Origin of the sequence: Paenibacillus xylanilyticus, from assembly GCF_009664365.1 — a bacterium.
GTDB lineage: Bacteria > Bacillota > Bacilli > Paenibacillales > Paenibacillaceae > Paenibacillus > Paenibacillus xylanilyticus_A.
The window spans coordinates 870343-1101028 of the sequence record NZ_CP044310.1 but is presented as its reverse complement, the minus strand read 5'-3'; the positions used below and the strand labels follow the sequence as shown (position 1 = coordinate 1101028).

Here is a 230686-nt window from a genome sequence, read left to right as displayed (position 1 = left end):
TTTTTCACAATTAACGACCTCCCGGAAACACAATCTCATTTCATTGATTCTAGCTATGACCTAAAACGAAACAATACTGGAGGCAATGCCGACCAATATGATTGCCGCAACCCAGAACAACAATAAATTACCGATAACCAGGGCCCATTTAAATTTACGTGCATGATAAAAAATCCAACAGCTGAGTGACAAGAGAACAGCAACAGGATATGAGGCCATAATATAGACCGTTATATAGTTGGATATATAGTCGTATGAAGTCGGCGCATCAAACATAAACACACAAAGCATGAGCACCACCGGGTATCCAAGCAAAGTGATTAGATAGATTGCATTGAAAAAGAAGAGCGAGTAAGCGACTTTTGCATTTTTCATGCCACAAGAACCTCCTGAAACACATCTCGTTCCAGTATATCCTGAAGATGACATATCGTCACGGTTATATTTTCCAGAAAATTCAATACGATCTTCTGTCTATATTTCCTGTCTTCTCCCTTAGCCTGGCTCGGCGCCACGCTTTTCCACACCTTAGACAAATCGGCAAAGAGCAGGGAATCAAGGGCTTCATGCCCTCATCCCTGCTCTTTTGCTGCAATAATAAAATCTAATATGAATGGATCCCCTGCCCTGACTCAGACTACTATTGCGCTTTCTTGCGCAGCTGACTGTAATACAGTTCACTGTAAAAGCCGCCCTGCTCAAGCAGCACATCATGCGAGCCTTGTTCCAGCAGCTGTCCATCCTTCAGCACCAGAATCCGGTCTGCCTGCCGAATGGTGTTCAGCCTGTGGGCAATGACGAAGCTGGTACGGCCCTGCATCAGCCGCTGTAATCCCTCCTGGATTTTGATCTCCGTAACGGTATCAATGCTGCTGGTCGCCTCATCCAATACGAGGATGGACGGATCAGCCAGAATTGCCCGGGCAATGGCAAGCAGCTGTTTTTGTCCCTGACTAATGCCGCTCCCGTCTGCCTGAAGCACTTTATCATACCCATCCTTCATGCGCATAATGAATGAGTGAGCATTGGCCAGTCTTGAAGCTTCTTCCACTTCTTCGTCTGTTGCATCCAGACGGCCAAATCGGATATTTTCCCGAATCGTCCCTTGGAACAAGAATGAATCCTGAAGGACAAACGCCATATGTGAACGCAGGTTTTCACGCCGAATGGTCGTAATGTCCCGTCCATCCACAGTCAACATTCCCGCTGTCGGATCATAGAAGCGGGACAATAGCTGAATCAAGGTTGTTTTCCCTGCCCCTGTCGGCCCTACCAGGGCAATCATCTCACCCGGCTTCGCCTCGAAGCTGATCTCATGCAAAATGTTGCGTCCCTCATCGTATCCGAAGGAGACCTTATCGAAGCGCACCGCACCTTCAACTTTTGCTAGAGATACCGCAGCACCCTCATCCTTCGCTTCCTCGTCCTCATCCAATACTTCGAACACTCGCTCAGCCCCGGCAATGGCGGACAGCAGCGTATTCCACTGGTTCGCCAGGTCATTGAGCGGACGAGTGAACTGACGAGCATACTCCACAAAGATGATAATGACCCCAACGGTAACCGTACCCTGGATGGCCAAAATCCCCCCGATCCCTGCAACGATAGCAAAGCTCAGGTTGTTCAATCCATTCATCAGTTTGGGGATAAAACCGGAAATCGTCTGTGCCCAAAAACCGGATACCCGGATTCGTGTATTCCGCTCTTCGAATCCACGAACCACCCGCTCTTCTTGGGAGAAGGCCTTGATGATTCGTTGTCCCGACAAGGTCTCCTCGATATACCCGTTAAGTTCACCCAGATTACGCTGACGTTCTTTGAAAAGCGGTCCGGTTCGACGTGTAATCCAGCGCATGCCAATCGCCATCAGCGGTACGACGATAAATGTCAGCAAGGTCAGCAATGGACTTAACCAGAGCATCACGCCAAACGTTCCCAGCAGCGTCAACACACTGGAGAAAATCTGAATGGCTGAGCTGTTCAGCGTACCGCTGACATTCTCGATGTCATTCGTAACCCGGCTCATGATCTCACCCTGCTGACGTTTGCCGAAGAATGGAATCGGCAGCTTGTGCAGATGGGAGAACAGATCGTAACGCATCCGGAAAATGGTCTCCTGCGCGATTTCAATCATCCATATATTTTGCAGCCAGGATGTGAGCGAGAACAGCACGTACACTGCTGCGAGTCCCAACAAAAACGTCATCCAGCTGGAGCTTGTCGCTTCTCCATCCATATAATTGTCCACGGCCACGCCGACCATGTACGGACCAAGCAACGCCAGTGCCGAACTGGCAAATACCATCAGCAGTACCAGCGTCAGCTTCACTTTGCGGCGGGCCAAGTAAGTCCAGATCCGGCCCAGTGTACCGGACCAGTTCTTCGCCCGTGCCTTCGGCTTGCGACCACCACCTGCTTTTAGCGTTTCGGGATCCAGTGGCGGCGGAGGCTGACGGAAAGGTTCAATGAACGCTTTGAACATGCGGTGTACCCTCCCCGTATTGTGATCCGTAGATTCGACGATACAGCTCGGACGAATCCATAAGGTCTTCATGTTTTCCCTGCCCAATCAGACGCCCATCGTCCAGCAGCAGAATCAGATCTGCAGAGGTCGTTGAGCTGATCTTCTGGGTGATAATAAAGGTTGTACATGACAGCTCTTCCAGCGCATCCAGCAACCTGGCTTCCGTTGCCACATCGAGTGCACTGGTGCTGTCATCCAAAATCAGAATGCTCGGACGTCTGATCAATGCACGTGCAATGGACAGACGCTGCTTCTGACCACCGGACAAGTTAACCCCGCGCTGACCCAGCTGAGTATCATATCCGTTCGGGAGCTTCTCAATCGTGTCGTGAATCTGGGCACGCTTCGCGGCTTCCTTAATCTCTTCGAGCGTAGCGTCCTCCCGTCCCCAGGCAATGTTATCCCGCACGGAACCCGTGAAGAGTACCACCTCCTGTGGTACATAACCAATTGCGCCCCGCAATGTTGGGATCGCCAGTTGGTCTGCATCCGTGCCATCAATGAACACCTTGCCCTGATCCTCGGTATACAACCTTGGAATCAGCTGTACGAGTGAGGATTTACCTGATCCTGTTGCACCCATAATGGCGATGCGCTCCCCTCGTTTGGCAGAGAACGTAATATCCTCCAGGACCGTAATGTCACTGTTTGGATAGCTGAATCCTACACTTCGAAATTCGACTGCGCCTTGAACAGCGTTAGCTCGCTTAACCTGCGTTCCAGCTGCCTGGTCTTGAGCTGCAACTGACTTCTGAGCAGCCTCCGATGGATCCTCTGTATCAAAAACTTCGTTGATTCGCTGCGCTGAAGCACTGGCTCTGGAGAAGGTCACCAGAATCCAGGACAAGGCAGACATGGCCCCAATGGTGCGGAGCAAATAATTGATGACCGCGACCACTTCACCGACGCTTGCGCTACCGGTCGAAATGTCACGCCGTCCAAACCAGAGCACGGCGATGATGCAGCCATTCATCATGAGCAGCATGAATGGCATCGTGGTCTCCGTCAGGCGCAGCGCGGAGATCGTGCCCTTCATCAGCTTGCCGCTGAATCCGGCAAAGCGTTCAATCTCATGGCCCATCCGGACGAAGACCCGGATCAGCCGAATGCCTGTCAAATTCTCCTGGATGACACCGTTGACGGCATCCAGCCTGCGCTGCACATTGCGGAACAGCAGCGCGGCCTTTTTGATCATCCAGATGACAAATACGAGCAGTACAGGTACCATCACCACAAGCAGCAGGCCCAGCTTTGGGTTCACCACGACGGCCATAATCATGCTTCCGATAACCACGAGCGGCACACGGGTCATGAATCGCAGACTCATAAAGACTGTATCCTGTACCTGGGTCACGTCCCCGGTTAATCGGGTAATCAACGACGACGTGGCGAATCGGTTAAATACGGCGTACGAGAACGCTTGCACTTTGTCATACAGCTTCTCCCGCAGATCATAACCGAACCCGAGACTCGCATGTGATGCAAAAAATGAACTGGCGATTCCGGCAGCAAATGCCACGACGGCACTGCCTACAAGAACGCCGCCCCACAACCAAACCACAGACAGATCTCCTTGCTGTATCCCGTTGTCAATAATTTTGGAGATCAGGTAAGGCTGAGCAAGTTCCACCGCGAGTTCAATCAGCATCATGACCAGTGCAGCGATCGCGGCAACCCGATACTTCTTCAAGTAGTACAACAGCTTGATCATTACCATTCCTCCGGCACCGGAGCGCTAGATTACCGTGACTCATTTTTGTGTCTACGCAGCCAGCTCCGTTAGTCTCTTTCTTAAACTCTATGTAAAATTTCACGTACCCAATACGATTATTATATCTCATTTTACAGGTTGGAATCGCTAATATCTTCTTTCCTTCTCATTATTAACCTGAAATGGACAAGAGGATATCCATTAAGGAAAAAAACCTGGGCGATAGGCCCAGGCTGAATCATTAACTATATAAGAATCTGTTCACTCCGACTTCTTAAAATCAGCCTGCTGCTGTTCATAGATTTCATAGAAATCGTCCCATACCAGCACATTATCCTTTTCCTTGCTCCACCAGTCTTTGTACCACGCTTCGATCTCTGGCCCTCCGCCTTGCTCCCACTTCTGCTGGGCTTCCGCCGCAGCCTGTTCCACCGTATACTTGCTGCCCCCGATGATGGAGCGTGTGAAAATATCGTTGATGGCTGTCGTTACATTGGTCAGCTTCACCTGAAGCTCCTTCGGCAGCTGCGGCATATGTTCCGAGTGGGTCACGCCCTCTCCGACCGGAAGATTCGTCATGTATACTTCCCTTGCTTCCTTGAACAGTCGCAGCCCTTCCTTCTGGGATGGGATTTCCTCGCTGAACAGCATTTCGGTATACCCGCATTTGCCTTCCTCCAGGCGGCTGTACATCATGGCGTAGTCCCCTGCCCAGCTAATCTCCTGCTTGTATTTCTCCTGATCGGAGATACGCGGACAACCTTGCTCGTTCAGGGTGTAATGCGTACCTTCAAATCCATTTTTGAAGGTTCGACCGGACTCTGTTTTGGTTAAAAAATCAATATACTTCATGACCGCTTCGGGATTTTTGGCACGTGCATTCACGACCGCCGTCATCTGCACCGGGTTGTTCCATACCATCGTGTACTGTCCAACCGAAGTGGTTGGCAGCGCGATGACTTTTAGTTTAGCTTCCGGAACATTCTGCATCAGCGTATCCAGTTCTTTCGCCGCAAAACCCGTATAATCCGATGTCATGGCAGCATACATGCCGATTTTGCCATTCAGGAAATCCTGCTTCGCCTTGGCACCGTCCTTATCGGTCAGAAAGTCCTTATCTACCACGCCTGCTTCAAACAAGGCACGTTTAAATACAGTCGCTTCCTTCATGTGGTTTGGACCCACAACAACTTCACCATTCTCTACATTGACCCAGTTGGCATTGAACATATAGCGGAACAGGCCTGCTGTATCCCCAAATTGAAACCCGCCGATGCCATATGTATCATTCGCGCCATTTCCATCCGGATCATTTTCCGTGAAGGCTTTGGCGACAGCAAGCATCTCTTCCTCGTTCGTCGGCACCTCCAGGTTCAGCTTCTCCAACCAGTCTTCCCGGATGAAAAAGCTGGTCAGTGGAAATACCTCATTCATGCGTCCGACCTCGTACAACTTGCCATCGCTTTTGATGCCGGCCTTCTTCAGCTGAGGATATTTCTCCATGAGTGCTTTGTATTCCACGCTGGAGTTCTCGATCAAGTCATCCAGCGGCATAAGCTGTTTCTGATTAAACAGGGTATTGCGGATGGGCGTACCGAATTCGAAAATGACATCCGGCGCGCTGCCTGAAGCAAATAATACGTTTAACTTGGACTGGGATTCCCAGCGGGGGACTGCTGTATATTTGACATTTGCCGGTCCGTTCTCGTTAATCCACTTGGACCACATATTATCTTCAATCGTGCCCATACCGCTCGGAACCGCACCTCGATCATAGATCGTTGATGTGATGTTCCCTCTGCTGCCTTCGCCTTCTGCCTGCTCACTGCCAGCCCCACCTGTACAGCCTGCCAGCAAACCGCCGATCAAGCCCAGAACGAGACTCGACTTCATCCATGCCTTCATCGTTAACGCCATAGATAAGACCCTCTTTCTCTCCTGTAATATGACACCCATGCAAAATGACCAAATCCCGCTCGCCTGTCTTACCCTTTGATCGAACCAAGCATAACCCCTTTGACAAAGTACTTCTGCAAAAACGGATATACCACCAAAATGGGAATGACCATCACAATCACGGCTGCTGCCCGAATACCTTCCGGTGTCAGATTCGAAATCATCGTTGGATCGGTAAAGTCCTGTACGTTCAGATTGGACATAATCATATTCTGGACCAGTACAGTCATGTTGTATTTGGATGTATCGTTGATGTAGATCATCACGCTCATGAACGAATTCCAGTACCCCACGCCGTAAAAGAGAGCAATGGTCGCCAGCAAAGGTTTGGATAGCGGCAGTACAATGCGAAACAACAGTCCCAGCTCACCACAACCGTCCATGCGAGCCGCCTCGTCTACTTCCCCGGGCAGATTTTCAAAATAGGAGCGCATGATCAGCATGTTATACGTGCTCACCAGGCCAGGCAGCCAGAGTGCACCGTAACTATTCACCAGCCCCAGGTTTTGCACCACCAGGTAAGTCGGAATGAGTCCACCGTTAAAAATCATCGTGAACACCATCGCCATCGTAAAAAATCGCCGGTGATAAAAGTGCCTCCGTGACAGCGGATATGCCGCCATAATGGTCACGGCCATGCTGAGCCCTGTACCGATTAACGTAATCTCCACACTGTTCCAGAACGCGTTCAGAATCGGCGTCCCTGTAATCAGGCTGTGATAGGAGAACCAGGTGAAATCGACTGGCCATAACCCCACGTTACCGGACACGACGGCTCTTGCATCACTGAAAGACAAAGCAATGATATTCAGAAGAGGCAGGATGCAGCTGACGGCAACCAATGATAACAACACATAATTGATCAGATAAAAGACTTTTTCTCCTCTGGTTTTTCTCATGCTGTTCTCCCTCCCTACCACAAACCTTCGTTGAATCGGCGTGCAATGTAGTTCGCACAAAAGATGAGAATAAAGGCCACCAGGGATTCGAACAATCCCATCGCCGTCGTCAGGCTGAACTGTGCCCCCTGAAGACCCGTGCGATAAATATACGTACTGATGACATCAGCAACCTCGTTGACATTGGAATTTTGGAGCATATAGACCTGGTCGAAGCCGACCTCCATCACCCGGCCCATCGACAGAATGAGCAGAAGAATAATCGTCGAACGTATTCCCGGAAGGGTCACATGCCAGATCTGACGCATTTTGCTCGCCCCATCCATCTGTGCAGCCTCGTATTGGCTCGGATCGATGGTCGTTAGTGCGGCCAGAAATATGATGGCGTTGAAGCCCATGTCCTTCCATATCCCTGACCCGACGAACACAGCAATCCAGGAGCCCTTGTTGTACATAAACGGGTAAGGTTCACCTGTCCAAGCTTCTACCCAGCGGTTTACGATCCCGTTTTCCAATGAGAAAACCGTCATGATCATCATCGCAATAATGACCCAGGAGAAGAAGTGCGGCATGTAGACCACGGTCTGCACCGTCCGCTTGAAGGCCATGTTTCTCACTTCATTGAGCATAATGGCCAGGATAATGGGAATGGGGAATCCTACGACGATGCTTAACAGACTGAGGAACAAGGTGTTACGGATGATCTCCACCGTGCGCGGATCGCTGAACAGCGTCTGGAAATGTTGAAAGCCTACCCATGGACTATGCCAGAGCCCGTCATAGAAGTTATAGTCCTTGAAGGCCATGACGAGTCCTCCGATGGGAGCATAACGAAAGGTCAGGTAAAACAGGATCACCGGAATAAACATCAGGATTAACGGAATATTGGTCTTGAACCGTCTCAGCCGCTGCTGCCTGATTCGATGCTTCATTTCATGATCCGGTGGTTGTACTCCGGATGGCGTTCCAGCGGCCAGCTCGCCTTTCATATTCATCACTCCTCTCTGCTGCTGCTGATGTGTTATAGCTGTATTTTAGATAAAAATGTAAGCGTAAACATTTGTTATTTAACGATCCTTTTTAAAATTTCTACGCAAAAATAACCCCACATGGTGGGGTTGTCCTTGGAAAACGAGGCTGTATGGATCCCATACAGATTCCTTATGATCTGATCTTGGCAGTTAAACACATAAGAACAGGCGCTACTCGTGGTGATCTCCAGCGCCCTGCTTACGATATTCGCGAGGAGACAATCCAGTGGCCTGTTTAAATACGGTAGTGAAATAGCTTGAGTTATCGAAGCCTGTCTGTTCTGCTATATCCGCCATGCTCTGCCGGGTGCTGTGCAGCAGCAGTTTCGCTTTCTCGATCCGGCGTTTGCTGACATACTGGCTGAAGCCTTGTCCGGTCTCCTTTTTGAACAAATAGCTCAGGTAGTTTGGCGTCACATGCGCATGAACAGCGGCAGCCTGCAGCGTACAGCTTCCGGCGTAATTCATCTCAATATACCGAATGACACGTGTGATCACATGATCCTGCTGTTCCCGGGTCAGGCGCATCATCATATCCATCCACTCTTCACTCTTCGAGCGAGCCCATGCAATGACTTCGGGCACGGTATGAATCCACAGCAGCGGATCTGGACCGAATGTGTCCAATCTCCCGGACTCCTGTGGCTGAAGCTGCTGTGCAAGCATGTCCGTCAAGACTTTCATAAGCAAGTGAATCTCGGATTTGCATTGGGGCAGTGGCATTCGGGCAGCTTCCTCCAGCAGGCCCTCCACCCAAATGATCATCTCCTCAAATTGCTGATGAAGCAGCATTGAAGCCAGTTCTTCGCGCCATCTCTCGGTACGGTCCACCTGGTGGTATTGCTCCCTGATTCGGATGTCCGACTGCTTCCGGCGATATCGTTCATGTGCCTTGCGCAGCACCTTGCATGCTTCATCGAGGGAGAACGGCTTGAGCAAAAATTCAATGGCTCCATAGCGGATGGCACGCTGTGCATATTCGAATTCACGATACCCTGTCAAAATGATAATCATGATATCCCGCCCGCTCTCATGTATGCGTTCAGCCAAGTCCAGACCATCCATCACAGGCATGTTAATATCCGTAATTATCAGATCAGGCGTACAGCTGTGCACTGCCTGAATCGCTTCTTCTCCATCAGCAGCTTCTCCCACAACCTCCCATCCAAGAGGGTTGTTCCGAACCAGATGAATTAGCCCCTGACGGAATAACGCTTCATCATCGACTACAAGCATTCGTCCATTCACAGCACCTGCTCCTCTCTATCATCCGCTTTCCCGCGCATGGTGTCCTGCTCCGATCTGATATGGTAAACGAAGGCGTACAAGCGTCCCTTCACCCACAGCAGACTCGATCTGTACACCATAAGGCTCCCCATGAATCAGTTCGATTCTTCGGAGTACACTTCGGATACCAATATGCTGACGTTCCTCTTCCGCATGTGAAACTGGCTTCATTATTCGTTCAATGACCGCTGCATCCATGCCGCAGCCGTTATCTACGATTTCAATAATGAGCATGTCCGCTTCCTTCTCCGTCTCATGTCCTGGCAGCTGCAAACCACGAATTTGCAAACGGCGATTATCCCTCTTGTCTGAGAAGGCATGGACAAACACATTCTCGACGATAGGCTGAAGCAGCAATCGGATCACCTGACAGCGAAGCAGCTCCGCAGGAATTGAAATTTCTACGGATAATGCTTCCTGATATCTGGCCTGTTGAATTTGCAGATAATGATCGATTTGCGTCATCTCATCCTGGAGAGTCGTTAATCGCTGCACGGGTTCCAATGTGTACTGCAGCATTTCAGACAGGGCCGTAACGAGACGAGCGGATTTCTCATCGCCCAGCATATAGAATTTCCAGAAAAACATGCTTAGTGTGTTATATAGAAAATGAGGGTTCAACTGCGCCTGAATGGCTTTGAGCTCGGCTTCCTTTTCACTGAGTTCCCGCTCGTACACCTGATGAATGAGCGTATCAATCCGTGAAGCCATCGCATTGAACCGTTCACCGATGAAGCCCAGCTCATCCCGCGTCTCAATTCGGACCCTAGTATCGAACCGGCCATCGCGCACTCTTTTCATCGCATTGACCAGACTGGCAAGTGGACGCAGCAATCTGCCGCTAATGATCGTGATGATGAACCATGAGCATAGTATGCTGGCTGCGGCAGAGAACACGGCGACTTGCAGGATGAGTTTCCCTTTGTTCTGAATCTGCGCGAGCGATACTTTGCTCACCAGTGTGAAGCCTGCCTTGTCCGAGGTTTGTTTGGTATACAAATGAGTGGATCCCTGCTCGTCCCTGATCTCGGTTGCCCCCAGGTTTAGCTGTGTAAGCGGTGGTGGGTCTATATTCGGATTATGAAACGCATATAGCAGTTGCCCTTCCGCATCAAACAGATCAACAGCAACTTCCTCGTTCAATCGCAGGTCCTTGAGATACGTCTCAAACAGCGAGGTGTTAAACAGGATCAACATCACTCCGTACGTTTCCAGATCAACCGAGCGCATTAATCGTCCAGCCATAATCCAATTGGACTGCTCTTCCTGCAGAAAAGCATCCGGCCCCAGACGATTCCACACATATTCACCGCCCGTCCCTTCCAGCTTATGAACCATCTCGGCCAAGTAGGAAGGATTCATCTGTTGAAACGAGCCGGCAAAGGCGCCCAGATTAAATATATTTCCCTTCAGATCATAAATGCGAATTCCCATGATCTCCGGTGCATCCAGCCTTACCTGGTACAACTGATCATCCAGTTCATCCTCAAGCTTCATCTGGTCGTAGGACGAGATGCCTGCAGCCTGTGCCTTAATGGCATTTTTCACGGAAGGATTGAGTGTGATGTAATCCGTGACCTTGTACATGTCGTTGACCCGCGAATCGAGCCGTGCCAGAACCTGTTCTGCTGTAAGACTATACTGACGACTGACTTCTTCGTTGAATAGGGCAATATGGATACGATATGTGATCAGCCCTGTCATTCCCGAGATGAATACCGTCGCAGCCGACAAAAACAAAACTAGTTTCGTTCTGAATTTAAAGCGTTTACAAAAATTGTCCCACCCTATCCTGTACACGCACCTCACCCTTATCCCGTTCCCGTCTTATGCTTAAAAACATATCACACCCCTGTTCAAAAAAACAGAAAAACCCTGACCCTGCCTGCAGTGGTCAAAGTTTATCATTTCACCATATATCGAGGCACCTACAATCGGTGTAACTCCTTCTGCAGATATTCCCGGCGCTCTGCCACATAGGTACGAATCTTCTCGGGTTCACCATAAAAAACATTCATCGGCCATTTCATGTAGGGATCCTGCTCCACAGCTTCACGGATCTGACCGTGTAATCGGTAAACTACCGGTATAATCCGTTTCTCGGTGAAAACGTTCTTCAGATACAGCTTCATCATTCTCTTGTACTGCTGACGGAAAAGGCGGAAAGCAAGCAGCCGTCCAGTCAGTTTGTTATATCCCTGAATCCGTACCAGGTTCGGATCTACTCTTGCACCATAACAGTTTCTTCCCCAAGTCCCCTCATAATCCCAGGGCAGGATCCCATACCTCCGGGTCTTGACCTTCTCATACCATGTGTAATTCTGATGGAATCCATCGAAATTGCCTGTAAGTACAGCCCCACTCAGCCATCGCAAATAGTTATCCGTATCCATTCTTGCCTGCAAAAAGCGAAGCAGATCCTGCCTCGACTTCGTATTCAGCTGTTGGATAAAGGTACGGAGCCTCGTGCGATCCTCGTCCTTGCCGCGGATCAGTGTGTATCCGGATAGTAGATCCGTGTTTGTTTCAGTCGAATTCATTGCGAATCCCGCATGATCGTTTACCGCATAGAAGATGCTTCGAACAGGCATTTTTCGCTGACGAAAAAAGAACGATTTAACTCCCTCAATACGTAAATAGACACCCTGCAGCTCTCCGTTTAGATACAGTATGCAGTGCTGCGTCGACGGAGCCGGAACCCGAAGGGATTCAAAAAAACGGAACGAGAGTGCATTGCGCAGCAATGAGGGATCATCATACTCGGCATTGAAATGAAATGTTCTGCTGGACGTTCGAATCTCAAAGGACTTTTTCACATAGCCACGTGTGTGCCCTCCCCGGTATCGAATTCGGATGGGAAGCGGTTTGCCGTCCATCAGCATCGTTCCGCTCACAAACGTATCTGACCAGATATCTGATGTTAACTGTTGATACTCGTTATCGGACACCTTGATGTGGTAGACAGGTAAAGCCATTTCCATCCGCCTTTCGAAGACTCCTGAGATTGCCCGTAGGCTGTTACATCATCCTATGCAGGAGCACAGCAAGCCGTAAGGGCAGATACACAGGTCCATTCATAGCACCTGCAAGCTCACCTTCCGGAATGCGGAATAATCGTGCCGTTAATCTATGATTATCTTCATCATCTCATAGATTATAGCCAAAATAGTATAGAAATGGTTGTCTGGCTAGTCCCTCTTAAAGGCATGTTTCATATGATTAAACTACAGACAGACACGAATGACGAATGCAGGGGATCAACAAAACATCCGCCATTAATGTCCATCTGAACTTATATCATGGAAGGGGCGCAACACTATGTCTATGAATGGTCAAGGTATGAGAGGTTTGCTCGGAAGAGAGATCAAGATTAACCGGGGTGGCCCAGATTCCGTAACGGGCACGCTGATGGACGTACGGTGGGACTATATGGCGGTGAGCTGCAAGGAAGGTATCGTCTATGTCAATGAAAACCATGTTAAAAGCATTACAGAGACAGGCCGTTCCGGTGGAAACAGAGCTGTAGCCATGGGCAACCCAATTCCATCCAATACGTTTCTCGGGGTTATGCAGGCACTCCGCTTCCGTCGTGTTCAGATCAACCGGGGAGGTCCCGAAAAAGTCGAAGGCATCCTGGCCGATGCCAATCAGAACCAATTAATTTTGGCTTTGAAAAATCAGGAGATCGTTCGTATTCCCCTGCAGCATGTGAAATCGGTATCCATTGTACGCGGTAGTAACAACAACAACAATAATAGCAATAACTCTAACAACAGCAACAACAATGGTAATAACACGAGCCAAGGAAACCAAGCTGCTCAAGGCAATCGTTCTCAAGGGAATCAGGCTGCTCAAGGCAACCAATCCCAGGGTAATCAGGCCGCTCAAGGGAACCGGGGCAATCGCTCCCAAGGTGCCCAACAAGGCGCTCAAGGCAATCAATCACGCGGTAACCGTTCACAAGGAGCTCAAGGCAACCGTTCGCGCGGCAACCAAGGAAACCAATCCAAAGGGAACAAATCTGGCGGGAATAAATCCAAAGGAAACAAGTCTGGCGGCAAAAACAGATCCTGCTAATCACGTGACAGCTTAGGTTATCAACCAGTTTAAAGGGGGGAAACATCATGTTGATCTTCGTTGCTGTTGTCTTAATCGGTGTACCTTTGTACTGGATCATTCTACCTGGAAGAAGGCCCACTCCAACCCACGAACATTCGATTCAATCTCCACCAGGACTTCTCCCCCTGGGAGGTGAATCACAGTAAATGCCTGATTACCAGTTGTGGTTAACCTTCGGGGTGTTTATTATTACTGTCATTTTCCTGATGTGGCGACCTGGCGGATTAAATGAGTCCATTCCTACTTCGCTTGGCGCCCTTCTTCTTGTGATAACGGGTGTAAGCAGCTTCGCTCATATCGTTGGCATCTTCGGGATTGTATCCGGCGCTGCCGTAACCATCCTCTCGACTATTGTTATGTCCATCATTCTTGAGAGCATCGGTTTTTTTCGCTGGATCGCCATCAATATGATCGAAAAGGCACGAGGCTCCGGCTTCCGATTATTCTGGCTGATTCTATTACTCTGTTTTCTCATGACCATCTTCTTCAATAACGACGGCAGTATACTGATTACAACTCCGATCATCCTCCGAATCTGTTCCATCCTACGCCTCAAAGTGCATCAGCAATTACCTTACCTGATCTCAGGTGCACTCATCGCTACAGCTTCCAGTGCCCCAATCGGACTTAGTAATCTCGCCAATCTCATTGCCTTGCAAATGGTCGGATTGAACCTAAACACCTACACCCAGATGATGTTTGTGCCATCGATGCTGGGGATCATGGTAATGACCATACTGCTGTTCTATTATTTTCGCAAAAGTATTCCCAAGGTTATTCATCACTACCCAATGTCCATGCAATCCTCATCCGGTTCCGCGTATCATCCGCTGCAAACAGGGGATCAGGAGGCGCAACCAAATTATAGCGATAAAAACGTAGACTGGTGGTTGTTCCGTGTCTGTATCGGGATTGTTGTATTCATTCGTGCAGGATACTTTCTCGCTGAGCAGTGGGGAATCCCTATGGAGATTGTTGCCATCACTGGTGTTGTTCTGATGCTCGCTGTGCGTTGGTATCGTACCCGGACTGGACTTAAGGATGTAGTTACACAAACACCCTGGCACATTCTGCTCTTCGCCTTCAGCATTTATATTATCGTGGATAGTCTTCACCGGGCTGGAATGACAGCGGTCATCGTTCAGTGGATGAAGCCCATGGTAGAAGGTGGTGACGCCAGTCTCATTGCCGTATCGGGTCTAATGCTCACTCTATTATCCAATCTGCTCAATAACCTGCCTTCCGTCATGATTGGCACCTTTGCAGTAACCGATCTTCAATTAGGTGATACCCAGCTGCATCTGGCTTACCTTGCCAACATTCTGGGGAGTGATATTGGAGCCTTGCTGACACCGATAGGTACTCTAGCAACGTTGATCTGGATGTTTATTTTGAAGACCCACCATGTTCGAGTCTCTTGGAAACAGTATATGAAAGTAACCTTCATAGTGATACCAATTAGTCTAATTGTCAGCCTATTTTCCCTATATATTTGGACGTCTATTCTATATTGAGAGGAGGTATACTGTGAAATTCCCAACAATGTGGCTTGGAAAATCCATCGAATTGACACTATCTGGCTGTAAACTTCCAATTCAGGGTGAGATCATTGATATGGGTCAGGACCTGATTGTTGTTTACGGAGATCAACGATTCACCTATGTACCTCTTCATCACCTTCAATCCATGCACATAATTAAAGGGGGCGATGCCGGTTCCACCTCTAGCGTGCCAGCGCCTGATCCCGAGATGGATCACAACAATATATCGTACCGCAAAATATTAATGAATGCCCGTGGCAGATTCAGTGAAATTTCGATAGGCGGGCGTACACTGCACGGTTATATTACGAACATTATGAACGATTACTTCATCTTCTTCTCTCCGCTGCATCATTCGGTCTACGTCTCCATCAATCATCTGAAATATATCATTCCTTCTCCAACCAACAGCACGCCTTATTCCCTAAGCCAGCAGCATTTCCCCATTCAGCCTGCGTCCATGCCTCTTTCCCGGACAATGGACCAACAGCTTCAGAAAATGGTTGGTGAACTTGTCATCCTGAATCTTGGTGACAAGCCATATCGGGCTGGATTGCTGAAGGCCGCAGACAATAAGCTGATTGAACTGGTAGAGGCAGAAGGTCAGTCCTTGATTATGCATACCGATCATATTCAAACCATTCATCTGCCTTGAATATAGGAAATGACCGAAAAAGGTCCATCCGCTTATCGGATGGACCTTTCATTTATGTTGGTAAGTTGTTGGGGCCCATCCATGAATAGGACAAGCCGCGCTTCTACTTTCCGTATGTCTGCTCCATGCGCTCTTCCTCATTTGTAGACAGCAATATGTTAAGCAGCCCCATCGCATTATTGGCATCGGTTCTCGCCGTTTGGTACTTCTCCGCAAACGCTGTCTCATTCTGCTCGGGGTCCATTGCTGCCAGCTCCCCCCATGACTTGCGGGCCTTGTCGTAGAGTTCGCTTAATGTAATGTCATATGGATGCTGTGCAACCGGAGCCATGGATTCGAATTTTGCGGTAACTCTGAAGAAATCCATGGAATCCTGAAACGATTGGCTGCTGTAATCCTTGTTATTCATCGCATCTTCCGTAATCAGCAGACCCTCACGGGAAATAAACAGCGTCTTAACCATGGCCCGTTCCAGGTTCGTAGCTTCATCCCAAGTGATATAGGTCACGTCAGGAGCCTGCACAGTTGTAAAGAAAGGAAAGGCGTCATCGATTAAACGCTGTGTATTGGCATGAATCGGAACCTCCGCATTCATATCCACAACAGTATCGCTGTAATTGGCAACGTTAATATTCTTGGACCCTTCCTCACTAACCCGGCGAACCGGATGGTCGTCCAGCGGAATGCGGATATAGCCCAGCTTGTCAGCGTATTGATCCTGCAGTTCTTTCAACGTCTCCGTAGCATTCGAGGCTGGTTCCGCCGCATTGCTCTCACTACCCTCTATTGCCTTATCGGCACCGGACGGCTCTGTTGCGGTCGCTTCAGCTGCCTCTTGGGCAGGCTCTGGGCTGGCAGCTTCCTTGGCCCCGCCACCGCATGCGGATAAAACCGCAGCCAAGCTGAATATCAAGGTAAACATCCGAATCGGTTGTATCCATCTCATGGTATAATCTTCCCCTTATCTTATGTATGCATCTAATCTACATTAACCATGGCATGTATGATTGAATTCCTATTCTCCCTATGATCTATCTTCGGATAACATGCCGTATTCACAGGTAAGTATTGGTCTACATTCTAACATAAGTTAAATTCTGGGTGTATACGACGATGTACCTGTGTCCTTAAGCTGTCATGACTGGAAGCCCCCGACAAAAGTACAAAAAAACACTGCCGTCCCGAAGGACAACAGTGTCTGCAAGAAACCCTATCTATACGCTATTTAATCCCCTTAGCCTTCTCGATATGTTCGGCCCGAGTCTGAGGCTCTGTGCAATTGGCTGACGACAGCAGGGAATAGATAGCCTGAATATCCTGCTCCTTAAACAACGTTTCAGGCACTTCTGCTTCGAGCCTTTCCGTTTTGCGCAGAATGGTCTCAACCAATTCATGATCATATATCACCAGTTCATCGGAATTCACATACCGTACCGCAGGATCGACACTGATCCGGCAGCGATTGGTGAAGGTCACCATGGATATCATGCGGATCCGCTTATAATCTCCGAGGTGTGCATGAACCGCCTCCACATGACCCCGATGCTGCATCAGCGGATTATACATCTTAATGCGACTGGTACTGACCGTCCAGTTGGCTTCTCTGCGCCCACCCCGAATCTCGCCTGTTGTCAGGTTACGGGTCTCGATCACGAAGATCCCCCGCGGACCAATAACAACATGATCAATCTGAGAATAGCCTGAACGGGACTTGGGATTGGCCACGAGCAGATCACTCAAAACCTTATATTGTCCCGGGAGACTGTACAGTCGTTCTGCTGTAGTCGGTTCTTCCGGCTCGCTGATCCAGGCGGCTTCATGTTTGGATTTGGATTTGGGTTTGCGTCTGCTCCGCGTCATTCGGGCAGGTGCGGGGCCCGTATCCGGCATCGCGGGGGCCGAAGCCGTAATTGAACTCGCAAGCTCTGGCTGTGTCTTGAACAGAGACAGGATTTTTTTGAACATGGGCAAGCTCCGTTCTAAAATTTAGTGTGAGTTACAGGTGATCGGTTACGACAATTGGACAACATAACAACATCTTTATACTTCAATTATGTAAACTTCTATTACTTATGTCGGATGAAGACGAGCAAAAATAAAGGTCATCAGGCCTAATTTCCTTGCACAAACCAAAGTACACGAAAATATTTAACCAATATTGTGACTTTAGACACATGCGATCCATTGAAAATTCTAAAAAAACAGCGCATCCCTTTCCATTTAAGAAAAAGAACACGCTGCCCTTACCACAAAATTTATGATTGAAGATAGTACGTATAGAGCACCTGCGTGCCCTTCTCATCCAGACCGTTTCTGGATATTTCCTGATACAGGGATTCAGCCAGTGCCAGTCCTGGCGTCTTCATGCCCATGGCTTTGGCCGATTCGAGGGCAATTCCCATGTCTTTAATAAAATGTTTCACATAGAATCCAGGCTCGAAATCGCCTGCGATCATGCGCGGACCGAGATTGCTCAGCGACCAGCTTCCGGCTGCCCCGGTAGCAATGCTCTTCAGCACGTTCTCCGCGTCAAGCCCCGAACTCTTGGCATAGGCGAGTGCTTCGCATACGCCCATCATGCCGGATGCAATGGCAATCTGGTTGCACATTTTGGTATGCTGACCGGAACCGGCCTTGCCCTGCAATACAATGTTGGTGCCCATACATTCGAACAGCGGTCGTACCGCTTCGAATGCTTCCTCGGTGCCACCAACCATGATGGACAGCTTGCCATCGCGTGCGCCAATATCTCCACCCGATACGGGTGCATCCAAGGCATGCAGCCCCTTGGCTTCTGCCGCCTCGAAGATGCGAGCAGCCAGCATGGGACTGGATGTCGTCATATCAATCAGGAATGAACCTGGTTTGGCATTGGCCACAAGACCGTCCTCGCCAAGATAAATCTCCTCTACATCCTTCGGATATCCTACCATGGTGATGATGACATCACACTCAGCCGCAAGCTTGCCTGGTGTATCGTGCCAAACGGCCCCTTCATTCACCAACGCCTCCGCTTTGGCAGCTGTGCGGGTATACACATGCAGCGGATAGCCCGCTTTCTGGATGTGACCTGCCATGCTTTTCCCCATAACGCCTGTACCGATAAAGCCAACTTTCGTCTCTCCAGGTGCCTTCGTCGTATTTGTCATCGTAGGTTTCCTCCTTGTATCTCTATGGTTTGGTGAGGTGCTTGTCTTGGATTGCTATATCTGTATGTTATAGCTTTCGCACGCCGCCGTCTATCATTTACATGAAATCTAGCGGACCGACATTCGATATTGATTGGGCGACATCTGAACAAACCGCTGAAAGGCCCTGTTCAGGTTACGTTCCGAATATCCCACCTGTTCGGCAATTTCCGTAATGGTGCAATCGGTATCCTTCAACAATTGCTTCGCTTTTTGCACCTTCAGATTCATCATGTATTCGATAAAGGACACCCCCATTTCCTTCTTGAAGAGCCTGCTTAGATAGGAAGGACTGACATTCACGAGTTCTGCACAATCCGATAGTGACTGCATTCCTTCGGGATGGCTGCTCAGATGCTCGCAGACCCGCTGAACAATCAGGCGGGATGAATTGGTGCGAAGATCCTGACTGGCCTCAATGCATAATGGAAACAGCACACCGATAAACCAGTCGTGCATCTCCTTCGATGTCTGATTCTCCTGCAGCTGATCGAACAGATTGCTGCCCAGTCGTTCAAGCATGCCGGGTCCCTTCGTCTCCATGAATTGAATAATGGCCGACAGCAGCATATGATATCCCTGAATCATGACCGTATAGGATTCGGAAGCACGCACTTTCTTGGAAAACCGATGCAGCGCATCCTCCGCATTCGTAAGCGTTCCGTTCCATAGGGATTCAAGAATCTCCTCTTCGATCTCCCGGGGATACATGAAGACCGGATTACGCTGGGTGGTCAGAATATCTTCATAGAACAGAACGTTCTCGGCATCATCAAATAGCCGATACTGCAGGGCAAGCTGCGCTTCACGAAAGGACTCTGCGATCCCATGCAGTTGACCCGGACGCCCTACGCCCACCGTTGCCGAGAAAGACAGGTATTGATCCAGTGCGTGATGAATCTCCTCTGCATAGCTGCATACCCTCTGCCTCGCTTCACGAGCAGAAATCTCTGAATCGAAATGCAGAATTGCCACCGAATCACTATCATTTTTGTCTACAACATACCCCGTCAGATCCGAGTTTTGGCTGAGCAGTTCATCCATGACGTTTCTCAGGGCAAATACAATGACGGGGCCTTCACTGGGTAAAAATCGTTTCTTCTTGACCAGATTTTCCACTTTGACGACCAGCACCAAAAATTGTCCCTCTGTCCGGAACTCGTGTCTGGCACATTCTTCTTCCAACCTGCTGCTGGTCCATGAACCGCTGGATTGCAGTAATCTCTGCAAAAAACGATCGCGGAGGTCTGGCTGTATGCCCTCTATATACCGATTCAGGGTTTCGGTCTGTTCATTGAGATAGCTGAGCGAAGACCGGATATATTCAATTTCATTCCCCTGGGGAGCTGTTTCCTGCCCGTTCCTGCGCAAGTGCTCCCCATACCGCAGCAGCTGCTGAATAGGGTTATAGGCTAGCCGTGAGCTGAACCAGGTGAGCAGCATACCGACCAACACAAAGATGGACACCGAGATCAAGATGAGCACCTTGATCCAATTCAACTGGGCAATCATCTCCTGCTCAGGGAGCTGGGATATATAGGTCCTCCCCATGGAGGCTGAGGCATATGCCACAAGCTCATTCCCCTGCTCCCCCTTCAGTACCTCATGGCCCGAGCGTTCTCTGCCTTCTGCATATGCGATCTGCTGCAGCACCTCGTCCTCTGATGCCCGTTTGCCAATCTCTCCAGGGCCGTCCGTGTGCAAAATAATTTGCTGGTCCGCATTAAGAATGGCGAGGGATTGATCTTCCAGACTGACGGAATAGCTGCGCAGCAAACTCCGCAGCTCCTGTTCCTTCACTTGGAGTATGACCACGCCGCGCGGTTCTCCCTGTCCCATGACAGGCACTTGCCTCACATAGGAGATATAGCCCGCTTCTCCGGACTCGGGAAGATACCTCCAACCTGCAGCTGCCTGGCCTTCCAGAGCAGCCCCCATGTCCTGCTTTTCCTTGTAGTCTGCCAGCGAAACCAATCCGTAATAATGGGACAGAACCATATCTGTTTTGGCATCATAATAGATCATTTCTTCAATTAGATTATTGGTGTTTTTGTGGAGCTGAAACAGATCGAGCAGATCCAAGTGGAGAAAGTAATCGCTCTCATAATGAGCACTGCCTAATGCATTTCGCATCAACGGGCCACTGGCGAGCTGCATCGATTCATGCTCAATATTGGTCAGAATATTCTCCACCCTGTCTTTGAGCAAGTTCAATGAGGCCATATTGTTATCCTGAAATTGTTCGGTCAGTTTGATCATCGAGAAATGATAGTACGCGCTTCCGGCAAGCACCACCGGGATGACCACCGACATGCAGCCCAACCAGATCAGTCTTTTCAGATAACCATTCGTTGCGAACCAGCGGTCAAGCGCTGATTGGATGGTGTGCATTACCTGTCTCATGGAATCACCCCCGTATGCTGCCTTAGGCTCATTTTCGCATGTCTCTGTTCGGGTTCATTATATCAAGAGAGGTACCCAGATACACTCCCAAACGTCCAGCTTGGGGACGCTAATTTTCAGTTTATTTCCAGACCGTTCTGTCTTAAGCTTCGTTCCTGCGATTAACGCTTCAGCGTCTCCTGCAGAATGATCCTCCCCTGTTAGAACTGTAATCTCAATATCATGGATAGGGAGCATGGATGATAGCGGTCTGCGTCCTGCCCCGTTCACCAGATGAATCAGCAGGTCGTTATCCTTGCGGAAAACAGTCAGCTGTAAACCGGGTGCTTCCGTGATCGATACCAGAGCTCTATTATTCAGCTGCACATGAACAGCATTGGCAAACAACCGAAAATGCTCCTCCAATTTGAATTCCTGTATAAGACCGCTAAGCGAAAATGGGAAATATAAGGTCTGCCCTGTGCCATAGCTTCGCAACAGTGCCAGCGGAAGATCGGTTTGTTTAACAGCCAGTGAGGCCCGTTCCGGAGGCGCCCCTACACTTTCCAACGGAGAGAACGGAGGAACTAACGTTGCCAATACCTGAACATCTGCATCCTTGGGCTTACAGTACATCACCTTACCTCGATGCGGTATAAGTTCCGTTTCCTCCAGCTTCCGCTGCAGTGGATTTCCTTCATTGTCTGTGCTAGATATCTGTTCAAACCGTAGATAGGATGCAGCCAAATACTCGCTCTCCTGCATTTCCCCGGAAATACCAAACAGGTCCATCAGCATCGTATCCGTCGGTTCTTCCATCTTCGGCAGCTCTCCCTCTGCGATAAGGCCACCTCCCTGACTCACATAATCGCGGAGCAAATCTATAACATGGGATGAATGTGCGAATCCTTCAGGCAAAATAACGACCGGATAGTGGTTCAGGTTCACAGTGCCCACCTGTTCAGGCAGAATCACATCAAAGGGAATGTGCTTATGGATGAGCGTCTCCGCCAAGCCTTCCGCTGAACGATTGGCACTCCACATGAGTGCCACCTGGTTCACGGGTTGTGCGCCGTCCATATGGGTTGCAAGCTTCGCTGCATCCCTGTTGACCTCTGTTACGGTTCGCAAAATCCGCTTATCCGTAATCGTATCCGGGATTCCGGTTAATGAATGCCAGAGCTGACCGCCATTGGCTGGAATCTGCGAGAGCCAGAAGCGGTATTCGGCAGGCGGAAGCCCGGTATGCCGCCAGTCCATGCCAGGGCAAGAATGTACAATGCCGAAGGGATCAGGACGACCCGGAACGGAGCGCCCCACCTTGATACTGAGCGCAGGCTGCCAGAACTCCGGGATACGGGTGTGCCCCAGCGACAACACATCCTGCGGTTCAGTACAGAGCATGTCGGTAATGGACACCCGTTGCTCCAGATTATCCCGATGCAGATTGTAGTACAGAATCATCGGTACCTCAGGCCGAACAGCCTTGATCTCCTGATACATCCGGCCCAGATTATCATCGAAGCAGCGGGCTGCAAAATCAGACGCCAGCTCTGCTGAAGTACTCGGCAGCTCTGTCCCATACAGTCCCTTGTATTTCTTATGACAATGCGAGCATTGGCAATATACATATCCGGGTGCGTTGAAGAAGACACCGTCAATCTCATAACGTTCCAGTGCTTCCCGGATTACAGGAACCGCCAGTTCTTCGTTACGGTAGCCTCCGTTAATGCAGGTCGACATCAACAGAGGCCAGGCCCCCGGCCGGGTGGCGCCGATAATATCCGGCTGACCCCCTTCCTTGCGGACAAACCACTGGGGCTTCTGCAAATAAACGGAGTCCTCTGCCTTGCTAAAATCAAAGCGGGCAATGAAGCGAATCCCGCGCTGATGACAGCTCTGGATCATATCCCGCAGTAGATCGCTGCCGCGGGGCAAGTATTCATTTTGAACATGAAATGCGACATTCGATCGGTACCAGGCATAGATTCCACCCACATTAAACACCATGGCATTGGCACCCATCTCGAGCATTTGTTCCGCAAGCCGTTCGGGATCAATCCTCTCGGTGTCCTTCACCTGCATGTTAGGTTGAATGATGCGCAGCGGCTGCTGCCACCAGGGACGTTGTTCCTTATCGCTAAGTATGGGAGTTTTCATCGCTTCTCCTTTACCTCGTTATTGTTGATTAAACTGCTCATAAGCCTTGGCCATTTCCTGATAAGCCTGCTTGATGTCCGGCTGACTGTTCAACTTGTCTACATAGGCTCTGAATTCTTCAACACTGATCTGTCCAACAATTGTTCGGGTCAACATGGAGCTGTACTCGTCTGCATATTTGGGCCATGTCTCTCTCCAGGCCTCCGAGGTAATCACCCGGTAGAAGTCGATCTTTCCAATTTCATCGAAATTCTCGACTTCCTTGATTTTGGCGTCATTATAGGCTTTGTCTCCGGAAGCACTAATCACTTTGCCCCACTTGGCATAGGCGAGCACACCTGCCCCTTTGCTCGTTGTGTTCACTTCCTTGACGCCTTGCTCCGTCAGCACTTTCTGACCATCCTGCTCCGTATAGTGCGTACCCTCGATTCCATAGTAGGCAAAGTCCGTCATTTCCTGGGAAGCAGTCAGATCAAAATACTTCAGGAGCTGCTTCACCTTCTCTTCAGGCACCTTCTTGGAAATGTAGAATCCACCCGCGACACCAGTCTCCAGACCGACCGCTGCGTCTCCATGAGGACCTGTCAGAGACAAGTTCAGAATTTTGGCGTCAGGCTGCCCTGATTTTTTCATGGCCTGCTCCCATTCATGATCCCACCAGATTGGACGTCCGTAAGAAGCCGCCCGGTTGGTCTTAAATAGTTCCTCGGCCTGACTCTCCTTCATGACAGCATATTCCTTGGAGAGCAGCCCATCGGCGTATAGTTCCCGGAACCACTCGACCATCTCCACATATTGCGGTGTTAATCCAGGGCTCATCAGCCCGCCATCGTTATCATAGGTTGGGTTATATGCCCCGAATCCGGCTTGGAACATGGCAGGTGGGTTGTTGACGAATAATAGGCCAACCGTGTCCTTCTTGCCATTGCCATCCATATCACTGTCCACGATTTTCTTCAGTGCTTCTCTATATTCCTCAAACGTCTTGGGAATCGGCAGGTTCAGCTGCTTCAGCCAATCCTCCCGAATTTTCAGTCCGCCATCAACCCGGGAACGGGAGCGTGGGACGGCGTAAATACTCCCTTCCACCGACAGGTATTTGAGCGCATCCGGCGCCAGATTCTCCTTCAAATTCGGATATTCGCTGAGATCTCCAAGGAATGGAGTCAGGTCCCAGAACGCGCCGTTCTTGATCGCAGTAATCAGCGTGGGGCGAATCTGATTCTGGTAGGCCACCACTTCTGGCAGATCACCGGAGGCGAGCAGCAAATCCAGCTTCGTATCCAGATCGCCTGAAGGCACCCATTCAATATCGAGTTTGGCGTTGGTCCGCTTCTCCCATTCGGTCCAGTATTCGTTGTTCATATCGGGAATTTCATTGTACAATCCGGCAAACATCTTGATGTCCAGCGGCTGGTCTCCACCGGATTCCCCGCTATTTGTACTGCCAGCCGTTTCACCTGAACCACTGTTCCCCGTACACGCCGCCAGCATGGTTACTGCCAGAAACATGCAGAGCCATGTCGCCCATCGTTTGTTCCCCTTGTTCATTCGCCTTCATCTCCCTTATCGTCAGATTGGTAAGCGTTTGCATTTATACATAAAGCATAATTTAACTTCAGCAGCGTTCAACCTTTGACGGAGCCAATCATGACCCCTTTGGCAAAATGCTTTTGCAAAAATGGATACACGATCAGGATCGGCACCATCGCGAGTACGATTGACGCCATGCGAATGGTCTCCTGCGGCACAACGCTTTCATCACTTGCCCCAGCCTGAGCTACGGCGACGGAGTTTGAATCGATAACGAGTGTTTTGATGAGCAGCTGCAGCGTCCATTTGCTTGAATCGGATAAATAGATCAATGCATTGAAATACGCATTCCAGTGTCCTACCGCAAAAAATAATGTAAACGTGGCGATCGCTGGCATGGATAACGGTACAATAATTCGGAAAAATGCGGTGAGATCGCTGCATCCATCAATCTGTGCCGCGTCCTCCAGCTCCGAAGGCAGCGATTCCAGGAAGCTTTTGATCACAATCAGGCTCCAGGCATTCGTTAGTCCAGGCAAAATCATGGACCAATAGGAGTTTAACAGTCCCAGCTCCTTCACGAGCAAGTAATTTGGGATAATCCCGGCACTAAAGACCAAGGTGAAAATGACCAATCCCATAATCCACTTATGCCCGGGCAGAGAGCGTTTCGTTAACCCATAGGCCATGGTGAAGGATACGATAATATTCAGTATGGTGCCTACAACCGTAATAAACAACGTGCTTTTAAACGCATTGATAAAACTGTTGGTTGATAAAATATACCGGTAGGATTCCAGCGACCACTTCTCCGGGAACAGATAAAACTTGAGCGGCACATACACCTTCGGATCGGTAAACGAAACGCTGAAGACATATAAGAACGGAAATATACATGCCAGCGAGATCAATGCAACCAGACTGTAATTGATCCAGTCGAAGAGCGTGAGCCCTTTTTTCTGCACAACAAAGCTCATAACCTATCCTCCTTTCTGACAGTCCACCCACCTATGGGACTAATAGATGCCTTCATGTCCAAGTCTTCTGACAATTTTGTTGGCAGCCACAATTAGGAACAATCCAACCAGTCCCTTGAACAGCCCCACGGTAACCCCAATGCTGATCTTGCCTTGCAATATCCCGTACGTATAGGAATACGTATCAAATACCTCTCCAACCGAACGAACGAGCGGATTCATCATCAGCAAAATTTGTTCAAATCCTGTATCCGCCATGCTGCCGAGGCGCAGGATCAGCAAAATGATAATGGTCGGCCGGATGGCAGGCAGCGTAATATGCCAGATTTGCCGGAACCGTCCGGCTCCGTCAACAACGGCAGCTTCATACCGCTGAGGGTCCACTCCCGCCATCGCCGCGAGGAAAATGATCGTTCCCCAGCCGGCTTCCTTCCACATGCTCTGAGCGGTAAGCAGCCCCCAGAAATAATTCGGTTCCGATAGAAACGAGATCGTATCCTTGCCGCTCTGTGCAATCAGCTTGTTCACAATGCCGACGTCCGTGGAGAGCAGAAAAAACGTCATGCTGGCAACGACGACCCAGGACAGAAAGTGTGGTAGGTACACAATCGACTGGTTGATGCGTTTAAACGTCTCATGCCGAATTTCGTTCAACATGAGTGCCAGCAGAATCGGCAGCGGGAAATGGAATACCAGTGCGATCAGATTAATGGCGAGCGTGTTACGCAGCATGATGTAGAAGTTGGAGCTGGCAAACAGCTCATTAAAATGCTTGAGTCCCACCCATTCACTTCCCGTAAAACCGAGGAACGGATTGTAATCCTGAAAAGCCAGCAGCAGTCCCCAGAGAGGTACAATCTTGAACAGCAGGAAATACAGCAGTCCCGGCAAAATAAGCAAATAGATCATCCGGTGTTTGTACATTCGTGACAGAAGGCTGCCCGATTGCAGCTTGCCCGTGGCACGGTTCACCGTAGGTATCTGGGATTTCATTCGGTTAATGCACCTCTTTCTTCGGGACATGTTCCATCTCGATTACAATGGCTTTATACCGCTTTAGCTCGGGAATGGTTAGTCTGACTTTGTTCCCCTCGGCTTGAATGGGAAGGGTCTCCATCGAATGTAAGGAGTACGCCCGAACAGGTACTCCTATATCGCGGAACTCTATCGTGCGGTTATATAGCGGAATCGCTTCCAGATATGTCGTTCCGTTGAAACCGGACAAGTTCAGGAGCTGGAGAAGTACATCTCCTTGTTCCGTCCGATTCAGAAATAGCTCCGTGCTGGCAGGCAGATCATTCTTTAACACGTTCTCCCCGATCAACCGGGCCAGAATATCCACCACGGCATGCTTGTGATCTTCGAAACCGTGCCTGTAATACAGAACACCCGGATTCCACGAGTAATAGGCTGCTGTACCGCCGGTTGGTGGATTGGAGATTCCCAGCCCGTAACTGTCCCCTACCCGGTGTCCATACGCCCGTTCAGGAGGACCGAATGATGCAGGTTCAATATACGGCATACAGCATTCGGTATTCGATGGGTCAAATTCTACGTGATCAAAATTACCGCTAACCGTGATCCACTCCCGGTCCTTCAGACTGGGAAAACGCTCTTCATCTCCCACGTGAAGATAGGCAGAGGGAAGCAAGTTGGTATTCCCTGTATGCACGGCTCCGAACCAGTCTGATAATGCTTCTGCATCCTCTCTTAAGGCATTTCCCGTAGCAAGCAGCGCTGCGCCTTGGCTGAGCAAATTGCTCAACGTTCTCTTGGTATCAATGTGTGGCCTTTGCAAACCAGGAAGGATGACTGCTTTCACAGCGGCCAGCTTATGTGCCATGGCGGTAATCTGGTCTTCGACAATGACATCGAACAGGACATGGGCTTCTTTTAACATTTTGAACAGACCCAAATATTCAGTCCCTGCCTCTGGTGCCTTGGGTTTAATCAAAATGACTTCAGCCATGGAAGCAAGATTTCCATAGATATGTTCATGTGCTGCATGATACCGGAAAATGTCCCGGGCTGTTTCAAAGTTCTTCCGATCCGGATATCCCTCGAAAGCCCCTATAATACAGAAATCAAGTCCGGAGCCGCTGGCGATGTTCTGATATAACCTTACTTCCGTCTCATAGGGAGACACTCCCGTGAATCGATAGGTCAGATCTATGGCATTGATACTGCAATTGCTGACCATTTTATCGTCCCAACTGCTCACGACGGAGGCCACATTCTCTGAAGCGGAATACTGCCATAAAGGCAGGCTTCGGGTTAGCGATGTATTCGATTCCTTGCGAATGATGTCAACCCGGTGCGGGTGATAGGTGCTTATCGCCACATCCGGCCAACGGGATTTTACCCGGTCTGCAATGTTCTCCAGGATCGCCCTGGATGTAACCTCCTGAAAATGAAGATACGTTCGATGCAGTTCATGCTCCGGCCCCGTGTAATCCAGCAGTTCAGCCCCGCAGATCTCCTGGAAACGACGTCTGCAGTTGTCACAATAACAAGGTCCGTAATGGTTGCCACTGTAATCCCAATGCTGGTATCCGAACATATTGAAGAAAATGCCGTCCACCGGATACCTCTCAAGCACCTCCATAATCGTCTCGATCGACTTTTCCTGCTGATACGCCCCATTCAGACACGTATGCACAATGCCGTAATAGTTCACTTCCTGTCCGTTACGGTCACGATAAAACCATTCCGGATGTGCCTCAAAAAGCGATTCGTGCGCCTTGCTGAAATCGAAGCGGGCAATAAACTTCATTCCTTGCTCATGGGTCTTCGATACAGCTTCTTGCAATAAATCAGTTTGAAGATAAGGTGTGACATATTGATGCTCCAGTGCAGAAGGGTAAAAGGCGAAGATTCCTCCCGCATTCATCATCAGCACATTGGCTTGGAACTCCTGCAGCTCCTGGATCAACAGGTCCACATTCATATCCGCATCAATCTCGCGGAGATTATTTTGAATCAGGCGAAGCCGGTTTGAAGACCACCATTTCATTCGCATCATCCTCCTCTTGTCTGCGATGTACCTTAACGGTATACCTTGAGCGGCAGGCACAGTAGGGACATATTTTGCAGATATAGAACAGGAAATTTATGTCCGTTCTATTGGAGAAGATGTGCTGTATTATGGCAAATGCTTCGGAAAAGGAGACAAAAATTGTCCGACCGTTAAGCAATGGAACGTTTTGCTTCAAAAAGCAGATTAGAGGAATCGAATCACCATATGCTGTACAAGCTAACGGAAACTTCCTCGTACGGAAAGGAGAATTTCCATGAGCCGTGAAAAGGGGGAAATCACGATATGGCTGTCCTTTTCCATCATCTTGCTCAGTGCCGGACTGGTATGCCATGTTCTATCCATTCCGGCCATTCTCGATCAGGCCGGTAGAGACGGCTGGCTATCTGTAGTAGCTGCTGCGCCTTTTTTCATGCTTTTTCTATGTATGATGTTCATTATTATCCGAAGGGTAAGGGGACAGCGTCTGACCGACTGGATTACGCGGGAGTTTGGTGCAGTTTTTTCCTGGATCTTTCGTATTTCGGCCTCTCTTTTACTGCTCGCACTTGGCACACATACCTTATATGAGACAACGAACTGGACGGTATCCACGTATCTGCAATTCACACCGCCATACGTGCTCGCCGGAGGCGGAGCGCTGGTTGCTGCCTGGGCGGCTGCCAAAGGGATTCGTTCCATTGCCATGACTTCGAGCATTCTGCTGCCTTTCGTGGTCCTACTCGGCTATTTTGTCATGTCAGCCAACATGAAATACAAGGACTACGGCCAGTTATTTCCGATCATGGAATATGGTGCCGGACCCGTTATGAATGGCATGATCTATTCGCTTGCAGGACTGATGGAGATCTGGATCTTAATGCTGTTTCAGCATGATGTTAAAGGCAAAATTCGTTGGTGGCACGTTCTGCTCCTTGGTCTATTTATGCTTAGTATGGCCATCGGCCCTACCCTGGGAGCCATTGTAGAATTTGGCCCGGAGGAGGCCGCCAAGCAGCGGAGCAGTCCTTATGAGCAATGGAAGCTGGTGAATATCGGGAAGCTGCTTCAGCACGTGGACTTCCTATCCATATATCAATGGCTGAGCGGTTCTTTTGCCAGAGTAGCGATTTCAATCTACCTCATTGTAGATCTGCTGGATATACGCAGGCCCAAGAAACGATACATTGCCGTATTGTCCGTCACATTCATTATGTGCTTGGTAGCTGTACATTGGTGGCGGATTGATTATGTTGATTTTTATGTGAAGCACATTCAATTTCCGACGATGCTCATCTATGTATCCATTGTTACCATCCTGTTAACCCTTGCAGCGTTCATACACAAAAAAGATAAGGAGGCTCCTGCCCATGCCGATCAAAACCGAACCCAAGAAGGCCACTAATCCGGTTGAATCTTTTCGAATCAATGAGCATAACCTGACGACGTTTTTTACCGGGTCTGACGATGTCATCATTAGCAGCCATATGATCGGGGAGTCTCCCGTACAGATCATCCTTGTGTATTGCAGCGGCATGGTCGATAGCAAATCGATATACGATATTATTCTGCCTGAATTGACTCGTGCTTACGAGCATACTCACTTTCTGCGTACATCCGATATCGAGAGATCCATCACCTTGCAATGGACACGTATGGATTTGCAGGCCGAACTGGGGACAGAGCTGATATCCCTCCGGGTGTTTGAGGGACATATGCTGGTCTGCATCCCTTCCCTGCAGACCATGTGGAGCATGGATATATCCAATATTCCTACCCGCACACCGGAAGAATCCACAACGGAAGTATCTATCCGCGGTCCAAGGGATGGCTTCATCGAACGAATGTCAGTGAATATCACGTTGATTCGTACACGTCTGCGTACAGCCGAATTAGCCTGCAATATCGAACTAATCGGTTCACGTACGGTGACCAAAGTCGCTCTGATGTACATCAAAGATATTGCCAACCCCGACTTAATTGACGATGTCAAGGATCGGCTGCGCAAGATTGATACGGAACGCATTATGGCAGCCAACGAGCTGGAGGAATTGTTATCGCCATCGAAGCTCACATTGTTTCCGGTAACTCATTACACGGGCAGACCCGATTTTGCAGCAGAATGCCTGCTCAATGGTCGCTTCATTATTATCGTAGATGGCAATCCCAGTGTTATCATTGGTCCGGTGAATCTGTTTCTGCTTCTCAAATCCCCGGAGGATGCAAACTTCCCTTTCCTCCCGGTAAACATGGGCCGCATGCTCCGCTTTATCGGTCTTTTGGTGACCATATTCCTGCCCGGATTTTATATCGCCCTGACTTCCTTTCATATGGATCAGCTGCCTTTTCCACTCGTAGCCACGATCTCGGTTGGACGGATGGGTCTGCCGATGGAATCGGGTGTGGAGATGTTTCTCATTATGCTTCTGATGGAGCTGTTCCGGGAAGCAGGAGTACGTCTTCCCAGCGCTATTGGTCAAACGCTGACCGTCGTTGGTGGTTTGATTATCGGGGATTCAGCCATCCGTGCAGGCATGGTCTCCCCGCTCATGATTGTCGTCATTGCCGTCACAGTGGTCGCAGGCGCTACAATCGTGAATCAGGTGATGACCAGTTCCGTGCTGATTCTCCGTTTCTTTTGTTTTGTCCTTAGCGCATCCCTGGGTATATACGGCTTCATCCTGTCCATCATCCTGTTCCTGATCTATCTGACCGATCTGAAGTCGTTCGGCATTCCTTACCTGACCCCGCTGACACCACTTAATTTCAAGCAGGCCATGGCATCCCTGTTCAAGCTGCCGAAGGGATGGATGAAGCGCAGACCGGTCTATCTTGAAACACAAAAGCCACGCAAAGAAGGTAACGATCGATGAAACGGCAGATGCGAAGGTGGTCGCTCGGGCTGCTTAGCCTTGCTCTGTGTCTCGTGACCAGCGGATGCTGGAGTGCCTATGAGATTCAGCAGGTCGATTATGCCAAAGCGATCGGCATTGAATACAAGGACGGTTTGTATCACATGTATGTTCAAACGATGGACTTTGCCAGTGTAGCCAAAAGCGAAAGCTCTGCCAAAACAGCGGATACCCCTCCCGTATGGGTGGGACATGCGGCTGGGAAAACATTGAATCTGGCTGTAAATGAACTGTTCCGGAGCGCTCAGCTTCATATCGCCTGGGGCCATGTGACCGCTATCGTCATGGACGAAAGCGTTCTGACAAGCAATCACATCAAGGATGTGTTCGATATGCTCGGACGCTTTCCGGAATCGCGATATACCACTTGGGTGTATGGTACTCGTGAGCCACTGGAGGATATTCTGAGTGCGACATCCATCTACAATATGTCGCCGCTGGACAGTATTCTTCATAACCCGCTCCCCACATTTTTGGAGGAGTCGCTCTTTCCTCCAGTGCTTAGTTTCAAGCTGATTGCCACGCATAACAATACGTCCACGACAACGTATCTGCCAAGTATTGCCCTGAACAAGGAGCATTGGTCTCAAAACAAAAAGAAACACGAACTGTTTGTCATTGAGGGTGCTTTTTTCGAACGAACCGGAGATAATTTCGAATATTTGCCTCGCAGTAAGCTTCCGGGATACCACTGGCTGCTCAAGGATATGCGGCGCGCACCACTGATGATTGAAAATGAGGGAACCATCTATGGGGTCCTCAGTGTGGGTCTGCCCAATCTTAAGATCAAGCCTGTTGTTAAGGGGAATGAGGTTCACTTCAATATCGATGCCAAATACCTAACCGCCTTGTACGAATATCTCACCCCCATTTCCTATGATGAAATGGTCAAATATAGTGAGAAGACACTAAAGGATCAGATCTTGCAAACGTACCGTGAGGGGCTGCGGCGCGGAGTCGATGTGTATGGCCTTCAGGAGAAGCTGTACCGCAAAAATCCAGGCCTGTGGCGTAAGCTATCCAATAATGGCTCGAAGATGATTCTGACCGAAGACTCCATTCAGAACCTGAACATCAAGATCACCATTCCCTATACGGGAAAATTCCAGAGGAGAGTATAGCAAAGGTGAAACAGTAAGCCCCCTTGACTGGTCAAACCGGACAAGAGGGCTTATTTGGGTGTTAGTTGGGTTATTTCAGATATGTGAAGGAAGATGGAAAAGAAGATGGAAAGTGATTTATGAACCGTTCTTGCGTACACTCCGTTCCATTAACCAACCAATGAATATAGACAATGACAATCCGAACAGCAGGATTGGAACATTATAATAAAGAGTATTCGTATATTGATTCAACCAGCCAAAACGGTACACCACCGAATTTGGATCATTCGTGAAACCACCTAGCTGCACTCGCAGGTCCTTAATCATGAGCAGCTGCCAAAAGACAGACAACACGCATAGTAGCAAAGCAGCCAGGGGTACCATGACATGTTTTTTCTTGCCCCAGCGCTGTTGCTGATCATATAACCACCACTTGGACAGTGACACCGTCCAGATACACAAGATCAGAAACGTAAGAAGGGACGGAAACAAGATGAGTATCCCCGGGTTACCATTGCCGGAGACTCCTTTACCAGCTTCATGCTGAAATGTTAACCCATGTACGGCAAAGATCATAAGTACATTCCAGAACAGGAAAATGAAGTAGGGTTTGTTGATTCGTTTGATACGATTCACGAGATGCCTCCTAATCTTCGTTCTGAAGCGATAAGTAGATTACTTGGCCTACACGGTCCAGCCCCTGTATCTCGAGCTGTATCCCCTTGTCGGGTGCGAAGTATGGAGTACCATAATCTCTTTTCGCGTTCCACATGAACGTCCCTCACGTTGATGCATGCATCAAGGCTACCGTAAAAATGGCACCTCCGATAGCGCTGTTCCTAAGTAGCTTACCAATATCCAGGCCGCAATCCACAACAGAGGCAGCTGTATAATCCAGTAAGGAAAGATGTACCAGGTAACCAATGTGCCTTCTCCAATCACTTCTTATAATATTCCATAATCCTTAGACGAGTGGTCAGGATCAGCGCCTGAGGAATGAGCACGAAAACGATATATATAACGACAATCAACCATAGATGTGCAGCAAAATTTTCCGCACCGAAAGTCGGCTTCGGACGCTCAATAAAATACCACCAGCATGGGATGGCCACAAACCAGGTCAGCCCTGTCGAGATGAACATCTCCGCAATCCCGCTCCACAGAAAACAAAATAAAGCAACAAAGATAATGGGACCCGCCCATGATTCCAATATCGGCCCCCAGCTCTGAAAGATAAAAATAATGGCGGGATACAGCAGTGTAAAGGTCCAGCGCCAAATGGGGTTGTTATAGATGTGCATCGCTTCCTCCCTTGTTATAGAGCAGTTCAACTTTAAGGGTAGTGTACGGCCTACCGAAAACAAAGGTCAGCAAAAATAAGCTAAAAGTTCTGCAATTGATAACATCAAAGTACCATTAATAAAGAATTAAGTTAGGCTGTTGTTACCAGCACTTTTGGGGATATGCGTAATTGCAGGAAAGAAATTCTGCGGAATAAGCATGATTCGATATATGTTGGCTCATACTACCTTCAGGAAAAAATTGAAGGAGTGACAACATGAGCTTGAAAAGCATCATTGCAGTCGGTGCAATCCTGACCTGTTCATCTTTACTATGGGGATGCGGGAATAACGGGAATAGTGCAAACCAGGCATCACAGCAAAATGAACCTGAGGTTCAAGTTGAAAGCTGGAATGACCCCAAGCGACTTGAGGCTTCTCATCTTGAGGCACTGGAGCGTATGGAAAAAGATCATATCCACCGAATGGTCTCATTGAGTGCACATACCGATGGAGATCAGGTGATGACCACACTTGAACGATCCAGTCAAAAGCTTGAGGAAATGAGACCACTTGCTGAAATGCTTCAGCATGAAGGGCACCCAGCATTGCTGCAGCGAATTCAGGACATGTCAGGTGATATCGAAGGCTCCAAAACAGCACTGACCGAGATGAAAAAGAACCCTGGAAACGGTAAGGTCAAAATCCAGTCATCCAAAACCGATGCTCTGCATCATATCAGCAGTTTCCGTGAATATCATCAGTATATGCAAGTGCAAGTGCAACCTCTGGAACAGAAACACCCGCAAGGGTCACACTAAAATAAAGTTAACTTAGAGAACCGCTAACCATTGGAATGCTCCATTCTGGTTATTTTCGGTTCTCTTTCTTCAATAGAATTCAATAACTTCAAAATACCTACTCCTCTTCGCTCGCACCCAGATATGTTAAGAACGCTGCCAGCGCAATGACGACGTAAATGTTAATCCATACTTTCGCAGCCCCATAGCTCATATTGAAGAACCCCAGATACACAAAATCTTCACCCTGTTCAACCGATTGAAATACAAGTAACAGACACAGCAATATGCTGTACACCACAACCGTTAGTGCGCCGATTCTCAGTCTTCTTCCTTCATTAATTCGAACGATCAGCAGAGCACTGAATATAATCGCAACAAAAAAAACTGCAAATAACATAAGTACCTCCCTTGTCTCTCGATGTCAATTTCTTGCTTCTCCCCTATACAAGGTAATTACCCTCTCGGCTTCAATCTCATTCCACCCACAGCGACACCCATATGAACATGCTAAATAACAGTACAGGCGTAAGTGCACCCGTCGCTAAAATAACCCAAAGCGTTACCGGTTTTACATTTTGAAAGTAGGTGTCGAACTTATGCATTCGTCCTTTTCGCCATTTGGCAAACTTGAGCTGTCTGATCATTCGATTCAGGACTCTTTGCCGCTGCTCGCCATCCTCTATATCCTCCAGTTCACGCCTCAACTCTTCATATAATTGTTCCTCTTCAAGCTCTGCCGCCACTGTGGATGTAGTCATCCTTCATACCCTCCCCTTGTCAAAGCGTACTGAAATATTCCTCGGTTACATGTTAAATACCCTCTCAGCATCAGCCCGCCGTTATAACCCACTACCTAATCAACACGTAAATCATCTTCAAAGTTTGGACTTTAGTCGAAATTAACATAAACCAAAAAGCCCGGGCAGGCCCGGACTTGGTTAAACACTTATTTAGTCTTCTGTTTCGTTGGTTCACGTTCCACAATCATTTATGTTTAAAGAGCTACACGTTACCCATAAATTTAATGGAAAGAATGATTTTGCGCCTAGCTAATCAATTCATTCAGGCATACTGCTCCCTGTGCTCGCACGTTCACGACAATAATTGGCGTTTCCAGCATGCCATGCATCCAGGACATATACTCCTCGACTTTGTCGTTTGGAAGGATGGTCAGGATAACCCCTGCAAATCCACCACCGTGGATACGGCAGGCACCATCGCCCAAGTTTTGCAGATAGTTTTCGGTCAGGGCCAGCGCAATCCCAATCTCCTGCTCCTTCACAGAACCGCTCTGATATACATTTTGAAGCCACTTCCAAGACGAATTCCCTGACGCTGTAATCAGGTTCAGGAAGTCCGCAAAACGTCCATCCCGCAGCGCCTGCACCTGGCCATCTACCCGGTTGTTCTCCTCCAGGAAATGAAGTGCACGCAGCACCGCACGATCTCCCGCAGCTTCACGGATCTGCTTGAGGTTCGCGTAGATGTTCTCGGCTGTAATCTCCCGAACATACTCCTGGCCCAGCGCCTGAGCAACCGCTCTCATCTCATAAGGCACGGCAGCGTAATCTTCGGTCAGATCGGCATGGTTCCCGCCTGTATTTACAATCACCAGGGAGTAGCCATTCTGTTGGAAATCCCATTGTACAGGTTCAATGACAGGCTCAGCCGGGTTCGCAAAATCAATCGCGATCAGACCACCATAAGCACAAGCCATCTGATCCAGCAAACCGGACGGTTTATTCCAATATTGATTTTCCGCATACTGACCGATCTTGGACATCACCACAACATCCAGCGTTCCTTCGTTGTAGAAATGATTCAGAATTGTACAGATCAGCATCTCGAAGGAAGCCGACGAGCTTAGACCCGATGCCGAGAACACGTTACTGGAGATGTACGCCTGGAAGCCGCCCACCTTGTATCCAAACTCTCCGAATCCCGCAGCCATACCGCGAATCAACGCCGTCGTACCGTCGTCTTCTGCCTTCGGCGTCAGATCTGTGAGATCGATTACATATTTCTTGTCATAACCTTCCGAATAAAAGGTAATCACGGATTCCGCGGTTGGTGCCGCCACTGCAATCGTATCCAGCGTAATGCTGCCTGCCAGTACCTTGCCATGGTTATGGTCCGTATGGTTACCACCAATCTCACTGCGTCCTGCGGCGCTAAACAATTTGCTGCCCTCTTGTACACCAAAGTACTCTTCAAAAGAAGCGTTCAGCTTCGTGTAACGTGCAGTCTGTTCCTCGACCTGCTGCTGTCCGTACATTTGAGCAAGCAATGCTTGGCCCTCTGCGGACTGGATCAGTTGTAATGGTTGTGTCGTCATCTCTACTCCTCCTATGGGTATGTAGCGTTTATTTATGCTGTGGGTGAAGACTGTTTTGCCTTTGGTTTCTTAGCCATATTCCTCTCCCATTATCTCAGCTTCGCTCCTGAAAAGGTAGGGCAGAATTGCAAGTTTGTAAACGTTTTATGAAATGTATTGGATGTGCCATGCAATAGGGTTAAGCTTTTGTACTACTTTCTTCTTCTAGCTCCTTGACTGTTACGTAAGGTGATACTTGATAATCAAATCAAGCTTACAAGAAGGAGAGATTACGATGAAGATTACCGCGTTACGTTCAGATAAAATTTATGAGAAGATTATTCATACCGAACCCGATCGAAAATTGGAGTTATACCGGCAGGAGATGATGGGGCCTTTTATGCCGAAATGGAACATTCAACAGATCCCCTTTCGCTCAGGTGAGCCTCATGGCTTTGACGTTATCACGATGAATAATTTGATGAATATCTCACCTGCAGGCATTACGCCTGAAATTAACGAACCGCTCGCAGCTATTTCATCTGAAGTATTTTGGCAGCAATGCGATGAAGCTGTTAGGGCAAGTCTAACCACATTTACGGACAATGGCATTGATCTTCCGGTATCGGAATATCTATACACCATTTTATTAGGAGATCAGAACAGTCAGGCAATGCAAATGAATGAAGGAATCTGCGGAGATGGTGGAATCCCCGGCTATATTATCGCGAACCTGATCCCGAATGCATATACTTTGCCTCGCATCCAATCCGTATTAGCCCATGAGTGCAATCATAACGTGAGATATCAATTTATTCAGTGGGATCCGTATGTTACGCTAGGAGAAATGATTGTTAGTGAGGGACTCGCAGAAAGCTTCGCAACATCTCTGTATGGTGAAGAGTTATTAGGACCCTGGGTGTCCAAAACGACTATGGAAACCCTGAATACAATCATTAAACCGAAAATGAAGGACCAACTGCATGTTACAGGCTTCGAGCAGATTAATCCCTATCTATACGGGGACGATCTTGCAAGAACGCAGAACTTTACTCCTGTAGGGATGCCCTATGCTGCTGGCTATGCCTGCGGCTATCATTTGATTCAATATTATTTGAACAAAACAGGCAGACATATCACCGAAGTAACCATCACTCCGGCAAGTGAGATCCTTGCTGAAACAAAGGACTTTTGGAATGAAGACACCCTATTTCACCGTTAAAGACATCATTCAGATTACGGGCATTACTAAACGCTCATTACATTATTACGATAAAACGGATATATTAAAACCGACAAAAGTCGAGGTTAATGGCTATCGGTATTACGATCAAGAGGCATTGGGGAATCTGCAAATGATTCTGTTGTTTAAAGAAATGAACTTTGCATTAAAGGACATTGCAGCCATGATGAAGCTCTCCAAGAAAGAACAGAAAGAAATCTTAAAAGAGCATCGTAGTACACTTGTGCAACGAAAGCAAAGGCTCGAAATCATCATTGATCAATTGGATGAATATGTAGATGGAACGGATATCGTTCATCTAAATATGTTTGACGACTCCCCCATCCAGTCCATTCAAGAGCAATACGACTCCGAGGCGAAGCTCGTCTATGGAGATACGGAAAAGTATCAGGAATTTAAGAAAAATGTGAACCGCCTGTCTACCGAGGAGCAACAAGAAGCCTACCAGCAGTTCTCAATAAACATGGAGAAGGTACTTCGTAAGCTGGTTCAACACCAGGATCAATCTCCCGCTTCTGTCGAGGTGCAAAAGTACATTCGGGAATGGAAAAGCTGTCTCGAAACATTTATGGTGTGTGATGCTGAGATTTTGACTTGTATTGCAGAGGTCTATGTAACAGATCGCCGATATTCTGGTTTTTTCGCTCAGTTTGGCGATGAGGACTTTTTGAGGTTTTTGTATGAAGCTATTATGGCTTGGGTTAAGGATGGGGAGCCCCAAAATGAAAAAATGTAGCTTCCAATCATATGGTACTTCATTCTTAAGAGAATCTAAAAAGCTGCTATAAATTCAAATAAACTGAATTTGAGCAGCCTTTTTTGTAAAAATCTTTTGTCTTATACTCGATGTCAACACAGTCGATATAGACAAGTCTCTTTCTTGCTTGCAATGAGTCTTGTTTGTTTAGCATAACGAATTGCACTTTGTGCCAAATGAATTTCCCCTACTCAGAAAAATAATTTTGATTTTAGAATCTTTCAATCCATTCTTCAATCCTTTAACTACATCTTTGTTTAGCCCTAAAGTCTCGACAATATGAACATCCACTGCCGTATTGTGTTTGATATGCTTTTTCAAATTCTCTATAACCGCATTTTGTTGGGCAAGATTAAGCGGCTCCTGTCTGGCGTTAAGAAAAGGTCCTTTTGGTTAGATGTTAATTAGTCCTCCAGGATCTTTGAAATCTAATCAGAGATTTTGTATTACTTATATAATATTCGGATTCACATAACACCAATCAGATTGATTTGAAGTTTTCAGAGCTTTCTCCAGGTCAGATAATGTATAGACCCAGTCTTCCTCCATCCATACCACCATCTGTGGGTACCTCATTAGAAAATGATACAGAAAGGTTAGTGCGACCTCTTCATGTTGGTATACTTCATCGATAATGAGCGTGTTAAAATATATCTACCCAGTATCTCTCCATTCTAATTCTCTGTATTGATGTGGAACTGGTTCATCATATACATCGACTCTGATCGTAGTATTTATCTCACCATGATCTAACATTTGTTGGTCTGGGAGTGAAATGCCTAAGGCCCAATGTTTCATGTTCTGTTCTGAATCTATATCTTGAATCCCAAAAACTAAATTTAACTTTGCTTCCAAACAAGTTTGTTCTATGTCTCGAATCAATCGGTCTATGGGAATATTACTGTTTTCTTCTACCAACACAAAAGCAGATGCCATTACTTCAGTACCTCCCTTAATTCTTCCAACGAGTTAACCACTTTGACGCCCTTGCTCCTGATATAATCAATTTCTCAGATGCAATTGGGCCCGCTTTTTCTAGTGGTGCATCAATATATAAAACAACTTCCTTCTTATCATAATTAAAAAATTCTTTATTATTTGTATCTACTAGTCTATCGATTTGGTCTGTTTTCACTGCTCCCGCTGACTTTTTCACTTCAATAATTTGCGAGTTCGTAACAACATCCAAATCCGTAACTCTTAATTTATTTTCCAGATTTTTAATTTCCACTCAAAACCAAGTTACTCCAACATAGCAATCTACAAATTCACCAATTTTCCCTGTGTCTCAGCTTTTTTCCATCGCCCAGAAATAGTTTTCCTTGTGTGTTAACCACGCATTATCATATTTGATATTAATTTCTCCTCAAATGAAGAAATGCCCTTGATAAGAATTATCTCTTAACAAGGGCTACATTAGGTTTTATTTAAATCGTTAATGAAATTATCAACATTCAAACAACTCGTTTCGTTTGGTTCTACACGTCCATATTCTGGCCTTGGTAAGTAACAGCTCCCTCTTTAATATATACTTTAAGAGACCCTGTAATAACTTTATCCAGATGCCACCACCAACTGTTTATCGGCATGTCTCGTTTATCATTCCCAGCAATTATCAATAAACTGCTGCCATCTATTTCCATCAATTTTATAATTAGCTCATCAACAGCTTGTAGCTTTTCTCTAAACAGTGCTGATCTAGTCCTTGGTTGCTGCTTCAAACTCTCTCTCATCTCAAGAAGAGTCTTGAATAAATCTATATACTGTAATTCTTCTCCGTCCCATCCACCATCTTCTTCTATACATTCTATTCCACCTGTAAGCTCATCGTTCAGACATTGAATCATACTTTCAGTTATTTCATCACTAGTTAACCTGGAGTCATAAAACTGCTGAGTGTTTTTAAATTCCAGATTTTCTATTTCATCATTAACAAATAGCCCACTATCACCATGATATAAATAAACATCCTTGCTTTTATCAAGGATAGAATAAATCTCTTTGCAAAATGACAATGCGAAAAAGACAGCATTTCGATCCCTGCTTGGTTGTATAAATAAAGCTGTTTTCACCCTACTATTTTTTAAATTTTGCGCATCCTTAGAAATATCAAACCAAATATCCCTTATCTCTTCATGATTCTCAAGTTTATAAAAATTAACCCAAATCCAACTATTAAAATGTTCCATTGCCCAAGAAGAAACTTGGTCTTTTGCATCAAATTTAGATAGTATATTGTTTATTTTTTCGTTACTTAGTTCTTCTTCCATGTAAATTACTAAATTTGTCTGGGACATTATTATTTGTCTCCTTTTAGAGTAGATATTAATTCCTCTGGAGATGTTATGATTTTAACACCTATCGAATTTATATTATTTGCCTTTACAGTATCTATACCATTAGGAGCATAAAGAATGACTTCCTTACGATCAGGATTAATATAAGGCTGTTTGACATCACCTTCAAAATACTTGTAAAAATCACTTATTGATTTGGATTTACCACCAGTAGCGTTAAAACATTCAATGATATATTTTGGTGTACTTAGGTCAATCTCCCCTATTCTTCCACCTAATTCTTTAGCGTTATAAGTCATGCCTGCTTCTGATATTTTTATTTTATTTTCCAGTAAAAGCTTAGCCGTGTCGGCCTCAAGCTTAAAACCTTCTTTACCGGGCTTCGAACCCTCTTTCAGATTCTTAAGAATCTTTCTTAATGTATCCTCATTAGCTAGACCCGAACTGACAATCTCATCCGAACTGATCCCAATATATTCTGTGATTTTCTTTTGTTGATTCTCATTGAGATTTAGATTCTTGTTATATACAAAATCCTTTCCTGCTTCCGGCTTACTTCCACCCGATCCTCCCAGATCGCTATGCTTGTTCTCAACAGCCCGAAACGCTTTGCCGAAGAAAGCATAGGCCAGTACCTGGCCCGCCATAGAGCCGCTGTAATAACCAAGTCCATCCTGATCGACCTGCTTCTTCTGCTCTTCCACAAATTGTTCAACATCGGATCTGGCCGTACCATTTCCCCAAGCTGCATCCCAAGCAAACTTAATGCCTCGCCCAGCATCGACAACTTTACCAAGAGTCATCGCATAGGCAAAACTAGCCACCGTGCCAAACGGATCATAAAAGAGCGCCTCGGCCGTCTGCCCCATTCCGTTTACCGTTTCTCCAACTGAACCATCCGCAAGCCCCTTAGCAAAAGTTGGTTTAAGCTCCTCGGGAATATAGAGTGCAACCTCGCCTGAACCATCTGTCGTCCTGAAATTTTTGGCTACAAAGGTAAACTCATTCTGTATTTTATCCAAGAGACCCAATGTCGTAGGGAAAACTTCTTTTACTTGCATGAAGTCCCAAAAGAATCGTTCTCCTGTTACGCCAGACCAATCGGATTGTAAGAGATAGATCGACTTTTCAAGTTCCCAGACCATCCGCTCCAGTTCCTGTTTCTTTTGCTGAACGAACCTCGCCTTTTCATCTAATACATCGGGATGAACCTCAATTCGCTGCATTCCTCTTCACCGCCAACCTGACCGTAGTATATATACCTAAATTTTAACAAGTCAGAAGGGGTATTGGAATCAAACGAGGGATTCATTTTCTCTAAGGTTATACGGTAGTCGAGCAACATAATTTTAGGTGGTATACTTTCGCATTAGTGCACACACATTTGTTTAAAACTACTCTCCTGATCTCTTTAAACATCACTGCAACAACACCGATTTAGCTTATCGTCGTATCAAACCATTTAATCCTCGTTTGGAGTTTTACCCTCTTTAAGTACTTTTACGATTCAACTAGAGAATCTATAACCTTTATCTCTTTTCATAATACTTTACAATCTCTTCAGGTTCCTGTGTTTCTAGGACAATCTGACCTTTTTCAATAAGGATCATGTACGGATAAGTGCTCATATTAAATATCTGTTCGTAATTGAATTGTTGTTCGTCACGAACATCATAAAAATTCACATTGGTAACGGGGCCTTCTTCTCTTAGTTTCTGATTATTAATATAATCCATGTTCGTCTGCAAATCAGTAATGAAAGAGCGCTCTGCGGGTTTATTTGTAAACACAATTAGTGAAGCATCATTGACTTGGTGCTGGACCAAATACTCAATGGCTTTCTCCCTATTATTCTGACTGCATCCCGCCATCAGTAGTATTAACAGACACAACATCCCGTATCTTTTCATAACCAAACACCCTCCAAACTTATAGATTGGTTAATCTTATATTATAATTCCAAAAAGTTAAAAATATCTTTACCAGAAAGGAGCCTATCCATTTGAACAAAAGAAGTATCATCATAGCTATAATCATAGGCCTTATTGTGCTCATTCTCCCCATCATACTGTACTTTGCAGTTGAAGTGTCTGACGAGTCAGCACCTCCGGAACAGCACTCACTCTCCATATACACTGGAACTGAAAAAGAGTTAATTCATGATCACCATGAGTTAACTCTTTCTTATTGTCTATTCCAAGGCTTTTCCCATCCACAATTTTATATATAGGCCTCAACCCACTGAAGATACACTCAGACATCTGCGAATAGATTGAATGTACCCCAGATGGTACCACTCATGATAGAGCGTACGGGGAATCACTTCGCCAATTGTACTCATGCCTAACTCGCTCTCACGGAGCAGCGGCTCTTCCAGACGACCTGTGAATTTGTTTTTCAATTGGTCTGGTTGCGCCCTTAGACGCTCCATCAATTCAGTCCAGGATGGGGGTGTACCATCCCACGTTGCCGGGCTTGTCCCATAACCGAAGAACTTTGCATAGTCCGCAGGCACTTCCGAGTCATCAGCAATGAGATAATGAAACCACATATCCTGGTCCAGAATGATGTGTCCCACATTCCACAGAATGGAGTTATTGAATCCCTTCGGTACATCATGAACCTGTCCTTCATCCACAGAGTCGCACACTTCTAGCGTAAATTGCCTCACATCCTGCAGTTGATTCCATAGTACATCTTCACTAAACTTCATCGTTCATCCTCCTTTTCTCCCTTACCAGAATTGTCCATCGATTGACATAGCTAGATGTAAAAACATTTTCAATATATAGGAATTTTATCATTTCTCTGTAACTTCATCACTCCCAAGAGCGTTTAGAAAGGTAGAAAAACAGCAGTCCCCTAACCCACTCGAAAAAGAGGCAATTTCATGAGCTGGCCGGAGCCATCTGATCATAGAACTAATCCAGAACAAACCTCCTTCATACCACCCGATCCCCCTGTAAAAGGTAAACCCGCTCGTAGATGGCGGCTGGCGGTCGCTTCTACTTGGTTGACCACAACCCTATTAACGGGGCTGGGCCATGGCTCAATATCATACGCAGCAACAACTCCGCTGCCTCCCAGCAGTACATCTGCGTTCCATACCACCGCGGCAACCACAGAAAACAGACTTACATATACCGCTGTGGAGGGAGCTCGTTATTATACAATCGCACTGCGAAGTGACGGTTCCGTCTGGGCTTGGGGTCGCAATATGTTCGGAGAGCTTGGTGTCAGTGAAGACATCCGTTACCGCCATACGTCCAGTCCCATTCGCATTCCGGGGATTTCGAATGTTATAGCTATTTCAGCCGCAGGAAGTGGAATTAACGCAGCGGTTCAGGCAGATGGTACCGTGTGGGAATGGGGCGCTGGTACACTCCCCTACCAAGTCGAAGGCATTTCCTCTGCGAAGGATGTGGTGACTGGTTCTTTCAATATCGCCCTTCTCCGGAATGGTACAGTTATGTCATGGCAGCGCCCAGGAACTGAAGAAAACCATTCTGAAGTACATCGTCCACACGCAATAAGCGGATTGAAAGACATCATTCAGGTAGGATCATCGGGCCAACTAGGCTATGCCTTGAAGAAAGATGGCTCCCTGTGGACATGGAATGAACCAAATCAACCAGATAAACCCCCTTCCAAACCAGCCAAGTTAAAGGGTCTGTCCAACATATCATCGATCACAAGCACAGATACCTCCCTTCTTGTACTGGACAAGAACGGGAAAGTGTGGGGCCTGGGGGAAAAGGGCAAACCAGTTCTTCTGCATGACGACCTCAAGGTGAAGCAGATGGACGGGAATTCGCAATATATCCTGCTGTTAACCACTTCGGGTGAGGTGTACAGCTACGGAAGGACGGTTACAGGCAAAGAAGGCAGAGTTAAGCATCTGTCGGGTATTACCGATATTTCGGCAGGGTATCACCACAGTCTTGCCTTATCCGCCAATGGAACCGTCTGGGGTTGGGGAGGTGACAAGTATCAGGAGGCTGGAGCACCTGCAACATCATCTGGAGGCATGGTTTACCAACCCGTTCAGGCCAAGCTGGGCATCGATGTTTATATCAACGATGAGCTGCTCCAGTCCACGTATTCGGCAGTCCAAACCCAATATACCGTCCAACTTCCCGTCAGAGCCGTATCCGAAGCAATTGGGGCAACATTTGAGAGGAACCAGGTAAACGGAATAGCCAAAGCTTATTCATTGCAATATGAAGATCGTACCGTCACAATCCGTCCCAACGAGACGGAGGCCACGGTGAAATCCACCTCTTCCACTACAACTCAATCCATTTCATTACCAGAACCAATAGGTAATTACTCAGGTGCGACCACTGTTCCCTTTGAAATATTCGAGGCCTTGGGACTTACTTTGAAATGGGATGAAGAGACAAGCAAACTGACGATCCAAAGTGATACGTAGCAACGAGATCATTCATTATGTACAGGAGGATTATTACAATGCGGTTAAAAAAGATCATGGGTGCAGGTATCGTTTTCTCTGTCCTGCTCATGCCCGTTAGTACATTGGATGCGAAAGGAAAAGCCCCCGCTGAACCGTCATCCATGGCGGTCAATGCTGCAGAAGAATCAGTAAAGCCGGATCCGAATGCTCTGCTCATCCTTGAGACTCATCATCAAGGCCGTACAGCATACACCAGCAGCTTCACGATGGTTGCTGACAATGGAACACTTGCCGACATTATCATTGAAAATCATAGTAATCATCCCATGTATATGAACCTGTATGTCGACGAGTACAGTGAACCTATGGAGACCACGATCAGCAAAAACAGTGAAAAGACCGTGAATCTCCTTGCCTTACAGGACACTAGTGTCAAGGTATACATCTACAGCAGAATAGGGCATGACATGGACCTCTCTATACGTGCGGAACAATACCGTTAGACATTCGCGCTCAAATAGGTTACATACCAAAATCCCCTTCACGCGTGCGGTTAAGGTTCATTTGAACTTAAATCACACAGTTTGAAGGGGATTTAATTTACTTATATAGTTTATTTTAAAAAATTTACTCTACTATAAGGCCGTGTATCTCTTAAAACCACTTACTTCTCAAACCGGAACCATCCGAAGTCAAACTGACTTCCCGGCAGGAAGATAAAGGTCACTTTTTGCACGCCTGATACCTGTTCAAGCTCAAACACCCGCTCTTCATACCCTTCCGAGTGCATGAACTCAACCAGCTGATTGCTCTGTCCAGCTTCGCCTGCGAAGCGGATATGAATCGTGTTCTTATCAATCGGTGAACGGCCATAGATGACGAGCTTCGACGTGCCTTCTGCCGTAAAGTCCATGTTTTCGAACTCCAGTGACACGTTGTTACCGATCCCCTCTACATACTCATCTTGGATCGAGAACGTATCGCCGTAGAGATGGTCGCATGAAACGGCTGTATTTTGCTCAAATGCACGACTCTGACGCTCGAACGAGAAGCCCTTGATATGAATCTTCTGCTTCAGTACAAAACAGATCGACGTAATGCCGCTCAGCCGCTTGGACAGCTGGTACGTCTCTTCCTGATACACATTCCATCTGGATTCCTTCTGGTAAACCACGTCAGCCAGCAGCGTGCTGCCCTCTTCATCCGGCATACCCTCCCAGATTTGCAGGAAATAATCCTCGCTCGACAGTGCAAAGATCGGAATCGTAATGGTATCGGAGCCGTACGGTCCGAAGTCGATATTGCGGAATCCGACATGCGTCTCCCCATCACGACTTGTCGCTACACCGCGTTCGTTGCCGTTACCGACATCGCCTTTGGTGTAATCGTACAATCCACCAGTAATGAAGCCGTACGGATCTTTGTAGGCTGTGCCCAGACCCGTTGCTTTGAATTCAAGCTGCGAGATCAGCTTGGTTTTGTCCGTACCATTGCTGCTCGTTGCACGAAGGCGGAATTCGCCATCACCCAACGCTGATACGCGTACTTCCAGACCGTTCGCTTCGACCTTTGCAATGTTGGACTCAATACCGGCATCGTTGACCACAGCCCATTCAATGTCACGGTACGACGTGTTCTCAGGATACAGCTTGGCGGTAACCACCATCTCCTGGATCGACGGATCGAAGGCTTGCCCGGCTTCACTGATAATCTCGATTTTTCGCAAAGGAATCTCTTGCACATGTCCGGTGAGGACTGGACGTTCTTCGTTCTCGGTTAACACGGTTTGTCCTTGAGTCGCAACGGATGCGGACGCACTCATGACTTCGCTATCCACTGCCTTCGATTCAAACTCGGCTGCTGCACCCTGGAGTCCTTCGGAGGTTACTTCGATCCGGATGCTGCCCGGTTCATGTGTTGCCCCGATGATTGCCATCAGCTTGCCGCTGAACAATCTTCTGCTCAGACCTTTGTACGGATCATAGTCCGTGCTGTCCCCGTTATCCAGACCAAGCAGTCGTCCTGCACCAGTCACCTTAACTTGTACACGATTGTTTGCATTTTGCACGGGATTGCCTGCTTCATCTTCCACTTGAATTTCCACGAAAATAAGATCAGTTCCATTCGCTTGCAGCTGCTCTTTATCTGCTTGCAGACGAACCTTCTGTGCGTCCGTATAAGATCGCTGTACATCCGTTGCGATAATTTCCCCGTTCTCATCATAGGCGATCGCTTTCAGCTCGCCCTCTTCATACGGCACTTTCCACCAGCCAACCAGCTGGGTTCCGTTCGCATGATCAATATCATACGTGCCGATCGTGTTGCCGTTCAGCTGCAATTCGATTTTCGGCGCATTACTGCACACGCGTACATCAATCAGCTGACCAGGGCTGAAATCCCAGTAAGGGAACAGGTGCACCATCGGGCTTGTTTTGTAATCGGTCCAGGCTGCTTGATAGATGTAGTAGGAGTCTTTGGGGAACGTTGCCGTGTCCAGCTGTCCAAAATATGAATTCTTCGTATGGTATGGCGTCGGCTCTCCGATATAATCGAACCCCGTCCACAGGAATTGCCCCAGTGAATACGGTCGATCCCTTTCCGCTAAAATGCAGTATTCTGCAGACTTCGCACCCCAGCTTGTCGTACTGTTGCCCAGTGCGGAGCACTGCTCGTCATCATCTGCCAGGATGGATTGCTCGAACGGGAAGTGATAGATCCCGCGGCTCTGCACCACAGATGATGTTTCACTACCGTAGATGATCCAGTCCGGGTGCTCCTCGTGATGCTTGTCGTAATATTTCTCCGCATAGTTGTAGCCTGCCAGCTTCACGATATCCGCGCATTTTTGCGCATTTTCCCAAGGCATGTAGTTGGAACCGATGGTTACGCCTGCGTTGCCTTTTGGATCGAATTCCAGTACATACTCCATCAGCATTCGTGTTACTTCCTGTCCCCGTTCATCCGCATGGGTATCATAGATTTCATTCCCGATACTCCACATGACCAGACTTGGATGGTTGCGGTCACGCTTCACCCAGCTTTTCACATCCGTGTGCGCCCATTCCGGGAAAAATCTCGCATAGTCATAAGGCGTCTTGGATCTTTCCCACATGTCGAAGGCTTCCGAAACGATCAGCATTCCCATCTCATCTGCGAGCTCCATCAACTCCTTGGCAGGCATATTGTGCGCGGTCCGGATCGCATTGACGCCCATCTCCCGCAGCAGGTTGAACCTTCTGCGAAGTGCCGTCAGGTTGAAAGCCGCCCCCAGTGCGCCCAGGTCATGGTGTTCACACACGCCGTTCATTTTCATCTTGACCCCGTTCAGATGGAAGCCTTCGTTCGGATCGAGCTGGATGTCCCTGAAGCCAATTCGCTGCGATACCGATTCAAGCGTCTGTGCATGCTGGTCCGCATGCACCACTTGCAGTTCCGTAACCAGTTCATACAGATTCGGTTCATCCGTGCTCCACAGTTTTGGGTTCTCCACCACGATCTGCTGACGATCCGTTACTTCTGTATCTCCACCTGCAGCAGCCGTAACCTCCGCAGTATTAGTCGCAATAACCTGACCCGCATATCGGATCGTATGCACAAGCTGTGCGTTCTGATCGATATTCAGCTCCGTATCCAGTTCAACCTGCCAGCCCTCTGGCTGCTGCTTGATGGATACGTAGATACCATCCGTCACGATATGATTGCGGTCTCTCGTTTTGAGCCATACATTGCGATAAATTCCGGCTCCGGAATACCATCTGCTGTTCGGACTCTGATGCACCACTTTTACAATAATTTCATTATCACCTTCCACCAAAGCATCCGTGATTTCATGTTCAAACGCGGAATAGCCATATTTCCACTCCCCGACCAGCTGGCCGTTCACATATACGGAAGAGTTCATGTAAACGCCATCAAAACAAAGCAGAAGCTGCTGATCATCCTTCGTGTACGGGAATGTCCTGCGGTACCACCCAATGCTGTCTTCGTACAGGTCGAGCGTATTATAGATCAGCCAATCATGAGGAAGCTCCACAGGCTCGAATGCCAGTCCCGCAGGGTCCGTAACATCCAGTTTGGTTTTCGCAAATTGCCACCCATCATTAAAAAGCTTTTTCTGGTTCATCGCTATTCTCACTTTCTGTGTGTATTTATGATTGCGGTTACATTACAATGACGACTTTCGCCGATAACCTTTTCGAAAAACGGTTCGACGTGACATGAATACTCCAACCGATTATATCATCTGATGGTTTCTATGTACGTTAATTTCATGCATTTTTTGGTGAGATTATATGAACAATCCACATTAGAATTTTATGGGTGCCTGATGGCCTCTACACATGTTCAGCTGAGCGTTCATATTTGAACATATGGATATTCCTTTATACCTATATGAAGTATCAGTCTAACGATTCAAATTGAAGCAAACAACGCCGATCTCCAAATATTTGTAAAACTATTCCTGTAATTTCTTGTAATCCTATGTTAGATTATCCCTTGGAATAAAATCACATCTATAGATAGGGGACATGTAACGTGAAAAAGAGGTCTTGGGTATTATCGATTATTATGAGTTTTGTATTGCTGGGCGGGGTATTCGCTCCTGCTGGTTCCTATGCGGCTGCAGCGGAAGACACCACCACTACATATTCGGAAGATAACTACACGGAAGTGGACACGTCGGAACAAGAGCCGATTCCTAGCGCTGAAGAGGAAGATTTCCTGAACTACCTGGATGCACTTGATCGCACAACTGTTTATGAAAAGAAAGCCCTGGATTCCATTGGCAGCACGTATGTTACATCCGCCAACCGCAAATCCATCTTCCTGAAATTGAACAATACTGCGGTTCCCAATTACACCAAGTATGTGTCCATGCTGAAGCAGATCAAGCCAGAGAACGCAGAGCTGCAAAAAATTCATAACAAACTGATCAAAGGAAGCTATGCACAGCTTGAAGGTTATCTGCTGTTCAAGAAATCCGTATCCAAAACCAAAGTAAATAGCGCCCTTCTGAAACAAGGCAATGCCAAAATTGACACAGGCATTAAAATTCTGGAGCAATACAAAAAAGAAATCCAAGCCTACGCACAAGAACTGGGCTACGATTTTTAATGAAGCAAACTTTAGACGAAAAGCCCGAGCAGAGGCATTCACATCCACCTGCCTTCCTATTTAAATAAATTGAGATTTCAGGAAAAAAAAGTGTTTTCTTTTGCCGGGATAATTCGTATAATAGCCGTATAATCAAAAGGCTATGCTGCCGAAAGGTACAACCTCGTGAACAATGGAGGTTGTGCCTTTTTTGCGTTTTCATGGCCGAATATCATCTGAATTTCAACGTATAAGGAGTGATTCAACATGATTCTTGAAGCCATTTACCATCGTCCCAAATTAAACTGGTCCTATGCCTACGACCGGTCTACCATGCACCTGCGACTGCGTTCCAAACGCGGAGATCTGGATGCGGTTATTGCCATTACCGGGGATAAATATGCCTGGGAGCAGACCATCACCCACACACCGATGCGAATCTTCGCCCGGGATGAGCTGTTCGATTATTGGGAAGTCGAAACCCAGCCTCCCTACCGGAGACTGCGTTACGGCTTCCAGCTGGTCGAGGGCGAGAAAAATGTCTGGATGACCGAACGTGGATTCGAGGAAGCTCTGCCGGAACATCCGCTGGAATTCTTCGATTTCCCATTTATGAATCCGGTCGACATTTTTGAACCGCCTGCCTGGGTCAAGGACGCTGTATTTTATCAGATTTTCCCTGAACGCTATGCGAATGGTGATCCTTCCATTAGTCCGAAGAACGCCGAGCCTTGGGGTGGGGAGCCTACACCGGTTAATTTCTTCGGGGGTGATCTGCAGGGTGTGCTGGATCATCTGGATCATCTGAGTCAGCTTGGCGTGAATGCAATCTACTTCTGCCCGCTGTTCGAGGCTACAACCAATCACAAGTACAATACAGCCGACTATATGAAGGTGGACCCTCATTTCGGGACCAATGAACAGCTGAAAGAGCTGGTGGATGCCTGTCATCAGCGCGGCATTCGGGTTGTGCTTGATGCGGTCTTCAACCATTCGGGCAGAGAGTTCCCGCCTTTTGCTGACGTATTGGCGAACGGGGCAGCTTCCCCCTATGCGGACTGGTTCTACATCAGGGATTGGCCGCCACGCATTGAAGATGGCATACCGACCTACGATACCTTTGCCTTCGAACCGCTTATGCCCAAGCTGAATACGGAGCATCCCGAGGTTAAAGCCTATCTGCTAGAGGTGGCGCGGTACTGGATTGAGGAAATGGACATCGATGGATGGAGACTGGACGTTGCCAACGAGGTGGATCATCAGTTCTGGCGTGAATTCCGTCAAACGGTAAAAGCCATCAAGCCTGACGCCTATTTGCTCGGCGAGATCTGGCATGATTCACTGATGTGGCTGCAGGGAGATCAGTTCGATGCGGTGATGAACTACCCATTCACCAACTCGGTACTGGACTATGCAGTTCACGGCAAGCTGGATGGACTTGGCTTCGCGAATGAGATCGGCAAGCTGCTCGCAGCCTACTCCCAGCCTGTGACTGAAGTTGCCTTCAACCTGCTTGGCAGCCATGATACACCCAGACTGCTCACCCTGTGCGACGGGGATATCCGCAAGATGAAGCTTGCCGTTACTTTGCTTCTCACGTACCCAGGTGCACCCTGCATCTATTACGGAGACGAAGTTGGCCTGGATGGCGGATATGATCCTGGCTGCCGCAAATGTATGGAGTGGGATGAAACCAAGCAGAATCTTGAGCTTCTCGACTTCTTTAAGCAGACGATTGCCCTCCGCAAGGAGCACCCTGCACTGCGTAGCACCGAGTTGAAGATTCTCCATGCCGAAGCTGGAGATCCGGTGATTGCAATGGAACGAGTGGATTCAGCCACAGGGGAACGTTTCCTCATCGTGCTGAACGCTGGTGACGAAGCTTGCAATATAGACCTGCCGCTGACGGATCGAAGCGTCTGGCGAGACCTGTTTACGACCACTTCTATAGAAGCGAAACAAAACAGATTATCTGTAAAACTGGAAGCTTACGGCTTCTCCCTGCTGCAGCTCGAAGTGAAACAACCTGCAGAAGCCTGATCACCTGACTATTCCTATGGCAGCAGTCTAAGACTTAGGCATTTCACCGTCCGTGCACCCTATTTCTTGATAAACGAAAGAACAGGACGACATGCCATTATCGCAATAATCAATTCATTAAAATTCATTAATTCCGCTCTCCTTTTGGGCAAAAAAGGGCTGAACGTTGAATAACGTCCAGCCCTTATCTCTTAAGCGGCCCCATTAAGCGTTCCAATACCCTAATGAACTATCCAACATCCCTCTTCTTAGGATATAAGCTTACGACGATTCCGATTCCAAAGCTGCAGATGTCTCTTCCCTCGCTGCTGCAACTTCATCCATGGGTGAATCAGCTGCTGCAGGTGTTCTGACTTTCTTCATTCTCGAGCTCACAAGTCCCTCTTCCGTAATGACAATTTTCTGTGGAATCTTGTACGGAGGCAGCTTGTCCTGGCAGTACGACCAGATCAAACGTCGCAGCTCGGCAAGCGTGCAGTCTGTCGCGAGCTTAACGGTGGCCTTCACCTTCTGGCCTGTGATGCTGCTCGGTTCCCCTGTAACTACTGCTGCCTGGATGCAGTCCATCTGTTCCAGAATGCTCTCCACTTCGGCCGGATACACCTTACGCCCGCCTACATTAATGATCTCGGAGCGGCGCCCCAGGATACGGATATACCCCTGCTCCAGTACCGCTTCGTCCCCTGTGCGCAGCCATCCGTCGTCCGTAAATGGTGACGGGGCGTTCAGATAACCGATCATCGCTGTTTCTGTCCGGATCTGAAGCTCCCCTTCAACTACCCTGAACTGGACGTGATCATCATGAATGGCAAACAGCAGCGATCCTGGCTCCTTGGAACGTGTTGGCAGAATGCCGAGTTCAGACATTCCATATGCCTGTATCGTTCGTATCCCTGGGAACCGTCGATTCCAGGCAGCCAGTACCGTTTCGGGCATGACCTCTGACCCGTAGGAGACAACTTCAAGACTCGATAGATCGTATGCCTCATCATTTCGGCCCAGAAGCAGCAGATTCATGAATGTTGGAGAAACCGGGAGAGCCTGAACTTGATGCTTCTCAATGGTCCGGCACACTTCCTCGGGGGAACGATCGGCAATAATGCACAAGCAGCCTCCACTGGACAGCGATTGCAGCATTGTATTCACCCCGCCAATGTGATCAAACATCATGAACGGAATCGTTCGCAATGGCCGCACCTGCCGCCGAAAACGCTGTAAGAGCCGATCTGCACGATGAACCGTGGCCTTGCTCACACCTGTCGATCCGGATGAGAAGAGCACGAGTCCACCCACACCTTCCTGCTCAAGCGCAGCCAGTAAAGCAGGACGCGAACTGGCATTAGACTTATCCCGGATTGATAACCTGCCATTTTCAATGCCAAGACGCCACTGTACCTGTGCTAGCTGAATATATTCCTGCCGCTTGGCTTCAACCAGATGAAGGTCCATGGGCAGCACAATGCATCCCTTCCCAAGAAGTGCGATGAACGCTGCGGCCGCATAGGGAGAATAGTCCTCCTCCAACGTTACGAGCTGTCCACGCAGTCCTTCTGCCGCAATCCATTTATCCATCATCAAGATCTGATCGAGCAGCCATGCGTAGCTATACTCCCGATCTTCCCAGATGAATGCGGGACGAGCGCCTTGTTCTGCGAATCGCTCCAACAGGAATTGAATGCTCATCCCGCATCCTCCTCCTGATCAGGCAGCCATTGCCGTTCAAGGTAGTTCACCAGCGAATCAACCGTTTGATATGGACTCTCCGGCAATGAAGCTGCGGCCATCTCGGAAAGTGCGGCTCCTGCTCCCGTTCCCCATTCGTCTTCAAGCCCCTGTTCGACGACAGCAAGTAAGGACACCAGCTCCAGTGAATCCAGTTGTCCATCCCTTCCATATAGCGGTGCGTTCCCACCCTTGTCGAGGGGTATGGTCGTATTATGGTACGCATTCAGTTCCCGGCAGCTATCCAGTACAATGCGCAGCAGGGCATCCCTGTAGCCATTTTCGGTTCGCGGTTCCATCTGCCGATTAAAGCACGCCTCCTGCGGGACAGCACGTCGGAGAGCTTCGTACCAGCGCCATTCATCGGCTATCAATTGCTGGATTACGCTTGTTAGCTGTACCCGCCAATCCGCCCGCTGCTTGATCCGACTGACCTGAAGCCATTGATTTGCTTTCTCCCAACGTTCAATGATTGCGTCATACGCTACAGAATGCTGATCCAGTGGAGAACCAAGCCATAGCGCGGCTTCTTGAAGCAGATCCCGGAGAAAATAGCGGCTCCAGCGCATATCAAATAGCAGATTCGATACCAGCGTGTCATTGGCTTGCTTTCCTTCGTTCCCCTCCTGCAGTGCCTTCATCAAGTGAAGGGACACACCCTGTCCAAAATGATAGCTGCGCTCCCCTTGGGTAATGGTCCTGCCCGTCATAAATTCGCTGATCTGTGTCCCCAGCGCCTGGGTTAACATCTCACGATAACCGGAGGAATCAAGCTTTCCGGTTGCACGCAGGTCCATGGTGCCATAGGTACGCAGCTTCTCCTTGCGCTTGGCAGGAGCTAGCTCGGGTATGCTTTGGTTTCCTTTCCAAAATTCATGAAAGGCTTCTTCGGAGACCTCTCCCATATATTTCGAGGGAACCGGATCATAGACGTGAATATGCTCATCATCGATGCCATACACTGCAATCCAGTGATCTACCAGATGCAGACGAGAGCCTGATTTGACATGTTTGCGGATGTATTCGGGGTTCTGATAGTCTTCGCAATAAGGCAGGTGATAACTGGTCCCCGTAGCGAGAAAGAGTCCCCCTTCGCCTATATGCTGCCGCATATGCACCTTCCCCTCCTCGAAGCTGCCCAGCTCACGCTGGCCATACATCTCCCAGATCGGTTCTCCGTAGTCCAGCTTGTGAAAATAAGGCTTCACCAGTCCGTTATCCGCGCACGAAGGGAGGCAGTACAATCGGCTTGCGGCGAGCAGAGCCAGGCTGCTGATCGAACCTTGCCGCAGAAGCACCTCATGAATCAGAGGAAAGTTGCAGGGATAGTAATACGGGATGTCCATTACTGGAGCGAACGATTGGATCATCATGATCACTTGCCTCCTGTTCCCGCTTTGGCAGTTGAACTGCCCCAAGACTGGATGCGGTAATGTACTGACATGTTATCTGTTGCCCGAATGACCCGATTGGCTACTGGCATGCCATTTTTATCCGTCTCAAAACGCCGGAAACCACGTGTGAACCGGAAGGAAAAACCGCTGTCGCGCGGAACAAGGTAACAGCCTTCATAACGCCCCGTTCCCGTCCGAACCAGCTTCATGCCCATCCCTCCATATATGGATTCAGCTGGTTCCTCTTCATGTTCTACTTCGGCACAGATACATACCTCAACGCGAGCAGAGAGTTCAGGAATAACGGTATACTGACGAGTCGTTGATAACTCTTCTACGGTCAGGGTGATGAGCGCACTGCCTGGGCCAACAGGCACCAATTCACCATTCGGCCGTACTTGAAGCACATGTGGATCACTTGATGAATAGCTCCCTTCGAGCAGGCTCTCTACCCATCCGCTATCATAGTGAAGCCGTGCATTAATGCACGTGTTCATTCCACCGGATAAACCAATGGTCTCTCTGCCTTGCATTTCCAACGCCACAGGTTGGCCTACTTCGCCGAACATGTATAGTAACGGAAGGTCGACACGCGCTCCCCAATCCGATTCCTGATGACAGGCCTCCAGTTGCTCCAGAAAAGCCAGGCTATCCCGAGTTCTGATCCCTCCCTCAAGTAATTCATGAGCAACCCTTCTTACCTGGGAGGGCAGGAAGAGTCCTTCTGCATCCCCAATGTCCATCCACATTTGCACGTCTGGCACCTCATCCGGCAAGTGATACATGGCTTCTTCCAACAGACCGCTGTCCGACATTTCATCCAGCTGCACATCTACCAAAAACGGCGACATCATGACCAGTTTTCCGAATACCTCCGGATTCCGCATGCCCATATGGAGTGTACAGAGTGCCGCTGCTGATGAACCGAGCAGCCCTGTATTGGACTTGTCCGGAAGCGTACGGTATCGATGGTCGATCAGGGGCTTCAGTTCATGAATGATGAAATGCTCGTATGCGACCCCTGAACAACCCACGCTGATCGCTTCTCTCTCGGGTGCAATGAAGTGATAGAACTCGTTGTGCGTCACCGGACGGACATGCGCAATGCCAACCATAATCAGTGGCTCGATCCGCCCGGAGACAATCAGCTCATCCACCGCTCGATCCATATACCACGTTTCATTGCCGGGTCCGGATGGACCAAAAGCCCGCTGCCCAGCATGAACATACAGAACAGGATAATGGCGATCCGTATGCTCCTGATAACCTGGCGGGAGGTACACATAAATGTTGCGGACATTGCCCAGCTGTGACGCATGAATACCTTCCAGACATTCTATGACCGAATGCGTGCTCAATGGATCATCAACCGCCTCTCATCTCCGAATTGCTATGAATCATACATGATTCAGGTACCCAACGTTCCCCTATTCCATCCCCGCCATGGCTGCATGCACAAACAACCCCGCCTCAGTAGAGACGGGGTTGTTTCAAGACACATCATGTCTTAAAATACATGGCCCTCATATTGGTGGATCTGCGAATAGTTTAAGTCCCGGATCGTCATTTGTAAATATGAAAATAGAAAAAAAATTCTCTTGAGAAAGTTATTGACATAATTGTAATTTTTTCTTACGATAACGATGTGATCATAACTCGAGGGCCATGCTTTTAAACCCAAGCGGTTTAGGACAACCCCGGTAACTCCCCAGGAGATACCGGGGTTGTTGGCGTGTCGAAGGAGGGAAGTCTTTAAGCCACGGAATGTCTCCTCGTACAATTGTAAGCGCTGTTATTCAAGAGCCAGGTTAGTTGTTTTTGTTGAAAACTACTACATTCATGAAGGGTGGATTACCATGTTTCAAATGGCCAAACGCGTTCTCCTTAGTACCACGCTAACGTTCAGCCTGCTTGCCGGCAGTGCATTGCCTTTCCTGCCTGCTTCCGCGATTTATGCCGATGCGGATACGGCTGTCACCAACAAGCAGAATTTCAGTACCGATGTCATCTATCAAGTTTTTACGGACCGGTTTCTGGATGGTAACCCATCCAACAACCCTACCGGGGCTGCCTTTGACGGCACATGCAGCAACCTGAAGCTGTACTGCGGCGGCGACTGGCAGGGGCTGATTAACAAAATCAATGACAACTATTTCAGTGACCTGGGTGTCACAGCCCTCTGGATCTCCCAGCCTGTCGAAAATATTTTCGCAACCATCAACTACGGTGGTGTAACCAACACTGCTTATCACGGCTATTGGGCACGGGATTTCAAGAAGACCAATCCGTATTTCGGGACCATGACCGATTTTCAGAATCTGGTAACCACCGCCCATGCTAAAGGCATTAAAATCATTATTGATTTCGCGCCAAACCATACGTCCCCTGCCATGGAAACCGATACCTCCTTCGCCGAGAACGGCAAACTGTACGATAACGGCAGCCTGGTTGGCGGGTACACCAATGATACGAATGGATATTTCCACCACAATGGCGGCTCCGATTTCTCCACGCTTGAGAATGGCATTTACAAAAACCTCTACGATCTGGCCGATCTGAATCACAATAACAGCACGATCGATACATATTTCAAAGACGCCATCAAGCTGTGGCTGGATATGGGCGTGGACGGCATCCGTGTCGATGCGGTCAAGCACATGCCTCAGGGCTGGCAGAAAAACTGGATGTCATCCATCTATGCGCACAAGCCGGTATTTACCTTCGGTGAATGGTTCCTAGGATCGGCTGCATCCGATGCGGATAACACGGATTTTGCCAATGAATCTGGTATGAGTCTGCTTGATTTCCGTTTCAATTCGGCTGTCCGCAACGTGTTCCGGGATAACACCTCCAACATGTACGCGCTGGATTCCATGCTTACTGCTACGGCAGCAGATTACAATCAGGTCAGTGACCAAGTCACTTTCATTGACAACCATGATATGGACCGCTTCAAAACAAGTGCGGTGAACAACCGCCGTCTGGAACAGGCGCTGGCCTTCACGCTGACCTCACGTGGCGTACCTGCCATCTACTATGGTACCGAGCAGTATCTGACCGGGAACGGCGACCCGGATAACCGGGGCAAAATGCCTTCCTTCTCCAAATCGACCACAGCATTCAACGTGATCAGCAAGCTGGCACCTCTGCGCAAATCCAACCCGGCAATTGCTTACGGTTCCACACAGCAGCGCTGGATCAACAATGATGTATATATCTATGAGCGCAAGTTTGGCAAAAGCGTTGCCGTTGTTGCCGTTAACCGTAATCTCACGACGCCAACCAGTATTACGAACCTGAATACGTCGCTTCCATCAGGAACATACACCGATGTGCTTGGCGGCGTGCTGAACGGAAACAACATCACGTCCAGTGGAGGCAATATTTCTTCCTTCACACTCGCAGCAGGAGCTACCGCTGTGTGGCAGTATACGGCAAGTGAAACGACGCCAACCATCGGTCACGTTGGCCCTGTAATGGGTAAACCAGGTAACGTCGTTACCATCGACGGACGCGGGTTCGGCTCTGCCAAAGGTACCGTCTACTTCGGTACAACAGCCGTTACGGGCTCTGCCATCACTTCTTGGGAAGACACTCAGATCAAAGTCACCATTCCACCAGTAGCAGGCGGTGACTATGCAGTGAAAGTCGCTGCCAATGGTGTGAACAGCAATGCCTATAACGATTTCACGATCCTAAGCGGCGATCAGGTCTCGGTTCGGTTCGTCATCAATAATGCCACAACTGCACTGGGTGAAAACATCTACCTGACGGGCAACGTGTCCGAACTGGGGAACTGGACCACAGGTGCGGCTTCCATTGGACCAGCTTTCAATCAGGTCATTCACGCCTACCCGACTTGGTATTATGACGTAAGTGTTCCAGCCGGGAAACAGCTGGAATTCAAGTTCTTCAAGAAGAATGGCGCTACCATTACGTGGGAAGGTGGATCCAATCACACCTTTACAACACCGACCAGCGGTACTGCCACAGTAACGGTAAACTGGCAATAACTAGCCATAATCCATTAAGAAGCCCGGAGCAGCGCTTATACAGCGTACGCTCCGGGTTTTGACGTTGAATCTGTTTCTGGTTTATCGATAAGCTCGAATCGACTTCAATGTGGTTGCCGCAAGGATTCCGGTTGCGAGCAGCAGCATGCCGAGTCCCTCCAGCACCGCCGCTGCACCCCACTGATCAGCCATCACCGAGACAACTGTCAATCCCAGGATGGGCGCCGTGCTTGTAATTGTACCGACAACACCATAAATTCTCCCCTGCAGCTCATCGGGTACCGCTGTTCTTAGCATGATCTGGGTGAGCATCGTGCAGCAGGCAAACATCGCTCCCCCGCCCATGATGAGCGGAAGTGCCATCATGGGAGAAGTTACCTGGGACAGGAGAATATATAGCGGCCCCAGTACCAGCAGACCGATGAATACCCATCTTCCTCTTCGCTTCATTCGTTTCCCCGATGCGATCAACACTCCTGATCCAATCATATAACCAAGCGGAATACAGGTTTCAATCAATCCAAACTGTACGGGATCTGCATCCCATACCTTGACTGCCATCACCTGAACCAACATCATGGCTGACATAAAAAATAAAATCAGCAGTGGATTAAGCAATACAATCGACCGAATTAGTGGACTGCGATAGATATAGGAGAATGATCCCCGCCATTCCTGAACGAAAGTGGCCTGCTTATCGCCCGATCGCCTTACCTCCGGGAAACGGCCGGCCATCAGCACACATACCGCCGACAGAAGAAAGGTAGCTCCTGTAATCAATATGGCGACAAATCCACCAAAGGCGGCAACGGCGACTCCGGCTGCCGCGAGTCCGCTGATTCGGGCCAGGTTATCCACCAGATGAATGGCCCCCGTAGCTTGCTGAATATGCTCCCTGCCCACCATGCTTGCCACGGACGCGTGGAATGCAGGCGCCTGAAACAGGCTGGAGAACATGGAAAGCGATAGCATCAGCAGCAGCACAGGAAATGGTACATGCAGCCCAAACAAACCAATCGCGATACATATAGCCATCACGCCCCGAAATACATCCGAGGTCAGCATCAGCTTCCGGCGATCCAACCGATCAGCAACCGTACCAGCCAGTGATCCGAACAAAAAACTGACCGCCATGTTGCAGATTTGAACGGCAGCCATGCTCTTGGCACTTCCCGTCGTCTGGAGCACCCATAGACTAATGGCAATACCGTTAAAGCAGTCTCCAAACACAGAGATGCCGTAGCCGTATAAAATCCTGCGGAAAGTGACATGCTGCCAGAGCTTTGGCGGAACCTTGTTTTCTTCGCGCAGCACGGCTTGTCCATCTTCATATCCAATCGCCTCGGGCTCAGTGGACGGTATTATTCCCATACTTCCCTTTCCTCCCCTAATTATGATGGAGCCCTAAGCAAAATCAGGCACTTCCGTTGTCATGTCCGTCGAAAAGAGACATACATGGCGGAAGTGCCTGAATGTGCGGCCGCGTCGAGGCGGCCATCTATGCTGTTAATGGCACGGCATTATCCTTTGGAAGCACCTGTTGTGAGTCCCTGGACCAGGAAGCGCTGGAGGAACACGAACAGCAGCGTAATTGGAATTGCGATCAGCACGGCCCCTGCGGCAAACATGGTGAAGTTACTATCCTGGTAACGGTTGACCAGATCCCACATACCTACTGCAAGCGTCCAGTTCTCCTTCGTCCGCAGAACAAGCCGGGCGAAGATGAAATCCATCCATGCGCCAGTGAAGCTGGTTAGCGCCACATAGGTCAGCATCGGTTTGGATAACGGGAGGATGATGCTGGTGAACACCCTCAGATGACTCGCACCATCAATGCGTGCTGCCTCATCCAGACTGCGCGGAATCGTATCGAAGAATCCTTTGACGATAAATCCGCCGAGTACCGCACCGGAAGAATACACCAGAATCAACGCGGCATGCGTATCGAGCAGTTTGATCTGCAGCAAAATGATATAGATCGCGATCATACTCATAAAGCTCGGGAACATGCCGAGAATCAGCATGGTGGAGAGAATCGTCTGCCGCCCGCGAAACCGGAAACGGGATAGGGCATACATCCCGAGCGTCACCATGAGCGTGGAGAAGATCATGGTGAAAAAGGCAATTTTCAGCGTGTTCAGATACCACCTGCCATACATGAAGGACGGATTGTTGAACAATTCGCCATAGTGGGACAAGGTAAAGGCTTCAGGCCACAAGCGCTCGCTGAACAGTGCCGCGCCAGGTCGCAGGGAAGAGAGAAAGATCCACAACACCGGATAGACAGAGACCACGGCAATGATGATCAGCAGCACATAACTAAGCGTTAGCCGCAGCGGATTATTGCGTTTCTTCATTGAATCATGTCCTCCTCCTTAAACGATTTGGAGCGACGGAAATTCCAGATGGAAAACGACGCGATAATAATGAAGATGATGATGCCCACCGCTGAAGCCATGTTGTATTTGTTGTTGTCCAGCGTAAGCTTGTAGAGCCAGGTCACCAGCAGGTCTGTTGCTCCCGCATACTGGTAATCTCCGCGTAACGGATTACCGTTGGTCAGCAGGAATATGACATTGAAATTGTTGAAGTTGCCAGCAAATTGCATGATAAGCACCGGAGTTGTTGCAAAAAGGATGAATGGCATCGTGATGATCCGGAATTTCTGGAATGCGGATGCTCCATCCACTTCAGCGGCCTCATACAGATCACGTGGAATCGCTGTCAGAACGCCAAGGATCAGCACCATGCTGACCGGAATACCGATCCACATGTTAACAACAATAACCGTGACCTTGGCCCAGAACGGATCGGTCAGCCAGGGCAGTCCCTCCAGCCCAAAAGCTCTCATATACGTATTAATTGGACCGAATTGACCATTGAACAGGTTCCGCATGAGCAGCAAGGAAATGATCTGTGGTATGGCATAAGGGAGAATGAAGATCGTCCGCCACAGCTTTTTGAACCGGATGCCTCGCTGCTCAATCAGCAGTGCTACAAGTACCCCGCCAAAATAAGTGGTTACTGTGGCTAGTACCGCCCATATAACTGTCCACGTTAATACCCCATAAAAGGTGTGACTCCATGATTTGAGCTGAATCAGGTCGCTAAATGTCTTGAACCCTACCCAATCCACGAGCTTGGCAGGCGGAATATGATCCGGTGCCGAGTAGTTGGTAAACGCGAGGGTGATCGTAAACAGGATCGGCATGATCGTGAAGAACAGCACCCCCAGAGCCGGAATGGACAAAAACAGATACGGAAAGTTTTTGTCCACCATATTACGGAGTGAAGCTGCCGCTCCCAGTGTTTTCTTTCCTTCCTCCCTCGCAAGTCCCGTAAGGTACGCATCACGGATGTTCAGGATGTAGACAATGATGAACACAAAAAACACGAGCAGCACAATAATTCCTTCTAACAGTAAAAAGATTGAATGGTCGCCCCGCTGAAGCACCGTAGACCCATTCACTTTGACAAAACGCTGCGTATTTTCCCCCAGTGTCCATATTCCCCATACGGCCTGTGACAGGCGGGGAAGCAGGTAAGCAAGACCTGCCCCCTCCAGTAACAGTAGGCAAATTCCCTTGATCCATTGCCGGTTGTACAGCTGTCCTAGACCCTGCAGTATGATGGACAATATGGCCGCTGTCATCCGGTGCTGCTTTTCCCTGCTCTGCGGAGCAGACACCGGGACATGCTGCTGTTTCATTTGCTCTCTCCTCTCCACCTTCTCCTTATCATGTGCTCCGTCCGATTATTGAACCGTTGCAAGACTCTCCTGGATCTGCTTCACGGCGTTGTCCAGCGACGCCTTCACATCCTTGCCGCCATCCCAGATATCGGTCATGGCTGAAGTGATCGGGCCCCAAACGCTATCCATCGCGGGAAGCGAAGGCATCGGCGTCGAATTGTTGAACTGCTCAAGGAACGCCTTGTTGATTGGATCCTCCTGTACCTTCGGATCAGCTGCCACGTTGGCGTTGGCAGGAAGCGTGCCGTTCATCTCAAAGTTGGTCATCTGGGCCTCTTCGTTGGAGAGGAAAGCCGCAAAGAGTTTGGCTGCATTCGGATATTGCGTAAATGCATTGACGTAATAGGCTTTCACGCCAGAAAAGGATGTCATCGGTTTGCCATCGATCGCCGGGAGCGGTGCAACACCGAAATCAATACCTGCATTGCGATAGTCGGCAATCGTCCAAGGACCGTTAATGTCCATAGCCAGTTTGCCGCTGGAGAACAATCCTTTTTTGATATCATAGTTCACGTCACCCATCTTGAGCGGCAGCACTTCCGACTTCAGCGTCTTCAGGAACTCCCCGCCCTTCTGGGCTCCTTCGTTATTCAGGCCAAGATCTTCGCTGTTCATTCCGTTATCCCCGAAAATATAGCCGCCTTGGGAAGCCAGGAACGCATAATTGTAATAGAACTGCTGCAGTTCCCACATGAGGGCATATTTGTTGGATTTCACATCATTAAAGGTTTTGGCGAAGCTGACAATCTCCTCAAAATTCTTCGGCGCTTCCGGATAAAGTGCCTTGTTATAGAAGAGAGCGTACGTTTCCACGCTGTACGGATATCCATATAAAATGTCCTTGAACGTAACGGCCTTCAGCGCATTTTCGCTGGTGTTCGCTACCGTCTCTGCCTCAAATACATCGTTTGGCAAAATGAGCCCCGCTTCTGAAGCGCTTCCAATCTTGTCATGCGGGAATACAACAACATCTGCTGCGAGTCCTGCCGGACCGTCCGTTGTCAGCTTGGTTACCTGATCGGTAGGAGGCAGCTCCTCCATCTTCACGGTTACACCATACTTTTCCTCAAACAGCCTGGCTCTTTCCTCTACAAAACTCTGTTGGTTCTTATCTTCCCAGATAACCAAAGTTGCGCCTTCTTCCGGCTGAAGATTCTCGGCTGTCAGCTCCACAACTTCCTCTGGATTCTCGCTTCCCCCCGCTGCCGGAGAGTTCGTTCCACCACCAGCCGAGCATGCGGCCAATGTAAAGGCCATGATGACAGACAATGTTGCCCCTTGCCATTTTCTCATGTAAATGTCCCCTTCCCTCTGTTTGGTTCAACCAGTCTCGCGCTTTCCACCCTTGATTGGTACGAATGATGCAGGTTTTGCAATCCATGTTCGCTTTTGCACAAACGTTTGCTCAAATGGAAGACAAGGATACTTCTAAGTATGTATTCAGGGAGAAATATTCTAAGATGCAGGCTAAATTCACTTATGTAAGCGCTACAACAACAATCAAATCATACAATATCAGGCTTTCTTTGCACAAACGTTTGCACAAGCCATATTTGTTCAATTTCATCCATATTTCTTGTTCTAACGCCAGTAATTTCCTGTTTGCTTGATCTGTCTTCTTCTTCCTTATTTTTACTTCTTCTGTATCCTCCATGCTGCAGTTTGCAATTGATTTATCGAATCTGTTGCATTACCATAGGAGAATGTTGAAATGATGGACCAGAAGGGATTTTTTACATGATTACGATCAAAGATATTGCCAAAATGGCGGGTGTCTCCCCTTCTACAGTTTCACGGGTGATCTCCAACCATCCCAGAATCAGCACCGAGACGTCTCTCAAAGTAAAGCAAATTATGAAAGAACTGAATTACCATCCCAATATCATGGCCAAGAGCCTTGTATCCAAGACGACCCAAACCCTTGGCATCATGCTTCCTCGTCCTGCAGAAGAATTGTTTCAGAACTACTTTTTCGGAGAACTGCTGCGAGGAATTATTACGCATGCCACCCGCATGAATTATGAACTGCTGCTAACCACCGAAACGTCATCAGACAATGAACTACATGCGATTTCCCGCCTGGTTCATGGACGGAGAGTGGATGGCATTCTGCTGTTAGGCTCCAAACGGGACGATCCAATCATCTCCTTTTTGGAAGAGGAAAAGTTCCCTTTCGTACTGATCGGACGCAGCGAGGCTCACCCTGACGCGCCCATGGTTGATAACGACAACGTACAGACAGCTTATGATGCAACCCAGCATTTGATCGCCCAAGGGCATACAAGAATTGGATTCGTCAGCGGCCCGCCGGACATTACGTTATCGCATGACCGCATGCAAGGATACCAAAGGGCACTTGCCGAAGCGGGACTTCATACCAATAACGACTGGATTGTGGAAGGAGAATTCCTGCAAGAGAGCGGATTCCGTGCCATGTCGTTGTTCATGGCCCTGCCCGACAGACCTACCGCCATCGTTGTAATTGATGATAATGTTGCTTTTGGCGTACTGAGAGCTCTTGCCGAACTTGGTTACCGTGTACCTGAGGATATTAGTGTGGTCAGCTTTAACAACATCGCCTTATCGGAACTGGCTTCTCCGCCTTTAAGCTCCATCGATATCGGAACCTACCAGCTTGGTTATACTGCTGTTCAAGTGTTGTTGAAAATTCTGAACAGGGAAACGCTGCCTCAGAATCCGGTCATTATTCCACATCGTTTAATTGTGCGCGAATCTTCTCTCTTTTCGAAGTCTAAACCGGCCTCCATTTAGACATCATTGAAATTCAATACAGCAATGCAAACGTTTGTCCTTTCCCTTGAAATTCCTATCGATTTCTGTGATGGATGGCAGCAAAAAGAAGCCGCTGCATGCGGCTTCTCGTTTACATATCCATATTCGATTGTCATATGCATGGATTAATAGGCATTCCAGCCTGAGTCCGCTTCAATCACAGTTCCGTTCACGAAGCTGGACTCGTCCGAGCCGAGGAACAGGGCTACCTTGGCAATCTCTTCACTTGTTCCTATCCGCGGGTTAATCGCCATGCCCAGTTGTTGTCTCGACGCACCGAATTGGCTGATCCCTGTCATGGAGGAACCGATATTCGTTGCTACCCCACCCGGAGCGATGGCGTTGCAGCGAATGCCCTGACCTGCATACATAAATCCTGTATTTTTGGTAAAGCCGACCACAGCATGTTTGGATGCCGTATACGCCGCTCCCGCACGTCCACCATGCAATCCGCCTGCCGATGCAACGTTAACAATGACACCGTTTTGCTTCTCCAGGAAGATCGGCAGAACTTTGCGCGTTGTACGCATTACACTCGTGGTATTCACCGCAAAGAGTCGCTCCCACTTCTCATCCGTTACTTCCGCAGCCGGCTCCATGCCATCCATAATTCCTGCATTGTTCACCAGAATATCTACGGTTCCGTACGTGCTGACCGCCTGATCAATCAAGTTTTGCACATCTTCCTCTTTGGCCACATTGGCCAGAATCACGATGGCTTCTCCGCCTTGGGCTTTGATCTCATTTACTACCGCCTGTGCGGATTCCTCGTTGATGTCCGATACAACCACTTTGGCTCCCTCTTGCGCATATAGCGTGGCAATCGCCTTTCCCATACCGGAACCTGCTCCTGTAACAATAGCTACTTTATCTTGAAGTTTCATCCCATGTATCCTCCTTTGTGTATTCGTTTACAATAAGTTAACAAACAAATGTTCATTAACTCTTATCCTTAGTATAATAAGTCATAGCATTCTGGTTCAATCAGTAAAAGCTTGCCCTATTGTACGTTAATGAACACTCTAGAACGTTAATGTACATTTACTTGAATTCGACCCTGTTCAGGAGGATTACACATGTCTGACATTTCCAGTTCAACAGATAGAAGAATCAAAAAATCAAAAGCATCTTTGAAGGATGCCCTTCTTCAGTTAATGCAAACACGCTCATTCAAAGAAATTTCCATCACGGATATTGTACAGCTTGCGGATCTGAACAGAGGCACCTTCTACCGGCATTATCAATACAAAGAAGACCTGTTTGATGAAGTTATAGATGATGTGATACAGGATCTGGTGACTTCTTTTCGCAAACCCTATCAAGGTATGGAAAAATTCGAGGTTGGTCTGATGCCCTCTTCTGCAATCACCATATTTGAGCATGTGCACCAGCACGCACAATTCTACACGCTTGTTGTGAAATCCGAGGCTTCTTCCAACTTTCAGCGCATGATCTGTGATGTTCTTCGGGATCTCTCCTTAAAGGATCTGAATCAGATCTTCCCGCAGCACATCAACCCTGAACTGCTGGCAAGCTATCAGTCTCATGCGATATTCGGCATGATCTTGGAGTGGATCAGACAGGATTTCAGGCACACCCCTGCTTACATGGCCGAGGAGTTGTTCAAGATCATTCATTACCGACCTGACAATGTCGTGTTGAAAGACTGAATGAAACTTAGTAGTATCCAAGAAAAAATTAAATTACACGTTACTAAAACAGGGTAATGCCAAAGTAAACACCGCTGATTTTCTAATGGACCAATGCGAAGAGCAGTTATACGCTTATGCAAGAAGTTTGGGCTATGGCAGCCAGTAACGATTTTCATAGAAACCCAGAAAAGCGACCATTCCCCATACTTAATAGAGAACGGTCGCCTTTTAATAATTATAAATCAAGATAACAATCTAATACGTTTTTATTTCTCTCTTTTGATTACAACCCCAGCTTCTGCCCTTTCTCCAAACGCTGAATCTGCTGCTCTCCGGTATCCGCGAGTTCACGGAACTGGTTGATCGTCTCCCGCATCCGCGGTAGTGCCTCCTGCTTATATACACTGATGGAATCCAGTGCAGACAGGACATCCGTGAAGGCCTGCTTCATCGTATCGACGGAAATGCTGGCATCATACGCCTGCTTCTGAATGGCGATACCCTGGTCCTTCAGCATCTTGGACGTGCCTGCGATCAGGTCATTGGTCGTCTGATTGAGCAGCTCGATCTTCTGCAAAACAATCTTCTGATTGTACAGCGCACTGGCAACGGTAACGGCAATTTTCAATGCCGAGATCGTCACATTCTTGGCCCGGTCGACTCCGCGGATTAATTCCTTGTTGTTGCGGATCACCACCTCAATCGCCATGATGCCCTGCTGGTTCACAACCAGCATCTGCTGCAGATCCATGACCCGCTGACGCAGCGGGAACAATACTTCTTCGGTGATAAACCGGACTTTCTCCGGGTCTTCATTCCGAACCTTCGCTGCTTCAATCTGTCCGTCGATCGACTCATCCATGAGCACGCCGAGCTGGATCTCCTTTTGTAATCGTTTGGTCAATTCCCTCAGCGTATGCTGCTCGATCTCCAGTGTTGTATTATCGTTACGCAATGTTGCCCTGCCTTTGTCCAGGGAGGTCACGATATCCGCGATGACTGCATCGGCCTTCTGGTATTTGAGAAAATAAGCCCGCAGCGGATTGAACAATTTGCCGAGGAATCCGGTCTTGGCGAAATCGACCACGCTGGGGTCGAGATCCTTGAGCTGCATGTGCAGCTCGGTCAAGCCTTTGGCGACCTGACCGCCCTCGTCTCCCGTCTTGGACAGATGTCCAACAGAGACTTGGAGCAGCGCGTTTTTCTCCGAAGAGGATCTCATCGTGTTCATGCCAAAACCTTCAATGGACTGTAAAATCTCCTTGCGCTTATCCAGTGATTCCAGATCCAGTGACATGATCATCTCCATATTGGCGTTCGCCACCTGCTGCAGCTCCGCCACCTCGGCCGGAACGGGCTTCACCTCTTCTTCGATAACCTTCTGAATCTCCTTCTGGCTGGGTATTTCCATCGAAAACGACATCCGAACTCCCCCTTAAATTACAAGCTATATAAATAATGTAACTTACACTAGTTCACTTCGAGTGCAGCACCATCTTCCAATCGCTGTTATCCCCGGATTTCTTTATCTTTCTTATAAAGGTATAAATCCGGGGATAAAGGCGAACGCCCCGCTTTTCCAGATTGGTTCTGCTCTCTCCGTTTTCGTGTAAATTTGAAATTCATTTTAATAGAACTATTTACATTTGGACGTTAAACAGGTTTCCGATCTTGTACACGACATCATCTGTATCGGCGTTGATGCTGGCAGCTTCGTTAATGCTGGAGATGCTCTCCAAGGCTTTGATGTCGGCGTTGTATCCGATCGTATAGATCGGCACTTGGTAGGTCTCGACCAGTTCACGTATATCTTTCAGTGTATGTCCTTCATTGGTCTCTCCATCACTCAGGACAAAAATCAGCGGTTTCACGTTCGGATCAGCCGCCATATAGTCCTCCAGCATCTTCATGGCTACCACGATTCCGTCAAAAGTTGCTGTACCGCCGCCTGCTTGCAAGCTATCCACAGACCCGACAAACATGGACTGCTGGTTGGTATCATACTTGGCAATCGGCAGGTTCACGGTTACGCTGCTGGAATAAGAAACGAGGCCAATGCTATTGTCAGTACCAAGATATTTCTGACCTTTACGAAGGGATTCCTTCAACCGGTTCAGCGGTTCCCCATCCATGCTTCCGGATACGTCCGTAACGAATACAGCAGCGATCGGTTTACTTCCGTTCTTTTTCTCTTTCCATACCTTCTGAGCAGATAATAGAGTACCTCCATCGACGGTTGCCAGCTCGGACTTGTAATCCTGCAAACCGTTAAATCCGAACTCTTCCGCCGACTTCTGGTACTTATCCTGAGTAACGAATTCAGCGAATTTCCGGATGATTTCCTGTTTGTTCTGCGGCAGCTGCCCCAGGGCATACAGCGGACTGTCATGTCTTACACCAAACGGGGTAAAGACATATCCGCTCTTCAGGTCTGCGGTGTTGACGTATGTCTGGTATTCAAGGACAAAGGCATCCAATCGGCCCGACTTCGCAGCTTCACGCATCTGAATGGTTGTAGAAGCCGTAAATGGCACATTAGCCTGGAACTTCTCGAAGCCTTCAATCGCTTTCTCCCCCAGCGGATTGGAGCTGTCGTACGTGTTCAGTGCCGTCACAAGAAAGTTAAGCCCTGTGGAGCTGGCAAACGGGTCGGTATACCCCATTGCGAGTTCATTATTGGCAATCGCTTCAGTGACCGTTTTGACGTTGACGGAGCCGTAGGTGTCAACGAGTGAATCATACTTGGCTTTGGAGATTACGATTCCGGGCACGTTGCCCACGAGTCTATCGGATACCTTTTCGGTCTTCACACCGCTTGCAGCAACCATCTCGCCCCACAGTTCATTGGAAGGTGTATATGCATCAGGCACGTATTTGCCAGACTTGATGTAATCGGCTGCCGTACCGGAAGCAATATTCCGGATTTTTACCGATACCGGTTGACCACCCACCGTAATGTTAGCCTTGTTGAATTCTTCACTGACCTCGGTCAACCAGCCGTCAGCACCGGTGCCTGACTTCTCAATGGAAGAGAAAATCTCGACATACTCATTCGTCGTATTCTCAACGGTAATCGGGAACTTGGAAATGTCCGGCAGGGATTCTGCCACATCAACCGGATCCAGATCAATCTGTCCCTTCACGGGTTCAGCTGTTGCTGGCGCAATGTCCGCATACAACTTACCTAATTCTTTGCCTGCATTCTCTGTTGTCACCTGTGTACTGGATTTGCCGAAATTCGATGTCAATGTAATTCCTGCATAGACCAATCCGAACACGAGCACCAGCATCACAATCGATATGAGAAAAAACTTCCCCTTCTTCGCCATAAATGCAACCCCTCACTGTCTGTATAATTTGGTGTGCTTGATTAACTGATCAATGTCCTGCATACAGGGCATCTGTTCAATATCCCCGGCTTCAAAGCTGTCCAGGCGTGATATTTCCAGCAGCAGCTGGTCAAGTTTGAGCAGTATTTCTTCATTCGTATGGAGCGAGTCTTTTACATAGGATAGATAGTCGTTATACACTTTGGTCTTTTCCTGAACTAATTTGGGTGGAATCTTGGAGGATTTGGATTTCATCAAGGCGGCGTATTCGGCTTCATCGAACACATGGAGTCTGTTCAGCACGCTTCGAATGTTGAGATACAGCAGCTTCTCCACTTCAAGCGTGACGGAGGCAAATTTCTTATAACTCAGCTCCCCCGGATCGAACCGCTGGTTCAGCACGTTCAGGAGCGTCTCTTTCTTTTTCTTCATCCGGCTCAATTGGGACAATCCCAACGTAATATCTTCCTCCAGCACTTTAATTCGTCTGTAAAAGGATAAAGCTTCTACGTAATCTTCATGCGTCTCGATCTGCTTAACCGGCAAGACTACAGGCTGTTTGAACAACAGGGTGTAACTTCCGTAAAACAGGGCCATCACACTTCCGAACAGCAGGGTGACGGACAGTGCAGTGGACAAGGCTCCACCACCGAAGCCAAGCCCGATGAAGCCTGGTGAAAATAACAGAATATTGATGACAACAACGCCGAAGATCAGGCCCAGCCATTTTATGTATTTGATCATCGTAATCCGCTGACCTCCTTTCTCGCTATATGATGGTCCAATTGTCGATATTTCCCACTAGCGTATATCACTTATTGTACATGATGCAGCCCTGATTCGGTCGATGAATATGGATATTCCTAATATACGTGACGCTAGCTTATCCCATTTCATCGATACAGGGACATGTGGACGGATTTTTGACGGGCTCACTATTGAACCGATTTACGACGGAGGAGACAAACGAAAATATCCGTTAACGGAAAAAGAAAGATTTACAGGTAATACGTGGAATCAGGAGGTTACGTGTCATTTTTTATATAGGACGAGCCGGAGAAAGCAACAAAAATACTCCGGGCACAGGGCACCGGAGTAACTTACAATTAATTCTATTCCAACCTGAACAGCTGATGAAAGGGTATTGCGAGTTCCGGGAACTGCTTAGATTGAATCATCTGCTCTTCCGTATACAGCCTGCGATCTTGATAGCTTCCGTCCTCTAGCGTATATACATGTATCGTCTGGTTGCCAGGATCGACAATCCAATATTCATTCACACCATATTTCTGATACAAATTAAACTTCTCATTAAAGTCCTTCAGGGCTGTTGAAGGAGATAGCACTTCTATAATTAAAGACGGTGCACCGTGACAGCCATTTTTGGAGATTTGGTCTTTGGAACATATGACAGACAGATCCGGTTGTACAACATGGTCAGGTGTATCGTATTGTTCATTTTCGCTAAAAAACACATCAAACGGTGCAACAAACACGTAGCATTTTTGGTTCTGTAAAAAAGTTCGCAAGGAGAAATGCAGCTCGCCCACGATAAACTGGTGTATGGAGGTCGGTGCCGGGGACATATTGTAGGCCTTGCCGTTAATGAGTTCCCAGGCTCCTTCCCAGGTCAGCCAATCCTGAAAGTTATAGATGCCTTTGTCATCCGGTTTTGCCACACATTCAACCTCCCTGATCCCTAATCGACTTTGTCCTCATTATACCATTGTGTTGGCTGATTTCCATGCTCTGCCTGTTTATGAGATCGCAAAGTTTGGCTTGCTTCGGGTTGTCCGCACCTCTACGACTTTTCCTGCGCACCCATGATCACCAATGGCCTGGAACGTAACTGTCACACTCGCCTTACCGGAGGTAACAGCCTGAGGAATATCATAGATCGCATAGAACACTTCACCAATCTTGTTCAGGTGGATTCGCTGCTCGCCAACTACGGTTCCATCCACCACCAGGTTGAATATTCTCTCATACCTCGTCCCTTCCCGTTCAAATGGTGAATGATCCCCTCCCCAGTAGCCAACGCACAAAACATTGGTACCGGAACCATCTACCGCCAGCCGGTAACTAAAATAGGCTCCGCTGACACCAAAGGCTTCGCGCCACATATGCAGCCTGTTACGGCTATCCGTGTAGGAACCATTATGCTGCTCTGCTCGGCAGTTGCTATCCAGATGATGCCCGATCTCGTCCTGCTGACCGTCTGGCTGCACCCTGTCGATCGTAATCGCATTCAGTTCCTTCTCCAGTGCATCGCCTTCATCGTTGAACGGCCAATAGACCGTATAAAACTCATGATGCACATCGTAGAACGGAATCAGCTTCACGGCTTCACCCGTAGACGTCACATCCTCGCTTAGCTCAAAGGTTAACGTCCCTTTATCCACTACCTTGATCCATTTCCGGACATCCTCCTGCTCCGTCCAAATCACTGGCACGGGTGCTGTCTTCGGATTTAGCGCGGTCTCATCCACAATGGTATCCTCCGGCAGCCCTTCGCTTCCCAGTGCGCCTGCGAGCACAATGGGTCCATACAGGAAGGCGACTTTGTGGGTATCATCCCTGGACGTGTATCTGCTCAGTGACATTGGCAAAGTGATGGTCACGACATCCCCGGCGGACCATGTGCGCTGGATGGAGAGATAGCCGGCTTCCATCCGTGTATACGGATGAGCCGAATCCCCATTGACGGTTGCCGTCATTGGCTCCTGCAGCCAGGAGGGCACGCGTAGTCTTAGATTGGCCGAGGCATGGCCTCCGGTAATCGTCAGGATTACCTTTTCCGAATAAGGAAAGTCGGTTTCAAGCTTCAGGGATAGCCCTTGTGACGTCCAGTCCAGCCCGGATGCGATATAGAGGTTCACATACAGATCCTGTTCATCTTCGAAATAGATGGCCTCGGCATATTTGCCCGGGTTCTCCATGCCTGAGCCTGTGCAGCACCACCATGCGGTATCGTGTGTACCGTAGATTTTGTAATGGCCCTGAAGGGTTGAGGCAAAATACGTTTTGTTACCTGTGTCAGGGTCCTGTGTGCCCAGGATGTGATTGTAGATCGCGTTCTCATAATAGTCCATATAAGCACTGTCCGGGTTCCAGGCAAACAGCTGCTTCGTCAGATGCATCATGTTGTGGGTACAGCAGCTCTCCCCGGTTTTGATGCCGAGACTTTCCATGCCCTTCGCTTCATAATGTTCTGATATGCTCGTGGCACCAAACACATAGGAGCGGTGATGAATCGTTGTGTCCCAGAAGAACTCCGCCGCTGTCCGATAGCTCTCATGGGAATGATCCTGATTGTAAATCTCGGCTGCGCCGATCACTTTCGGAATTTGGGTATTTGCATGTTTGCCCTGAAGGTCATCGCGCTTCTGCTCCAACGGCTCAAGGATCATCTGGTGGGTGAAACGGTTGGCCGTATCGAGATATACGCGGTTACCCGTGATGCCATACAATTGAGCGAATACTTCATTCATGCCGCCATGCTCACACTGGAGCATCGTCTGTACCTGTTCCTCTGTCATCGCACTCATGCCTGTCACAGCCCAATCAGCGAACCGGATAACGACATCCTGGGCGAGCTGATTGCCTGTGAGCTTGTAAGCATCAAGAAGACCACGATAAATTTTGTGCACACTGTACCACGGAACCCAGTATTCGCCGATGTTGAACCCGCCAATATGCTCTGCCCGAAATGCGATGCGGAAAGCTTCCTCCGTCAAACCACCAATATATCCACTGCCTGTTGTCTGTTGAATTCCTGCCAGTTCGGTGACGGCATATTCCAATGTTTGTTTGAGCGTCTCATTACCTGTCGCCTGATAAGTTACAGCCAGGGCAGACATATAGTGCCCCAGGGAATGTCCACTGATCGTCCGTGCCTCCCAGCCGGCATACCGTTCCTTCTTCGCCGTTAACCCGTGCGCTTCATAACACGGAGCCAGAAACCGATCAATATCCAGTGATAACAGGTAACGTTCCCCGACCTCCTGAGACGTTTGGAAAACCCCGTTTAATAGCTGCACGTGCTCCGGCCCCAAAAATCCCCGTTTCGTTTCGATCATGACCTATGCTCCTCCTCATTATGTACAGAATGTTATGGTTCCTGATATCTTTCTGGCACCATACGAGAGGGTAAAATCCGTTCTACCCACCAGCTGCTCCTCAATTCCCAATTCATACAAACCCTTGAATATCCACATATTATCAAATAAAATACAACTACATCAGACTCATAATCCAAGAAAAGGTGGATAAATCCGTCTTATGCAGAAGCCACTCGAATTTTATCTGTGCGGCAAGTTCATCACGGAAGGCAATTGGACACATATGAAACGGATCATGCCTGTGCATGAGATCATTTTGATGCTGGAGGGAGAAATGTACATTGCGGAGGAGGAGCGGCATTACGTGGTTCGCGCCAATGATCTGTTGTTTCTGAGAGCCGGCCATACCCATTACGGATATCAAGACAGCGATGCTCCTGTCAGCTTTTATTGGGTTCACTATGACACCCTGGCAGAAGGATTCGATCGTTATCCCACACATGCGACTATTCCGGTACCCTCCACGGCCAATCAGCTGTTCAAGCAGCTGCTGCATGTCTCATCCTTCTCCACCGAAGAGGCAAATGCAGCACTTCTCCTTCTGTTAAAAGAATTGGAACGCAATACGGAGGCTGGTTACCGCCCTCATAATGCGGTTGTTGACCATATCTGCAAGTGGGTTGGTATTCATCTCCATACCGATATTACGGTAGGCAAGATTGCGGAGCATTTTAATTTTAACAAGGACTATATCTCCAAAATGGTGAAACGCGAGAAAGGCATCGGGCTGAAAGCCTACATCCTTACGGAGCGGATTAACCGGGCCAAACAGCTGCTGCTCAATACCAATGCCAGTGTTAAGGAAATAGCCGGACAATGCGGATTCTCGGATTATAAACTGTTCCTGCGCATGTTCAAGCAGTACGAAGGCAGTACACCAACCGAATATCGGAATAACCTGTACTCCACTCAGCTCAATCGTTTATGATCGATGGATGAGTATGAAAACATAAGATTATCGCATAGACTGACTCATAGAAATTCGTGCGTATTCTATAGAATATTTTGATTATTCCGATAAATTTAGTTGTGTTAAGATGTGAAATAACTGTATTTCATCCACCCCATTTCAGAAGGAGAAATTGAAATGACGACAACGGCAGTCACGATTCAACCCGCTTCAGAAGCTAATCATAAAGGGATCGTAGATATCCTCATTGCAAGTTATGCAGAGTACAAGGATACCTTTCAGGATCAACAACGTTGGGAAGCCTATGTGAAAGACATCGAGGAATCACTGGATAATCCCTACCTCACACAATTGTGGGTCGCCAAAGTGGACGACCAGATTGTGGGGACCGTGCAATTGTTCGAAACCGCACACAATGCCTATCCCAATTTTGAGCTCCCGATTGATTATCCATTCATTCGCCTGCTTGGCGTGGATCCTGCGTGGCGGGGTCACGGTATTGCCCGGGAGCTCCTTCGTCAGTGTGTTGCATCCGCCAAGGACATGGGCAAAAATACGGTGTATCTGTTCACGGGCGGGCAGATGACGAATGCCATCCGTTTATATGAACGTTTTGGCTTTGTGGAGGATGAAGAATTCAGTACACGCAGCAGCGGCGGCAACGCCATCTGTTATCGTTACGATTCATGACCTATGTTTCAAGCGGGAGTACATGGAATTAAGCGTAAGTTATAAAACTTCAGTTCAATTGAAGTGATAAAGATGAAAAAAGGCCACTCATCCGAGTGGCCTTTACTATTTACTATTGGAAGATGCGGCAATGTAATACTGCTTATTAACCGCCGATCTCTACCAAAATTTTTGCATGACTCTTGTCGCTCATCAGCAGTTCCAGTCCTTCTTCCACGATGTTATCCAGTTTGATTTTCTTCGTGATAACCTGTTTCACATCGAGTGCTCCTTCAGCAATAAGGGAGATGACTTCAGGGAAAATGTGGCGATATGCCAGTGTGGCCGTCAGATTCGCTTCCTTCACCAGAAGATCGAAGAAGTTTACCTGCAGTGGGTTAGGGATGGCTGCAATAACAACCACTTCTCCGCCTTTTTTGACTACCGCTACAGCACTATCCATCGTAGGTTGCACACCTGCTGCTTCATAGGCGACATCAATTCCGCCAGATTGCTCCAGGATGACTTCCGTTGCATTCACTTTGGCACTGTTCACCGGAATGGCTCCCAGTTTAGCTGCCAGGTTCAGGCGTTCCTCGAATACGTCAACCGCATAGATCGTGGAAGCTCCTGCCGCTTTTGCAGATAGAATGGTCAGCAGTCCAATTGGGCCTGCACCATACACGGCTACCTTCTGTCCCACTTTCAGCTTGCTGTGGCGAACAGCATGGAAGGCTACCGCTGTAGGCTCAACAAGTGCTCCTTCTTCAAAAGAAACCTTGTCTGGCAATGGGTGCACCATATATGCTTCAACAACAACATACTCGGCAAAACCACCATCCCCATTCAAACCTACAAATCCGAATTCGGTACACTGATTATAGCGGCCCTGGATACAGTATTCGCATTTACCGCAATGATACAATGGCTCCACCACAACACGGTCTCCTATGTTGATACCGCTTACATCACTTCCCAATTCACTAACTGTTCCGCGAACTCATGGCCCAATGTTAATGGTGCCTGCTGACCTGAGAGCGGATGATTCTCACCTTCCTGAATTCCTACACCATGATGATAAGCATGCAAGTCACTGCCGCAGATCCCCGCATATTCCACTTTAATTTTGACTTGTCCGGATCCAGCGACCGGAACTTCACGTTCTTCCACTCGAACATCTTTATGGCCGTACCATACTGCTGCTTTCATGAAAATCCATCCCCTTTTATTGAGCTTATAAATAGCTTATCTATGTATTATATCGCCGTTCACTTATTATTCATATTTATAGATACTAATGTTAATATTAGTAGCAGTAATGTTAGAACGGAGATGAACCTATGAATCTGGAACAGCTTGAATATGTCGTTGAAATTGCCAAAACCCAATCGTTCTCCGCCGCTTCGGAGCACCTTCACGTTACCCAATCGGCCATCAGTCAGTCCATACATCGTCTGGAAAAGGAGCTTGGCCTGGTCCTGTTCGAACGTTCCCGTCAGGGGACCCACCCTACATCGGAAGGCAAACAGTTTATTGCCAAGGCACTGGACATTTTGCAGCGGGTTGATGAATTGAAATCGCTGAATGTGGAAGCATCCTGCCTGACAGGCGACCTGCATGTAGCGACTTTTCCCAGTGTCATGCACTACCTTGTCCAGACCACTGCCGATATGAAACGGGAGCATCCCCTACTGAACATTTCCATTGAAGAGAAAGGTTCGATGGAGATTATCGAAGATATCCGGAACAACAAGGCACACCTTGGTTTCATTGCCATCTACACGAAACAGCTGCGTGAGTTTGACGGACTGCATTTCAGCCCCATGTATTCCGGCAAACTGGTTGTAGGCACGCATCACCAGTCTGATCTGGCCAAGCTGAACCGAGTGACGCCGGATCAACTGAAGGAACATCCCCTCGCGCTTTACCGCGATGGCTTCATAGAAGATTTCATCAAGGATTTCACATACGATTATGGAGCATTGTCCATCCTCTTCAAGACCAACAATTCGGAAGCGATCAACACGGTGCTTAGAAACAATATAGCAGCCAGCATCGGCCACGACTTCTCTTTCTACCAGAACACATTGTGGAAAGAAGGTCTTGTGAAAATGGTGGAGATTGCCTCCATTGATCAGCCCAAGATGCAAATCGGCTTCGTACAGACCGAGTCCAAGGAGGTTGCAGTTGCCGCCGAACGATTTGCCCAGAAGTTCAGACAGGCGATCGAGCTGGATTATTTGAAAAGTTGAGTTTTTTAATTCTACTCAGAATTCGCATCATTAAATTAGGGCCAAACCAAACAAAAAGGTACCCATGCTGCTGGAGATGTTCCACCTCAATTCCTCCAGCAGCATGGGTACCTTCTCTTTGTGATGTCTACACTTTTACTTTTCTCACGGCTTCGCTCATCTCATTGGTTTGCTGCTCCAGCAAAACGGATGTCCGGGCGACTTCCTGGAACAGCGACTTCTGCTCCTGCATCAGGCGGTAGATGTCATCAGAATGATCCGAAACCCCGGAAGAGATCTGCGAAATGGTATTCACCGAAGCTGCGGCTTCTTCCGACCCTGCCGAAATCTCTTCGGCTGCTGCTGATACTTCCTGAATACGGCTGGTCACCAGTTGGAAAGCTTCCACCACATGGGAGAAGGCAAGCTCCGCCTCCGCTGTGATCGTAACTCCTTGTCCAATCTCCTTGGAGGCCACTCCCATCTGTGAACCAATCTGCTGGGACTCCTGCTGGATACGAAGCAGCAAATCCGAAATGAGCTGCATGGATGTACTCGAGGCTTCAGCCAGCTTGCGGACCTCTTCCGCAACCACGGCGAAGCCTCTCCCATGTTCCCCTGCATGAGCTGCCTCAATGGAAGCATTCAGTGCAAGAAGCTTTGTCTGGCTTGCAAAGTCATTTACCGTATGCAGCGCACCGCCAATCTCCTGGGAGTAATTATTCAGCACATGTACCAATGCCACCACTTCATCCGAAACGGCTGAAATACTCTGCATCTGCTCCTTCATTCGAGACATGCTCAGCTTACCGGTTTGCGCCGTGGTTAGCGCACTGGTTGCCGCATCGGATACGGCCATGGACGACTCGGATATGTCGGTGATGCCTTTGGCGATCTCCTCCATGGCATGGGCGCTGTCGCTTGCCCCCTGTTTTTGCGTGTGGGCTCCCTGACGAATCTGTTCAACGGATTGATCAACCGTCTGACTCATTTCCACCATTTCATCGGTGCTTTGGTTAAATTGCTTGGTTGATTTGGCGAGCATATCGGTGGTAGCGGATACACCTGCGACCATATCGCTAACGATTTTATTCAGATGACCTGACATATGAGTCATTGCCTGATAGGTCGTGCCAATCTCGTCTTCGCTGCGCGGCCGATACGACGTCAGTATGCGGCTGGCTTCTGCAAGCTCACCCTGTGCCATCTGTTCCACACTCGCCTTCAAAGGCCGCAGCGGACGCAGCCCTCTTACAATGAACCAGAGGACAACACCAATACCTGCTAGGGTAATGAATAACAGAAGCCCATAGAACGGAATACTCGACTTCAGGATATCTGCCTCGATGCTGCCAATAACTGATACGGCTGTATCAATTCCGAGCGCACCAATCATGACACCATTTTGGTCCACAATCGGAGCATAGGACGAGATATATTCGCCGTACTCCTCATTGTTAATGATCGGTGAGCTAGCCGTATTCCCTTGCAGCAGCCGCTGGACAGCATCGCTTGGAATATCGGTGACTTCATTAATCGGAGAAGCCTTATCTGCATCTTTCATGCCATCCACCATAATAAGTGGCGTGCCTTGATCATCTATTTTGACAAAATACACATACATGGCCCCAATGCTTACGCGAAAATCATCCAGTTCATCACGAATCTTCAGGAACAACTCATTTTCCTTCGGATCTTGGGCAAATTCGGCATAGGGTACAGTATCCATCTGCTGAACATAGCTCTGTGCAATCTGGATATTGTAACTTGAAATGGCCTCCTGCGCGGCTAACTTCATATTGGCCAACTGAAGCAGCATGCTCCCCGTGTAGATCACCAACATCACCAGTGTAACCACTGCAACAATTCGCACAACCAAACGCTTTCTGAAAAACCTGACCATCCGTTCCTCTTCCTCTCCCGTGAAACCCAAGCCTCTATCACCGGTCCTACCCAAAAGTCATAGGCTTGAAGCACTAAGTATGGAAAAATAGTATATGAATATGTCGAATTAAGCAAGAAAATATTGGATGTCTTTAAAACGCTATCATCACTGTGTCAGCTTCAATTGAACGGAACTCTGTCGTAGCCTGCTTGACGTGAAATTGTACGCTATAGTGCAAATAAAAAACTCCAACGTGGTCGTCAGAGTTTTCAGTATTATTCGTTTCATGATTGGCCCTTGTCGCCATTATTACCGTCTACTTGTTTCAGTGCAGCCCGGTGTTTTTTCGTTTCCAAATCTGCTTGTCTTACAGGGATAGGCAATCGGCTTTCTTTGTTAATTAACGCCAGGGTCACTTCGGTAGCCGTATTGATATCGATCCCATTGCCACAGGAGACAAAGATCGGTTTGACCTGTGAATGCGTTCGCAGTGCACGGCCATAGACTTCACCGTTAATCACAATATCCGTGAATTTACCTGATTCACTTTCTGGCATCTCATAGTCCGTGTCTTGAATTCGGAGATAGCTTTTGGCGATCCCGATGGTAGGCTTGTTGAGGTAAAACGAAGCATGGGTGGCAATCCCCATATGCCGTGGATGCAGATAGCCGTTTCCGTCAAACATGACCAGATCGGGATCATTCTCCAGTTGGCCTATCGTATCCAGGATGAGCGGCAGCTCCCGGAAGGATAGATATCCCGCGATATATGGCACCTTGATCTCATCCTGCAAGGACTTCGTTTCCACAATCTCATGGGTAGTGTAATCCACTACGCTAATGCAGCACACCGCAAGTGTCCGGTCTCCATCCTCCCAGTACGCCAGGTCCACACCTGCCACGAGACGGACATCTTCCATGTTGAAGCTGTTCTGCAAGTGTATTCTTGTCACCAGCTCCCGCTGGATCTGATCAAAGGTTTCTTCGTTGAATGCTTCAGGGGGTGAAATGTTAAGTTGATTCAATAATGGCACCTCTCCGCTGGATTTTGTTAAAGAATATCTGTACCTCAGTAGGGGAGACAAACTCCCCTTCATTTATTTTACCTCTTCTGTCTTTGTAGCTGCAGTTGGTAACTGAATCATTGGTGTATTGGATCCACTGACATATGGCAGCACACCGTCCCACTTCTTAATCGTTTCGTATTGAACAAGTTGGGTTGTAAGTGATTGTTGAAGCTCTTTATTTGCTTTGGCTTGACCTTCTGCTTCAATCAATAGTTTGTCTGCGTTACCTTGTGCTTCCACACGTTTCCGTTCTGCCTCTTTCTTCGCAATTTCAAGCTCTGTCGTTTTACGTTCCAACTCTTGAGATGCCTCAACTCGTTTATCTATGGCTTCTTGGGTTTTTGCATCTGGTTGAGGAACACCAACGGTCACATTGGATACAATGAAACCCAGTTCTTTGACATCGTCTGCGAAACGCTGTTGAACGTCTACGCCAGCCTCAGATGATTTTTCTCCATATACATCAATTACAGTAAATTTAGAAATACCTTTCCGGGCTGCATCACGAAAACGTGTTTTCAGATATGTATCTTCAATTTCCTGAATGCTAATGGGTCCAAAAGTATTAAAAATCGAAGACACTTGGCTTGGTTCTACTTGATAGTTGTAAGCAAAATCGATTGTGATGTTTTTTCCGTCAGACGTAGCAATCTGTATATCCTTGTATTCAACGGTTTGAATTCTAATTGGATATTTGGTTACTTTATCAAAAGCACCAACCAACTTCCAGCCCTGACTCAGCGTATTATCTTTCACGCCCCCATTTGGTGAATAGACAACGCCAACATATCCGTTAGGAATTCGTGTCACAAAAAAACTTACCAATACTACCCCCACAATAATCACTAAAGCTACTGAAATGGCTCCTACCTTAAACGTCTTTAGATTCTTCATTTACATCCTCCTCTTGTTTGAATTTGTTGTATCTTTTCAATACTCTTCTACCTACCATATTGAATAGCGGGAACATTAATGACCATAGAATAAACGCTAAGATAAAGACTAAAATCATTCCTCCAATGAATGGCATATTCGTCCTCCCTCTATGGTTGTATCCAAACACAAATTTCATCATCACCTAGAAACTCACACAGATCGTATGCGTTCAATGAATTACACTTCTGCTTAAACTCTCCCCCTGCTAGTCTTACGTAACCAAACTTCACTATCAAATGTTTTTTCATCCATCCCTTCTCCCAATCGTTAACTAAAATATTTAATTCTTCTAAATATATACTTCTATTTTCATATCTGGTTTCAATGATCTCTAAAGACCTCTTGCTGGCCAAGGATCTCCGCCTCATTTTTTCAACATAGAAAAGACTCGAAAGAGCAAGACCTCGTTGCTGTCCGATCTCAACTCTCTGAGCTCATTCCTTTGCACATAAAAAAAATCCCGGCATACATGCCGAGATGTTGGGTCCAGTGCAGCTCGATGACCAACTCCTGCTGGATCTGACCAGAAATTCTTCGTTAAATAATTCTGGGGTTAAAATGTTAAGTTGATTCAATAAGGGTACCTCTCAGTTAGATTTGTAAGGGATATCTATGTCTTCTCCAACTTCATCTATAGACTCTTCAATGATTTCCTTAACTTCCCTATCCAAATCCATATTTAAAGCTGACTTCATCAACTCATAACTTTTTCGCAAATTCAGGGTTTATAACTACATAGGCATAATTATCGACCAGTTCCCCAGATGAAACCTCCCTAAGATTAATCGACTCTTGATCTTAGATTAGATTCTAACAATTCGTGAGTATAGACCTTTCTATCAGCTAATTCTGATAACGTTTCTAAAACGTCTATGCTGTCCAAATCATCGGTGTTTTCAATTAAATCCAAGTAAGCATTAAAGTACTTATTTAATGTTTCCTTCGACATTACATCAGGTAAGTTTTTAAAGTCCTAAAGTTTCATACTTACCTTTGCAAGCTATAATTAAAATATCCTCAATCGAACTAGTCAGACTAAACCTCCCTTATTCATTATTTTCATCTTTCTTTGTGTAAGGCAACCATCATCTAATCATGACATTAAATTCATTAAGACTTGTCTGTATACACTTCTGAGTTAAGGGGAATTTCAGATTGGTTGATTGATCTACCAACACAGATACCAATGCTTTTCTTATTCATTAATGAACTTGAGATTTGTATTGAAACCACTTCTATTGAAAATTCTTTTTTATCAGGTGTTCTAATAACAATACGATTATCGATGCGATTTTTAATTTGATCATGGCTGAGATCATCAAGTTCAGGATTGATCCCCACTAAAATAGTGCCATATTCCAATGATTCAAAAACATCTCCAACATTCATCAATTTATACATACTAATCTCCTTTCTATCTATGTTGAATATAAAGTTCATTCTTGACATCTCGTACACGGAGATTTGCATTTTTCAATCTAGTAATTGCATCTCTTAATAGTGTTATTCTCTCTACAGAAGTTAACTCGGGAGCAAATCTCGCTGCTCTTATGCTGGCTTGAGCTTCGTCTAAAGCAAAATTCCGTGTATACGTATTATCATCAAGATTATATAGTTCAAAGGCTCTTCCGCTTTTAAACGCTTCATAATGTCCAATAATTTCATGAGCTACAGTAGCTCTACCCGAAACACGTGCGTTGGCACTCAATGTGCCAATTCCATGGGACTCTGCAGGTAGAACGTCTGTATTGATATACAGTCTGTCATACATCATTCCGGTATTCCAATGTTCTCGAAACACTATATTCTCTTCTGGGAAACCTAATCTTTTAGAGTAATTAACCAGTTCGGTTTTCTGGGCATCTGTTAGTTCTAGTTCGTTCCTCAAACCGTCTGAAGATATCTGACGATGATCCCCTTTTCCTATTTCCTTTTCCTTCTCCAGAAACTCGGAGAATCCAGATGATTCTCTCGCCTTTTTACTCTCGGCAATATTGTCCAATACTCGAATGCGGGGATCCTGAAAGCCATTAAATCCACCCGTCATTTGTCCTGTACCCGATGGACGTGTGAACGAATTTATTTTCGCGCCCCCTCCTGAAGATGTCAGTAGATTATGCGGTTTGATCATAGAAGAGGCATATCCGGTACCAACCATCAGCCCTCCCATACCAATCATATTCGCCCAGTGTTCGCTGGACCAGGCATTGGTTGGCATAGTAGCCTCCCTAATCGTGCCGTGAATACCGAATGTAAGCCAGTTTGCTGTATCATTGGGGGAGTTAAATGCTTTATCCGCCCGGTCTACATATCCCTCAACCAGTCCACTCGGGATACCAAACGTCCAGTAATCCAGGAATCCCCCTACACTATCATAACGTTTTTGATATCGATCGTCCGCAGATTGCATAAATGCACGACCCAACTCGGCCAAGCTGTCAGCTGATTTTTGGAATGCATTACGGTTGTCCGCTGCCGGAGCACTACATTCATCCGGCGGTGGGGGTGCACACCTCGAATCATAAGATTGCACTGCTTGCTGATCTGCAAGTCTGAATTTTTCTGCATGTCCTTCGAGTTCTTTCGAAATCGACTGAGATAATGAAACAAAGTTATCCATTTTCTTTTGGGCAACCACAAAATCAACGTAAAACTTTTCCTTTGTGCTTCCATCCCACTGTCTTTCGATCTCGAATAAATGTTGTTTCAGGATACTATTCATCTGAAAAACCTGGCTCTGTGCGACTGCAAATTGTTTAGAAACAGATGATAATTGTTCAGGTGTTACCTTTATCGTTGTCATATGATACCTCGTTCGAAATATGTATTACGTTGTTATAAGAATACGGCAGGCACGAAATATTGAATTGATTCAAATATATACACTTGGCCTTCTATTATAAAATGGAACAAAATTATTTCGTAGCGACTGCTGGTTTATTTCCATAGTTCGTATCACCCCCAATATCTCCCAAATGTAACAGATCATATCTTCCCTTATACTCTGAGTCCATTCCTTTGCACATAAAAAAACATCCCGGCATACATGCCGAGATGTTAAATCCATGTAGAGGTACATACCTCTACTCTTCAATTTTACTTCTGCAAACCTTAAACTTCTTGTCCATTCGACTTCCTGAACCGGATCAGGGACCAGATAATCAATATGGCTAGAACACCGAGGCAGATACTGATACTGAACCGATTGGCCTCATCGAATATGAACATCACCGCAATAACACCAAGTGCAAGTATGGTGAGTCCGGTTACGTAAGGGAATCCCCAGACTTTGAATGTCGGTGTGACCGGGTAGCTCTTCCGCAATTTTAACTGGGAAGTGGCAATGCAGATCCATACAAGCATCACGACAAACCCAGGCACTGCCAGCAATACGCGGAACAATTGATCCTGAGCGAACAGTCCAAGCATGGAGCCTCCGAGCAAAATAACGGAACAGACCAAGAGCGTATTCACCGGACTTCCGCTCCGATTGGTTTTGGACAGTGCTTTGGGAGCCTCACCGCCCACCGCCATGGAATGAAGCATCCGCGATGCGCCGTAGATGCCGGAATTGGCAGCAGATAGAACGGCAGTAACCAGAATAAAGTTCATAATATGTGCTGCTCCAGGCAGACCTGTGGAAGCCAATACTTGTACAAACGGGCTGCTCTCCGGCCCGAGCTCATTCCATGGAATGAGACCACAGATGATGAGAATGGGCAGCGTGAAGAACAAAATAATTCGGAGCATGAAATTGCCCACAATTTTCGGCATGACCTTGTCCGCATTTTCCGTCTCCGTCAGCGTCAGACCAATGAGTTCCGAACCTCCATACGAGAACATGACGACCAGCAGCGCGGAGAAGATCGATGACCAACCATTCGGGAGGAAACCTCCGGCTTGTGTGTAATTTTGCAGATAAGGTGTATTATCACTTGGAATAATGCCAAAGATCAATGCAGCACCCAGGATGATAAAAATAATGATCATGGCTATCTTGATGCCTGCCAGCCAAAATTCAAACTCCCCGAACACCCCAACACTCAGCAGATTAACGAGTATAATAAATGCCGCGCACGCCAGACTTAGCATCCATAACGGCACTTCCGTGAACCAATATTGCAAGAAGCTCCCCGCAGCAATTACCTCAATGACACATACGGATAACCATAGGAAGCAGTACATCCACCCCATAACAAAGGATACCCTGCTGCCGAAGGCTTCCTGCACGAAGTCTTTCATGTTTTTGTTTTTATAGACGGTAGCCATCTCCGCCATCGCTGCCATTACAACCAGCAGTAATAGGCCGGCAAAAATGTACGTTAAAATAACACCCGGACCTGCGAGTCCAATCGTTTCGGCACTGCCCTTAAAAATTCCGGTTCCAATGACACCGCCCATGGCCATGAAGCTGATGTGTCTTGGTTTAAGTTTTTTCTGTAATGTTCCTTCTGTTTGAGCCAATTCAAGTCCTCCTGATGTCAACAACGTCTGTAATCTTCTCTCAAGCTTTTATAACATAATTTCCAGTATACCCTATTGTTCATGTCTCAGCACAGAGATTCATTATGGCAAATTCATTCAATTCAAGCGCCCACGCCAAAAAACCAGAACCCTGCCAAGGCAGAATCCTGGTTGATTACCCTTTTGAAAATGAAATTGAAACAACAAGGAGATTAACCAAGCGGTGATAACTCCTTCGTCATAAATGCACTATTCGGGTCCAATATATAATCTGCAAAAGGCTCGCAATATTCGAATCCAAAGTCTTCATACATCCGGCGTGCCGGGATAAACGAATCCATCGATCCGGTCTCCAGGCTAATGCGTTTGTATCCCCGAGTTCTGGCAACCTCAATGATGTGAGTCAGGATTTGTCTCGCTACGCCTTTTCGAAGATGAGCTTTGGCTGTACGCATTGATTTCAGTTCTGCATGCTCGGCGCTCAATTCCTTCATGGCTCCACATCCCAGCAATTCCTCACCTTCCCATGCGCACCAGAATGTAATCTCTGGTTTCTTCAATCCATCCAGATCCAATGCATGAATGCTTTCTGGCGGCGAATCTTCGGCCATGCCAAGCAAATGTTCTGCGATTAACCCCTTAACCTGATCCCCACTCAAATCATCCACTCTGATCTCCATAACAACCACTCCTGCCAACAATTTTGGTGTACTCCATCGCTGTTTTTAAACTATATGATTTCATCTTACTACCGTGGCAGGTTTACTGACAAGAGTTTAAGAAAACCCACTGAAAAGTGTATTGTGATCCCCTGAAATTTCCAGTATGATGGGGCTATCTGATTTTCAAAGGGGCGAAGATATTGAGCCAACCATACAGTTCATTTTCGTACTGAGGTGAAGCGAGCTTCATTTATCTTCAAAGGAGACCAACATGACACTGACAACGGACAACCTGTTTTATAGCAAACGATTGAAAATGACACCTCCACGTGAGGGAGACGTACAGACGATGCTGCAATGGAATGAAGATCCCGAGTATCTTCGTAATATGGATACCGATATCGCCATCCCCTACTCGGAGAAGCAATTGGAGGATGAGGGGGAAACGAAAAACAAAGAAGTATACTTCAGGCTTCGAACACACGAAGAGGATACACTAATTGGTTTTGTTGTCATTCACAGCATTGAATGGAATAACCGCTGCGGGCAGCTGGCCATCGGCATTGGACTCGCCGAACACCGCAACAAAGGGTATGGAACAGAAGCGTTGCATCTGATTTTGCGATATGCCTTCCATGAAATGAACCTCGATCGTGTGGGGCTGGATGTCATTTCCTATAATGCAAAAGGGATTCGTGCCTATGAGAAGGCCGGTTTTCAGTTAGAGGGACGAGCACGCTCCGCGGTATACCGGGACGGACGCCGTTATGACCGCCTGATGATGGGCATTCTGAAGCCGGAGTGGGAAGCACTTAATCCAATATAAATGGAGGAAGAACAATAATGGCCTTGAATACAGAAGTCACGGAGTTTATCGAACAGATCTCAACCCCCTGGCAAATCGCCGTAGCAGGACAATTACGCCAGCTCGTGCACGATTCCATTCCGGACGCGCAGGAGCGCATACAATACAAGAAGCCTCATTTCCTGAAGAATGGCAAATATGCAGCGGTCATCTCCCCTTCCAAACAGGCGGTGTCCTTCACCATTTTTAATACGGCTGCTCTTGATCTGCCCGATGGAGTATTCGAAGGACCAGCAGAACGCAAAACGATTAAAATCAAGGAAAAGGATACACCGGATTACGAATGGCTGGCAGGTCTCCTAACGCAGGCATCTGCAGAATTGTAGAAGGATGTACAAACTAATCTATTATAAGTGATTTCGTTCGAGTCTACTATGTTAGACTTGTTCTATTTCAAGATAATATATGTAGTCCTGTAATTTGAATATGATGCTCTTAACACTATATCCATCCGGTTATCGAATCCTAAATTGCTTTTGTTTTTTAAAGCGTAAGAAAACGAAAATAAAATACACCAGGTCAACCATGGTGGGCCCTGACCATGCTCGGCCTGGTTTATATAACGACGTTCCCCACATTCATATTAAAAAAACTACGAAACAAGCGTTTAGTGATATTGTGGCTTCATTGGGGGTGTTATAATCCTTGTTGTTGAGACTGTAGAGAGTTTACACATAAAATGCTTCACAGCTCTATCGACTTCTCTAGTTCATACACCTCATTGCATCTTTTATTTATCCATTCTACTGCTGATTCTGCATCTTCTCTTAACATAACGCCTTGTTTGCACTTATACTGATAATTTTCCTTTGCCCATAGCAGTATAATCTTTGTATATTCTAAAGTCTCAATTTTACATGTACTGTCCTCTTCATCATCTTCGGCAAAAATGTCTTCAATAGTTGTAAAACGTTCATCTGATTTTATTATGTTTACATTCCCCCCACCTTCGTATAAAGTTACCCTTCCTTTTAATAATTCGAGTAATTTTTCAATTTCATCCTTTACAGTAGGAAAATCCCCAAAAATATCCGAACCTAGTGAATTACTAATCAGATAACCATTCTTTAATGATGTATCTATACCGAAATCCAAAATAACCTCATTAAAATCTTCATTATATTCAGTGGTATACAAATATTTAATCATATAGTTATCTCCATTCTCTTAATACAACGGATATGCTGACGTGATTTTCCCATTTTTTACAACAAACTCAATATTCATTCCTGTACTCGCAGTCCCTCTATATCTATTATTCTTGAAAACAACTTTGTTGTCGAAAGCTATATTGTGCATGAGTAAAATCAGCATAAAAGTTTTCTTTTGTACTCCCATCCCATACTCTCTCAATCTCAAATATCCGTTGTTTCAGGTTGTTATTCATCTGATAAATCTGGTTCTGAGCAGCTTCGAACTGTCTGGATACAGCAAGAAGTTGCTCTGGTGTTACTTTTATAGTAGTCATAGCGTACCTCATATAATAAGTTTCCGTTGTTAAACGAAGCTTTCATCCTCCACTACAATGCCACAAGAATTCGGCCACCCGTAGTATGAAATATTATTATAAATGAGGCACACCGTGAGTAGGTAGCTACTCACGATGTATTTGCATAGTCCACTTTTCCCTAATTATATCCAAAACATAATACTACTTGGAACCTATTCTGCTTCCTACTCATCTAAAAATTCAATACTTATAAGTCCGATCATTCGGCAATCTAGTTAAGATTGCTGATACGTCACCGCAGTCATCTGACACGGCTCACATAGAAACATATAATACATACCCTCGCCATACTCCTCAATCTGTGCCCAGTCTACCTGCCCAACCGCCTTCATGGTTGTGGTGCAGCAGGGACAGACCGGATACGCTGCATCCTGAACCCATCCAGGATGACCGCCAATCTGGGATAGTGACGGTTCCATGGCCCACTCACTGCCATGGAAAGCTTGACGTGGTTCTGTCGAAATGTAGAATGAATCACCAGCATCCGGAGCAGGTTCAAACGAGTTTTCCGGATCAATATCATCCATTCCTACTGGAATGACATTGTGGGTACTCCAGAAGGGCTCCCCTTTTGAGCTAGTCTCCATATACACCACACCGTAGCAGCTGCAGTTGATACAAGTTTGAATCTGTAGCTTTTCAGCTTGCCAGGAAACAGTTTGCAAGGCCGGATGTCTAACATCCAGAGCAACCAAAGTGGTTAAAGCGGTTCCACACCATGGACAGCTGCCGGTACTTGTTTGAAGCATTTGAATGGGTACGCCGCTTGAAGGCGCAATCGTTCCATCCTTTGCATCACCTTTATATAATGAATAACTTGGGCTGATGAACAATTCTCTTCGCTTCCCGTCCTTGGTGAGTTCCCACCCGGCTTCTAAGGTGTATTGTTCTGGTCTCACATATAACGGATCTGCCCAGGCCGGCGGAGACTGCTTCCACTGCCAGAACTGCTCCACGACTACCTCATCGCCGATATAGGCTAACATAATCAGGATATGGTTACGATTCTCGTCATCGGTGTGCACCTGCTGCAAGAACTGATCCCGCACTTTCGCTGAAGCACTTTTATACAGGAGCGCAGGGTAGTAGATCTCCTGCTCCAACAACTCGGGAATCTGTGCAGCGAGCGAGATATCATGGTAACAGACCAGGTACAGCAGAATGTCTTTGCCGGTATCAACATCATCGGTACGAATCAACTCCATCGCATAGTCTGCCATCGCTTCCTGCTGCTCCGCAGACAGTGACAGGTAGACTTGCTCTTGAGAGCGTTCATACGGCACATAGTGAATTAATGGATCGCGTACATGAGTTGTATGCATGATTTTCAGAATCTCCACCGGATCATGCACTCCCTCATACAAATTCACGTCCCGTCGATTCGCTTCAATGTATTTCCGATGTTCCTCCCGCTCCATCTCCTGCTTGCAGGGCATGCAGTACCCACCTGTCTTGGCCGCGGTTGCCGGTAAAATCGTATTGGTGCATCCTTCACGGATACACGGAATGCGTTCTGTCATTCCTAAGGACCTCCTTGCCGTCTGATCGATATACCCCCGAGTATATTACAGGAAAATCATAGGTTCTAATAGACCCTGAAGCTAAGAGTATCCCCGATGCGCAAAAGCACGCCATAATTTGTGACGTGCTGCTTATTATAGATATCGCTTCGTCCCGAAGCCACAATTCATCTTAGTGATGTCCCAGCTGGTCCTTGGTAAATTCATAAAAGGCTAATGCATCTTCACTGCTGGCAAAGCCCGCCTGAGCCATTCTGTCACTGCCCCCGCCTTTGCCCTGGTAGGCTCCGAGATTGCCCTTGAAGAATGGACCGCAAGACCACTCCGGCGGCTGCCCGTTCTGAGCCAGAACAACCTTGGCCTCCGAGATGCTGGCAAAGAGCACGATGCCCTCATGATCTTCCGTCAGCTTGGTCGCCAGGCTCTGCATGTCCTTGAGGGATTTGTCCTCGAATACCTGGGCAATAACTAAACCTTCCCGTGCAGATAGGAGTTCCTGCGCATAATACGCATCATTGGTCGATTTGACCGTACTCAGCTCGGATAGAAGCTGTTTCTGGTCTGTTTCCATTTTGTCGATACGGTCAAGCAGTTCTTCCTTGCTGGTTTTTAATTTCACCGAGATTCCGTTTAACACCTGCTGTACTGCTGCGAACTCGTTTAACGCTCGAAATCCGCATTTGAAGTAGATGCGCGTGCCACCTTTAACCTTCTCGGTTTTCAGCAGCTTAAGGATGCCGATCTCGCCTGTTGCCGCCACATGTGTGCCGCCGCATGCGTTGTATTCCACACCCTCCATCTCGACAATACGAATGTCCTCTGTCACAGTAGGCTGCTTCACGAGTGGCAGACGCGCTGCTTCCTCCGCAGTAACCCAGGAGCTGCTAATGCGAGCATTGCGGTAAATCTGGCGGTTCACTTCTTGCTCAATGGCTGTCAATTGATCCGCTCCCAATTCTGCAGCGGCTACATCAATCGTTGCATATTCGGTCCCGAGATGGAAACTGAGCGTCATCGCATCAGCCAGCTTCAGCGTGATGGCTGACAACAGATGCTGCCCCGTGTGATGCTGCATGTGATCGAATCTGCGCTCCCAGTCAATTTCACAGTGAACCTCCTTCTGCTCAGGCGCCCGCTCGACCTTATGCCATACCTCACCATTCTCGATGTTCACATCAAGTACAGCGACACCTCCGATTCTACCGAGGTCACAGGGTTGTCCACCTCCGTGCGGATAAAATGCCGTCTCTGCGAGTGTGATATATGTACCGTCTTCCTTGTCCACTCTACCCGTAATTTGTGTATGCCAATCCCGCGTGTATGCGGAGTCGTAATATAACTTTTGTGTCATTAACTAATCCTGATCCCTTCTCGTTCAATTTAAGTGCTGATCCATGCACATTCCTTACGTATCTGTTCTACAGATTACACTATTTGGTATTAAGACACCAAATTTCTGCCCTGCCGCTATAGCTTCTTAAACCAAAAAGACCACTCTGTAACCAAGCTACAGAGTGGTCTTTCTTACTTACATTTAACAATATTTTGGATATAAATCCAAACCTTCATTCGATTGAATTAAACCAGATTCCAGAAAAGAGCTGTATTGGCTACCGTAATCATCGTAAATAGAAGCGTATTTACCAGAGCAGCAACCCAAACATTATTGGTTTTTTCAAACAATTTGCGTGCGTACACGGCTGCAATCACCAGGCACGGAATCAGCGCAAACAGCAGAATGGCATTCAACGCTTGCCCAGGGTACATGGCTACACCCGTGGTGAAATCCAAACCATATTGAAGAGCCATCCAGAGGACCAGTCCGCCAACGTTCAAGACGATGGACAGGAACATGCCTCCTCGTTTGCCGCGTGTATTGGCATTGAGCGCTACTGTACTTACGAAGAAGTATATAAGGAAAAACGGTGCATAGCGCAAAGCCGTAATGAAATGCTCGCTCTCAAACGTCCGTACTGCAAACGTCCAGATCCGGAAATCCGTTCCAAAGATCGCCTGCACTGCAAACAGTAGTGCATAGCCAATCACGACCGCAACAACCGCAGTGACTAGACTGGCAATAATCGTGACCACATTCAGGCTAATGCCATAATCGCTGAAACGGGTTCCTGCATCCTTTTTGGAGAAGTAATGAAAGGCAAACGTCACTACAATCATAATTAGCGCGGATACCAGAGCCCAGTAAACAATCTGGTTCGTTGTCGGTTCATTGAAATACGTGCTTGTAACCACAATCTGATCGGCGTAATTGAATACCAGCCACATGACAAGAGATACAATGGCGAGAAGCACGCTGCCTACAGCGATATTCTTCATTCGGCTGCTGACCTGATAGTTGGTTTTCTTGCTGCTAGCCAGGATGAATCCAATCACTGCCCCCAGCACGCTTGCAAACAACAGGACCAGGGCAATGATGCGGAGCACATTCAATCCGTTTGCTTCTTTGTCCATCAGAGTCGGGAACAGAATTGCCGGAATTAGAGTACTGAAAACAATTGCAATCCAATAGATTGTTTTCTGCATGCCCCCAACCGCAGCCGATACTGTCGCAATTTCACCGCTGATCGCATTGCGCAGGAATGGCAGTCTGAGCAGTAGCGTTACCAGCGGAACAATCATCAGGAAGAAACCGATCAGGGCTACAAAGTTGAAGGCTTCCTTCGCCCACCAGATCTGATTGCCGGAATCCAGATCGACATGGGTTTGATTCGGTGAAGTTACACCTTCGAATGCATGCGCATAGAAGTCGATCAAATGTCCGGTTGTCGTTCCCGAGAAATGATTCCATGGGTGGGTCTGATTCGGTGTAAACATGATATGTTCACCTGTTTGGGATGGACGTACGACTGTACCTTCTACAGTCAAATCACCCGACTCCACCGGGATAAACTTGCCTGCCTCTCCTCTTGCAGCATCAGGCGCGAGTCCCAGGAAGGCTTTACCAGAAGCTGTTGCTGCGAAGTCCTTGCGTGTGACTGTGCCTTGAACTTCTTTTTCCTCAGCCGTTTTCTCTTCATCCGATTTGTTGAAGAAAAACTCGTCATATTGTCCGGCAATCATGCCCACTGTCCGGCTGCCGTAAGCAGCTTGGAGCTGATCCTGTGGTGCGACCGCTGCTGCATAAGAATAGTCAGAACCCACCGAAATTCCGGCATGAATCATCCGGTAACCTGTTTGCAATGCATTCATCTCATCCATATACATGGATAACAAAGTAGAGAAACCACCCATGGAATGGCCGCTGACAGATACATAGGCGTTGCCTTGATCATCTTTTTTGGTGAAATCCTGTTCATAGATATACTTTGCTGCGTCATACTGGGAATAGATCCAGAAGGTACTGAACAGATCCTTGACCGGAATATCTCCGCTCCAACGTGAATCCCCATGATCGTACATGTCCAGTGCGAGCACAATGTAACCGCGTCTCGACATTTCAATTGCAGGGGCATCCTGCATTTCCTTGGTATTCAGATACCCATGAGTCGTAATAATGACAGGCCGTTTGTCATCCGCACCCGCGCCTTTTGGCATGTATAGCAGGCCCGACAAGGTCCCGTGATCTGCTTCGAATTTGATTTCTTTGACTTTAACGGAATAAAAGGATGTGTTGAACATCCCGGCAAACAAGCTGCCGAAAATGACCAAAACAAGTGATAAAACCAGCAACCCCTGCGGTTTTTTCAAGAATGATGTGACTGCTCTCATAATAACTCCTTTATCGCTATGAAATGTTAATCCAATGAATGTATGAACGGACCTACTCTTGTGATGCTTGGATAATGTAACAATACACATGTAAAAATAGACTTAAGTATGGTTAAAAAAGGCACACATAAAGGCGCCGGACATCCGGCGCCGTTACCTGTGTCGCTTGCTGCTTATTCTTGCTAATACACTAGCTTCCACAATCTTTTTTTGCTATAAACGATATCTTTAACCGACTTCTCTATTTCATTGACTCGGAGATCTCTGTGAAAATAACTCCCAGTGCGTATGCACCGGCATCCGGATACCCCAGACTGCGATCTCCAACCGTACCTGCGCGGCCCATGCGTGCCACGATGTCTTCGGTTTTCTTAGCACCTTCAACTGCCGCTTGTGCCCCTTTGGCAAATGCCGTTTTGAAGTCATCACCTGCATTTGCACTTTGTGTCCAGGAATCGGCACAAGGTACGAGTGCATCAATTAGTGTCTTGTCGCCTACAACTGCGCCGCGTCCGAAGGAACGCTCACCCGTGGATTGAATGCCTTGCACGGCTGCTTGCATCATTTCGGCAAACTCGGATACATTCAGCTGCTGTTTATCTCCTACTGCCTTGCCGGCAGCGCGGAATGCCGAGCCCCAGATTGGACCGGATGCCCCGCCGCAATATTCCATAATAACGAGCGAGCATGCATCCAGGAACGAACCGATATCCTTCTTCTCCTCGCTGATAATATGATTCCATTCGCGTTTCAACTGACGGAATCCCTTCGCCACGCTCATCCCGAAGTCACCGTCCCCTGCATGGGAATCGAGCTCACAGAACGGTACCTCGTTCTTAATGATGATCTCACCCATCTTATCGATCAGGTACACGATATTGTCCAGGGAGAATTGGTTGTTGTTAATGACTGCAGCGGATGCAGGTGTCTCTACTTCATAGGAAACCGGAGCGTCTTCACCTACAACTGCTTCAAGTGCTTCGGAGTAGGCTACTTGTGCAGCCGGAGGACCGGAAACCTTGAATGCAGGTGTGTCACTTTCCTTAAATAACAACGACTTAAGCTCATCATCCAGCTTCAGGATCGTTAGCGATGCGCCAGCCATATCGATGCTGGTCATATAATTGCCAACAAAGGTGGTGGCTACTTGGAGACCCGAATGGCTTGCCAGCTCACGCTGAACAGAATTGTTAAGCAGGTACAATTCCTGCAGCGGCGTTGCACCAAAACCGTTCACGAGCACGGCAATCTCAGCGGATGTGTCGCCTTCCAGCTTCATGTCTGCCAGCAGGGCTTCAACCATGCGGCCTGCCAGCTCATCAGCAGAAACGATCTTCTCACGACGAATTCCCGGTTCACCATGGATTCCTACACCGAACTCCATTTCATCGTCCGCAATTTCGAACGTTGGTGTTCCTTTGGCAGGTACGGTACAGGACGTGAATCCAAAACCAATGCTGCGTACGTTCTGGGCTGCCTTCTCGGCAACCAACTTCACTTCTGCCAGACTGCGCCCTTCTTCAGCCGCAGCTCCGGCAATTTTATGCACCAAAACCGTTCCGGCTACGCCGCGGCGTCCTACGGTGTAGAGACTATCTTGTACAGCAATATCGTCCTCAACACGCACATGCTGTACATCGATACCGTCTTCCTCCGCCAGATGTGCAGCATTCTTGAAATTCATCATGTCACCGCTGTAGTTCTTGATAATCAAGAGAGTGCCCTTGCTGCTGGCCGTTGCCTTAATTGCCTGGTACACCTGAATCTGGGAAGGAGATGCGAATACATCTCCACATACCGCAGCATCCAGCATGCCTTTCCCCACATAGCCAGCGTGAGCCGGTTCATGGCCACTGCCGCCGCCGCTGATGAGGCTGACTTTATCCGCATTAATCTCTCTGCGTTTAATGACCTTATACTTTTTCAAAAATTCAAGCTCGGGGTGTGCCAGCGCAATCCCGTTGCACATTTCCATTACGACATTTTCAGCCTGATTGATAATTTTCTTCATTACTTTGCCTCCCGGCGAGCTTTGTATTCCCGACCCATACGGTCAGCCGCTGCAATGGCAGCAGCCACTTCAGGAACAGTGATCGGGAATGGCATAGCGTGAATGGATTCTTCCGGAATACATGCGATCTCTGCCACTTTCAGCAGCTCTTCTTGAGTAATGGTATCTACACCGATATCCGCCAAACTTACAGGCAGTCCCACCTCGAGGCAGAAGTCCATGACTTCATGCAGCTCCTCGGTTGGTGCATTTTCAAGGACGAGCTGTGCAATCGTACCGAAGGATACTTTTTCACCGTGGAAGAAGTGGTGTGTACCCTCCAGAACCGTCAATCCGTTGTGGATAGCATGTGCAGCGGCCAGACCGCCACTTTCGAATCCAAGACCTGACAGCAGAATGTTGGTCTCAACGATATTTTCCAGCGCTTGTGTTACAACGTTGCTGTCGCTGGCTACTTTTGCTTTTGCTCCGTCCGTCAGCAGCATTTCATAACACAATTTTGCCAGCGCCAGTGCTGCATTCGTACCTACAGCAGACGGAGTATATCCTTCGCGGGATCCCATTGGCAGACTTGCGTTTACACGAGAATACGATTTCGCTGTTGCTCTTGCTTCGAAGTACGTAGAGAGTGCGTCTCCCATACCGGATACGAGGAAGCGTGTTGGTGCGTTAGCGATTACGGTTGTATCCACCAGCACGACGCTTGGACTTTGTTTGAAATACGCGTAGTCATCAAAAGATCCTTCCGGTGTATACAATACCGCCGAGTGACTTGTTGGCGCATCGGTAGCAGCAATGGTTGGGCAAATGATCAACGCTTCGCCTTCCGCTACACATTTGGCTGCATCAATGGCTTTACCGCCTCCCAGGCCGATAGTGCAGGTGCATCCTTTTTCCTTCGCAATTTCCTGCAGACGAGCCACTTCCTGACGGGAGCACTCCCCTCTAAAACCGCTTTCAACAAAGGTAATATTGAACTTTTCTGCTGTTGCATCAAGCTTCGCCTTGACCCGTTGTACATCATCCGGATGTGCGATCAATAAAGCGGAATCTCCAAAGGATTTCACAAAGTAACCAAGGTTCAACAGTTCATCTTCGCCTTGCACATATTTGGTTGGACTGATAAATGCTTTTCTCATAATGGTATGCCTCCTAAAGATAGTTAATAGGGTGGTCGTGTTAAATGCATCAAATTTGAATGGCTCACAATTAATCTAAATATATCTCATGAATGCGAGAGACACATTGGACTTTAATAACAAATTATTATAACTTCCAATCGTAATTTTTTGCTTTTTTCTGAAATCATGGTATGTTATTGTCATTGGATGGTGGAATGTTGACATCGTCTTACATTACCCGTTCGCATCCTATTCTAATATGTACAACTTGCTAACTTTTTAGCGCTTAAGGGCCATTAATCAGGTTAGCTATGGAGGTTCACAGAATGATTAAAGAATACTTGCACATTAATAAAATCCTCGACCTAAATAAATGGAAGCGTCTACAGGATTCACTGGCGAATGTAACCAAACTGGCCATCCTGACCGTCGACTACAAAGGTATTCCAGTGACCAGCCACAGCAGCTGCCAAGCGTTCTGCCAAAATGTACGCAAAGATCCCAAACTTCTTCCCTACTGCCAAAAGTGCGATTCGCGCGGCGGGCTGGAAGCGGTTCGGGTGAATGAACCTTATGTATACTTGTGTCATTTCAATATTATTGATATCGCCATTCCCATCACCATCGATGGGAAATACATTGGAGCCGTGATGGCAGGGCAAGTTAAACTTGCAGATCCGGACAAAGGTACCCATCTGGAACAGATCGTCTCTTCCAAAAATGTACCCATGCATGAAGCGAAGCTGCAGGAACTGCAAGACGATTATGATCAGCTGCCTGTCATGACCTATGAAGAGATTGTGAAAATATCCAATATGCTGTCCCTGCTGTGCAACTATATTGTAGAGGAAGCTCTCAATAAAAATTTGCTGGTGGAGATGTTCGAGAAGGCTTCGGGCTCTCAGGAATCCGTTAATCTATCCACAATTTTACCTGGGTACTCCATTCGCAATATTGAATCCATCAAAAAGGAAATGACCAATGCGATTGCGGATGCCTATCTCAAAAACAGTCCAAGCGATAATGCATGTACCAGCCCTGCGTTACAGCCTGCTTTTGAATATATCCACAGTCACAAGAGTGAGCAGGTGACATTGAAACATATGGCAGATCTATGCCACCTTAGTCCAAGCTATTTCAGCAGACTGTTTGCCAAGGAAACCGGTGAGAATTTCACAACCTATCTGGCCAAGCTCAAAATCAAATGGGCCAAGCAATTGCTGGAGGTTACCGACATGCCGATCTCACAGATCAGTGATGAGCTGGGGTTTAACGAATCCGGGTACTTTATCAAAATTTTCAAAAAATTCGAAGAGATCACACCAGCCCTTTATCGCAAATACATTCAAGAGCAATCTGTCACCTAGTTGAACTACTTCATCTGTTCTTGAACCCAGATTGCAGACTCGAACTTTACCCGAATTCCGTTCCAGAACAGCACTGCTTCCTTCTCCAAAACCGCTAATCGGGAACGGGTTCAGGTCTTCAATCCCGGTGGAATTTCCTGAAATAGGATTTTTTAGCCTTCGTTATTCCTAGTTATCATCATCTCCAGCAAGCCTCGTAATGCAGCCGATAGATGTTCACTTCGGGCATGTACAAGTCCCACTTCCAACCTGCAGTATGGCTCTGGCAAAGATATCACTGAAACTTCTCCTCTTAATTCGGCTTGGACAACCGAAGAACGTGGGAGTAATGATACCCCTATTCCGGCAGATACACCACTTAGGATCGTGTTCAGTGTTCCAAATTCCATTACATTGAGCGTATGGACCCCATGGCTATGTAGAAAAGCTTCAGCTTGAGTTCTGTGCGTACACCCAATCTCAAAGAACAACATCGGTTTATCTAAAACTTCGGCCATTTGATGCAAGCCTGGTTCCGCAATCAGAACCAGTTCTTCATCAAACACCTTGGTATATTTCAGTTCAGGATGCTCGACTGGCCCATAGACTAAGGCTCCTTGCAGATCATGCTGCATGACCCTCTGATTCAGCTCATGAGTCCCTCCTGTGACAAGTGAAGTCTGTACTTCTGGATAACAGGAATTGTATTTAGCCAGGAATGGAGCAAGGAAGCTGGAGGCCGCTGTCTCAATGGAACCTAAACGAAGCTTTCCAGCAGGTATACTTCCTGTTTGAGTCGACAATTCTGCTTCATGCAACAAATCCAGTATTTTATCTGCATACTCGAGCAAATGATCTCCAGCAGGCGTAAGTACCATTCCCCGGTTCGTGCGATGAAAAAGCTGAACTTGAAGTTGACTTTCCAGCTGCCTGATCCGCGTTGTAACATTGGACTGCACATAATTTAGTGCCAATGCCGCTTTACTAATACTTCCCTCTCGAGCAACTGTCTGAAATATTTTCAGATCTCCTGCATCCATGATAATCACCTGCTTGCTAGCTATTATTTTTATTGATACCCACATTCAATTCTGTTCATTTTACGTGAAACCACCCCAACTGTACAATGAGGTTCAATCATGACCTTTAATTACATCAACGGGAGGAATAACGTTATGAAAGCTATTATACATTCTGGCCAAAGTGGCCTCAGGGGGCTCCAATATACATCATCCACAAGCCGAGCACCAGGGTTCGGCGAAGTCAAAATTCAGTTAAAATCCGCCGGTCTTAACCATCGCGATCTCTTCATCATGGCAGGTCGCACAACCCATGACGCTCCGCTCATTCTAGGCTCCGATGGGGCTGGTATAATAGTAGAAACTGGCGAAGGCGTTGTACACCCTTCTGTAGGTGAAGAAGTCATTATTCATCCAACTCTCGGTTGGAAGTGTGCAGCAGATGTGCCACTTGTACCTGAGATCGTAGGCGGACCAACGGATGGAACACTTGCACAGTATATTACCATCCCTGCCGAAAATGCATTACCCAAACCATCTCATCTAACTTGGGAGGAAGCAGGGGTGTTATCCCTATCGGCATTGACGGCCTACCGTGCGTTATTCACCCGTGGTGGTCTTCAGCAGGGAGAACATGTTCTGATTCCCGGCATTGGAGGTGGTGTAGCCACCTATGCTCTGCTTATGGCGGTATCAGCTGGAGCCAAGGTAACCGTAACCTCAAGGAACGAAATGAAGCAAAATGAAGCCATTCGATTGGGAGCTGTACAAGCATTTGACAGTCATGAGGATTGGAGTAAGCATAACAAACACGACCACGTGGATCTGGTTTTGGATAGCATCGGACAAGCTCTTTTCCCCCAATATTTCAATATTATCCGACCCGGTGGCCGAATCGTAATGTATGGCGCAAGCTCCGGAGATGATCTGACTGTTCCGATCCGATCCATCTTCTTCCCTCAAGTAAGCCTGATTGGTACTTCCATGGGAAGCCATGAAGAGTTTGTCCAGATGCTGCAATGGGTGGAACATCATAGTATACATCCTGTAGTCGATAGAGTGTATGCGCTACAGGACACAGCGAAAGCGTTCGAACGGATGGAAAAGGGGGAGCAGTTTGGCAATCTTGCTATACGGATTCCGGACTCAAGATAACATTCAACTCTGGCATGATTCTAATGAGTGAAACAGAAAGACCTCCATACTCGTTTCATGAGCATGGAGGTCGGCCTAGTTTTTTTATTCGATACATGGTTTCCTTTTAAGGATGCCTTTCGTTCATTACCTATGGAGTGTGAAAAGGAACAAATTGAAGGGTTCCTTTCGGATACTCATTCCATTCCCCTGTCAAGGAAAACTGCTGTGAACCCGTGTATATCCCACGTTTGCGAATAAATGTCCCGCCGGCAGGCATGAACTGATCATGAGAAGCTGGATCACCCAGCACATCTACAATTCGGCCGTCCTTTTTGAGAACGAGTGCTACGACATTATATTCATTCGGATTATAGAGAGCTAATTCATCGTTATAGTAAGAAGCGTTGGTAATATCAAAGTAGTCATAGAATATGGTATCGATATAAATATAAGGTACGCCTGGATACACATCCAATACACCGTAAGGCGTCACTTGCATCGTCGATGTTCTTTTCATCCACTTGTAAACTTCCACTTGATATCCGGTTGCCTTATGTGACGGATTTCCATCACCTGTGTAATAAAGTTGCACAACACCGCGCCCATCTCCTGCATCAACGTATTGAGAGAAAAATAGCTCTGCCGTTCCTTGAGGCAGCGAGTTAACTTGAACTACCACAGCTCTACCGTCATTTCCAATAATCCAGTAGTTCAACGGAGATACTGTTATTGGAATTCGATTCGTATTCAAGGTATCCGGCCCTGTGAACGTTGAATCTGGCGTACCACTGTAGACTTTGAAACTTGTTTGATCCGGGAACAAACTTGAGGTTGAATAGGTCAAAGCATCCTGAACTCCGGATTTCGTATTAATCTGTACGACCCCACCGTTCACCAGAGAAGCAGTCCGAACATTGAAGGAGTATTCAACCTGCCCACCTTTTCCATCTTTCGCTGTTATGGTTAAAGGAGCTACTGCATTCCCCGTTCCAGGCTTAATCGTTAGTTGATTGCCGTTAATGCTCGCATCCACTGCTTCAGCTGAGCTGCTGCTAATTGTATATTGCAGTACATCTCCATCCGGATCACTGAACAATTGACTCAGGTCATAGGTGCGTGCATTCGTTACACTCGGCGTTAATACTTGTTCGTCAATACTATTTACAACCTCAGGTACAGAGTTATTGACTGGCGGCTCGGCTTGAACAGTTACGCCAAAAGAGGTCTGTTCTTTTCGTCCTGCCAGATCATATACGGTTAGTGTTACCGTAGCTTGTCCTTCTGCTACTGGATTAACCGCAACCTGTGCGCCATTCGCCGACACTGTCGCAATATTTACGTCTGTAGAAGCAGCATCCACCGTTAAAGTACTAATGTCAAAATTCAGCAAATACGGAGTAAGGTCTATATCCAAAGTAAACCAGGGCCATGTTATTGTTTGATCAGGGATGGCACCGAAACTTCCGGATTCTATAACCTGAATATCAATAGAGGCTGTCGCCTCTTTTCCATAGACATCTTTTGCTTGGATGGTAGCTTGAAATTTACCAACTTGCTTGGGATGAATAATCAGCTTGTTTTCCTGAATATTGAGCTCTGCGATGAGAAAGTTATTTAAGTCAAGTGGCGTTTGAAACTCTAATACATCGCCATCTGGATCACTAAAATATTGTGAGAGATCAATGACAACATCCTCTTTACCCAGAAACAGCGTTTGAGCAGGTAGATTACTAGTAAGAACTGGAGAAGCATTAGGCTTAGGATTAACACTTACTTGAAATGCCGTTGAAATAAGACCGCCTTTGCCATCCTCCACCGAAAAATGAACGGTGTATTCTCCAAATTTCAGAGCAGTGAAACGAAGTACTCCTGAACTCTCCTCAACGATCAATCCATCCGGATCAGTTGAAGTGGCGCTGAATGTAAGTGGGTCACCATCTAAATCTGTATAATAATCATTTAAATTAACAGAGGGAATGGAACCTGGTAGAAAACCTAAATATACGGTAACCCAATCAGGTGACTGTCCTACCGGATTCGAATTCGGGACAGGATCTACATTGATATCAAACGTTCCATTTGTTTTTCCGCCTTTACCGTCATTAACGGAATAAGAAATCGTATACGTCCCCAATTGAAGAGCAGTGAACTTCAACTCACCTGCATTTTCCTCCACAATAACCCCATCGGAATTGGATGAAGTCGCCGTATACGTCAAAGAGTCACCGTCTGGATCAGTGTATAGTTCATTCAATTTTACTATAGGGATGTTATTGCCGAGGTATACGTCCATATTCGATGGAGCTTCCCCCACAGGTGCACGGTTAAGCGGTGGTAGAACGACAACCCTCATCTCGACCTCCGTAACACCCGTACTTCCATCATCCGCAATTTGCCCATCATCGACTCTTATTTTGAGAACGACTTCTCCCGCCTTCTTAGGTGTTAACCTCAGTACGGATTCTGCATAATTGCTTCCGACGATTTCGGAGTCTACGATATCCGAGGCATTATTCGTCACGCTGTAGAGTAACTCCGATTCATATTTCTCATCATCCATAAAGTAAATCATGAGATCCACATCCTTGCTGCCTGATTCGGCAACAAGCTCCTGATCAGGGATGGGAGTTGCAAGAGGAGCTGCATTCACGTTGACCTCGAATGTAGATCTTAACCTTTTGCCTCGCCCATCATTAGAGGATACGGTTATTGTAGCTATTCCATGTTCCATTGGTGTGATCTCGAGATTGGCCCCACTAAGCACTACCTTAGCGACGGAGGACTTGGATGAAGCAACGGTATACGTTAACGGGTCACCATCCGGATCAGTTACATAGCCATTTAGATTTAAAGTGGCACCTTGTCCGTTCGCCGTGAACTTGCGGGTTTCAAATGCTTTCAGCAGTTCAGGTGCACGATTGGCAGCAACTGGAGTTTCACTTCCCCCTGTTCCACCTGATGAAGATGGCGATGCAGTGTTGGAAGAAGCCATCCCTGTACCTCCACTAACCGCGGAAGTTGGTACTCCAGCCGCCAAATTGACCTCAGCTACCTTCACATTTCCCGCTACATTGATCTGTGCAGCTGGATTATTTACCTGGAGTTGTTGAATGGTGGCTGTTGCATTAATATTTATCGGACCTGCCCCATCTACCGTGAGCTGCTGCACATTCACATTCCCGTTAAGCTGCATGGACTTAGATGTGTTCAGAGAAACGGTATCAACCGTCCCCTGAAGTTCCACTCTGCTTGCACCTTCAATGATATTCAACAGCGGAAGAGTAGCTGTCTGCTCAATATCAATTCTACTGTCTGACTGGACGCTAATCTCTTGAGCATGGGTACTTCCTGCCAGGGACACATGCACATCATTTTTATCCACATTCACGTCTTTTAGAGCTGAGTCCTCAAATACAACAGTATTGCTGTCTCCGCCCTGTACCCAAACAGAATCTTCCACTTTTACATTTTTGGCGTGAAAATCATGCTCCATCTCCGGGGCTATTGTCAGCTTACCTTTAATTGTAATTCCTTGCACCGAGGTGAAGTCTGCTTTAATTGTCAGATCACCATCAAGTGTAGTGTCCCCACCATTCAATAACAGATTACGGCTGAATTCTGCCTCATCTGTATGTGCAGCTTCTCCGCCTTTTCTAATTTCCAAAGCATTGATTTCGGTAAGATTATGATTATGGCTCGTGAACTGTATTCCAGCTTGATCCAGTACAGTTCTGTTACGATCATTCAGAAGGCCTGCTACGTTGTCAGAGATATGATACTTTACTCCGTTGATCTGGACCTGATCGCCTTGGAGCTGCTGAATAACAGATAGGCGATTTTCCGGGAACATGGCCGACAGAATCATGCTTACCGCTTCGCCACGAATAAGTCCTTGTTTAACTTTGGTTTCTCCTGGATACTCACTCAACAGATCTGCCTTTACAGCCGTTTGGACATAAGGTGCAGCCCAAGAGCTTGTTCCGTTCCACTCTTGTGGAACAGAGTCTTCCTTCGTTTCCTGTTTGGCAAAGGCTGTGGCTCGCACCAGAACAGCTATCAGTTCCTGCCCGGTGATCTGCGCTTGTGGTCTGAAGCGTCCTGCTGCATCTCCCTGTAGAAGGCCAGCCTTCTTCACCGCTTGAATGTAAGGAGCTGACCAGTTAGTCGATTTGACATCTGCAAAAGGTGATGATGATGTCTTGCTTACTGTCAGTCCCAGAGACTTTGCAAGAACAACCGCCAGTTCTTGACGGGTAATGGGATCGGTTGTCCGAAGGTTTCCATTCGGATCCCCATTGATGAAACCCATGGTTACAGCCTTATTCATGGAATCATTTAACCCATTTGAAGCACTGTAGTCTGAAGACACCTTAGACGAAGGTAGTACCTGCTCTACTGAATTCCGACTCTGTGCAGCAACTGGAACAGCATTGCTTAGGAGCAATGCAACTATGGCTAATTGTGCTGTCCTTTTCATTTTCCGCATCATGATTCCCCTTCTGTATCTGTTATAAAACGAATGAAGTTAAGGATTAATTAAAGGATCAAATTTGCCCAAGTTGCCATAATTGTTTTCTCCAATATTGGTCCATTCAGATGATTCATAAGAAACCTTATCACCTAGAACAGTATCCCATTTCCTTGTCAAAGATTGAGCCGGTACAATTACTGCCGTATCCATGACTTCCCCTTTGTAATATAGCGTCAGCGTTACTGGTTCTCTATTTACAACCAAATCTAAAGTCAAGTAATAGTACTCTTCCTCTGTAAAATCACTAAACTCTTCTGCAAGAACTAACGTACCTGTGGAGGGAATGATAGTACCCGAGTCTAGCGTAATCGGGGTATCCGAGTCGCTCCGAACAATCGTAATATCCCCTCCATTAAGTGATTTGGATGTCGGATTGTACAGCTCAATAGCTTGATTAAAATTCTCGCCCCAGACCAACTCAGAGATAAACAGTCCCTTTCCTGCATCAGGATCTTGTACATCTACAGCAAATGTTGTCACCGTCTCCTCACCATCCGGGTCAGAAGCCTTCACCGTAATTGTTGCTGAACCTACAACGTCCCTAAAGGTTAATGTTAACGTGTCTTCCTGCACCAACGCTTCTGCTACATTAGGGTCAGAAGATTCTGCCGTGTACGTCAGAGAGTCTCCATCTGCATCTTCGAATACGCCGGCCAGACTAACTGTATCGCTAACCTTTCCCAGATGTACATTCATTTTAGAAATTTGTCTTGCAACTGTGGGCTTATGATTCACAGCGGCAGGTGCTTTGATCACGACAGTAAACTTGCTCTCCACTTCCCCACCATTACTATCCTTGGCAGTTAACGTAATTTCAGCGCTACCAGGAGAGTAGGTGTTCAACGTCAGTATACTGCCTGTAATATCAGCATCGGCAACCTGCTGATTCGAAGAAGCTGCTACGAAGGTCAGTACATCTCCGTCGGGGTCAGAGAAAATAGTCTTCAAGTCTGTTGGAGCATTTGCAGCCCCCAATTCAACTTCAACCGCTTGCAATGCTTCAATCACTATGGGAGCATGGTTTACTGGCGGTTGAGGCGGGATGATTGGCGGGATTACAATCGGTGGAATGAAGAAAGGTTGGACGACATAGAGAAATGACGTTACCTCACTTCCTCCCTTTCCGTCTTTAGCTTTCACCGTTACCTTTGTATTCCCTATGGAAATGGGCTGTATTTTTAATTTGGAACCCTGAATTTCGCCAGAAGCGATACTTTGATTCATTTCTGAAATTTCATAACTCAGTTCATCCTCGTCCGCATCCGTAAATACAGTGCTCAGATCAATCTCTTGTTCGCCCTCTCCCAAAAAAACGATCTTATCGGGAATAATTGCTTGAACAATCGGTTGATGATTAACAGGAGACGGTGGCACAACAACTGGCGGTTCTGGTTCTGGTTCCGGTGTCGGCTCCGGCGTTGGCGTCGGTGTTGGCTCCGGCGTCGGCGTTGGTGTCGGTTCTGGTGCTGTTGGTCCTGATGAACCTGAACCCGAATTTGAATTGCTTGTTTCCGTAGAAGCAGACGATGTTGGTGCCGAAGGCGTATTGCGAATGATCTGAGATAAAGCTCCACCATCCGCAAGGGTTACTTTCTCTGCTTTCACGCTGGCAGGCAATTGAACGATCGATTTCGCATTTTTCAGCACAACCTGTCTCCACGTCCCACTTCCCTGAACAATAATTTTATCGGTGGTATCAACCGTCACTTCATCAATATCACTTTCGATAGTTAGTGTACTTGACCCAAATTTCAAAATAACTTTGGATAATGTATCGGCTCTCAAAATGACATGGTCTGTAGAGACTGAAATTGCACCCTGATAGGATGTATCTTTCAGATTCAATGTAGTGGGCTTAGCAGCCGTACCCGGCTGTGTAATCTGAATTTCCGACAAGGAGGACAGATTGCGTGTTTTTGCATCATAGGTAATTACGGCATCCTGTAATGCTTCCTTGTTTCCTTCATTCAAAATGCTTTGCAGTTCCTTCCCAATCACAAAAGGACGCCCATCAATATAAGCAATTTCTCCGTCCAATTCGGTTATGGAAGCTGTTCGCTCCCCCGTCTGGAACACATCCACCAGAACTGCTGCGATATCTTGCCGTTCAACCAAAGATTTGGATTCGAATTTTCCATCACTCGATTCCAATAATCCGAGCTTCAGAGCCGTTTGGACCTGTTCTTTGGCCCAATGGCTGACCATGGGCTCATCTAAGATCGTTTGTGGCTGACCTCCCTTGATTTCTTGCGTCCCCGTAACTCTTACCAATATGGAAGCAAGCTCTTCTCGGTGGATCGGATCATTCGCGCGAAAATTCCCCGAAGCATCCCCCGTCATCCAGCCTGCCTTACGAATAGCTTCTATATATGGAGCTGCCCAGTCCTTACTTTTCGGGTCAGTAGCTGACTGTTCCTCAAGAGGTAATTGAGATGCTTTGGCGAGCAATACAGCCATTTCTCTCCGAGTTAAATACTGACGTGGGTGAAATGATCCATCCGGGTAGCCTGAGATTAAACCTTGCTTAACCGCCTCTTGTACGGCTTGCAGGGAAGTTGAACGAATATCAATTTCGTCTGTAAAAACCGATGATATCGGGTTAGCGCCTCTTGTTTGCTCTTCTGCTGCACTAACGCTTTGATTTCCCCACAGCATGCCAATTACAGTGACAGTAAGCAGCAGCTTTTTCCAGTCCTGATTCATAATTCGTGCCTCCCAAGAATACTTCGTTCGGCCCATATTCTAGCAAAGGACTCTGAACCGATTCTGAACAAAATGATTAACATATTATCCATTAAAAAGGAGGCTACTCATGTTGATCTGAGGGGCGCTTCACATAACAAGGATTTATGTCAACACATGCAATATAGCTTGAAATTTGAAGTGAAATAAATACAAATATGTAACGAAAAAATACAAATAATATCCCCCCATATCATACATGCACATTTGAAATCACCTTGTTTTTTTCAGAAAAGCACCGACTCTCTATCCTGAATTTTCGTTATAATGAAGCTAACTAGGAGCGATTGGTAGATTAAAAAATGTTCCACCGGGAACTGGAACCTGGATACTGAAAAACGAAGTTGTAAGCAGGAGCAGGAGTTTATCTGTGTAAGTCTAGTTAAGTAACTAATCATATGAATTATTCAGGAGGTTTTGTTATGTCTGACCATGCACAATTGGTAGAACAGGTTCGCAAGCTGATGAATGCCAAAGGAACCGAAGCGGAACTGGATGATATGCTGACTGAGCTGCAGCAGCAGCTGCCCTATGCGGAGATCAGCAATCTGATTTTCTGGGATGATCGAGACCTGACCCCCGAACAGATCGTGGAAGAGGCACTGGCAGCCCGTCCTATTCAGCTTCCGCCCCAATCCTAGCTTCTCATTCAGGAGGTGAATGATCTACTATGTCTGATGTGAATTATAGTAACTTTGAACAGCCAGATTTCGACGCACTCAATGGAGAAGAAAAGCTGCAGGCTCTTCGTAATTTGACCGAGCTAACAGACCATCATCTCACACACCAAGTCCTTGCTATCGGCATGAATTCTCAAGAAGAAGATCTGGTGCGTATCGAAGCCTGGCGTGCACTTGGTATCGCAAGCTCCTCTGATCCCCTGGATGAAGTCCTGCATGCTGCTGCGCAGCTTGTTCGTGACCCGGACGAAGATGAGGATGTACAAAACTACGCTTTGCAGACTCTGGCCCTGCTGCCCATAACGGAAGCTGAGATTCAATTGGCTCTGGAGGTCTTGCAGGGGAATGCCTACATCCTGGTCAAGGGAGCGGCTTTTGCTGTTCTTGCCGCCCATCAACATGTTTCCGGTGCCAGGTCGGCGTTAGAATCGCTTCAATCCGATCCCGATTTCGGCTCTTCCGCGAAGCGGGTATTACAATCGAACCAAGGAAGTGATAACCCATGAACAAACATGACCCTTCTTCCGGTGAACATGAAGCTTACGAAAATATGGATCAGTCCCCTGCAGCATCGGGAGAACATGCCGTTAAGCCTGTCTACCTTACCCAGGGTGAGATCAATGCCTTGCAGAAGGCGATCATGTTCCTGAAATTTGAATGCGAGGAAACTGACTCTCTCCTCTACGCGGGCAGTCCTCTGTTGAACAGTGTGCTGGAAAAGGTACGGGATGCGCATGACTATGCTGAGTACAGCAAAGACTTTCACTCCCGTCCCAATGAATATGCCGAACGTTTTATGAGAGCCAAACTGGAGCGTTCCTACGCAGAAGAATTAGACCCACGTGAACGAACAGCAGAACAACGGGCTGAAATTCTAGGCGCCTGCATGTACCCTTTTCCAGTGAAATAGCATTCAGTATGTTTGGGTATCTGCATGATTAAATATGGATGGTCTAGCTAACTGCTGCTGTGGTCGTATAAACTCATACCACACTTCTTCCAAATTTTCGTTATAATGTAAGCATTACACCGAGAAACGGGAGGCGAATTATGGAAACCGAAGGTTTACGCAACGTTGAACAACTAGCCTTGAAGAAACACAAGATTTACAAACAAAGTTTAATCAGGTACCTCTCACGTTCCATGTTAGCCAGCATGTTTATTGGATTTGGTGTGATCGTGGCGTTTAAAACAGGTAATTTCTTTTATATGGAGCAGTCCCCATTTACATACCCCATGGCAGCACTCACGTTTGGAGCGGCTATTATTCTGATTGCGTATGGCGGGGGTGACCTGTTTACCGGAAATACGTTTTATTACACGTATGCTGCACTCAGGAAGAAGCTGCGCTGGCTCGAAGTCGTGAAGCTGTGGATTGCCAGTTACAGCGGGAATCTGATGGGCGCAGCTGTCTTTGCTCTATTAATCTATCTGACGGGATTATTCGATTCATCTCAGGTCAATGGATTTCTACTAAGTGTGGTGGAGCACAAGATGGAGGCACCGGCAATGCAGCTCTTTTTCCGGGGGATTCTATGTAACTGGCTCGTGTGCTTGGCGTTCTTCGTACCGATGTTCATGAAGGAGAATGGCGCCAAGATGTTCGCCATGATGCTGTTTGTCTTTTGTTTTTTCATCTCGGGATATGAACACAGCGTAGCCAATATGTGTACGTTCGCGATCGCGCTGGTACTGAATCATCCGGGAACAATCTCGTTTGGCGGGGTCATTCATAATCTCGTTCCGGTAACCCTTGGCAATCTGGTGGGAGGCGTGCTGCTGATGGGCTTCATGTATTATGCGGTGAACAAACCATTTCTCGATGATGAGACTCACTAACGTATGAAAAATCCCCCGCGACCATCCATCTCAAGATGTTGGTTACGGGGGACTTCTATTTTAATTTCAGATGTAATATAGGAAAAGGATTACCTGAGCCATCCAGCTCCGATCTGCCTGTCTGCACAAACCCCATCCGGGTATAAAACCGCGCAGCTCCTTCGTTTTGTTCATTCACATCCACTTTGATATCGTTACCCTTAAGGTCAATGGCATGCGTAACAAGCATCCGTCCGACACCTTGCCCATGCTGGTCCACATCCACGAATAACATCTCAATGTGCTTGCCATCCAGCCCCATAAAAGCAACGGGTTCTCCCGCCGAGTCCACTGCTTCCCATACTTCCATGCCTGACAGAGCTTCACTCACCACACTTTTATAGAAGACAATATCCTCTTCGGCCAGAAATGTATGCGTAGCCCGTACAGCTCGTTCCCAAATGGCAACCAACTTGGCATGATCCAGTGCCCGGTATGATGTAACCATCATTTTTAATTCCTCCCCTCCGATGTAGTGTTTATTATATTGCATAAATCTAAGGAGCGGGTAAAATCGAATGCTGTTTTGCTGAAAAAGAACCCAATTCAGCTATTCTAGGTGTCCTCCGGCTTCCAGCGAAATGTGACAGCAGATTGAGATGGCAGTGTGTATTGAAACGACTCTTCCTCCATGACGACACGGAAAACAGTATCTTCGTTACCAGTGTTAGCTGCAACCAGTACCATGGTTCCATCCGGGTTAAGGAAGGCCACATTCTTCAACTCGTCCCGTTCCTCCGTAGATTCCACTCTTACAGCTCCTGCACGAACGTAACGACTAAGATGTGCCAGTGCATAATATTCGACATTGCGTGTCACTTCACCCGTCTCCGGATTAATGGTCACTACCCCCCGGCAATTCGCACAGCCGCCATTAGTTGGTCCACCTTGCGGGTCCAGTGCTATATTCCAGAGCAGTACGCTTTGAGCCCAGTTTCGCGGAGCACCGATCATTAGATTGGACATCTGCCAGCCTAAATTTTCACCAAAATCAGAACTCCACTCCCCCCCGCTGCACTCGGTAAAATAGATATGTTTATCCGGGAAGCGATCATGCACTTCCGTCATGGAGGACGGGTCCCCTTCATAACAATGGAATGCCGAACCATCAATATACGATACAACTGCTTCGTCCCCAAGCACACTGCCCGTGTATTCTACCGCCTGATCCCAGTTATGGTCATACGTGATGATTCGTGTGTCCAGTCCTGCATCCTGCATGGCAGGCCCAAGGTAATCCCGAATAAACATGGCCTGTTCTTCGGCTCCCATACTCATGCTCGGATAATTAGCGGTAGTGAATCCCGGTTCATTTTGCAAGGTCATTCCATAGATTGGTATCCCCTGTGCCTGATAAGCCTGAATATATTTTACAAAATAACGTGCATATGCTTCATAAATTTGTGGATTGTTGTAATCGAGATACCAGCCATTCATTGTCTTCTCGCCATATTTCATCCAGGCCGGGGCAGTCCAGGGGGTACCTAATACCTTGATGTCCGGTTTCAGCACAGCGACCTGTTTCAGCATATCTACCACTTCCTGATCTTTGTCGATCGAGAAGTGATCCATATTATAATCCGTGCCGGACTCGATATCATTATACGTATAACTTGATGGTTCACCAGATGCATTCACCGAGTAATCAGAAGCACCAATCGTATGACGCACCATATCCAGATTCAATCCTTCACTTGTAAACAGTTCCTTAAGTAATCGTTCCCGCTGTTCCTGCGGAAGCTGATGGAGTAAATAGGTGGCCGAGCCTGTCATGGCAGCACCAAATCCATCCATCGTTTGATACGTTTGGGATGGATCAATGGTGATGGTGTGATCTGCTTCGGAATGGTTCGCTTCCGTTGTTGTTTTTGTCCATTGAATCGGCTGCTGCGGTTCCAGTAAATGCTGCTGATCTCCGGTTGTCAGCCATGCTTCAGCTGTTGCCGGGCTCTTCCCTATTGGTGGTGGCGGGATGGCATCTTCTTCGCTGCGGTCTGTCATCCACCATGCGCTGAAACCAGCCACAATACATACGGCGAGCAGCAGGAGCATCCATCCTGTTTTCTTCTCTTTCCATCGCACGTTCATCTCGTTTCCCCCCCTCTCTAAGTGTGGAAAAAAGCCGCGGCCATTCGGCCACGACTCTTCGCTTCTTCCTTTTATTTACCGGATGGACTTCCGATCTTCACGCTGCCTGTCAGACGGATATCATCTGATGCACTGCCGACATAAACAGATACTTTACCCTTAGGCATTACCCACTCATGCGACTTTTCATCCCAATAGGACAGTGCGCTGCGATCCAGTTTGATTTTAACACGCTGCTGTTTGCCTGCCTTCAGATCGACTTTGGCCCAGCCAGCAAGTTGTTTTTCCGGTGTTTCCACACTCGTTGGCAGATTGCCTACATAGACTTGTACCACTTCTGCACCAGAAACTTTACCGGTGTTCCGTAGGTTCAGGGACACTTCTACGGTAGCATCGTCCCCTTTACCTGAGTTTTTCACATGCAGGTTGCGGTAGTCGAAATCGGTATAAGACAATCCGTGTCCAAATGCGAACGCTGGTGTCATGCCTTCTTTGTCATACCCTTTATAACCTACAAAGATGCCTTCAGAGTATGTGCCCACGCCATTCACACCCGGGAACTGTTCCGCGGTGGAGATCGGCGTTTGCGAATCGTCCGACGGGAACGTCACTGGCAATTTACCAGAAGGGTTCACATCACCAAACAGAACGCGAGCTACCGCGTTACCTTGCTCCTGACCTGCGTACCAGGCTTGAACAATGGATGGAACTTCTTTTTGCCAGGAATCCATTTCCACAGCGCGGCCGCTCATTTGTACAACAATCGTCTTCGGATTTGCCGCTGCAACCTTGCGAATCAATTGCTCCTGGTTGTTTGGCAGTTCCAGATCGGAACGATCAACATAACCTTCGCTGTCATACGTACGTGTCACGACAACGGCCACATCGGATTTTTTGGCCAGCTCCACTGCTTTTTGCATTTTGGCATCCACGGCATCTTCAGGTGCTTCCCAGCCAAAACGCATTTGGGCACCCATGTCATGGCTTGACTGTACCGGGAAGTCGGTACGGTATTCAATCTTAATGTTGTGGGATTCGCCTTCTTTTAACGTAATTGCTTTCTTGGTTGTGCTCAGCGTTTCACCTTGATTTTCTACGAGCAGCTGATCATCCACGTACAATTTCGCAGATCCCAGGCTGGTCAGAGACAATTTGTAATCACCTGTCTTGGGTGCTGTAATGGAACCTGTCCAACGTGCGGACATTTTACTGTTGAATTCCGTTGGTGTAACCGGAAGCTTGGATGACTGGGCGTTGAACCCTTCATAGTTATAAAATCCAAGATTCATGTTGACCTGATTATCAGTACGAACCAGTGAAGGGTCACCTTCCATGTTCGTGTTGGTCCAGTATTCGGCACGAAGACCATATTCCGCTTTGTCCGTACCAACATTCTGCTCGCTCTTCTCGGCATCTACCGGAGATAAAAGGGTGGATGGTACTGCGGAAGGACCATTAAATGCATCTCCTGCGGAGATAGGGTCTGTTCCCGCTGCATATTTCACTTCCACGCCATTGCCTGCACGGTTACGAATACCTTCAAGCGGACTCACGGTATATGTCGGGTTAACGAGGCTGCTGCCTCCACCTGCTGCAGAAGCCGTATCTGCATCCGGTCCAATTACTGCAATGGAATTCAGTTCTTTCTTGGAAAGCGGCAGCACGTCATTGTTATTTTGCAACAGCACCATGCTCTGCTCAGCAATTTCCCGTGCCTGCTTACCGTCTGCCTTCGCATTAATTTGTGTATTGGTTACAGGGTTGTCGAACAGCCCTTTCTCGAACATTTGGAGCAAAATGCGGCGAACCTTCTCATCAATGGTCTGCTCGCTGACTTCACCTTTTTTCACGGCTTCCAGCAGCTGTGTTCCCCATTTGCCATAAGGCTCCCCTGGTGTCTCCAGATCCAGACCCGCGTTAGCCGATTTGGCTGTACTGAAATTGGCACCATAGTCACTCATGATGAACCCTTCGAAGCCAAACTGATCCTTGAGCAGATCGGTCAGCATCTCTTTGTTCTCACAAGCATATGTACCGTTCACCTGGTTAAATGAACACATGGCGGAACCGAGATCTGCTTTTTCAACCATAGCCTGAAACGGACGTGCATAGACTTCCTGAATGGCACGCTCGCTGGCGGTTGCATTCGTTGTGAAACGCTCCGTTTCCTGATTGTTCAGGATGTAGTGCTTCGCCGTTGCAATCACCGGGTTGCTCTGAATTCCGTTGACATATGCTGCACCCATGCCGGAAGCCAGCAGCGGATCCTCACCCAGGGATTCGAAGTTGCGTGATCCCCATGGTGTACGTGCAATGTCCAGACCAGGACCAAGAACAACGTTATGTGTTGTATCATGGGCTTCCTGTCCGATCAGATCACCATATTGTTTGGCAAGATCGGTATCCCAGGATGCTGCCAGGGCGATCGGCGCAGGTAGTGCCGTGGACTTTTTGTCCTGCACATCCGGATTGGCAACCCGTACCCCTGCTGGTCCATCCGCCATTTGTAGTGCCGGAATGCCAAGCCGCTCCAATCCATCATTATAGAAACCATAATAGTTATTTACTTTACCAGTAACAAATCCGACTTTCTCCTCCAGCGTCATCGCCTTGAGCAGCAGTTCGGTGCGTTCCTTCGCAGATAAGGATTTGTTCATCCAAGGGCGATCCGCCCCGGAATCCGCTTCTGCGGCAAAGGCGTGTAACGGCATGGCCGCAACCGCCACGATGATTAACAGCATAAACCATCGTTTGAGGAAAATCAGGTTGAGTCTTCTGTTCATGTTTGTAAGCTCTCCTTCTCTCTTGATCATTTTTCTTGCACACATAGTTGGATACATGTGTACAAGGGAATGCAAACTGGCTTGTCCCAGCCCTTCAAGCATTCAGGCAGCCCTGCACATCGCTACGAAAAGTGCGGCTCGACAAGCGAGCAAGCAATTTCGCTTTCTTACGATAGCCGACCTGCGGATCAATTACATCCCCTTAAATATGGAAATGGAGCCGAAAGGAGTGAATTAGTTCTTAGGTATGATGTCAGAAATAATTCGTATAACATCATATGAAAACGAGTTAATTACATTTTTGTAACTCAATTCATACAAAACATTCACTTTTGAAAACAGTCGTTATGTCCCACTTCAAAATTAACAATTTATTCAATTAATTATCATATTAAGGAATTTAAGTTGAACACCTGGGCCCAAAGTCTATTTGTAAACGGATGCAATGAATTTCTTCGTTCCGCATGGAAAATAAAAAGCAACCGAAGTCCCTTTTAACAGGTACCCCGGCTGCTATTTCTTCCTTACTCACCTCTAATAGCGTCCCATTTCTCCAGTCAAACTTCCTTAAATTTACATCCATTCTTACTAACCGTGTCACCTGCTGAGTCCTAAACTTGCCTGCGATCTCGAATTATTTCTAGCCCTTCAGCTGCGCCAGAATTTGTGGATCTTTGATCTTCTTATCTTCTGCGAGCAGCATGATTTTGGATAAAATCTCCGCTGTTCTTGGATCTTCATCCAGGAATGGCAGGAAGATTCTCCCCCGATGCTGACTATGCAGAGGTACGATATATAGCGCACCAGTTGCCTGTTTAAACACATTGCCACTGCCAAGATGAACGGCATATTCGCCGAGATCGCCTTCGATCCGTGCATAATTGCCATCCAGTCGTACATTGTCTATCTTGAGCAGGCGCAGGGATTCATTCACGATCACATGACGCATTTCAATCGTTGTCAGGCTGGCTTCTGGATCCACACCACCCACATGCGCAACACTGACTACCAGATCAACATCACGCATGACCTCCGAGAAGAAGACCTTCGGTACATCTTGCAAGGCTACAGGCTTATACGTTTTGCGATCATAAAATTGTACTGTCTCCAGCGTAGGTGCTTCCGTATCTGCCGGCGAGAACCAGTCTGCCATGGCATACAGATTGGCAATCAGGTTATGCTCATAGCTGACTTTCTGTAAGCCTTCCTCGTAACTGACGGTCCACTGGCGCCCTTTGAGCAGGGCAACCGTCTTCTTCGGTTGAATCTGATACCCGGCATACCGGCGGGAGACGGTTCCATTCGCAAGCTCATCCTCATTTGGAAGGTACAGCTCACGGAAAACCTGTTTGAACGGCTGTCGTTCCTGACGGGTGAACAGATCCCGCTGGAATTCGCTCCATGTCCCGCTGCGGAACAATTGCAGCGGATGTGCAATCACCAGTGGATCCTGCTCCTGCAATGCTTGTGTGGTACTTTGTTCGCCAGGTACAACCAGGCCGGCAGATTCCGCATCGAAATACCCTAATCGGTCACCTGACTGGAACACCAACGTGCGAATCAGCGGTCGAATAACCGGATTTTGCATGAGGCTGGTCACTTCCTGGACGGTAAAGGCCGTCTCTGCCGTCATGGAACGCTCCAGCTCCTGTTTTGCCCGGCGATACTGCTGAACCAGATCCCCTTTTAATTCCTTCAACTCCGTAATGTATCCATCTTTCTTGAATCGTGCAGGGACCGATTTGAGTGTCTTCCCTTTACTTACAAGAACCAGCTCGGACTGACCATCCTCATCAATGACCAATTGTGCTGTGGTTGTCTCATCCAGGGCCTTCGGTTCAAAGTAGGATTTCATCTCATCCAGCTTGCTCGCTTCCATGTTCCAGATCAGCCGGGTGACGTCCGTATACCCTGCATTGCGGGCAAGGTTGCCAAGAGCAATCTGCGCGGCTGCACCTTCGCTGGCACGACGCTGGGCTCCAAATTGCTTGCTCTCCAGCAGGAATTTCTGAATAAAATCATAACGTTCTCGCAGATCCCGTTCCTGCTCCGCCTGAAATGGAATCAAACTGTATGTGAGCAGATGGTCCTTATTACGCTTCTCCTGCACAGATTGACGCATGTCCTCCAGACGAAGCTTCCCTAACGCTGCATCCGCGAACAACTGGGATCTGCGGTGGTTTGCTCCACCGGAAATGTATTTGGCACAATCATATAACAGATTGAACCGTTCCTCGCCGACAGCAGCATAAGCTTCCTCGAACCAGGCAATATCAAATGCTCCGTCGTTGAATTCCTGCGGCGATATCGGTGAATAGTGAGCGACGATGGTTTCCTTTTCAGCCGTAAATCGTTCATTAATGTGGGCATGGAAGTACCATGCGGCACTGCGAAGTCCTTCCCATCCCAGATGCTTTGATACAATCTCCATCCACTGCGGTGCGTACATGGCGGCTTCCAACAGCTTTTTCTCTTGAATCGGATTTTGCTCTAACAATTGGCCCAGGAGAGTATCATCCTCACCCTCACGTGGATGGCAGACCTGAATCAGATGACTGAACGTCTCCTTGCGTGTTGTATTATCTCCGTAGCTGTAGATGTAGCCTCGTACAAACGTATCCTTATCCATGGCTGAGACCAGATGCACCCAATGTTCCATGCCTTCAATTCGTTCAAACTTCATGGCCAGTGTGCTGACTTCGGTGGAAAGCTCACCTCGTGTCAGTTCGATCTCCAGAATTCGTTCAACGACAGTATTCCGCAGCTCTATAAGTTCCGGATCATCCGTGATACCTTCGGTGCGTGTCGACGTCAGCTCACGAATGAATGCAAAACGCTCCCCGCCCGTCAGCAACTGACGGTACATCGTCTGTTTCTCAATCAAACGCAGTTTGAATGCCCGCACGTAATCCTCGAATGATAACAGGGAGAAACGCTGTGTATTTCCCACAAGGTTGATGAACTGGTACGCCGTTTGGAAAAATCGTTGGAAACTGGCATCATCATATATTCTGCTTCTTACCAGGTAGTTCCACCGTTCCGTCAGGATATGAAGCATGCCGGCTTCCTTCTCCAGTTGATCGTCCGGCATACTGGCGATAATGGAAGCCCATGTCTTCTCCGCAATCTCAAATGTATCTGCAGGGTCGCTGTCCATGAACGCTGCCGCAATCAATTCGGCAACCTGATCTGTATAGGTCAGCGAAGCCGCCATCCGCTTCATTTCTTCCATATAGGATAGAGGATAGGTCTGTTCGGCAAAGGACTTGCGCCAGCCTTCCAATAATGGGATTTTGCTTAATTCGTTATAATCATATTGATCGTGATAATAGCTGTAATGTTCATCCAAGTTGCCGCTCAGTGTGCTGAATTGCAAAATAAAATAGAGCTGCATGAGTTCCAGACTATTCAGATCGCTCTGCGCAACATACGCCTCCCAAACGTCGTGGAGAGGATATTGCTCCAGCTGTTTCATCTTATTTCGTTCCGCATAGGAGAACATGGAGCGCAGGCTGGCTCCAATCAAAAGCGTCTCACGGTAGCCCGCATAATACTCCACCTCATACTCATGATCCCTGTGTTGATGGACCAGAGCATCTAATCCTTCCATAAATGGTTTGGCCTTTTCCAGCGAAAGCGTAAAGATTTCCTTCGGATTAAAATCACCAAGATCACGCTTCTCCTGCAGCAAGGGCTCCACCCGGGATGGATCGAACAATCCAAAACCATTCGAAGAGGTATACCGGCTGCCCTCTTTCGCCAGCTTGTCCAGCAGCTTTTGCTCCTTCGCGGTAGGCTTCTGGATCAGTCCAGCTAACGGCTGTAATTGCTCATGCTGATCTGCACGTTCCGGATCTGCCGAAATTTCGGTCAACAGCTCAAGTGCACCAAGACGCTGCAATTCATTCTTCGCTTTCAGCAAACGTTCCAGTGATACCGCCAGCTGATCCGCAGGCTGCAGCAAAAGTACCTGAATGACCTTCTGCCGAAGTGAACCGGTCTTGAGTTTGAGCAAGGCCTCCATCTGTTTCATCTCGTCAGTAGTCAGCTCAAGCTTCCTCACTTTGACTAGGGCAATCTCCCGGTTACTCATGCTTTTGTCGGACAGGCTCTCAAACACAAACTGTCTTTGCACCTCGTTATCAGGCTGCTGAACGAACTGGGATAACAACTCACCTCGAAGTTCCGGGCTCAGCATGTCCTTGATTGCAATGACTTCTCCGATCCAATCAGGGTCCATATCATACGCAGCCAGATAGAGCATTTTTTTGACCACATCATTCTGTTCAATCCGGTAATGGACATATTCAAGAACGCCAGATGGTCCACCTTCCCCTCCCAGAGGAATGCGGTCCAGCAGCTGCTTAAATTGATCGAAGTCCTGACGCCGAATTGCCTTGTCTTCAAAGACAGGCAGGGGCGAAATGTGAATGCTGCGCTGATTCTCTCCATCCTCGAAGTGCCAGTTATGCATGTACATGGCATCATAGTTTTGGATAATCCAGTGCATCAGCTCCAGATCCTGTACGTCCAGATATCGACGGGCAATCCTTAGCCTCAGGTCACGATTCTGACTGTTCGCAAGCACATATTGCGCAACGATTTTCTGATACAGTTGGCCGTGATCCATAATACGGATTAATTTGTCATTAAGATGGTCCTCTTCAATAACAGCCGTTGCCCACAGACTGATGAATATCTTATTGGCATTGGAATCCTGCTCCCAATCTTCACGAACAGCTGCATCGGTTAGCGCTTCATAGGCTTGCTCAATCAACTGTGATGCAACGCGCGAATTGGCCGCTTCAATTCCGAGTCCTGTCCATACGGCTAATGCTCGAACCACTGAACTGTAGCGAATCAGATTGTGATCGATGATTACTTTTAATATGTATATAAATGCTTCAATAGTTCCTTCATCCATCCGTTCAACGATACTCTGGCGCAATCCTTCCTGCAGCCTTGCTGCCACAAGCAGCTCACCCACCATATGGTACGCCTCTGGCTGGTCACTCATGAATATACCTTTGATCATCTCACCAGTAAGCAACGCCGACTGATTATCGCCATATATAATCTCGTGTAAGGCCTGCTTCATACCCCCGTTGTCATGATCCAGATCATATGCAATGCAATCCGGAAGCACGGATCGAACCTCGTACAAATGATCAAACTTGTATTCACGAACCGATACATAATCGTTCAGGGAGAACTGGTGAATCTCCATGCGCAGCAATCCAATGAGCTTGCGGATTACCTGTCCAAAATGCTGCTCCGGATTGGCAGTTCGATAAGGACGGCGTTCGTACATGACACTGTATGGAAAATGGGTGGCACGGTCAGCAATATAACGGATTCGTTCGACCACCCATTCATTCGTCAGCTGCTCAAGCACGTTCAGCAAGGGTTCGAATACGGGCTTTCCCGTTGCAGCTGCCTGCTTTTGCAGCAATTCCTCTGTATTCAAATATACTTTTTCATCTCCGCGCAAATACGTGGAACCAGCCATCTCCACCACATATCCTGCAAGCTCCTGCCAGGTCCCGTTCAATGATTCTGCCTTCTCTTGCATTCCGTTGATATACACCAGTTCATTATCTTTCTGATTCATCCAATCTCCTCCTTATCGTTTAATTACCACAAGCGGCCGGCAAGCATGGTAAACCGGATAAACACCAATTCGTCACCTTCCTGCAACTCCAGTGGTGCATCCAATTCGGACAATTCTTCATCATTGAGGAAGACTTTGTACAGTCCATCTTCATAAGCCATCATAGCCGTTTGAACCGCATGCTCCATGTCTTGAATTTCCTCATTGTATACTTCACCAAAACCGACTTTTCCCGTTGATCCCTTACGTTGAACTTCCTCAGGCATAAGATAGGTGAGCAACGCCGCACTGTTTTTCTTCTCCTGAAGAGCGTTCACCTGCACGTGTACCATATGTTTGATTAGCTCTCGTAACGTTCCGGTTGTTTCCGGAAGTGCTGTGGCTTGCTTGGCAAGTGCAGGCTTGCGTTTGCCCAGGCTTTTCACCGTGACCCATACGTTCACAACGCCCCCTCCTTCTTCTATATGAACTGACTAGCTACGTCTCACCAGTCTAGTAAAAAACTAAAAATACGTACACATGTACCCCTTATTAGCATCATAACCAATATTTCCGCCACAATCATGAGCCATTTCTCACGTTTACCTGAAACCTGCGAACTACTGAACCCCAACGTACTTACGCAAAAAAAAAGCCGGGTTGTTCCAACAACCTTGGAACTCCCAGCCACATCAGCATTCATACAGACCTGATTTGTGTTATGAGACAATGAACAGCTTTGGATTCATCTGGCCAATCGCATGGGGCGAATCGTTACAGCCGCCGTTTTGAAGCCTGGCATACGGCAGTAAGGGTCCAGATCGGGCCTGGTCGCCCGATTGACGTTCTGAATGCCGCCCCAATGCATTGGTACAAACAGTGTGTCTTCGCGAATATGTTCCTTAATACGGGCACGTACCGTGAAGCTCCCATGCACTGATTGAATCTCGACCCACTCCCCATCCATAATTCGATGACGTGCAGCTGTACCCGGATGAAGTTCCACAAAATTCTCCAGTTCACGGGCTTCCAGCGCTGGGCTCCGATGGGTCTGTACGCCAGTCAAATAGTGAGGAAGGACGCGGCCATTGGTCAGAATCAGAGGAAATTCCCGCGAGACATCATGCCAGCCAGCACTTAATTCACTTGTGAATGTGGCCCTGCCGTCCTCATGGGCAAACCGCTCACTGAAAAGCAATCCTTCACCCGCATCCTCCAGAGAAACACAGGGCCAGTAAATGCCTTTCTCCCTCCGCAGACGTTCGTAGGTCATTCCGTAGTAATCTGCAACCCCGCCCCGGCTGGCCAATCTGAGTTCATTGAAGATATCCTCGGCACATGCATATTGAAAATAAGAAGCTTTGCCGAGTCCGCTGGCAATGGAGCATAGAATATCCCAATCGTGGCGGGTCCCTCCCGGTGCCGGTCTGCCCTGTTCCCGTAACAGCACCCGTCCTTCCAGATTGGTCAGCGTACCTTCGTTCTCCAGATAAGCCGTGATTGGAAGCACCACATCAGCCATCTTCGCTGTCTCGGACAGAAACATATCTGCCACAACCAGAAAATCCAGCTTGCAAAGGCCTTCTTCCACCAAGCGAACATTGGGATTGGATACAACCGGGTTGGAGCCCATCACAAGCAGGGCACGGATCTCCTGCTCGTGAACCCGTTCCATCATTTCATAGGCAGATACTCCTTTTCCCGGCAAGCTTTCAGGTGCAACTCCCCAGACGGATGCTACATGTGCGCGGTCCTGTTCATTTTCTATGGAACGATATCCTGGCAATTGATCGGCCTTCTGCCCATGCTCTCTTCCGCCCTGTCCGTTTCCCTGTCCAGTGATCGCACCGTAACCACAGCCTGGTCTGCCGATTTTTCCAGTTGCCAGTACCAAGTTAAGAAAATGACGGACCGCAAGATGTCCATCCGTTTGCTGTTCCACTCCGCGCGCAGTCATGATCATGCCTGTCTCCGCCTGACCATAGGCCATTGCGGCCTGACGGATCAGGGTCAAGTCCACCCCGCATTGCTCTGCGGATTCTTCCAGGTCTATCTCGCTCAGTGCATTCTGCAAACTCTCATAGCCTTGGGTTCTTGCATCAATAAAATGCTCATTCACAAGTCCCGCTTCCATAATGACCTTCAGCATGATGTTCGCAAGCAGTGCATCCATACCCGGTTTGATCTGCAAATGAAGGTCGGCAATGGCTGCAGTAGCTGTCTTGCGCGGATCAATAACGATGATGTACGCTCCATTTTCCTTCGCCTGGTTGAAATAAGGCAGCAGCGTGGGCTGGCACTCTGCAACGTTGGTCCCTGCAAGTACAATGCACTGGGCCAGGGGGATGTCGGACAAGCGGAATGTCAGCCCCCGGTCCATGCCAAACACCTTACTTCCTGCTGAGGCAGCGGCTGACATACAGAAACGACCGTTATAATCAATATATCGTGTCCCTAGAGCAACCCTTGCGAATTTCCCTAGCAAATAGGCTGTTTCATTGGTGAGGGAACCCCCTCCATACACACCGATTACATCAGCTCCGTATTGATTGTGAAGACTGGTAAAACGTCCTGCAATATATTCGGTGACCTCAGGCCATGAAGAAGGTATCAGTTCACCATCCCGGCGGATGAGAGGCTGCAGAAGTCGCTGTCCACTCAGTGCATGCTGATGTGCATTCATGCCTTTGACACACAATCTTCCCTGTGAAGCTTCATTCGGCACGCCTTCAACGGTATACGCTGCACGGCGCTCACCAGCGATGGGCCCAGCAATTTCCTCGACCGTCATTTTGCACTGTACGCTGCAATAGGGGCATTGCGTCTCCCGTACATGCAGTTTTGAAACAAACGAACTGTCTTCCATGGATGTCTTCATTCCCATCTTCACTCCCTTCCCTACCTTTTGGGTCAAGTAAAAGTCAATTCGCTTACTGTTCTGTCCGCAAGCTCGATCTGAAATTGTGGATCCAACAGATTTTCGCGGATCGATATGAACCCCAATCGCTCTACCCATGCCCAGAGGGGTTCATCGTACCAGGCGGTTCGGCGATACCACTCCACGCATGCCGAGATCAGCTGCACGGCATCTTCTTCCGTCTCGCCAAGTCCGAGGAGTGCCCCCTCTTTTACCGGATGAGCCGCATGACCACCCGCGTAAATTTCCCAGCCGGCTGGAGATTCCTGCAAACCGATATCCTGCACGATCGGGCTTACCCATGAGCTTGCTCCACCCGACAAGACGACCCTCACGGGAGCAGGCATATCTGCATTAACCCACCTGAATTGAAGGTCTTCTGCCATGGCTTCGAACTTCATATCACCTGCATGGACCTCGATACCCACAACCGCGCCCCGCAGAATATCGTTCCGGTTTCCAGCCCGTTCAGGCTGCTGCATACTCATCCACTTCCCGGTTATCTTCAAATAGTAACGAAGTGCAGGATGGCAGACATCGCAGCCTTCTTCTGTTCTCCAGTCCAGCTGCTGCATGATTCTTCTCATTCCATCATCCTCGTGAATGCCATACAGATGGTGATGGTCTGTCGAAGCTGCAAGCTCAGAGGGATTACCATCCGACAACCGCTTGAGCGTTTCTTTCAGCGAGGCATGGCCCAGATCCGTACAACTGCAAACGGGCCATTCTGCCGTTTTTGCCGCAGCTGCTGCTTCGCTTGCATTACCGCCGTTTTTCTGGAGATGCAGCGTGTGCTTCACCAGAGCCGTCACCATTGGACGACATCCGCCGCAGGAACCGGAGGCCTTGGTATGCTCCTTCACCTGTTCAGCAGTCTGCAGCCCCTTATCCTGTATGGCCCTCATGATCATCACCTTGCTCACATGGTTACAGGCGCACACTGTCTCCTGATCAGCCAAAGCTGCTGCCGCCTTCTCGGCTGGATTCGGCCCTTCCTCGCGCGGAGCAAGTTCCTCGACTCCAGCCCCACGCTGTACGAGTCCCAATAGGCTGGCACTCTCCGTCGTATCCCCGAACAGGATCGCTCCACTTACATGCCCTTCCTTCATCAATATTTTCTTATACGTACCCCGAATACCATCAAGCATCTGTACAGCCGTCCGCATTTCTTCTCCGCTAATGTTTCCGGCCGAGAACACGTCAACGCCAGACACCTTCAGTTGAGAATATGGAATAGAACCCTTATACTCTGCTGTCTCCTGTCCGCATAAAAAACGTGCGAGTACCTTCCCCTGCTCATATAAGGGAGCTACCAGACCGTAACTGATGCCTCGATGTTCGGCACATTCACCGACAGCATACACATCAGGTACGCTGGTACGCATGTAATCGTCGACCACAATCGCCCGGTGGGTCCTGATTCCGCTCCGCCTGGCCACTTCAACATTGGGGCGAATGCCCACGGCCACAACGACAACCTGTGCTTCAAGCTTCGTTCCATCTGTAAATTGAAGTCCCTGAGCCTGGGACCGACCCACAATTTTTTGCGTGTTTTTGTTTAACAGGAAAGACATCCCCTGAGCTTCCAGCTCATGCTGAAGCATGGTCGCTGCCTGCAGATCCAACTGCCGATTCATAATGTAAGATGCGTTGTGCACCACAACGGCTTCCATTCCCAAATGCAGCAGTCCGCGGGCGGCTTCAAGCCCAAGCAATCCCCCACCAATAACGGCTGCCTTACGATGTACTTTGGAATACGCGGACATGCGTGCGCAGTCATCTATGGTGCGAAAAGACATCACCCTCTCTTTATCCACACCAGGAATGGGCGGAATAAACGGAGCAGACCCTGTCGCAAGGATTAGAATATCGTAGGACTCCCTTATTCCGGATATCGTTTCAATCGTTTTGGACGGAGTATCAATCTTGTGGACCGTCTCACCCGTACACAGCCGGATACCATGATCCTCATACCAGCTCCAGTCATTAATGATAATATCCTGCAGATCGTGCTCACCCTGCAGCACTTTGGATAACATGATCCGATTATAGTTGGGACGTGGTTCACTTCCGTAGATAACAATCTCATAGGTATCCGGAGATACGGCTATGATCTCTTCCACACACCTAACACCTGCCATCCCGTTTCCGATAACAACCAGCTTCTTCTTGCTCATGGGCTGCCCCCTGTCTCTGTGACATGCTGAGTTAAAAATAAACAGAAAAATCCCTTCTCCATGGATCGGAAAAGGGCACCGTTGCCTCCGGAAATCACACGCCATTGTGTGATTTCATATTAGATTCAGATTACGGCAAACCCTATTATATGTCAACAAAATTAACACATAATTCTGAATTAACTTTCAAAACGATTTAATTAAAATTTTAATGTTATTTTTCTTGACATACATAAATTCTCTTTTTATAATTTGAATCAAAATCACCGTGCTGTGATCAAACTAGGTGCAGGAACACAATGACGTGTCCTGCCTGCCGGCAATGAGGCCGCAAATCGTTCATCATCTGGACGAATTGCGGCCTTTTTTTGCCTGAACTGCACAAAGACAGGGTAAGATTATTCAATTGGATGAGGAGCGATGCTGAATGGTGGAGAGCAAAAGTTTTTGGAAGAGCGGGCATAAGCCCAGCCTGTTCGGGGCATTTCTGTATTTTGATATCAGTTTTATGATCTGGGGCATGCTTGGCCCCCTCGCGGTTGTTATTGCCATGGACTACCCGATGACCCCTCTGGAAAAAGCCAACCTTGTGGCACTGCCCATCCTTGGCGGCTCCATTCTTAGACTTGTGCTTGGCTTTATGTCCGATTATATTGGTCCAAAACTTACGGCCCAGATCGGAATGTCGATTACGCTAATTCCGTTATTATTAGGCTGGTTGTGGGTGGACTCCCTAAGCCAGTTGTATGTTGTTGCTCTCCTGCTCGGTGTTGCCGGGGCCTCTTTTGCCGCCGCTCTTCCACTTGCGGGACAATGGTATCCCAAGGAGCACCAGGGACTTGCTATGGGAATTGCCGGAGCAGGGAATAGCGGGACGGTACTCGCTACTCTGTTTGCCAACCGACTGGCTACTCATTTCGGCAGCTGGGAAGTCGTTTTTGGACTCGCCATCATTCCAATCGTGGTCGTTTTCATCCTATTCTCCATCTTTGCCCGTAACAGTCCTAACCGACCAGCACCGAAGAAGCTCTCTGAGTACGGCACCTTGCTGAAACAAAGGGATGCCTGGGTATTCTGTGCATTTTATTGTGTAACCTTTGGCGGTTTCGTGGGATTGTGTAACTATCTGACCATCTTCTTCAACACCCAATATAGCTTGTCTCCTGTCCGGGCCGCTGATATCACAACCTTTTGCGTTATTGCCGGAAGCTTCTTCCGACCGGTCGGCGGTTACTTGGCAGACAAGATTGGTGGTACGCGAATGCTGACATTCCTGTACACCGGTGCCTGTGTCATGCTTGTTGGTGTCTCTTTCCTCCCTCCACTTCCTGTGGTCGTCGTCATGTTATTCCTGGGCATGATGTGCCTTGGGGCTGGCAATGGTTCCGTGTTCCAGTTGGTTCCACAACGATTCGGCAATGAAATCGGCCTGATGACAGGCATTGTCGGCGCGGCAGGTGGCTTGGGCGGATACGCACTCCCGCTGATTCTTGGTCAACTGTACAGCTCCTACCAGTCCTATACACCAGGATTCGTCATCCTTAGTCTGATTGCAGCCGCATCCATGCTGCTCGTACTGGTAATGCAGTCCAAATGGCGCGGTCAATGGCTGAAGAAATCTTTTACTACGAGCAAAACGGAATCCACATCCCTCTCTTCATAGAGAATACAGGTGACCAAACGCATTTAAAAAGAGAACAGCACAGCCCTTCGGCTGCTGCTGTTCTCTTGTTGTCAGGATGTATATTTGCGAAAAACAACGACGGCATTATGCCCGCCAAAACCAAAGGAATTGGACATTCCGATCTTCATCTCTGCCTCTCTGGCTTCATTAGGTACATAATCCAGATCACAGTCGGGGTCCTGCTGCTCCTGATGAATCGTTGGTGGAATGATGCCATGCTGCAAGGTTTGAATCAGTGAGATGGCTTCCGCTCCACCAGCGGCTCCCAGCATGTGCCCAGTCATTGATTTATTGGCCGTCACGGGAATACGATACGCAGCTTCACCGAAGAGCTGTTTAATCGCTCGGGTCTCCGAAAGATCTCCTGCTTCGGTACTGGTTGCGTGGGCGTTAATCACATGCACGTCATCAGGCTGAAGCTTCGCGTCTGCAAGCGCAGCTCTCATGGCCAGGAACGCTCCGCGACCTTCCGGATGGGTCGCTACCATATGATATGCGTCTGAACTGGCACCATATCCAACAATTTCAGCCAGAATATTTGCGTTTCTAGCCAGAGCGTGTGATAGAGACTCTACTACCACAATCCCCGCACCTTCTGCCATCACAAACCCATCTCTTCCAGCGTCAAAGGGGCGACTCGCCATTTCGTAGGCTTCGTTTCTTGTGGATAACGCGGTGGCATTACCAAAGCTGGCTAGCGAAACTTCCGTGATAGCTGCTTCGGTTCCCCCGGCAATAATGACATCTGCACCTCCGTCACGAATCAGCCGGAAGGCCTCACCTATGGCTGTATTTCCAATGGAACAGGCAGTCACAGGTGAAAGCGTCGGTCCCCAACATCCGAATTTCATGCTCACCATGGCAGCTGCCATATTGGAAATCATCATTGGCACAAGGGTCGGACTAACTCGGCTGGGACCACGTTCGGACAACAGTTTTCCTTGCTCCATCAGCGTTTGAATGCCGCCGATGCCGGAACCAATGTATACCCCAACCCGTTCCCTGTCGACTTTCTCCATATCCAGTCCCGAATGCACAAGAGCATCGTCAGCTGCCGCTACAGCAAATTGGCAAAATCGATCCATACGACGGGCTTCCTTGCGTCCGAAGCGACCCTCTCCGTCAAAATCTCGGACCACACCAGCCATTTTGGTTTTATATGAAGTGGTATCGAAGCTTTCAATTAATGATACTCCTGACTGTCCTTTCACAAGTCCGTTCCAAAATGTAACTACATCATTGCCCAGCGGCGAGACAATTCCCATACCGGTAATCACAACACGTTCACGTTCCATATCTAACTCATCCTCCCTAGCCATTCAGGCTAACCGACTGAACTTCTGCATTTATATTGGCACGTGCAGTATCCTATTACAAGTTGTGAATTATAATAGTATAATGACTACCATGATAAATGAGGTTGGGGTGGAATGAGATGAACCAGGATGTCAGGCTTCAGGCTTTATCCGTATTTTTGAAAACTCAACGCGCCAAAATAGCTCCGTCAGCGGTCGGTTTGCTGGAAGGCACCCGGCGCAGAACACCGGGTTTAAGAAGAGAAGAGGTAGCCCAATTGGCGGGCGTAAGCACGACTTGGTACACCTGGCTGGAACAAGGAAGGGATATTCAGGTTTCCCATTCGGTATTGGATAACATAGCTTCCGCACTCAAGCTGACCCCGGATGAACGCAAGTACTTGTTCTCCCTTGCCATGGAGCATTACTCCGAACTTCATATCCGTGAGGAAGAGCCTTACCAGCTCCATCCTTCCCTGCAAAAAATACTGCAGGAGCTCCAGAATTGTCCCACCATTATTTCCGATCGCCGCTGCTACATTGTTGGCTGGAATGAAGCTGCCAGTCATGTCTTCATTGATTTTGAGCAGATTCCTGCCGAACAGCGAAACATGATTAGTCTATTATTTGAGCGCAAGGAATTTCGGAGACTGGCAGTCAACTGGGAGGATTTTGTCCTCGGATACCTTGCGATCTTCCGTGCCTATTACGGCCAATATGTCGATGATGAATGGTACAATCTGTTTCTGAATGAAATGATGGATCGATATCCGGAATTCCAGTCCCTGTGGAAACAAAGCAGCGTGAGCAGTGCACCAGACGTACTGATTGAATTCAGACATTCCAGAGCCGGCAAAATGTTGTTCAATCTGACCTCGTTACAGGTTCAGGGTAATACTGATCTGCGCTGCAGTATATACACTCCTGCACAGGATACGGCCACCGAGCGGAAATTGATGCGCCTTATGGAACGTGAGAAGGAACGACAAGCCAGACCTAACGTATAAACAGCATTCCAATGCAACCAAACGAAAAAAGATCCGAGCGGTTTCCGCTCGGATCTTTTTGATGATCATCCAGCCCTTTGTATCGGATATGGATTAGATCAATCTATGCGTAGCAAATGTTATTCAAACGCCGGAATGGCGATGTCTGCATACTTCTCTTCGAAGAAAGCCTTCACTTCAGGGCCTGCCATGCGTTTGGCCAGCTTCTGAATGGCTTCGGAATCCTTGTTATCCTCACGTGCAACCAAAGTGATGGCAAAATGGGAGTCATCCTTTTCCGTGAACAGTGCATCCTTCTTCGGTGTAAGTCCCAGCGGGCTTGCATACGCCGGTGTCATGGCAACCAGATCTGCATCATCCAGCATGCGGGCCAGCATGAGCAGGTCCACTTCCTGGAACTTGAAGTTCTTCGGATTCTCAATAATATCCGCCTGTGTTGCGTTGAATCCTACGCCTTCTTTCAGCTTGATCAGACCGTTTTGTTCCATCATTACGAGTGAGCGTCCAATGTTGGAAGGGTCATTGGCAATAGCAACCGTTGCTCCTTCAGGCAGTTCTTCAGTGGTTTTGTACTTTTTGGAATACGCACCGTAGATCGCGTTGTAGATCGGCTGTACAGCTACCAGGTTCGCATTATTGGCTTCGTTGAATTGGTTCATGTAAGGCACGTGCTGGAAGAAGTTAGCATCAACTTCCTTGTCTTTCAAAGCCGTATTCGGTTGAACGTTATCAGACAGAACGACAACTTCCAAATTCACGCCATCTTCTTTAAGCAGCGGCTTCACAATATCCAGTACATCGGTCATTGGCGGAATCAATGTTGCCACTTTCAACGTCACTTCCTGAGTTGCTTGGCTGCCTTCATTATTACCCTCCGCAGCAGGTGTCTCTTCTTTTTTGCCGCATGCGGATACAACCAGCATCACTGCGAGCAGCATAAGGATCATTTTTGATTTCATTTTCATTCTAGCCCCTTCATCGTGTAGTCTGTAATGTCATCCTAAATTCTTCTCGCCCTTTAACCTTGTTTGCCTCATGATCTGCGATCAAGCCAGCGGGATAATCTGCTTCCGGTAAACTGGATCATCTGCACCAGAATGATCATAATGATGATCGTAAATACCATGATCTCCGTCTCGAACCGCTGATATCCGTAACGAATGGCAAAATCACCAACACCTCCACCGCCGACAATGCCCATCACCGTGGAATAGGAGATAAAACTGATCGTCGCCGTGGTCAGTCCGAGTACGAGACCTGAACGTGCTTCCACATACAAAAATTTCAGCACAAGCTGCATGGTTGATGCACCCATAGAGGATGCCGCCTCAACCACACCTTTGGGCACATCGAGCAGTGCCTGTTCTACCAGGCGGGCATAGTAGGCAATCGCAATAACGGAAAGCGGCACCGCCGCTGCCAATGTCCCCATCGCCGTTCCCACAATCATACGCGTGAACGGAATCATGAATACGACCAGCAGCAGAAACGGGAACGAACGAATGATATTGACCAGGCTGCCCAGAATCGTGAACAGCGGCCTGTTCTCATATCGTTGTCCTCTTCGGAACAGATACAGCAGCGTGCCGAGTGGAAGCCCAATCAGGACAGCTGCTCCAATCGAGATGCCAACCATGACAAAGGTCTCTCCGATCGCCTTCCATATCTCATCCTGGTACTTCAATATGGATTCAGGTATCATCGTTCCTCGTCCTCCGTTTCCCATGGCTCCGCCTCTTCACCAGTAAGCAAGGACGTTAGCAAATCCGGCTGTGGTGCGGGAATACTGCGTACTTCCGCTTCCGTTAGCGTTCGGACAATACGCCCTTCTCTCATCACGGAAATTTGGTGGCAGAGTCTGCGCGCAACCTCCATCTCATGCGTAACCAGCACGATGGTCACACCCAGTGTTTCATTCACATGGCGCAGCACATCCAGAATACCGTTCGTTGTCTGAGGATCAAGCGAAGACGTTGGTTCATCGCAGAGCAATACATCAGGCCGGCTCGCAAGAGCCCTCGCAATAGCCACGCGCTGCTTCTGTCCTCCGCTTAACTGGGCCGGATATTGTTTCGCCTTATCCTCGAGACCCACGAATCTCAACACCTCAAGTCCGCGTTCTTCTCGTTCTCTCCGGGAAACACCCGCCAGTTCAAGAGGCATGCATACATTGCCAATCACCGTTCGGTTGCTCACCAGATTAAAGTGCTGAAAAATCATGCCGATGGAACGACGCGCCTGACGAAGGGCTCTTTCGCTCATCCGGGTCAGCTGCTGTCCGCCTACGGTTACATCACCGGAGTCCGGCTTTTCAAGCCCGTTCAGCATGCGGAGAAGCGTTGATTTGCCCGCACCGCTGGAACCAATGATACCGTGAATCTCTCCCTGTCCCACTTCAAGCGAGACAGAGCTTAACGCCTCGAATCCCTGATCAGCCCGGGACCCACGTTCGTTATAACGCTTGCTTACGCCGTATAATGAAATCATGGAGATTCCTCCTGCGATTAATCATGCATGGTCCTTCGAGAACACATGAAGAAAGCCCGCACAGCCGATAACCGGAGCGCGAGCAATCCTGTTCATTTATAATAAAGCAACATTCTGTGTGAAACAAGCCTTAACGAGAGATATCTGTTTTTAAATCGTTTACATGATACAAGCTGAATCTGCCGTTCGAAGAACCGATGTAGATTTCATCACCTATCCGATTTATTGTGCCATTTTTGGCATCCCGATCCCGGTGTTCCGGCGATCCCATGACCACGTCATGCACTCGGCCGACCAGTGTACCATCCTCTTTGTTCATGATCAGAAGATCCTCACCCATGGGTAACAGGAGTTGGTCGTCGATAACTAGGTAACTTCCCTGGTTGGTAGGGTATCTCAAGGAAGAGATGGTATATTGTGCGTCCCAGCGTGTTTTTCCCGTTTGATAATCCAGTGCGGCCGGATAGCCGTTCTTGATTACATATAGTTGATCGTCTGCCACAAACCCTCGCTCAACCTTGTCGTTTAACGTCCATCGTTTTTTATCGTTCTTGGCATCATACAGCGTCGTTGTAAAATCAGAATAATCGCCGTAATGCTCACCTTGCTTATTCTCGCGGATCAACAGCATGCCATCATTCAGCACTTCGAAGCGCTGTCCGTTCCGGGCTTGAAAGTGAGCAAGTTTCTTGCCTGAATTCAGATCGACCAACACCCACTGATCCCCAAGCAGCATCCAGCGTTCAGGCTTTGCCTCTGCGAATGGATCAAGACGGGTGATTCCGTCGAAGTACGGATCATTCTCGATATGATCCACAGTAGGCTTACCGGTTTTGATACTCCATACCGTACGACCTGATAGCGGGTCAGCTGCAACCAGTTGATTTTTCTCCCAATACATCACATACGGGTCAGCTGCTGTCTGGTTGAACAATTGATATCCGGCACTTAGCTTCTTAGTCCAGAGGGTTTTGCCATTAGAACTGTTCAGCACGGTGATCCGTCCCTGACTGGAGCCTTCCGCAACCGGGCTATCCACCACCACAACATTCTCCGCAGCTGTAATACCACGAAGTGAAAGTTTGGAGCCGGTTTTGTATTCCCACTGCACTTTCCCATCCGATAGTTTGATGTGACGTATGCGATCCTTGTACTCCTTATCTCCCGGAGCATAGGACGTAAAGATCGTTACGCCATCGCGCTTCGCATCCAATTGTGCTTGGAGTGCACCGAAGCCTGCATGAATCTCCCACACATTTTCCCCGGTATGTCGATCAAGGGCGTACACGGATTTGTCATAATGCATGCCGCTAAATCCACCGTCGTCTCCTTTCATCAGAAGCACATCCGCTGTTGCAGCTTGCAGAAAGGGATAATTCAGCTTGCCCTGATTGGTCCATGTGGATTTCCAAGGTAACGTTGCAGGCAGGGTTTTGCCAAGAATTTGGGTTGTGAACTGATAGTCGTCCGAACGACTGAAATTCCAATCCGAAGGGACCACATTATTACGATCATCCACCGGGATGTTCCAGCGTGTCTGCACCAGCTTTCCTGTCTTGCTAAACGTTACCAGAAACTGTGCGTCTTCCCGCTCATATCGCCAGGTCTGTCCAATGCTCATGGAAACATGGGTTTCATTCAGATTCTGGGAATGCTCTTTCCAATCCGGCTCGCCGAGCCACTGAGCAGCTTGTTTTGAGGTCGTGCTTTTATCTAATAAAATATCCGTCAGATGCCGCACATCCGCTATAGACATGGAGGACTGATTCCCGAACCAGCCGTCCGCTACGTTCACGCGCTGTTGTACGTCCTTCGCCCTAACCCAGATTATGGCTGGACGGTATACGTTCGACTCTTTATTCCAGGTTCGCGGAGGAACGGAGACACCATACCACTCCTTCGTAGATGCAACAATTAGCGCATGATCCGTTAGAGAACTGGCAGAAGGCCAGCTTGTCTGGCTTCCAGGATACAGATACAGTTTACTTCCCGCCCGGAGTGTAAAGTTCTGCGGTGTGGACCTTTTCATCGTCTGACTTTCCTTGGATGCGTACCATCCCGGCACCCAGAAACTCCCGAACTCGCTATGATTCAACCTAATCCAATCTCCGCGAACAATCTGTACTTTCAGCTTTTCCCCGCCGGAGGTATATGTAGTTATTCTCATCTGATCAACGGGAACCTTGTGATCCATCGGTTGGGCATACCTAGGCAGGCCTTTTCCCAAAGTGACGGTTTCTCCAGCTTTATAGGTTATGGCTGCCGATAGGGCTTGTGTAACTGATATTGGGGCTTGGCCTTCACGGGCAGCCACATTCAGATCCAGCAGCATGTATCCTGTAACGATCACAGCAGCTGCTCCGGTAATGGTGATCCACCTGTAACCCTTTTTTCGCCAGTTCCCGCCTGCCTTCACGTTGGTTCACTCCATCCTTTTGAAGTTATTTCCATTAAAGACGTTTTGAACAAGAAAAAGTTACTGTACCGCCAAAAAAATGTCCGTCCCTTCTCTTCATCTGACATCCAGCATCGCCGGGTAATAAGGGAATTCCCAGCCTAACATGTAACCTATAGTAAGGGTTGTTATAAAATACAACACAAAATACAGATCCGCCCGGGAATACCCGGTCTGGATGTAATACGTCCGGCTCGCGCCGTCTGCGAATCCTTTTGCCTCCATGGCGATGGCCATGCGCTCTGCCCGCCGGATGCTCTGCGCCAGCAGGGGAATCGCATACCGCTTCAAGGTTCCATAGACGTTCCAGTATGAAACACGCTGCTGCGTACCGCGGATGCGAATGGCATAACGCAGCGTCTGGAATTCGTCCAGCAGAATGGGAATCATGCGCATGGCGGCCAAAAAGCTATAGGCATACTTGGGCGGAAGACGCCACTCCTGCATCAGCGAGTAGAATAGATGAACCGGACGTGTGGTCAGGCCAAACAACAATCCCGCAGCCGCCATGCTCAGGGAACGAAACCCCAGGTGCAGCCCGCGATAGAAGCTCTCCTCCGTGATATGTATCAGTCCATATTTGTACCACGTCGTCTCGCCTTTACCAAACATCATCATGCCTGTGGAGGTGGAGATAAAGATCAATATAAAAGGCGACGCATAGAGCAGCAGCCGATGCCAAGGATGACCCGCCCAGCATAGTAACAGAAGCATGACAACCGCTACATTGATCATGACGTTCAGATTGTGAATAAGAATAACCAGGATAAACATCAGGGTCAGGAAAATAACTTTAAGGCCCGGATTCACGGCGTGCAGCCAGGTTTCACGATGAGGAAACGATAGCTGCATGCGTAACCCTCCCCTCTTCTACAGTCCACACTTTCGTACAATATCGGTTCACGATCTCCTGATCATGTGTCACCATGACCACGGCCGTCCCCGCGCGACGCAGGCGCTCCAGTTGTCCCAGCATGGCAAACGTATTACGTGCATCCTGTCCGAATGTGGGCTCATCCAGCAGCAATATCCGCTGTCTGCGAACCATAGCAGAAGCTACACTGAGACGGCGTTTCTGTCCCATCGACAATTGATACGGGTGCCTCCCAGACAGCTCACTGAGTCCAAATTGCTCCAGCATTTCAATGCTTCTGGCCCGTCGCTCTTCCGCAGTAAGTTCTCCCCCGAGTAAGGAAAATTCCACCTCATCCAGAACCGAATTCGTAACGAATTGAAATTCCGGATTCTGAAACACGAATGCAATGCGGTCAGCCAGCTCTCTGATCCTGCCGGGCCGTTGTCCTTCAACACGATAATGTCCCGTCGTCTTCAGGATATTCATCAGGGAAAGCAATAATGAACTTTTTCCAGCGCCATTAGCTCCAACGATTCCTACCCAATCCCCGTGAAATACGTCAGCGTGATCGATCTGTACAACCGGATTCTTCCCTCGCAGCCCTGTGAATTGCCTCAATTCGAGTGCCGGATGGTATACACCTGATTCCCTGGAATCATCTTCTTCGACTTCTGTGCGACTGCCAGATCCGGACGTCATATGCTTAAAGGCTTCTTGAGAATCCTGTCGCTTCGCTTCAACCTTCCGAGCTCCACGTTCCTCCCATACTCCCGGATACCAGATGCCATACTCCTTAAGCATATCCCTCTCGTTCGCAAAGACCTGTTCCGCCTGTCCGTCGGCCACAATCTTCCCTTCGGGTGATAGCACGATGATTCGGTCAACCACGTCCACCACCTCATTGATTTTGTGTTCCACGATAATGAGTGTCTTATCTTGTGCGACCTGCTTCACCGTATCCCATACCTGCGTGGTTCCCTCATCATCGAGCAGTGCTGTTGGTTCATCCAGAAACAGGACATCCGGCTCCATGGCAAGAATAGAGGCAATCGCAAGGCGCTGCTTCATCCCCTGGGACATCGATTGAATCCATGCACGATTATGTTCAAAAGAAAGGCCAACGAGCTCCATATAATGTTGAATCAGCTCAGGCATCTGGTCCCTTGGGATATTCCGATTTTCAAGCACAAAAGCAATCTCTTCATCTGTATAGGACATACAAAATTGGGTATCCGGGTCCTGGAATACAATGCCTGGCTGAATCGGCACCTGAATCTCATCACATTTCATCGGGATTTCCACGGAACGCGGAATAAGACCGCTCAATATTTGCAGCAGCGTGGACTTGCCTGAACCACTTGGACCGAGCAGCAGCACTTTTTCCCCTTTACGCACGGAGAGAGACAAGCCCTGGAATACCAGGTCCTGCTCTCCCGGGAACTTGCACCTTAGATTGGTAATGCCTACCGCCTGCACACTCCCTTCTCCGTTCATTTAGTCCAGTGCCTCATAATCCTGCTTGGAGACCGGTCTCAATGACCGGGTCACGCCTGTGAGTTCAAGTGCTTTCGCAAGATAATAAGCAAATACACCAGCAATCAGAATGCTTCCAATGAAGCGGAAGCCGATAAACAATGTGTAATTCCACGCCGATAACGAGTCAATGTATCCATACTGGTAATCGAGCAAAAGCGAAGCTGCTGCTGCCCCAATAGCTGCAAGGCAGGTGACGAACAGATTCGTTTTGCGGTACAGGAATGCGGCGAAGAAGATCTCTGCGCCCAGCCCCTGCAACAGACCGTATACCAAGGTGGACATCCCCCATTCACTCCCGAGAAAAGCACTGACGGTCGAGGCTGCTACTTCAGCAAGAATGGCCACCCCCGGCTTGCGAATGATAACATAGGCGAACGTACCTGCCATAAACCACATGCCATAGATCATCTGCTCCGCATGTACGCCGAAAGGCTTCATCAGATCATACGTCGGTCCCCATATCTTGTAGATGACCCCGAATACAACCGCGATCACGATCGTCACCAAAATATCAGTTAACTTCAATTTGTTGCTGCGCACTGTTGTTGACATGTCCTCTACTTCCTTTCTCTGCTTCCCATAAGGTTATGAAATGAAAATAAAAAAAGCCTCCCCGGTTCCGGGGAAGCCTTACGCACAGTGTCACAACCCATGATCGAAGTAACTTAGAATAAAATGAAATCCGGTCAACTCACGAGGCAAGCCTGCTTCCGCTCGCATTCCGAGATTAACCGTTCCCATTTTCATTCCCCAAATTACTTATCATGAGTTCATGTTCTCTACGCTGGCATTACCCAGATCAGATATACGGTCAGCGGCATAAGGCCCCAATCTCAGCCCAACTTCATTGAGCTCCCGGTTCACTTTATTTCATTGCTACTAATGTACACTACATGGGTATTTATGGCAATAACTTATACGTCCAACAAGGTTTCACACTGGAGAAATCCGTTTAAAGAAAGGATGCCAATTCCATTAATATGAAACATTTAGGAGATATTAGCCGTCTATATACGGGAAAGGGGATTGATGATATGAATACAACCAACACAACCTGGCAGCAAAAAAAATGGAAATGGATCCTTGCCGCTTCGATCATGACCGCAGGAACGGCACCTGCACTAATGTCATCCCATGTAGTGGAAGCGGCAGCGATACACCAGCCTGCAGCCTATATTAACAATGTTCCTGCCGAATATGATGTGGTTATTCGCCAGGGAGTTACGTATGTGGCGCTCACGGAACTGAAATTTCTGGGTGACTATACTTTCGGGTACAACAACAAAACGAAACAAATTAGCATTAGTACAGGAAGCGACAAGTATGTACTTACTCCTAACAGTAAAACCATCAAGAAAAACGGCCAGGCTGCGGCGCTGTCCTCTGCTCCGATTCTGGTAAATGGCAAAGCCATGCTCCCACTTCGTGCAATCGGTGAAACCTTCGGTGCAGAAGTTCGATGGAATCAGGCTGCCAAGGAAGCTTATATCTATACGCCAGATGCATCGATTATTGAGGAGTACAAAAGTGCTGACCTGACGATTGCACGTGAGGCTGCGCTTCGTTTTCCACGTTTTTCGGATTTAAAACAGGCACGCCTGGACATCCGTAATCCACTTGGTCCTGTCGACTCATCGATGACTTACATTTTTGAAAAAGGACAGAAGGACCGCTTTTTCATCAACGAAAATAATGATCTCATCAGTTACTACGAAATCAAAAATGGAACTGCCCTGCTGAAATGGCAGGCCAACGTGAGCAGTGCAGCCGGAACAATCGGAGATCTATTCTTCATCAAAAACAAAGCTGTAGCAGAAGCAGGGAAGCGACCATCGGTAGCAGGCCAAACTCTTGTATCATTTAAATACTCTCAAATGCTGGAAGAGACTTCCTATGAGGTCATGAACAAGTCCGGCTCCATTGATTCGGGTTCCATTGCCCCGGAAAAAGACAAAATCATCGTTGCTGTTCCAGAAGAAAACGAATGACTACTGAGAGATAGCAGAGAATGCAGCATTTTTCAAAATCTCTTCATCTAGTTTTATGGCAAACGCAAAAAGGCATCCTTGAGGGTGCCTTTTTGCGTTTACTATAAAGAGGAATTCTGAACATGAACCTACTGTATCCTCTTTATCTTCTGGTTGACATGCTATCCTCAATATTGCGTATTCCCCGATTGACTTGTTTTACCCGATGCGAATCCCTTGAACAGGGTAGGCACTTTGGAATAACGGGTATTCGTTATTTTGCCAACTGTGGAGCTGCTGTCTGTTCGCAGAATGGAATCCTTCACATTGGAAATGTTGGAGCTGTCCACGTTCATGGTGACCGCGTAAGAGGTTCCTCCATTTTGACGTACCAGCTTACCGATATCATCAGCTCTGAAATTTTTAATGTTAATTGTCCCCGAAGCGTTCATCTGGAACACCTTATCATATGCTTTGTAAGCGGCACCGCCCGTAATATTAACCGTACCCGAGGATTTAAGCGTGAGTGCATCTTCACCGACATCATTCCAGGTCACATTCTGAATATTGCAGTTGCCATAACAATGGACGCCATCGGCTGCCGGTGCCTCGATCACTACATTTTTCAGTGTAGCTCCTGCCTCAAGACGAAAGATCGGTTTTTGGTTCTCGGCCTGACTGCCATCACCCAATGTGTTTGGGTCTGCGGCAACACTCTTTCCTTTGCCATCATAAGTCTCACCTGCTTTGACAATAATCGTCGTCTTCACAATCTCGGGAGCAGCAGACACGGGTAATGCACCAAATACAGAAGCGACCAGACCAGCAGAGAGCAGCAGCGATAACATTTTTCTCATACGTAAATCCTCCCTTATATGAATATATTGGTGTACAAGCCAGCTTGTCTTCCCGGATCCCTTAAGAGGTGCACCTCTGTTCTGGATCCTACCCTGATGCTACCAAAACAGGAGAGTAATGATAATAATCATTAGATTAGATATCCAATTGTCGGCATGATTCCTGCATTGTTCGCATTCTTTGTCGATCCATTCCGCAAGGAATGTGCTGATCTTAACTTTCGGTATGCTTCATTTAAAGTCTGTGAAGACTGCAGAATTCTAGCCAAAAATTAAAAAAAGACCACGTCATCTGTTTCCAGACAACATGATCTTAGGCATGAACTATTCATTTCCAACTTATTTGACTAAGCTCCGAACCGCTGACGATATCCGCACTTCCGGCATAGTTCCTCCACGGCTTCCCGCTTGGAAAAACCATACACCAGATTGTTTGCCCGCTCACCTTCGACAATCTCCGAGAAAGACTTCTCATGGACGTTACCGAGATTAATGACACCTTCACCATCAAGGCAGCACGGTACAACCGTTCCATCCACCAGTACGGCCGCCTGACTGCGCAGCGCATGACAGAAGCCTTTGCCGTCATCCTCTGGTGCATCCAGACTTGGCCACTGGAACTCGTGGTCCTGATTGAGATAGACATTCGGCGCAATTTTGACGCCGCTGCCTGGAACCACCTTTTCCTCAATGCGGAAATCCAGGTTGAACTCGCGTTCCAGTACCTCCAGTGTTTCCCGGTTCCGATTCATCTGGGCATTCGTGAAGTTATCCTGCGTCAGGTTCCAGAGCCGGAACGAGATGATTACATTGTGCTTCACGGCTTCCCTGGCAAAGGACAAAATATTGCTGAGGTATCCCTCACGGTCGGTCGATCCCTCGTGCCCGTCGAAGCTGTGCAGCGAGAAGTTCATTTGCCGCAATGCCGGTTTGCCAAGCAGTTTATGCTGGGTCTTGGGCAGCAATGTTCCGTTCGTTGTTATGTTTACCTTGAATCCCTTCTCGTGTGCGGAATCCAGTAACACATCAATTTTGGGGTGGAGTAACGGCTCCCCTTTTACATGCAAATAAATGTGTTTGGTATGTGGCTTAATCTGATCCAATATATTGTTGAAGACTTCAGGGTCAATGAATCCTTTGGCACGCTTGGTCTGCGGACAGAAGCTGCATGCCAGGTTACATATGCTTGTAATTTCAATATATACTTTCTTGAACGTTTTCAACTCGGGGTCCCCATTCTGCTTAGGAGGGAGAACAGTCCCACCCTCATTTGTAATCCGGCCCATATGTGCCATCCCCATTATATCGGGTTAGGAAGCCAAGGTAAATCCGCGAATGGTTTTAACGTTTAACTTTTGCCTCTAAGCCCTCTTTACATCTCGCAGGAATGTGATATATGCTGTGTACACAACTGCATATCTTGAACGATTGCACTAGGGGAGCCTTGCGGCTGAGACGAATGAATGTATTCGGACCCTTTGAACCTGATCTGGATCATACCAGCGGAGGGAAGTGGAGCGGACTTTCAGTTAACGGATTTTTTTCATATTCATATGAACATGAATGTCGGTTGAACTTAACAGGCCCACTCATTTCTCCGGAAATGGGCGGGCTTTTTCGCGTTTACTTACAACAGATCGCAAACAACGTGCATTTTCGTTCAGGCAGTTTTTATTCCAAGGGGGCTAAGGAACCAGATGAGCAACGATGTACAGATTGACAACATGACCTTTACTTTTCCGGATCAGAGACATTCCCCCGTGCTCTCCAATGTGTCGATGTGTGTAAAAAAGGGAGAATTCGTCTCGCTGATCGGCTCCAGCGGATCAGGCAAGAGTACACTCTTCAAGCTGCTGGCAGGCTTGCTTGAACCGACAGATGGCACGATCGAAATTGCTGGGGTGCCGCCAGGACAGCGACTCGGGCGGGTTGCCTACATGCCGCAGAAGGATTTGCTGTTATCCTGGCGGACGGTTATGGAGAACTGCCTGCTTCCTTCGGAGCTTGCCCTGAGGAAGCAGGACAAGGTGAAGCTGCGAGCTGACATTATGGCCGGACTCGACAGATTTGGCTTATCCGGCTATGAGCATGCCTACCCGGACGAACTGTCCGGCGGCATGAAGCAGCGGGTCGCCCTGCTGCGCACCTTGCTGACAGGAGGACAGCTCATGCTGCTGGACGAACCCTTTGGCGCGCTTGACGCCATGACCAAGCGGGAGATGCATCGCTGGCTGCTTGAATTGTGGGAAAACCTCGGTAAAACGGTGCTGTTCATCACGCATGATATAGAAGAAGCCCTGTTACTAAGTGACCGGATAGTCCTTCTCACTCCTGGCGGTCGGCAGCTGCTGGACATGAAGGTGCCTCTGCCCCGTCCGAGACATTCGGACATGGTCTACGATCCGGATCTGATACAGATGCGACAACGGTTGGAGGAACAACTACATGCGAAGCTTTAACGTCAGCAGATGGGTTGCCCGCTATGGCCTGTTCGCTGCGCTTCTCCTTTTGATGCTGGCTGGCTGGGAATGCATCGTTCGATTGGGCTGGGTTCCTTCTTTTATTATCCCTGCACCTACATCAATAGTAAGTTCTCTAGTTGAGCATCGGCGTCTGCTCCTCGGAACCCATCTACCTGCCACATTGATGGAGGTAGCAGTTGGCTTCGGCTTGTCCATCGTGGCTGGAGGCGCTCTGGCAGCGGGCATGCACCTCAGCCGTTCGATTGAAAAGGCGCTGTATCCCTTCATCGTAATCAGCCAGACGATTCCACTGATTGCCCTGTCTCCTGTGTTCATTCTGTGGTTTGGCTACACACTCTGGAGTAAAGTTGCTGTGGTGTTTCTGATCGCATTCTTTCCGATTGTGGTCAGCACCTATGATGGTCTCCGTCAAGGCGACCCGGATCAGCGCGAACTACTGATGACAATGGGAGCAAGCAAGTGGGATCTGTTCCGCAAGCTTCAGGTACCTCTTGCACTGCCCTCTTTCTTCTCAGGATTGAAGATGTCGGTGGTGTACTGCGTGGTCGGCGCAACCATTGGCGAATGGCTCGGAGGCAGCAAAGGTCTTGGTTATTTCAGCCGCAGAATGTCCAGCAGCATGAATACCGATGCAATGTTTGCCTCCATTCTGCTGTTATCCCTGCTGGGCATCGGTCTGTTCGTGCTTATTGCCTGGCTGGAGCGAATCCTTGGATTGAAGCGGAATGCAGACCATGCACGCAGAGGAAAGTCGATGAAAAGGCAATCGGCAATGAGATAACAAGTGCTGCTCCTTCCTGTCGATCTCTTTGAAACATATCAGCGATTGAAACCAAACAAAAAAGAACGAAACGAGGCCCATTTATCCATGAGAAAAAAGAAACTCATTCACATCCTGCTTCCTGCCCTCATCTGTTTATTGCTGATCGTCAGCGGTTGTGGCAATACGGGTGCGAACCCTTCACCGTCACATTCCGATCCCCAGGTACAGGGCACAGATTCAACAACAACCGGATCGTCGTCTGGTGACCACGATTCATTGTCCATCATGCTCGACTGGTATCCGAATGCAGTCCATTCCTTTATATATGCAGCACAGGAAAAGGGATATTTTGCAGACCAAGGGCTCGATGTGGACATTCAGATGCCTGCCGATACGAATGATGCGCTCAAACTTGTAGCCGCTGGCAAAGTGGATCTGGCGCTGAGCTATCAGCCGCAAATTTTGCTAGCCCGTGGAGAAGGCATTCCCGTAAGATCCATTGCCGCTGTCGTTCGGCATCCACTCGTTCATCTGCTGACGGAAACGGACGGGAAGGTGAACTCTCCCAAAGATCTTGAAGGACTGACGGTAGGGTATTCCTCCGTTCCCCTATATGAAGCCATGGTGCGTACGATGATGAGTCAGGATGGCGGCGATCCGGACCGCATGAATTTGGTGGATGTTGGATTTGATCTGATCCCTTCGCTGGCCTCCGGTCAGGCCGATGCGATCATGGGTGGTTTTATCAATCATGAACAGCTGATTCTCGAGAAAGAAGGTCATTCGGTCAAGTCTATTAACCCCGTCGATTACGGCGTGCCGGATTATTACGAACTCGTTCTTACAGCAAGCGACGAGGGAATTGAGGCGAAGAAGGATCAGCTCACCCGCTTCGTCAAAGCGATCCAGGAAGGTCAGAACTATGTGACCGAGCATCCGGATGAAGCATTGAACATCCTGCTCGCACACGAAAATGAGACGTCCCCGCTGGATCGGGAAATTGAAACAAAGAGCCTGGACATTCTGCTTCCGCTCATGACTGAAGAAGGTATCCCGTTTGGCTGGCAGGAGTCTTCCTCCTGGGAAAACGTGCGGAAGTGGCTGGTACAACGTAAATTGATTCCGGATTCGGTACAGGCCGAGGATGCGTTTATCAACTTGCAGGATAAGTAAAAAGTACAGTTGCAGCTATAAAAATAATGGCTTATCAGGAGGGAATTTCAAATGTCATATCTGGCACGAGTTCGTTCTCAAAATCCACTGGTTCACAATATCACCAACCTCGTGGTTGCTCCCTTTACGGCCAACGGCCTGCTCGCACTGGGCGCCTCTCCTTTCATGGCCTATGCACATGAAGAGGTAGCCGATGTCGCCAAAATGTCCGGAGCGGTCGTGTTCAACATTGGCACACTCAATGACCAGGTTGTCCAGGCCATACGGCTCGCCGGACAATCGGCCAATGCCCATCAAGTGCCAGTTGTACTCGACCCGGTGGGAGCTGGCGCTACGGCCTATCGTACGGATACGGTTCAGATGCTCGTGCGTGAGCTTCGGCTTACCGTACTGCGGGGCAACGTGGCGGAAGTCGCCAATGTCATAGGCGAGAACTGGAGCATTAAGGGTGTCGATGCAGGCCAAGGCGAAGGTGACCGCACCGGAATCGCCGAGCGGGCAGCACAGAAGCTTGGCTGTGTTGTCGTTATCACTGGACGCGAGGATGTCATTACGGATGGACAGACCACGTTCCTAACGCAGAATGGACATGCCCTGCTCACTCAGGTCACTGGCGCAGGATGCCTGCTTAGCTCCATCATAGGTGCCTTTGCTGCGGTTGCACCGTCTGGAGAAGAATTGCTAAGCAGTGTTGTTGAAGCCCTTGCCTTCTATGGCGTTGCAGCCGAGATCGCGGCAGCGCGCACAGCCCATCTCGGGCCAGGCAGTTTCCAGATCGAGCTGCTAAACCAGCTTGCGCTGGTAACCCCGGACGTGGTCGCTCAGCAGACCCGGGTCCGAGAGCTTGGCGGTGATACCCAATGAGTATGGCGCAGGCACTCACGATTGCCGGGTCAGATAATGGCGGCGGGGCCGGCATTCAGGCGGATCTGAAAACCTTTCAGGAACTGGGCGCTTACGGCTTGTCTGTTATTACTGCGGTTACCGCACAGAATACACTAGGCGTTCAGGGAGTCTATCCGGTTCCTTTGGAAGGTATTGCCCGGCAGCTCGATTCCACAGGTGAAGATTTCAAGCCCGGAGCGGTAAAAACAGGCATGCTTTTCAGTGCAGAAACCATTCGGCTGGTTTCCGAGAAATGGCGGCAATTCGGCTGGACCAATCTGGTCATTGATCCGGTCATGGTAGCGAAAGGTGGTGCCCCGTTGCTTCAGCAGGAGGCGGTGCACGCCCTGGTCACGGATCTGCTTCCACACGCATTAGTCACAACGCCGAATATTCCGGAAGCCGAACTGATCACCGGAATGACCATCCGCAATCTGGCCGATCGTGAAGAAGCCGCCAGACGAATCGTGCACATGGGCTCTGCGTATGCTCTGGTCAAAGGCGGACATGCTGAAGGTAACGGGATGATTGTTGATGTGCTCTATGACGGCACGTCCTTTCATTATCTGGAGAACGTACGCATTGTGACACGCCACACCCATGGGACCGGCTGTACGTACTCTGCCGCCATCACGGCCGAACTGGCCAAGGGCTCGTCTGTGCTGGCTGCCGTAACAACCGCGCGAGCGTTCATTCAGGCGGCCATTGAGGATGAACTGGGGATTGGGGCCGGACACGGGCCAACGAATCATTTTGCGTATCAGCGCAGACAGCGGGGTGAGCAGTGATGCGCAGATGGGATGCAGAGGCGGTACGCCAGGCCATGCAGGTGTACCTGGTGATGGGCAGCGTGAATACAACGCTGGACCCTGTGGATGTGCTGCGCCAAGCCATCGCCGGCGGCATCACGCTGTTCCAGTTCCGCGAGAAGGGAACTGGCGCCCTTGCTGGCGAAGCCCGCATCAAGCTTGCGATGCGGCTTCGCGAGGTGTGCAGCCAGCACGGGATTCCGTTCATCGTGAACGATGATGTGGAGCTGGCTGTGGCAGTGGAGGCCGACGGCATGCATGTCGGCCAGGACGATGCGGACGCGGCGCTGGTACGCGCCCGCATCGGAGCCGGGCGGATGCTTGGCGTATCCGCCCACTCCGTGGCTGAGGCGCGCCGTGCCGTGCAGGCGGGCGCCGACTATCTTGGCGTCGGGCCCATGTACCCGACGCAGTCCAAGGCGGATGCCCACGCTGTGCTGGGCCCCGCCGGGGTGGCGGAACTGCGCGCCGCAGGCATCGCAGTTCCGGTGGTGGGTATCGGCGGCATTACGCCCGATACCACGGTCGCCGTGATGGCGGCAGGAGCCGACGGCGTAGCCGTCATCTCCGCCATCGCGGGCGCGGCCGATGTGCGCGCAGCGGCTGCGCAGTTCGCTGAGGCTGTGCGCGGGATGCAGGCATAGCCGTGCCTCCCTGCATCGCCTCCCCTCCCCACATGCTGGGGCAGGCTGCCCCTACCAGCATGACCGCCTCACCGTTTCCCCAACGTTATTGTTCCATGCTCTTCCGGATGCGACCTCCTGGCTCGCATCTTTTTTTGCCTGTTGACTCTCACGTTACGTGACGCTATACAATCGGTGGTGTAAGGAGGTGTTGATCATGGCCATGAAAGTCAAAGAAGTTGCCGAGCTTGCCTCGATCAGTGTGCGCACACTGCATCATTATGATGAGATCGGATTATTGACCCCGGACGAAGTCACTTCAGCCGGATATCGGCTGTACTCGGATGCCAATCTGGAAACACTGCAGCAGATTTTATTTTTCAGAGAGCTTGATTTCTCCCTGAAAGAGATCAAAAGCATTATCACGAACCCTTCCTTTGACCGGGAAGAAGCACTGCAGATGCACCGCCGTATTTTGCTGGAAAAGCGTCAGCGAATTGATCAAATGATCGCCACCATTGATCGAAGCGTTTTGCATATGAGAGGAGAGATACACATGACAACGAAAGAACAGTTCGAAGGATTCGACTTCAGCAAAAATCCGTATGAACAGGAAGCCAGAGAACGTTGGGGAGACGAAGCTGTAGAAAAAGCGAATCAGAAACTTCAGGGCAAATCTGCCCAAGAACAAAAAGCCCTGTCCGATGAAATGAATCAAATTTATACACGGCTGGCAGCACTTCGTCACACAGACCCTGCCTCGAACGAGGCTCAAGCAGGAATCGCCGAATGGTATGCCTATCTGAACAACATGGGGAACTATTCCCCGGAGGCTTTCAAAGGACTTGGACAGATGTATGTGGATGACGAACGCTTCAAGCGTAATATCGATCAATTTGGCGAAGGCTTGGCCCTGTTCATGAGGGAAGCGATGGCGGTCTTTGCTGACCGTAAGAGCTAATGCTATATGCTTTTCTCATGAAATCCGATCTACTCCAAGTATAAAAAAAGGACGTACGCCAGTAGGCGTTACGTCCCTTTCCCTGTATCTCAGCCGCAATGTGATTGACCCCTTCCGGCCCTTCACCCTGAGTACTTTTAAATTGACTACATTGCACCGTTGCGATTACTGAGGCATTGTTCCCTATTAAGCTCTTGGCGCTTAATCGGATGACGAAGCCGTCGATGCCAGGCTTGTCTTCGCCATGCGTCCAGGAATCTGCCATGCAGATACAATAGCCAGTACGATGAACAACAGATCGATCGGCTCACTGAAGTAATCGGTAATGGTTGCGAAGAACTCGCGGATGATCTCAACATCAAACGCCAGTTCCATCATTCCGATATCTCCGAACAACTGGGATGTAAAATAAACGACGGTAAGATACTTACCCAGCAAAATGCCGAGAAGTGCGAAAATAACCGCAATGATTTTATGTACCGTTGCAATCCGTTTGTTGGAGAACAACACAACCGCATACCCCGTAAGTGCCCCAATCAAGATAGCGATAAGCCCCACCTCATATTCCGTTGATGCTGCAATTGCTGCCCACACAGCTCCCCCTACAATCGCTGCAATCAACCCACCGATGATCGGCAAGCCAATTCGGATTCCTTGTTTCTCTTCCACGTGCTTTTCCCTCCTGAGTCATGCTTATGCTTATTTTCCAGAATTCACCTTTCTTATGAAACCACAAAATTTACTCTCTTTCAACATTTTTCTACAATCTTAGTGCATGGGGTTCATTAACTTTGAAACAGGCACACCCGCCCAACATCGGCATAATCTATTTCAAAAGCCATAGAAAAGGAGCTCTCGCCCATGTATTATGTTCCATATTATCGAAATGACAGCATGCTCACTGCTCAGATTGCAAAGGCCATTAATGGAGAATCGTCAGCTATTGCCTGTTATGCCAAACTGGCTGAACTCGCACCTACAGAGGAAGAAAAAGCACGTATTTTAGAGATACGTCAGGATGAGATGAAACATCTTCAAGTTTTTATGGCTATCTATGTATCCTTAACAGGCATGCAGCCCACCGTTCAAATTGCTCAGGACTGCCCATCGGAATATATTGCGGGTCTAAACTACGCTTTCAAAGACGAACAGGAAACCGTAGAATTTTACGCTGATGTATCTGATCAGGCAACAGACCCCTATATCCAAGCAGCGTTTAAGCGGGCAGCCACGGATGAACAGAGACATGCCGTCTGGTTCCTGTACTATCTGACGCAGCATAAGTCATCCCTGCCAATAAAGAACGACTCTATCTCAAAATAAATAACCCCCTCCTTGCCGTACACAGCTAAGGGGGGGCATAACGAAGCCATTCTTATTATTATCGTTTTGCTTCTTTGGACGGCTGAATGACTGCAGCAATCTGTGCCAGAATGGCATCTACTGAAGCCGGATCATGTACATCATACTGATCAATATTCAGTCGGAGTACCGGACAAGCCGTAAACTGATCGATCCATACCGAATAGCGCTCATGCATATGTTCCCAATACGAGCTGTCCGTCTGAATTTCCATTTCACGTCCGCGTTCCGTGATCCGGTTCAGAATGGACGGCAGACTGCCTTCCAGATAGATCAATACATCGGGATGAGGGAAATACGGTGTCATGACCATCGCTTCAAACAAGCTGCTGTACGTTTCGAAATCCGTGGCTGACATCGTGCCCTGATCCGCATGCATTTGCGCAAAGATTCCCGTATCTTCATAGATGGAGCGATCCTGCACGAATCCCCCACCAAGCTCGAAAATCTTTTTCTGTTCCTTGAAACGCTCCGCCAGGAAGTAGATTTGCAAGTGGAAACTCCAACGCTCAAAATCATGGTAAAACTTCTCCAGGTACGGATTATGATCAACCTGCTCCAGAGATGTCTTGAAATTTAAACGCTGTGCAAGTGCTGCCGTTAACGTGGACTTGCCCACGCCAACCGTACCTGCTACCGTAATTAATGCATTCGCCGGAATGCCATAGTTATTCATTGGATATACTCCTTTACCTGATTAACAATCTGCCTGAAATGTTCAGGATGCTCCACAAAATCCAGCTGCTCCGCATTGACTTTAATAATGGTTGGCGGGTTCGTGCTTTCCGCCAGGTAGGCCATGCCTGTTTTGTAATCCGCGATCAATTGTTCCATGTATGCCGGGTCCATATCCTGTTCAAAGGAACGTCCACGTTTGTTAATGCGATACATCAATGTATCCAGCTCGGCTTCGATGTATAACACCAGATTGGGTTTAGGCAGATCATCGGTTAACAAGTGATAGATTTGACGGTACTTGTCCCGTTTGGTCCCTTTCAGGGTACGTTCGGCAAAGATCATATTTTTGTAGATATGATAATCCGATATGACGGGAGTATTTTGGGCAATGTAGTGCAGACCTGTGTCTTCCAATTGCTTGAACCGGTTGCATAGAAAAAACATTTCAAGCTGGAAGCTCCACTCATCAATATTTTGATAGAAGGAAGCCAGAAAGGGATTCTCTTCTACTATTTCCTTTACCAGCGGAAGGTTTAATTCCTTGGAAAGCATCGTTGCCAGCGTGGTTTTCCCTGCTCCAATCGCACCCTCCACCGCAATAAACGGGGCTGAATTCATCGTGTTCCTGCTCCTCCTCGACCTCATGCGTGTTTCCGTTTCTGTACAGACCTCACCTATTGTATCACAGCCCGTAGAGTCGAAGGCCAGTATTTTATGTAAAGTCAGTCTCTATTGAATATCCCTCCTGGGAAAGGCCAGATTACACCATACGATGATGAGGACTGCTTACATAATGAACACTTTTTCTTGCTTCCACACCCTCTCCAACCTTTCTGAAAAACGCGAAAAAACGCTGAAAGTTTTAGTACTAAAGCATCATTTTATTTTCATTACTAACATTCATATGACTTTATTACGATATATTCCATGAATACGATATGTCTGGAGTTCCTAGAAGAGTCTGGAACGATTCACATATACGAATAGATCAATTTAACCAGAAAAAAGGAGAGAAACAAGTTGTTAGCTAAGATTCGATGGAGTACCATGCCTTTCTTTGCCAAAAACCTCGTTATATCTTTCGGTAGTATCATGTTGATTGGAATCATCCTGATTACGGCAGGCTATCAGCTGCAGAAAAACGTACTCAGCCAGCAGCTCTATGATCAGGCCAAAGTGACCACCCAGAAGTGGTCGGACGATCTGGACACAGCCAAGGTGCTTGAAGCCATGAATGAAAAAAGCTATGACGGTCCGGTGCAAAAAGAACTGCGGGACTATCTGGATTCCATCCATGAACTGTATCCCAACATTGCCCAGACCTATATTTTTGGAACTGAGCTGGCGGAAGGCAACCAAACGTCCATCATCGCCGTTCCGACCAACCTGGTTCAGCCTTTCGAAGAATTAAATCTGGCTGTAGGCTCCATGTACCCACTCCCACAAGAAAACGTGAAAGCACTGGAAGGTATGAAGAAAGACGGGCAACCTGCACTAAGCAGCTTTTATACAGACGAATACGGAACCTGGACTACCATTATGTATCCGATCAAGAATGCTGCAGGTGAGATGTACGCCGCCATTTACTTCGATGTTGATGCCAACGCAATCCCGAGTGGTCTTCATAAACTGATTACATACAGCAGCATGTTCCTTATAGGTTTCCTGCTTCTGTTCATGATTCTCCAATATGTCCTGTTGAAGAGAACGTTAACTCCGATCCGTAACCTGATGAAGGGCATCGATGTGGCCAGCTCGGGGAATCTGGATGTATCCATCCAAACAGGACGAGATGATCTCGGGATCATTAATCAGAAATTCAATACAATGATTGAACGCTTCAACGATACGATGTCCAAAGTCCAACTGACTTCACATCACCTGTCCAACTCCTCCAAGAAATTGCTGGAGATCTCGGAAAATAACAATGGCAATATTCAAATGATCAGTACAAATATTCGGGATATTTCCCTTGGCCTTCGCTCTCAGGACCAGGCCTCTGTAGAAAATGCACGTGCCATGACGGAGATGTCCACCGTTATCCAAACCATCGCGAGCAGCTCTTCGGAGGTTGCCGATGAAGCGCAGAGCATGGAACAGCGGTCCCAATCGGGCCATGAGATTATGCAGCAAGTCATTGAGCAGATGGATCTCATCTCGGGAGCCGTACAACACACATCCGAGTCCATCCGTTCTTTGGAAAACCGCTCCAATGAGATTAGCGGTATTGTCAATCTCATCACTGACATTGCAGGACAAACCAATTTGCTTGCCCTGAATGCTTCCATCGAAGCAGCACGTGTGGGTGAAGAAGGAAAAGGATTTGCCGTCGTGGCAGGAGAAGTACGCAAACTGGCGGAACAATCGCAGCAATCAGCCGATCAGATCCGCTCGTTAATCGACGAAATTCAGCGGGATATCGCGCAGTCCGCCGAAGCTATGCAGCTTGGTTCACGTGAGGTAGATAAAGGTTCTCAGGTTACCCGGGAGACAGGTGAATTCTTCGGCGATATCCTGACAGCCACGAACAAAGTTGCGAATCAGATCCAGGATATCTCCAGTTCGACGGAGGAAATCTCCGCCAGTACACAAGAGATGTCTGCAACAGCAGATGAGCTGTCCGCAAGTGTCAGCAAGGCAGCTAACAGCAGCAAGCAGATTGAACAATCAATCGCTGAGCAAGAAGCTTCCATGGCGTCCATTGTCAGTGCTTCGGACGAACTCTCTGCCGTGTCCAAGCAGCTGCAGGAGCTGATTTCATTCTTCAAAGTTAAACCAATGAATTAATCGAATATACGATCCATTCACAAAAAAAGAGATCTTCCGTATTCACGGGAGATCTCTTTTTCTATCTTATCTTGTGCCCATTCACTGGGTCTTGTCACTTGAAGTTTCGGCATCGTCTTTCTTCTTGGTACCTTTGCTTTTATAAGGCTTTGGGGCACTTTTCGCCCGATTGGCACTGGCTTGCCAGCGATTCCAGCCTTTTTTGCCAGTACCACGGCCCGTGCCGCCTTTACCCTTTGCTTTGCTCATGTTATCACTCCAATAATCCTGTATATGCTTAAAAATGACCGTCCTCGGTACCTTTTATCGTAACCCAGCCCATCGTATTCACTTCCAGCATTTCTTATTATAACAAAAATAAACATCTTTACGTCCATTTCCAAAAATGATTCTATTGTTATTCTGTTATGAAAGCGGTATAGTGTACATAATTGAAAGAAGAAGCCGCGTCTTCTTCGGGATTGTTACTGGTAAGCAGGCGATACCCAAATAAAGGCTGTGTGGTAAGCCTTTGTTTGGGTTTTTTGTTATTATAAAGGCAATAGAGGTGAACAACGATGATCATTCGACAGATTTTCAACAATAATGTCATCCGGGCAGAGAACCAGGTGGGTCATGAATTTGTTGTCATTGGAAATGGTCTGGGCTTCAAGAAGAAAAATGGGCAGCCTGTTGATGAGGATAAGATCGAGAAAACCTTTGTTCTCAAATCAGATAAGATCCCCCAGAAACTGATCGACCTGATGGGTGAAACCTCCGTGGAGTATCTAACATTGGCTGACAAGATTGTAGGCTATGCCAAACGGGAAATGGGCGATATTTTTAGTGACAATATCTATATTTCCCTCATTGACCATATCCAATTTGCCATCTCACGGTACAGGAAGGCCGTCGGGCTGAAGAACTCGCTGTTATGGCAGATCAAAAAGTTTTATAAAAAGGAATTCATGATCGGGATGAATGCGCTGGAGTTGATCGATTCACAATTCGGCATACAGATGGACGAACATGAAGCCAGTTTTATCGCCATGCATTTTGTCAACGCCAGACAGGATGGTCAGGGCATGCAGCAAACGGTTGAAATTACCGAAGTGATCGATGACATATTCAACATCGTGACCAATCAATATGGCATAACCCTGGATGAAAATTCGTTTAATTACTCCAGGTTTATTACCCATTTGCAATATTTCGTCCAGCGCATGGTGAGCAATGAACAGGAACAGACGGCGTCTGGTGATAACTTTCTGTATGATCAGGTCAAAGACAAATACGGCAAGGCTTTTCAGTGTACCCAATTGATTAACCATTACCTTGAGGACAAGTTCGAAAGTGCGATGTCCATTGATGAAAAGGTGTATTTGACAATCCATATCCACCGCGTTACTTCCCGAAATGAAATGCAGGACACGAAATAAAAAAAGCTTGCAAACGATTTCGCTGTCATTTATAGTAGGTCTCACAACTTAACGACAAGGATTGTTACTGGTCAAGCAGGCGATACCTAAACGATTGGCACCCCATCCATTTTTGGATGGCCACTGCCCTCCGTTTAGGTATTTTTTTGTTTTCAGGGGCAGTTCGACCACAAAGGAGAATGAACATGGATCATAAAAAAATGGGAGATGACATCGTACGCCTCGTCGGCGGTGAAGCCAATATCAACGGACTTGTCCACTGTGCGACCCGGCTGAGGTTTAACCTCAAGGATTCCAAAAAAGCCGAGCGCGAGACGCTGGAAAAACATGATGGCGTAATTACCGTTGTGGAAAGCGGTGGACAATTTCAAGTTGTGATCGGAAGTCATGTTGCTCATGTATATGCAGAGATTATGAAGAATCGGGATTTTGGAGGTGAATCCTCCTCCACCGCAGAGACAACAGGTGGAAAAACCTCGGTCTTATCCAAAGTTTTTGAGATTATCTCGGGAAGCTTCTCTCCGTTAATTCCAGCCATGGCGGGATCAGGCATGTTGAAAGCTCTGCTGACCGTTCTAACCATGCTTGGCTGGATGTCAGACACCAGTGACACCTATCTTATTTTATCCGCTGCCGGCAATGCCGTATTTTACTTTCTGCCTATCTTCCTCGGCATTACGCTGGGCATGAAGCTGAAAGCCAATCCTTATGTCGCCGGGGTTATCGGTGCTGCCCTGCTGGAACCGAACTTTACCGGATTGATGGACAAGGGTTCCGATGTATCGTTCCTGGGCATACCTGTCGTCATGATGAACTACTCAGCCAGTGTATTTCAGATATTCATATCCATCAGCATCTATGCCCTTCTTGATAGGCTGCTGAAGAAAATCATTCTGAAGGATCTGCAATTGTTCCTGGTTCCAATGATTGCCCTCATGATTATGGTTCCTCTATCTGCGATGGCCTTTGGTCCATTTGGCACCAACGTAGGAGACTGGATTTCCTCTGGTGTAACGTGGCTCATTGACGTCAGCGGGATATTATCAGGGATTGTCCTGGGCGGATTCATGACCTTCATGGTCATCTTTGGTCTCCATTGGGGATTCACTCCAATCACGATCCAAAATATCGGGGTTGGCGGAGATCCAATCGAAGCGATGGCTGCTGCAGCCGTATTTGCCCAAATCGGTGTTGCATTCGGTATTTTCCTGAAAGCCAAAAAAGATAAAACGCTCCGCACACTTGCAGGCTCAACGAGCCTTACGGGATTGCTCGCAGGTGTGACGGAACCTATCGTTTACGGATTGGTCCTACGTTATAAACGCGTCATTCCGATCGTTGTCATCGCAGGTGCAATCGGTGGTGCCATTAATGGTCATTTTGGCGTTAAAATGACGGCATATGTGTTCCATAATATTTTTGCTATACCGGTATACACACCAACCGTAGTTTATGTCATTGCAATTGTGTGTTCCTTCGCCATTGCTGCGGTATTAACCGTCATGTTCGGATACGAGAGCAAAGCCAAGGTCAGCGTTTCAGAGGTCAAGGATGCGAATGATACAAACACAGGTGCAAATTCCGAAAGAAAAGCGGTAGAAGTTCCTGCTGCTCCAGAGGTGAAAACTGCCGAGGTCAAAAAAGAGCAAATTCATAGCCCACTTACGGGCAAAGCTGTTGCTTTGAGTACGATCAACGATCCTGCCTTTTCCACTGGTGCTATGGGCAAGGGACTAGCGATCGTTCCCGAGATTGGCGAAGTTGTTTCTCCCGTGGATGGCGTGGTCACTTCACTCTTCCCAACGGGGCATGCCATCGGGTTAACGACTGGCACCGGCACCGAGATTCTGATTCACATCGGGATCAATACCGTTGCGCTAAAAGGCAAACATTTCACGCCTGTCGTGCAGGAAGGTGACATCGTCAGACAGGGCGATCTGCTCATTCAATTTGACATCGAACAAATTAAGCAAGCCGGGTACGAAACTGTCACTCCCGTCATTGTTACCCTCACACAGCACGAGGTGGATGTATTCGAAACATCCCAGGAACATGTACAGAAAAATGATGTCCTGCTCACTCTTGTTGTCTGATCAGCTTGCTTATTCCAAACTCAACTAGGAGGAACGAACAATGAAACATACTCAACTTAAACCATTTCCCAAAGACTTCTTCTGGGGAGGTTCAACGTCAGCCTATCAAATCGAAGGAGCCTGGAATGAAGATGGCAAAGGTCCTTCCGTTATTGACATGGGAAACCATGTGGAAGGTGTAACCGACTTCAAGGTGACCAGCAATCACTATCATATGTATAAGGAGGATGTGGCCCTGCTTGCGGAGATGGGCTTCAAAGCCTATCGCTTCTCCATCGCCTGGACGCGGATCTATCCGCAAGGCGCAGGTGAAGTTAATCCCAAAGGACTTGCCTTCTATGACTCATTAATTAATGAACTGATCAAATACGGTATTGAACCAATTGTGACCATGTATCACTTTGATCTTCCTTATGCACTGGAAGAGCAAGGCGGCTGGTCCAATCGGGCCACAATCGATGCCTTTGAGCAATACGCCAGAACCCTGTACGAGAACTACGGGGACCGGGTCAAATATTGGCTGACCATTAATGAACAAAATATGCTCATCCTGCATCCTGGCTCTTTGGGCACACTGGATACCACGATGACTGATCCGCAAAAAACACTGTATCAGCAAAATCATCACATGCTCGTCGCGCAAGCCAAAGCAATGGTCCTATGCCATGAGATGCTTCCAGGTGCGAAGATCGGTCCGGCTCCCAATATTGGCGTGATCTATCCGGCGAGCTCCAGACCGGAAGATACCCTCGCGGCCGATAACTATGCAGCAATCCGCAACTGGCTCTATCTCGATATGGCCGTTTACGGTCGCTACAATCACATTGCCTGGAGTTATCTTGAAGAGAAAGGGTATACTCCGGTCATTGAGGACGGGGACATGGATATTCTGGCTCAGGGGAACCCTGATTTTATTGCTTTTAATTACTATACTTCGCAGACCGTCGGCGAAAGTCTGAATGATGGTAATGATTTCTCCCACACAGGAGATCAGCATGAAATTGTGGGTGAACCTGGTGCATACCGAGGATCTGTGAATCCAAATCTGGAGAAGACCGAGTTTGGATGGGAGATTGATCCGGTGGGCTTCCGCTCCACTCTTCGCCAGATTTATTCCCGCTATAACCTGCCATTGATCGTTACAGAGAATGGTCTCGGCGCTTTTGACAAGCTGGAAGAAGACGACGTGGTCAACGACCCTTACCGCATTGAATTTTTCAATAAACATATTGAACAGATTCAACTGGCCATCACGGATGGTGTGGATGTATTTGGTTTCTGTCCTTGGTCTGCGATCGATCTGGTGAGTACACATCAGGGGTCCAGCAAACGATATGGGTTTATCTATGTGGACCGCGAGGAATTTGATATTAAGGAGTTAAAACGTATCCGTAAACAGAGCTTCTATTGGTATCAAAAGCTAATTGAGACCAACGGTGAAGTCCGTTAATCATACAAATCCAAAAATTAAAACCAGTCGATTACACAATGTATCATGTGTAACCGACTGGTTTTTTAAGCTTTACATCGTATTGTTATGAATTGTGACTACATTTCCGTCTTCGCTTGCCCTGCCGGTCTAACCCCTCTGAGAACCCGGAGGGATAACAGGAAGCAGATGGCCAGAACAGCAGCAGCTGAAACATACGGATAGTTGATATTTACATCGAACAAGGCGCCAGCCACAATCGGACCTGCGATATTGCCCAAGCTTGTGTAGGCGGAGTTCAATCCAGCCACGAAACCTTGCTGTTCCTCTGCCAGTTTGGACATCTGCGTGCTGATGGCAGGACGCAAAATATCCATACCCAGGAATACAATAAAGGTGACCACCAGGATGAGCCAGTACGTGTGCACAAACAGGGTTAGCAGTACAAACACCGCCACGAAGAACAGACATACCGAAATCACTTTCTTCTCCCCAAACTTGTTCAGCAGCCATCCGATCAAGGATACCTGCACGACTGCACCCGCGATCGAGCCAAATGTAATGATGAATGCAATATCCTTGGTTGTGAATCCGAATTTGTGATCCACAAACAGAGAGAATACTGTCTCATAGTTAGCCAGGCCAAACGCCATGACAAATACGATAATCAGACTGAAGAAGTAAGGTTCCCGGTAGGAATTCAGCAGCTGGGATACCATTCCCGGCGTTTTGGCTTTTGCTGCACCAGTAGCGGGTTTACTTGCTTCTCCAGTGCTTCTTGTCGACTCCGGCAGGATCATCAGGGTAATAATGGCTGCCAGCAATCCGGCAACCCCTGCCGCATAAAATGGAATCCGAATACCGAAATCCGCGATATATCCACCAATCCCCGGCCCAATAATGAATCCGGTCGTAATGGCTGCATTAATCAATCCCATCCCCTTACCGCGCTCTTCTTCGGTCGTAATATCTGCGGTGTAGGCCATAATGGAAGGGAAAATCATTGCTGCACCGACCCCGCCGAGCATCCGGGCTGCAAAGAGCAGCACGGGGGCATTGACCGCACCAAACATGAATTCCGATACGGCAAAAATCAGCATACCGCCGACAATGATCTTTTTACGGCCGAATGAATCGGACCACCTGCCCGCTACTGGAGAAAATAGAAACTGGGTAAAGGAAAATGCCGCGACCAGCAAACCAACCGTGAACCCAGTGATATGCAGCAGATCCATGTACGCAGGCATGATTGGTACGACCAAACCAATACCTGTAAATACGAGAAAAATATTAAACATCAACAGCAGGAGCGCGCCCCTGTTTCTTGTCAGTAATGCCATGATTGTATCCTCCGTAAATTGTCAAAATGTTGCTGTTTATATAGATGAGCAAACGTATTGCTTCATGGGTGCCCGTGGGTGTGTTCAATCCATCTTAAGCCTTGGTTATGGAGATTCCATATAAGAATACATTTGCTGCTTGGCGATATAAAGCCACGGCCTCTTCTGACTTCATCCCGCGAGACAATTGGCTAAGTCCAATAATGGCACTTTCCAGAATCAACGCCAGATGATCGACATTGTCTTCCTTAAACTCACCGTTCTCAATGCCCTGCTGAACCAGTTGTCTGTTGAACTGGATATGCCGCTCGAACATCAAGGCAATGCGCTCCTCAATATCATTCTCTTTCTTTTCCCCCGTGAAAAACTCATCGGCTGCCTTCGTCAGCGGGTGATTCATGTCATCCAGAACAAGCTGCTCCATCAGTCCATGGATTTTCTCCGTAGATGTCTTGTAGAGATGTTCCTTGGAAGCCCAGTTCTCTTCCCACTCCCGATCCCACTCATCAATCAGATAGAGAAAGAGGCCTTCCTTGCTTTTAAAATGGTAATAAATATTTCCTTTGCTGCTGCCAGTCGCAGCCACAATATCTTCAATGGACGTCGCTTTATAGCCTTTTTGTACAAAAAGAGCTCTTGAGGCATCCGCAAGTTTTTTCTTGGTCTGCTCGGTTTGAAGTTGCTTTTTGTTCATCCCATCACTCTCTCTCTTACATACTGAACATTCGTTCTGTATTTTAACAGATCACTGGAAGTTTAGCAATACAAAAGGAGAATGGCCCGGGTGCCGATTCTCCTTGAATTAAATTATTTAATCTTTTTTCCTTGACCGTGCAATATTTTCAACTGACCATTCTCGTAACCGAGCTGATACGTAACCTTGTACTTCGAGGTCACATATTCGCTGTCTCTGCGTTCATCCGCCGTAATGGTAGCCGTAACCTCCATCTCATCATTCCCATGATTGGAGGAAGAAATTCCGCTAATCGTTACATAGCTTGTATTCAGGTATCCTTCGCGAAACTTGGCATAACTCGTACCGCTCTGCCATTCACTGCCCAGCAATGCATAAGCGGTAACGTAATCACTCTCGTTCAGACTCAGATAGAAGCTGGTCACCAATCCCTCTGCTTCGGCAGAGGTTCCTGATGCTGCCTTGTTACCTCCACCATTCGTCTGTACCACCGTTGTCGTGTTGGGCTTCTCGGACCAGGCCTGCACCTGTTTCAGTACACTGGTGATCGGAATGCTGAAACCAATGCCGCCCTCCTGCTCCACAACAGCCGAATTAATGCCGAGTACTTCACCTGTCTCTGCGTGGATTAACGGTCCCCCGCTGTTGCCATGGGTTATGGGAGCCGAGATCTGATACAGGTTACTATAAATGTAAGGCGGAATTTCGAAGCTCCGGCCCACACCGCTAATAATGCCTGTGGTCACCGTATTTTCGAGCCCCAGCGGACTCCCCAGTGCCAGTACCTCGTCTCCGGTCTCGGCTTTGGATTTGGCAATGGTTAGCGGTGTCAGCTTCTGTAAACCAGGCACTCGGACAACAGCCACATCCGTCTCTTCCCCAATTCCAATCACTGTTCCTTGAAATTCCTCATGGTTAAGTGTGCGGACCGTTACCTCTTTGGAGCCTTCCACCACATGCGCGTTGGTTATCACATCGCCTTTGTCGTTGTAGAGAAAGCCCGAACCCAGCCCGATGCCGCTCTCAATCGTGACTACCTTCTTCTGGCTATCTTCAATGATCTGTTTGCGTGTCTTCTTCACATTGGAATCGGAAGCTGTCTTCGCTGTTGTCGTTTCTGCTTCCTGCGCTGCGACGACAGCCAGTCTGGGGCCACCCTGCAGCTGCTTCTCCGAATGCTGATGTATCCAGAACACGCCTCCTGCTCCGGCACCAATAATGATGGCACAGGATATGATCGTACTCCATGTTCGTTTGGCCATTCCAACCTGTCCTCCTATTCCAGATACCACGTTGCATTCACAACAGAGACCTGCGCTTCCTCGTACACACCATAATAGTAGGTTTCGAAGAAACCTTCTTCGCCCACTTCCAGCCAGCTTGGATACACATCAACATAGGTCTGACCCAGATAGGTGCCATCCATTCCATAGATATCAACCATAATCGTAACGGACGAGATCGGTCTCGTTGCATTGTTTATGATTGAACCGCTAATGTACAGGTCTCCATAGTTATCCAGTGCCGCATCCACGTTAACGACGCTAACGGCAGCCGTCCGATTTTTCAAATCCTCTTCGGCAGCCTGCTGCTCAGCCAACTGAATCCGTTCCGCTTCCGCTTTCTCAAACGCCTTTTTCTCACTCAGCACTCGCTCCCGGTATGCGGTAAGTTTGTCATCCTCCGGTGCGTAGGACAGTCCTTGATCCACGGTCTGCAGGGCAGCCGTAAAATCCTTTTTCTTCACTTGCTGTTCAGCCTGCTTATAGCTAATCCCCGCCAGCTTGTCGATAATTTGTTTCTGCACGGCCTGGGCTTCATTGCCTTTCAGCTTCGACACCGTATCTAGCTTCTCCGCGAGAGCCTCTACGGTGGTCAAACCATCGATTTCCTTCTTCACCTTCAATACGGAAAGTGTGACCTTTCTGTTGTTCAATGCTGCTCGTACCTTGCCAAAAACGGGTTCCTCCCGCTCTTTCAGTTCTTTGGTTACCGCCTGAATGGTTTTATCCCCTGCGGACAGCTTGCCCGTCTTCAAACTCACTGCTGCTTCATCTAACTGATTCATCAGATTGGACGCTTTCACCGTAATCTGACGATCCTGCATCAGCGCATCGTAGTTCGGGCGTTTGGCGATGGCCGTGTCCAGCAGCTGCAGAGCTTCTGCATATTTCCCATCCAGCGCAGCTTTTTCCGCTTGTTGATGCAGCGATTGTACCTCTGCATTTATACGGCTTTCCTGGTTGTAATAATACGTCAGCAGGGCTCCCATTAACGCTGCCAACAGCAATGGGATGATCCAGCTGAATGCTCGCCCCGGACCTTTATGGCTCTGCTGGGGTGCAGGCTGCTGTTGTCTCGATAACGAATGATCGGTGTTTCCCGTTCCGTTCTCCAGTCCCACTGCGGTTTCCGCCCAAATCTGTTCCTCTGTAGAGCTTGGATCTAATAATTTTGTTCTACACTTTCTGCATGTGCTATCCCCCGGACTGCTTTTGGTCCCACATACGTGACAATACACCCTGATCCCTCCATCAAAAAGAACGTATGTATGTTTGCTATTTTTACATGAATCGACACTTATCATATAGCAAAAAGGTAAAATACACCATATGTTATTCTGATGTAAATGGTGCCTTGCTGGTGGACATAAAAAAGGGATACCGCCCGCACGGTATCCCTTTGCAATTCACCCCTGTTGTCCTGCACGTACCCGAATGTTGCCCAGTTCATTCGCATTGATGGCAAATGCATTTCCGCCCTGTCCAACAGAAGCTTTGGCCGACTGACGAGCCTGGAATTTCAAACGGCTTTTGTCCACCTCTACCCGGTTAACCTGTTTCGCATGCTTCTGTCTCTTTCGTGTGCTCATCGTACCATCCCCCTATGATGATATATCCCGTTATGTTACGCTGCTCCGGATCTGCTCATTACTACTACCCGAGCGACCCGTTTATCTTTTGCTTGATGAACGCCGGCCCTTCTGCTTCTTGATCTGTATATTTACAGCGTTACTTGCGAGCACATTGCCTGTCTCGGCATACCCTTTGGCGGTTTGGTGGATCTGAATGACAATATACTGCCTTTTCCCCACACGGTAACGATAACTTTTTACGTTTGAACGAGTCATGGCCATCTCCCTGTCAATCGTTTTTCAAACCTGCGTTATCCTATTCATGTCCATATCGATCTGGATGTGTGAATGTGTAGTTTTATAGAAATAGACAAAAAACCTCCCTACTATATCGTAGGAAGGCGTGATCTATCCAGGTATGTTCTACTCTACTCTTGTGTTGGAAATGCGCTAAGATCCATATAGGTAACTTCCCAGAGGTGATCATCCGGATCCTGAAAGCTCCATCCGTACATGAATCCATGATCCTGGGGATCATTATAGGGCTTGCCGCCAGCATCCAGAGCAGCTTGCACAATGGTATCCACCTCTTCGCGGCTATCCACCGATAAGGCTACAATGACTTCTGCCGTACTCGCCGCATTCGAGATGTCTTTTGAAATAAAGGATTGGAACCGTTCCTCCACCAGCAGCATGGCATACATGTTGTCCCCAATGATCATGCAGGTAGCAGATTCATCTGTAAAATTCGCATCAAACTCAAATCCTACGTTGGTAAAAAAATCAACCGATTTCTTCAGATCCTTGACAGGTAAATTGACAAAAATCTGCTTGGCGCGAACAGCCACCATCGACCACCTCAATCCAACAGAGTAGATTCTACCACAAAATAACATTTCGGATAGTGCCTGTCAACGCCAAGGTTTTACAGAGTCGATTCCAGCTTTTCCAGGAAAGGCTTGAGCTTATCCACCACATAGTGGCTGCCGCCCCGGCCATTCACGCCTTCAATGACCGCCGAGATCAGGAAGCTGGGGGATTGCGTGTCAAACACAACAACGAATCCGTTCTCCAGGCCATTCTCGCCCTTTTTCGCCTTCAGCTCTGCTGTTCCGGTCTTGGCCGCCAGCTCCCCTGGAAGCGAGTTCAGTGCGTGAGCCGTTCCTCCCGAACGAGACACCACCTGAACCAAAGCATCCTTGACCGTGTTCGCAGCCTCAGGAGTAATAATTACCTCGGGTTTAGAGGTTTCCTTCCCTTCGATCAGAACAGGCTTCACCATTTTTCCTTCATTAATAAAAGGAGTGAAGGACGACGCCAGATGGATCGGCGACATCAGCATTTCGCCCTGTCCATAGGACGTGTCGGCAAGCAATACCTCGGAGGCCAGATCCAGATTCGCTTCATTCGCGTATTGGCTCGGCTTCAGATATAGTTCATCCAGGCCGAAGTTATCTCCAAAACCAAACTTCTGGATTCCTTCTATAAACCGTTTGCTGCCCATCTCCAGCGCCTCTTGAGCAAAGTAAATATTATCCGAATAGACCAGTGCATCAACCATATTTACTGGGGTTAAACTCTTCACCCGCTTGACATAATATCCGCCCCAGCTCTCATCCTTGCGCCATTGCAGACCGGAGATCTCATGGGTTTTATCCGCCGTTGTGACCTTTTCCATTAATCCCGCTGCTGCCGTAATCGCTTTGAAGGTTGAACCTGGTGCATACCGATTGGTGAATCGATTAATAAAAGGAAGCCGTTCATCTGCTGAATACGCGTCCCACTCCGCCTGAGTGAGTCCTGTAACCATTTTGTTCGGATTGTAGGCGGGTGCACTGGCCAGGGCGAGCAGGTGCCCATCAGCCGGATTCATAAGCACGGCTGCTCCTGCATCTCCGTCACTTGATAACGCCTTATACAGTTCCGACTGTGTCTCCGCGCTGATGGTCAACTGCACTTTTTGTCCGTTTACCGCGTCCTTGCGAATAAGCTCCGAGAGGACTTTGCCGGTTTCGTCCGTGATTTCGATTACGCCCCCGCGCTCGCCGCGGAGCTGCTTCTCCATTGACTGCTCCAGTCCGGCTCTTCCGATCCAATCCTCGGCGCGGTAATATCCTTCCGTATCCTTCTCCAGATCTTCCTGAGTCACCTTACGCACATAACCAATCAGATGCGCTGCCGATGCACCAAGCGGATAATAGCGGATTTCCTTGGACTGCAGCTTCACCCCACTTAATTGTTCAGGAATATTGTAGTCCTCAGTTGAACCGATCGGGACAAAATACTCCGGCTTCACCCACTTTTGGGACAGGGCGTTGTTAATCACATCTTCTGTCACCTTATAATGCTTCGCAATTCGGGCAATCATGGCATCCGGGTTGTCACCCAGCTTCTCCGGCACGATGCCCCACTCGTTCACCGTTCCCTTGGTAGCCAGAGGCAAACCGTCCCGGTCCACGATATCACCGCGTTCCGGCAGGAGTGTCCTCACCCTGACTTTGCTTCCTTGAATCATGTCGCTCAGGATCATGGAAGGCTGCCAGTTAATCCGCCACACTTTCGTGCCGTCCTCGGTTTCCTGCCGGACAAGCTTGAGTGTCTGTGTTTCGTTTACTTCCCCAAGGAAGGTTGTTAGCTGTAAGTGGTAATCCACTTCATAGGCATCCGGATTCTGCTCCAATTTACCCGTGTTCGGTTCCCCTTTGTCCTGATTCTCTGATGTACTGCCACTTTCCGCCGTGTCCGTTACCTTGGGCTTCACTTCCGCCTTCACGGCTGAGACCTCCATTCCCGAATAGATGGCACTGTACTTCTCTACAAACTGTTCCCGGTTCATCCCGGACTCATCCAGCGACGCTGGCGTCATTAATGAATATAGCTGATTAAATTCCTGCTTCTGCAGATGCTGTATGTATTGGTCTACGGTTGCCTCCGGTTTCGCTTCCTCTGCCTTGCTGCTTTGCATGTATAAATACGCTCCAATTCCGCCAGCAAACAGAAGGGGGAGTAAGCCATATATGATTTTTCGTTTTGATTTTTTCATAGTCAGATCACCTCTACTATATACTATAGATTTCCAGAGCCCCTGAAACAATGGAACAAATCTGACGAATTTATCATTAAAAATAGCCGAATGCTCACATAATATGTTTAAATAAGGAGAGTGAAACTACAGGCAAAGGAGCCCGATGATGGAAATCAGCTATTTTTTACTCCCCAAAGACGAAGTGGCTTATATCAAGTCCTCCGCTTCCATGAAGGAAGCACTCGAACAGCTTGAAGCACAGCATTATACCGCCATTCCCGTGATTGATCAGGACGGAAAATATGTTGCGACCCTGTCCGAAGGCGATTTGTTATGGAAAATGCGGAGCACCCCTGGACTGACGTTTGATAACATGGATCAGGTTCAGGTGAATGAGATCAGCAACCGGGTATATAATGAATGCGTCTTCATCAAAGCTGAAATGGAGGATATGCTGACGCTGGCAGCGGACCAGAATTTCGTGCCTGTCGTGGACGTGGACCGCGTCTTTCTTGGCATTATCCGGCGCAAGGATATTATTGAGTATTACACCCGCAATATTTCTGATTAATGTAATGTGATGCCACCTGCAGTTTTCCCTGCAGACAGATGTAAAAAAGGCGAGCGCCCCTGCTCGCTTTTTTTTGTTGCTCCAAACCTTCCTATTTCTTCCTCATCATCTCTTCTGTCACTTCGTTCTCAAGCTATTTTAGGATCAGAATACAACAAACATATTGCGCATTATTCGACAAATAACTACAATAATTATCACCATACGACATATTCAAGGAGATAAATCGCGCTTTTTTAACATTACACAGCGAAGGTCCTAGTGTTTTTTTCAGAATTTGTTCAGAATGCTTTAGTACAATAAGCTCGTCCTTTTCAGTGCAGCTCCATTTCAGAATCATCAGAGAGAGGTATTCCATTGAATTATTTAAGTACACGCAACAAGATTCTGGTCACGGCAACGGTGATCATGTCTTGTATTTACGTCATTTGGCGTACGTTCTTCACCATTCCTTTCGGCCATGGCCCTCTCGCCGTGACCGCTGGTCTTGCCCTCCTTATTGTCGAACTCATCGGCATGTTCGAACTGGCCGTCCACTTTTACAATATGACCCGGCTTGAATATCCTGAGCTTCCCGTAGTAGACGAGGCGTTATATCCGGATGTGGATGTCTTTATTGCGACCTACAATGAACCCACTTCCCTGCTCTTCAAAACGATTAACGGCTGTCTCAATATGGATTATCCGGACCGTTCCAAAGTACATATCCATCTGTGTGACGATTCCAATCGTCCCGAGATGCGGAAGCTTGCCGCCCATCTGGGCATTAACTACCTGACCCGGACTGAGCACAAACACGCCAAGGCTGGTAATCTCAACAACGCCATGAAACATACTTCTTCCCCCCTGATCGTCACCTTTGATGCCGACATGATTCCGAAGCATGATTTTCTGACGTCCTGTGTGCCGTATTTTCTGACAGGAGAAAAGATCGGTTTCGTGCAGACACCGCAAAGCTTCTACAATCCCGATCAATTCCAGTACAATCTGTACTCCGAGAACCGGATTCCGAATGAGCAGGATTATTTCTACCGTGACGTGCAGGTTGGACGCAACAAATCCAATTCCGTAATCTACGGCGGAACCAATACGGTGCTCTCCAGACAGGCATTGGAAGACGTTGGTGGATTCTACACTGGTTCCATTACGGAGGATTTTGCAACAGGCATCGAGATGCAGAGCAAAGGGTATCGCTGCTTCGCAACCAACAAGGTACTGGCATCCGGGCTTGCCCCTGGCGACTTGAAGAGCTTAATCAAGCAGCGTCAGCGCTGGGCACGCGGTTGTATCCAGACAGGTAAGAAGATGAATCTGCTGTTCAAGAAAGGTTTGAGTTTTGCCCAAAAATTAAATTATATTTCTTCCATAACCTATTGGTATTCCGGGCTGAAGAGATTGCTGTATATCATGTCGCCGATCCTGTTTGCCGTCTTCGGCATTCTTGTTGTGAAATGCACCATACTTGAAATTTTAATATTTTGGCTGCCGATGTACCTCCTGACCAATACCTGTCTGCGCATGCTATCGGGCAATATCCGAACAACCAAATGGACCAATGTCTATGAAACCATCCTGTTCCCGTCCCTGCTGCCTGCTGTCATTCTGGAGACGCTTGGCATTACGATGAACAAATTCGTCGTTACCCGCAAGGACGGTGCGCAAAATGATGATCGTAACTATCAGATCAAACAAATGATTCCCCATCTGATTCTGGCTGTCCTATCCATCATCGGTATCGTGAACTGCATTCACTGGACGTTTAGTCAGGGCACCATCGGTTTTCTGGTCGTGCTGTACTGGCTGCTGATCAACTTCTATAACATTATGATGTCCATCTTCTTCCTGGCCGGACGTAAAGTGTTCCGAAACCATGAGCGCTCACTCGCTTCTGTGGACTGCACGATTACGACCGAAGGCGAGACGATCTCCTGTATGACTCATGATCTCTCGGAAGGCGGAATATCCGTGATGCTCGATATGCCCAAATATATTCCGAGTGATATGGAGGTTGGCATCAAGCTGGTTAACGATCGATATGCAAGTGAATTTACAGGCAAGGTCGCTCACGTTGCATCCATCGGCGATCGTTGGAAATATGCTTTTATCGTCAAGGAAATTAAAGAAGAGCAGCAGCGGCAGCTGCTGCACATTATCTATGACCGCGAGCCCACGCTTCCTCAGAAGCTGGACAAGGATATCAGTACGTTCGAGGACATTCGCCTGAACTTTGTGCGCCGGGGGCAGAGTGAGTTTATATCCAACCGGAAGCTGGCACGTATTGCAGTCAACCGTACAGTGGACACGCCAATGCATGGAGCCGTTACCCTGCTTGATTTCAACTATGAATATGTTCTGCTGGAGACATCACATCAAGAATTGAGCTATGAGATCAATCTGCCCATTAGCGACGACCTGACCCTGGAGTGTGTATGGGTACAATCCCTGCGGAACAAACGAGGTAACCTGTACCGGGTGACCAACATCCAGGACATCGCCCGTAATCATCAGATGCAAACTCTCGAGACTTTGTTTACGCAGTGGAACAAGGAGCAACGGCAGACAGGTCGGCCAAATGTCATATCCAAAGACAAAAACGTCTCGAAGGATGAACTCAACGAGATGGCTTATTTATAGAGCGGAGGCAAGGTACACATGATCAAGAAGTGGAAACAGCTTATACTTGCCGCCAGTTTCGCTGCATTATCGAGCCTGCTTCCAGTCCAGGCTGTTCAAGCAGAACAGCTTAAGCTGAGCGGAAGTATGATTCGTGAATGGAATAACGGAACCCAAGTAGATACCCATATGGATAAGAACGGCAGTATACAGATTCAAACCTCTACCGAGGGACTCAAAAAAGGCTATTATTCCGCTTACATCTATGAACTGCGGAATAGAGACTGGTCAAGCTACGGTGCGCTGACCTTCTCCATTCGCAATGAATCGGAAATGACATTACCATTTAATGTCGTTATCACCCGAGCTAATCAGAGCTCCCTTACCGTAGCGGATAACCGAAATGTCATCGTCGTTCCGAAGGCAACCAGGGAAGCCACGTTGGTTCACCCTACCGCAGGTCTGATTGAACTGGAGCCAGGCTTTGTCGGACAGATCCGCATCCCTTTCTCCAGTCTGATGGTTCAGGACAAGGCTAAGACGGCAGGTCAGGTCAAACTGGGCAAAATCACCGGCTGGGGCATTACGACGACCACCACCGAGAATGTCCAGCTAAACGTACGGGTCGGAAACATCAAGCCGGTATCCCGGAAGCAAGCCGCTGCAGAGAATGACCTAACCACGCTGCAGATCACGGGAGAAGAACGAATGATGAAGCCTGAGGCTGGTGAATCGATTGCACAATATGAAGTTCACTCTTCTTCCAGCAAAGGAATTCCAAAGGCATCCTTTCAACTGGACAGTCCTGTGCAAGGGGCATCCATTACACCGGATGGCTTGCTCACACTCCAGACTTCCGTTCAACTTGAAAGTCTCACCATACGTGCACTGGTGAACGGAAAATGGAACCTGACCTACACCGTTATGATGGACCGTTCGACAGCCATGAATGTACAGGAGAAGGATGGGACGAAGCGCGCCATTCCGTCTCCTGATCAGGTAACGAAGGTGGTAAACCCCATCGATCCGCTGATGAAACCGTGGATGGAGTGGCTCATCCGCATCATCCTGTCGGCAGCAGGCATCCTCACGCTTGCTGCCTACGGAATCTGGCGGCGTAAAGGCAGAAACACAGCTCGTGCCCAAAAAAGGCGTTCCCGCCGCGAGCAGCGCCGGGCGAGACGTCCATTCAGCATGTAGCTGAACGAAGGCAGACTATGCCATATCCCTGGTTGCGGCATAGTCTGTCTCTACTTTAGTGTGAATACATGCTGTATTCTTATATGATCCTCAAGGAGGAAAGGCAGTGCTCTTTTCCAGTGTCGTTTTTTTATTTTATTTTCTACCGCTTGTACTGGGGCTCTATTACGTACTGAGATTTTCGGTCACGCTCAAAAATATGCTGCTGCTTGTCGCAAGTTTATTCTTCTATGCTTGGGGTGAACCCTGGTTCGTCCTGATCATGCTCGCCTCCATCTGTTTCAACTATGTCTTCGCTCTGCTCGTGGACAAGTTCAGGGAAAGGCGCAATGCAGCCTACACCATCATTACGATGATGCTGATCGTCAACCTCGGCATGCTGTTTGTGTTCAAATATCTGGCTTTTGCGCTGCGCATTGTGAATGAAAATACGAGCTTCGGACTCAGCATTCCGAACATTGCACTGCCGCTGGGTATCTCCTTCTTCACCTTCCACGGCATCTCTTACGTCATTGATGTCTATCGTGGACACGGTGCTGTACAGAAAAATCTCTTTTACGTCGCATTGTACATCTCCTTCTTCCCTCAGCTCGTTGCCGGACCGATTCTGCGGTACAACACGATTGCGGATCAGATGGTGAACCGGAAAGAGAGCTGGGACAAGTTCGCGGTAGGCTGCTGCAGGTTCATTGTGGGCCTGGGCAAAAAGGTGCTGTTATCGAACAGTATGGCTATTGTCGCCGATCACATCTTCAGCATGGCGGGCACATCTGAAGTGTCCTCCAGTTTGGCGTGGCTTGGGGCGATTGCCTATACGCTGCAGATTTATTTCGACTTCTCCGGGTATTCCGACATGGCCATTGGTCTGGCATTGATGTTCGGCTTCAAGTTCGAGGAGAACTTCCGATATCCGTACATCTCCAGATCCATCACCGAATTCTGGCGCCGCTGGCATATCTCGCTCGGTACCTGGTTCAAGGAATATGTATACTTCCCGCTGGGTGGTTCCCGCGTTACCAATAAGGATAAAATGATTCGCAACCTGCTAATCGTCTGGGGACTTACCGGCGTATGGCATGGAGCGGAGTGGACTTTCGTCGTGTGGGGGTTAATTAACTTCACGTTCATCGCGCTGGAGAAAATCTTCAGCTTTGACAAAGGAACACGCTTCATCCCGCTGCGGCATCTCTACGCCATGTTTATCGTTGTGATTGGCTGGGTGATCTTCCGGTCGCCGGATCTGCTGCAGGCAGGTCACTATCTGGGGAATATGTTTGGACTGTACGGCAATGGATTCTGGAGCGATACAACAGGGATGTTCCTCAAGGAATATGCATTCTTCTTCATTCTGGGTATTCTCTTCTGCATGCCGATCGCCACCCGGATGAACAAACTCATGGTCGATGGCGCCCGCTTCCGCAAACCGCTGGAGCTGGTCTATCCGCTGACGATCATTGTATTATTCCTAGTCTGCGTATCGTATCTGGTCAAGGGTACATATAATCCATTTATCTATTTTAATTTCTGAGAGAAGGCACACAAGCATGCATAACTTTCTTGCCAAAAAGAGAATCACCGCTTTCCTCTTCATTCTCGTGCTGGTGACGCTCTCTGTTCTGAATATCCTTCAGTCCTTCGGCCCAATCAAACAAACACTGGCCTCCGGAGACTACGATATCTCTGAAACCAAAGGACTGATCCACCAGCTGGATGCGGACATCAATGATCATGTCTTCGAGAAGTTTGGTTTCGTGGAAGCCTACGGATACTTACAATCCCTGATGTGGAAAAACGAGGAGAACAATTTCGAGGTTGTCAGAGACATGGAGGGCAAGCTGCACTATACCTATTTTGCCACCGGGCCAACGTACACGAAGGATCTGTCCGACCGGGTTGCTGCGCTTGGAGCGCATTTGGATCCACAAACGAAGCTGACCTATGTCATGACACCGGACAAATACGTGCGTGGCTATACCACATTCCCGGAAGGCATTCCGTACAACTATAACAATGAGACTGCAGACGGCTTCCTAGCCAATCTGAAACAGGACGGCATTGATACCCTTGATCTGCGGGAGGGTTTGCTGGAAAGCGGCATTCCGCCGGAGGATCTGTTCTTTACAACGGACCATCACTGGAAAATCAGGACAGCGTTCTGGGCCTTCGGCCAGCTCGTGAATCATATGGACGGCATGTACACGAAGTCGCTGGACCCGGATCATTATTTCACAGACATTCATAACTACAATGTGATTCCATATGAAGATATCTTTATCGGATCACAGGGCCGCAAGGCTGGTAAATACTTCGCGGGAGCAGATGACTTCGACCTGATCTATCCGAAATTCAAGACGAACTATTCCTTCTACTTCAAGACAGGTGAGACCGAAGCTGCACTTAACGGACGCTTCGAGGATGCGCTGCTCACCACCTACCCGCTCAATGTGGAGGGAGCTACATATGATCTGACTGCGGACAAGTATTTCACGTACCTATACGGGAATCAGGGGATGGTTCATGTAGTGAACAAAGACAACCCGAATGGTCTGAAGGTCATGTTCATCAAGGACTCCCTCGCCGTGCCAATGATCACTTTCCTGTCCACGGTTGTGTCCGAAATCTACGTCATCGATCCGAGGTATTACACCGAGGACATTATGGATTTTGCCAGCAAGACGGAGCTGGATCATGTCTTTGTATCGATCTCGCCACAGGACCTGGTGGAAGAATTCTTCCCTTACGGGGCGAACAATTAAGTCAGTGAAGGATCATACGATGCCACTACAGTTGTAGAACAATCTTCCGATCACTGTTATCCCCAGATTTCCTTGAACATTTTATTGAAGGAAGAAATCCGGTGATAAAGGTGAAGCGTATGCTTCCGAAGTAGCTTTCTTTCAGAAAGCTTTTAGCTTCGCTTCTTCAGATTCGTTCTACCCCCTCCGTTCCAGTATGATCAAATAAAAAAGGGTAACCCAAGGCCAAACATGATTTGGCAGACAGGGTACCCTTTTCTTTTTGTGATTCGGTAGAATCAGTTTCGTTCACGCTTCATCTTCTCTTCCTTGTAATAGTGCAGCACGTCAGGCGGGCAGCCTTGAAATGCACGTTCCTTGCCATACTCATAGGCCTGATGCAGATAAGAATATGCTTCGTCATGCTGTTCCAGTCTCATGCAGACGGTCCCCAGCTCAATGAGCGGACCCGTATTCATATCCGATCCTCTTGTTTGCAGCGATAATTCCGCCCAGGGCTTCGCCAGCGCATACTGTCCCAATTCCATATGTGCATTCGCATGACAGGATGCAATCCAGCTCGCTATTTCCCAATCGGTCTTCGGCTCAGGCAGCATCCCCCAGGCCTGATCATAATAGATCAGTGCCTGTTCATGCTGCTGCGTGTCGTCCAGCACATTGCCTGCTTCAACGGTTTCCATAATCTGTTTCTCCAGTTCGGGATGTTCCGCTATCAATTCCTTCATAGCGCCTTCTCCTCCAGTTCGAAGTACCACTCTAGAAATGTATTAAAATCAGGCCACTCGGGGCGGCTCTCTCCGCTCAAGAAAAGTTCAATCGACTCACCAAGCTCTACCAGCACCACTTCACCGGTTTGCCGGTTATAGAAAAATCCTCCTTCCCCTTCAAAGCTATCCAGCGGTATGTAAGCTTCAGGCAATCCGAGGGTGAGCTGGGCCACCGTCATGTCTTCCAAATACACGGTATTCTCCATGACCCAGCAGATCTGATAGATCTCCTGATGCCTGCTATAGAACGTCGGGCCATCATCTGCATGCAGATAAAACTGGGAAAAATCTGACTGAAGATCAATATTCAGCTTCTGCAGTGCTTCCTCATACTCCTTCGGTACATCTTCATGCCACCAGCCCTTACCTTGGCAAAACTCAATAACTTTACTAGATAACATATTCATCCTCCTAATCAACTGACGGCGTAATTATGATCGATTCAGTGCAGAACGGTAGGGTGCATAAGTACTCATTACCCATTCATGAAATAATTGGTGAGCGCTGCTGGCATCCGGGGCATGGAAAAGATAGGTTCCTTCCACCTCCCGGCGGCTCAGTTTGGAATCAACTAAGTCTCTGTCGTCTTCTTCATTCAACATAATCTGGTACGTCCCATCCTCCTCGCGGAAGCCGAGGGCATGCACATTGGTTTCTTGTTTATAATAGCCGAGCTGCAGTATTGCTGGTTGTTCGTTAGCCACCATACCAGCGAAGGCCGGGTTCGGAAAATCCTCATCGAAACAGGATTCATCCGGGACAATTCCCTGATAAAAGCCGTTAACCACTTTGCCGAGAAGGCTCACGATGTGATGAGCATAAACGTAAGGGAAATGTTCAATTTCGTAGACATCGGAGTCCGAGTGATGCCACTGCAGGTACTCCATGATTTTGGAATAGGTGAAGCTGACGGCCCCCGCTGCTTCCCGATTCAGCGGCTGGTCCGCAGTGAGACGGGTCAGTTCCATAATACTATTCACATACCTCCAGAATAACGACTGATCAAAACGTGCTTCCTCATGAAGCATGTATATAAAGTTGCATGAGCTCCTGGAGCGAATGTTCCATATGGTTTATACCTCCGAAACGTTTATAACCAATGTATCAAAATTGAAGAACGTTTGGAAATAAGGCTATTGGTGGGTCATTCCTTAATCTCGTGAAACTTTCTCTATTGCCTTTCGTCTAATTACTGATGAACAACAAAGGAGATGACTATGCGAATAACCTGCAGCCCGGCATATGCTGGAAAAATGATTGGTTCTATCAATCTTCAGCCATCGAAGTTTATGAAAGGAATCTCAAGCACCAGTCAAATTACCGATTATGTTGATCCTGAACGCATTGCAATTCCCTACATAGAAGACACTAACTTTGGATCGCATTTGGATGCTATGAAAATTATGAAGGGAACCTATAAGGAAGAGTTTCATGTGAGCTATGATGTGGAATTTACAATTGATGTGGATAAAAAAGGGTACATCACACAATTTGAACATACGTTTCCCTTGGAACGCTATATTGATCTTGTGGCAACACAATCCTATAAAGTCATCAAAACCAAATGGCGCGGGCAAGACTATCACGTGATGACTTACAGCTACATGGAGGAAGTATGTAACCCGAATAACGTCATTTTCAAATGTAATCCCGCGGAAGACGTGTTCGTCGTTGCTGAGCTGGCTCCCTACCGTATGGATGGTGTGGTCGTACAGCCCAACCATGCTTATCTTCACCTTCGTGCATTAATTTCAGCGAGAGAGGATCTCTATCCGATCGATTACATGTGTGAGCCTGATTTTGATCTGAGTCTGGATTAGATCTGACCATATATAGAACTCAAAAAGCACAGCCCTCTCTCTCATAGGAATGGGTGTGCTTTTTTAATTGTCTCTTGTGTTGTACCTTTGTTAAGAATGGGCTCCACATAACTCTCTATACGATTCCGTTGATATCGGTTCTCTCTATCTCCTCTATTCTGTCTAACCAAATTCGTATACTATGTCGATGATATACAAGAGTGTATTTTACTTCCTATTTGATATCAGAAGGAGTTTTAGAGTATGGTTCACCGCAAAAAATTAATACACACATTATTGACCGCACCTTTAACATGTTTGTTGTTTCTCATGTGGAATGCCCAGGCGGCCCATGCAGAACAGATCGACAGCTTGCTCCCGGAACGAAGTGAACAGGAGATCATTCAGAAGTGGAACGAGTGGATGAAGAATGATCCTAATTCTACACTGTTCACGGAGGCCCCCTCGGTAAAAGCACCCTACTCTGCCGGTGCTGTGAGTGATGCGTATCTCGCACAAGGCCTGAATGCGGCCAACTTCTATCGCTTTATTGCGGGCATGCAGGGCGATCTGGTTCTCGATCCGGCCTTGAATCGCCAGGCCCAGCACGGTGCGGTCGTGGTTTCCACTGGAGGATACCTGACACACTATCCCAAACAACCGGCAGATATGCCAACCGATTTTTATAAAATGGGTTATACCTCTGCCAGCAGTTCCAATCTGTATATGACCAGCAGTGCCGAAGGCAATATCATTACCAAAAGTATTCAGGCCTATATGAACGATTCCGATGTCTCCAATATCGATCAACTGGGTCACCGGCGCTGGATTTTGAGTCCACAACTGCAGCGGGTCGGCTTCGGTATCGCCGCCAATCGCCAGGAAGAAAGTACATATGAGAACTACTATAGTGCCATGCAGGTATTTGATCAGAGCAGAACCAGTGGGACCTCTTTCAATTACAGTCTGTTTCCAAATCAGGGTGCATTTCCAATTGAGGCTTTTGGCAGCACACAAGCCTGGTCGGTCCAGTTGAATCGCGACGTGTTCGCCAAACCCTCGCAGTCTGAAGTTCAGGTTGAAATGACCCGATTATCCGACCAACGAACATGGACCTTTAATGAACAGAACCAAAATACCGGCTTCCCTTCCGGGTATTACAACGTCGATCCCACGAATAAGACCTGGTTTAACCAGGCTTACTTCAATGTAGAAACAAGCGGGTATGGCTATGGTTACGCCATCATTTTCCGGCCGGATGACGTACAGCTGTTAAAGGACGGCGATACCTTCAACATTCGGATTACCGGATTGAAAAAGCAAGATGGAACCACAGCTGAGATTTCATATCAGACGCGTTTTTTCCATATTGAAGCTGGACAGGAAGCACAGCTCGTCCAAATTACATCGGCGCAAAAGGATCTACATATCCGTACCGGAGAATGGATGGATCTCCCCTCCATCACCGCCATGTATGATAATGGGATATCCTTCGTTCCACAGTCGAACGTTACATATTCGACCAATTCAGGCCATGTGACCATAAAGGACGGGAAGATCCATGGTGTACAGACGGGGAAAGACGAGATTCGTATCCGGTTTGAAGGCAAGGAAATCGTCATTCCGATCACTGTGACCGGTATCCCCGAACTTAAGGATATCAGCTCACACTGGGCGAAGGATGCAATTCTATGGGCCGTTCAGCAGGATATGGTCAGCGGATATGATGATGGTACGTTCAAACCCAATCATCAAGTCACTGAAGCTGAATTCCTGTCCATGCTATTCAAGCTGTATTCAGACTCCAATATCATCAAGCAAATCGACGCAGCGAGAGGACAAGCTATCAAGGGAAGGGTCTGGAGTGATCGTTACTATGCCTACGCCGCTTCCCTTAACCTGGGTCTGGATGCAAGCCTGAACAATCCGAAGCTGCGAAACCATGTCCTGACCCGGTCTGAAGTTGCACAGATCGTAGCTGGTATTGGCGGAAAGAACTATGCGAGCGACGATGAGGCCATCCAATTTTTACTCAACATGGGCTACTCGTCCGGCAAAACAGCTCCTACCGTGGAAGGATACGAAGGCGATACATCATTGACTCGTGCGGAGGCTGTTGTTTTCCTGCAGAATCTGAAAGATAAAGGCCTGGAGTTATGGCATAGACCTCAGAAAATCACGGAAGCATCCGAGAATGAAAAGAACGGAGGTTTACCTGATCGAACCATTCAGGCGGATTACTCCACGAATCAAACACTGATACTCCGGGGGACATTTAAGGCCTATGCCAATCAAACCATCCCCATTCAGATTCATGGACCTTCGCCATCCGTCAATTATATACAGACCGCTCAGGTCACGACAGATCGTAACGGCAATTTCACTCTGACTGTAAGTCAACTTGAAGCCAAGGCATTGAATCTGTACGTCGATGTGCGAGAGGACTATTCGTATTGGATCAGTGTCGAGTCCGGGCGTACTGCCGTTAGCAATTATAGTGAATAAGAACAAAAGCAAAACCAGACGGGGTCCATTTGCGAATCCCGGCTGGTTTTTTTAATAATATAATTAATCGTTATTCAGACTGGATAACTGCCATTCGTTCCACTGTCTCCGTGTTTTCCTTATACCATACCATGACGACATCTCCTTCTTTCAGATCAGATACCTGAATTGCCCCGTTGGCATCTGAATTGTTGTTACCTCTACCTCCCATCTCCATACCTTGAGTGATGCTAACATCCGTGTTCAGGTTTAATTTCATTTCAACACCAGTTTCATTCATCCCCCTGCTTCCGCTGCCAGGAGCACCGTCCTGCTGACCCTGGTTAGTGGAGTTCTGTGAAGAGAAACCTTGAAACTCAAGTAACGCTACAGTAACGGTATCTCCGTCTATGGAGACAATCCGGCCTGTAAGATCAGCATTCATGGCACCGCGCATATCATCCGGTCCACCTGTTCGGTCATTCATGCCTCCGCCTCGCTGCATTCCTCCGTTCATGCCTGGGCCACCATTCATCATTCCCCCATTCATGCCTTGTGCAGTACCGGTATTCGTAATGTTTTGGGCTGTTATGACATCACAGGCAGCAAGCAGAACAGCACAGCCTGCCAGTAGGATTAGAACAGATGTGAAATAATAAATTTTTCGCATAAGATCACCTTTTTCCCAGGGATGGCTGTCCCCAGCCGAGTTTTCTTTGGAACATCAATTCATACGTATCCTTGAACCCCATATAGGACAACACAATAAGCAACGGATATACCGGATAGATATAGCGCGATTTGATCTCCCACAGAATGTAGAATCCGATAAATCCGAGAACCACCAGAATCAGGGAAACCTCATCATATCGCTTAAGACGAATGCCTCGGACCAACCGAGCGAAAATAAAACAGTACATCAGGAAATTCATCACATATACAACCCAAAGCACACCCGTTCGATAGATTGAATCCCCCTGGAACAGGTCCGTTACCCCAGTGGTGTAACTATAGGAGCCCGCAATTCCGCCTGCTCTTCCTCTTCCCATGCCTGAGGCACTTTCATTGCCGATTCCGTATCGATCCATCTGGTACGTGCCTTCAGTCCAGGTCCATATGATCTTTTTGTAATACATCTGAATCAATTCACTGGCACTCGCTTCCGACAGCTTCGATTCAATCTCCTGCTTAAATAGTGCTGTGCTTTCGGCCTTATTGTAATTGGCCTGTCTCTGATAAATTTGGTAGCTCTCCATATTGTCCCAGAATCCGAATCGTTCGAGGTTAATCCCCATGTTCAGCCACATATAGACGGGGGCCGAATTCTCGCCGACCGGTTCACTTACCGTACCTGTGGACTGCAGCACAGCATTCTGGGTCCAGCCTGGGACATTAAACAGAACAGCCAGTACGGCGATGGAGCCCATCACCTTCTTGAACCCGATACTCTGCATGTTCAGCAGGATATACAGGATTGCGGCAATCAGCACAATGGCGCCGATACTGCGGAAGTAGTTTCCGATGGCAAGAAGAATCGCAGCACAGAGCATAGCCTTCCATGATTTTTCACGTACAAACCGAAGTAGAAAGTATAAACAGGATGTCAGAAATGCCGTCGCAATAACATCGTTATAAATTAAGTTGTTTAAAAATAAGGAAGGCAGGTACGTCGCTGCAAAAATCAAAACGCCGTAATCCCGCTCCGTAGATTTGGGGTTCAGCTGCTTATAAATGAGATAAATCATTAAGGTGGTCAACGTTGAGAACAGAATATTAAACAGCTTGATCACCAGATAGTTATCCGGGAACAGGGACAGTAATGTTTTCAAATAGAGCACGATGGAAAAGTTAAACGGGAACATGTGAAGATATCCACCCGTTTCAAACGAGGAATAATCCTGATCGTAAAGCATGCTCACCGCCAGAGAAACGACCGTCTGGGAGTCATCTGTCGGCACTCTTGGAAACACAAAGATAATCGCGATCTGAATCGCCATGGAACATAACAAAACCACCGGGATGACGACCTTTGGACTGTACTTGTTCAATCTCAGGCAGAGACGGTATAACCCGATACCCGCTAACAGAAGCAGAGTAATGACCGGAAGGAAAATGCTCCATTGCTGGGTTCCCAGGATCGGATTGTCTCCATAAAGGCCATAATTATACTGCGCCCGAACGAATAGAGACGACACAATAAACAAACCAACAAAGAAAATAAGAATGAGATAAAGCGTCTTATGGATCACATTAGACATGCCAAAACTCCTTTTCGAGTACAGGATTCGAAAAACAGTATAATGGCTCTAACTGAAAAATCGCTGAATTCGAACAGGCACCTATCGCTGATCCTACGAACATGATTTTAAACACAAAAAAGACCGCCCTCTTCGCCCAAGATAGCGGTCTATCTAGTCCTCTAATACAAGCTACTTCTTTCGTTTCTTCTCCGCGGCCTTCTCTACATTTTCCTTCACCCGAAATTCCACAATCCGGCGGATCAGCTCTTCCGGCAAGGGTTGATTCAGGGGAAACTGCACCGAGCCTTTAGCGCCTTTGTAGGCGGAGAGTTCATCCCGGAATGCCTCGATTCCGCTGGGTGCAGGATAGAATCCGATATGATTCTTATATGCCGCAAAATGGACCAGATTCCCGTGCAGTGCATACGTTGGCATCTGGTAGCTGATCTTCTCCTCGGCATTCGGAGCCGCTTCACGAATAATCTGTCTTAATGCCTGCAGTCTGACCTGTACATCCGGAGCAAACCTCGAAATATATTCATCGACCAGTGCAGAATAATGGTTACCCTCAGCCATTCTGACTCCTTCCACCACGATTCGTGGACTCGTGATATGGATTTATTTTTCACAACGTCATGGCCCGGCCATTGCGCATCAGATAATCTTCCTTCGTCTTGTAGTCCGGCATGATACTGCCAACGCGGCGCCAGAAGGAACGATCGTGATTCATATGATGAATATGGCACAGCTCATGGATAATGACATAATCAATGACTTCCGGTGGTGCCATGGCCAAACGATAGTTAAATGTGAGTTTTTTGTCCCAGCTGCAGCTGCCCCACTTGGTCGGGGAATCCACAATGTCTATGGACTTTGGTTTGACCTTCAGCTGCTGTTGGTATGGACCAATGCGTTCACCAATGACTCTCTTACACTCGGCAAAATAAAACTTCTTCAGATTCGCCCGCAGCTCATCCTCGGACAACCCTTCAACCTTAATTAACTCATGCAGTGCATATTCCTTGCCCAGAAACAAAAACTTCCCGCTGCCTTCTTCCTCGTAGTCTTTGGCCTGCGGTCCTTCCAGGGCCTGCTGCATTAGGGCTGACTTCTTCAATATGATTTCACCATGCTGCTCTACAAGCTTCTGAATGATGTCATCGCTCGTGCCATTAGGTGCCTTAATCGTTACCATGTAGGGCAGGTCCATCGTGATGGAAACCTTCTTGCCTTTGCCATATACCACATGGCATTGAATGATGTGTTCGTTTAGTTTAATCGTTAGCATGCTGTGCTCCGCTTCTTTTTTTGTTATCCATTTATTACGATTGTATATCATCCTAAGGTAATCTGCACAAACAACACATTTATATTTATTAAATAAAAATGTATTATTATTCATTATTATGTATTATTATTTAAAACATACTGAATTCAGTCTCATATAAATGGAGGATACCGTATGAAGCAAATCACTGAGAATGGCCACAAAATCATTGAGGAATTATCCCTCAATCACTGGCAGACCTTGTCTACCTTGTTCTTTGATGGATGGATTTTACGTTTTGCCAACGGATACACGAAGCGCGCCAACTCCATACAACCTATCTATGATTCTACCCACGATGTATTTGCCAAGATCGACGAGTGCGAGCGAATCTACGCTTCCAACCAGCTGAGTACGATTTTCAAAATCACACCGTTTAGCCAGCCGGATCACTTGGATCAGCTTCTGCAGGACAGAGGCTATTCCATTGTGGATCACACCAACATGCAGGTGCGCAGTCTGGAAGCACTGAAGGAACCGGAGTACCCTTTTGTACAAATCGATGAGCAGTTGACCCAGGAGTGGCTGGATCACTTTTGCCGGTTGAATCAGGTACAGGAAGGGAAGCGGGAAACAATGACACAGATGCTGTCCAACATCCGTACAAGCACGGGTTTCATTTCCCTCTCGGTCGATGGACAAGTCGTGGCCTGTGGGCTGGGCGTTGTCGAGCGTGGTTATATCGGCTTGTATGATATCATTACGGATGCCGCATACCGGAATCGCGGGTTCGCTGAACAGATGATATTACATCTCTTGCATTGGGGGAAAAAGCAAGGCGCCACATCGAGCTATCTGCAGGTTGTAGCCGGTAACGCTCCCGCTATAAAGCTCTACGCCAAGCTTGGCTATTCAAAAATCTACTCGTATTGGTATAGAGTTAAGGCATTCCAAGAATCTTGATCGTAAATTCTAACGTTGATTTTTGAGCTAAGACAACCGCCTTGGTGAGTAAGGCGGTTGTCTTGGGAGGCGATCTTTGGTTATATTGTAATTTTAGACAAAGTGTAGAGCTTTCGTATGTAAAGACGGTGATTTTATACATTTGCCATTCTCGTATATAGCTTTGATTACTGATATTTCAACGATACTAGAATGTAATCTTTCGATTCTTTTATTGCAGTAAACCATCGCTTCTTTTAGATTCTCATCGTTTAATCTGTTTGCTATGGTACAGTGAGGTATCCAATTATTGGGGAGATATTGAGACTCAGCATTCATTCGGTATTTTTCAAAAAAATGATGATGATTAGCATGAAACGTTAATAAATCTTGGGAAGGAACAGGGGCAAGGAATACAATTCCTGTGTTCAAAAAAGTCCCTACTGAGTTCAGAGTGATCGAAAGTTGTTTTTCAGATTCATAAAAGCAGTCAAAATCACTTATGAATTTGTCGATATCTACGTCAGAGTCATAACCTGCTATGGTAATATGAGGCCGTCTATCCTGTACTTCTTCTGCATACCTGGAAACTGCATTATCACTCATCTCTTTCCAAACCTGCTTAATATAGAGCTCTGTATCCTGGTCAAAATGAGCAACTACTCCATACAACTCCCTAACCCCCTCCATAACTATAAAGCCTTGCAATGGAGAGTATTCAACGGTACCATTGAGCAATCCTGCCCGCATATCATCTCCGAATGGAATTGCCAGCTTCGCTATAGAACTTCGATTCACAATTATCGAATATCCACATACGGTCTAACCTAGCCTATAAAATATTTGAATAAAAAAATGCCTTTCTTAAAGAACAAGAAAGGCATTTTCATATTTTCTATTCCTTATGATATAGGAAGCTTAACCAGTACCTCATAGGACTTGCCAGCCTGTATATCCTTAATCATGTCTCCGTCGACCAATTGACCGTTAACATACACTTCGGTCTTTCGAACAGCCGCATCCCGTTTCATCTCCACCTGCAGCTCGGCACCACGGAACAACCTGGTCACCGAAGCCTTATCCCAATCCGCAGGTAGTTGCGGACGAACGAGCAACCCTTCGGCGTGACCCTGCAATCCGAACAGTCCATCGATCAGGCAGCGATACACCCAAGGTACCGTACCCGTGTTGAACAGATGGCTGGAGCGCCCGGCTGTACGTGGATATTGTCTGTAGGCCCCGCGATAATAATTGGGGATGAATACAGGCAACTGCCCCCGCTGGAGGACATCTTCGGTATCGGGACCGGGAATCATTTTGCGAAGGAGTCGATAGGCGTTCTCCTTTTCCTCAACCAAATACAGGGCATAGATGTAGAACGCAGCCGCATGGTTGTAGACCGCCCCATTCTCGGCGCTGCCCGGATGTTTTTGCGTAACCCGGCCGACATCTTCCCGCATGGATGTGAAGGACGGTGCCAGTTTCTCCACACCATATGGGGTCTCCAATTGCTCCTCCACTGCCCGGATCAGCGTCTTCCGCTTCTCCTCATCGGCTGCGCCGCTCATCAGCGCCCAACCCTGAGGATTAATATAGATGCGTCCTTCCTGATCCTTGCTGATGCCAAAAACGACATTATCATCCGTTATTCCGCGTGCATACCATTCGCCATCCCACAGATACTCATTCGCTACAGCATTGGTCCGGTCTGCTTCCTCACGGAATTGCTTCGCTGTCTCGGTATGCCCGGCCTGCTCGGAAATATCCGCCCAGACCTTGAACGCATATGCTGTTGCAATGGTCAGCCAGCCGGATACCCCTTTGCCCTTATAACCCACCATATTCATCGGATCACACCAGTCGCCCTGATTAATGAAGTTGAGGCCGCGGTGGTCACGATCCTGAATCAGCCAGCGCATGGCCAGATTCATATGCTCCAGCACAGAGACTTTCTCTTCACTGTCGGCAAATGCAACCTGCTCCTCCAAAATGCTGTAATCATTCGTCTCATCCAGATACGTACGCATGCAGACCGGAAGCCAGATACAGTGGTCCGTATGAGGAACCTGGTTGATGTATTTGAGCTCGGCATCCGGGTGCAAAATGATTCCATCTGGCATCGCGCCGCTTGCATGCTGCTGAGCCAGGGCTGTCAGGAAGGCATTACGTGCGATCCCAGGCTGAATGTAACTCATGCCCATGTTATCCTGCAGATAGTTCCGGGTCTGCGGATCTGTCGTCAGACGGTTCGTTTTGCCGTGGTAGTACATTTGGCGTGGCAGCCAGTGGTTTACAAAATTATTCAATCCGTCATCCGGGGTCTGGATCTGGATATTTCCCTGTCCTTCTGCAACGTAAGCCGCATATTCCTGTTCAGCCAAGGCAAAACCATCCAATCCTTCATGATCCCGCTTGATAAAATACTGCTGCCGGATGCGTTCGATCTCTGCCTCATCATGTGCCGGCCCAAAGATAAACCGGTATTCCCGCTCAGCCCCAGCTTCGAGCTCCAACCTGTACTGAAGAACAGCAACAGGTGTCTCATACCTTGCATCCCCGCCTTCTAACGTGTCCAGCTGCAATGCCGATGGGGCATGAAGGCCACCCTCGCCCTCGAAATGCTCCTGATTCACTTCCCATGAAGCAGGCTTGCGATCCGCAAGCAGGTAGGTCTTGTCGCTGTAATTTTTGATTTTGGCATAGTCCTGATATTTCTGATACGGCGTAATGGACGAGCAGACGATTCCCTGCAACTCATCCACATATTCACCGGATTGATTCATCCATGACATATAACCAACCGTGAAATACGGATACATGCTCAGCTTGCGTTTATGGGAGGAAAGGTTCTTCACCTTCACTTGCCAGAGCTCCATGGCATCCGCTTTGGGCAGACGCAAGCTCATCTCAATAGAAATGTCATCGCTTACAACATTCCAGCGAATATCGTGTTTACCCACGGCGAATGTATAGCTGTCCGCCTGTTTGCGCACCGGCTCATATGGAGCCGAGAAAATGTTTCGGCTTGCTTCATCCTTGATGTAGACAAATCTCCCCGGATGATGTGCATAATACGGCTGCTCCGGCTGCATAAAAGTTTTTGCTTCCAGATTGGGCGCATGCGAGTACTTGGCAGGCTCCGGCTGCATGAATTGCGCCACAGCATATCCGCGGCAATTCATATGGATCATCATCTTTTCGTTCCATAGGAATCCGGATGCCTTGGGCATACTTGTCGGGCTGGTCAGCTCATAATATTCATTGTCGTTCGTTGCTCTGATCATCACTGAACCTCTCTTTCGGGTTATAAAATTGGAATGACAGAAAACGTTTTAGTAACTTGTATACAACTTCATTCATTATAACACGGGAACGCTTACAATCACGTATAAATGTTCAAAAAATTCATGTAAATTAACCTGCTCAGCTTATAAATATCGCAAAACATTCTATTAAAATAAAACTTCTGATTAGGTGCTCCGATTCAACAAAAAAAGAGCTGAATTCTCAGCTCTTATTTCGCTCTAATTGTTTTTCGATGCCCAGCCTGTCAATCTGAATCCAATATTCTGCAATCCGCTCATTTTCGACGCGATATACAGCACTGGCAATTTCAATAACCGGCCGATGGGTTGGTGCATGCCCGTCCACTTCTCCTATATGTATACCCTCTTGTCTCCAGCGCACATACACTTTATCGCCCTGTACGATCAGTTCCTGAATCTCAAGTGAGAATTCACCGTAAGCCTGAATCATCTCTCTCACATGATCCGCATATTCGGAAGGTGTCCTGTTTACGGTCAATTCCTCTTCGGATACCACCTGATGGGCCAGTACCTGCTCCGCCATCAAAGTATCTGCATAATCAAGGTTACGACCTGATCGAACCTCCTCGAAAAAGGCTCTGACAATCTGTTCTGGGGTCATTGCACGCCACTCCATTTACTTTGGATTTGCTGTCACATCTGAAACGCAGCCTTCTATATCTTCCCTTATTCTAACATCCATTCTATAGTGGGAGATCAATCTGTTCTACTGTTCTACGGGACTATTATCCCTACTACCATAACGAACTCGAAGTTGCTTCGGTAAAATACATATACAACACAAAGAACTCCATTACCCTTATCGGGGATGGAGTTCTTTGCTTAACAAAAGCTAATCCTTGGGGGACCATTTAAGGTCTCCTATTACGGACTAACGGTACCACCATTGGCATTCAGAGTCTCGCCGCTCACGTAACTGGATTCCTGACTCGCCAGGAATACAAAGGCAGGTGCCATCTCGGCAGGTTGTCCCGCCCGGCCAAGTGGCGTATTGGAACCGAAACTAGCGAGCTTCTCGACGGGCTGTCCGCCAACCACCTGAAGCGGTGTCCATACCGGACCTGGCGCTACAACATTCACGCGAATACCTTTGCTGCCGACCTGCTGGGCCAGTGCTTTGCTGAAGGTGTTGATAGCCGCCTTCGTCGTTGCATAATCCAGCAGGATTGGCGAAGGGCTGTACGCCTGAATGGACGACGTATTGATGATCGAGCTGCCTGGTTTCATATGTTTTACAGCCGCTTTGCAGAGCCAGAACATGGAGTACACATTCGTTTTGAATGTCGCATCGAATTGCTCTGTAGTCAGATCCGCAATCTGTTCCACAAACTGCTGTTTACCTGCCACGTTGGCAAGAATATCGATCCCGCCAAGCTCCTTAACGGCAGACTCAATGAGCTGTTCACAATAGTTCTCATCCTTCAGGTCACCGGGAATCGCCACAGCCTTACGGCCTGCTTCTTCAATCAGCTGTACCACTTCCTTCGCATCCGCTTCTTCTTCAGGAAGATAAGACAGCACAACATCCGCTCCTTCACGGGCAAAGGCAATCGCCGCCGCGCGGCCAATCCCGCTGTCTGCACCAGTGACTACGGCTTTGCGTCCAGTCAGACGTCCGCTGCCTTTATAACTCTTTTCGCCTGCATCAGGCACGGGTGTCATCTCGCGTTGAAGTCCCGGCTCTTCCTGCTGCTGTTTCCATTCTGATGTTGCCTTCGGATATTGTGTCGTCGGATCTTGTACAGTATGCTGGTCTTGATTAGCCATGTTCAATTCCTCCTCGGTTAAATTTACAGGTGGTCACTACGATCACAGAACAACCTTACGATCGCTGTTATCCCCAGATTTCTTTATCTCCCTTTATTAAGGGGGAAATCCGGGGATAAAGGCGAACACTCCGTTTCTCCAGGTTATTTCTGCTCTCTTCGTGAACATGTAAATTTCAATTTATTTATAGTTGGGTTTCATAAAAGTTGCACTCTTTTCTTTGTAACCGAGATGGGTGGAATTTAAACTGGGCTTGATCATTTCCATCATGGTGTAGCATTTCGTTCTCGTAGGGTAATGGACATTAAAAATGCACTCCCTGAATGGCACTGGATCACCCGAAGGTTCTCCGATGTATTCAAGGAATGCATATACGATACGATGTTATTACAATGCTACCATATTCACTTTAACGATCTTCTCCGCCCTCAACACGCTGCTTTTTCCCAATACCGAATATGAAGTATCCGAGCACCACGATGGCCATAAAGGTCGCACCCACAATCAGGGGCAAGCGTGTATCCGGGTTAAACGCCATCCCGATGATAACCAGGATCAGATACACAATAATAATGTAGTTGCTGATAGGGAACCATTTGGACTTGAAATTGTGTTCCTTCATCTCATTACCCCAGCGCTTTCTGAACCGGAACTGGCTGAAGGCCAGTGCGAACCACGGCACCATCCCCGGAAGAACACTTGCACTGTAGATATACAGGAACAGTTTGGAATTCGGCATCAGGTAGTTCAAGATTACACCGATCAGCAGCAGGGAGATCGTAATAACGATGCTGTTGCGTGGAACCCCGCCTTTGGACAGCTTTTTGAAGAAGGCAGGTGCCTGTCCATTCTCAGCAAGCGTATATAACATACGTCCCGCACTGTAAATTCCGCTATTACACCCCGACATCGCAGCCGTGAGCACCACGAAGTTGATAATGCCCGCAGCAGCCACGATACCCACCTTGGCAAATGTGAGTACAAACGGGCTTCCCGTCTGCCCCACTTCATTCCACGGGTACAGTGTCACGATGACAAAAATAGCCCCTACATAAAAGATAAGGATACGCCACACGATATTTTTGATCGCTTTACGCAGCGTATGCTTCGGATTCTCCGCTTCTCCGGCCGTAATACCGACCATTTCCACGCCTTGATAGGCAGCCGTTACGATACATAAAGCAAACAGGAATCCTTTGATCCCTCCCGGGAAGAAGCCTCCATGACTCACCAAATTCGATAATCCGATTGGCTGTCCGCCGTTACCCAGACCGAAGAAGATTAAGCCGGTTCCGATCACGATCATGAACACAATCGCTGTTACCTTAATCATGGCGAACCAGAATTCAAACTCCCCGTAATATTTCACCGCAGCCAGATTCGCCGCCGCAATAATGAGCACACCAGCCAGTGCCGGCAGCCATTGAGGAATATCCGGAAACCAGTACCCGACATAGATACCGATCGCCGTAACTTCCGCCATCCCTACCGTTACCCAGAGGAACCAGTAACTCCAGGCAGTCAGGAACCCGGCAAGCGGACTGATATATTTATGAGCAAATGTGGCAAAGGATCCGGTGACAGGCTCCTGAATCAACATCTCACCCATAATACGCATGACAAAAAAGATAATGATCCCGGCCAGCAGGTAGGCCAGCAGCACCGAAGGACCTGCCCATTTGATCGTACTCGCCGATCCCATGAACAATCCAACACCGATTGTACCCCCGAGTGCAATCAGCTCAACGTGACGGGGCTTAAGCCCTCTAGATAGTTGCTTCGATTCCAAACGATTCTCCCCTTTTCTTGTGTGCAGCTTCGTGTTGTCAGAATTACATGTTTATGTTCACATTAACGCAATGCAGAATTGCTTCACCAAATTGTACGAGATGTGCCGCAGAAATACAACAAGGAATGTAAGGAAGCGTTTTTATTAAGAATGTTTATCATTTATAACGGTTTCTGGATCATTCTCCAAAAGCATCAGCATGATATGAGCACGACCAACAGCGAAGGTACACTAACCAAAATAGCTCAGCCAATTATCGGATCTTGGATACGCTGTATGCCCTGATTGTGAAACCACCCGCGACTACCGCTTATGGCGGCTCTACCCGCGATCTGGGAGGTTATTTTTGTATTTTTGGATACAGCCGCATCGAACATGGACCTAACAGACAGGATACTGGAACAATCTTGCTATCCATCCGTATCTTCTATAAATGCTCATAGGGGAGGCACCGTATGCCTGACTTGCTGCTGATCTTATTTTTGTTCAACCTGTCTCTATTTCTTCTGCACGAAATGGATGCGATTAGGCGATCCGAGTGGAGATTGTTTATCGTGTTGAAAGAGATGGAGGACGAGAAAGCTTATAGGTATTTTACATGGGTGCACCTGCCCTTATACACCGTCATCCTCTCCCTGCTCTTCAGTTCGTATCAGACGATTACGTTCTGGGTGCTGGACATCTTTTTCATCATACATACGATATTGCATTTCTTGTTTGAGATGCACCCACGCAACCAATTTAAAAATTCGTTCTCAAGGTCATTCATCTACCCCATGGGAATTTTTGCTTTAATCCATTTAATAATCCTAATAAACTAGGGGTAACAACTACTCATTTCGGGAGGTGTGCATATGGAGCAGCAGCACGCAGCACGAGTCGAATTATTCGTTTCCAACGCACAGATCATCAAGAAGTCGTTCAAATGGCAAAATCCGATGATGCATCGCCTGGCGGCACTTCTCTATGCAGGCGAAAATAAAACGGCGGATGGCGAGGCCATTCGCCAGAGTCATGATCTGATGAAGCAAAATACAAACCTCTTTTCCGTATTCAGGGGCAATTCGGCCATCAGTATTGCCGCCATGCTCTCCCTTACCACGGATCAGGAGTCGAAGCTGGCGGATACCCTACATGTCTACGATCTGATGAAACAGATCAAGTTTCGTACTTCCGATTTCCTGGCCGTGGCTGCCTATCAGATCGCTGCCCAGGCAGCGCCTGACCAGTTTCAGTACACGGTGGAGCGTGCCAAGGCTTTTTACGATCAAATGAAAGCAAAACATCGCTTCCTCACCGGACAGGATGACTATATTTTCGCAGCCATGCTGGCTCTCTCCGATCTGGATGTGGAATCCGGTGTGGACCGTATGGAACAGCTCTATCGTGAACTGAAGCCAGAATTCTCTCCTGGCAACAGCGTGCAGGCATTGACCCAGGTACTGGTCCTTGGAGATGACAACCCTGAATCAAGTGCACGTGTATTGGCATTACAGGAGGCGTTCCGTAAACGCAGCATCCGCTTGGATAAAACATATACCCTATCCTCCCTCGGAGTGCTCTCTCTGCTGCCTGTCCACCAAGACACACTGGTGGATCAGGTGCAAGAAACGTTCGACTGGCTGCGTGATCAAAAGGGCTTCGGGGCATGGTCGATCACCAAACAGGAGCTGCTTCTATTCTCATCTGCCCTGGTGGCTGTTCAGCATGTTGAGAATCTGCGAAGCGGTGTGCTGACCACGACACTCTCTACCAGCATCACCAACATTATCATCGCACAGCAGGCCGCCATGGCCTCCACTGCCGCGGCATCGGCTGCTGCTGCCGCTTCATCATCTTCAAGCTAACGTTCGTTCACCAAGGCAGCATATTAAAAAAGCCCCCTCTGATTGATTCAGAGGGGGCTTAATGCATAAGATGATTCAAAATAGGTATAGAACAATTCATCATCTTCCGAAACTATATGATTCCCGTTTCACGAAACTCCTCAATGAAACTGTTCAGCCAATCGTCACCATAATCGAGTGCTCCCATATCATTTTCGATAAAAGCAACATCCAGGCCCATGACCCAGAACCTGCGAGCGATAATGAACAGGTCTACGGCCTGCTCGTCCTCTGGAGAGAAGCTTCGTATCGAACGATAACCTGCCATGAGCGCATTCCATAATGCTGCTTTTTGCTCACCGGATTGCCTCTTTCTAGCCTTTACCTGAGCCAGATCATAGGCACGCCAGCCCTTGGCTGTCCACTCCAGGTCATAATGCGTAAACGAGCCTCCCTGCTGAAAGGCATTATTGTTACCATGCATATCGCCATGACACAGTCCCCATTCCAGACTACGGGCAGATGCTGTAATCCGCTTCTTCAGCTCCTCCGTAAACGCATACAAAAATGGCCCTGCTTCATGTGTCTCTCCAATGTATGCCATAATGCGCGCGAGCGGCTGATCAATCAGAAATTGCGTATCCAGCTCATATCTGGGCTGTTCCACTACCACCTGGTCCATGGCCTTGTGCAGCTCAGCCGCAGATTGACCAAAAGCATAACAGGACTTCTCATCCTCCAGGTTATTCTCGGTCCCCTCAATATAGCGGAACATCACAGCCACTCGTTTGCCTTCCGGCGCATCCAGAACGGTGTAACCACGATTATCCTTCCTCTTCATGTAATCACCAACATCTGCATGCACGGAAGAATTCAAAATCGCTTTCAATTGAGATAACACGGACAACTCCGTGATGACTTCTTCCTCCCTGATCTCGGCACGGTATACCCGAAGGATGTGCAAGCCAGTGGACGTTTTTACCCGGTATGTATCATTCAATCCTCGCAGCCAAAACAAACATTCTTCCCATTGACCCATATCATATTGATCTCTTAGAACAAACTCCAAATATTTCGGGCTTAAAATAGAGCGTAATGCCATGGGTTGATTAAAATTAAGCATAATGATGCTCCTTTAATTTTAATAATTTCTGTTACTCCTATCACTTAATATATAGGTTACAGGTACATTTTGGAAGACGAGTTAAAAGAAGTGTGCATTCTGGAAAGTTCATTTACAACCTTTGTTGTTCTCGCTTTGAATCTCACCCTTGACCTTGAAGTACACTTCAACCTTTATACTGTAGATATCGTAATCAAGACGAGAGGCGGCATACAGATGAGTATGAAAGTATATAACAAAAGACGCTCTCTAATGAGCTATCTATTTGAAAAATTTATTCTTTTATCAGGAACCAAGAAGAATTTCTCCACGCGGGACAACACCCGGAAGCACATCGACCAAGTGGGACTTGAGAACATTAAGCCTTATCAGTTAGGTAAGGTGAAACTCACATCTTCCCGATCAGAGCGTTCCTTTGAGGACATCCAGGTATTTACATTGAATGACCAGCATTCAGACGCACAAAAAGTCATCTTATATATTCATGGCGGCGCTCATACGCACCAGCCCTTAAGTTTGCATTGGAAATTCATGGACACCCTGGCCCAGACAATAAATGCCAAAGTGATCGCTCCCATTTATCCCAAAGTGCCTCACTTCAACTATCAGCATACGTATCCAAGACTGCTAAACTTATATCGTGAAATCCTTGAATCGGCACAAGCTCCCTCACAAATTACGATTATGGGAGATTCAGCGGGTGGGAATATTTCGCTAAGTCTGGCACATTACATTCAGATGAATCATCTTCCGCAGCCCAAAGATATTATTTTACTGTCTCCATGCGTGGATATGGTTCTGGACAACCCGGTCATATTTGATTATGAGTCGAGAGACCCCATGCTCGCTGTAGAAGGATATGATGTAATCCGGCGGATATGGGCAGCTGACAAATCGCTGGATGATCCACTAATAAGTCCGCTTTACGGAGATTTCGAAGGGCTCGGGCAAATTACCATGTTTGTCGGAACACATGAAGGGCTGTTCCCCGACATCATGAAGCTCGACAAGATGCTTACTGACCAAGCCATTGACCATCATACCTTTGTTTATCCCAAAATGAATCATGTTTTTGTCCTGTATCCCATCCCGGAAGCCAAGGATGCTCAGCGCAAAATCATCGACATCATTAAGCACTAAACAGTCGCTTAGTCATACGCTGAATCCAATTAATGCGGCTTTTTATAACATAGATAATGTTGTCCACTTATGAGTCGTATATTGGAATGGTGTCGTCAGTACAATCCATGGCATGACCCTCCGTACTCGAGAGCTATATCACAAGCTAGAAAAAATTCATCATGAAACGGTATGAAGCTCTCGACAAATTCTTATCCAGCACGGAAAAGCGATTGGGAAGTTAGGTCAATCCATCTGATTCTGAAGCTATGAACCAAGATTGGTTCTATAGTCGGGCAGCTGCCTGTCCTGCGTTGTACGATTCAGCAGGCTCGCTATACGCTCCCGGTCAAAAGAAGCCAGATATACAGCTAATATATCATCCTCGCTTTCACCAACAGCCATTTCGAACAGGCAAATGACATCCTCCCTACAAAATATCCGCCAAGCCTGAAGAGAGGACGTCTCTGGAATTTCATATGCCCCGTCGCTTAATCCCCAATAGGATCGGTAATCCGATAACCCCCACATGTTCTCATCAAAAATAACCCAATAAGGCAGCCTGTCCTCCACCCCCATCTGAATGAATGCTTTGCTTACAAGAAAATTGGTGAGTGATTCATTCTCGAGCGACCAATCCGGATGGTTCCACGCACATAGATACACCGGCGGGTCTTCCTTCGTCAGATCACTGAAACGTATGCCGCAATAAATCACCGATTCTTCGCATTGATAAAAGACCAAAAACGCCTTGTCCGTTGTAAAGAAATCCGAATCCGGTACAAAGATATCCTCCAGAAGCATCGGCTCATACTGATTATTGCAGTGCTGCGTAATATATTGGCACCGTCCAAACCTCTTATAGTATTCACGCAGAGCGGCTGGTAACGGCTTGCCGAGGCGCCGCTCCTGTTCCCGAATGTCTTCTTCTGTCTTGGAACTTGCCTCTTCATGATGACCTTGGAGAAACTCGGCCAACACTTTGAAATCTGCAATCAAGTCAATCTTCTCCTCTCACCAAAACGTAGCTTTTAAAGAACATACGGGCCTCCGGAAATAACAGTGGAGCGACATGGTCTATAGGGAACCATCGAATATCATCGATCTCATCATCCTGAGGTTTCAGGTCCGTCCCGTCTCCAGCATATTCGACCAGATACATCGTCGTCTCCTGGCCTTGAAATCCCAATTTCTCCTGCGTTATGGGGTCGAATCTAAAGGCAATTTTGTCCTTGAACGGTTTGGTAATTGTATATTTTGTTGATCCGGTTTCCTCTTCTAATTCCCTGAGCAGTGCCGCCTCTATGCTCTCGTCCTGCGGCTCTACCCCGCCTTTTGGGAAATCCCACGTTCCTTTGATTTTCCCCTGTGCTCCCTTTACCTTATGAACTAACAGGAATTCATCATCCTTTTGAATGACCGCACCGACAGCCATACGAATCATTGATTACACCCCCATGATCCTAAGTCTTGAGCAAGATATCCGGTTTACTTGCTTGTATAATTTACATTATAAAATATTCATCCGCAGAATTCCTTTTTTGCCCAAATAGACCGCTCCCTGATCGAGGGAACGGTCTATGAAGGCTACCTTTTATGAAGAAGATATCCTATGAGGATACGGAGTTAGTTGCACCAATCTGGGTAATAACCGTATCATACGGAGCCAGTTGAAGCGTTTGTTTTCCAAACTCTGTATCAATCGTTGTTGTCTGAACCTGGTCACTATTGTTGATCACAACCAATATGTTACTTTCCGGATAATACGCACACTCGGTGTACAGGTTATCCGGGATATACTTCGTTTCCTCGTATTCCTCGCCTGCATAACGAATCAGATTCAACAGCAATCTGGTATTCTCCCAGTTGAATGCGAATGCGGAGAGATAGATCCCTTTTCCTTTGCCGAATGCATGGGTAGACAAGGTAATATGACCATCCGTTTCATGCAGCACCTCAGCTGTGCCATCCGTAAGATAAATGCCTTTCTTCGGCGTTATTATGCTGGCTTCATCTGGTACCAAACCATGTTCATCTCGTACCTCATATGACCATTTTCCATGAACGACTCTTGCCCCTGTATCTTCATCCACGCCAAGAATATGTGCCATTCGGAAAAAGCTGTCGTATCCCTCGATCGCCGAGGGCTGATTGATGCCGATAAACGTACCACCTTCGTACACCCACTTCGTCAGTAGGTCCACACATGTATGGTCATTCCAGTGCTCCCCACCGCTCCATGCGGAACCCGCAGAGCCAGCATTGATCACGACATCGCATTCTTGCAGTACGCCCTGACGGATGTCTTCAAAATCGATGAACCGCACCTCAACCGGTAATCCCGACAATGCTTCATTGACATGGATGAGATCATGCATGTACGTTTCATGGAAATGCCCGGACAAGGTCCATGATCTCAGTTTGCCCCAGCTATGCAGCACGGCTACCTTGGTCTGGATCTGATAAGGCTTGCCAGCCTGATGCAGCTCCTTCATTTCCCTGAACTCATTGGCAATCTTCTCGATGTATTCCACAAAATCCGGATAAGGCTCCACCAGATGCAGATACCCGCCCAGTCCGATTCGATCGATCGGTTCTCTGAGCAGAGCACGACGAATATTTATCCAATACTTCTTGGCATCCAGTGTTGGGTCGCCGCCCTTCTTGAAGGTAGGAAGTCCGCCTAAACCAACCGGAAACAGGTAGGGATGCAGCCGGATTTCATGCGTATCCACGTTGATACCCGAACACATTCTTGCCTCATACCCGGAGAAAACACATTTGATCATGCCGTCGAATCCAAATTCTTCGAAGCGGTCATGGTAAGGCTCCATGCCGACCCAGCTATCATCGTAGAAAACGTAGGCCAGCTTGTCATGCTTGTGTACAATATCAATCAGCTTTTTACCGAATTCAATCACAAAATCATTGATGAACGCCATCCAATCCAGTTTGCGCTGATTCGCAGGCATATGACTGACCCGGTATTTACCGCCATTTACGAAATCCTCAGCCGTGAGGGAATAGCCAGCCTTTTTGGCAAACAGATCAAGCGCTCTTGAACTTACCGTAAAATCATATGAACCCCAGTCCGAGAACAGATGGCGGTTTCGCTCACTGCTGCCCCAGATCCAGGCGAAATTATAGAACAGGGACGTAAACCGAACAACGGTTGTTTCCTTGTGCTCCTGACACCAGTTTTCCATCCAATTCAGCAGGTATGCTTGGGTCTCCGGATAGATGGGATCGATCTGCATTAGATGCTCTTTGTCCCAGTCATTCGTCGTGTGATTGTACATCGAAATCTCTTCCCATATCCGGTAAACCATGAAGCTGACGGTGTATTTATGCCACGGAATGATGCCGGTAATGACTACATTCCCTGACTCCCGCTCATAATTCCACTGTTCTCTCGGCACCTCTTCCCCCGTGGTCCGGTCATAGACCTGCCAATACTTGAACGCTTCCCGGGAATCGTTCACCTTGAACTGTTCAGCGAAGAAATCCTCCATCAAATAGATGGACAGGTAATCCTGCACGGCCACCTTGGGGTTCGTTATGAGAAAACATTGCTGCAGCTTATCCGTATTGCGGGATGCCCACTCATTATGATCCCGGATGATACAGATCGTCGAATAAATGCCGTATCCGGCGTTAATAATCTCATCCGACAATTTCGTCCCGTCACTGTCACGAATGACATCCGCACCCCACCGTTCAGCGAGCTCCAGTGTCAGCGCCTCATAACCCGATTCTCCAGGCAGGGTGAAGGCTCCCGTTGTTTTTTTGGACAATTGGATCTCCTCCTATCTCAACATGTCGGACAGAAAAGCGAGTGCCAGGCCCTGACCCCAGCCTTGAATCCAGTCTTTGGGGATCTTGCGGTACCCTTCCCGATCCTTCATGACAGCTGTGCCGCCAGATACGCCCAGTACACGTCCATCTTCAGTGATATTTTTCAGTACACCGTCCAATGCCTTCTGCACATACTTGGTATGCAGCGGATTGCCGTTATTGATCATGGCTGCCGCAATACCGCAAGACGCTGATACTTCTTCATAAGACTCTTCATCATCCAGCACCGTTCTCCACAAGCCGTTGTCCGTCTGAACCAGCTTCAATGCTGCCAGTTGGTCCCGGAGCGAGCACTCGACGTCCATACACTGCGGATACAAATACCAGTCCTTCAATTGAGGTTTCACCTGTGACATTGTGTAGGCACCCCAGGCATTCGCTCTTCCCCAGTAAAATCCGGACATATGGTCTTTATTGACATTGTTATACCCGTGATACCAGAAGCCCGTGCTTGGATCTTGAAGGTATTTGATATGCCAGTAGTACTGATTCAGGGCATCCTGAATCATGGCTTCATCCTTCAACTTGCTGCCTACACGCAGCAGGAAAAATGCAGCCATAAACAAGGTATCCGCCCATGCCTGTTCCGGAAAGTCATTGGCAACGGATACGGTATGCTGCAGCACGTTGTCTCCGAAGCGGAGTGCATGATTCTGGAGATAATCCACTTTGCTCAGTGCAATATCCCAATATTTCTGGTCCCCTGTCTCTTCATACAACGTAATCAGCATATGGCCCATGGCACAGGTGTTTACCGTCCAGCTCGGCAGGCCCAGCTCAATATATTCATCCGCCCACTGGACCAGCCTGTCCAGAATCTCCTTGTTGCCTGTCGTCTGGTAGGCTCTGGTTACACCGTAATAGGCTACACCGCAAGGCCAGTCCCATGTCAAATCCATGGATAGTGTTTTTTGGGTGACGTTATCGATGACCTTTAAAATCTCTTCCCTGTCATATTTCACTTGAAGCATCGGTATTCCCCTCTCCTGGACACATGCCCCCAAGTGTGCCCTGAGAGGTGTCCGTTCGTATTGTAAACGCTTTACTTATTCCATTCTACGCAGTAAAATGGTGTCAATCTAAGCATATTCGTAACAAAACTGCGCAATTTCAACCATTTATGAATGGGGGTATCGCATGTGGCCAAAACCAGGAAGCCTGTTATTGAATACCGTCATTACAGCCTGCCCATCCATTTTCCCGTCCTGCTATTAAGCGGTGAGCGCTGGAAAATATCCGATATCAAGAGCGAGCATCTTCATTTTCATAACCATCTGGAGATTGGCATCTGCTACTCCGATAGCGGCATTATGGAGATCAAGGGAGAATCCGTCCCCTTTCAGGCCGGCGATGTGACCTTCATTCCCCGATATCTTCCTCATACAACGTACAGTACACCTGGCACAGCCAGTTTGTGGGCTTATATTTTCTTTTCGCCGGACGACCTGTTTCAGCATTCATTAAAAGGTACATACCGTGATTTTGAGCCAAATCTGTGGGCAGTACAGGGAATGAACTGTGTGCTCAGCAAGGAGCAGCATCCCAAGGTGTACACACTTGCCACATCGATTGTAGAGGAGTTAAGACAGCAGAATCCCTACTATCAGGAAAGTGCCTACGGCATGATGCTGTCCCTGTATATCGAGCTCCTTCGAATTCATTCCCGTAATCGCCCCCTGTCAGAACAGGGAACAGATCATGGTTTGAAAGGGGACCTTGTCATCTCCCCTGTACTCGAGTACATCACCAAGAACTACATGACCCCCATGACCATCGACTTTTTGGCCGATCTGTGCCACTTGAGTACAACGCATTTCCGCAGAAAATTTTATGAGATTATGAGAACGACGCCTCTCGAATTCATCAACAGCACACGCATCGAAGAGGCCTGCAAGCAGCTGAAGAGCACCGACCATTCCATTCTGTCGATCTCAGAGCAGGTCGGTTTTCATTCCATTTCCAGCTTCAATCGCTGCTTCTCCAAACTGATGGGGCAGTCCCCCAAAGCGTGGCGCAAAGGTGCACAAACCGAAGTACAGTCCGCCAAAGCATCCATACTGGAGTTTACCGGCTGGGTCTAGGTCCAGGCTTGAAAGGCGAGAAAACAAGCTCCCTCCTCCCTATGGAGGTCACTCCGTTAGCGCAACAAATAACGCAACCATGAATGGTTGCGTTATGTTAATGCCTATACCTCACACAATTTCACCTGTGCTTGCGCCGGTTAATGCCTTTTCAGGTGTTTGTACGGAAGGTACAGACAGCCCCAGATTCCCTCGAAGGGTACTGCTCTCATATTCGGTACGGAATAATCCCCTCCGCTGCAATTCGGGAACCACCAGTTCGATAATATCGTTGAAGCCCTCCGGGAAATGAGGCGGCATAATATTAAAGCCATCTGCACCATCATTCAGGAACCATTCTTCCAATTGATCCGCAATTTGTTCCGGAGTCCCGACAATCTCCCGATGACCGCGTGCTCCTGCGATTCGTTCATAGATTGCACGGATCGATTGCAGGTTCTCCCGTTTCGCAATTTCACGAATGATGTTATAGCGGATTCGCGGATTGGTTTCATCTTCAATAGAGCTTGCTTCCGGCAGCGGTTCATCGACATCATACCCGGACAGATCAATATTCGTAAAAGCAGACAGATATGCCAATCCCACTTCAGGCAGAATATAGCTGTTTAACTGCTGCTGCTTCAGCAGGGCTTCTGCCTCTGTTTTGGCCACCGTAATGAACACGCCAGGCATAATCTTCAGATCATCCGGCTTGCGTCCGTATTTAGCCAGTCGACCTTTGACATCCCGATAAAAGACCTGTGCCTCTTCAAGCGTTTGCCAAGCTGTAAAAATGACTTCAGCCGTCTTGGCTGCCAGCTCTTTGCCAGATTCCGAAGACCCGGCCTGAACAATTACAGGATGTCCTTGCGGTGTTGTTGGGGAATCAAGAGCACCCTGCACCTTAAACCATGCCCCTTCATGGTTAACCGGATGTACCTTCTCTACATCCAGATATCGGCCATTATCCTTGTCGATGACAAGCGCCTCATCCTCGATGGACAACCATAGCTGCTTGACAACGTCCACGAATTCCTCAGCACGTTCATAACGGAGCGCATGCTGCAGATGCTTTTCTTTACCAAACAGAAGGGCTTCTCCCTCGTTGGCGGATGTGACGACATTCCAGGCAGCTCGTCCCTTGGACAGATGATCAATCGCTGCGAATTTACGCGCAACATGGTATGGATCGTTATAGGTCGTGGTCAGCGTGGCCGTTAACCCTATATTTCTCGTCACAGCCGCGAGGGCCGAAATGATGATAATCGGGTCCAGCTTCAATGAGGAGTGTGCATTACCGGAAAGCCGCTGGCCCAGGACATCGGCAAAAAAGATCATATCGAACTTACCGCGCTCAGCGGTCTGTGCAATCTCCGTTAAATAACCCAGATCGAATGCATGGTCTGCACCTGAAGAAGGATGACGCCAGCTTGCTACATGATGTCCCGGCAGATTAATGAAAGCTCCCAGTTTCATTTGTTTTCCAGTCATACGAACCACTCCCTTATCTGATTTTGGTTAAAAACTTATTCATACAAACCACATTTATCTATCACACAAGGCCACTGCGAGTGCAGTACCATCTTCCGTTAACGTGTGTTTGAATTTAGGGGTATATATGAAAAGGTTATTGAGCAAATGGATTATATTCGTTGGTATATAAATCTTCCGGTTTCACCTGACCTTCTTTTAGCTCACCATTTGCCACAAGCCAGTCGATCCATGTTCCGTATTCCGATGGAGTAATGACACCTCCCTTTTCCGATATGCCTGTACTCTTCCAATATTTAAGGTTATCCGTCGTTTCCTTGCGTTCCCGCTGATTCACAATATCCTCGAACCGTGAGATGACTTCCTCCCTAGGTGTGGTCTGAGCCCAGTCAATGGCTTTGGCAACCCCGTCTACAAATTGCTTCACCGTATTCGGATTCTCCCGGATGTAATCCTCGCTGAAGAAATAGTCGCCTGCGGTAAACTCCTTGCCAAACACATCGATATCTCTGAAAATTTCAGTGATTCCTCCTGTTGCCAGAGCCCTGTCCCGGCCGATTCCGCTTAACATCACGACGTCGATCTGTTGATTCCGCAGAACCTGTTCCGCACTTGAACTTGGGACAGTCACCAACGTGACCTGTTCGATTTCTTTTTCCGTCAGGTTGCCTTGTCGTAAATAGTCTTTGAGGACAAATTCCAAATGGGCCCCGAGAATATTCACGCCTACCTTTTTCCCAATAAAATCTTTGGCCGTTTGGATTGGCGTCCCCTCAAGGGTATAAGCCCCGATGTACGTATGCTCATCACTGCCGTATGAACCGACGACCGATTTTATTTTTACGTTTTGGGAGTAGGATTTGATAATGGCTCCATTAAAAGCTGATCCGAAGTCGATCTGTTTCGTCGCCGTTAATTGAATGCTCTCCGGTCCCCCAACGCTGTCGCCTATGGATTCCAGTTTCAAGTCCCCCAAGTAGCCCAAATCTGCAGCCAGCTCCGGAAAAGAAACACTTCCAGGTGAAGACTGATATTGTAGAACTTGATCTTCTTCTCCGCTCTTCGCGGAGGTCTTGGGATCTGAGCAGCCTGATAGGACACCACTGACCAAGCCTGCAATCACAAGAATGCCTAATGTTCGTTTCATCTCGCTTCTCCTCCTCCAAATAATGCTTATTCATAACTCATTAATTCAATTGAATTAGTAAGGATTAATGATAAAAAAATAATGAGGGAATATTCGAACAGAACTACTCATTCACTTGCTGTTTCCATTTGGAAAATTTACGTTCCAGCATGCTGAGCCCTTGGTTGATTAACAACCCCAGCAGAGCAATGGTTAATATCCCGGCATACATCTGAGGAATCTGGAAGTTATACTGGGAATACGTGATGAGATAACCCAAGCCTTCTTTGGCCCCTACCATTTCAGCAGCTATAAGTACCAGGATTGCCCCTGTCCCTGCCATGCGAATACCGGTAAATATCGTGGGAACCGATGCCGGCAGTATAACCTTGAGGAACAATCTGAAGGACTTAATATTCATCGATCTTGCTGCCTTGATCAGCAAGGGATCAACGCTGCCGACAGCAGCAATCGTATTGAGAAGAATGGGCCAGGTGCAGGCGAAGAGGACGATCGCAATCTTGGAGGTTTCACCGATCCCCAGCAGCAGCATGAATACCGGGAGCAGCGCTAATGCAGCCGTATTTCGAAACAATTCCAGCACCGGATTCAACAGCTGTCTGGCTAATGGATACCAGCCAATCAGTAATCCTAACGGGATTGCAATAAGTAAGGCTAAGGCGAAACCACTGAATGAACGAATGATGCTCGCCAGAAAGTGAGTGAAAAGCTCACCTGAGATGATCAAATTCCATAATGCCCGGATGACCTCGGAAAAGGCAGGGAAAAATGCTGCATCTACCAAGCCTGTCCTTGGCGCGATCTCCCACAGTAGGACCAAGGCAATTAACACGATCGACTGTTTAAACAACTTCAGCACACCTGAAAAGGCAGCAGGACTTCGTTTACCAAGCCGTAGGGCTGAATGGGCAGTCTTTACGGATTCGATAGGAATACACTCCTTTAATCAATTAGATATACGCACCGCGGTATTCAGGTTCATGCAGTAGACTCCACACTTCATGGCGAGCTTTCACAAAGTCGGGATGGGAGCGAATATCCGCATCCTCCAGCCGCGATTGAAGCGGAATGTCCACAATTTGTCTCACCATTCCAGGTCCTGGCGTCAATACCACTACTCGTTCTCCAAGATAAACCGCCTCATCAATACCATGCGTAATAAAAATGATGGTCTTCTGGGTCTTCTGCCAAATACGCAAAAGTTCACTTTGCAGGGATTCACGCGTCTGGGCGTCCAATGCAGCAAAGGGCTCATCCATCAATAAGACATCCGGATTAAAGGCAAGGCTTCTGGCAATCGCTATACGCTGCTTCATCCCCCCGGATAGCTCATGCGGATAACGGTCTCCGAAGTGAGTAAGTCCCACCAGCGACAGAAAGTGCTCCACTTGCTCCTTACGCTCCTGCTTCGGAATACCCTTGGCTTCCAGACCAAATTCAATATTGCCGCGCGCCGTCTTCCACGGGAATAAAGCGTACTGCTGAAAGACAATGCCCCGGTCAAGCCCTGGGCCCGTAATCGTTTGGCCATCAATCAAAATGCGCCCCTGTGTCGGTGACGATAGTCCACTGATCATATCAAGCAAGGTTGATTTTCCGCAGCCACTCGGACCCACGATGGTGATAAACTCGCCCTTTCTTACCGAAAAGTCCAGGTCTTTTACAGCTGTAAATGCCTGAGTTGCTTCCTTTTGCTTGGGATCGCGGACCGTGAACGTCCTGGTGACACTCTCAAATCTGATTTTTTCAGCAGCAGCCATTGACTTCACCTCTCTAATGTATATTGGGATACCTAAGCAAAAAAGGCTCAGCTGACAACGACTAGCGCTGTCCTCTGAGCCTCTGGATAAACCAGTCAGCTTCCATTCAATGGTTAAAATTTGAACATTCACAATTTACATTAATCTGATGTGTTTACTATATTTTAGACCTGTTGGATTGTCAACAACTACTTGAAAATAATGTATATTCATCATGTGAAATCCAGATAAAAACACGTGCATTGTCTTCCTTTAACACCTTACATATTTGCGTTTGAAACCAATCCGATTTTTATCTACAGCATTTTGAATATTATCGGAAGCATTCAGGAATTTGCTCTTGGGCTTGTCCTTCTGAACCTCGACGGGACCGATCGCCTTCGCCGTTTCGACAGCCTTATCATGCAGCGGAACGTAGGATACGGCAACGGTGTATACAAAGTTGCTCATCGAATACTGGGTGCGCTCAGGAGATTGATGGATCATGGCCTGCACGTTCTCCAGCATCCCGCTCAGCTTATCCTCAGAGAATTCAGCGTCCGGGCGATTGCCCAGCAGCCAGCAATAACAGCTCCAGCCAGCCGACATCTTCAACTCCTCGCCGCTGGCAATCCACCGATCTGCAACTTGCTGTGCAATATCTGTCTCCGATAGTGTAACGGCAACGATGAAGTCGGAGATCATGTAAAAATATGCGTCCTCGATCCAACGGTCGAAATCCGCTTCCGTCATCACTTTCGGATCAGCAATAACACCTGCAAAATACATCGCATCATAATTCCCGGTTGCGTACAGCTGCTCGGCCAACGCCTGGTCCTTTTTGATTTTGCGAGCGATCGGCTTCATCGCTCCTGTAGCCACGCCGAAGAGTGGTTCATGTGCACCATTCGACATATATATCTTTTTCGTGCGCTCCTTGCCAAGTGCCTCAAGCTCCTGCATCACTTCTTCCAAATTCATTACGCAGCGCTCCCTCATATTGGATTGCGGATATTTTGTCTACCCCAGATCTCAGCTATTTTCCTAAAACATCGTTGAAAAGCTGTCCGCCTCCATCCATGTCAATGATTTTAAGACGACTTGTGTTTTTGATAAAAATAGTCTTGTATTTCTCCTCACCATCTTGGTTCGTGAGTAAGAGAATCCGTTCATTTTCATTATCGGTTACCGTTCGAAAGGTATAATCATCGGAATCAACTTCTCGAACAATCGTGTCATATTCGGGAAACGAAGACCACTCGCTCTGGCTTGTACTTTCTTCGGTTGGTTCGTTATTTGGCTGCGCCGTTTCGGTCTGTGCGGATGGTTCGTTGCTGCCCGTGGGGTTCCCGGTATCCGTCTGGTTCGATTGGCAAGCCGTCAACATCGTTGCGGCCGCAATCAGGATCATAAGCAGTCTGTTCATCGTTAGTCATCTCCTGCCTGCGTTAGTGCTTTTTTTATTGGATAAGGGTCTCTGACGCCAGCGTAAAGCCTTCAATCGCGACATCTTCGTCCACTTCAATCATAATGCAGCGTTTCCCTTGGAAATTCACCTGCTTGACGTATCTCAAATCCTGCGGGCTAACCGAAATTGTAGCGACCTTGGTTTCGATCTTGATGGACTTGGAAGTGAACTTCGGCATAACGCTAGTTGCTTTCATCTCATAGTTTTTATTATCCACGATCGTTTCGAATGCCCGTTCCACCTTCTCGGTGGTCACATCCTCCACGCCGCTCGCGTTCAGTACACGCTCCAGATCTTTGTAATCCAGCTTCGGAGGCTCTTCCTCCTTCGTCTCTTCGTTGATTTCAATCACCCGGTTAATCTCTTCGTACACCTGAGCAATGGTAGCTGAATCAAGCTCTTCCCCAGCCACTTCCTTGACGATATCTTCGAAGATCGCTCGCTCTTCCAGTGCCGTCACAGATCGTTCTCCGTTCAATACCTGTTCGACAAAGTGCGGATCCGGGAAATTCGATTTTCCCGTACAGTATAGAATCCGATTCACATCGGAATAGTTGTCCGTCACGCTAGGGTACAGGAATCCTTGCTCCGGCGTGCTTAACTTGATAATCGGATCGACAATGATATTGTACTTGAACTCCCGCTCCACATAATCGAACAAGAGAGTCTTCCGCTGTTTCTCCGTCGAGTTCACGCTGCATAAGATGAACGGATGGGCAAACACCTCGTTCTTCTCACTCTCTTCCGCTTCATCGTTTCTCGCCTTGGTCGGCAAATAATACTGTCCCCGAACAAACGTGACCACTATGTCCCGCTCATACTTGGCATCCGCCAGCATTCGGTCCACGAGCAGCAGCATCATGTCCTGCCATTCTTCCGGGTCACCCGTTACGAGTGCCTGATGAAGCAGTACCTGCGCAGGCTCTTCGGCTTCTTCCTGAAACTTCAGTTCGAACAATTTTTGATCCAGTTCGCCGGTCAGCAGTTTTTTGAAATTTCCCATGTATAACTCCTGCTTCTCCCGGTCCACCAGTTCAAACGGATGGCGCTCCCAGTGGTAGACTTCATTCGTTTCCTTCGTAATATAGACATTGAGGATATCGTAAATATTCAGTAGATCATGATCCATCTTAAATTGCTTGCGGATGTTGGCAACTTCTTTTTTGTTCATAGCGGACTCGGCAGCTCCTTCGATATATTCTGGCTTATTTAGTATAAATTATTGAGCGTTATTTTGTTAGCGATTTGCGGCTTGCATTGCTGTTCCTGCGGGTCCATTCTCCCGTGCACCTGATCCTCTATTGTGGCATATTTGGATACTCCAGTCGAGGGCATTTCCTTGAAATAAACATCTTACTTCACCTGTGCTTATTTTCCTTTTCCCGAACCTGCAGCATTAGGGGAATATCAAAAAAGGACGCTATCCACAAGAGTATGGATCTACCGTTTCCCAGCATTTCTTAATCCTATCTCATTAGTAAAACTATCTTCTCAAATAAAAAGGTGATACGGAATTTGATCCGTACCACCAGTTCATTTACATATTATGTTTATGCATCATTCCGCGCCAGGAAGCGTTAGATGAATGCCTGACTAGTTATGGCACGCTTCTCGTGCAGCAGATATTGCTACCGAGTATAGAGGGCATATCGTTTATGATATTACAGCTTACCCGCAGCCTTCACTTTCACGAGCAGTGCGTTGCCTGGCAAATAGGCAATCGGAATGTCCTCGACGGACACAATCTGTACCGTCTCCGGGTTCGCGCCAGCTGCCGTCGCCTCGTTCACGGCGCTTTCCTTGGCATCCTGCATGACGTCGTCATATCTCCAGTCGTCCAGTGAATAGATACGCTCCGACTCGCCGCTAACCTCTCCCAGTGCTGCACCGATCGCGTTCGCCGCATCATAGTTGTCTGGCCGGATGATTCGGCTCGCCCCGGCGAGTGTCTCCGGCACCAGCAGGCTGCCGCCGCCAACCAGAATGACATCGACCGGATCGGCACTCGTTTTCATCCGGTCAATGGCGTCCTCCAGGCTCTGCTGCATGACGGCATCCACCTTGCGGCACACGGCTTCGTCCACCGCATCCGCGTTGGTGCCCGGCCATACGGCCCGGCCCAGCTTCACCGCCACGTCCGTCGTTGTCAGCGTATCACCGCCGAAGATGCGGGCCCGTTTCGTCAGCTCATAGCCAACGCTGTCGGGGCCAACCGTTACACCACCAGCGTCATCCAACCGGACAATGGTACCGCCACCGAGACCAATGGACAAAATGTCAGGCATCCGGAAATTCGTACGAATGCCGCCGATATCCACTGCTGCCGAGGACTGGCGCGGGAAGCCTTGCACTAGCACGCCAATATCCGTTGTTGTACCGCCAATGTCGACGACCAGCGCATCCGTCAGCCCGGACAGGTGTGCAGCGCCGCGAATGGAATTCGTCGGTCCGCAGGCAATCGTCAGAATCGGATAACGGAGCGCATATTCGCTCTTCATTAACGTGCCGTCATTCTGGCAAATGTATAGCTGCGCATGGATGCCAAAGCCGTTCAGCGCTTCTTCAAAGCCGCGCACGACACCCGCAATGACCTGCAGCAGCGCTGCGTTCAGCACAGATGCATTCTCCCGCTCAAGCAGTCCGATGCTGCCAATCTCACTGGAATAGGTAACTGGCATGTCAGCACCCAGCACTTGGCGGATGATCTTGCCAACCCGCTTCTCTTGGTCACGGTTCACTGGGGCAAAGACCCCACACACCGCTACAGCGTCAACCTCGCCCTTCATCCGGTTGGCCAGTTCAGCAATCTCAGCTTCATCCAGACTTGCAATCTTGCGGCCATCATACTCATAACCGCCAGAGGCGATATAGCTATGCGGTCCAACCGCGGCACGCAGCGATTCGTCCCAGCCAGCAAGCGGCGGAACGGCTGTCGTTGCCGGAGCGCCAATACGGATCAGGCCAACACGGCCGAGATGCTTGCGTTCCACGATCGCATTCGTGCAGTGCGTGGTGCCAAGCATCGCGTAGCGAATGTCTGCGCCGTTCACGCCGCTCTCCTGCAGCAGGCGGCGAACAGCCTCTACAATGCCTTCGTTCACGTCAGCAGTCGTATGGACCTTGACCTTGTGCACGCAGTGCAAGTTGGAATCGAGCAGGGCGGCGTCCGTATTCGTTCCACCCACATCAATGCCGATCCGGTACACCTGATTTGTGTTTGGTTCAGTCATAGTTCCCTTGGTCATTGCGCCGCACCTCCTTTCAAAACCAACGTCTCAATCGGCACATAGTCGAAATCATATCCGAAGTATCGCGGCCCCGCCGTCTCAATGCCTTTTGGTGTACGCCATTTGTCATCGCATGGCAAGCCTGCTACCGTCACCCGGGCACCATACTTCAGATTTTCCGTCGTTACCGGCATACCCGTATCTTGATCCAACAGCGTGATCAGGTCTGGGGTAATGGCGAGCGGTTGGTCATCAACGGTGGCGAGCAGGAACTCATTTTGGAAAAACAACCGCATCGTCTTTCCCTTGTTCTCTCCGGTGCCTTCAAATACCGCTTCACCGCGTGTAAAACCGCCATCCATACGGCGGCGGATATCCACAGCCTTGCCATGAAACAGGGCATGTCCATGCAGCTTCGTGAGCAGTTCATGCACAGGATTCAGCTTCTCCTGCTTCGCTTCGAACAGTGTCCGCCCGATCTCATAAGCGAGCGTCAGTGTACCCCCGATCGCGCTCTGCTTCGCCTGCGCTCCGGATACCGGATAATCGCAGATGGAAGCAGAACCCCCCATCTCTACTGTCAGCGCACGCGCCATGCGCTCTTCCCATACACCATCGATCGTATGCATCAACGCGCTATTGCCGCGCTCATCCGCCATCGCCACTGGACTGCACGGGATGCCTTCCAGATGGAAAGTGACCATCTGCGATTCGGGAAAAGCACGCCCCATCGCATCGGCGTCCACAAGCGGAATTCCGCGCTGCGCCGCCGCAATGACAGGAACGAGTGAGTTGCCGCCACCGACCTCGATCGGCATGACGGCATCCACTTTGCGGCCAAGTTCTCTTTCCATCAGATCCAGCGGCTTGGTCAGCTGTTCTGCCGAAGGGATTTTCTCCAGCATCACCGTAGGTGCACCAATCATCGATACCGGTACGACAAGTCCTTCATCATCCAGTTCTTCAAGCTGCACAATTCGGACCGGGCCATGCTTGCGGATGGCCTCCATGGCAATCAGTTTACCGACATGTGGGTCGCCCCCACCGCCTGTGCCCAGCACCGCTGCGCCAATTGCAATATATTCAATAGCCTGTTCATCCAGTGTAGTTAATCTTGCTGCCTTGTTCATGCTTTCATCCCTTCTTTACTACCCATTTGCCTATGATGGCTTGTACGATAAATGCCATCAAGAAGCTGTCCAGCGCCGGAACCTGCGTCACCTGGAACCAACCCAGCCCATCCGGAGCCATCGTTGTCATGAATCCGAAGAATGTGGCAAGGACCCATACCACGATGGAGCGAGGAATCCAGCTCCGGTTGCTGTCCAGCCCTTCAAACGAGAATCTTTTTTTGTTCACCAGCAAATACTCTGCCGTGTATATACCGCCCAGCGGGGCAACAAGCATCGTAATATATGTCAGGAACGTTGTGAAACGGTCATAAATGCCGAAGCAAGCGAGTGCTGTTGCAATCAAGCCTGCAATGATGGTAATGACGGATTTCGGCACCCGTCTGAATACAACGGAGAAACCCAGTCCTGCGGAATACAAATTGTTCGTATTGGTCGTCCATTGTGCCAGTGTCAGCACGATAATGGCGGGAATGCCGAGTCCGAGCGTCAGGAAGATGCCCGTCAGATCGTCGGAATCCATCGCCCGTGACAAGAAAATGGCAATGATCGTCATGAAGCTGTTGCCGACAAAGAAACCGACAAATGCAGCCGTAATTGCATGTTTGGGTGTCTTGGCCCAGCGTGCAATGTCAGGAGACAGTGCTGTCCCCAGGATAAAGATTCCGATGACCAGTGATATTGCCGTTCCCATCGGCAGGGCTTCACCTTCAAAAGGTGCCCAGACCGTGCTGCCACCTTCGCCGTTCAGCGCCATGACCAGCGCGACAATAATAAACACAACCAGTAGGGGTACCGACCAGACGCTAAGTTTTTCAATCGCCCGGTAGCCCCAGATTGCCGTGGACATCATGAGCAGTCCGCCAATGATCGACAGTACCCATAGTGACCAGTGCCAACCCCACAGCTCGCTAAGCGCCGTTTGGAAGTTGGTAGCGAAGAAGCCAACCTGTACACCGAACCAGCCCAGCGATGAAATACCGAGAATGACGGAGACGATGAGAGCCCCTTTGTTTCCGAACAGAAACCGGCTGATCATGGCTGTCGACAGTCCTGTTTTTGCCCCAACATAGGCGCACACCGCCCCGATAATACCCAAAATGATTGAACCAACGATGACCGCTGTAAGCGAGTCACCAATGCTCATGCCTGCGCCGAGCTGCGCCCCCAGAAACATGGCGGACAGGTCGATCCCGATCGCAATCCAGACAAGCGCCATCGACAGCCATGATTTTCGTAAATGCTGAGGTACGGGTTCCCGTTCGTAATCTTCAATTTTCGTATCGTTGCTCATGTTCCACCCTCTGCTTTCTGTACAATCTAGTTGATTGCCTAAGCTGCGACGGATCTCCAGAACATCTCAAAGGCATGTTTCAGTTTCCGTTCGAACAGCTCCGGCGATTTATAGTAGTAATATTGCATGCCCAGCCCGTCCATCAAGGTGAGGAACGAATCCACCAGCGTCTCTATCGGAACGGCAGCCAAATCGCCACGATCCAGACCTTCCTGCATGATCTCGCCGATAATGCTGCTCAGCAATGTATCGAAACGCCCGAATGCCTCCTGCATTCTTTCCAATAGGAAATCCGGCGGGAAAATCAAATACCGGAAGGCAAACACGGCAAGCTCTGTTTTGTTTCGGTGATAATCGTATTGGCGAAGCAGCAGCGCATGCAGTTTTTTCTCCGTATTCATTCCTTTGCTGGTTTCCGCCATCGCTTGAATATATTCGTTGTAGGCGCTCATCGATTCTTCGAAGACCGTCATGAACAGATCTTCCTTGCTCTCAAAAAAGGCGTAGATTGCCGGAGTTTTGACGCCGACCTCCTTCGCGATTTCCGATAATGCCGTCCCATCGTAGCCCTTCTGCCCAAATAATCTCAGCGCGGCTTCCTTCAGCTTCGTTCTGGTGGTCATGGTCATCCCCTTTTCTCCATTCTAATTAACGTTAATTAAGTAGATTATACAATTATCTGCATAAAAATCAATGCAATTAATTGCTATTTCAGCTTTTTATTTCAATGTTATACGGCCGAGATTCAAGCAGGACAATATATTCGCAGATTCGGGCTGGAATGAATTAGTAGATTGCAAAAGAGTGCATAAGAGTTCCATTTGCCCTTAACCTGATAAAATGTATAACAAAAAGAGGTACCCTGACATCAGGATACCTCTTACTAGAATGTTAAACCTATTCATTCAAACAGCCGTTGATGCTTATGAAAAAATTCGTAAAAGAATCGTACATTGTCCAGTTCATACCACTCTGTCGTCTGCAGCATGCTGGCATCAAGATTGTAGATCTTCGCATGAAGCGTGCCCAGAACAAAAGGAGAGTGCGTGGCAATAATGAATTGACTATCGAAGTAACGCGCCAGATCGTTCATCTGTTCAGCCAGCTTGATTTGATTCGCGGGAGACAATGACGTTTCCGGTTCATCCAATAAATACAGCTGACCGGGGAGCAAATGCTCCTCAAAGAACTGCATCGAGCTTTCCCCGTTCGAATACTTCTCCTGCGAGAATCGAATGATATCCATCTTTTTCTCAAAAGCATACGACTGTTCCAGCTCTTCGACCTCGGCCTTGCTCTTTCCCTGTACAAATTGCTCATGAAGCAGCCCTTCGCGAAGCACGCTTTTCTGCTGTATTTTCTTGATTTCATATAGCAGATCCTCTGACTTGATGTACCGGCTCCCCTCGGGCAGCTTATATACGGGACGCTCCTGTTCATCCAGCCCGAGTTGGTAGCTGCTTTCCTCGATAAACCGCTGAACATAGATGCTGTGTCCATAAGTGGACATTCGCTCAGCACCCGCCAATCCCAAAATGTTCGCGATCAGATTCAGCAAGGTGGATTTGCCGGAGCCATTACTACCGTAAAGTACCGTGATTCGGTCAAACAGCAGAACCTCCCCTGCCATGTGTCTGAACACATGATCCGGATAGATATTCGGATTGCTGGAAATGACAGAAGAGAGTTTGAAGTTACTTATATGCAGCACGTCTCGGCTCCCCTCCCGGATAAAATAAAATGAATTCATGTAGAATATTCATAACGACAATCTATCCATGTAAACACCCAATTCAAACGTCTTTTCTATTCGAGAACCGTCCAAATATCCAATGCAGACATACGAATGGCCTCATGCTCATGATTCCGGTATGCTCGCAAGCGTTCGGTACAAGCCTGATTCCACAGTAGTGCGGTTCCCGCAATCCTCAGCAGAGAAAGCCCAAGATACTGGGCCGCAATTCGCTGCTGGCCTCTCAGTTGGTCTACCAGATCCAGAATCGCCTCCGGTTTCCAATACGCCTCACTGGCATTTGCTGCACGATTGATCTGCCTGTAGGCTACCTCGGATAGATACGGATGCTTGTCCACCATTTGAATCACAGGGTCCAATTGCAGGGCTGCCTGATCCTTCTCGTTCCATTCCACAAATGCCAAATGTAACTTAATTACGGCTGATTTCAGGGTTTCTTGGGATTGAAGAGCAGCAATTATGCCTGTATATAAAGGAACGAGTCCCCGCTTCGCTTGTGGAGGCAATGAGATTAGCTTGTCTATCAACGCGACCAGTCGCTGCCGTTCTGGAAGGTCTCTCTCCGAGCTGGCATTCCATTCGGCTCTTGTCTCCGTGCCCGCCAATTGTGTGCAAACGTTAATGACCTGGTCATTCACCTTTCCTTCACGACAAGCAGAAATTAGCGTATCCATTGCTGCCTTCCACCTGGCATTGTCCTCCAGATCCAGAAGCGTTTTGCTGGCCGAAGCTGCCACCTTCTCTTCACTTCCATTCACCCACAGGCTCATCGCCCGGAAAGCCTCTCTCGCCACAACCGGATCGGCATGTCCGGCGATCTCAATAATCAACTGCAAATATCTTGGCCGGGCTTCTACGGGAATGCCGCCAGAATACTGGTTAAGCAGGCTTCTGGCGATATCACGCTGCGGGGAAGCAGCCATGGCACTCAGCATGGCCCAGCTGCGTTCATCATCCAGCCATTGTCTAGCCGCATGGCCTATGGCGATCATCACGTCCTTGTGCACATTCGGTTTCTCGTATTCACGGATGAGAAGGCCCATGCTCTCTTCACTTTTATAAGCTCCAAGGAGCCGGATGGCTTCTTTTCTGACCGTGATCTTTAATTTCTCCCGATGGAGCAGGTCGGACAGCATGGACGTCAGCATCACCGGACTGACCCTGCGCATGCATCTGGGGATTGAGTACATGGCAACCCTGGCCCGGTCTCCATCCAGGTTGTTTAGCAATACAGGCAGTGCCTTCTCGGGCTCTTCCCATAACGAGTATGCATACAGCGCTGCCTCCACAACATGCACTTCCTCGTCATGCAGTAATACTTCCAGTTGATCAGAGCAATAATCAGGCAAGCTGGCCAAGCTGCGCATCGCGGATGCACGTTCATGGAAGCTTCGTTTGGCGTCGAGTGCAACCCGTTCCAGCAGGGAAGCGAATGCCTTTTGCTGACGCGGCAGCCACCGATGAAACCCGTTATGCGCAGGCACAACATGAATGGTTTTTCCCGATAAATGCTTGCCTTTGATGATTGCCCCCGAGATGAACGGGTCCAGCCACTCCTGACGCTTCAGATGCAGATGCATGAATACGTCATGGAATGAGATGAAGGATGGATCTCTATCCAGCAATTCTCTAACCCTTGCATCCCGGGTTTTATAGGGTGCCAGCCAATAATGAACTGCCTGTGGGGATACCGTTTTGGCCTGCAGCAGTTCTTTCAGCAGAAGCTGGAGCTTCGGCAACCGATCCACGGCTTTTCCGAACAAATCTGCCATGCGCAGAATCACACTCGTGTTTTCACGCTTGTTCGCTTCCACACCAAAGGCATAGACCTCATCGAATAACGCTTCCAGTGCAGAACTCGGTATGCTATCCCAATCCATCGAGTACAATGCAAACTGTCCGTCACGCATTGTCAATCTTCCGAACGTTCTCAGAGCAAACTTGAACAGGGCGCCCTTCGGCTCTAGTGCATGTTCACGCAGTATGGCAAAAGCCAGTCTCTCCACTGCGGACCTTGTCCCATAAGACGTGTCTCTTGCTTCAATCACGCTATCCACCAGCACCGTCAGATCGTCAATATGCTCTTCCTTGAACATGGGAGCAGGACAGTTGGAGAGCTGAGCCATCACCATGAAGCGTACCGGATCCTGATCGTTCTTGATTCGGGTCAGGAAACGAAGCGTCTCATCCATACCACGCCGGGAAAGTGCTGTGCTTCGAACGAGGTGTGCATAGGCTGCTGCACGCTCATCGCTATTAGACACCTGAACGGCTTGTTCCAGCTTCTCCCGTGCATGATCGATGGTAAGGCGTGCCGTCGTTTCGAGCATGGCGTCCCGATCATCACGAATGTCACGCAGTTCCAGCATGCGGGCAGCTTCCTTGTCACGCAGCTGGTGTGGCAGTACATCCAGCAGCGGCGTGGGGAAATTACGCGTCTTCCGCTCTTCTTCCGGATAAGCCGCATCAAAGATCGCTTCGCGATGTGAAGGCGCAAGGGCATCCAGCACCCTGGCCAGGTGCACTGGCTGATCTGCGAGTAATGCACCCAGTGTGGTCCACTGGGCTGTGGTGAACCATTTTCTTTTTTTCAAAACACCTGCCGGTACGCCATGATTCAGAAGATATTCCCTTGTCTCCTCACGTGTCAGCAGTTCGAATACATCCTCTGCGCTGGCCTGAATCAGAATCCCCAGCTGCTGCTTGAGTACAGGATGAATCGTATCCGTCGGCCCAAGCGTAAGCGCACATTCCAGCACGATCGCCGGTCTTGAAAAACTCAATATTTCAATTGCGGAAGAGAGCGCCCACCATACATGGGTCTTCTCCCGGTGCGTTGCATGCTGCAAAGCATTCTTGAAGTACGCTGCCACCAGATCGGGGTGGTACTTCGTTAGGAGCCGCCAATTCTGTAACGCATAACCCAGCTCTGGCAGCCTACTGCCTACCGTATCTTCGCTGCACACAGCCAGTAGCAAGGCCGCTTCTTGTGCTCCCCAGCGGTTAAGCACGATTGGCAGCAGACGCTCCGCCCAATCCTGACGATGTGTATTCAAGATGCTCCTCAGCAATTGACGGCGGCAGTGATATGACATCAGGGCGATTTCGGTTTCAATCGAAAAGTCCGGGTCCGTCACCACTTCTGGCAACAGCCGAGCCGCCCGGCCCCTAACTCCTGCCTTCGGATGCTGCAGAGCAAGTATAACTGCACGGGCATCATTCACTACACCCGCACCCGTCAAGGCCAGATGAGCCTCATAGGCGGTGCCGCTTTCGAGCAAGGATACAAGCAGCGCGGAATATTTCGTATCTCCTGCATGTTGGCGTCCCAGAAGTGCCATCCGCTTCATTCTGTCCGAATACCCCAGCGAGTCCAGCGCTGTAAGCAATTGTTCTCTATTTATCAGATCATGTTTATCTGTCATCATTTTCTCTCCCCTCATGCTTCTAATAAACGCTAATGAACACTTATAAGCGATCCAACCATCTCCACAACCATACTCCACAGGGTAATCCTGGAATAATATAACTTCTTGATTAGCATCGGATTTTCCTGTTTAATTCCACATCTCAGACAATGTTAGCGTACGGAGTCTATCCTCTTAGCCTAGATTGAAATATTACGGCAGTTGGACAAAAACCACATTCAATGTACTTCGTCTTGGTTTGTGTGTTTGACCGAGGCAGCAGGCTGCACACAAAAAAGGGATGACTCACGTGGTCCGTAAACGGCCCTTGGAGTCATCCCTTTTATCTAAAATAGTGCTTCTATTAAATTAGTTATTCCAGTACTGCTTGGCAATGCGTTGACCTTGGTCGATCTTCGCCCATTGCTGAGCTTCGCTCAGCTCATTACCGCCATCGCAGGAGGCGAACCCACATTGATGGGAGAGCAGCAGACGATCCTTATCAATGATTTTGGATGCTTCGTCAAGCAAACGGATGACGCGTGCTTCATCATCGAGTGTACTTGTTTTGGAAGACAGCAGGCCGAGAACAATTTCCGTTTCCGGTCTGTCCTTGAACACTTCCAGCGCTTCGATCGAACCTGCACGGTCATCATCCCATTCCAGGAAGAAACGGTCATATTTCAACTGTTTCAGGAACAGGTTGGCGATCTTCGCATAAGACCCACCACCCATATTGCGGGAATCGTAGTTACCGCGGCAGTTATGTGTCCACATTTTCAATCCCAGGCTGTGACCGAAGTCAATTACGTTATTGTTAATCTCAATAAATTCAGCAGCGAGACCCTTTACTTCCTCTTGATCAATGTGCTCGCCGGTAAATGGAGAGTTCGGGTTATCGTCTGCAAACAGCTCCCAGAGGCAGTCGTCGAATTGCAGAATTTTGCCGCCAGCCGCAGCGAATTCCGCTACGAATTCTTTATAGGCCTTCTCAAGACCCGCTTTGAGCTCCTGTTTGTTCTGATATACAGCATCCGTACCGCCGATGTTATCCGACCAGGACAGCTCACCGAAGATATGGGAAGGTGACGGTACGCAAAGTTTTGTTTGCTGATCGCCTGCCGTATCCTGCAGCTGTTTGAACAGTTGAATGAAGTGATGGTTCTTACCGCTCAGTTCACCTGTAATGCGCAATCCGATATCTTTGCGAGTTTCATATTTGGATGTTCCATCCACATCCCGGAAAAAGTAACCGTGGTCCGCAATATAGCGTTCGATTCCGTCAAAGCCCCAGACAAAGTCCAGATGCCACATCGACTTGGAGAACTCGCCGTCCGTAACCACCGACAGGTTATGCTCGATTTCCTTTTGTACGACCTCTTTCACCGCTGCAGTCTCGCACTCGGCATATCCTTCAAAGTTTTCATAGAATGGGTACTGTATATCATCACGATGCTCAATTTGAGTTTTATATGTCAGCAGCTCTTCGGGCCGCAACAAACTTCCTACGATCTGGAACTTATCAGTCATGTAAATAACCCCCCTCGTTGTATAGGGCTATCATAGCACGCGGAAAGGAGTTAGAAGAATAACCAAAAGAAGATAACTAGTTATAGCTAAAAGCTATAGCAAAACCAATTATCTTTTACTACCTGTTTACTTTGAATGCCCATCGAGAGAAATGAAGATTATGGTATAATCGGATAGTAATAGAAAGGCTGATATGGGCGGTCGGCTAATCTCCCGGAAGGGAGGTGATGCCTTGTGACAGTGTTTGAAGCGATTATGCTGATGCTTACCTTCGGTTCGCTGATTGTAGCGCTGCTGTCCAATAAACACAAGTAGACCGCCCCCCGAGCAAAGGTTGCGGTCTACTTGACGTATATCCTCTTGTTAAGCCCACCGCCCTTAAAAGCGGCTATTGCGCGGAGAGTCGTGTTACAGCACGGCTCTCTTTGCATTATAAGCTGTTCATGCCCTTATTATAACATGACGAATGAGGAATTCAATTCATGGCTTAGCAGGCGTAGAAAAAAATGATATCCATCTAACTCTCAACTAAATCACAGCGTCCTACGCCGAATTTCATAAAAATATTGCACGGCTGGATGCTTTAACTTGATCTTCTCGGACATGTTCAAAATTCGTTTTTTGCCAACGCGTCTGTCTACCAAAGCCAGAATGTTCAGCAAGATATCTTGACTCTCCAAACTTTCTTCAATAGGTCTTGATAAAAACGTAGTCGCTGCAGCCGTAAAATTGGATTTGCTTAATGATGACTGAGCTGACAAAAGCTCTTTGGCCAGGACAGAGATTTTTCTGCTTCTTGCAATGACGTGCAGGCGATCCTCTGGAATGGCTCCTTTGCTCTCTTTTCGAATCGCTTCAATCTCTTCATCATCCACAGGAATTTCAATATTCGGATCGTTCTTGATCTCCTGCTCCGTCTGGTACCAGCGGATTGGGGTTGTTGAGTCACTCATATTGAGTATGTTCTTCTTATCTACGGCAAGGTAACAGTTTCCTGGTCGATCAGATGAATAGCGATAGCTGGTTGATCGGTATTCCACCCTTCCTACTAATGCTGGACAGAGGAAACTCTCTAGATTTTGCTTCAATTTACTCCAGGACATTGATTTCTCCCTTGTTCAATATTCATAACCAACTTTTAGGTGGCTTCTCTACAATCCATCATACAATAACCTGTGCTTATCCTCTATGATGTGGTCTTCAAAAGAAAAAACACAGCCAAGTCGGCCATGTTTTCCCAAGGTTAGTCTATTGTTACGCCAACCTACTGCATCTTAATTTCCTTGTACCTCAACCTCATCATGATTCTTGCTTCCAAACTCATCTAGCAGCGTGCGCACCTCTTTTGTGGATTTGGCGTTCATTAAGCTGTTTCTAAGTTCACTTGCCCCGCGGAATCCACGAACATAGATTTTGAAGAAGCGAGCAAGCGGGCTGAACGAACGCGGCTCCTGTGCGGAATATTGATCATAGAGATCAAGATGAAGCCGCAGCAGACCAAGCAGTTCTTCGCTGGTGTGTTCCTTCGGCTTTTTTTCAAAAGCAAACGGGTTCTGGAAAATACCACGCCCAATCATAATGCCATCCACACCATATTGCTCAGCGAGCTTCAACCCAGTCTGACGATCAGGAATATCCCCATTAATGGTCAGCAGAGTATTGGGTGCTACCTCATCACGAAGTTTTTTAATCTCCGGAATCAGTTCCCAGTGAGCATCTACCTTGCTCATTTCTTCTCTTGTGCGCAGATGAATCGAGAGATTCACGATGTCTTGTTTCAAAATATGGGTCAACCAGTCGCGCCATTCGTCCACTTCAGTGAAACCAAGTCTTGTTTTTACACTTACGGGCAGTCCCCCGGCTTTCGCAGCCTGGATAATTTCCGCAGCCGTTTCAGGACGACAGATCAGCCCGCTGCCCTTCCCGTTCTCCGCCACATTGGCTACAGGACAACCCATGTTGATGTCGATGCCTTTAAAGCCTTCTTTCGCCATACCGATGCTCATTTCCCGGAAGAATTCCGGCTTATCTCCCCAGATATGAGCTACCATGGGCTGTTCATCCTCTGTAAACGTCAAACGCCCGCGTACACTTTTGTTCCCCTCCGGGTGACAGTAACTCTCCGTATTCGCAAACTCCGTAAAAAATACATCCGGTCTGGCCGCTGCACTCACAACATGGCGAAACACAACATCCGTTACATCTTCCATCGGTGCCAATATAAAAAATGGTCGTGGCAATTCACGCCAAAAATTGTCTTTCATCTTAAAAACTCCTCTATATATACCGGGACCAACATGGCCCCGAGAATAGTAAATATCTGTTCATTCCCTAGTTCATCCATTGGGTACGAATGTTACTGCTTCTTCTTCAATTACACCATCTTCACTTATACCATGTTACCGCAGCGTAGTTCAAACAGCATTATATGTTAAAGCCGCGTCCAAACGAATACATTTTAATCTGAACAGACGCAAAGTTTTTTCATGGCCGCATAAAAAAGAGGGGCGATGCCCCTCTTGGCTATTTACCCAATGGAACTTGGATCCGGGTTTCCCCTACTCCATTTGTCCTTTCTCTAATTTTATCACGTCTCAAGCTGATTTTCAGCACGAGTTTATTCGTCATGTCTCAAAGCCTAACTCAACTCCCGCTTTGCCTCCCCCATATATAAATCAAACCGGCTCCTTCGTTCTAATGATTCTCGCTGTCCGCTCTTGCCGAACCGAACGAGCTCCTCTACAATTAAAGCTCGGCAGGCTTTTGTACCTGCAAATCGTGACATGAAGGTGGCCTGAATCAAACATGGAAATTTCATTGGATATGATCAAAGACAAAGTCGAATGCCTGCAGGCTTATGACTTCAAAGAACTGGAGCGTACGATTGAAGACCGAATCGGAATCAACAAAGCGCTGATGCTGCGAGTGAAGCAGGTTCAGCATCAAGTGACGTACCACCCCATTCACAACAAGATGTTATATAGTGCCGTTGTGCATTTTGCCGTTGATTGATGGAGTACAGGTAAATAAATGGGAACAGCAGAAACCGGATTGATTTATATTCAATCCGGTTTTTGCTTTGTTTTGTGATCTACTTTTTCAAACTTGTGCTTTATATTCTTTCACACCGACTCTTACATAAGAATTCCCAAGATTTTTAACTGCTCATTAATCTTAAGCAAACAAGCGGCTGCCTGATCGGCAACCGCTGTATCTGACATGCTTATTAAATGTCGTAGTTATTCGAAGGACTGTGATCGATAACGGATTGCACGACTCGTTTAACCACGGATTTTGCGGCATCCTGGATGGAAATTCCGCCGATCTCATCTGCGTTAACTTCGATAAATCCTTTGCCCCCAATGATCTCTCGTGCTGTCTCAAGTTCGCCCGCACTGATAGAATCATGGGATACCAATGAGATCAGGCCGGCGTCGTTCAACACCTTTGCCATCTCCGCCGTTCCGCGGAGCGTTTCTCCACTGACGCTCTCAAGCAGCATCGTATGGTAACCGGATGACACCAGTCGCTTCTCCACTTCCTTGGCGAGAGCTACCGTATCCGAGCCAGCAAACCAGACTGTGAGCGGCGATTGTCCTTTCTGCTGGGCGCGAACTTCTCTCGTGATCCCCGTATCCAGCGTGGCAAATCGGCTGTCTCCCTTCAGCGCTTGATCGATGACTCCGCAAGCGGACGTCATGTTGGTGACACGATCAATGAGGATAAAACCTCCGATGCTCTTATTGTGTTCAAAGGAATCGAAGACGATCTGATCCGACAGCGTGAATTCACACTTGGCCAATTCGTTCTTAACAATCTGATCCGCCGGAACGGTCTGGCCCGTGTTAATGTCAATTTTATGAGTAATTGCCGTTACAGTGCCTGGAAGAGTCTTCGTTCCGACCTTGACCCAATAATGCTTGCCCGGAGTCAGAACAGAATCGTCCATCCACAGGATCGTAGAAGCGAAGCTGTCAGCTTCTTGGACTTGATTGTCCGTCGTGAGCACGCAACCCCTCGAGACATCAACTTCGCGGTCCAGTTGTATCGTAACCGGTTGGCCAGCATAAGCCGAATCCTGAGCTTGGTCCGTCACCAAAATCCGCTTAACCTTTGCTTTTTCCCGACTTGGCAGCGTCATGAGTTCGTCTCCGACCGAAACCTTTCCAGCCTCGATCTGGCCCTGGAACCCACGGAACGTATGGTCCGGTCTGCTTACACGCTGAACCGGCATCATGAAAGGCTTCGTATCATCGGTAGTATGAACATCTATATTTTCCAAATAAGGCAATAAAGCTAACCCTTCGTACCATGGGCTATTTGGCGACTTAGTTGTGATGTTGTCCCCTTCCGTAGCGGACACGGGAATGACCTGAATGCTCTTGATTTGGAATTCGGCCGTCGTTTGGATGAACTCTTCCTTGATCGCCTCGAATGTCCCCTGATCAAAGCCAACCAGATCCATCTTGTTCACAGCCAATACAAGATGCTTGATCCCCATCAGGGCGCAGATCCGGGCATGGCGTTTGGTTTGGGTAATGATGCCTTTGGTAGCGTCCACCAGAATGATGGCTAGATCGGCAAAGGAAGCACCTACAGCCATGTTGCGCGTATACTCTTCGTGTCCCGGTGTGTCAGCCACGATGAAGGAACGATGAGACGTCGTAAAATAACGATAAGCCACATCAATGGTAATCCCTTGTTCGCGTTCGGCCAGCAAACCATCGAGGAGCAGCGAGTAGTCAATCTTGCCGCCTCGGCTTCCCAATCGACTATCGAGCTCAAGTGCGCGCTCTTGATCGGCGAACAGCAGCTTGGCGTCATAGAGCATATGTCCGATCAGCGTGGACTTGCCGTCATCCACACTTCCGCAGGTAATGAATTTAAGTAGACTCTTCATGTTAGAAATAGCCCTCCCGTTTGCGTCGTTCCATGCTTCCCGCTGCTTCTTGATCGATAACCCGACTGGTCCGTTCGGAGGATAACGCACCCAATGTCTCCTCAATGATCTCGTCCAGCGTAACAGCATCGGACTCGACTCCGCCCGTGAGCGGGTAACAACCCAACGTGCGGAAGCGAATCTTCTTCATTTCGATCTTCTCGCCAGGCTCAAGCTTCATCCGCTCGTCATCCACCATGATGATATGCCCGTCACGATTAACGATCGGTCTTACGTCCGCGGAGTACAGCGGAACAATATCGATGTTCTCCCGACGAATGTATTGCCAGATATCCTTCTCAGTCCAGTTGGACAGCGGAAAGACTCGAATGCTCTCTCCCTTGTTGATTCGCGTGTTGAACAGCTTCCACATCTCCGGACGTTGGTTCTTCGGGTCCCACGAGTGGTTCTTGTTCCGGAACGAGAAAATCCGCTCCTTCGCACGCGACTTCTCCTCATCACGTCTTCCGCCACCGAACGCAACCGTGAATCCGTATTTATCCAATCCCTGCTTCAGGGCTGTGGTTTTCATAATGTCGGTATATGCGGAACCATGGTCGAAAGGGTTGATTCCTTGTTGAATAGCCTCTTCATTAGAGTGCACGATCATCTCGATACCAAATTCCTTCGCCTTCCGGTCGCGGAACTCTATCATTTCCTTAAATTTCCAGGTCGTATCGATATGCATGAATGGGAACGGCGGCTTCTCGGGGTAAAAAGCCTTTAGGGCCAAGTGCAGCATGACCGAGCTGTCCTTGCCGATGGAATATAACATGACCGGTTTCTCGCACTCCGCTGCTACTTCTCTGATAATGTATATCGCTTCAGCCTCAAGTTGATCCAGATGTGTTAGTTCTTGCATGGCAAGGCGGCCTCCTTTTAATCCTCACTAAAACCATCGTATTTATAAACTTATCCTATCAGATTCCCTCTTTATTGCAAAGTGGAAAAAAGTAAAATTTATGATGTCTATGTGTTGGATCGACAATATTCAGCATGGAGTAGCGGCTCCCTCCTATCATAAATCACCTAAACGAATGATTTTTGCTGAACTGCAAATGGAATTGGTTGGTTAACGATCTATATTACAATCATGATCGAGGGCCATGGGATTTGAAAAAAGCTGCCGTCTGTAAAGTACAGACAGCAGCTTTAATGAGTTGCCTCGTTATTTCAGAATGTCCTTTACAATTACCTACATGTTCCAGATGCGGGACAGAATCACCGCTGCTTCAGCACGGGTCAATAATTCAGTTGGTGCGATTTTGCCACCTTTTCCGTTGACGATTCCGCTTTCTACGAGGGAAGCTACGCTATCCACCGCATAATTAGAAATACTCGCAGCATCGGAATACGAAGCCAGATTTCCGCTGCCGACAGATGGCTTACCTGCTGCTTTCAGGGCTTTCGCTGTAAGAACCATCATGTCTTGACGGGAAATGCTGCTGCCTGGTTTGAACATGTTGTCTTCAAATCCAGAGGCGATCCCCAGCTCCTTGGCAATGGCCACGGCCTGTGCATAATAAGCAGTAGGCTGTACATCGCTGAAGGCTGCCGTGTTCATGTCCTTGCCCTTCAATTCAAGGGCTCTCACCAGCAGGGTGATAAAGTCAGCTCTCGTGATGGAAGCTGCAGGAGCAAAGCTCTCATCCGATATGCCTTTAATAATATCGCGCGCCGCCATTGCTTCGACGGCTTCTTTTGCCCATAGGACATGCTGTACATCGGCAAAAGACTTGGTTACGTAGGCTACGGCATACGTGCTGAATTCCGTTGTCTTGAACACAACCGATCCGGATTTAGCATCGTATCGTCCGTTCGGTACAACTGCTGCCTTCCCTTGACTGTCAATATTCAGGACCACCAGTTGATGTGCATTGGCAAGTTCTTGGCCAGCAGGTGTGTACGGCACTGATACCGTTACAGGCGCTGCTGGATTATTCCATGCCAGCACACGGTCCCCAGCTTTGATGCTAAGGTCGATCGCCGGACGGCTGCCCACTTTGGCGCGGACTTCTGCACTCAAGCGATCTGCCAAGACTTTGCTAATCTGAATAGAGACTTGGCCCGCTTGTTCCGTAATATTAGACAGCATGTTGGACGGAATTAGAAGTGCTGCATGCTCTGTCTTAAGTACAAACTCAACATTATTATTGCTCTGCAGATTTGAAGTTGGCAGCTGCACCACATAGGATTGGGCATTAGCCAGCTTCGGCACTTCGATGCTAACCTGTTTCTTGCCATTTGTACCTGGGGAAGCCTGTTCAATCGCTTTATTCAGGCTGTCGCTTGAAATGGTTGCTGTGGCTGTTCCATTTTCGACTTTCACTACTGGCACAATTGCCGAGTCGCTGCCTGGAAGCTGTGGTTGCGGCTGCGGAGTAGTACCGGAGTTCGATCCGCCATTGCTGCCACCATTATTCCCGCCACTGTTGTTTCCTCCACCGTCGTTTCCTCCTGGAGAAGGTTTGCCCGTGAGCGTCAATTCACCAAATACGGACGTATCCTGGTAACCTTGACCGGATGCATCATTCCATGCGTTTACGCTGATTCTGTTGCCGTCTTTGGCATCGTTAATCTGCGCATCGAAGCCGATCTTGGCATTATTCGCAGGCTTCACCTTTTTGAATGGAATTTTCATCTCGACCGTGTAGTTGGTACCGGAAACAGCGACTTTGGATTCGAAACCTGCTGCGATTTCTGCAGGATTAAAGGTAGCAAGGTTCTCGAAGTTCACTCGGTATTGTCCATCATCATCCTGGAAGCTGGACGTTTTGCCGTTATTTTCATCGACGAACACCTCGACGGAATCCTGCTCCCATACATTTGGATTGGTCTTGTTCAGTTGATCGTCTCTGACTTGAGCAAGCACATAGAGATTGTCGTCATCCCACAGTACTCTTGCCGTTCCTGTTGCACCGGACCACGCCATTTGCTTCGTATCCAGTTTCAACTCAGGAGCTTTGCTCCATATGCTGTCTACAGAACCATCAATGGATGGTGTCCCATAGAGGGCAGTTGATTTCTTGTAATCAAGTTCTTCGGGTGGATGTTCTGCCAGATACTTCTCCGGATCAACGACCCCGTAGAACGCTTCTTTGGCTTGAAAATCCTTGTCAAACAAGGTTGGATTCTGCTCGGCTCTCCAGCTCGTGCTGTCATTCAATCCCCAGAAAGTCACACGCGGAATATGCTCGCTGTTCTTCTTGTAGAGATCCATCAATGAGGCATACAGATAAGCCTGCTGCTTCGCTTCTTTTTCAGTGATTGCAGAGTTCGTGCCTGCCATAATGTCCAATTCGGTAACACTGACTTCCACACCCAAGGAAATGAAACGTTCGAGTGACATCTTCACATTGTCCAATCTCGTACCCAAATTGTAGTGGGCTTGCATGCCGATGCCATCAATCAGTTTCTCGCCAGGGTGATCTTTGGCGTAATTTTCATTGATCTCTTTCACCATGCTGTAGATCGCTGTAGATTTATTCTGGTTGTCATCGTTGTAGTCATTGTAGTAAAGCTTGATATCCCAGCCATTCTCGTCAATGACTTCTTTGGCTGCACGGTATGCCTGCTCAAGATAGTCAGGGCCGATGGCCTGTAACCAGCCAGAGTTACGCAATGCATTTTCCCAATCTTGCGGATTAGCTGGGTTGTCGTTCATGGCTTCGTTAACAACGTCCCAGGAGATGACTTTGTCACCAAAGTGTTGAACGACCGTTTGAACATGTGTTCTCAGGTTCTCCAGAGCTTCTTCACGGCTCAAAGGTTGGCCGTCTGCTGCCGTATGCAGCCATGTAGGAGACTGCGCATGCCATACGAGCACGTGACCGTGCAGATCAAGGCCTGCATCCTGTACTCTTTGGACAAGTGCATCTTCTGCAGAGAAATCAAATTGTCTGTCCGCGTTATACGCATAATCCGGCTTCATATCATTCTCAAACGTGACGACATTATGATGCTTCGTCAGCAGCTTGAGCCGGGTCTCGTCAAAGGTCGCCGGATTAACAATGTTACCGATCAGGAAATGATCCTTGTAAACCTCCTTCAGATCAGGAAGGTCCTCTTGAATCGGAGGGGCAGCAGTTACAGGACCCACATATTTTAGAGCAAAATCATCCAGGAAGAAGGTACGGTTCCCACCATCGTCATTTGCCGTTTCAATATACGCATTGAGTACGCTTGGAGTCGTCGTGAGTGTATACTTTCCTGTTAGATGTACCCAATCTTGATCTGTAACCGTTGCATTTTGTGAAACGTTCGCATAGCCACTCTCCGCGTATTGAACACTAATACGAAGTGTTGTAGGCGCCTCGCCTGGTGCCATTTTCACCCATGCAGATAGCTCATATTCGTGATTCTTCGCCATTTTGCCTGTAGCATCAACCAATGCTGCATCATATTGTGCCGTAGTCGTTACAAGCAAGCTTTGCTTGCCGTCAGGTGTATGATTATCGTCTTGGGAGAGGTCTACTGTTTCACGGCCATTGCGTGCTTTGAATCCATCCAGACCGCTCTCAAAGTCTGCAGTGATTCCTGTTTTATCCACAATCTCTGGTGCGGTTTCACCAGGAGTTACATCAGTGATGATGACTTCATCAATGTAAATATCGGATTTTAACGTATTGTTTGATGGTTCAACATAGATGATGACCTCATTCGTTTTAGAAGGCACTTCGTAGCCTTTGGTTTCAAATAAAGTCCATTCGGAAGCGGTTACAATTTTGTTCCCTATAATCCAAGGATACTTCTGATCATCCGCTAGAATTTCAGAATCGATCTTGGAAGCCAGATGGAACTGGCCTTCACCAGAACCGAGTCTAACCTTGAGGGAGATATCGTACTTACGGTCGGATTTCATCTTGCCTGTAAGTACGAGGGCAGGAACGGCTTTCTCATCGGCCCGATTGTAGAACTTCAGAGACTTCGTACCTCCGGAGGCTACGTCGTCAACGACCGCAGTATCGCCGCTTGATCCCCAACCCAGCTTGCCCCATCCACCAGTACTGCCGTCCTCAAAACTTTGGTTAAGGACTACCGTGGGTTCGACAGGTGCTGCTGCCTGGGTAATCGTGATATCTCCAATATAGAATGAGACACCCTTACCTGCTTCATCAGACTTGATTCGCAGAGCTGTCTTGTCCACACTGTTAACGGAGAGATCAGCGGTTAGCGTAATGCCTTGGCCGGCTATAAAGTCAGCAGAGCTAATTCCAGTGTATGCCTCAGATCCATCAACGCCCTTATTGCTCACAACCTCCAGGACAGCCTTCCCGGCTGCAGGTGGATTAATATCCGTATCGACATAAACGGAAGCGGTTACAGAATAATGTTTGCCATCGGTCAAACCAAGATCTGTGAATGCAAGATCCACGCCATCATAGTTATTGGATCGGTTACTGACTTTTAGCGCTGCTCCATCATCATTGCCCTCAAACGACTTGCCTGTGACAGCTTCCAGCTGGGCACCGCCGGATTGAGTTGCTTTGCCCTTACCATTCTGGAATGTTTCCTGATAGACAATCTGTGAATTCGATGCTGCTGGATCTGCTGCACTTACTGCCTGAGCCGTCAAGCCGCCCGGAAGAAGCAGAGCCACTGCGAGTAACCCGGAAACGACCTGCTTAAATGATTTCCTCATTCGAAGCCTTCCCCCCATACCAAATTTTTTATAAACCATGTAAAGCGCTTACATAATTTACTGTAACCAGCCTCCTTTCTCACCAGATAATACCACTTCATGGAAGAGAATTCTTACTCCAAATTAAAGGTGAATCCTAGATTATTTCAGGACTATATCAAGTCTGATAAGGGTATGGACATACTTTTCGTCCGATGATCAGCCACGGCAGATAGACTCGAGAAGCTATATAAGCTGAAACGGTGATTCATTACTCGTCACCAAATTGTTATGTTCAATACCATGATCAACCTCTATCAAATACATCAAATCCACATTCAAGCGTTTCCGTGAATCCGATGCTTGATATATCAGGTCATGTACTAGATAATACCAATAATATACAGCCAGTCACTTTTGAACATTAAGGGGGGGGCATAGAA

Annotated in this window: 185 protein-coding genes, 1 pseudogene and 2 riboswitches (2 of these 188 running past the window's edge); of the genes and pseudogenes, 57 read left to right on the top strand and 129 right to left on the bottom strand. The window is 48.0% G+C overall.

Features of this window, described 5'->3' with window-relative positions; all coding sequences use genetic code 11:
* From F4V51_RS04895 to F4V51_RS04850, 10 genes are all read right to left on the bottom strand, one after another.
* Positions 1–8, bottom strand: the 5' portion of a protein-coding gene (locus F4V51_RS04895; protein WP_153977097.1) for a hypothetical protein. The gene continues 301 nt to the left of window position 1, outside the view; the window shows 8 of its 309 coding nt (coding positions 1–8); its start codon is at positions 6–8; its stop codon lies beyond the left edge, outside the window.
* 52 nt (positions 9–60) lie between these two features.
* A complete protein-coding gene (locus tag F4V51_RS04890) occupies positions 61–375 on the bottom strand; it encodes a hypothetical protein (RefSeq protein WP_153977096.1) in 315 nt (104 codons plus the stop codon).
* 265 nt (positions 376–640) lie between these two features.
* Positions 641–2482 (bottom strand): ABC transporter ATP-binding protein, encoded by a 1842-nt coding sequence (locus F4V51_RS04885; RefSeq protein WP_153977095.1) that lies wholly within the window; start codon positions 2480–2482, stop codon positions 641–643.
* Entirely contained in the window at positions 2463–4235 is a 1773-nt protein-coding gene (locus F4V51_RS04880) for an ABC transporter ATP-binding protein (RefSeq protein WP_153977094.1), read from the bottom strand. Before F4V51_RS04880 ends, F4V51_RS04885 begins: the two co-directional genes overlap by 20 nt.
* Before the next feature lie 261 nt (positions 4236–4496).
* Positions 4497–6152 carry an extracellular solute-binding protein gene (locus F4V51_RS04875; protein ID WP_162009895.1) on the bottom strand — a complete coding sequence of 552 codons (1656 nt, stop codon included), beginning with the start codon at positions 6150–6152 and terminating at the stop codon, positions 4497–4499.
* Between the two features lie 68 nt (positions 6153–6220).
* A complete protein-coding gene (locus F4V51_RS04870) occupies positions 6221–7090 on the bottom strand; it encodes a carbohydrate ABC transporter permease (RefSeq protein ID WP_153977092.1) in 870 nt (289 codons plus the stop codon).
* A 14-nt stretch (positions 7091–7104) separates the two neighbouring features.
* Positions 7105–8022, bottom strand: coding sequence for an ABC transporter permease (locus tag F4V51_RS04865; protein ID WP_167301724.1), 918 nt, complete (start codon positions 8020–8022; stop codon positions 7105–7107).
* Positions 8023–8292: 270 nt separating this feature from the next.
* On the bottom strand, positions 8293–9369 hold the full coding sequence (locus F4V51_RS04860; protein WP_153977090.1) for a response regulator: 1077 nt from the start codon (positions 9367–9369) through the stop codon (positions 8293–8295).
* 18 nt (positions 9370–9387) lie between these two features.
* Positions 9388–11148, bottom strand: a complete 1761-nt coding sequence (locus tag F4V51_RS04855) for a cache domain-containing sensor histidine kinase (protein WP_153977089.1) — start codon at positions 11146–11148, stop codon at positions 9388–9390.
* A gap of 188 nt (positions 11149–11336) precedes the next feature.
* Positions 11337–12389: a CotH kinase family protein gene (locus F4V51_RS04850; protein ID WP_153977088.1), complete on the bottom strand. Its 1053-nt coding sequence runs from the start codon at positions 12387–12389 to the stop codon at positions 11337–11339.
* Positions 12390–12726: 337 nt separating this feature from the next.
* On the opposite strand from F4V51_RS04850, the gene F4V51_RS04845 reads away from it, so the two are divergent.
* From F4V51_RS04845 to F4V51_RS04835, 3 genes are all read left to right on the top strand, one after another.
* Complete coding sequence (locus F4V51_RS04845) at positions 12727–13485, top strand: hypothetical protein (protein ID WP_153977087.1); 759 nt, start codon at positions 12727–12729, stop codon at positions 13483–13485.
* A gap of 188 nt (positions 13486–13673) precedes the next feature.
* On the top strand, positions 13674–15041 hold the full coding sequence (locus F4V51_RS04840) for an arsenic transporter (protein WP_153977086.1): 1368 nt from the start codon (positions 13674–13676) through the stop codon (positions 15039–15041).
* A 13-nt stretch (positions 15042–15054) separates the two neighbouring features.
* Complete coding sequence (locus tag F4V51_RS04835) at positions 15055–15723, top strand: DUF2642 domain-containing protein (RefSeq protein ID WP_236146694.1); 669 nt, start codon at positions 15055–15057, stop codon at positions 15721–15723.
* A gap of 103 nt (positions 15724–15826) precedes the next feature.
* On the opposite strand, the gene F4V51_RS04830 is transcribed toward F4V51_RS04835, so the two are convergent.
* The 9 genes from F4V51_RS04830 to F4V51_RS04790 all read right to left on the bottom strand — a co-directional run bounded on the left by F4V51_RS04830 (position 15827) and on the right by F4V51_RS04790 (position 28976).
* Entirely contained in the window at positions 15827–16669 is an 843-nt protein-coding gene (locus F4V51_RS04830) for a hypothetical protein (RefSeq protein WP_153977085.1), read from the bottom strand.
* A 275-nt stretch (positions 16670–16944) separates the two neighbouring features.
* The gene (locus tag F4V51_RS04825) at positions 16945–17688 is read right to left on the bottom strand and encodes a nuclease-related domain-containing protein (RefSeq protein ID WP_095288718.1); all 744 of its coding nucleotides are present in this window, start codon (positions 17686–17688) and stop codon (positions 16945–16947) included.
* 290 nt (positions 17689–17978) lie between these two features.
* Positions 17979–18872, bottom strand: a complete 894-nt coding sequence (locus F4V51_RS04820) for an NAD(P)-dependent oxidoreductase (protein WP_153977084.1) — start codon at positions 18870–18872, stop codon at positions 17979–17981.
* A 108-nt stretch (positions 18873–18980) separates the two neighbouring features.
* A complete protein-coding gene (locus F4V51_RS04815; protein ID WP_153977083.1) occupies positions 18981–21314 on the bottom strand; it encodes a helix-turn-helix domain-containing protein in 2334 nt (777 codons plus the stop codon).
* Between the two features lie 57 nt (positions 21315–21371).
* Positions 21372–23453, bottom strand: coding sequence for an alpha-amylase family protein (locus F4V51_RS04810; protein WP_153977082.1), 2082 nt, complete (start codon positions 23451–23453; stop codon positions 21372–21374).
* 18 nt (positions 23454–23471) lie between these two features.
* On the bottom strand, positions 23472–25004 hold the full coding sequence (locus F4V51_RS04805) for an extracellular solute-binding protein (protein WP_153977081.1): 1533 nt from the start codon (positions 25002–25004) through the stop codon (positions 23472–23474).
* Between the two features lie 77 nt (positions 25005–25081).
* Positions 25082–25963: a carbohydrate ABC transporter permease gene (locus tag F4V51_RS04800; protein ID WP_095288713.1), complete on the bottom strand. Its 882-nt coding sequence runs from the start codon at positions 25961–25963 to the stop codon at positions 25082–25084.
* 39 nt (positions 25964–26002) lie between these two features.
* A complete protein-coding gene (locus F4V51_RS04795) occupies positions 26003–26956 on the bottom strand; it encodes an ABC transporter permease (protein ID WP_153977080.1) in 954 nt (317 codons plus the stop codon).
* Between the two features lie 4 nt (positions 26957–26960).
* Positions 26961–28976, bottom strand: coding sequence for a family 10 glycosylhydrolase (locus F4V51_RS04790; RefSeq protein WP_167301684.1), 2016 nt, complete (start codon positions 28974–28976; stop codon positions 26961–26963).
* A 277-nt stretch (positions 28977–29253) separates the two neighbouring features.
* On the opposite strand from F4V51_RS04790, the gene F4V51_RS04785 reads away from it, so the two are divergent.
* From F4V51_RS04785 to F4V51_RS04775, 3 genes are read left to right on the top strand one after another with little or no spacing between them, the layout of a single operon-like run.
* On the top strand, positions 29254–30381 hold the full coding sequence (locus F4V51_RS04785) for an endospore germination permease (protein ID WP_153977079.1): 1128 nt from the start codon (positions 29254–29256) through the stop codon (positions 30379–30381).
* Positions 30347–31849 carry a spore germination protein gene (locus F4V51_RS04780; protein ID WP_227779598.1) on the top strand — a complete coding sequence of 501 codons (1503 nt, stop codon included), beginning with the start codon at positions 30347–30349 and terminating at the stop codon, positions 31847–31849. Before F4V51_RS04785 ends, F4V51_RS04780 begins: the two co-directional genes overlap by 35 nt.
* On the top strand, positions 31846–33009 hold the full coding sequence (locus tag F4V51_RS04775) for a Ger(x)C family spore germination protein (RefSeq protein WP_153977078.1): 1164 nt from the start codon (positions 31846–31848) through the stop codon (positions 33007–33009). Before F4V51_RS04780 ends, F4V51_RS04775 begins: the two co-directional genes overlap by 4 nt.
* A gap of 117 nt (positions 33010–33126) precedes the next feature.
* Here the strand turns inward: F4V51_RS04775 and F4V51_RS04770 are convergent, their stop codons facing one another.
* The 3 genes from F4V51_RS04770 to F4V51_RS04765 form a co-directional block, all read right to left on the bottom strand.
* Complete coding sequence (locus tag F4V51_RS04770) at positions 33127–33627, bottom strand: hypothetical protein (protein ID WP_153977077.1); 501 nt, start codon at positions 33625–33627, stop codon at positions 33127–33129.
* 10 nt (positions 33628–33637) lie between these two features.
* Entirely contained in the window at positions 33638–33763 is a 126-nt protein-coding gene (locus F4V51_RS29230) for a hypothetical protein (RefSeq protein ID WP_268893528.1), read from the bottom strand.
* Positions 33764–33929: 166 nt separating this feature from the next.
* Positions 33930–34292: a hypothetical protein gene (locus F4V51_RS04765; RefSeq protein ID WP_153977076.1), complete on the bottom strand. Its 363-nt coding sequence runs from the start codon at positions 34290–34292 to the stop codon at positions 33930–33932.
* A 257-nt stretch (positions 34293–34549) separates the two neighbouring features.
* Between F4V51_RS04765 and F4V51_RS04760 the strand changes: the two genes are divergently transcribed.
* Positions 34550–35092: a hypothetical protein gene (locus F4V51_RS04760; protein WP_153977075.1), complete on the top strand. Its 543-nt coding sequence runs from the start codon at positions 34550–34552 to the stop codon at positions 35090–35092.
* 97 nt (positions 35093–35189) lie between these two features.
* Here the strand turns inward: F4V51_RS04760 and F4V51_RS04755 are convergent, their stop codons facing one another.
* The 3 genes from F4V51_RS04755 to F4V51_RS04745 form a co-directional block, all read right to left on the bottom strand.
* A complete protein-coding gene (locus F4V51_RS04755; RefSeq protein WP_153977074.1) occupies positions 35190–35471 on the bottom strand; it encodes a hypothetical protein in 282 nt (93 codons plus the stop codon).
* 76 nt (positions 35472–35547) lie between these two features.
* A complete protein-coding gene (locus tag F4V51_RS04750; RefSeq protein ID WP_153977073.1) occupies positions 35548–35832 on the bottom strand; it encodes a hypothetical protein in 285 nt (94 codons plus the stop codon).
* A gap of 287 nt (positions 35833–36119) precedes the next feature.
* Positions 36120–37409 (bottom strand): galactokinase, encoded by a 1290-nt coding sequence (locus tag F4V51_RS04745; RefSeq protein WP_153977072.1) that lies wholly within the window; start codon positions 37407–37409, stop codon positions 36120–36122.
* Positions 37410–37683: 274 nt separating this feature from the next.
* Between F4V51_RS04745 and F4V51_RS04740 the strand changes: the two genes are divergently transcribed.
* Both F4V51_RS04740 and F4V51_RS04735 read left to right on the top strand, forming a co-directional pair.
* A complete protein-coding gene (locus tag F4V51_RS04740) occupies positions 37684–38610 on the top strand; it encodes a DUF2268 domain-containing putative Zn-dependent protease (protein WP_153977071.1) in 927 nt (308 codons plus the stop codon).
* Complete coding sequence (locus tag F4V51_RS04735) at positions 38585–39367, top strand: MerR family transcriptional regulator (protein WP_153977070.1); 783 nt, start codon at positions 38585–38587, stop codon at positions 39365–39367. Before F4V51_RS04740 ends, F4V51_RS04735 begins: the two co-directional genes overlap by 26 nt.
* 675 nt (positions 39368–40042) lie before the next feature.
* On the opposite strand, the gene F4V51_RS04730 is transcribed toward F4V51_RS04735, so the two are convergent.
* The 6 genes from F4V51_RS04730 to F4V51_RS04705 all read right to left on the bottom strand — a co-directional run bounded on the left by F4V51_RS04730 (position 40043) and on the right by F4V51_RS04705 (position 44398).
* The gene (locus F4V51_RS04730; RefSeq protein WP_153977069.1) at positions 40043–40324 is read right to left on the bottom strand and encodes a hypothetical protein; all 282 of its coding nucleotides are present in this window, start codon (positions 40322–40324) and stop codon (positions 40043–40045) included.
* A 16-nt stretch (positions 40325–40340) separates the two neighbouring features.
* The gene (locus F4V51_RS04725; RefSeq protein ID WP_153977068.1) at positions 40341–40619 is read right to left on the bottom strand and encodes a hypothetical protein; all 279 of its coding nucleotides are present in this window, start codon (positions 40617–40619) and stop codon (positions 40341–40343) included.
* Between the two features lie 247 nt (positions 40620–40866).
* Complete coding sequence (locus F4V51_RS04720; RefSeq protein ID WP_153977067.1) at positions 40867–41685, bottom strand: hypothetical protein; 819 nt, start codon at positions 41683–41685, stop codon at positions 40867–40869.
* A gap of 2 nt (positions 41686–41687) precedes the next feature.
* Complete coding sequence (locus F4V51_RS04715; RefSeq protein WP_153977066.1) at positions 41688–42911, bottom strand: WXG100 family type VII secretion target; 1224 nt, start codon at positions 42909–42911, stop codon at positions 41688–41690.
* Positions 42912–43214: 303 nt separating this feature from the next.
* Positions 43215–43595, bottom strand: coding sequence for a putative periplasmic lipoprotein (locus tag F4V51_RS04710; RefSeq protein ID WP_153977065.1), 381 nt, complete (start codon positions 43593–43595; stop codon positions 43215–43217).
* A gap of 323 nt (positions 43596–43918) precedes the next feature.
* On the bottom strand, positions 43919–44398 hold the full coding sequence (locus tag F4V51_RS04705) for a DinB family protein (protein ID WP_153977064.1): 480 nt from the start codon (positions 44396–44398) through the stop codon (positions 43919–43921).
* 177 nt (positions 44399–44575) lie between these two features.
* Between F4V51_RS04705 and F4V51_RS04700 the strand changes: the two genes are divergently transcribed.
* On the top strand, positions 44576–46117 hold the full coding sequence (locus F4V51_RS04700) for a stalk domain-containing protein (RefSeq protein WP_153977063.1): 1542 nt from the start codon (positions 44576–44578) through the stop codon (positions 46115–46117).
* A gap of 38 nt (positions 46118–46155) precedes the next feature.
* Positions 46156–46602 carry a hypothetical protein gene (locus tag F4V51_RS04695; RefSeq protein ID WP_153977062.1) on the top strand — a complete coding sequence of 149 codons (447 nt, stop codon included), beginning with the start codon at positions 46156–46158 and terminating at the stop codon, positions 46600–46602.
* A 161-nt stretch (positions 46603–46763) separates the two neighbouring features.
* On the opposite strand, the gene F4V51_RS04690 is transcribed toward F4V51_RS04695, so the two are convergent.
* Complete coding sequence (locus tag F4V51_RS04690; RefSeq protein ID WP_153977061.1) at positions 46764–50222, bottom strand: glycoside hydrolase family 2 TIM barrel-domain containing protein; 3459 nt, start codon at positions 50220–50222, stop codon at positions 46764–46766.
* Positions 50223–50635: 413 nt separating this feature from the next.
* Between F4V51_RS04690 and F4V51_RS04685 the strand changes: the two genes are divergently transcribed.
* Both F4V51_RS04685 and F4V51_RS04680 read left to right on the top strand, forming a co-directional pair.
* A complete protein-coding gene (locus F4V51_RS04685) occupies positions 50636–51214 on the top strand; it encodes a hypothetical protein (protein ID WP_153977060.1) in 579 nt (192 codons plus the stop codon).
* 246 nt (positions 51215–51460) lie between these two features.
* Positions 51461–53233, top strand: a complete 1773-nt coding sequence (locus F4V51_RS04680) for an alpha-glycosidase (protein WP_153977059.1) — start codon at positions 51461–51463, stop codon at positions 53231–53233.
* 261 nt (positions 53234–53494) lie between these two features.
* Here the strand turns inward: F4V51_RS04680 and F4V51_RS04675 are convergent, their stop codons facing one another.
* From F4V51_RS04675 to F4V51_RS04665, 3 genes are read right to left on the bottom strand one after another with little or no spacing between them, the layout of a single operon-like run.
* The gene (locus F4V51_RS04675) at positions 53495–54916 is read right to left on the bottom strand and encodes a class I adenylate-forming enzyme family protein (RefSeq protein WP_153977058.1); all 1422 of its coding nucleotides are present in this window, start codon (positions 54914–54916) and stop codon (positions 53495–53497) included.
* Positions 54913–56328 (bottom strand): cysteine peptidase family C39 domain-containing protein, encoded by a 1416-nt coding sequence (locus tag F4V51_RS04670; protein ID WP_153977057.1) that lies wholly within the window; start codon positions 56326–56328, stop codon positions 54913–54915. The genes F4V51_RS04675 and F4V51_RS04670 overlap by 4 nt, the downstream gene beginning before the upstream one ends.
* Positions 56329–56330: 2 nt before the next feature.
* Positions 56331–57707, bottom strand: a complete 1377-nt coding sequence (locus tag F4V51_RS04665; RefSeq protein WP_153977056.1) for an alpha/beta hydrolase — start codon at positions 57705–57707, stop codon at positions 56331–56333.
* A 498-nt stretch (positions 57708–58205) separates the two neighbouring features.
* Between F4V51_RS04665 and F4V51_RS04660 the strand changes: the two genes are divergently transcribed.
* Positions 58206–60362: an alpha-amylase family glycosyl hydrolase gene (locus F4V51_RS04660; protein WP_416226513.1), complete on the top strand. Its 2157-nt coding sequence runs from the start codon at positions 58206–58208 to the stop codon at positions 60360–60362.
* A gap of 81 nt (positions 60363–60443) precedes the next feature.
* On the opposite strand, the gene F4V51_RS04655 is transcribed toward F4V51_RS04660, so the two are convergent.
* The 4 genes from F4V51_RS04655 to F4V51_RS04640 all read right to left on the bottom strand — a co-directional run bounded on the left by F4V51_RS04655 (position 60444) and on the right by F4V51_RS04640 (position 65406).
* Positions 60444–61733, bottom strand: a complete 1290-nt coding sequence (locus F4V51_RS04655; protein ID WP_153977055.1) for an MFS transporter — start codon at positions 61731–61733, stop codon at positions 60444–60446.
* A gap of 149 nt (positions 61734–61882) precedes the next feature.
* Positions 61883–62719, bottom strand: a complete 837-nt coding sequence (locus tag F4V51_RS04650; protein ID WP_127538467.1) for a sugar ABC transporter permease — start codon at positions 62717–62719, stop codon at positions 61883–61885.
* On the bottom strand, positions 62716–64071 hold the full coding sequence (locus F4V51_RS04645) for a sugar ABC transporter permease (protein WP_153977054.1): 1356 nt from the start codon (positions 64069–64071) through the stop codon (positions 62716–62718). Before F4V51_RS04645 ends, F4V51_RS04650 begins: the two co-directional genes overlap by 4 nt.
* Positions 64072–64116: 45 nt before the next feature.
* On the bottom strand, positions 64117–65406 hold the full coding sequence (locus F4V51_RS04640) for a sugar ABC transporter substrate-binding protein (protein WP_153977053.1): 1290 nt from the start codon (positions 65404–65406) through the stop codon (positions 64117–64119).
* Positions 65407–65850: 444 nt separating this feature from the next.
* On the opposite strand from F4V51_RS04640, the gene F4V51_RS04635 reads away from it, so the two are divergent.
* On the top strand, positions 65851–66885 hold the full coding sequence (locus F4V51_RS04635; protein WP_153977052.1) for a LacI family DNA-binding transcriptional regulator: 1035 nt from the start codon (positions 65851–65853) through the stop codon (positions 66883–66885).
* A gap of 146 nt (positions 66886–67031) precedes the next feature.
* Here the strand turns inward: F4V51_RS04635 and F4V51_RS04630 are convergent, their stop codons facing one another.
* Positions 67032–67790, bottom strand: coding sequence for an SDR family oxidoreductase (locus F4V51_RS04630; protein ID WP_153977051.1), 759 nt, complete (start codon positions 67788–67790; stop codon positions 67032–67034).
* A 192-nt stretch (positions 67791–67982) separates the two neighbouring features.
* Between F4V51_RS04630 and F4V51_RS04625 the strand changes: the two genes are divergently transcribed.
* Positions 67983–68576 (top strand): TetR/AcrR family transcriptional regulator, encoded by a 594-nt coding sequence (locus F4V51_RS04625; protein WP_153977050.1) that lies wholly within the window; start codon positions 67983–67985, stop codon positions 68574–68576.
* Between the two features lie 265 nt (positions 68577–68841).
* On the opposite strand, the gene F4V51_RS04620 is transcribed toward F4V51_RS04625, so the two are convergent.
* The 5 genes from F4V51_RS04620 to F4V51_RS04600 form a co-directional block, all read right to left on the bottom strand.
* Positions 68842–69981, bottom strand: a complete 1140-nt coding sequence (locus F4V51_RS04620; protein ID WP_153977049.1) for a toxic anion resistance protein — start codon at positions 69979–69981, stop codon at positions 68842–68844.
* 217 nt (positions 69982–70198) lie between these two features.
* Positions 70199–71887 carry a vWA domain-containing protein gene (locus F4V51_RS04615; RefSeq protein WP_153977048.1) on the bottom strand — a complete coding sequence of 563 codons (1689 nt, stop codon included), beginning with the start codon at positions 71885–71887 and terminating at the stop codon, positions 70199–70201.
* Between the two features lie 12 nt (positions 71888–71899).
* Positions 71900–72631 (bottom strand): hypothetical protein, encoded by a 732-nt coding sequence (locus tag F4V51_RS04610; RefSeq protein ID WP_153977047.1) that lies wholly within the window; start codon positions 72629–72631, stop codon positions 71900–71902.
* Positions 72632–72999: 368 nt separating this feature from the next.
* A complete protein-coding gene (locus F4V51_RS04605; RefSeq protein WP_153977046.1) occupies positions 73000–73566 on the bottom strand; it encodes a Uma2 family endonuclease in 567 nt (188 codons plus the stop codon).
* Positions 73567–73644: 78 nt separating this feature from the next.
* Positions 73645–75966, bottom strand: a complete 2322-nt coding sequence (locus F4V51_RS04600) for a beta-L-arabinofuranosidase domain-containing protein (protein ID WP_153977045.1) — start codon at positions 75964–75966, stop codon at positions 73645–73647.
* Positions 75967–76168: 202 nt separating this feature from the next.
* On the opposite strand from F4V51_RS04600, the gene F4V51_RS04595 reads away from it, so the two are divergent.
* Together F4V51_RS04595 and F4V51_RS04590 are read left to right on the top strand one after the other, a co-directional pair.
* A complete protein-coding gene (locus F4V51_RS04595; protein ID WP_153977044.1) occupies positions 76169–76936 on the top strand; it encodes a helix-turn-helix transcriptional regulator in 768 nt (255 codons plus the stop codon).
* A gap of 159 nt (positions 76937–77095) precedes the next feature.
* Positions 77096–77608: a GNAT family N-acetyltransferase gene (locus F4V51_RS04590; protein WP_153977043.1), complete on the top strand. Its 513-nt coding sequence runs from the start codon at positions 77096–77098 to the stop codon at positions 77606–77608.
* 145 nt (positions 77609–77753) lie between these two features.
* Here F4V51_RS04590 and F4V51_RS29355 read toward each other — a convergent pair whose 3' ends face one another.
* Positions 77754–78389: a zinc-binding dehydrogenase gene (locus tag F4V51_RS29355; protein WP_323131815.1), complete on the bottom strand. Its 636-nt coding sequence runs from the start codon at positions 78387–78389 to the stop codon at positions 77754–77756.
* 39 nt (positions 78390–78428) lie between these two features.
* A pseudogene (locus F4V51_RS29350) lies at positions 78429–78796 on the bottom strand (alcohol dehydrogenase catalytic domain-containing protein); the annotation flags it as partial.
* A gap of 131 nt (positions 78797–78927) precedes the next feature.
* Here F4V51_RS29350 and F4V51_RS04580 point away from each other — a divergent pair.
* Positions 78928–79839: a LysR family transcriptional regulator gene (locus F4V51_RS04580; RefSeq protein ID WP_153977042.1), complete on the top strand. Its 912-nt coding sequence runs from the start codon at positions 78928–78930 to the stop codon at positions 79837–79839.
* A 127-nt stretch (positions 79840–79966) separates the two neighbouring features.
* Here the strand turns inward: F4V51_RS04580 and F4V51_RS04575 are convergent, their stop codons facing one another.
* The 7 genes from F4V51_RS04575 to F4V51_RS04545 all read right to left on the bottom strand — a co-directional run bounded on the left by F4V51_RS04575 (position 79967) and on the right by F4V51_RS04545 (position 88850).
* The gene (locus F4V51_RS04575; RefSeq protein WP_153977041.1) at positions 79967–81721 is read right to left on the bottom strand and encodes a methyl-accepting chemotaxis protein; all 1755 of its coding nucleotides are present in this window, start codon (positions 81719–81721) and stop codon (positions 79967–79969) included.
* Between the two features lie 266 nt (positions 81722–81987).
* Positions 81988–82728, bottom strand: coding sequence for an endonuclease V (locus tag F4V51_RS04570; protein WP_236146693.1), 741 nt, complete (start codon positions 82726–82728; stop codon positions 81988–81990).
* Between the two features lie 72 nt (positions 82729–82800).
* Positions 82801–83664, bottom strand: a complete 864-nt coding sequence (locus tag F4V51_RS04565) for a prohibitin family protein (protein WP_153977039.1) — start codon at positions 83662–83664, stop codon at positions 82801–82803.
* A gap of 1152 nt (positions 83665–84816) precedes the next feature.
* Positions 84817–85107: a hypothetical protein gene (locus tag F4V51_RS04560; protein ID WP_095288654.1), complete on the bottom strand. Its 291-nt coding sequence runs from the start codon at positions 85105–85107 to the stop codon at positions 84817–84819.
* Between the two features lie 13 nt (positions 85108–85120).
* Positions 85121–86509, bottom strand: a complete 1389-nt coding sequence (locus F4V51_RS04555; RefSeq protein ID WP_153977038.1) for a WXG100 family type VII secretion target — start codon at positions 86507–86509, stop codon at positions 85121–85123.
* A 308-nt stretch (positions 86510–86817) separates the two neighbouring features.
* Positions 86818–88170 (bottom strand): amino acid permease, encoded by a 1353-nt coding sequence (locus tag F4V51_RS04550; protein WP_153977037.1) that lies wholly within the window; start codon positions 88168–88170, stop codon positions 86818–86820.
* Positions 88171–88382: 212 nt separating this feature from the next.
* Positions 88383–88850, bottom strand: a complete 468-nt coding sequence (locus tag F4V51_RS04545) for a GNAT family N-acetyltransferase (protein ID WP_153977036.1) — start codon at positions 88848–88850, stop codon at positions 88383–88385.
* Between the two features lie 253 nt (positions 88851–89103).
* Here F4V51_RS04545 and F4V51_RS04540 point away from each other — a divergent pair, with 253 nt between their 5' ends.
* Together F4V51_RS04540 and F4V51_RS04535 are read left to right on the top strand one after the other, a co-directional pair.
* Positions 89104–89658 carry a GNAT family N-acetyltransferase gene (locus F4V51_RS04540; RefSeq protein WP_193723269.1) on the top strand — a complete coding sequence of 185 codons (555 nt, stop codon included), beginning with the start codon at positions 89104–89106 and terminating at the stop codon, positions 89656–89658.
* A 23-nt stretch (positions 89659–89681) separates the two neighbouring features.
* Positions 89682–90023: a DUF1801 domain-containing protein gene (locus tag F4V51_RS04535; protein WP_153980559.1), complete on the top strand. Its 342-nt coding sequence runs from the start codon at positions 89682–89684 to the stop codon at positions 90021–90023.
* A 358-nt stretch (positions 90024–90381) separates the two neighbouring features.
* Here F4V51_RS04535 and F4V51_RS04530 read toward each other — a convergent pair whose 3' ends face one another.
* The 7 genes from F4V51_RS04530 to F4V51_RS04495 all read right to left on the bottom strand — a co-directional run bounded on the left by F4V51_RS04530 (position 90382) and on the right by F4V51_RS04495 (position 99603).
* Positions 90382–90846, bottom strand: a complete 465-nt coding sequence (locus F4V51_RS04530) for a hypothetical protein (RefSeq protein ID WP_153977035.1) — start codon at positions 90844–90846, stop codon at positions 90382–90384.
* A gap of 106 nt (positions 90847–90952) precedes the next feature.
* Positions 90953–91165, bottom strand: a complete 213-nt coding sequence (locus F4V51_RS04520; RefSeq protein WP_153977033.1) for a WXG100 family type VII secretion target — start codon at positions 91163–91165, stop codon at positions 90953–90955.
* Positions 91166–91422: 257 nt separating this feature from the next.
* The gene (locus F4V51_RS04515) at positions 91423–92727 is read right to left on the bottom strand and encodes a DUF1963 domain-containing protein (protein ID WP_153977032.1); all 1305 of its coding nucleotides are present in this window, start codon (positions 92725–92727) and stop codon (positions 91423–91425) included.
* A 172-nt stretch (positions 92728–92899) separates the two neighbouring features.
* The gene (locus tag F4V51_RS04510) at positions 92900–94078 is read right to left on the bottom strand and encodes an alanyl-tRNA editing protein (protein WP_153977031.1); all 1179 of its coding nucleotides are present in this window, start codon (positions 94076–94078) and stop codon (positions 92900–92902) included.
* Positions 94079–94305: 227 nt separating this feature from the next.
* Positions 94306–96453, bottom strand: a complete 2148-nt coding sequence (locus F4V51_RS04505) for a hypothetical protein (RefSeq protein ID WP_153977030.1) — start codon at positions 96451–96453, stop codon at positions 94306–94308.
* A gap of 241 nt (positions 96454–96694) precedes the next feature.
* Complete coding sequence (dhaK, locus tag F4V51_RS04500) at positions 96695–98464, bottom strand: dihydroxyacetone kinase subunit DhaK (RefSeq protein ID WP_153977029.1); 1770 nt, start codon at positions 98462–98464, stop codon at positions 96695–96697.
* Positions 98464–99603, bottom strand: coding sequence for a glycerol dehydrogenase (locus F4V51_RS04495; RefSeq protein ID WP_095361055.1), 1140 nt, complete (start codon positions 99601–99603; stop codon positions 98464–98466). The genes dhaK and F4V51_RS04495 overlap by 1 nt, the downstream gene beginning before the upstream one ends.
* A 308-nt stretch (positions 99604–99911) precedes the next feature.
* Here F4V51_RS04495 and F4V51_RS04490 point away from each other — a divergent pair, with 308 nt between their 5' ends.
* The gene (locus F4V51_RS04490; protein WP_153977028.1) at positions 99912–100952 is read left to right on the top strand and encodes a PocR ligand-binding domain-containing protein; all 1041 of its coding nucleotides are present in this window, start codon (positions 99912–99914) and stop codon (positions 100950–100952) included.
* A 152-nt stretch (positions 100953–101104) separates the two neighbouring features.
* Here F4V51_RS04490 and F4V51_RS04485 read toward each other — a convergent pair whose 3' ends face one another.
* Positions 101105–101971, bottom strand: a complete 867-nt coding sequence (locus F4V51_RS04485) for a LysR family transcriptional regulator (protein ID WP_153977027.1) — start codon at positions 101969–101971, stop codon at positions 101105–101107.
* 135 nt (positions 101972–102106) lie between these two features.
* Between F4V51_RS04485 and F4V51_RS04480 the strand changes: the two genes are divergently transcribed.
* Entirely contained in the window at positions 102107–103105 is a 999-nt protein-coding gene (locus F4V51_RS04480; RefSeq protein ID WP_153977026.1) for a zinc-binding dehydrogenase, read from the top strand.
* Positions 103106–103235: 130 nt separating this feature from the next.
* On the opposite strand, the gene F4V51_RS04475 is transcribed toward F4V51_RS04480, so the two are convergent.
* Positions 103236–107576 (bottom strand): S-layer homology domain-containing protein, encoded by a 4341-nt coding sequence (locus tag F4V51_RS04475; RefSeq protein WP_153977025.1) that lies wholly within the window; start codon positions 107574–107576, stop codon positions 103236–103238.
* A 36-nt stretch (positions 107577–107612) separates the two neighbouring features.
* Positions 107613–110321 (bottom strand): S-layer homology domain-containing protein, encoded by a 2709-nt coding sequence (locus tag F4V51_RS04470; protein WP_162009894.1) that lies wholly within the window; start codon positions 110319–110321, stop codon positions 107613–107615.
* 461 nt (positions 110322–110782) lie between these two features.
* Here F4V51_RS04470 and F4V51_RS04465 point away from each other — a divergent pair, with 461 nt between their 5' ends.
* The 4 genes from F4V51_RS04465 (at position 110783) to F4V51_RS04450 (ending at position 112879) form a co-directional block, all read left to right on the top strand.
* The gene (locus F4V51_RS04465; protein WP_236146692.1) at positions 110783–111001 is read left to right on the top strand and encodes a bacteriocin immunity protein; all 219 of its coding nucleotides are present in this window, start codon (positions 110783–110785) and stop codon (positions 110999–111001) included.
* A 29-nt stretch (positions 111002–111030) separates the two neighbouring features.
* The gene (locus tag F4V51_RS04460; RefSeq protein ID WP_153977022.1) at positions 111031–111546 is read left to right on the top strand and encodes a hypothetical protein; all 516 of its coding nucleotides are present in this window, start codon (positions 111031–111033) and stop codon (positions 111544–111546) included.
* Entirely contained in the window at positions 111543–111950 is a 408-nt protein-coding gene (locus F4V51_RS04455) for a hypothetical protein (RefSeq protein WP_153977021.1), read from the top strand. Before F4V51_RS04460 ends, F4V51_RS04455 begins: the two co-directional genes overlap by 4 nt.
* Positions 111951–112090: 140 nt before the next feature.
* The gene (locus tag F4V51_RS04450; protein ID WP_095288637.1) at positions 112091–112879 is read left to right on the top strand and encodes a formate/nitrite transporter family protein; all 789 of its coding nucleotides are present in this window, start codon (positions 112091–112093) and stop codon (positions 112877–112879) included.
* A 55-nt stretch (positions 112880–112934) separates the two neighbouring features.
* On the opposite strand, the gene F4V51_RS04445 is transcribed toward F4V51_RS04450, so the two are convergent.
* The 7 genes from F4V51_RS04445 to F4V51_RS04415 form a co-directional block, all read right to left on the bottom strand.
* Entirely contained in the window at positions 112935–113369 is a 435-nt protein-coding gene (locus F4V51_RS04445; protein ID WP_153977020.1) for an acetyltransferase, read from the bottom strand.
* A 104-nt stretch (positions 113370–113473) separates the two neighbouring features.
* Complete coding sequence (locus tag F4V51_RS04440; RefSeq protein WP_153977019.1) at positions 113474–115006, bottom strand: glycoside hydrolase family 30 protein; 1533 nt, start codon at positions 115004–115006, stop codon at positions 113474–113476.
* 71 nt (positions 115007–115077) lie between these two features.
* Positions 115078–117789 (bottom strand): beta-glucosidase, encoded by a 2712-nt coding sequence (locus F4V51_RS04435; protein WP_153977018.1) that lies wholly within the window; start codon positions 117787–117789, stop codon positions 115078–115080.
* Between the two features lie 640 nt (positions 117790–118429).
* Positions 118430–123400 carry a DUF4132 domain-containing protein gene (locus F4V51_RS04430; RefSeq protein WP_153977017.1) on the bottom strand — a complete coding sequence of 1657 codons (4971 nt, stop codon included), beginning with the start codon at positions 123398–123400 and terminating at the stop codon, positions 118430–118432.
* 23 nt (positions 123401–123423) lie between these two features.
* Positions 123424–123843, bottom strand: coding sequence for a hypothetical protein (locus F4V51_RS04425; RefSeq protein WP_153977016.1), 420 nt, complete (start codon positions 123841–123843; stop codon positions 123424–123426).
* 281 nt (positions 123844–124124) lie between these two features.
* On the bottom strand, positions 124125–126257 hold the full coding sequence (gene nasC / locus F4V51_RS04420; RefSeq protein WP_153977015.1) for an assimilatory nitrate reductase catalytic subunit NasC: 2133 nt from the start codon (positions 126255–126257) through the stop codon (positions 124125–124127).
* 32 nt (positions 126258–126289) lie between these two features.
* A complete protein-coding gene (locus F4V51_RS04415) occupies positions 126290–128473 on the bottom strand; it encodes an FAD-dependent oxidoreductase (protein ID WP_153977014.1) in 2184 nt (727 codons plus the stop codon).
* Between the two features lie 430 nt (positions 128474–128903).
* On the opposite strand from F4V51_RS04415, the gene F4V51_RS04410 reads away from it, so the two are divergent.
* Positions 128904–130136, top strand: coding sequence for a nitrate/nitrite transporter (locus F4V51_RS04410; RefSeq protein WP_153980558.1), 1233 nt, complete (start codon positions 128904–128906; stop codon positions 130134–130136).
* 71 nt (positions 130137–130207) lie between these two features.
* Here F4V51_RS04410 and fabF read toward each other — a convergent pair whose 3' ends face one another.
* Positions 130208–131452 carry a beta-ketoacyl-ACP synthase II gene (gene fabF / locus F4V51_RS04405; protein ID WP_153977013.1) on the bottom strand — a complete coding sequence of 415 codons (1245 nt, stop codon included), beginning with the start codon at positions 131450–131452 and terminating at the stop codon, positions 130208–130210.
* A 140-nt stretch (positions 131453–131592) separates the two neighbouring features.
* Between fabF and F4V51_RS04400 the strand changes: the two genes are divergently transcribed.
* Positions 131593–132459: a helix-turn-helix transcriptional regulator gene (locus tag F4V51_RS04400; RefSeq protein ID WP_153977012.1), complete on the top strand. Its 867-nt coding sequence runs from the start codon at positions 131593–131595 to the stop codon at positions 132457–132459.
* Between the two features lie 119 nt (positions 132460–132578).
* Here F4V51_RS04400 and F4V51_RS04395 read toward each other — a convergent pair whose 3' ends face one another.
* From F4V51_RS04395 to F4V51_RS04365, 7 genes are all read right to left on the bottom strand, one after another.
* Complete coding sequence (locus F4V51_RS04395; RefSeq protein ID WP_153977011.1) at positions 132579–133418, bottom strand: MetQ/NlpA family ABC transporter substrate-binding protein; 840 nt, start codon at positions 133416–133418, stop codon at positions 132579–132581.
* A gap of 74 nt (positions 133419–133492) precedes the next feature.
* Entirely contained in the window at positions 133493–134185 is a 693-nt protein-coding gene (locus F4V51_RS04390) for a methionine ABC transporter permease (RefSeq protein WP_227779605.1), read from the bottom strand.
* Positions 134158–134946, bottom strand: a complete 789-nt coding sequence (locus F4V51_RS04385) for a methionine ABC transporter ATP-binding protein (protein ID WP_153977010.1) — start codon at positions 134944–134946, stop codon at positions 134158–134160. Before F4V51_RS04385 ends, F4V51_RS04390 begins: the two co-directional genes overlap by 28 nt.
* Before the next feature lie 130 nt (positions 134947–135076).
* Entirely contained in the window at positions 135077–137362 is a 2286-nt protein-coding gene (locus F4V51_RS04380; RefSeq protein WP_153977009.1) for an outer membrane protein assembly factor BamB family protein, read from the bottom strand.
* 96 nt (positions 137363–137458) lie between these two features.
* Positions 137459–138253, bottom strand: coding sequence for an energy-coupling factor transporter transmembrane component T family protein (locus tag F4V51_RS04375; protein ID WP_153977008.1), 795 nt, complete (start codon positions 138251–138253; stop codon positions 137459–137461).
* Positions 138228–139751 (bottom strand): ABC transporter ATP-binding protein, encoded by a 1524-nt coding sequence (locus tag F4V51_RS04370; RefSeq protein ID WP_153977007.1) that lies wholly within the window; start codon positions 139749–139751, stop codon positions 138228–138230. The genes F4V51_RS04375 and F4V51_RS04370 overlap by 26 nt, the downstream gene beginning before the upstream one ends.
* Complete coding sequence (locus tag F4V51_RS04365) at positions 139752–140345, bottom strand: ECF transporter S component (RefSeq protein ID WP_095288623.1); 594 nt, start codon at positions 140343–140345, stop codon at positions 139752–139754. It lies immediately after the preceding gene.
* 207 nt (positions 140346–140552) lie between these two features.
* A riboswitch (TPP riboswitch) is annotated at positions 140553–140663 on the bottom strand.
* A 164-nt stretch (positions 140664–140827) separates the two neighbouring features.
* Here F4V51_RS04365 and F4V51_RS04360 point away from each other — a divergent pair.
* Positions 140828–141781: a copper amine oxidase N-terminal domain-containing protein gene (locus tag F4V51_RS04360; RefSeq protein WP_162009893.1), complete on the top strand. Its 954-nt coding sequence runs from the start codon at positions 140828–140830 to the stop codon at positions 141779–141781.
* A gap of 167 nt (positions 141782–141948) precedes the next feature.
* On the opposite strand, the gene F4V51_RS04355 is transcribed toward F4V51_RS04360, so the two are convergent.
* Both F4V51_RS04355 and F4V51_RS04350 read right to left on the bottom strand, forming a co-directional pair.
* Positions 141949–142617 (bottom strand): pectate lyase, encoded by a 669-nt coding sequence (locus tag F4V51_RS04355; RefSeq protein ID WP_153977005.1) that lies wholly within the window; start codon positions 142615–142617, stop codon positions 141949–141951.
* 347 nt (positions 142618–142964) lie between these two features.
* Positions 142965–143840 (bottom strand): radical SAM/SPASM domain-containing protein, encoded by an 876-nt coding sequence (locus F4V51_RS04350; RefSeq protein WP_153980557.1) that lies wholly within the window; start codon positions 143838–143840, stop codon positions 142965–142967.
* Positions 143841–144042: 202 nt separating this feature from the next.
* A riboswitch (TPP riboswitch) is annotated at positions 144043–144145 on the top strand.
* Between the two features lie 169 nt (positions 144146–144314).
* On the opposite strand from F4V51_RS04350, the gene F4V51_RS04345 reads away from it, so the two are divergent.
* From F4V51_RS04345 to F4V51_RS04315, 7 genes are all read left to right on the top strand, one after another.
* Positions 144315–145076, top strand: coding sequence for an ABC transporter ATP-binding protein (locus tag F4V51_RS04345; protein WP_153977004.1), 762 nt, complete (start codon positions 144315–144317; stop codon positions 145074–145076).
* Entirely contained in the window at positions 145063–145881 is an 819-nt protein-coding gene (locus tag F4V51_RS04340) for an ABC transporter permease (RefSeq protein WP_153977003.1), read from the top strand. Before F4V51_RS04345 ends, F4V51_RS04340 begins: the two co-directional genes overlap by 14 nt.
* Positions 145882–145968: 87 nt before the next feature.
* Positions 145969–147036 carry an ABC transporter substrate-binding protein gene (locus F4V51_RS04335; RefSeq protein ID WP_153977002.1) on the top strand — a complete coding sequence of 356 codons (1068 nt, stop codon included), beginning with the start codon at positions 145969–145971 and terminating at the stop codon, positions 147034–147036.
* A gap of 51 nt (positions 147037–147087) precedes the next feature.
* Positions 147088–147900, top strand: a complete 813-nt coding sequence (gene thiM / locus F4V51_RS04330) for a hydroxyethylthiazole kinase (protein ID WP_153977001.1) — start codon at positions 147088–147090, stop codon at positions 147898–147900.
* The gene (thiD, locus tag F4V51_RS04325) at positions 147897–148709 is read left to right on the top strand and encodes a bifunctional hydroxymethylpyrimidine kinase/phosphomethylpyrimidine kinase (protein WP_153977000.1); all 813 of its coding nucleotides are present in this window, start codon (positions 147897–147899) and stop codon (positions 148707–148709) included. The genes thiM and thiD overlap by 4 nt, the downstream gene beginning before the upstream one ends.
* Positions 148709–149374, top strand: a complete 666-nt coding sequence (thiE, locus tag F4V51_RS04320) for a thiamine phosphate synthase (protein WP_153980556.1) — start codon at positions 148709–148711, stop codon at positions 149372–149374. The genes thiD and thiE overlap by 1 nt, the downstream gene beginning before the upstream one ends.
* Before the next feature lie 196 nt (positions 149375–149570).
* Entirely contained in the window at positions 149571–150314 is a 744-nt protein-coding gene (locus F4V51_RS04315) for a MerR family transcriptional regulator (RefSeq protein ID WP_153976999.1), read from the top strand.
* Positions 150315–150515: 201 nt separating this feature from the next.
* Here the strand turns inward: F4V51_RS04315 and F4V51_RS04310 are convergent, their stop codons facing one another.
* A complete protein-coding gene (locus tag F4V51_RS04310) occupies positions 150516–150983 on the bottom strand; it encodes a hypothetical protein (RefSeq protein WP_236146691.1) in 468 nt (155 codons plus the stop codon).
* 192 nt (positions 150984–151175) lie between these two features.
* Here F4V51_RS04310 and F4V51_RS04305 point away from each other — a divergent pair, with 192 nt between their 5' ends.
* The gene (locus F4V51_RS04305) at positions 151176–151637 is read left to right on the top strand and encodes a ferritin-like domain-containing protein (RefSeq protein WP_153976998.1); all 462 of its coding nucleotides are present in this window, start codon (positions 151176–151178) and stop codon (positions 151635–151637) included.
* A 58-nt stretch (positions 151638–151695) separates the two neighbouring features.
* Here F4V51_RS04305 and F4V51_RS04300 read toward each other — a convergent pair whose 3' ends face one another.
* Both F4V51_RS04300 and F4V51_RS04295 read right to left on the bottom strand, forming a co-directional pair.
* The gene (locus F4V51_RS04300; RefSeq protein ID WP_153976997.1) at positions 151696–152352 is read right to left on the bottom strand and encodes a deoxynucleoside kinase; all 657 of its coding nucleotides are present in this window, start codon (positions 152350–152352) and stop codon (positions 151696–151698) included.
* Positions 152349–152972 (bottom strand): deoxynucleoside kinase, encoded by a 624-nt coding sequence (locus tag F4V51_RS04295; protein ID WP_153976996.1) that lies wholly within the window; start codon positions 152970–152972, stop codon positions 152349–152351. Before F4V51_RS04295 ends, F4V51_RS04300 begins: the two co-directional genes overlap by 4 nt.
* Positions 152973–153401: 429 nt before the next feature.
* Between F4V51_RS04295 and F4V51_RS04290 the strand changes: the two genes are divergently transcribed.
* Positions 153402–155141, top strand: coding sequence for a methyl-accepting chemotaxis protein (locus tag F4V51_RS04290; protein ID WP_153980554.1), 1740 nt, complete (start codon positions 153402–153404; stop codon positions 155139–155141).
* Positions 155142–155222: 81 nt separating this feature from the next.
* Here the strand turns inward: F4V51_RS04290 and F4V51_RS04285 are convergent, their stop codons facing one another.
* The gene (locus F4V51_RS04285) at positions 155223–155390 is read right to left on the bottom strand and encodes a DUF3934 family protein (protein ID WP_153976995.1); all 168 of its coding nucleotides are present in this window, start codon (positions 155388–155390) and stop codon (positions 155223–155225) included.
* Between the two features lie 308 nt (positions 155391–155698).
* Between F4V51_RS04285 and licT the strand changes: the two genes are divergently transcribed.
* From licT to F4V51_RS04270, 3 genes are all read left to right on the top strand, one after another.
* The gene (gene licT, locus F4V51_RS04280; protein WP_153976994.1) at positions 155699–156559 is read left to right on the top strand and encodes a BglG family transcription antiterminator LicT; all 861 of its coding nucleotides are present in this window, start codon (positions 155699–155701) and stop codon (positions 156557–156559) included.
* Positions 156560–156744: 185 nt separating this feature from the next.
* Positions 156745–158652, top strand: a complete 1908-nt coding sequence (locus tag F4V51_RS04275; protein ID WP_153976993.1) for a beta-glucoside-specific PTS transporter subunit IIABC — start codon at positions 156745–156747, stop codon at positions 158650–158652.
* Between the two features lie 40 nt (positions 158653–158692).
* Positions 158693–160102, top strand: coding sequence for a glycoside hydrolase family 1 protein (locus F4V51_RS04270; RefSeq protein WP_153976992.1), 1410 nt, complete (start codon positions 158693–158695; stop codon positions 160100–160102).
* Between the two features lie 98 nt (positions 160103–160200).
* On the opposite strand, the gene F4V51_RS04265 is transcribed toward F4V51_RS04270, so the two are convergent.
* The 8 genes from F4V51_RS04265 to F4V51_RS04235 all read right to left on the bottom strand — a co-directional run bounded on the left by F4V51_RS04265 (position 160201) and on the right by F4V51_RS04235 (position 168012).
* Positions 160201–161421: an MFS transporter gene (locus F4V51_RS04265; protein ID WP_153976991.1), complete on the bottom strand. Its 1221-nt coding sequence runs from the start codon at positions 161419–161421 to the stop codon at positions 160201–160203.
* A 94-nt stretch (positions 161422–161515) separates the two neighbouring features.
* Complete coding sequence (locus F4V51_RS04260; RefSeq protein WP_153976990.1) at positions 161516–162115, bottom strand: TetR/AcrR family transcriptional regulator; 600 nt, start codon at positions 162113–162115, stop codon at positions 161516–161518.
* A gap of 113 nt (positions 162116–162228) precedes the next feature.
* Entirely contained in the window at positions 162229–163377 is a 1149-nt protein-coding gene (locus F4V51_RS04255; RefSeq protein ID WP_153976989.1) for a S1C family serine protease, read from the bottom strand.
* Between the two features lie 14 nt (positions 163378–163391).
* The gene (locus F4V51_RS04250; RefSeq protein ID WP_153976988.1) at positions 163392–164519 is read right to left on the bottom strand and encodes an FxLYD domain-containing protein; all 1128 of its coding nucleotides are present in this window, start codon (positions 164517–164519) and stop codon (positions 163392–163394) included.
* Between the two features lie 285 nt (positions 164520–164804).
* Positions 164805–164987, bottom strand: a complete 183-nt coding sequence (locus tag F4V51_RS04245) for a hypothetical protein (RefSeq protein ID WP_095361005.1) — start codon at positions 164985–164987, stop codon at positions 164805–164807.
* 81 nt (positions 164988–165068) lie between these two features.
* Positions 165069–165245: a hypothetical protein gene (locus tag F4V51_RS28795; protein WP_164764254.1), complete on the bottom strand. Its 177-nt coding sequence runs from the start codon at positions 165243–165245 to the stop codon at positions 165069–165071.
* A gap of 152 nt (positions 165246–165397) precedes the next feature.
* On the bottom strand, positions 165398–165817 hold the full coding sequence (locus tag F4V51_RS04240) for a VOC family protein (RefSeq protein WP_153980553.1): 420 nt from the start codon (positions 165815–165817) through the stop codon (positions 165398–165400).
* Between the two features lie 77 nt (positions 165818–165894).
* A complete protein-coding gene (locus F4V51_RS04235) occupies positions 165895–168012 on the bottom strand; it encodes a penicillin-binding protein PBP4(5) (RefSeq protein WP_153976987.1) in 2118 nt (705 codons plus the stop codon).
* Between the two features lie 148 nt (positions 168013–168160).
* Between F4V51_RS04235 and F4V51_RS04230 the strand changes: the two genes are divergently transcribed.
* From F4V51_RS04230 to F4V51_RS04210, 5 genes are all read left to right on the top strand, one after another.
* Positions 168161–168565: a CBS domain-containing protein gene (locus F4V51_RS04230; protein ID WP_153980552.1), complete on the top strand. Its 405-nt coding sequence runs from the start codon at positions 168161–168163 to the stop codon at positions 168563–168565.
* 357 nt (positions 168566–168922) lie between these two features.
* Positions 168923–171199, top strand: a complete 2277-nt coding sequence (locus F4V51_RS04225) for a glycosyltransferase (RefSeq protein WP_153976986.1) — start codon at positions 168923–168925, stop codon at positions 171197–171199.
* A gap of 18 nt (positions 171200–171217) precedes the next feature.
* On the top strand, positions 171218–172378 hold the full coding sequence (locus F4V51_RS04220) for a hypothetical protein (protein WP_153976985.1): 1161 nt from the start codon (positions 171218–171220) through the stop codon (positions 172376–172378).
* A gap of 106 nt (positions 172379–172484) precedes the next feature.
* Positions 172485–173906 carry an MBOAT family O-acyltransferase gene (locus F4V51_RS04215; RefSeq protein ID WP_153976984.1) on the top strand — a complete coding sequence of 474 codons (1422 nt, stop codon included), beginning with the start codon at positions 172485–172487 and terminating at the stop codon, positions 173904–173906.
* Positions 173907–173922: 16 nt separating this feature from the next.
* Positions 173923–175134, top strand: a complete 1212-nt coding sequence (locus tag F4V51_RS04210) for an alginate O-acetyltransferase AlgX-related protein (RefSeq protein WP_153976983.1) — start codon at positions 173923–173925, stop codon at positions 175132–175134.
* Between the two features lie 278 nt (positions 175135–175412).
* On the opposite strand, the gene F4V51_RS04205 is transcribed toward F4V51_RS04210, so the two are convergent.
* From F4V51_RS04205 to F4V51_RS04195, 3 genes are read right to left on the bottom strand one after another with little or no spacing between them, the layout of a single operon-like run.
* Entirely contained in the window at positions 175413–175859 is a 447-nt protein-coding gene (locus F4V51_RS04205) for a hypothetical protein (protein ID WP_153976982.1), read from the bottom strand.
* Positions 175856–176302 (bottom strand): SMI1/KNR4 family protein, encoded by a 447-nt coding sequence (locus F4V51_RS04200; RefSeq protein WP_153976981.1) that lies wholly within the window; start codon positions 176300–176302, stop codon positions 175856–175858. Before F4V51_RS04200 ends, F4V51_RS04205 begins: the two co-directional genes overlap by 4 nt.
* Positions 176303–176332: 30 nt before the next feature.
* The gene (locus F4V51_RS04195) at positions 176333–176881 is read right to left on the bottom strand and encodes a hypothetical protein (RefSeq protein WP_236146690.1); all 549 of its coding nucleotides are present in this window, start codon (positions 176879–176881) and stop codon (positions 176333–176335) included.
* A gap of 237 nt (positions 176882–177118) precedes the next feature.
* Here F4V51_RS04195 and F4V51_RS04190 point away from each other — a divergent pair, with 237 nt between their 5' ends.
* Together F4V51_RS04190 and F4V51_RS04185 are read left to right on the top strand one after the other, a co-directional pair.
* The gene (locus tag F4V51_RS04190; protein WP_153976979.1) at positions 177119–177721 is read left to right on the top strand and encodes a hypothetical protein; all 603 of its coding nucleotides are present in this window, start codon (positions 177119–177121) and stop codon (positions 177719–177721) included.
* A gap of 243 nt (positions 177722–177964) precedes the next feature.
* Complete coding sequence (locus tag F4V51_RS04185) at positions 177965–180205, top strand: S-layer homology domain-containing protein (RefSeq protein ID WP_153976978.1); 2241 nt, start codon at positions 177965–177967, stop codon at positions 180203–180205.
* Positions 180206–180275: 70 nt separating this feature from the next.
* Here the strand turns inward: F4V51_RS04185 and F4V51_RS04180 are convergent, their stop codons facing one another.
* The 4 genes from F4V51_RS04180 to F4V51_RS04165 form a co-directional block, all read right to left on the bottom strand.
* Positions 180276–180854, bottom strand: a complete 579-nt coding sequence (locus F4V51_RS04180) for a hypothetical protein (RefSeq protein ID WP_153976977.1) — start codon at positions 180852–180854, stop codon at positions 180276–180278.
* A gap of 4 nt (positions 180855–180858) precedes the next feature.
* The gene (locus tag F4V51_RS04175) at positions 180859–182442 is read right to left on the bottom strand and encodes a glycosyltransferase family 39 protein (RefSeq protein WP_153976976.1); all 1584 of its coding nucleotides are present in this window, start codon (positions 182440–182442) and stop codon (positions 180859–180861) included.
* 171 nt (positions 182443–182613) lie between these two features.
* Entirely contained in the window at positions 182614–183000 is a 387-nt protein-coding gene (locus F4V51_RS04170; protein WP_153976975.1) for an iron chaperone, read from the bottom strand.
* A 49-nt stretch (positions 183001–183049) separates the two neighbouring features.
* Positions 183050–183712 carry a M48 family metallopeptidase gene (locus F4V51_RS04165; protein WP_201281182.1) on the bottom strand — a complete coding sequence of 221 codons (663 nt, stop codon included), beginning with the start codon at positions 183710–183712 and terminating at the stop codon, positions 183050–183052.
* A gap of 174 nt (positions 183713–183886) precedes the next feature.
* Here F4V51_RS04165 and F4V51_RS04160 point away from each other — a divergent pair, with 174 nt between their 5' ends.
* Positions 183887–184654 (top strand): GNAT family N-acetyltransferase, encoded by a 768-nt coding sequence (locus F4V51_RS04160; RefSeq protein ID WP_153976973.1) that lies wholly within the window; start codon positions 183887–183889, stop codon positions 184652–184654.
* A 93-nt stretch (positions 184655–184747) separates the two neighbouring features.
* Here the strand turns inward: F4V51_RS04160 and F4V51_RS04155 are convergent, their stop codons facing one another.
* The 5 genes from F4V51_RS04155 to F4V51_RS04135 all read right to left on the bottom strand — a co-directional run bounded on the left by F4V51_RS04155 (position 184748) and on the right by F4V51_RS04135 (position 191515).
* Positions 184748–185431 (bottom strand): 2'-5' RNA ligase family protein, encoded by a 684-nt coding sequence (locus F4V51_RS04155; RefSeq protein WP_153976972.1) that lies wholly within the window; start codon positions 185429–185431, stop codon positions 184748–184750.
* 104 nt (positions 185432–185535) lie between these two features.
* Positions 185536–187917 (bottom strand): GH36-type glycosyl hydrolase domain-containing protein, encoded by a 2382-nt coding sequence (locus tag F4V51_RS04150; protein WP_153976971.1) that lies wholly within the window; start codon positions 187915–187917, stop codon positions 185536–185538.
* 223 nt (positions 187918–188140) lie between these two features.
* Positions 188141–188560 (bottom strand): ester cyclase, encoded by a 420-nt coding sequence (locus F4V51_RS04145; protein WP_153976970.1) that lies wholly within the window; start codon positions 188558–188560, stop codon positions 188141–188143.
* Positions 188561–188823: 263 nt separating this feature from the next.
* Positions 188824–189726, bottom strand: coding sequence for an SDR family oxidoreductase (locus F4V51_RS04140; protein ID WP_095360984.1), 903 nt, complete (start codon positions 189724–189726; stop codon positions 188824–188826).
* 409 nt (positions 189727–190135) lie between these two features.
* Positions 190136–191515 (bottom strand): amino acid permease, encoded by a 1380-nt coding sequence (locus tag F4V51_RS04135; protein WP_153976969.1) that lies wholly within the window; start codon positions 191513–191515, stop codon positions 190136–190138.
* 455 nt (positions 191516–191970) lie between these two features.
* Here F4V51_RS04135 and F4V51_RS29345 point away from each other — a divergent pair, with 455 nt between their 5' ends.
* Together F4V51_RS29345 and F4V51_RS04130 are read left to right on the top strand one after the other, a co-directional pair.
* Entirely contained in the window at positions 191971–192336 is a 366-nt protein-coding gene (locus F4V51_RS29345) for a DUF6713 family protein (protein WP_323131801.1), read from the top strand.
* Between the two features lie 33 nt (positions 192337–192369).
* On the top strand, positions 192370–193362 hold the full coding sequence (locus F4V51_RS04130) for a DUF4003 family protein (RefSeq protein WP_153976968.1): 993 nt from the start codon (positions 192370–192372) through the stop codon (positions 193360–193362).
* A gap of 112 nt (positions 193363–193474) precedes the next feature.
* Here the strand turns inward: F4V51_RS04130 and F4V51_RS04125 are convergent, their stop codons facing one another.
* On the bottom strand, positions 193475–194464 hold the full coding sequence (locus tag F4V51_RS04125) for a phosphotransferase (protein WP_153976967.1): 990 nt from the start codon (positions 194462–194464) through the stop codon (positions 193475–193477).
* Positions 194465–194650: 186 nt separating this feature from the next.
* On the opposite strand from F4V51_RS04125, the gene F4V51_RS04120 reads away from it, so the two are divergent.
* Positions 194651–195604, top strand: a complete 954-nt coding sequence (locus F4V51_RS04120; protein ID WP_323131814.1) for an alpha/beta hydrolase — start codon at positions 194651–194653, stop codon at positions 195602–195604.
* A gap of 246 nt (positions 195605–195850) precedes the next feature.
* Here F4V51_RS04120 and F4V51_RS04115 read toward each other — a convergent pair whose 3' ends face one another.
* The 4 genes from F4V51_RS04115 to F4V51_RS04100 all read right to left on the bottom strand — a co-directional run bounded on the left by F4V51_RS04115 (position 195851) and on the right by F4V51_RS04100 (position 200409).
* The gene (locus F4V51_RS04115) at positions 195851–196582 is read right to left on the bottom strand and encodes an SMI1/KNR4 family protein (RefSeq protein WP_153976965.1); all 732 of its coding nucleotides are present in this window, start codon (positions 196580–196582) and stop codon (positions 195851–195853) included.
* Position 196583: 1 nt separating this feature from the next.
* Entirely contained in the window at positions 196584–197027 is a 444-nt protein-coding gene (locus F4V51_RS04110) for an NUDIX hydrolase (protein ID WP_153976964.1), read from the bottom strand.
* Positions 197028–197193: 166 nt separating this feature from the next.
* On the bottom strand, positions 197194–199377 hold the full coding sequence (gene gnpA / locus F4V51_RS04105; protein ID WP_153976963.1) for a 1,3-beta-galactosyl-N-acetylhexosamine phosphorylase: 2184 nt from the start codon (positions 199375–199377) through the stop codon (positions 197194–197196).
* Between the two features lie 12 nt (positions 199378–199389).
* Positions 199390–200409 carry a glycoside hydrolase family 88/105 protein gene (locus tag F4V51_RS04100; protein WP_095288562.1) on the bottom strand — a complete coding sequence of 340 codons (1020 nt, stop codon included), beginning with the start codon at positions 200407–200409 and terminating at the stop codon, positions 199390–199392.
* Between the two features lie 168 nt (positions 200410–200577).
* Between F4V51_RS04100 and F4V51_RS04095 the strand changes: the two genes are divergently transcribed.
* Positions 200578–201519 (top strand): AraC family transcriptional regulator, encoded by a 942-nt coding sequence (locus F4V51_RS04095; protein WP_153976962.1) that lies wholly within the window; start codon positions 200578–200580, stop codon positions 201517–201519.
* A 111-nt stretch (positions 201520–201630) separates the two neighbouring features.
* Here F4V51_RS04095 and F4V51_RS04090 read toward each other — a convergent pair whose 3' ends face one another.
* The 14 genes from F4V51_RS04090 to F4V51_RS04025 form a co-directional block, all read right to left on the bottom strand.
* The gene (locus F4V51_RS04090; protein WP_153976961.1) at positions 201631–202989 is read right to left on the bottom strand and encodes an LLM class flavin-dependent oxidoreductase; all 1359 of its coding nucleotides are present in this window, start codon (positions 202987–202989) and stop codon (positions 201631–201633) included.
* 136 nt (positions 202990–203125) lie between these two features.
* The gene (locus F4V51_RS04085) at positions 203126–204136 is read right to left on the bottom strand and encodes an ABC transporter substrate-binding protein (RefSeq protein WP_153976960.1); all 1011 of its coding nucleotides are present in this window, start codon (positions 204134–204136) and stop codon (positions 203126–203128) included.
* A 103-nt stretch (positions 204137–204239) separates the two neighbouring features.
* Positions 204240–204995 carry an ABC transporter permease gene (locus F4V51_RS04080; RefSeq protein WP_236146689.1) on the bottom strand — a complete coding sequence of 252 codons (756 nt, stop codon included), beginning with the start codon at positions 204993–204995 and terminating at the stop codon, positions 204240–204242.
* Between the two features lie 91 nt (positions 204996–205086).
* Positions 205087–205896 (bottom strand): ABC transporter ATP-binding protein, encoded by an 810-nt coding sequence (locus tag F4V51_RS04075; RefSeq protein WP_153976958.1) that lies wholly within the window; start codon positions 205894–205896, stop codon positions 205087–205089.
* Between the two features lie 252 nt (positions 205897–206148).
* Entirely contained in the window at positions 206149–206856 is a 708-nt protein-coding gene (locus F4V51_RS04070; protein ID WP_153976957.1) for a DNA alkylation repair protein, read from the bottom strand.
* A gap of 55 nt (positions 206857–206911) precedes the next feature.
* Entirely contained in the window at positions 206912–207301 is a 390-nt protein-coding gene (locus tag F4V51_RS04065) for a hypothetical protein (protein WP_153976956.1), read from the bottom strand.
* Between the two features lie 34 nt (positions 207302–207335).
* Positions 207336–208514 carry a DUF4317 domain-containing protein gene (locus F4V51_RS04060; RefSeq protein WP_153976955.1) on the bottom strand — a complete coding sequence of 393 codons (1179 nt, stop codon included), beginning with the start codon at positions 208512–208514 and terminating at the stop codon, positions 207336–207338.
* A 490-nt stretch (positions 208515–209004) separates the two neighbouring features.
* Positions 209005–210588, bottom strand: a complete 1584-nt coding sequence (locus tag F4V51_RS04055; protein ID WP_153976954.1) for an ROK family protein — start codon at positions 210586–210588, stop codon at positions 209005–209007.
* Positions 210585–211700, bottom strand: a complete 1116-nt coding sequence (locus tag F4V51_RS04050; protein WP_153976953.1) for an S-methyl thiohydantoin desulfurase family protein — start codon at positions 211698–211700, stop codon at positions 210585–210587. Before F4V51_RS04050 ends, F4V51_RS04055 begins: the two co-directional genes overlap by 4 nt.
* Positions 211701–211704: 4 nt before the next feature.
* On the bottom strand, positions 211705–212994 hold the full coding sequence (locus F4V51_RS04045; RefSeq protein WP_153976952.1) for a cytosine permease: 1290 nt from the start codon (positions 212992–212994) through the stop codon (positions 211705–211707).
* Between the two features lie 38 nt (positions 212995–213032).
* Positions 213033–213623 carry a TetR/AcrR family transcriptional regulator gene (locus tag F4V51_RS04040; protein WP_153976951.1) on the bottom strand — a complete coding sequence of 197 codons (591 nt, stop codon included), beginning with the start codon at positions 213621–213623 and terminating at the stop codon, positions 213033–213035.
* 272 nt (positions 213624–213895) lie between these two features.
* Positions 213896–214705 carry an AAA family ATPase gene (locus F4V51_RS04035; RefSeq protein ID WP_153976950.1) on the bottom strand — a complete coding sequence of 270 codons (810 nt, stop codon included), beginning with the start codon at positions 214703–214705 and terminating at the stop codon, positions 213896–213898.
* Positions 214706–214800: 95 nt separating this feature from the next.
* Entirely contained in the window at positions 214801–218175 is a 3375-nt protein-coding gene (locus tag F4V51_RS04030; protein ID WP_236146688.1) for a HEAT repeat domain-containing protein, read from the bottom strand.
* Between the two features lie 348 nt (positions 218176–218523).
* Positions 218524–219684 (bottom strand): cobalamin-independent methionine synthase II family protein, encoded by a 1161-nt coding sequence (locus F4V51_RS04025; RefSeq protein ID WP_153976949.1) that lies wholly within the window; start codon positions 219682–219684, stop codon positions 218524–218526.
* Between the two features lie 234 nt (positions 219685–219918).
* Between F4V51_RS04025 and F4V51_RS29455 the strand changes: the two genes are divergently transcribed.
* Entirely contained in the window at positions 219919–219999 is an 81-nt protein-coding gene (locus F4V51_RS29455; protein ID WP_353057537.1) for a putative holin-like toxin, read from the top strand.
* Positions 220000–220217: 218 nt separating this feature from the next.
* On the opposite strand, the gene F4V51_RS04020 is transcribed toward F4V51_RS29455, so the two are convergent.
* Both F4V51_RS04020 and F4V51_RS04015 read right to left on the bottom strand, forming a co-directional pair.
* Positions 220218–220787, bottom strand: a complete 570-nt coding sequence (locus F4V51_RS04020) for an SF0329 family protein (protein ID WP_153976948.1) — start codon at positions 220785–220787, stop codon at positions 220218–220220.
* Between the two features lie 171 nt (positions 220788–220958).
* A complete protein-coding gene (locus F4V51_RS04015; protein ID WP_153976947.1) occupies positions 220959–221948 on the bottom strand; it encodes a tRNA dihydrouridine synthase in 990 nt (329 codons plus the stop codon).
* Positions 221949–222489: 541 nt separating this feature from the next.
* Between F4V51_RS04015 and F4V51_RS04010 the strand changes: the two genes are divergently transcribed.
* A complete protein-coding gene (locus tag F4V51_RS04010) occupies positions 222490–222696 on the top strand; it encodes a DUF2536 family protein (RefSeq protein WP_153976946.1) in 207 nt (68 codons plus the stop codon).
* Positions 222697–222910: 214 nt separating this feature from the next.
* On the opposite strand, the gene F4V51_RS04005 is transcribed toward F4V51_RS04010, so the two are convergent.
* From F4V51_RS04005 to F4V51_RS03995, 3 genes are all read right to left on the bottom strand, one after another.
* Complete coding sequence (locus F4V51_RS04005) at positions 222911–224584, bottom strand: GTP-binding protein (protein WP_153976945.1); 1674 nt, start codon at positions 224582–224584, stop codon at positions 222911–222913.
* 1 nt (position 224585) lies between these two features.
* The gene (gene cysD / locus F4V51_RS04000; RefSeq protein ID WP_095288547.1) at positions 224586–225485 is read right to left on the bottom strand and encodes a sulfate adenylyltransferase subunit CysD; all 900 of its coding nucleotides are present in this window, start codon (positions 225483–225485) and stop codon (positions 224586–224588) included.
* A 333-nt stretch (positions 225486–225818) separates the two neighbouring features.
* On the bottom strand, positions 225819–230264 hold the full coding sequence (locus F4V51_RS03995; RefSeq protein WP_153976944.1) for an endo-1,4-beta-xylanase: 4446 nt from the start codon (positions 230262–230264) through the stop codon (positions 225819–225821).
* Positions 230265–230685: 421 nt separating this feature from the next.
* Between F4V51_RS03995 and F4V51_RS03990 the strand changes: the two genes are divergently transcribed.
* Position 230686, top strand: partial view of a GNAT family N-acetyltransferase gene (locus tag F4V51_RS03990; RefSeq protein ID WP_153976943.1) — a 1-nt sliver only. Its footprint extends 881 nt past the window's final position; only 1 of the gene's 882 nt is visible here; only part of the start codon is in view: it crosses the right edge, with 1 base visible at position 230686; its stop codon lies beyond the right edge, outside the window.

What these genes read in the sequence shown, in the direction of transcription:
- F4V51_RS04675 (WP_153977058.1), bottom strand. Translation starts at nt 54,916, where the DNA reads ATGAGCATTCAATTCCTGTTGGAGCGATTCGCAGAACAAGGCGCTCGT.
- F4V51_RS04700 (WP_153977063.1), top strand. Translation starts at nt 44,576, where the DNA reads ATGAGCTGGCCGGAGCCATCTGATCATAGAACTAATCCAGAACAAACC.
- F4V51_RS04210 (WP_153976983.1), top strand. Translation starts at nt 173,923, where the DNA reads ATGCATAACTTTCTTGCCAAAAAGAGAATCACCGCTTTCCTCTTCATT.
- F4V51_RS04430 (WP_153977017.1), bottom strand. Translation starts at nt 123,400, where the DNA reads ATGAATCAGAAAGATAATGAACTGGTGTATATCAACGGAATGCAAGAG.
- F4V51_RS04825 (WP_095288718.1), bottom strand. Translation starts at nt 17,688, where the DNA reads ATGTTCAAAAAAATCCTGTCTCTGTTCAAGACACAGCCAGAGCTTGCG.
- F4V51_RS04375 (WP_153977008.1), bottom strand. Translation starts at nt 138,253, where the DNA reads ATGCAGCTATCGTTTCCTCATCGTGAAACCTGGCTGCACGCCGTGAAT.
- F4V51_RS04510 (WP_153977031.1), bottom strand. Translation starts at nt 94,078, where the DNA reads ATGACACAAAAGTTATATTACGACTCCGCATACACGCGGGATTGGCAT.
- F4V51_RS29355 (WP_323131815.1), bottom strand. Translation starts at nt 78,389, where the DNA reads ATGGTGCACCCATTGCCAGACAAGGTTTCTTTTGAAGAAGGAGCACTT.
- F4V51_RS04165 (WP_201281182.1), bottom strand. Translation starts at nt 183,712, where the DNA reads ATGCTAACGATTAAACTAAACGAACACATCATTCAATGCCATGTGGTA.
- F4V51_RS04415 (WP_153977014.1), bottom strand. Translation starts at nt 128,473, where the DNA reads ATGAGCAAGAAGAAGCTGGTTGTTATCGGAAACGGGATGGCAGGTGTT.
- F4V51_RS04520 (WP_153977033.1), bottom strand. Translation starts at nt 91,165, where the DNA reads ATGACTACTATAAAAGTAACACCAGAGCAACTTCTTGCTGTATCCAGA.
- F4V51_RS04235 (WP_153976987.1), bottom strand. Translation starts at nt 168,012, where the DNA reads ATGAAAAAATCAAAACGAAAAATCATATATGGCTTACTCCCCCTTCTG.
- F4V51_RS04515 (WP_153977032.1), bottom strand. Translation starts at nt 92,727, where the DNA reads ATGACAGAACGCATTCCGTGTATCCGTGAAGGATGCACCAATACGATT.
- F4V51_RS04185 (WP_153976978.1), top strand. Translation starts at nt 177,965, where the DNA reads ATGGTTCACCGCAAAAAATTAATACACACATTATTGACCGCACCTTTA.
- F4V51_RS04390 (WP_227779605.1), bottom strand. Translation starts at nt 134,185, where the DNA reads ATGGGAAACGGAGGACGAGGAACGATGATACCTGAATCCATATTGAAG.
- F4V51_RS04295 (WP_153976996.1), bottom strand. Translation starts at nt 152,972, where the DNA reads ATGAATTCAGCCCCGTTTATTGCGGTGGAGGGTGCGATTGGAGCAGGG.
- F4V51_RS04555 (WP_153977038.1), bottom strand. Translation starts at nt 86,509, where the DNA reads ATGACAACGATAAAGGTAACACCTGAACAATTATCATCTGTTTCTAAA.
- F4V51_RS04465 (WP_236146692.1), top strand. Translation starts at nt 110,783, where the DNA reads ATGTCTGACCATGCACAATTGGTAGAACAGGTTCGCAAGCTGATGAAT.
- F4V51_RS04345 (WP_153977004.1), top strand. Translation starts at nt 144,315, where the DNA reads ATGAGCAACGATGTACAGATTGACAACATGACCTTTACTTTTCCGGAT.
- F4V51_RS04175 (WP_153976976.1), bottom strand. Translation starts at nt 182,442, where the DNA reads ATGTCTAATGTGATCCATAAGACGCTTTATCTCATTCTTATTTTCTTT.
- F4V51_RS04760 (WP_153977075.1), top strand. Translation starts at nt 34,550, where the DNA reads ATGAGCTTGAAAAGCATCATTGCAGTCGGTGCAATCCTGACCTGTTCA.
- F4V51_RS04205 (WP_153976982.1), bottom strand. Translation starts at nt 175,859, where the DNA reads ATGAAGGAATTGATAGCGGAACATCCCGAACTGGAGAAACAGATTATG.
- F4V51_RS29345 (WP_323131801.1), top strand. Translation starts at nt 191,971, where the DNA reads ATGCCTGACTTGCTGCTGATCTTATTTTTGTTCAACCTGTCTCTATTT.
- F4V51_RS04180 (WP_153976977.1), bottom strand. Translation starts at nt 180,854, where the DNA reads ATGCGAAAAATTTATTATTTCACATCTGTTCTAATCCTACTGGCAGGC.
- F4V51_RS04790 (WP_167301684.1), bottom strand. Translation starts at nt 28,976, where the DNA reads ATGAAATGGTGGTCTTCAAACCGGCTTCGCCTGATTCAAAATAATCTC.
- F4V51_RS04620 (WP_153977049.1), bottom strand. Translation starts at nt 69,981, where the DNA reads ATGTCGTTTTCGATGGAAATACCCAGCCAGAAGGAGATTCAGAAGGTT.
- F4V51_RS04370 (WP_153977007.1), bottom strand. Translation starts at nt 139,751, where the DNA reads ATGAACGGAGAAGGGAGTGTGCAGGCGGTAGGCATTACCAATCTAAGG.
- F4V51_RS04150 (WP_153976971.1), bottom strand. Translation starts at nt 187,917, where the DNA reads ATGATCAGAGCAACGAACGACAATGAATATTATGAGCTGACCAGCCCG.
- F4V51_RS04125 (WP_153976967.1), bottom strand. Translation starts at nt 194,464, where the DNA reads ATGCTTAATTTTAATCAACCCATGGCATTACGCTCTATTTTAAGCCCG.
- F4V51_RS04490 (WP_153977028.1), top strand. Translation starts at nt 99,912, where the DNA reads ATGATTAAAGAATACTTGCACATTAATAAAATCCTCGACCTAAATAAA.
- F4V51_RS04315 (WP_153976999.1), top strand. Translation starts at nt 149,571, where the DNA reads ATGGCCATGAAAGTCAAAGAAGTTGCCGAGCTTGCCTCGATCAGTGTG.
- F4V51_RS04505 (WP_153977030.1), bottom strand. Translation starts at nt 96,453, where the DNA reads ATGAGAGCAGTCACATCATTCTTGAAAAAACCGCAGGGGTTGCTGGTT.
- F4V51_RS04400 (WP_153977012.1), top strand. Translation starts at nt 131,593, where the DNA reads ATGAACCAGGATGTCAGGCTTCAGGCTTTATCCGTATTTTTGAAAACT.
- F4V51_RS04810 (WP_153977082.1), bottom strand. Translation starts at nt 23,453, where the DNA reads ATGAAAACTCCCATACTTAGCGATAAGGAACAACGTCCCTGGTGGCAG.
- F4V51_RS04545 (WP_153977036.1), bottom strand. Translation starts at nt 88,850, where the DNA reads ATGGAGATCAGAGTGGATGATTTGAGTGGGGATCAGGTTAAGGGGTTA.
- F4V51_RS29230 (WP_268893528.1), bottom strand. Translation starts at nt 33,763, where the DNA reads ATGTGGAACGCGAAAAGAGATTATGGTACTCCATACTTCGCACCCGAC.
- F4V51_RS04630 (WP_153977051.1), bottom strand. Translation starts at nt 67,790, where the DNA reads ATGAAACTTCAAGATAAAGTAGCTATTGTTACAGGAGCAGGTTCCGGT.
- F4V51_RS04285 (WP_153976995.1), bottom strand. Translation starts at nt 155,390, where the DNA reads ATGAGCAAAGCAAAGGGTAAAGGCGGCACGGGCCGTGGTACTGGCAAA.
- F4V51_RS04450 (WP_095288637.1), top strand. Translation starts at nt 112,091, where the DNA reads ATGGAAACCGAAGGTTTACGCAACGTTGAACAACTAGCCTTGAAGAAA.
- F4V51_RS04270 (WP_153976992.1), top strand. Translation starts at nt 158,693, where the DNA reads ATGAAACATACTCAACTTAAACCATTTCCCAAAGACTTCTTCTGGGGA.
- F4V51_RS04045 (WP_153976952.1), bottom strand. Translation starts at nt 212,994, where the DNA reads ATGAGCAACGATACGAAAATTGAAGATTACGAACGGGAACCCGTACCT.
- F4V51_RS04730 (WP_153977069.1), bottom strand. Translation starts at nt 40,324, where the DNA reads ATGGCATCTGCTTTTGTGTTGGTAGAAGAAAACAGTAATATTCCCATA.
- F4V51_RS04660 (WP_416226513.1), top strand. Translation starts at nt 58,206, where the DNA reads ATGTTTCAAATGGCCAAACGCGTTCTCCTTAGTACCACGCTAACGTTC.
- F4V51_RS04800 (WP_095288713.1), bottom strand. Translation starts at nt 25,963, where the DNA reads ATGAGCTTTGTTGTGCAGAAAAAAGGGCTCACGCTCTTCGACTGGATC.
- F4V51_RS04655 (WP_153977055.1), bottom strand. Translation starts at nt 61,733, where the DNA reads ATGGGAATAATACCGTCCACTGAGCCCGAGGCGATTGGATATGAAGAT.
- F4V51_RS04575 (WP_153977041.1), bottom strand. Translation starts at nt 81,721, where the DNA reads ATGGTCAGGTTTTTCAGAAAGCGTTTGGTTGTGCGAATTGTTGCAGTG.
- F4V51_RS04090 (WP_153976961.1), bottom strand. Translation starts at nt 202,989, where the DNA reads ATGACTGGAAAACAAATGAAACTGGGAGCTTTCATTAATCTGCCGGGA.
- F4V51_RS04750 (WP_153977073.1), bottom strand. Translation starts at nt 35,832, where the DNA reads ATGACTACATCCACAGTGGCGGCAGAGCTTGAAGAGGAACAATTATAT.
- F4V51_RS04720 (WP_153977067.1), bottom strand. Translation starts at nt 41,685, where the DNA reads ATGTCCCAGACAAATTTAGTAATTTACATGGAAGAAGAACTAAGTAAC.
- F4V51_RS04340 (WP_153977003.1), top strand. Translation starts at nt 145,063, where the DNA reads ATGCGAAGCTTTAACGTCAGCAGATGGGTTGCCCGCTATGGCCTGTTC.
- F4V51_RS04335 (WP_153977002.1), top strand. Translation starts at nt 145,969, where the DNA reads ATGAGAAAAAAGAAACTCATTCACATCCTGCTTCCTGCCCTCATCTGT.
- F4V51_RS04775 (WP_153977078.1), top strand. Translation starts at nt 31,846, where the DNA reads ATGAAACGGCAGATGCGAAGGTGGTCGCTCGGGCTGCTTAGCCTTGCT.
- F4V51_RS04885 (WP_153977095.1), bottom strand. Translation starts at nt 2,482, where the DNA reads ATGTTCAAAGCGTTCATTGAACCTTTCCGTCAGCCTCCGCCGCCACTG.
- F4V51_RS04140 (WP_095360984.1), bottom strand. Translation starts at nt 189,726, where the DNA reads ATGGCTAATCAAGACCAGCATACTGTACAAGATCCGACGACACAATAT.
- F4V51_RS04020 (WP_153976948.1), bottom strand. Translation starts at nt 220,787, where the DNA reads ATGTCCTGGAGTAAATTGAAGCAAAATCTAGAGAGTTTCCTCTGTCCA.
- F4V51_RS04260 (WP_153976990.1), bottom strand. Translation starts at nt 162,115, where the DNA reads ATGAACAAAAAGCAACTTCAAACCGAGCAGACCAAGAAAAAACTTGCG.
- F4V51_RS04070 (WP_153976957.1), bottom strand. Translation starts at nt 206,856, where the DNA reads ATGAATTTGGAAGAAGTGATGCAGGAGCTTGAGGCACTTGGCAAGGAG.
- F4V51_RS04635 (WP_153977052.1), top strand. Translation starts at nt 65,851, where the DNA reads ATGATTACGATCAAAGATATTGCCAAAATGGCGGGTGTCTCCCCTTCT.
- F4V51_RS04710 (WP_153977065.1), bottom strand. Translation starts at nt 43,595, where the DNA reads ATGAAAAGATACGGGATGTTGTGTCTGTTAATACTACTGATGGCGGGA.
- licT (WP_153976994.1), top strand. Translation starts at nt 155,699, where the DNA reads ATGATCATTCGACAGATTTTCAACAATAATGTCATCCGGGCAGAGAAC.
- F4V51_RS04850 (WP_153977088.1), bottom strand. Translation starts at nt 12,389, where the DNA reads ATGGAAATGGCTTTACCTGTCTACCACATCAAGGTGTCCGATAACGAG.
- F4V51_RS04480 (WP_153977026.1), top strand. Translation starts at nt 102,107, where the DNA reads ATGAAAGCTATTATACATTCTGGCCAAAGTGGCCTCAGGGGGCTCCAA.
- F4V51_RS04650 (WP_127538467.1), bottom strand. Translation starts at nt 62,719, where the DNA reads ATGAAGAAACGCAATAATCCGCTGCGGCTAACGCTTAGTTATGTGCTG.
- F4V51_RS04170 (WP_153976975.1), bottom strand. Translation starts at nt 183,000, where the DNA reads ATGGCTGAGGGTAACCATTATTCTGCACTGGTCGATGAATATATTTCG.
- F4V51_RS04530 (WP_153977035.1), bottom strand. Translation starts at nt 90,846, where the DNA reads ATGATTAAATATTTGTATACCACTGAATATAATGAAGATTTTAATGAG.
- F4V51_RS04305 (WP_153976998.1), top strand. Translation starts at nt 151,176, where the DNA reads ATGTATTATGTTCCATATTATCGAAATGACAGCATGCTCACTGCTCAG.
- F4V51_RS04010 (WP_153976946.1), top strand. Translation starts at nt 222,490, where the DNA reads ATGGAAATTTCATTGGATATGATCAAAGACAAAGTCGAATGCCTGCAG.
- F4V51_RS04265 (WP_153976991.1), bottom strand. Translation starts at nt 161,421, where the DNA reads ATGGCATTACTGACAAGAAACAGGGGCGCGCTCCTGCTGTTGATGTTT.
- F4V51_RS04830 (WP_153977085.1), bottom strand. Translation starts at nt 16,669, where the DNA reads ATGAGATGGATACAACCGATTCGGATGTTTACCTTGATATTCAGCTTG.
- fabF (WP_153977013.1), bottom strand. Translation starts at nt 131,452, where the DNA reads ATGGAACGTGAACGTGTTGTGATTACCGGTATGGGAATTGTCTCGCCG.
- F4V51_RS04805 (WP_153977081.1), bottom strand. Translation starts at nt 25,004, where the DNA reads ATGAACAAGGGGAACAAACGATGGGCGACATGGCTCTGCATGTTTCTG.
- F4V51_RS04890 (WP_153977096.1), bottom strand. Translation starts at nt 375, where the DNA reads ATGAAAAATGCAAAAGTCGCTTACTCGCTCTTCTTTTTCAATGCAATC.
- F4V51_RS04870 (WP_153977092.1), bottom strand. Translation starts at nt 7,090, where the DNA reads ATGAGAAAAACCAGAGGAGAAAAAGTCTTTTATCTGATCAATTATGTG.
- F4V51_RS04580 (WP_153977042.1), top strand. Translation starts at nt 78,928, where the DNA reads ATGAATCTGGAACAGCTTGAATATGTCGTTGAAATTGCCAAAACCCAA.
- F4V51_RS04780 (WP_227779598.1), top strand. Translation starts at nt 30,347, where the DNA reads ATGCCGATCAAAACCGAACCCAAGAAGGCCACTAATCCGGTTGAATCT.
- F4V51_RS04625 (WP_153977050.1), top strand. Translation starts at nt 67,983, where the DNA reads ATGTCTGACATTTCCAGTTCAACAGATAGAAGAATCAAAAAATCAAAA.
- F4V51_RS04015 (WP_153976947.1), bottom strand. Translation starts at nt 221,948, where the DNA reads ATGAAAGACAATTTTTGGCGTGAATTGCCACGACCATTTTTTATATTG.
- F4V51_RS04025 (WP_153976949.1), bottom strand. Translation starts at nt 219,684, where the DNA reads ATGACTGATAAGTTCCAGATCGTAGGAAGTTTGTTGCGGCCCGAAGAG.
- F4V51_RS04600 (WP_153977045.1), bottom strand. Translation starts at nt 75,966, where the DNA reads ATGATCGAAACGAAACGGGGATTTTTGGGGCCGGAGCACGTGCAGCTA.
- F4V51_RS04435 (WP_153977018.1), bottom strand. Translation starts at nt 117,789, where the DNA reads ATGAACAGAAGACTCAACCTGATTTTCCTCAAACGATGGTTTATGCTG.
- F4V51_RS04005 (WP_153976945.1), bottom strand. Translation starts at nt 224,584, where the DNA reads ATGAAGAGTCTACTTAAATTCATTACCTGCGGAAGTGTGGATGACGGC.
- F4V51_RS04290 (WP_153980554.1), top strand. Translation starts at nt 153,402, where the DNA reads ATGCCTTTCTTTGCCAAAAACCTCGTTATATCTTTCGGTAGTATCATG.
- F4V51_RS04590 (WP_153977043.1), top strand. Translation starts at nt 77,096, where the DNA reads ATGACGACAACGGCAGTCACGATTCAACCCGCTTCAGAAGCTAATCAT.
- F4V51_RS04455 (WP_153977021.1), top strand. Translation starts at nt 111,543, where the DNA reads ATGAACAAACATGACCCTTCTTCCGGTGAACATGAAGCTTACGAAAAT.
- F4V51_RS04475 (WP_153977025.1), bottom strand. Translation starts at nt 107,576, where the DNA reads ATGATGCGGAAAATGAAAAGGACAGCACAATTAGCCATAGTTGCATTG.
- F4V51_RS04845 (WP_153977087.1), top strand. Translation starts at nt 12,727, where the DNA reads ATGTCTATGAATGGTCAAGGTATGAGAGGTTTGCTCGGAAGAGAGATC.
- F4V51_RS04245 (WP_095361005.1), bottom strand. Translation starts at nt 164,987, where the DNA reads ATGAGCACACGAAAGAGACAGAAGCATGCGAAACAGGTTAACCGGGTA.
- F4V51_RS04145 (WP_153976970.1), bottom strand. Translation starts at nt 188,560, where the DNA reads ATGACCCCAGAACAGATTGTCAGAGCCTTTTTCGAGGAGGTTCGATCA.
- F4V51_RS04485 (WP_153977027.1), bottom strand. Translation starts at nt 101,971, where the DNA reads ATGGATGCAGGAGATCTGAAAATATTTCAGACAGTTGCTCGAGAGGGA.
- F4V51_RS04050 (WP_153976953.1), bottom strand. Translation starts at nt 211,700, where the DNA reads ATGAACAAGGCAGCAAGATTAACTACACTGGATGAACAGGCTATTGAA.
- nasC (WP_153977015.1), bottom strand. Translation starts at nt 126,257, where the DNA reads ATGAAGACATCCATGGAAGACAGTTCGTTTGTTTCAAAACTGCATGTA.
- F4V51_RS04815 (WP_153977083.1), bottom strand. Translation starts at nt 21,314, where the DNA reads ATGAGACAGGTAATGCACACCATCCAATCAGCGCTTGACCGCTGGTTC.
- F4V51_RS04230 (WP_153980552.1), top strand. Translation starts at nt 168,161, where the DNA reads ATGGAAATCAGCTATTTTTTACTCCCCAAAGACGAAGTGGCTTATATC.
- F4V51_RS04460 (WP_153977022.1), top strand. Translation starts at nt 111,031, where the DNA reads ATGTCTGATGTGAATTATAGTAACTTTGAACAGCCAGATTTCGACGCA.
- F4V51_RS04640 (WP_153977053.1), bottom strand. Translation starts at nt 65,406, where the DNA reads ATGAGAAAATGGCAAGGGGCAACATTGTCTGTCATCATGGCCTTTACA.
- F4V51_RS04565 (WP_153977039.1), bottom strand. Translation starts at nt 83,664, where the DNA reads ATGAAGAATCTAAAGACGTTTAAGGTAGGAGCCATTTCAGTAGCTTTA.
- F4V51_RS28795 (WP_164764254.1), bottom strand. Translation starts at nt 165,245, where the DNA reads ATGACTCGTTCAAACGTAAAAAGTTATCGTTACCGTGTGGGGAAAAGG.
- F4V51_RS04190 (WP_153976979.1), top strand. Translation starts at nt 177,119, where the DNA reads ATGCGAATAACCTGCAGCCCGGCATATGCTGGAAAAATGATTGGTTCT.
- F4V51_RS04695 (WP_153977062.1), top strand. Translation starts at nt 46,156, where the DNA reads ATGCGGTTAAAAAAGATCATGGGTGCAGGTATCGTTTTCTCTGTCCTG.
- F4V51_RS04735 (WP_153977070.1), top strand. Translation starts at nt 38,585, where the DNA reads ATGAAGACACCCTATTTCACCGTTAAAGACATCATTCAGATTACGGGC.
- F4V51_RS04670 (WP_153977057.1), bottom strand. Translation starts at nt 56,328, where the DNA reads ATGATGATCCAATCGTTCGCTCCAGTAATGGACATCCCGTATTACTAT.
- thiM (WP_153977001.1), top strand. Translation starts at nt 147,088, where the DNA reads ATGTCATATCTGGCACGAGTTCGTTCTCAAAATCCACTGGTTCACAAT.
- F4V51_RS04110 (WP_153976964.1), bottom strand. Translation starts at nt 197,027, where the DNA reads ATGATTCGTATGGCTGTCGGTGCGGTCATTCAAAAGGATGATGAATTC.
- F4V51_RS04880 (WP_153977094.1), bottom strand. Translation starts at nt 4,235, where the DNA reads ATGATCAAGCTGTTGTACTACTTGAAGAAGTATCGGGTTGCCGCGATC.
- F4V51_RS04755 (WP_153977074.1), bottom strand. Translation starts at nt 35,471, where the DNA reads ATGTTATTTGCAGTTTTTTTTGTTGCGATTATATTCAGTGCTCTGCTG.
- cysD (WP_095288547.1), bottom strand. Translation starts at nt 225,485, where the DNA reads ATGCAAGAACTAACACATCTGGATCAACTTGAGGCTGAAGCGATATAC.
- F4V51_RS04055 (WP_153976954.1), bottom strand. Translation starts at nt 210,588, where the DNA reads ATGACCAAGGGAACTATGACTGAACCAAACACAAATCAGGTGTACCGG.
- F4V51_RS04060 (WP_153976955.1), bottom strand. Translation starts at nt 208,514, where the DNA reads ATGAACAAAAAAGAAGTTGCCAACATCCGCAAGCAATTTAAGATGGAT.
- F4V51_RS04360 (WP_162009893.1), top strand. Translation starts at nt 140,828, where the DNA reads ATGAATACAACCAACACAACCTGGCAGCAAAAAAAATGGAAATGGATC.
- thiE (WP_153980556.1), top strand. Translation starts at nt 148,709, where the DNA reads ATGCGCAGATGGGATGCAGAGGCGGTACGCCAGGCCATGCAGGTGTAC.
- F4V51_RS04690 (WP_153977061.1), bottom strand. Translation starts at nt 50,222, where the DNA reads ATGAACCAGAAAAAGCTTTTTAATGATGGGTGGCAATTTGCGAAAACC.
- F4V51_RS04075 (WP_153976958.1), bottom strand. Translation starts at nt 205,896, where the DNA reads ATGGCTGCTGCTGAAAAAATCAGATTTGAGAGTGTCACCAGGACGTTC.
- F4V51_RS04785 (WP_153977079.1), top strand. Translation starts at nt 29,254, where the DNA reads ATGAGCCGTGAAAAGGGGGAAATCACGATATGGCTGTCCTTTTCCATC.
- thiD (WP_153977000.1), top strand. Translation starts at nt 147,897, where the DNA reads ATGAGTATGGCGCAGGCACTCACGATTGCCGGGTCAGATAATGGCGGC.
- dhaK (WP_153977029.1), bottom strand. Translation starts at nt 98,464, where the DNA reads ATGAAGAAAATTATCAATCAGGCTGAAAATGTCGTAATGGAAATGTGC.
- F4V51_RS03995 (WP_153976944.1), bottom strand. Translation starts at nt 230,264, where the DNA reads ATGAGGAAATCATTTAAGCAGGTCGTTTCCGGGTTACTCGCAGTGGCT.
- F4V51_RS04865 (WP_167301724.1), bottom strand. Translation starts at nt 8,022, where the DNA reads ATGAAGCATCGAATCAGGCAGCAGCGGCTGAGACGGTTCAAGACCAAT.
- F4V51_RS04745 (WP_153977072.1), bottom strand. Translation starts at nt 37,409, where the DNA reads ATGACGACACAACCATTACAACTGATCCAGTCCGCAGAGGGCCAAGCA.
- F4V51_RS04065 (WP_153976956.1), bottom strand. Translation starts at nt 207,301, where the DNA reads ATGAACAGACTGCTTATGATCCTGATTGCGGCCGCAACGATGTTGACG.
- F4V51_RS04610 (WP_153977047.1), bottom strand. Translation starts at nt 72,631, where the DNA reads ATGATCAAATACATAAAATGGCTGGGCCTGATCTTCGGCGTTGTTGTC.
- F4V51_RS04795 (WP_153977080.1), bottom strand. Translation starts at nt 26,956, where the DNA reads ATGAAATCCCAGATACCTACGGTGAACCGTGCCACGGGCAAGCTGCAA.
- F4V51_RS04275 (WP_153976993.1), top strand. Translation starts at nt 156,745, where the DNA reads ATGGATCATAAAAAAATGGGAGATGACATCGTACGCCTCGTCGGCGGT.
- F4V51_RS04560 (WP_095288654.1), bottom strand. Translation starts at nt 85,107, where the DNA reads ATGTATAAATTGATGAATGTTGGAGATGTTTTTGAATCATTGGAATAT.
- F4V51_RS04715 (WP_153977066.1), bottom strand. Translation starts at nt 42,911, where the DNA reads ATGCAGCGAATTGAGGTTCATCCCGATGTATTAGATGAAAAGGCGAGG.
- F4V51_RS04875 (WP_162009895.1), bottom strand. Translation starts at nt 6,152, where the DNA reads ATGGCGTTAACGATGAAGGCATGGATGAAGTCGAGTCTCGTTCTGGGC.
- F4V51_RS04840 (WP_153977086.1), top strand. Translation starts at nt 13,674, where the DNA reads ATGCCTGATTACCAGTTGTGGTTAACCTTCGGGGTGTTTATTATTACT.
- F4V51_RS04440 (WP_153977019.1), bottom strand. Translation starts at nt 115,006, where the DNA reads ATGAACGTGCGATGGAAAGAGAAGAAAACAGGATGGATGCTCCTGCTG.
- F4V51_RS04385 (WP_153977010.1), bottom strand. Translation starts at nt 134,946, where the DNA reads ATGATTTCATTATACGGCGTAAGCAAGCGTTATAACGAACGTGGGTCC.
- F4V51_RS04470 (WP_162009894.1), bottom strand. Translation starts at nt 110,321, where the DNA reads ATGAATCAGGACTGGAAAAAGCTGCTGCTTACTGTCACTGTAATTGGC.
- F4V51_RS04540 (WP_193723269.1), top strand. Translation starts at nt 89,104, where the DNA reads ATGACACTGACAACGGACAACCTGTTTTATAGCAAACGATTGAAAATG.
- F4V51_RS04130 (WP_153976968.1), top strand. Translation starts at nt 192,370, where the DNA reads ATGGAGCAGCAGCACGCAGCACGAGTCGAATTATTCGTTTCCAACGCA.
- F4V51_RS04615 (WP_153977048.1), bottom strand. Translation starts at nt 71,887, where the DNA reads ATGGCGAAGAAGGGGAAGTTTTTTCTCATATCGATTGTGATGCTGGTG.
- F4V51_RS04160 (WP_153976973.1), top strand. Translation starts at nt 183,887, where the DNA reads ATGAAGCAAATCACTGAGAATGGCCACAAAATCATTGAGGAATTATCC.
- F4V51_RS04365 (WP_095288623.1), bottom strand. Translation starts at nt 140,345, where the DNA reads ATGTCAACAACAGTGCGCAGCAACAAATTGAAGTTAACTGATATTTTG.
- F4V51_RS04395 (WP_153977011.1), bottom strand. Translation starts at nt 133,418, where the DNA reads ATGAAATCAAAAATGATCCTTATGCTGCTCGCAGTGATGCTGGTTGTA.
- F4V51_RS04740 (WP_153977071.1), top strand. Translation starts at nt 37,684, where the DNA reads ATGAAGATTACCGCGTTACGTTCAGATAAAATTTATGAGAAGATTATT.
- F4V51_RS04445 (WP_153977020.1), bottom strand. Translation starts at nt 113,369, where the DNA reads ATGATGGTTACATCATACCGGGCACTGGATCATGCCAAGTTGGTTGCC.
- F4V51_RS04595 (WP_153977044.1), top strand. Translation starts at nt 76,169, where the DNA reads ATGCAGAAGCCACTCGAATTTTATCTGTGCGGCAAGTTCATCACGGAA.
- F4V51_RS04255 (WP_153976989.1), bottom strand. Translation starts at nt 163,377, where the DNA reads ATGGCCAAACGAACATGGAGTACGATCATATCCTGTGCCATCATTATT.
- F4V51_RS04085 (WP_153976960.1), bottom strand. Translation starts at nt 204,136, where the DNA reads ATGAAACGAACATTAGGCATTCTTGTGATTGCAGGCTTGGTCAGTGGT.
- F4V51_RS04820 (WP_153977084.1), bottom strand. Translation starts at nt 18,872, where the DNA reads ATGACAAATACGACGAAGGCACCTGGAGAGACGAAAGTTGGCTTTATC.
- F4V51_RS04495 (WP_095361055.1), bottom strand. Translation starts at nt 99,603, where the DNA reads ATGAGAAAAGCATTTATCAGTCCAACCAAATATGTGCAAGGCGAAGAT.
- F4V51_RS04100 (WP_095288562.1), bottom strand. Translation starts at nt 200,409, where the DNA reads ATGCTTCAAGTGAAATATGACAGGGAAGAGATTTTAAAGGTCATCGAT.
- F4V51_RS04705 (WP_153977064.1), bottom strand. Translation starts at nt 44,398, where the DNA reads ATGAAGTTTAGTGAAGATGTACTATGGAATCAACTGCAGGATGTGAGG.
- F4V51_RS04030 (WP_236146688.1), bottom strand. Translation starts at nt 218,175, where the DNA reads ATGATGACAGATAAACATGATCTGATAAATAGAGAACAATTGCTTACA.
- F4V51_RS04765 (WP_153977076.1), bottom strand. Translation starts at nt 34,292, where the DNA reads ATGCACATCTATAACAACCCCATTTGGCGCTGGACCTTTACACTGCTG.
- F4V51_RS04040 (WP_153976951.1), bottom strand. Translation starts at nt 213,623, where the DNA reads ATGACCATGACCACCAGAACGAAGCTGAAGGAAGCCGCGCTGAGATTA.
- F4V51_RS04300 (WP_153976997.1), bottom strand. Translation starts at nt 152,352, where the DNA reads ATGAATAACTATGGCATTCCGGCGAATGCATTAATTACGGTAGCAGGT.
- F4V51_RS04355 (WP_153977005.1), bottom strand. Translation starts at nt 142,617, where the DNA reads ATGAGAAAAATGTTATCGCTGCTGCTCTCTGCTGGTCTGGTCGCTTCT.
- F4V51_RS04680 (WP_153977059.1), top strand. Translation starts at nt 51,461, where the DNA reads ATGATTCTTGAAGCCATTTACCATCGTCCCAAATTAAACTGGTCCTAT.
- F4V51_RS04645 (WP_153977054.1), bottom strand. Translation starts at nt 64,071, where the DNA reads ATGAAACAGCAGCATGTCCCGGTGTCTGCTCCGCAGAGCAGGGAAAAG.
- F4V51_RS04220 (WP_153976985.1), top strand. Translation starts at nt 171,218, where the DNA reads ATGATCAAGAAGTGGAAACAGCTTATACTTGCCGCCAGTTTCGCTGCA.
- F4V51_RS04200 (WP_153976981.1), bottom strand. Translation starts at nt 176,302, where the DNA reads ATGTTATCTAGTAAAGTTATTGAGTTTTGCCAAGGTAAGGGCTGGTGG.